The organism is Streptomyces sp. NBC_01381 (assembly GCF_026340305.1).
Lineage (GTDB): Bacteria > Actinomycetota > Actinomycetes > Streptomycetales > Streptomycetaceae > Streptomyces.
The window spans coordinates 4155479-4383369 of record NZ_JAPEPI010000001.1; the positions used below are offsets into that span (position 1 = coordinate 4155479).

Sequence of the window (227891 nt, forward strand, 5' to 3'; positions counted from 1 at the left end):
CTCCGCGGCAGAGCGCACGGAACCAGAGGGCTGAGGGCTTAAGGGCATGTGGTCAAGCCTAGGGGATAGCTACGACAATCGGAACTGTCCGCTACTGGGCAGATCCTCCAAGTGAGCGTCGAGGGGCTGGTGTTGGGTCTTGCGCGCGGGGAGGCTGTGACGGATCACTCAATGGATCACTGAACGGGGGAGCCGTCTGTGGTGAGCGGTTGGACGGCCGATCTCCTCCTCGGCGGCATCGTCCTCCTGGGCGCGTCGGTGCAGTGGCTCACCGGCATGGGGTTCGCGCTCGTCGCGGTGCCCGCCCTGATGCTGATACTCGGACCGGCCGAGGGCGTGGTCCTCGCGAACTGCGCCGGCTGTGCGATCAGCGTGGTCGGTCTTGCGGGCGCCTGGCGGCAGGTGCGCCCCTCCGCGATGGTCCCGCTGGTGGTGGCGGCGGTGTGCACCGTCCCCGCCGGCACATGGGCAGCCCGGCGGCTGCCCGAGCCCGTCCTGCTCGCCGGCATGGGCGCCCTGGTGAGCGTGGCGGTGCTGCTGGTGATGCGGGGCGTCCAGCTGCCCGCCCTGCGCGGCAGGAAGGGGGCCGTCGCCGCGGGTGCGGCGGGGGGGATTCATGAACGCGTCGGCGGGCGTGGGCGGCCCGCCGGTCTCGCTCTACGCGGTCAACGCCGGCTGGACGGTACGGGAGTTCGTGCCGAACGCGCAGTTCTACGGAGTCGTGGTCAACGCCTTCTCCGTCGCGGCCAACGGAGTGCCTCGCCTCGCCGCACCGGTGTGGGGCCTGGCCGTGGCCGCGATGGCGGCGGGCGCCGTGATCGGCAGGGCGATCGCCGCCCGTGTCCCGGAGCGCCAGGCCCGCAGGCTCGTGCTGCTGCTCGCACTCGGCGGCGGGATCACGACGCTCGCCAAGGGGCTCTGGGGGCTGTGACCTGCTGCCGCGCGGCATCGTCACGCGTAGGCGGTGCTGATGCCGGCGAGCACAACGAAGGCACCGCAAGGCCCTGCCTCACCCGGCCGATTCCCCCGCGTGCGGGCTGAGCGTGCCGGCGCCGACGAGGATGAACAGGAGGATGCCGAGCAGGATGCGGTAGTAGACGAACGGCATGAAGGACTTCGTCGTAATGAACTTCATGAACCAGTTCAAGTCGAGGTTCTGAGCGGCTCTGACCTGCTGTTTCCACCACTCACAAGATTGAATGGGAGAGCAGCGGGAGATGGCACTTTCCAGTGCTCTCCCTCGCCAGCCACGAAACCGCAGCCACCTAGTTTGCAGCGAATCGGCAATCTCCGGCTCCATGGTTAGGGGAACGTGCGAGACCTTCCACGCCGGCGACCTCGTGGCCCATGCGGGTCTCCACGGCTATGCGACTGTGTCGATCTTCGTCCAGCCACTCCTTGCCGCCGTGACGAAGCAGGTACGGGCGCTTCCCGGCGTACGCGGTCGCGGGGACCTCCGGAAGGGGACGGCGGGAGGTGACCAGCTGGGGCTGGTTCAGGCGGACCCTCGTGAACTCCTCGGAGGCCGGTCAACCGCACGAGACCAGCTGCCAGTAGTAGCTGACGCCGACGCCGCCCCGACCGTCCCTGACCTGCTGTGCGATGTCCTCGCCCTTGAGGTCGGACTGCAGAGCATGGGGGTGGCACGCGAAGTATCAGCATCCATTTGCGCTAGCCCCCTGGGTGTGCCCTTAAATGATTACGTGATGGTCCGATGTGCGTGGGCCGCATTTGGCCTGGTCAGCCAAGCGTTCCTGAGGTTCGTTCTAGAGCGCGAGCACCAACGACGACAGGTCGTCCGCTCGGCATGTGCCGGGTCTGGTCGGCCCCGCGGAGCGCTCCCGGAGAATGGAGCCATGGAACGACTGATCGACTTCTCGCGCGGCCGGCAGATGCTGGCGGCGGCTGCGGCCGTCGCCTCGTCGTCGACCTGGAATGGATCGACCGATGGGACCAGGGCGGAGAGAAGTGCCCCGGCTGCGGCCTGACGTGCGAGCACGACGACGCGCCCCGGGTGACGGTCGATCCCGACGACCCGGCGCTCGACAACGACCGGGTTGCGACCGTCTCCTGGTACCACACGAGCACGCAGCCGGACTGGCCGACTAGGGACTTCGATCCGGCCGCCGTCCTCACGCCCAAGACCCGCATGATGATGGGCGGCGACGAGCCTGTCGCCGCCTGGGCCGCACGCCAGCGGGCGAAGGCGCTCCACATCGGCACGTACGAGGCCGCGGTCCACAACATGCTCAGGCGGATCCGCGACCAAGCCAACTGGGGCAACCAATTCTATCTGTACCGAGTCCGTCTGAATCCGTCCGTCGTGGTTCGCGAGGGCTGGCTCATCGATCCCAGCGACTTCGTCGGCGACGTCGTCCTCGACGAGGTCTGCCCTCCGGGCGTCGACGTCGCCCGCTACCTCAACTACCACGAGGACCCCGGCGGGCTCTCCCTGGCGCTGGGGCGGGAAGCGATCGCCGGCGTTCAGCAGGTCCCAGTTCCGCTCCCGGATGCCTGGGACGCTGACTGGGTGAGAGAGGCAGTCGCGGCCCTTGAGACCGCTTCCGACGCCCCCGTCCCGGCAACCGGCAAGCTGGCCCGCTTCATGCGGCCGGCCTCGCCGCGAGCTGTCCTGGGCCGTGAGCTCGCGGCGGAGCTGGCTGGCCGTCTGCCGGTCAACCTCCGGGATCAGTTCAAGTCGACCGCAGCGTTCACCGAGGGCGACGATCCAGCTCGGTGGGCGCGTCGGACCAGCGCCCTGCTCGACCTGATCGGGAATCCAACGCGCGTGCTGTCGGCGCTGCAAGGCTGAGCATCGACAGGTCTGAGTGGGTGTTAAGTCCGATCTTCCTCGGTTCGTGATCGCTCGATCGTGGTACTGATCGCGGTCCGGACCGCCTCGTGGGCATGTCCATGTTGAGATGTGGGGCGTGAAGAGAGAGCCGTACCTCAGCGACTTATCCGACGAGCAGTGGGCGTTGATCGAGCCGATGATCACGGCCTGGAAGCAGGACCGGGTGGCGCGGTCGGCGACCGAGATCCTGGGTCCTGCGACCAGAGGGAAGTCGTGAACGCGATCTTCTACCAGAACCGGACAGGCCTCCAGTGGCGCTTGCTGTCGCACGATCTACCGGCCTGGTCGGCGGTGTTCTACTACATCCGCCTGTGGCGCGAGGACAAGCTTGACCAGCGGATCCAGGACTCCTGCGCTGCCAGGTCCGCGAGAAGGCCCGCCGGTTAGAGGACCCGTCCCTCGTGATCATCGGCACCCAGTCCGTCCGCGTGGCCGACGGTGTCCCGAAGACCACGACGGGGCTGGACGCGAACAAGAAGGTGTCGGGGCGCAAGTGGGGACTGGCCCTGGACGTCCTGGGGCTGGTCATCGGTGTTGTCGTGCTGGCCGTCACCGCCCACAACAACACCGCCGGCACCGCTCTGCTCGACCAGGCTGCCGAGCGGTGCGGCAACCGCCTGGAGAAGGCCCCTGGTGGACCAGGACTTCAAGGACGAGGTCATCATCCACGGTGCCCTGCTGGACATCGACGTCGAGGTCGCCCGCCGCAACCCCGCTGGCCAGGGCAAAGGGTTCGTCCCGCAGCCCAAGCGGTGGGTGGTTGAGCAGGCGAACGGCACGCTGATGCTGCACCGGTGTCTGACCCGTGAGTATGACCACCGGCCCGACACCTCCGCCTCACGCGTCTACTGGGCCTCCACCGCGAACATGACCCGCCGTCTCACGACACCGGCGAATTTGACCGCCGGGGTCCTCAGGGTTCGTTTCAGGTCAGCCGTGAGAGTTGTGATCGGGGTGCCGTCAACGAACTGCGAGCCAGCTGGCCAGCCGCCGTACCGACCGCGCTCACGGGCGGACACATTGGCCCTCGATGGGCTTCTCCCGGAGGCACTCGCGCTCGGACTCGGGCATGTCGACGAAGTTCGGGAACAGGGCGGGGCTACGCCTGGAAGGGGCGTAGACACCCATGAGTGGGTCGGTGAGTAGTTCGAACTCGATGTCGTGGTGCAGTTCCTCGGCGATAGTGAGGAGTTCGGAGGCTCTGCGCCCGAGGCGCTTCATGCGGATGCGCAGCCGTCTTGCTCAAGGGCAGGGGTGAGGGCGAGACCATTCGCTGTCGGTGAGGGTCGCGCCCTTAAAGATGGACGGTCCCAGTGGCCCGGTGGAGTCAGGCCCGTCGCCAACTTCACCCCAGGCGCCACCGTAGCCGAACCATCCTTGGGTGCGGGCGTTCTTCAAATGATGATAGGTCGCCCAACCATGGCCGCGGCCAGCGATGTCAGAGACCAAACCTTGGGCTTCGGGGATAGGGTAGGAGCCTGCTCGCGGGTAGGTTGCGTGACTTCCCAGCGCACTGTAGGCCAGGGGATGTCCATGGTGTTTGCCAGCCCGCTTCCAAGGCACGGTGCAGTATGTGTTGTGCCGGTAGTACGCCACGATGACAGCACGGTTGTGTCGGTCGAGTTTGACACTGATCCGCTCCCAGTCGCCTTCGTGGTCGAAGATATTCGTTGGACCGGGCGCCTCATTGAACGGATAGAAGAACCAGTAGGTGAGGTAGTTCCGCGGAGAGTACTCGTAGTAGACGGGGGAACTGGTGCCCTGGCCAGCACGGAGCCGGTTCGGGAAGTTCAGGAAGAACCCCTCACGCAGAGGCACTCCTCCTTTTCCGCCGTCTCGGGGACGGGTCAGGTCATTGCTGCGGTGCTGAGCGCCATGGCGGATGCAGAGGCGGTTGGAGATCTGATGCCGGTAGCCACCACTACCGAGCCGACTGGCGTTGACCTCCGTGCGGGCAGCCACGGTGTCGTCGGGGCACCCCTGGTCCCGGGCCCATGACAGGGAAGACTGGGCGACAAAGGAACCAGCGCTCATAGGCGTGTGCCTCTCGCCGGGAGCGAGATAAATGAATGGTGCATACCGTTCCACCGGAGAGAGGTGGCTTGCTGCGGTCGCTAGGGGCGTGGCCGATGAGGTCGCCAGTGATGCTGTGGCCTCAGCGCTTACTGGAGGACTAGACGCAGCTGAGGTCGGCGCTGGTGCATTCTCTGGGCAGAACCATCCGTTCTGGACGTAGCCGTCCTGGTTGACGTCGCCCCAAGCGTGGCCGCGGACCCACTCGCCATTGTGGGCGCTGGTGTCCTGGATCGTGAACGTCTGTGCCGGTCCTCCCGTCTGAGGGCCGTAGAGGGTACCGATCACTCGCCCGCCCGGAGCGTCGCGGACGGTCAGGTCAGCGGCGCACACCGTCCAGCGCATACCGATGTCCGCAGCGGTGGCCGACAGCCGTGGTCCGCTCGCGGAGGCGGTCGGGCCGGTCAGCCCAACCACCGTGCAAACGAAGGCAATTGCGGCACCAATGCGGGCCCCCGAACGGGGATGCCATCCCGACGCCCACTCGCGGCGTGCAAACCATGCGGTGTTACTGATGCGTTCGCCAAGCACTACGAGCCTCTTTCTGAATGAATCGCACGTGGCAGCGTCCTGCGATCAGGAAGGGTTCCGAACCCTCAGCTTCGGGAAACACCCCCCATGCCCTGGCAGGACTTCAGCATCAGCAGCAGAGCCAGCAGATGCTCGTCGCAGTCCGTGGCACTGGCCGCCCACTCGCTCTCGTTCACGGGGCGAAGGGAATAGCAGATACAGCTCATGCGGTGATCAGTCGCTTGAACCGCGGACACGCGGTCCGCTCGATCGACGTCACAACCCACCCCGGCCCAGACGAAACTCTGGCATCACCACTAACGACACTCGGTCGAACGGGTTACGGGCGGAGTACTGAGGGATTCAAGATCATTCCATGACCCCCTCTTGGGGCTCACCTCGGTCAACACCCGCACCACGGGCAGGAGCGGGCAATCCCAGGTCGGTAACGATCGGCCCGTGCTGAAAGGACCCCCAGTGCCTTCATCCGCTACGTCACCGACAACCACCACGAAACAAACTCACAGGTCAACAGCCTGTCGAGCCAGAGGACTCAAGATAATCCAGCAGCAGGTTGGCCATGAGTGCGACAGCTCCCTGGCCATCTACACGCACGTCAGCGACGACTTCATGAGCACTTCCCTGCACAAGGCACTGGCCCCGGCGTTCGCCGGGGCCTGACGAGGAGGGATCCGGCGATGGCCGCCAAGCTCGACTACCACTGGCACCTGCGCAAAGTCATGGCCGACCGCGGGATGTTCTCCACCACCGACCTCCTTCCGCCGCTGAAGGAACGCGGCATCACGCTGTCCACGAGCCAGGTCTACCGCTCGTCGTCGAGCGACCGGAGCGACTGAGCCTGAAGATCCTCATGGCCCTGCTCGACATCCTCGACTGCACCATGGACGACCTCATCGAGCCCATCGCAGCGGCCGGGACCGTGAAGAAGCCGAAGAAGGCCGCCGTCGGCGGCGCGGCGCCCGATGCGGAGGGACTCGGCGGACTGCGGCCAAAGCGAGCACGGATCAGGGGTGTTGACCGCTCATGACCATGGCCGACCAGCTCGACCGAGCCGTAACAGACCCAGTCGGTTTGATCACGGACCTCGTCGCCGGCGTTGAGAAGGAACTCGGCGTCAAGACGATCCAGGCTGTGGTCACCGCGGTCGCGGGTGGCCGCGCGAAGTCACGGAGCCTGGCCAAGGCCCTGGCGATACGGCCCGCGGTCCTGACCGACGGCCGGTCCCCGGCGCCCCGGGCCATCGGCGATCTGCTCATCGCGCTCCGTAAAGCCGGCGCCTCGGCGGTCGCGCCCCCGGTCTGCGCCGAGTGCGGCAAGAAGTTGCGAACTCTCCAACGCAAGGGCCAGGACTGGTACTGCGGAGTCTGCGGGCAGGAGACCGCCGAGTGCACTGCCTGCGGAAACGTCCGACGCATCGGCTTCCGGGACCGCAAGGGCCTGCCGCGTTGTTCGATGTGTCCTGACACCGACGACCGTGATCCCGTCACGGTCGTTCATGAGCTGATCGCCGCGATCGCTCCGGGCGCCGACCGTGACGTGGTCGCCGAGGCCCTGCGGCGGACGGCACCGCACCGTCCCCACTATCGGCAGCGAGTGGTCTGGGCCCTGGAGGAGAACCCTCGTCTGCTGACCGGGGAGGGCTATCTGGCGCCGCACCGCGCCATCCTGAGGTTCATTGACCTGCTGCACGAGGCCGGTGTCGCCGGGATCGCCCGGCCCGCCTGCCCTCGCTGCCACCGGGTGGTCCGCATCGACAAGCCGCTGGACGGGCAGCGGGTCTGCCGCAACTGCATCGCCAAGTCCCGCTTCGAGGAATGCGTACGCTGTGGTGCCCGGCGCGAGCCGGCCACCCGCGACGCCGAGGGGCGACCGCTGTGTCCGAGCTGCCTGGTCAGGGACCCGGCGAACCTGGAGACCTGCATCGTCTGCGGCAAGTCACGCATGGTCAACTCCCGCACCGCCGACGGTCCCATCTGCCCGAACTGCCGTCCCCTGCCCATAGTGCTCTGCTCGATCTGCGGCCACACCGCACCCTGCACACTCTCGAAGCTCACCGGCCTGCCCCGCTGCGGCGGCTGCCGACAACGCCAGGTCCACTGCACCGTCTGCGGACGGCTCCGCGGCATCCACTCCGGCACCGCCGACCCCCCCCGTCTGCGGCCCCTGCACCACACCCGACGCCGAGCTCTGGCGCCCCTGTCCCACCTGCGGACAAGCCGAACGGCTACACGCGCCAGGACCGTGCCCTCGCTGCACACTCAAGCAACGGCTCCACGAGATCCTCGGCGACGGCACCGGCTCCATACCCCCGAAGCTGCAGCCCCTCCACGACGCCCTGGCTAGCTCCGAACGCGCGGCCACCGCTATGAGCTGGCTCTCCAAGGGCATCGTCTCCACCGTCCTTTCCGATCTCGGCTCCGGCCGCCGCCCCCTCACCCACGAGGCCCTGGACGAACTCCCCGAAGGCAAGGTCATCGAGCACATCCGCAGTGTTCTCGTCGCCACCGAAGCCCTGCCCAAGCGGGACGAGCAGATGGTCCGGCTCGAACGGCACGTGAAAGACCTCGTCACCTCCCACGCGACGGCCGAGGGACGGAAAGTCCTGCACCGGTACGCGACTTGGCACCTCTTGCGGCGGCTCCGCCGACGCAGCCGTGGCAAGGAAATCACGCACTCCCAACTCGCGGTCGCGCGGCAACATCTGCGGGCAGCCGTCTATCTCATGGACTGGCTCGAGGAACAGAGCCTGACCCTTGCCACCTGCCGACAAGCCGACCTCGAGCACTGGATGACCAGCGACGATGTCCGCCTCCGTCGAGAGGCAGGCCACTTCGCGCGCTGGGCCCGCTCCCAGAAGATCACCCGCGATCTCAGCTTCCCGGCCGAGCGATGGAACGGCCCCTCCCAGCCGATGGACGACGAGGCCCGCTGGGCCACCGCCCGACGCCTGCTGCACGACGAGACCCTCAAGCCCGAAGACCGTCTCGCCGGCCTGTTGTTGCTTCTCTATGCCCAGTGGCCCGCAGCGATCTCCCGGCTCACCGTCGACCACATCGAGGAGACGGAGGGAGCCGTCCGCATCTGCTTCGGCGCCGTCCCCGTCGAGCTACCCGCACCCGTCGCGGAACTGGCCCTCCGACAAGCCGAGAGTCGCCGCAGCCATGCTGTCCTCGGCCGCACGGCCTCACCCTGGCTCTTCCCTGGAGGCCAGCCCGGCCGCCCGATCAGTGCCTGGGCCATGGGCGAACGGCTCCGCAACCTCGGCATCCGGCTCGCGGAGGCCCGCTCGACCGTGCTGTTCCAGCTCGCCACCGAACTGCCCGCCGCGGTCCTTGCTCGCACCCTCGGCATCGACATCACCGTCGCGGTCAAATGGCAGCGAGCCGCCGCCGGAAACTGGGGTGCCTACGCCGCCGAGATCAGCCGCCGGAACTCGACAACCTGACCCATGCACCGATGTCAGTCCCCGCTGACATGCTCTTTCTCATGACGCACGAAAGCATGCCTGACCTCGCCCAGGTCACCGACGCCCACGAGGTCACCCCCGAACTCCGACGCCAGCTGATCGACTGCTGGATCGCGGTCACCAACTCGGGCGGTGCTGCGGGGTTCCCGTTCCCGCCGGTCTGGGACGACGAGGTCGCGCCGGTCACGGACAAGATCCTCGGCCGCCTCCACCCACAGCACAGCCGTCTCATCACCGCCAGATTCGACGGCGTTCTTGCTGGATGGGTCGTCCTCAACCGCGATCCCTACCGGCTCGTCGGACACTGGGGCACGGTCAACCACCTTCAAACCCACCCCGACTTTCGCGGTCGCGGAGTCGGCTCCGCCCTCATGCGTGAGCTGCGAAAGATCGCCCGCGACGAGCTGGGTCTCGAACAGATGCATCTCGCGGCCCGCGGAAGCGAGGGACTGGAGGCCTTCTACAGCCGACTCGGATGGCGCGAGGTTGGTCGCTGGCCCGGGGCACTCCACTTCACGCCCGACGACACCCGGGACGAGGTCCTGATGCTCCTCGATCCCCTCTGATTGCGGGGGCATTCCGAGAGTTCCAATACCCGACTCCGCCATTACACCTCCAGCCGGACGCCCACAAGGCCGTCCTTGGAGCCTGGGAACGTATGGAAACCCCGCTCACCATCGGCGCATGAACGTTCCTTCGCCCTGTCCTCCACGGACAGGGCGAAGTCGTCTCCCGGTTGGACAGGGCCGGGTCACGTTCGCGGGTCGGTCGGGCAGGTGCGATGACTGGTCTCATCGCACCGACCAGCCCTGGAGCACGAAGGCTGCCCAGTGCGCACTCGCGACAGTGTCCATCATCTGAGTCTGGGCGCGCCGCAGAGAGGCAATGGGGCCAGCCGTCGCGAGGTTCTCGTAGAACTTACGAGCAGTGAACGCGGCTATGGAATCGGGCACTTGCCACGACGCGCCGATGACGACCCGTGCGCCGGCCTGGAGGAAGACCGTCGACAGGTTCAGGGCGTCTTCAAGAACTGTGTCCTCTGCCGCAGACTCGCAGGAGGAGAGGAACACCATGCTGGGCGCGCGCTCGGCGCAGGCCACCTCCAGTTCAGGGACGGACAGCAAGCCGTCGGAGAACAGTAGCCCGGACTGGTCGGGGCGGTCAGTGATCATCGTGCTGTGGCCAGCGAAATGGAAAAGATCTGTCTCCTTAAGGATGCTCAGGGCCGCACCTTTACTGAGGGGCCGCGAGATGTCGGTCAGCACGATCTTGTCCGGTACCGACAACGTCGAGAAGGCATGTCGACACTCCTGGATGTGCCGTTTGAGCGTGCCGCTGGGATCGCAGGCGACGAAGGCCGCCTTACGCACGGGCGGATCTGGGGTGCCGAGAACCCGGGCGAGGAAGGCGGCGCTGGGAACTCGAATCACCTCGAATGTTCTGCCCAGCCGCTCACCCGTCGGGGTCGGCATACTGTGCCAAGGCAGATGCCGGAGGTCTCGTGAGGCGATCACAATTCCCTTTATTCCTGCCAGGTCGATGTCGTTCAGAAGCGGGCCGAGGAAATGCGAACTGATCCAGGACATCTGGTAATGGAACTGTTCCGCGTGCTCGGGGGTGGGTAGTGGGATGCGGATGTGGCGATCATCGGCTGCATCGCCTGTACGGACCGCGAGGGAGGACAGTGGCAGTCTGCGTCCACCGTCTCGGACGTTGAGGCGACCGTTCCGGTGCTGGAGAACAAAGCAGGCTAGTTCATTTGTCTTGGTGACGTAAATCTGCAGCAGGATGGTGTCTGCCGGAAGTGCGTTCCTCAGAGCGTGGAAAACATCGTCACGGGCAGGCGCCTCACCCCGGCCTTCGGCCAGCGTTCTGCCGGTACCGCGTTCCACCACCCACCATTTGTCCTCGTCGGGCGCCCCCAGCCGCTCCAGTGCGGAACCCAGCAGCCGGTAGGTTGAACCAAAGCTCCGTGTCAATTCTGCCCGGTATCGAGAGGACTTACCGAGCGGGCGGAATTCATCGATCACGGAAACCGCCTCTTCGAGCAACTCCCGGGCCGCAGCTGCGTCGCCTAACTCAAGATGGGTCTGGCCGGCATTGGTGAGGATCTGGATGAGGTACCGGGACGGTCCCATGCCCCTGAGGCCACGGACTGATTCGAGCTGTGCCTCCTTGGCTGCATCGGGGTCAGTGGTCTTGAGCGCAATCGCCGCGTTGCTCAAGCTGGTTGCACGTAGAACCGGATCGACAGCCCGCGGTGCGAGCCGTTGGATCCGCTGGGCGAGTCGGACCGCTTCCGGATTGCTTGTCGCGCCGCGTTCCTTCGTCATCAGGAAGAGACACCCCAGGAAGGTCATCAGGGTCGTGAGCTCGCGGTCAGGATCGCCTAGACGCTCCCGGAGTGCGAGGGCCTTGCGGTAGTAGCCGGCTGCGGCAAGCCGATTGTCCCGCGGGTTCTCCAGCTCTCCTATTTTCTGGAAGACCAAACCCAGAGAGTTGAGCAGAGTAGCTTCCATGAACTCGGCGTCGGCGGGCGGCTCCGCACGCAAGGCCGTCAGTCCCTTCTCAAGGACGGTTCTCGCCTCCAGCAACCGGGGCAGCCTGGCATCCGCGTAGTCGGAGAGGGCATTTCCGAGGGTGCCCGCTGCGAGAGGCAGTACAGTCCGGAATCCGTGCCGTTCTGCAAGGTCCATGGCACGGCGGCCCTCCTCGATCGCGGCTTCGATACGGGCCGCTTCATCGCCACCGTGGCTCTCCTTGAGGATGGTGGCCGTCGTGATGCTCACCCTCACCTCCTCTCGCGGCAGCCCGTCGGCGACGGTCCGCGCTTCACGGAGGATTTCCAGAGACTCCAGCAGGCGGTCAGTCGTTGAACCCTGCGGCGCAGGTCCAGCAATACTGCTGGCGAGACTGACCCTGCTGGTGACCATGAGCTCCGGGTGTCCAAGCAGGTCTGCCGCGCGAACCGCCGCCCGCAGCGGCGCCTCGCTATGGGCCAGAGGCTGTCCGTGGGGTGTGAGGCTGGGGTAGTAGCACTGCGAGAACTCGCGCTTAAGTTCATCCTGTGAAGGACACGCCCGGCGCAGGCGGGCATAGCGCTCGCGCGCTTCGGGCGGTGCGGGGCCGAGCCAGGTCGGAGGTTCCTCCGGAGCCGACCCGATTCCTTGTTTCACGGGCGGGCCGAATATCTCCCGCAGCGTTCTTTCATCCGAAAGCGGTCCCTCGACTGGCTGTTGAGCCTGCGAGAAGAGCCAGGCGGTCGCTAGTTCCTGGACATAGCGGGTCTTGAGTGAGACCCGTTGTGCGTTGTCCAGGACATCGGCCGACCAAGGGTAGGACCACAGCATGCCGTGGCAGTCGTATTCCATGGCCAACGCGGCTATCAAGGGTGTCTGTTTCCACCACAGGTCGCATTCGGGGAGGGACCGAAGACGCGGGTCGCGTGACCGAGCTATCGCTCCGGTCGCATCGCCCAGTCGTACGCGGATCACGATCTGCGTAGAGAGAAGCAGCGCTTCGCCCGCGGCGGTGAGGGCCTCCGGGGCGGTCGCCAGTATTTGCTCGAAGAGCGTGAGCCACGCGGGCAGTTCGGATTCGGGAATCGAGAGGCAGTGGCCCTCTTGTAGTAGCCGGAGAAACCCCTCCGAGTGCCGACCGATGCGGTTGAGTCCGTCCTTCAGTAGCCTGAGCGCTGCTCCGTGTTCTCCAGCGGAGAGCCGTGCGCAGATGAGGTGGAAGTATCGGTCGTCGGCAAAACTGCCTTCATCCGCGGCTTCGAACAGTGCCACTGCCTTGGCATAGTGATCGGCAGCCTCCTGGTGCAGGGCGAGATCATCCGTGAGTACGTTGCCCAGATTCCCGTGGAGCCGAGCCAGGATGCGTGCGGTGTCGGGATCGCGCGGTTCGAGCTCGCCGAGATCGTGGATCGCCTTCTCATATGTTCGTCGCGCCGTCTCCCACTGCTTGCGGTCGCGCTGCAGACTACCCAGTGTGATGGACGCGTTCGCGGCGCGGATGAGATGCCCCTGCTGTAGCGCCGTGCTCACTGCCGTGCCGAGCATTTCGTAGGCACGCTCGTGGTCCCTAGCAGAGATGAGTGAGGCGTAATGAATCAGGGCTTGGTCGCGCTCGTCGTAGCTCTCAGGATCCTCCGGGCGTCGTAGGATCTCACCGAAGTGCAGGAGCGCTTCGTCCTCGTCGCCGAGGTTCAAGGCGGTGGCCCCGAGGATTAGCGCCAGGACGGCTCGGAGCCGAGTCTCACTGTGGCCTTGGCTATCCAGCAGATGCAGCGCAGCGACGGCGACGCGATGCCCGCTCATCGGATCGGATCGCTGACGTGGCTCGACCCAGCGGACGGCTGCCCAGATCTCCGCGAGTTGGGCTTCGGGAGAGAGCGCCGCGAACGCAGCGTTGTCAGGCCACCCTCCCCGTCCGATCGCTTCCCAGTCCATGGCGGCTCCTGGCGTCGTCGTTCAACAGGGTCCGACTTCGAGGGACCCGGGGCCGCTGAGAGTGACTGGTCGGCCCTTAGCGAGGGGAACGGTGAGTGACACAGTGTCGTCAGCCGTGACAACACTGACGCACTGTTTCTCGTCCTTCTTGGCTTCCTCCGGCCCGAACAGGGCGAGACTGGTGGCCAGAGCCATTGCCGTGATCCCGGCGATCATCAGTACGCTGGCAATCTTGATCCGACGTATCGCCTCGCGGGCCCGCAGCCGGTCGTCGCGGAGTAACCGCTCGTGTAGCCCGTTGGATGTACCCACCGGCATCGGCTGGGAGGTCCAACCGAACGCCGCGATCATCGCGTGGAAGGCCGAGACGATCACCGCAACTAGGGCTGCGAGCAGTGCCCCTGCGGCGCTCCATTCAACCCACGGCGCCAAGCCGTCAAGGGAGTCGCGCCCCTTGAACACGACCACAGTCCCGAAGAGCGCAGCCAAGCCCAGCAGCCCGTCGCGCCACTTGCTGGCCTGTTCACGGACACGTTCGAGTTCCGTCGTCTGTAGCGCCCGGACTCGATCCGCAGCCTCAAGATCCTGCGGTGACGGCGCTGGCCCACCCGAGATCTGGGTCATGGTCCGAGTTCCACCGTCCAGGAGCGGCCGCATCCGAACCTGTTCTCGCCGTGCGACCCAGGGTCGGCACATCGGCACCGCACAGCAATCACGGTCGCCTCGGCATCCGGCTCCAGCCGTGTGACATCCGTGCCGCGGACCACATCGTCGAGCCAGGTCTCATGGACAGTGTGGCTGCATGAAGGACAGGGGCCTTCCAGGTACCAGCCGGGGGGGGTCCTCAATTCGTCTGGCAGACCATCCGGTCAGGTCGGGACGGTCAAGTCTCACGTCATTCCATGGCACGGACATCGCGAACCCCCGTGAAAAGACTGCTGCATCAGAGTTGCCGACTCGTCTGGATCGGGCAAGTCATCCAGCAAAGTGAGGGGACGGATATGCCAATTGCGTGGCTTCCCGGGACGCTGAGGGATACCCTGCGGCTCTCGGCGATGGTCGCGTCGGCAAGCCGAACCGGTCCCTACAGTGGCCACAGGTAACTGCCAGGTGACCTGAGTTGGGCAACACAGGGCAATCCACTCCTGCGGCCTCGCGCTGGGGGAGGGCTCCAGCGCCCGTACCTTCCAGCCGCGGGCTTCCAGGCCGGCGCGGAGTGTGGCCGCGATGTCGGTCATCGGCGCTGGGTTCTTGGTGGCGACATCGAGGTCTTGCCTCGGCTGGTTGATTAAATGATGCGCCCGTACGGCATAGCCGCTGGTGAGGTCCAGCGGGTACGGGGAACCGAGCGCGATCACATCTGCCAGGAGCCGTGTGTGCTGCTCTGGCATGTCCGTCATGCGGCTGCCTGGGTGCGGGAGGCGAGCTGGGGGAAGGCGTCTTCCCATACGGTGCGCACGGTACGGCCGACGAGGGTGCGCAGTACCGGCCACAGCTGGAGAAGCAGATCCTGGTTGAGGTAGCGGCGTAGGTCGTCGCGCAGACCCTCATGCAGGACGGTGCGGTACAGGCCCATTCGCTGGCGGGGCTTGCCCAGGTCGTATGAGGTCATCCCGGACCAGGCCAAGTGCAATGGTAGGTTCACGACCCCTTGAGCTGGTCCGTGCAGATCGTCCAGCGATTCCGGCAGACGCCGCCGGAACTTCTCCCGGTACAGCGCGAGGTCGTCGGCGACCTCGCCCGACAGTTCGCTCTGCGTGGCGGTGAGGTGTTGTGGGCCGGCTGGCATGACCACATTGTGGCCATCGGAGCCGTGGCATGGGGAGTGGATGCTGCGCCCGGAGTGAGCGGCGGAGAGCTCGTGCAGACGAGCTGGTCGTGGCAGCCGCATCTGCCGAGGGGCAGGGATGGATTGTCGGTCGTGACGCTCGTTTGACGCTCTGGGCGCCCGCACGCGGGACAGAGAGCCGTTAAACCGGCTCTGACCTGGGCTTTTTCGGGACTCGCTCAGGCCGATATCTTTCCGATGACACATCACGTGGAGTGGTGGCGATCTTGGAGCCGGTCGCAAAGGGTTCCTGGCCTGCGATTTTGCGTCTGCGTATTATATGCGGTATGGGCGTTACAGGCGATATCTTAACGCTGAAATGACGCTCGTGACGCTCGTTCTGATGGCATGTCGGGTGCGCCGGCGGGCTGGCTGGTCAGGCCACTGGAAGAGCAGTGTGGGCGAGCGAGGAGCTCTTCTTTTCGCCACCTCAGTGGCGGTCGTCCGTGCTGATGGAACGTCGTCAGACTGCGGGCGCGAGGGAAGTCAGTTCCCAGAGCGTGGACGCCCGAAGTGCTTGCCGTGCTCTACCTTCGAGGTGTGGCCTGGCTGCCCGGAGGAGTCGGACGTTGGTCGTATCGCCCGTGAGAGGCCAGTTTGCCCAGTGCCGTGGGGATATTTCCACGGCACTGTACTTGCCCCTCGCTCGGCTTCCCCGGGCTCCCGTTTCCGGTGGTCGGCCTGATGTGATCAGTCGATGTCCGGATCATCCGACTCTTCGAGGAGTCGGGCCGCGAGGTCGTCGGCCCACTCCACGGCCCAGGCACGAAGAGCGGTGATCGTGGCCTGGTCCAGGCCGTAGGCGGCGAAGGCTTCGTCGTCGGTCCACTCGGATCCGGCGAGGTTTGCCTGCAGGTCTTCGCGCTCGAAGCGGCCGCGGGCGTGGCGGCGGCCGAATTCCTCGAGATCGGCGGTGTTCCAACGGCGGGAGGCTGCGAACACGTCGATCAGGTCACGGGGCGCTCCGCGGTCGGCGAGGGCGCGGACCTTGGTCCCGATGACGTCCTCCTCCGCGAGGACGGGCCCGTACGGGCTCTGGGCGACCGGCCGCCAGAAGATCTCCTTGAGGATGTCGACCTCGCAGTCCTGCCCGGTGGCCGGGTCGGTCACGGTGAAGCGGGCGGACAGCGGGGCGGTCTCCAGCGCGTGCACCTTCCAGCCGCGGGCTTCCAGGCCGGCGCGGAGCGTGGCCGCGATGTCGGCCATGGGCGCCGGGTTCTCGGTGGCGACATCGAGGTCCTGGCTGGGGCGGTTCACGAGGCGGTGCGCCCGCACGGCATACCCGCCGGTGAGGACCAGGGGATACGGCGAGCCGAGGGCAATCACATCCGCCAGAAGCCGCGCGTGCAGCTCCGGCATGTCCGTCACGCGGCTGCCTGGGTGCGGGAGGCGAGCTGAGCGAAGGCGTCCTCCCACACGGTGCGCACGGTGCGGCCGACGAGAGTGCGCAGCACCGGCCACAGCTGGAGGAGCAGGTCCTGGTTGAGGTACCGGGGCAGGTCGTCGTGCAGGCCCTCATGCAAGACAGTGCGGTACAGGCCCATACGCTGGCGCGGCTTGCCCAGGTCGTACGAGGTCATCCCGGACCAGGCCATGTGCAGCGGCAGCTCGACGACCCCCTGGGTCGGGCCGTGCAACTCGTCCAGCGACTCCGGCAGACGGCACCGGAACTTCTCCCGGTACAGCGCGAGGTCCTCGGCGTCCGTGCCCGAGAGGTTCTTCGACGCGGGTGCGGGGTGGTGCGGGCTGGAGGGCATGCCTCCCATTATGGCGGCAGCTTCCCGCTCGCCGAGCAGCTGGACGCGACCGATCACCGGGCGACATCCACCGGCAGGAAAGTCGGAACGGTCCGCCGCCGCGGCAAACTCGTTGGCGCGGGCGTCTCTGGACATGCGGACGAGGGCAATGCGGTAGAGGGCTGAGTTGGCTCCGTGATTACCGCTGCGCGGGACGGCAACCAAGGCCCAGATCCGCGCCTTGGTTGCCGGGAAGGAGGCCGGCTGCACCGACGTACTCACCATGGCCGGGCTCCCTGTCCCGGCCACGGCATGGGACTCGCCGAGGTGATGGATGCGCTCGGCATCGCCTCCCAGACCAGCGGTGTGTGGTCCATGCCCGTCACGCTCCCGACCCCCGAAGACGAACTGCCACTTGCTCGCACGCGGATCTCCGGTCTGGCCCGCCTGCGGGCAGCACAGGGCCGCCCGCTCGAAGGCTGACGAGCGACCCAGTCGCTGGGTTGTATGCAGCAGGCGTTCAGGCGCATGTGCGCCCTCGTGCATCGCGGGCCTCCGCTTCTGCAGTGGAGAACTCAGGCCTTGAGGAGGCTGCTGTGGCAAGGATCGTGGAGGGGAAACACCGGTCGCCGATCGGGGACGACGGGCACCAGCCGAATCGGCCCGTACCGCCGCCCCCTCCTCCCCCTTTGCTTCCACCCCTCCGCCTGCCTGGTCATCGACGGGAAGGTGGTCGCCTTCGCCGAGGAGGAGCGCTTCTCCCGCCGCAAGCACCACAAGGACTCCCGCTCCTGCGCGGTGGCCGCGGCTTACTGCCTGTCCGAGGCCGGCATCACCCTGGCCGACGTTGACGAGATCGCCATCGCCTTCAACCCGGCCTGGCCTACGCCGAGCGACATCTGCACGGACGCCGAGCTGATCACCGAACTCCTCGCCCCCGCTCTGTTCGGCCACCACCGGCCCCGGCAGGTCACCGTGGTCGAGCGCCACCTCGCGCACGCCGCCTCCGCCTTCCACCCCAGCGGCTTCGACGAGGCCGCCGTCCTGGTGGTCGACGGCTCTGGCGACGGCGTCTCCGCCACCATTGCCCACGGCACCGCCGACGGACTGAAGGTCCTGCGCCAGTTCCCGTTCAGCCAGTCGCTGGGCTGGTTCTACGAGACCGTCGCCGAACACCTCGGACTCGGCAACTGGACCAGCTCCGGCAGGCTCATGGGCCTGGCCGGCTACGGCAACCCCGACCGCTACACCCTCGACTTCCTCACCGCCCGCGCTGGCGGCTCGTCGAGAAGGAGCTGAGCGACGTCATCGTGACGGCCGCAGTGGCACTTGCCACCATCAGCCCGGACCCGGAGAAGGCGCTCGCCGGCTGTGTCCAGGGCCTGCTGGCGCGCCTCAGCCTCGACTGACCCGGGCCGGTCGCCACGCAGAAGGGCCCGCACGGACGTGCGGGCCCTTCCGCGTCATCCCCTACTTTGCCGACGCACACGTCCTAGTGGGGTGTATCCCGCTTCCCCGGTGGGAGATGAGTGGGAGACAAGTGGGAGATGATCATGGCGTGGTGCTGCAATCAGGCGCTAGGAAATGCTCGACAGCGCTACCTGTGGGCCCGGTTTCAGCCGCCGGATTCGCCCGCGTGCGGGCTCAGCACACCGGCTCCCACCAGCACGAACAGCAGGATGCCGAGCAGGATCCGGTAGATCACGAAGGGCATGAAGGACTTCGTCGTAATGAACTTCATGAACCACGCGATCACCGCGTAGCCCACCACGAAGGCGATGATCGTCGCGAAGATCGTCGGGCCCCACGACACGTGACCGCCCTCGCCCGCGTCCTTCAGCTCGAAGGCGCCGGAGGCCAGGACGGCCGGGATGGCGAGCAGGAACGAGTAGCGGGCCGCGGCCTCGCGGGTGTAGCCCATCAGGAGGCCGCCGCTGATCGTGGCGCCGGAGCGGGAGACGCCGGGGATGAGGGCCATGGCCTGGCAGACGCCGAAGATCAGGCCGTCGCGTACGCCCAGTTCCTTCAGGCTCTTGCGTTCCTTCACGGCACGGTGCTTGCCGCCGGTCTCGTCGCGGGCCGCGAGGCGGTCGGCGATGCCGAGGACGATGCCCATGACGATGAGGGTCGTGGCGATCAGGCGCAGATCACGGAAGGGGCCCTCGATCTGGTCCTTGAACGTGACGCCGAGCACCCCGATCGGGATCGAGCCGACGATGACGAGCCAGCCCATCTGCGCGTCGTGGTCGGAGCGCGGCACCTTGCCGAAGAGGGAGCCGAACCACGCCGTGATGATCCGGCCGATGTCCTTGCGGAAGTAGATCAGCACGGCGGCCTCGGTGCCGATCTGGGTGATCGCGGTGAACGCGGCCCCCGGATCGTGCCAGCCCGCGAACGCCGCGGTCAGCCGCAGATGCGCGCTGGACGAGATCGGGAGGAACTCGGTCAGTCCCTGGACGAGCCCGAGGATGAAGGATTCAAGCCAAGACATGGAAACTGCGCCGTCCAAGTACTGATCATGGGCTGCGGGTGCGGTCAGGTGCGTGCGTCGGATGAAGGGGGATGCGGGCGGTGCGTGAGCGAGGGGTGATCACGCCCTTGCCGTGGGGCAGCGTAGCGTCACTTGGTTAAGCGGCTTCCGTCGGACCCTTCGTCGTCCAGCCCGGTGCCTGCGGGTGCGCGGTGAGGTCGTCGTGGCGGACCCGGTCGCCGCAGGCGTGGCAGGTCACGACCGGGAGCATCTCGTGGCCGCAGACGTGCTCGATGACCATCGGGCGGTCGTCGTCCTTGCGCAGGTGGCGGTCGCCCCAGGCCATCAGGGTCATCAGGACCGGTTCGAGTTCGAGGCCGGCCTGCGTGGGGCGGTAGTGGAAGCGCTGTGGGCGCTCGCTGTAGGGGATCTTCTCCAGGACGCCCGCGTCCACCAGGCGGCGCAGGCGGGTGGCGAGGACGTCGCGCGGGGCGCCGATGTTGCGCACCAGCTGGTCGAAGCGTCCATTGCCGAGGCAGACCTCGCGCAGGACGAGCAGGGAGTACTTCTCGCCGACGAGGGCGAGGGCGTCGGCGATCGAGCAGGGGCGCGCATCCTTCATGCCGGGCAGTCTAGGGGGATCGAAGGAGAGGGTTTGAATTTCCAACTCACAAGGCTATGGTGAGTTCAGATTTCCTACTCACTGGTAATCGCCCTGGGGGAGTGCCGTTCCGTGCCCCTCCACGGCGCCCTAGGAGGACCGCACCATGCGTGACGCCGTCATCGTCGAAGCCGTACGCACCCCGGTCGGCAAGGGCAAGCCCAACGGCTCCCTCGCCCACATCCACCCGGTCGAGCTCCTCGCCCACACCCTGCGCAGCCTCGTGGAGCGCAGCGGTGTAGACCCGGCCCGCATCGACGACGTGATCGGCGGCTGCGTCGACCAGGTCGCCGAGCAGGCCATGAACACCACCCGGTACGCCGTCCTGTCCGCCGGCTTCCCGGAGTCGGTGCCCGCCACCACCGTGGACCGCCAGTGCGGTTCCTCCCAGCAGGCCGTGCACTTCGCCGCTCAGGGCGTCATCTCAGGTGCGTACGACATGGCCGTCGCCTGTGGTGTGGAGTCGATGAGCCGCGTACCGATGTGGTCGAACGTCCCTGCGGGCGCCGACCCCTTCGGACCTGGTGTCGCCGAGCGCTTCCCCGAAGGGCTCGTCCCGCAGGGCATCAGCGCCGAACTCATCGCCGCCAAGTGGTCGATCGGGCGTGAGCGGATGGACGCCTTCGCGACGACGTCGCACCAGCGTGCCGCGCGGGCCTGGGACGACGGCCTCTTCGACGCGGAGGTCGCCCCGATCGAGGGCGTCACCCGCGACGAGTCCGTACGTCCGGCCACCACTCCGGAGATCCTCGCCGGCCTGAAGCTGGCTTACGAAGACGCGGTTTTTGGTGAGCGCTTCCCGCAGATCGACTGGTCCGTCACTGCGGGCAACACCAGTCCGATCAATGACGGGGCGTCCGCCGTTCTCATCACCACCAGCGAGAACGCGGCGCGGCTCGGGCTGCGCCCGCTGGCCCGGCTGCACAGCTTCGCCGTCACCGGGTCCGATCCGCTCCTCATGCTCACCGGGGTCCTGCCCGCCACCGAGAAGGTGCTGCGCAACGCCTCGTTGAGCCTCGACGACATCGACCTCTTCGAGGTCAACGAGGCCTTTGCGAGCGTCGTCCTGGCTTGGTTGCAGGAGACTGGTGTCGACCCGGAGAAGGTGAATGTGCACGGGGGCGCGATTTCGTTGGGGCATCCCTTGGGCGCGAGTGGTACGCGGTTGATGACCACGCTCGTACACGCGATGCGGGTGCGCGGCGCGCGCTTTGGGCTGCAGACCATGTGTGAGGCCGGGGGCCTCGCCAACGCCACCATTCTTGAAGCGCTGTAGCTCCGCTGGGGGCCGGTACTCCGTCTGAAGGTGCGTGGGGGCTGGTCGCGCCCACGCGGCGGAGCCGCACAATGTCACAGCCCCGCGCCCCTTACGGGCGCAGGTGGTGGCGCTTGCGCCAGGCGATCAGTGCCCCCGCCAGCCCCGTCACCGCGATGAAGCCCATCGCGATCAGGAAAGCGGGGGACGTGGGGGTCGAGGCGCGGGCGCCTGCGACGACGTACGCGGCGGTGTTCGGGATCGAGCCCAGGGCCGTGGCGAGCAGGAACGGCAGCCAGCCCATGCGGGACACCGCCGCGCAGTAGTTGGCGGCCGCGAACGGCACCCCGGGGAACAGCCGCACCGCCAGCATCGAGCGGAACCCGTGTCTGCTCAGCTGCCCGTCCGCCGCGTTCAGCCAGCGCCCGCGGAGCAGCGGGCGCAGCGCGTCCTGCCCCAGCATGCGCCCGAGGCCGAAGGCGATCCCGGCGCCGATGACCGTCCCCGCGATCGCCGCCCCGAGCCCCGCCTGCGAGCCGAACAGCGCGCCGGCCGCCAGATTGAGCAGGGGGCGCGGCACGAACGCCGCGGTGCACAGGCCGTACGCGGCAGCGAACACAAGCACCGCTGCGGCGCCGCCCAGCTGCCGGGGCCACCCGTCGGAGAGCAGCCTCTGCGGCTCGAAGACCAGCACGCACGCCCCGGCCGCCGCGAGCAGCACCACCAGCAACGACAGCCGCGACCACGGCGAGAGCACGGCCCTCGCGCAGCGCACGGCGAGGCCCTGCGGGCGGGCGGCAGCGGCGGTGTCGAGCATCCGGGGAGACTAACCGACATATGTGTGTGATCGCCGTAGGGTGCGTCTCATGAGCGTCACAGTCCCCGGTGTCACCGTCCCGCGCAGCGGCGTGGCCGACACCGTCATGGAGCGGCTCACCGCGACCTATCCGGAGGCGGCCGATCCGCAGCGGGCCGCGCAGGCACAGGCGTACATGAAGGACGTCGCTCCCTTCCTGGGCCTGCCCACGCCGCTGCGCCGCGAGCTGTCCCGCACCGTGCTCGCCGGGACCCCGCGCCCCGACGAGGCGGACTGCACGGCGATCGCGCTGCGCTGCTGGGAGCTGCCGGAGCGCGAGTACGCCTACTTCGCCGTCGACTATCTGCGCCGCCACGTGCAGCGCCTCTACTCCGGCTTCCTGCCCGTCGCCCGCCATCTGGTGACCACCGTCTCCTGGTGGGACACGGTCGACCTGCTCGCTGCGCACGTCGTCGGCGGCCTTGTCGCGGCCGACCCGAAGCTCAGGTCCGAGATGGACGCCTGGATCGAGGACGACGACCTGTGGGTGGCCCGCACCGCCCTCCTCCATCAGCTCCGCCACAAGGACGCCACCGACACCGAGCGCCTCTTCGCGTACTGCCTGCGCCAGTCCGGGCACCCCGACTTCTTCATCCGCAAGGCCATCGGCTGGTGTCTGCGCGAGTACGCCAAGACCGACCCGGACGCCGTGCGCGACTTCGTCGAGCGGGAACGCGGCCGTCTTGCGCCGCTCTCGGTGCGCGAGGCGCTGAAGAACCTCTGACCGGCGGGCGCGCCAACTGCCGCGCGGCGAAAACCATTCGACGTGCCCCCGCCCGTCGGCGATGATCTGCGACATGTTCCGGCACGCCTTTCCCGCAGCTTCGACCGCAGTCGCGGTCGCTGCGAAGGCTGCCGTCTTCCTCTGCGCCGCACTTCCTGTCGACGGCGCCCGACGCTGACCCTCCCCGGACACTCCGGCGGACCCCCTAGGGGGAGGGTCGGTTCGGCCCCGGGGTCCCCGTCCCGAGTGCGTACGCGATGACGTGCGCCCAGGACTTCTGCTTCGAGTTCCGGAGAAGGAACCGCCATGTCCAAGACGGCTTACGTCCGCACGAAACCGCACCTCAACATCGGCACGATGGGCCATGTCGACCACGGCAAGACGACCCTGACCGCCGCCATCACCAAGGTCCTCAGCGAGCGCGGCACCGGCACGTTCGTGCCCTTCGACCGCATCGACCGCGCCCCCGAGGAGGCGCAGCGCGGCATCACCATCAACATCGCGCACGTCGAGTACGAGACCGACACCCGGCACTACGCGCACGTGGACATGCCGGGCCACGCCGACTACGTAAAGAACATGGTCACCGGCGCCGCCCAGCTGGACGGGGCGATCCTCGTCGTCTCCGCGCTCGACGGGATCATGCCGCAGACCGCCGAGCACGTCCTGCTGGCCCGGCAGGTCGGCGTCGACCACATCGTCGTCGCCCTCAACAAGGCCGACGCCGGTGACGAGGAGCTCACAGACCTCGTCGAGCTGGAGGTGCGCGAGCTGCTGAACGCGCACGGGTACGGGGGCGACTCCGTCCCCGTCGTACGGGTCTCGGGACTGAAGGCGCTGGAGGGCGACCCGCGGTGGGCCGCCGCCATCGAGGCGCTGCTCGACGCGGTGGACACCTATGTGCCCATGCCCGAGCGGTATGTCGACGCGCCCTTTCTGCTGCCGGTGGAGAACGTGCTCACCATCACCGGGCGCGGCACCGTCGTCACCGGGGCCGTCGAGCGCGGCACGGTGCGGATCGGTGACCGGGTGGAGGTGCTCGGCGCGGAGACGGAGACCGTCGTCACCGGTCTGGAGACCTTCGGCAAGCCCATGGAGTCCGCGCAGGCGGGCGACAACGTGGCGCTGCTCCTTCGCGGCGTGCCACGCGACGCCGTACGACGCGGCCATGTCGTCGCGGCGCCGGGCAGCGTCAGTCCGAGCCGGCGCTTCACCGCCCAGGTGTACGTCCTGTCGACCAAGGAGGGTGGCCGGTCGACGCCGATCGCGACCGGCTACCGGCCGCAGTTCTACCTCCGCACCGCGGACGTCGTCGGGGACGTCGACCTCGGCGATGCCGCCGTCGCCCGGCCCGGCGACACGGTCACCATGACCGTCGAGCTCGGCCGCGACATGCCCCTGGAGACGGGCCTCGGCTTCGCGATCCGCGAGGGCGGCCGCACCGTCGGCGCGGGCACGGTGACCGAGGTCGGCTGATGGCAGCTGCCCGCCTCCCGCAGGGGATCCACCGCTGCGGGAGGCGGGCACAATGGAGCGGTGACTGAGGACGAACGCGCGGACGAGGCCATACCCGTCTTCAAGGACGTGGATCACGGCACCGCCAAGCTGATGCCGGACGTGGACCGGCCGCGCGCCTGGCTGCTCACGGTCGACGGGGCGCCGCAGTCGTACGTCGACCTGGACGCGCCCACGCATCTGGAGTTCGAGTACGCGCAGCGCCTCGCCCATGTCCTGGACACCGCGGCGGAGCCGGAGCTCCCGCTCGACGTGCTCCACCTCGGGGGCGGCGCGCTCACCCTGCCCCGCTATGTCGCGGCCACCCGGCCCGGTTCACGCCAGGACGTCGTGGAGGCGGACCGCGGTCTTCTCGACCTGGTGGGCGAGCATCTGCCGGTGCCGGACGGCTGCGGGATCGCCGTGCACGGAGACGACGCCCGCCGGTGGCTGGAAGCGGCGGCGCCCGACAGCGCCGACGTATTGGTCGCCGATGTGTTCGGCGGCTCGCGGGTGCCGGCCCATCTGACCTCCGTGGCCTACGCGCGGGCCGCGGAGCGGGTGCTGCGCACGGGCGGGATCTACGCGGCGAACCTCGCCGACGGAGCGCCGTTCACGTTTCTGCGCTCCCAACTGGCGGGCTTCGCCGAGGTGTTCGCGGACCTTGCGCTGATCGCCGAACCGGCCGTGCTGCGCGGCCGCCGCTTCGGCAACGCGGTGCTCGTCGCCTCCCACGACGCCATCGACGTCCAGGCGCTCGCCCGGCGGGCGGCGGCCGACGTCTTCCCGGCACGCGTCGAGCACGGGGCCGCGCTGCGGCGGTTCATCGGCGACGCGCGGCCGGTGCGGGACGAGGACGCGGTGGCCTCACCCGAGCCGCCCGACGGTGCCTTCAGCATCGGCTGACTCCTGAGCTTGCGGGGCGCCCTTCGCGACCTCCTTCGAGGGCGTGCGCCGCGTCAGGTTCCGCACGTCAGGGACGAGCAGGACAAGCGCTGTCACCACGACCACAAGGGCCGCACAGCCCCACAGCGACGCCGAACGCCCGAAGGCCAGCTCGGCGGGGCCCGCGAGAGCCGTGGCGAGCGGGACCATCGCGATCGAGCCGAACCAGTCGTAGGCGGCCACGCGGGACAGCTTCTCCTCGGGGATCTCCTGATGCATCGTCGTCATCCAGGAGACGCCGAACACCTCGATCGCGACACCGCTGACGAACATCACCGCCGCAAGACCCCACACCGGCAGCGGCACGGCGAGCGCCGCCGAAGGCGCGGCGAGCGGAAAGACGCAGAGGGTTCCGGCGAGCAGCATCCTGCGCGGCTTCCACCGCATCATCAGGAGCGCGCCGCCGACCGTGCCCGCGCCGAACGCGCCGAGCGCCAGGCCCCAGGGCCCGGCGCCGCCCAGCTCGTCGCGGGCCACCAGCGGTCCGAACACCGCCTCGGCCGCGCCGACCACAGCCACCACGACGGAGAACTGCGCGACGATCGCCCAGAGCCACGGCCGGCCGATGAACTCGCGCCAGCCATCGCGCAGATCCGAGAGCAGCCCGCCGCCCGGCTCGCGCGCCGGTATGTGACTCACGTCGAGGAACGACCGCATGGCTCCCGCGATCGCGAAGGCGACCGCGTCCACCGCGAGCACCCAGCCGGGCCCGAGCGCGGCCACCATCAGACCGCCGAGCGCGGCGCCGCCGAGCCCCGCGCCCTGCATCGCCATCCGGTACAGCGCGAAGGCGCGGCTCGCCTGCTCGCCGGTGACCGTCGACATCAGCATGCCCTCGGCGGCCGGGCCGAAGAACGCCTGGCCGACGCCGCCGAGCCCGGTGAGCAGCATCATCGACCACAGCGGGGGCGTGCCGGAGATGACAAGGACCGCGAAGACGGCCTGGGAGAGGCAGTTGAGGGCGTTGGCCGCGACCATCACATGGTGACGCGGCAGCCGGTCGGCGACGGCACCGCCGATGAGCAGGAACAGCACGAGCGGCAGCGTGCGCGCCGCCGCCACCAGACCCACGTCCCCGCCGTCCCCGCCCGCGTCGAGGACGGCGAACGCCGCCGCGATCAGGGCGCCGTGGCTGCCCAGGTTGGTCACGATCGCGGCGGCGGTCAGCAGGGTGTAGTTGCGGCCTGCCCAGGTGGGGCGGCGCGCGGCGGCGGGAGTGGTCACCCGGGGACTATCGCCGCCCGGACGCCGACTTGCCAAACGGATTCAGCGAGCCACCAGGTGGTTCAGGACTCCTCGGGGTCGCCGTGCAGACGTACCGTCTTGAGGATCTTCTGCACCGTCGCGTCCGGGACCTCGTCCTTGACGCCCTTGGCGCCGTACAGGGTCCACGCCACGTACTCGCCCTCGGAGTTCTTGAAGGCGAACGTGGTGGCCTTGCCGTCCGAGTCGCACTTGTCGTTCTTGGCGACTCCGGCGGTCGTGGAGGTCGCGACGCTGCCCTTGATGCCGGAGGTGGTGGTGAACGACTCGATCTTGCCGATCTTGATCTTCTTCTTGTCGGCCTTCTTCTGGTTCGTGTAACCGCCGAAGACCCACCACGCGGAGTCGTTGCGCGCAACGTCCTCGGTGTTCTTGGCGCCATTCTGGCCCTTTGTGCCGACCGCGGCGAGGGACGTGTCGTCCGACTTGCCGTCCTTGTCGTCGTCGGACGTGCACCACTTCTCTTTGTAGATCGCAGGCGCCGACATGCTGATGAGGGGCTTCATGCCGTCGCCCGCGCTGTCCTCGAATCCGATCATGGTGTCAGGCGTCTGGACGGCCCAGTCGGCGGGGACGTCGAAGGCGGTGCCCCACTTGGGGTTCACCACGACCTGCCAGCCCTCGATCGTCGGCTTCGGGTCATTGCCCGTGCCACGCTCGGTGCCGCCGTCATCGGTCGGGCTCGGCTTCTTGGACGTGGACTTGGAAGGAGACTTCTTCGGCTTCTTGTCCGCGACGTCGTCCTTGTCACCGCCGAGGACCAGGAAGCCCGTGACACCGGCGGCCACCACGACGGCGAGCGCCGCGACGATCGCGGTGATCTTCGTCTTGTTTCCGTCCCCGCCCTGGCCGCCACCCTGCTGGGGCGGCATCGGCGGCGGGGTGGGCGCGGCCCACTGCTGCGGCTGCTCGGGCTGCGAGTAGGCACCCGGTTGCGGCGGCTGCTGCTGATACCCGGGCTGCTGATACGGGTTCGGCTGTTGGTACCCCGGCTGCTGGTACGGATTGGGATTCTGGTCCTGCGGGTTCTGCTCGCCCCCGGGCGGCTGCTGTCCTGGCCACATGGGCAGTAACCATAGAGGGGCCTGTGGCCTGATGTCATCGCTGCCCTCACGGAGCGGCCGACACATCGGGTCACAAGCCCCGTTGGCGTACGAAACGGATCAGGACTCCGTGGGGTCGCCGGCCAGCCGCACCGTATTGAGGATCTTCATGATCGTCGCCTCCGGAATCTCCTCCTTGACGCCCTTGGCGCTGTAGAGGTTCCAGGCGACGTATTCGCCCGCGGAGTTCTTGAAGCCGAAGGTGATCGCCTTGCCGTCGGAGGCGCACTTGCCCTTCTGGGGCGTGTTCTCCGAATGGGCACGGGCGAGGCTGCCCTTGATGCCCGTCTTCGTGGTGAAGGGCTCCGCCTTCTCGTCGAACTTGAGGCTCTTCTTGTCGGGCTGGGTGTAGCCGCCGAAGACCCACCAGGGCACCTGGTTCACGGCGACCTCGTCGGTGTTCTTGGCGCCGTTCGCCCCCTTGGTGCCGACGGCGCCGAGCGCGGTGTCGTCGGAGTTGCCGTCCCTGTCCTCGTCGTCCGAGCACCACTTCGACTTGTAGTAGGCGGGCGCCGACATGGTGATGAGGGGCTTGCCCTTGTCGTCCTCGAAGGCGATCGCCGAGTCCGGCGACTGCACCTCCCAGTCGGCGGGGACGTCGAAGGCGGTGCCCCACTTGGGGTTCACCACGACCTGCCAGCCCTCGATCGTCGGCTTCGGGCCGTTGCCCGTGCCGCGCTCGGTGCCGCCGTCGTTCGCCGGGTCGCTGCTCGGCTTCGACGCGGACTTCGAGGGGGACTTGGACGGCTTCGAGTCGGCCTCGTCGTCCTTGTCGCCGCCGAGGACCAGGAAGCCGGTGACGCAGGCGGCCACCACGACCGCGACGGCGGCGACGATCGCCACGAGCTTGGTCTTGTTGCCGCCGTCACCGCCGCCGGGCGGCGGCTGCGTGACACCCATCGGCGCGGTCGGCGCGCTCCACTGGCCCTGCTGCTGGCCCTGCTGCTGATACCCGGGCTGCTGATACGGGTTCGGTGCCTGGTACCCCGGCTGCTGGTACGGATTCTGGTCCTGCGGGTTCTGCTCGCCCCCGGGCGGCTGCTGTCCTGGCCACATGGCGGGCAACGATACGGGTCTTGACGCGGGGTCAGCGAGGCAACCCCAGGTGGGAGGGGCTATGGCGGGGCGGTTGCTCAGGACTCGGGCCCATTGTCGTATTCGCGCACCGTGCTGAGCATCTTCTTGACCGTCGCCTCCGGCACTTCACCGCTCACGTCCCGGGCGCCGAAGAACGACCACGAGACCAACTTCCCCTGGGAGTCCTTGAATCCGAAGGTGGTCGCCTTGCCGTCCGTCCGGCACTTGTCGTTCTTGTCGTTCTTGACGCCCGAGACCGAGGACGAGGTCAGGCTGCCGGTGATGCCGGACTTGGTGGTGTACGGCTCCACCGAGCTGGTCCGGACATTCTTCTTGCCGGGCTGGGAGTACCGGCCGTGCACCCACATCGCCGAGTCCTTCTTGGCGATCTCTTCGGTGCTCTTGGCGCTGCGGTTGCCCCTGCTGCCGGCCTCCGCGAGCGGCGTGTAGTCCTTGACGCCGTCCCGGTCGGGATCGCTCGCACACCACTGCTGCTTGAGCGCGGCGGGTGCCATCATCGCGATCAGAATGCTGTCGGGATCGTCGATCTCACCGACGGCGTCGACCCGGTCCTGTGCCTTGAGCTCCCACTCCGGAGGTGCGTCGAAGGCGATGCCGCGCTCGGCGTTCGTGACCGTCTTCCAGCCCGCAATCGTCGGCTTCGGCCCCCCGCCGCCACCACGTGCGTCGGCGTCCTCGGACCTGGCCGGACTCGGGGACGTGGAGGCGGACCGCGTCGGGTCCGGCTTCGCCGTGTCGTCCTTGTCGCCGCCCAGGAGCAGGAAACCGGTGACGCCCGCGGCCACCACGACCGCGGCGGCCGCGACGATGGCGACGATCTTGGTCCTGTTGCCACCCCGGCCGCTGCCGCCGCCGTCGTCGTGCGGGGCCTGCGCCGGGCCGCCGGGGACGGTGGGCGCGTTCCAGGGGGCCGGCTGCTGGTACCCCTGCTGCTGCCCTTGCTGCTGATATCCCGGCTGGTGGTAGGGATTCGGCTGCTGATTCGGCCCGCCCCCGGGCTGCTGCTCTCCTGGCCACATGAGCAGCAACGATAGGGGACCGTGATCCACGTCGAGTCAGTTCCTGGCCAAAGAACGCTACTCGTGGGTAACATCGCCGCCATGAGCGCACCCCAGATGTCGATCGGCGAGATGCTCGCCGCCACCGTGCCGATGGCCCGGACCCTGAACCTCGAGTTCCGTGAGACCACGCCCGAGAAGGCCGTGGTCGCCCTTCCCGACCAGGACGACTACCACAACCACGTCGGCGGACCGCACGCCGGAGCCATGTTCACGCTGGGCGAGTCGGCGAGCGGCGCCATCGTGCTCGCCGCCTTCGGGGAGCAGCTCTCGCGGGCCGTGCCGCTCGCCGTGCGCGCCGACATCGCGTACAAGAAGCTCGCCATGGGTCCGGTGACCGCCACCGCGACCCTCGGCCGTCCGGCCGCCGATGTGATCGCCGAGCTGGACGCGGGGGAGCGGCCCGAGTTCCCGGTGGCGATCGAGATCCAGCGCGCGGACGGCGCCGTGACCGGCGAGATGACCGTCGTCTGGACGCTGCGTCCCAATAACTGAGTCGCATACCGGCGTTCGTTTACGTACGTTCGTCGGGCGAACGGCGTCTCGCCGGTCGGGCACGGGGGTGCCGGCCGGTGCGACGCCGTTTTCCGTTCAACTGATTGACACGAGTCAGTAGCGGTCATAGTTTCCTCGCCGCCAGTGGGTCGACATCTGCAGAGGAGTCGCCGCATGAGGAGCTTGAGGAGAACGAGGGCAGCGGGAAGAGGCAGCGGTAGAGGCGGAGGCGGAGACAGCGGCAGGTCGGGGCGGGTGCGGGCCGCCGTGTCCGGCTTCCTCGCCGTCGCCGCGACCGCCGCGGCCGTGCTCACCCCGCAGGCCGCGCAGGCCGGTCAGCCCGCGGGGAGTGACCCGCCGACGAAGGGCGCGACGCTCGTCCGTACGGACGCGGGCTGGTTACGCGGTGAATCCACCGCCGAGGGGCGCCAGTTCCTCGGGATCCCGTACGCGCGCCGGCCGGTCGGCGAGCTGCGGTGGAAGGAGCCACGGGCGGTCAAGCCCTGGCACGGCGTGCGCGGCGCCACCTCCTTCGGCAACCGGTGTGTGCAGAGCGCCAGTTGGGATCCCGGCTATGAGAATCCCAGCCACACCGAGGACTGCCTCGACCTGAACGTCTACGCCCCCGTTGGCGCCGACCGGCGCCAACGCCCCGTCATGGTCTGGCTGCACGGCGGCGGGCTGACCGCGGGAGCGGGCGAGGACATCGTCCCGGACGCCTTCGCCCGGCGCACCGGCACCGTGGTCGTGACCGTCAACTACCGCCTCGGAGCGATGGGTTTCCTCGCCGGAGAGGGCCTCGACGGTGAGGCGTCCGATCGCGTCTCGGGCAACTACGGCCTGCTCGACCAGCAGGCGGCCCTGCGCTGGGTGCGCGCCAACATCGGCTCGTTCGGCGGCGACCGGCACCGCGTCACCATCGCGGGCGAGTCCGCGGGCGGCCGCTCCGTCTGCACCCTGCTCGCCTCGCCCACCGCCGATGGCCTCTACCGCGCGGGCATCGTGGAGAGCGGCGCGTACGGCGACTGCGCGGCCCGTGAGCAGAAGGAAGCCGGTACGCAGGGCGCGGCGTTCGCGAAGAAGGCGGGCTGCCCCGACCCGGCGACCGCCCTCGCCTGTCTGCGGAAGAAGTCCTCCGCGGAGATCCTCGCGGCGCAGGGCGGGTTCGACTGGGGCCCGGTCGTGGGCGGCGACTTCCTGCCGGTGCAGCCGGAGGAGGCGTACGCGCGGGGGAGCGCGTCGGACGTGCCCGTGCTGAACGGGGCCAACAGCGACGAAGGGCGGCTCTTCGCCTACGCCCAGTTCGACGGGCAGGGCAGACCGCTCACCGCCGAGCAGTACCCGGGCGCGCTCACCCAGGCGTACGGCGAAGAGCTGGGAGCCAAGGTCCTCAAGCGCTATCCGGCCGCCGAGCATGCCTCGCCGACGCACGCCTACGCGGCTTCGCTCGGGGACCGGATGTTCGCCTGTACCGCGCTGCGCATGAACAAGGCGCTCGCGGACCGCGGGCCCGTCTACGCCTATGAGTTCGCCGACCGCACATCGCCGCCCTTCGCGTCGATCCGTGAAGCCGGCAAGACCTTCGATTTCGGGGCGACCCATGTGAATGAAGTGCAGTACCTCTTCAAGCACTTCGGGCTCGCGTCGCCGCTCAATGCCGAACAGCGTTCGCTGGCCGGGCAGATGGTCCAGTACTGGGGCTCCTTCATCCACGGCGGGGCGCCGAGCGCCGACGGCCAGCCCGCCGCGCCCGATCAGCGCACGCGGCCCGGCCAGGTGCTCTCGCTGCGCACCGCCTCCGCGGGCGGCACCACAGTGAGCACGACACTGGCCGACGATCACCGGTGTGACCTGTGGGACTCCGCTCCGGCCGACGCCGGGTGAGCGGGTAGGCTGCCCGGCGTGCGCGAGCCAGGGGGGACCGCGCACGCCGGGTACAGGCACACCAGCACAGGAGGAACCGGCGTTGCACGTCCAGGAATGGCTGGAGACCGTACCGGCCGTCAGTATCTACGCGCTGGTGGGCGTGATCATCGGTCTGGAGAGCCTGGGCATCCCGCTGCCGGGTGAGATCGTCCTCGTATCCGCCGCGCTGCTCTCCTCGCAGCACGGCGAGCTCAACCCGGTCGTCCTCGGGATCTGCGCCACCGCGGGCGCCATCATCGGCGACTCCATCGGATACGCGATCGGCCGCAAGGGCGGCCGGCCACTCCTCGCGTGGCTCGAAGGGAAATTCCCCAAGCACTTCGGCGCCGCGAACATCGCCACCGCCGAGCGGTCCTTCCAGAAGTGGGGCATGTGGGCGGTCTTCTTCGGCCGCTTCGTCGCCCTGCTGAGGATCTTCGCCGGGCCGCTCGCGGGCGTCCTGCGCATGCCGTACTGGAAGTTCCTCGTCGCCAACGTCCTGGGCGGCATCGTCTGGGCGGGCGGCACCACCGCCGTCATCTACTACATCGGCGTGGTCGCGGAGGACTGGCTCAAGCGGTTCTCGTACTTCGGCCTTGCCATCGCCGTCCTGATCGGCGTCGGCTCCATGCTGTTCGTCAAGCGCCGCGCCAAGAAGTCCGCGGAGCGCGCCGAGGCCGAGGCTGAGGCCGAGGCTGAGGGTGGCCTGCAGGCGGCCGAGCCGGTGCCCGTCCCGGCCGCCGACTGACGTCAGCCCGCGTGGGCGTCCTTGTGGGCCTTGGCCAGCTCGACGTACATCGTGCCGTTGAGGGTGATGCCCGCGCGCTCCTCGTCGGTGAGGGGCCTGCGCACCTTGGCCGGTACGCCCGCGACGAGTGATCCTGGCGGCACGACCATCCCCTGCGGGACGAGTGCCTGCGCCGCGACCAGTGAACCGGCGCCGATCACCGCGCCGTTGAGGACCGTGGCGCCCATCCCGATGAGGCAGTCGTCCTCGACGGTGCAGCCGTGCAGGACGGCGTTGTGGCCGACCGAGACCCGCTCGCCGATGGTCATCGGGAAGCCCAGGTCGACGTGGAGGCTGCAGTTGTCCTGGATGTTGCTGTCGGCGCCGACGACGATCGGCCCGCCGTCGGCGCGGAGTACCGCCCCGTACCAGGTGCTCGCACCGGCGTGCAGGGTCACCTCGCCGATGACGACGGAGGTGGGCGCGGTGAAGGCGTCCTGATCGATCTTCGGGTCCTTGCCGCCGATCCCGGTGATGAGTGCCTCGTGGCCCATCGGATGTCTCCATTCGTACGTGTCTCGCGCCTGGCGGAACCGTACGGGACGAGGGCGGGCGCGCCGCCGTGTGGGGTGAAGATCACAGGGGTCCGGGCTCACCGGTGGGCCCGTGGCTGAGTAACGTGAGCCCGTGCCGAAGAACAGGAACACGTTCTCATCCGCGGTCGCCGACTGGCGGCGCCGCGCGGCCCAGCGCGCCGTTCACGCGGGCTGGGCGTGGGTGCAGCGGACAGGCGCGGTCACCGCGCGGCGGCCGGGGCGGCTGCGGTTCGGCGCGCTCGGCGAGAACACGAAGCTGGCCTTTCCGCAGGGGACCGTCTTCGGTGAGCCGTGGATCCGCATCGGCGACCACTGCATCATCGGCGAGCAGGTCACGCTGACCGCCGGGATGATGCCCGATCTGGATCTCGGCCCTGATCCGATCCTGCGCATCGGCAACGGCGTCGTGCTCGGCCGCGGCAGTCATGTCATCGCCGACACGGCGGTGGCCATCGGCGACGACTGCTACTTCGGGCCCAGCGTGTACGTGACGTCGACGAACCACTCGTACGACGATCCGCACACGCCCATCGGGAAGCAGTGGCCCCGTATGGAGCCGGTCGAGATCGGGCCCGGCTGCTGGATCGGTACGAATGCCGTGATCCTGCCGGGGGCGCGGATCGGGCGGAATGTTGTGGTGGCTGCGGGGGCCGTTGTCCGGGGTGACGTTCCCGACCATGCGGTGGTTGCGGGTGCGCCGGCGCGGGTCGTGCGGACGTGGGACCCCGAAGCGGGGTGGCAGCCGCCCTTGCGTACGCCTGCGCCAGTGCCTATTCCTGACGGGGTCACGCCGGAACAGTTGCTTGCCCTGGGTGAGTTGGGGGAGGGGTAGTTCCGGCTTCCCTCGTCTGCGGGTGGGTGGGGGCTTGTCGCGCAGTTCCCCGCGCCCCTTCGGGGCGCTCCTGGCGAGGCGCGTCTTAGCTCGCCAGCAGTACCGTGCCCACCAAGGCCAAGCCCGCTCCCGCCGCCTGTACTCCGCGCAGGCGTTCCTTCAGGACCGCGCGTGCCGCCAGTGCTGTGACCACCGGGTAGATCGAGGAGAGCACCGCTGCCACCGTGATCGGGCCGTTCTGGGCGGCTATCGAGTACGTTCCGTTGGCCGCCACGTCCGCCAGGCCGACGAAGGCCAGTGCCGGGAGCGACGCCCAGATCACGCCCATCCCTGTGCCCTCGGGGAGTGCGACGCCGCCGCGCTTCACCGAGGCGAACAGGGCCGCGCCGCCCGCCGCCACGTTTGTCACGCGCTGCACGAACAGGGCGAGGAACAGGCCGGTCATGTTGCTCGACGCCTCGGAGATGAGGGCCATCACCGCGCCGAATCCGAAGGCCGCGAGCAGGGTCAGCAGAACCGCCTGCCGCTGTACGGGCGCGCCGCGCAGCTCTGGCCCGCCCGCGAGCAGGATGCCCACGACGGCGACGGCGATCCCGGCGAACTGTGGCACCCCGGGCCGCTCGCCCAGGAAGAGCCCGACGCCCACCGGTACCACGACGCCCAGGGAGCCGAGCGGCGAGACGACGCCCATCGGGCCGAGGGCGAGGGCCTTGTAGAAGGAGAGCATCGCGACCGGGCCGACGAGTCCCGCGCCGACCGCGAACCACAGTTGCGGGCCCCACTCCGTCCAACCGCCGGTCGCGACCACGATCGCGCCGAGGACGATCACGGCGATGGCCTGCGAGGCGACGACGACCGTGAGGGCGGGGATACGTCGGGTCAGCAGTCCGCCGCCGAAGTCGGCGAGGCCCCACAGGAGGCTCGTGGCCAGGGCGAACAGTGCTGTCATCGATGATCCTCGCAGTACAGTGTGGTGAACCCTTGGGTGCACCACACCGTAGTGCAGCATAGTGAACTCTGTCATCCAATATATTGGACGGAATGTGTCGGACCTCGACCAGCTCACCCAGTCGCTCGCCCGCAACCTCAAGCGCTGGCGCACCGAACGCGGCTTCACGCTCGACGCGCTCGCGGCCCGCGCGGGCGTCAGTCGCGGCATGATCATCCAGATCGAGCAGGCAAGGACCAACCCCAGCGTGGGCATCACGGTGAAGCTCGCCGACGCCCTGGGCGTCAGCATCACCACGCTCCTCGACTACGAACAGGGCTCGCACGTGCGGCTCGTGCCGCCGGAGCAGGCGGTGCGGATGTGGTCCACGGAGGCGGGCAGCAGCACGACACTGCTCGTCGGGACGGAGGCGCGCGGCCCCTTCGAACTGTGGGCCTGGAAGCTGATGCCCGGTGAGGGCAGCGACTCCGACGCGCATCCGCCGGGGACCATCGAGCTGCTTCATGTCTCGGCGGGCGAGCTGACGCTCGTCGTGGACGGGGTGGAGCATGCCGTCGCCGCCGGGTCGGCCGCGACGTTCGAGGCCAACGTCCCGCACGGCTACCACAACAAGGGCGCCGAGCCGGTCGAGATGACCATGTCGGTGTCCGTGCCGCCCGCGCACGCCGCCTCCTACTGAGTGCCGCGGCGGGACGGTGCCCGCACCCTGAGACGGCCGAGTCGCCGCGTACGCGGCGCTGTTAGCGTGCGGGCATGCGTGCACCCATGGGAGAGTTCGACGCCGTCCGCCCGGCCACCGAGGCCCTCGACCTCCTGGTGACCCCCGTCGCCGACGCCGTGCGCGGCTGGCACGGGGACGTCCCCGCCGAGCAGCTGATCCACGTCGACACCGACCCGCAGTGGGCCGACACCGCCACATTCGTGGAGCACTACGGCCAAGACATCCTGGAGCAGTCCGCGAACTGCGTGGTCGTCGCCGGCAAGCGCGGCGGCGAGTCCACGCTCGCCGCCTGTCTCGTCCTCTCCTCGACCCGAGTCGACGTGAACGGCGTCGTGCGCCGCCAACTCGGCGCCCGCAAGGCCTCGTTCGCGCCGATGGACACGGCGACCGGCGAGACCGGCATGGAGTACGGCGGAATCACCCCGATCGGCCTGCCCGCCCACTGGCAGCTCCTGGTGGACGCCGCCGTCGTCGACCTGCCGTACGTCCTGATCGGCAGCGGCAGCCGCCGGGGCAAGCTCATCGTGCCGGGCAAGGCGTTCGCCGGGCTGCCGAACGCGGTCGTCCTCGAAGGGCTCGGCGTCGCCTGACCCGGCTCAGGGGCAGACCCCCGCCGCGCGCAGCCGGGCGATGTCGTCCGGGCCGCGGCCCAGCTCGGCGAGGATCGAGTGGGTGTGCTCGCCGGCCGCCGGGACGGGATCCATGCGCGGGCTCACGCCGCTCAGATCCGCGGGCGGCAGCAGGGCCTGCACGGGCGACGACGTGCCGGGCACGGCGATCTCCCGCCAGCGGTCGCGCTCGGCAAGGGCGGGGTGGTCGAGGAACTCGGTCACTGAATTGACGCCCGCGTTCGCGATGTTGGCGTCGTCGAGCAGCTCCATCGCCTCCTCGCTGCCGAGTTCTGCGAAGCGTACGGAGATGATCGCGTCTAGCTCGTCGCGGTGCGCCACGCGGTCGGAGCCGGTGGCGAACCAGGGGTCGTCGGTCAGCTCGGGACGTCCGATGACCCGCTCGCACAGGGCGGCCCACTCGCGTTCGTTCTGCACGGAGAGCAGCACGTCCTTGCCGTCGGACGCGGTGAAGGGGCCGTACGGCGCGACCGTCGCGTGCCGGGCGCCGACCCGCGGCGGCTGCGTGCCGCCATAGCGTGTGTAGTACGCGGGCTGGCTCATCCACTCGGCCAGTGCGTCGAAGAGGGAGACCTCGACGGCCGGGGCTCGCCCCGTCGTCGCCCGGGTGAACAACGCGGACAGGACACCGCTGTAGGCGTACATGCCGCCCGCGATGTCGGCCACCGAGATGCCGGCCCGCACCGCCTCGTCGGGCGTGCCGGTCAGCGAGAGCAGACCCGTCTGGCACTGCACGAGCAGGTCGTACGCCTTGCGGTCCGCCCAGGAGCCGCTCGTGCCGTAACCGCTGACCGTGCAGGGGATCAACGACGGGTAGCGGGCCTGGAGCTCGCCGGCGCTCAGGCCCAGGCGGTCGGCCGCGCCGGGGGCGAGGTTCTGCACGAACACATCTGCGCCCGCGAGCAGCTCGTGCAGGATCTCCAGGCCCTCGTCGGACTTGAGATCCAGGGTGAGGGATTCCTTGGAGCGGTTGAGCCAGACGAAATAGCTGGCCTGGCCGTGCACCGTGGTGTCGTAGCGGCGCGCGAAGTCTCCGCCGCCGGGGCGCTCCACCTTGATGACGCGGGCGCCGAGATCGGCCAGCTGGCGGGTGGCGAAGGGCGCGGCCACGGCCTGCTCCAGGCTGACCACGGTGATGCCCGCCAGGGGGAGCGGGCCGGATGTCTGTCGTGCGGTCGCCATGACTGCCTCTCGTTCGACGCGTGCGGGGGCCTGCGTACGTGAGTCTGTACGGTCGTGGTCACGTTCCCGACACCGGCCGGTGGCCCGGCGGCCGATTCATTGAACGCGACGGTCGATTGTGTGAAAAGACCGGGTCAGGGGTTTGCGGTCGCCGTTCATCTGATGCTCATGAGGGTCCTGACCACCGGCCTCGCGGCCATCGTGCGCAGTTCAGCCGGCGCAAGGACCGTGCGGGCATGCCCTCGACACCGCTTGCTTCGGCCGCCGCCTCGACGCCCGCCGCCCCCGGCGCCGTCACCGGCTCGTACGTCACCTCCATCGCCGACTCCGAGAGCCAGATACGGGCCGCGCAGCGCCTGCGGTACCGCGTCTTCGGTGAGGAGATGGGCGCCACCCTCCACACGCCCCTGCCCGGTCACGACGTGGACGACTACGACGACCTCGTCGACCACCTGATCGTCACCGACACCACCACGGACGAGGTGGTCGGCACCTACCGCCTGCTGCCGCCCGGACGGTCCGAGCGGTCCTACTCCGACGGCGAGTTCGATCTGCGCGCGCTGGCAGAGCTGCGTTCGTCCACGATCGAGGCCGGGCGCTCCTGCGTGCACCCGGATCACCGCTCCGGCGCGGTGATCAACCTGATGTGGTCCGCGCTCGCCCGCTACGTCCTGCTCTCCGGCCACCGCTATCTGGCGGGCTGCGCGTCCGTGCCGCTGTCCGACGGCGGGAAGGCCGCCTCCAGCGCCTGGCTGCTCGGCACGTCCAAGCACGCGTCGCCGCCCGAGCTCCGGGTGCACCCCCGGCGCCCCTGGACGCCCGCCGAGCCGACCGTGGAGCATCCCACCTACGCCGACCTTCCCCCGCTGCTCCGGGGCTACCTCCGGCTCGGCGCCTGGATGTGCGGGGCGCCGACGCACGACCCCGAGTTCGATGTCGCCGACTTCTTCGTCCTGCTCGACATGGAACGGCTCAGTGACCGCCACCGCCGGTACTTCCTGGGAGAGACGCCATGAGTCCCTGGGCCCCGGCGAGTCTGTGCACCCCGGCCTGCGCCACCCGGTCGGCCCCGCCGGTGCCGCCGGTTCCGCCGGGCGAAGTGGCCCGCCGGTACGCCGCGTTGGCGTACGAGATCGGCAAGGGCGCGGCGCAGGGCGGCCGGCTCGCCGAGCCTCGCGCACTGCGGGCGCGGGCCAGGGGTGTGCTCGCCGCGCTCGGCGTACGGCCGGCGGCGGAGCTCGACCGGCTCACGGTCGGCGGCGGCACCACCGGCACCCTGATCGTCGCCAACCACATCTCCTGGCTCGATGTCGTCGCCCTGCTCGCCGTGGAGCCGGTGACGGTCCTCGCCAAGCGGGAGGTGGGCCGGTGGCCGGTCGTCGGCACGCTCGCCCGGCGCGCCGGTACGCAGTTCATCGACCGCGACGGACTGCGCCAACTGCCGGACGTTGTCGCCGAGTTGGCGGCGGCCCTGCGCTCGGGACGCTCGGTCGCCGTCTTTCCCCAGGCGACGACCTGGTGCTCCGTGTCCGGCGGCCGGTTCCGCCGGGCCACCTTCCAGGCGGCGGCCGACGCGGGCGCACCCGTACGCCCCGTGACCATCCGCTACGAACAGCACGGGACCCCCAGCACCGCCGCCGCCTTCCTCGGCGACGAGACCTTCGCGGCCTCGCTGCACCGGGTCGCCCGCGCGGGCGGCCTGACCGTGCGGATCACCGGGCACGCACCGCTGCACGGCACCGACCGGCGCGTGCTGGCCGCCGAGGCCCAAGCGGTCATCGGCGCACGGGAGTTGGCCGCACACGGGTGAGCCGTCACCACCCCGTATGCAGCAGGTGGTTGAGCAGCAGGGCCAGCAGGGCCTGCGCGGCCAGCCAGAAGCGCTGGGTGCGCGCGGGCAGGAACGCCGCCGCGGCGAGCAGCCACGCCGCGAACGGCAGCCAGATGCGTTCCGTCTCCGCCTTGCTCATCCCGGAGAGATCGGCGGCGGCAAGGGCGAGCAGCGCGGCGACGACGAGCAGGGCGAGCCGGTCGTCGGCGGTGTCCTCTCCCGTACGCAGCCGACGGCGGACGGCGCCCGACGCCCACGTCACGGTCCTGCCCAGACCCGCGACCGTGGCGAGGCCCACGACAAGGACCGTGCAGGCGAGGTTGGCCCAGACCCAGTAGCCGTACGGACGGATGCCGCCCGCTCCCTGGTAGTAGCGCTCCACCAACAGCCGGTACGCCTCCCACCAGTTGAAGCCCAGCAGGGTGAACACCAGCGGCACGACCGCCGCCCCGGCCAGGAACAGGGGCAGCGGGCGCGCGGTCCTGGCGAGCAGCAGCGCCGCGGCGCCGATCACCGCGAACAGCGTCAGGCCGTAGCTGAGGTAGCAGAGCAGCCCGAACAGCAGGCCAGAGCCGAGGGCCGCGGCCGCCGGGAAGCGGGCCGTGCGGGTCGCGGCGAGCGCGAGCAGGGCGATCGTCCACGCGGCGACGGCGGCGAAGTATCCGTCCGCCGATGTGCCCATCCACACCGCGGCCGGGGCAAGCACCAGGAAGGGCGCGGCCCGCCGCGCGCTCGCCTCGTCGGCCAGGGCGCGCACGCTGACCAGCACGGCCGCCGCGACACTCGCGCCGAGCGTGATGCACCAGACGCCTGCCCAGGCGCCGCCGCCGAGCCCGATGCGGTCGAGGACGACGAAGGTGAGCGTGGCGCCGGGCGGATGTCCTGCCGTGTGCGGGGGCCAGTGGTCCGGAGCGTCGATCAGGATGTGCCGGGTGAAGTCCCGCAGCGCGGCGGGGATGTCGTCGAAGCGGTCGATCACCTGGAGGTACTCGTACTTGGTGGTCAGCCGCCGGGCGACGCCCTGATGCCAGCCGTCGACGAGCGCGAGGGACCAGATCCAGGCAAGGGACGCGCCCCAGCTGCCGAAGACCAGCGCCCGCCACGGCAGGCGTGCGGCGAGCGCGGGGCCGTAGGCGATGGTCGCGGCGGCCACCGCGAGCGCGGCCGGGGTGCCCGGTCCGATGTGCGGGGACCATGTGGCGTACAGCGGGGGCCAGTTGACGTGGAGCGTGCCGTACTCGTCTTCCATGTACGTGCCGACGGCGACGGCCAGGGCGACGAGCAGTACGCCGCCCCCGGCGGTGAGCAGATCGCGGCGCGGCGGGGTGGCGCGTCTTTCTCGGGGGATCACCTCTGCACGCTAGGCCGGGACGCCCCGGTCAGGGGCGCTGGACGGGGCGGTGTCATCGATCTGTCAGATCTTGCGCCGCGGTACCGCAGGGCTGCGGCGCTTCCTTGCGCCGTCAGAGTTTCGTCATGAGTCGCGGGCCCGTCCGGGCAGGTCGCGCGGCTTACCGTCGGCTCAGAGCGGTGGATCCCGCCTCCGCTCATGACCGCCGAGGACGCATCATGGGCGACACGACACGGACCAAGGAACCCACCGGATCCCCGGGACCGCCGGGCTTCTGGCGCAGCCCGCTGCGGGGGACCTGGTTCACCTCCGTACTGGGCGCCGTCCTGCTCGTCGGGATCCCGCTGCTCTTCGTGACCGGCCTGCTCTCGTACGCCGCGTACAACCCGGACCTGTCGCCGGTCAACGACAAGACCCCGGACAAGGGCCTGCTCGGCTTCTATCTCTTCTCCTGGCCGACCGATCCGCACTGGCTCTACCGCCTCAACCAGGGTCTGCACGTCACCGTCGGCATCGCCCTGATCCCGGTGCTGCTCGCCAAGCTGTGGTCGGTGGTCCCGAAGCTTTTCGAGCTGCCGCCGGTGCGGTCGGTCGGGCACGCCCTTGAGCGGCTCTCGCTGCTGCTTCTGGTGGGCGGTGCGCTGTTCGAGTTCGCCACCGGGGTGCTCAACGTCCAGCTGGAGTACCTCTTCCCGGGCTCCTTCTATCCGCTGCACTTCTACGGCGCCTGGGTGTTCTTCGGCGCTTTCGTGGCGCACGCCGCGCTGAAGCTGCCGCGGGCGGTGCGCACGCTGCGGGAGCGCGGGGTGCGCGAGCAACTGCGTACGCACGACAAGCCGTCGGAGGGCTCGACGATGTCCCGGCGGGGTGCGCTCGGCCTGGTCGGCGGGGGGTCGCTGCTGCTGCTCGCGACGTCGGCGGGGCAGAACTTCGACGGCGTGGTGCGGCGCACGGCGCTCCTTGCGCCGCACGGGGGCGGTGAACCGGGGACGGGGCCGAACGGCTTCCAGATCAACAAGTCGGCCGCGGCTGTGGGGATCCGATCGGCCGACACGGGGCGGTCGTGGCGCCTGGTCGTCAGCGGCCGCGGACGCGAACTGAGCCTGAACCGGGACGACTTGCTGGCGATGGCCCAGCACAGCGCGGCGCTGCCCATCGCGTGCGTGGAGGGCTGGTCGACCTCCGACCAGTGGTGGCGCGGGGTCCGGCTGCGGGACCTGGCCGCGCTCGTCGGGTACGAGGACCGATCGAAGGCGCCCGGAGTGTTCGTCGAATCGCTCCAGCGGCGCGGCTCGTTCCGCCAGGCCGCCCTGCGCGACAACCAGGTCCGCGACCCGCGCTCGCTGCTCGCGCTCCGGGTGAACGGCGAGGACCTGTCGCCCGACCACGGCTATCCGGCACGGATCATCGTCCCGGCGGCGCCCGGTGTGCTGAACACCAAATGGGTGGCCCGGCTGACCTTCGGGGAGCTGTGATGACGGGTGCCACGCTCCAGGACCGCTTCCGCCGCGCGTACGGCGAGAGCCCGCTCCAACTGCTCCTGCTGCTCGCCTCGTTCGCCCTCGCCGGGTACGCCGGGGTGCGGCTCCTCGCGGACGACTGGCTCGCGGTCGCGGCCTGGTTCATCGGTGCGGCGCTCCTGCACGACCTGGTGCTGCTTCCGCTGTACGCGATCGCCGACCGGGCCGTGCAGCGGGCGCTCGGCGGGCGCCGCCGGGACCTGATCAACTTCATCCGGGTCCCCGCGGCGCTGTCCGGGCTGCTCCTGCTGGTGTGGTTCCCGCTGATCGCCCGGACGGTGCCGCGCTACGAGTCCGCCACGGGCCTGCCGGCCGGGGTGTTCCTGACCCGCTGGCTCCTGGTGACGGCAGCGCTCTTCGCGGGTTCCGCGCTCTGGCTGCTGCTGCGGGCGCTGCGTACGTCGCGTCGGCGGCGCAGTGCCACGAAGGAGCGGCCGCCGACGGTCCACTGATCTGCCGGGCGCAAGGCCGTCGGGCGGGCGTGGCGCAGCAGCGCCGGGGTGCCGAGGCGGGCCCAGGGAAAGGTCTCCCCGGCCGCGCCCCGGCCCCGGCCGTCGTCCACGCGGACCTGGACCCGCTCGTCGACGTCCACCGGCGCGGTCTCCGCGATGAGGAGCCCGCCGGGGGCAAGGAGCCCGGCGGTCCTCGCGAGCAGCGCGCCGGGGTCGCCGCCGATGCCGATGTTGCCGTCGATGAGCAGCGCCGTGCCCCAACTCCCCTCGTCCGGAAGGGAGTCGAAGACGGAGCGGCGCAGGGCCGTGCCGCCGAGCCGACGGGTGTGGGCGACGGCCGCCTCGCTGATGTCGATGCCGAGGGCGCGGTGGCCGAGGGCGGTCAGCGCGGCGACCAGACGGCCGGGCCCGCAGCCGATGTCGAGCACCGTGCCCGTGCAGCGGCGCAGCGCGGAGAGGTCCGCCGCGTCGGCGGCCGCGCACCAGCGTTCGACCTCAAGGGGCAGCAGCCAGCCGTCGGTGCGCCGCAGGAACAGCGGGCCGTGGCCGTTGCGCAGGGCGTCGGCGTACGGGTCGGCGCACCACGCCACCGCGGTGCTCATCGGCGGCCGGCCGGGGCGAGGCGGGCGAGGGCTTCCGCGAAACGACTCTCCGGCGCGTCGGCGGCGACCAGAGCGGCGTCATCGGCGGTGTCGACGTCACGCAGCACCGGCAGGTCGCGCACCCGCAGGCCGGCCGCGACGAGTCGGCTGCGCTGGGCCGCGCCCGTGGTGGGCGTCGACATGGGGACGCCGCGCAGCAGCTCCGGGTCGGGCTCGGCCAGGCCGAGCGCCCAGAAGCCGCCGTCCACGGCCGGGCCGAACCAGGCGTCGGCGTCCCGCCAGGCGGCCGGGCCCAGGGCGGGGGCGAGCAGCGCGGGGGTCACCTGCGGGGTGTCCATGCCGATCAGGAGCGCGGGCCCGTCACACCCCGCGAACGCAGCGGCGAGCCGCTCGTCAAGGCCGCCCACGCACTGCGGTACGACATCGAACCCGCCCGGCAGCCACGGCCCCGCGTCCCCGGCAAGCACCAGGACACGCCGCCGTGCGGGCGCCGCGAGCACGGCATCCAGGGTGTCGCACAGCGCGGCCTCGGCGAGGCGGGCGGCTTCCTGGGGGGTGTAGGGCGGCGTGAGGCGGGTCTTCACGCGGCCGGGGAGGGGTTGCTTGGCGATGACCAGGAGCGTTGTGGGGCCGGTGGGGGGCGTGGTGAGGGGGCGTGTGTGGGGGTGGCCGTCCCGTGATGTGCCGGGGGTCGTTCCAGGGGTGTCGCCGGGGGTGGGCCCGGATCCGTGGCCGGGTGCGGACCTGGATCCGTCGGTGGTGGCCGACGCGTCGTGGGGTGCGCAGGTGCCGATGCGACGGGTGGTGCCCGGCGCCGGACGGCCGGAGGTTCGGGGAGCCATGGGTGTGGGGGAGCGGCGGCCCGGTGACGTGTCGGCGGCTGTTCCGGGGGCGTCGCCGGTGCGGGGGGCGGTGCCCGGCGCAGGATGGCCGGCGGTGCGGGGAGCCGTGCCGGGTGTGGAGGTGCCTCGGGGCGTCTCATCGGCGCCGGGCTTCGGCTCGGCGGCGTAAGGGATTTGGGAGCCGCCGGGTCGCGGGTGCTGGTTCATCGGGTCACCCCGCTGCCCGGTGCGGCCGGGGCCCGCTCGGCGAGCACGCCCCGCATGTCGCGGACCGCGTGCCAGGTGCCGCGCCAGGTGCCGGTGACCTTGGACTTGCCGGTGCGTGGCAGATACGGCACGTCCCGCTCCTCGATCCGCCAGCCCGCGTCGGCGGCCCGTACGACCATCTGCAGCGGGTAGCCGCTGCGGCGGTCGGTGAGGGCGAGGCCCAGGAGGGCCTCGCGCCGGGCCGCCCGCATCGGGCCCAGGTCGTGCAGGCGGACTCCGGTGCGCCGGTGCAGCATCCGGGCCAGGACGGCGTTGCCGACACGGGCGTGCGGCGGCCATGCGCCCCGGCTCCGGGGGCGGCGCCTGCCAAGCACCAAGTCGGCGCGGCCCGCGTCGACTTGACGTACGAAAGGTTCGAGCAGGCCCGGATCGAGCGAGGCGTCGCAGTCGCAGAAGCAGACGATGTCCGCGGTGGCCGCTGTGAGACCGGCGTGGCAGGCGGCGCCGAAGCCGCGGCGCGGCTCGTGCACGACGGTCGCGCCGAGCGAGCGGGCGATCTCCGCCGAGCCGTCGGTGGAGCCGTTGTCCACGACGATCGCGCGCCAGCCCGCGGGGATCTGCCGCAGCACCCAGGGCAGGGCGGCGGCCTCGTCGAGACAGGGGAGCACGATGTCGGCCCGTGGGACCGGTGGGCCCGGCGGGTCTTCGGGGGAGTGGGAGGAGTGCGTCACGCCCTTCACCCTACGGAGATATATGGGGCATATCGGACTTCAGGTTCTTACGAAACGGGGACGTCGGCCAGTGCGGCGGGCCGGGATGCGGCACTCGCCCGAGCGCGGTGCGAGGCTTGCGGCATGGAGACACCACCGCAGGGCGGCGCGCCGCGCGTACTCGTCGTGGACGACGACGTCACCGTCGCCGAGGTCGTCACCGGCTACCTCGAACGTGCCGGGTACGCCGTCGACCGCGCCGAGGACGGCCACGCGGCGCTGGAGCGTGCTGCGGCCCGCCGCCCCGACCTGGTCGTCCTCGACCTGATGCTGCCCGGCATCGACGGCCTCGAGGTCTGCCGCAGGCTGCGGGCGCGCGGTCCCGTGCCGGTCATCATGCTCACGGCGCGGGGCGACGAGGACGACCGGATCCTGGGCCTGGAGATAGGCGCGGACGACTACGTCACCAAGCCGTTCAGCCCCCGCGAACTCGTCCTGCGCGTCGAGTCGGTGCTGCGCCGCACGGGCTCCGCGGCGGGCGGCCGCGCGGGGGCGGTGCTGAGCACCGCGGGGCTGACCGTCGACCCGCCGGCCCGCCGCGCGGCCAAGCATGGCGCCGAACTCGCCCTCACTGTCCGGGAGTTCGACCTGCTGGCCTTCTTCATGCGCCACCCGGGCCGCGCGTTCGGCCGCGAGGAGCTGATGCGGGAGGTCTGGGGCTGGGACTTCGGTGACCTGTCGACGGTCACGGTCCACGTGCGCCGCCTCCGCGGCAAGATCGAGGACGATCCGGCGCGGCCGCGGCTGATCCAGACGGTGTGGGGGGTGGGGTATCGCTTGGCTGTGTCGGACGGCGTGGCATCGGACGGCGTGGCATCGGACGCCACCGACCCGGAGGCCACCGCGTCGGCCGCCACCGCCTCGCACACCGCCGACTCGTACGCCACCGCCCTGGATGCGGTCGTCCCGGAGGCCGTTGCCCGAGAGGCGGCCGACGCGGAGACGCGAGCCCCGGAGCGGGGCGGCGCCCTAGAGACGGCCGCTCCAGAGAGGGGCGCTCCAGAGAGGGGCGCTCCAGAGAGGGGCGCTCCAGAGAGGGGCGCTCCAGAGTTGGCCGCCCCGGAGATGGCCGCCCCGGAGATGGCCGCTCCAGAGAGGGGCGCTCCAGAATTGGCCGCCACGGAGATGGCCGCTTCAGAGAGGGGCGCCCCAGAATTGGCCGCCGCGGAGATGGCCGCTCCCGAGGCGGCTGCCCCAGCGAGGTTCGCCCCGGAGGTCGCGGCAGCGGAAGGCGGTCCCGCACCTGCGGTCGCAGGGCCCGGGACGGCGGCGGTCCCGCATGCGTGACACCCTCCTCATCGCGCTCTACGCCTTCCTCGGCGCCGCCGCCGCTGGGCTGCTCGGGGCGGTGGTCCTGCGGGTGCTGCGGCGGCGGTCGCTCGTCGTATCGCTTGCCGTGGTCGCCTGTGTCGCGGTGACCGCGATGCTCGCCGGCACGCTGGTGGTCGCCTGGGCGATGTTCCTGTCCCCGCACGATCTGAGCGTCGTCACCACCGTCGTCGCCATGGCCGCGGTCGTCTCCCTGGTCACCGCGCTGCTGCTCGGGCGCTGGGTGGTGGCCCGCAGCAAGGCGCTCACCCTCGCTGCCCGTTCCTTCGGCGACGGCGGTGACTTCGCCGCGCCCGGCGTGCCCGCCACCGCGGAACTCGCCGCCCTCACCCGCGAGTTGGAGTCCACCAGCGCGAGGCTCGCGGAGTCGCGCGAGCGGGAACGCGCCCTGGAGACATCACGCCGCGAACTCGTCGCCTGGATCTCGCACGACCTGCGCACCCCGCTGGCCGGCCTGCGCGCGATGAGCGAGGCCCTGGAGGACGGGGTGGCCGCCGACCCGGACCGCTATCTGCGGCAGATCCGCACCGAGGTCGAGCGCCTCAACGGCATGGTCGGCGACCTCTTCGAACTGTCCCGCATCCACGCGGGCGCGCTCGCCCTCACGCCGTCGCGGATGTCCGCGTACGACCTGGTCGGCGACGCCATCGCGGGCGCGGACCCGCTCGCCCGCGAACACGGCGTACGCCTCGTGGGCGACCGGATCGACGCCGTGCCCGTCGAGGTCGACGGCAAGGAGATGAGCCGGGTGCTCGGCAATCTGCTGATCAACGCCATCCGCCGGACCCCCGCCGACGGCACGGTCGCCGTAGCCGCCCGGCGCTCGACCGACGGCGTGGTGCTGTCCGTGACGGACGGCTGCGGCGGCATCCCCGAAGAGGACCTGCCCCGCGTCTTCGACACGGGCTGGCGCGGCACCCACGCCCGCACACCCCCAGCGGGAGCGGGCCTGGGCCTGGCCATCGTGCGCGGCATCGTCGAGGCGCACCAGGGCCGAGCGGACGTACGCAACGTGACGGGCGGCTGCTGCTTCGAGGTGGTGCTTCCGGAGGCGGGAGCGTAACGGGGCGGGGGCGGGTGGTCTGTGGCGGCGCGGGGTGTGCCTGCGACGGGGTCCGCCCGTGGCGGGGCCCCGCCACGGGCCCGGCAGACGCCGAGTCTTTGCACGGGACGCCCTGCACGGGATGGGGGGCCTGCGGCGGGGTGCGCCCGAGATGGGCCCAGCACTGGACGTCCCCCGCCCCTCCTACCCCCGCATCCCCGCCCCCGCGAACTCCCGCATCCCCGACTGGAAGTCCACATCCGGCTTCCAGTCCAGGTCGGTTCGCAGGCGGGTGGAGTCCGCTGTCACGTGGCGGACGTCGCCCAGGCGGTACTCGCCGGTGACGACCGGTGCCGGGCCGCCGCACGCGTCGGCCAGGGTCCGGGCCATCTCGCCGACCGTGTGGGGGTCGCCGCTGCCCGTGTTGTAGGCCGTGAACTCCCCGTCGGCGCGGTCCCGCAGAGCCTCCAGCGTCACCGCGTTGGCCGTCGCCACATCGCGTACGTGGACGAAGTCCCGGCGCTGGCCGCCGTCCTCGAAGACGCGCGGGGCGCGGCCCGCGGCCAGGGACGAGCGGAAGAAGGACGCGACGCCCGCGTACGGGGTGTCGCGCGGCATCCCGGGGCCGTAGACGTTGTGGTAGCGCAGCGACACCGCGCGGCCGCCGGTGGACCGTGCCCATGCCGCCGCCAGATGTTCCTGGGCGAGCTTCGTCGTCGCGTACACATTGCGCGGATCGACCGGGGCGTCCTCCGTGACCAGGCCCGGCGTCAGCTCCGCGCCGCAGGAGGGGCAGCGGGGCTCGAAGCGGCCCGCCGCCAGATCGGCCGGCGCGCGCGGCCCCGGGCGCACCACGCCGTGCCGGTCCGCACAGGTGTAGCGGCCCTCCCCGTACACCACCATCGAGCCGGCGAGCACCAGATCCTGCACCCCCGCCCGGGCCATCGCGGCCAGCAGCACCGCCGTGCCCAGGTCGTTGCAGGCGACGTACTCGGGCGCGTCCGCGAAGTCCTTGCCGAGGCCCACCATCGCCGCCTGATGGCACACCGCGTCGACGCCGCGCAGCGCACCGTCCACCGCGTCCGGATCGCGTACGTCGCCGACGATCAGCTCCCCGGCGACGCGGGGCCGCTCCGTCCCGGAGTGCGCCGACGCGAGCAACGCGTCGAACACCACGGGTTCGTGCCCGCGCGCCGCGAGCGCGTCGACGATCTGTGACCCGATGAACCCGGCGCCGCCGGTGACCAGTACACGCATGCCGCCCACGCTAGGCCGCCGCCACCGCTTCATCGATGCGCCGGGGCCTCATGTCACCGGTCCGTAAGAACCTGACCTTTGTGAGGTAGTCGGGGCGATGCGCCGCCCAGTTCCCGCCAACTGGTGTGGTGTGGCTCACAGGAGGGGATGTGTGGGCGGGGTGAGTGGAAAGGGCGTACCCCTCCGTGAAGAGAGTGACGCGGATGTAAGGATGAGCCGCCATGAGTGCTGGATGGTGTTGTCGAGCGGGACGGGCCGCGGTGTTCGCCGCCGTCTGTGTACTGCTCGCTGCCCTGGGGCACGTCATGATGTCCGGAAGCCCGGTGTCCTGGTGGGCGCTGGGCGCCGGAACCGTCGGCGCCGGCGGTGCCGCGTGGGCGCTGGCCGGGCGTGAGCGAGGGCTGCCGGCCGTCGTCTCCCTCGCGGTGGCGGCGCAGGCCGCACTGCACTCGGGGTTCTCCCTGGCACAGACCCTCGCGACGCCACGGACCGGTGGCACGTCCCTCGTCCGGCAGTGGGTGCGCAATGTGCTGTGCCTGCCGTCGGCGGACATGGGGTCCATGGACATGGGCTCCATGGACTCCATGGGCGGGGGGACGGGTGACGGCTCGGCGATGTCGTCCGCGATGACCGGCATGCAGCACATGCAGCACATGCAACACGGCGAGCACATGCAGCACATGGGCGATGCGGGGCAAGCTGCCGCGCACATGCACCACATGGGCGGCATGTCGCCCACCGGGATGCTCGCCGCCCACCTCTTGGCCGCGCTCCTGTGCGGCCTCTGGCTCGCGCACGGCGAACGTGCCGTCTTCCGCATCGCACGCTCCTTCGCCGGCTGGCTCGTCGCCCCGCTGCGGCTGCCCGTCGCGGCTCTCGTGCCGGCCCCCCGGCCGCGTATCCGCCCGCGCCGCAGTCGTTCGGTGCGCACACCGCGGCAGTTCCTCCTCGTGCACGCCATCACTTCTCGGGGTCCGCCCGCGGGAACCGCTGTCGCCTGACAGCCGGTTCCCCGATGCCGCCCGCGCACCGCGCCTCGCGCCGCGCGCCCTGGTCGGCTCGGGCATCGGCCGTACGCATCCGTACGGCTGTACCCCCAACACCGGACCCGCACCGGACCCCACACCGTGCCCGCCGACGCGCGCACGGCCGGTCCGCATCACGGAATCCCGGATCTCCGGACTCCCGAGAAGGACACCAGGTGATCATTCCTGCCTTGCCCGGCTCACCCGACGAGTCGATAACGGCCTGGGCGCTCGCCGCCCGCGGCGGCGACCCGGACGCCATCGAGCACTTCGTGCGCGCCCTGCACCGCGACGTCCGCCGGTACGTGACGTACCTGGGCGGCGACCCGCAGGCCGCCGACGACCTGACCCAGGACACATTTCTGCGGGCACTCGGCAGCCTGCACCGTTTCGAGGGGCGCTCGTCCGCCCGTACGTGGCTGCTGTCCATCGCCCGCCGCGCGGTGATCGACAGCCTTCGGCACGCCGCCGCCCGGCCGCGTCTGTGCGACACGGACGACTGGCAGGCCGCTGCGGAGCGCGCCCAGCCCAGAGGTCTTCCGGGCTTCGACGACGGCGTCGTCCTCGCCGATCTGCTCGCGGAGCTGCCCGACGAGCGGCGTGAGGCCTTTGTCCTTACGCAGCTCCTGGGGCTGCCCTACGCGGAGGCCGCGCTGCTCACCGGCTGTCCGGTGGGCACGGTCCGTTCGCGGGTGGCGCGTGCCCGCCTCTCGCTGATGGAACGGCTGCGGGACGCCGAACGCCCCGCGCTCGCGGGTGCGGCGGCCTGACGGGTCGCGCGCGTTCGCGCCGCGGCCGCCCGGCAGTCACGCCGGGCGGCCGCGGCACCCACGACCAGCAACCGAAGCCGTCAGAGCCGCGTCAATGTCCTCGTGACAGGCGCCAGAGTCGCGTCAAGGGCCGCGTCCACGGCGTCGGGAGGGCGTTCGGTGGAGGAATCTCCCCGAGGGCACTTCCCCCGCTCCCGCGGAACGCGCCCCGAGCCATCACCCAGGGGAGATACAGGAGTTGAGCGCGAGCATATGAGCGGCGTACGGCCCGGACAGTTAAAGGTCTACCTCGGGGCGGCCCCCGGTGCCTCGCTCGCGGGCAGCATCGTCCGCGGCGACGAGGCGATTCCGGCACTCCTGGAACGTACGCGGGAGACCTTCGGCATGGTGTCCGCCGAGCTCGTCGAGGAACCGCCGGGATCCGAGCGCCGGGTGCTCGCCGTGGTCCTTGCCGCCGTCAGCTCGCTGCGCAGCCGTGATGTGGACTTCTCCGCCGAGGACCGCGACGAACTGCTCGCCTCCGCCGAGGAGTCCCTGGCCAAGCTGGACCGACTGGTGGAGAACCTCCTGGACCTGAGCCGTCTTCAGGCGGGCGCACTCATCCTCAAGACGCGCGCCACAGCCCTGGAGGAGATCCCGGCGGTGCTCGCCGACCGGGAGCAGGTCTTCGAGCCGTTCCAGCGGCTGGGCGACACGGACAACACCACGGGCCGCGGCCTCACGATGGTCCTCTCGCTGCCGTTCGCGGGGGCCAACAGGAACGGGGTACACCGATGACGCGGGTGCTTGTGGTGGAGGACGACGTCCAGCTGGTCAGGGCGCTCGTGATCAACCTGCGGGCCCGCGGGTACGGGGTCGAGACCGCCCCCGACGGTGCGACGGCCCTGCGGATCGCCGCGGAGCAGAGGCCCCACGTCATCCTCCTGGACCTGGGCCTTCCGGACATGGACGGCATCGACGTACTCACGGGTCTGCGAGCCTTGAGTCGGGCGCCGATCCTCGTGCTCACCGCGCGCCGTGCCGCGCCGCAGAAGGTCGCGGCGCTCGACGCGGGAGCCGATGACTACGTCACGAAGCCGTTCAGCATGGACGAACTCCTGGCCCGGCTGCGCGCCGCCGTCCGCCGCTCCCGGGCCGTGCCGGTCACCGGCGACGCGGTGGTCGTCACGACGGACGAGTTCACCGTCGACCTGGCCGCCAAGAAGGTGCGCAGGCACGGACACGACGTACGGCTGACGCCGACCGAATGGCAGCTCCTGGAAATACTGATCTCCCACCCCGGGCGGCTCATCACCCAGAGGCAGCTCCTCGAGGACGTATGGGGCTCGTCCCGCAGCGACAAGACCAACTATCTCCGCGTCTACATGGCCCAGTTGAGACGCAAACTCGAAGCGGACCCGTCCCGCCCGCGGCACCTCATCACTGAGCCGGGCATGGGCTATCGCTTCGAGAGCTGAGCGCCGCTCGCTGGGTCGGCGAGAGGCGGTCCGGTCCGGCTTGCCGCAATGCCTCGGCGACGCGTGACGGGGGCCAGCCGAGGGCCGCGGCCAAGTGGTCCGCGGTGGGCGGCGCGGTCGAGTGAAGGAGGGCGGCGAGCACGGTCAGGGCGTCGTCGACGGCCGTGGGGCCGCCGCTCATGTCGTCGCTGAGCGTCGCGAAGAATCCGCCCATCTGGGCCAGGCGCGCCCCCGCCGGTGTGGCCGCGTCGAGGAGATCGACGCCGCGCAGCGCGATGCCCGCCCACTGCGCGTGCGTCTGGGCACTGGTCGTCCAGGCCCGCAGCCACACGTCGTCGTCGACGACGTACCGCTCGCGCCGCCGTCCGGGCTCGCGCACCCGGCGGATCACTCCGAGGGACTCCAGATAGGCGACGGCCTTGGACACCGAGGCGGCGCTGACCCGCAGCCGCCGGACGAGTTCGGCGGCGGTGAGACTGCCGGAGTCGTCCGTGATCAGGCGGGCGAGCACCCGCGCCGGCATCCGCGGCAGCCCCGTGCCGGCCATCAGCGCGGCGAGCTGCTCGGCGAAGCCGGCGACGACGTCGGGGTCGCGGCCGTGGGCGTCGGGCGTCGCCGACGGGTCAAGGGGCGGGCGGGGCGTGCGCCGCCGGGCGCGCCGTTCGGTGGCCAGATGGGCGTGGTCAACCCGGTAGGCGGCGGGTCCGCCGTTGCGGGCCACCTCCCGGCTGACGGTGGACGTCGGTCTGCCGAGCCGCCGCGCGATCTCCGCGTAACCGAGCCCGTCGGCGAGGCCCGCGCCGATGTCCCCGCGGTCCTGGTGGGTGAGCCTGCCTCCGGGCACGCGCACCGCCTCCTTGCGTTTTGCGGCAATGCCATTGCAACGAATGCCGTGAAATCCCTTGTTGGAGCAGCATACTTGGCGGATTTATCTTTGATGCCCCACTGAACGCAACGTAGCTTCGCGGCTGTATCAAGCGATCCGGCGAGGACTTGAGGAGCTGACGTGACGACGACCGGCGAGGACGTCGTGCTCGATGTCGAAGGGCTGCGCATGAGGTACGGCGCGACCGACGTCCTGCACGATGTGACGTTCCAGGCACACCACGGCGAGGTGGTGGCCCTGCTCGGGCCGAACGGTGCGGGCAAGAGCACCACCATCGAGATCCTGGAAGGGTTCCGCCTCCGCTCGCGGGGGCGGGTCGCGGTGCTCGGCACGGACCCGGCGGACGCCTCTGAGGCCTGGCGTGCCCGGATCGGTGTCGTGCTGCAGTCCTGGCGCGACCACGGCAAGTGGCGGGTGCGGGAGCTGCTCGCGCATCTGGGCACGTACCACGCCCCGTACTCCACCGACACGCGCCGGCGCCCGTGGGACACCGACGAGCTCGTGGCCGCGGTCGGGCTCACCGCCCACGCGGGCAAGAAGATCAAGACGCTGTCCGGCGGGCAGCGGCGCAGGCTCGACGTGGCGATCGGCATCGTGGGCCGCCCCGAACTGCTCTTCCTCGACGAGCCCACCGCGGGCTTCGACCCGCAGGCACGCCAGGAGTTCCACGCCCTCGTGCACAAGCTCGCCGACGACCACGAGACGACGGTCCTGCTCACCACGCACGACCTCGACGAGGCGGGGAAGCTGGCCGACCGCATCATGATCCTTTCCGGCGGGCGCATCGTCGCGGACGGTACGGCGGACGATCTCGCCCGGCGGATCGCCGGCGAGGACGAGGTGCGCTGGACGCACGACGGGCAGCGGTGCGCCACGTCCACGGCCGACTCCACGGCCTTCGTCCGCGGCCTCTTCGGGCGGTACGGCGAGGCGATCGGTGAACTGGAGGTCCGCAGGGCCTCGTTGGAGGACACCTACCTGGCACTGGTGCGCGAGGGCGAGGTGGCGGCCCGATGAGCGGCACGCACGCGATGGCGACGAAGGGGGCGGGCGCGACGGGTCCGGCGGCCGTGGCGCTGCGCGCCGGCTGGACCCGCGGCTTGATCGAACTGCGGCAGTCGTTCACCAACGGCGCCGACCTGCTGTCGCATCTGCTCTGGCCTGCGCTGATGCTGATCGTGCTGTTCTTCCTGCGGGACACGACGTTCGGTACGAGCGGACTCCTGCTCGGCACCCTCGCGCTGCCCAGCATCCTGGGGATGAACGCCGCGATGGGCATGGTCACGATGAGCCAGGTGCTCACCGTCGAACGCGAGGACGGCACGCTGCTGCGGGCCAAGGCGACGCCGAACGGGATGCGGGGCCACCTCATCGGGAAGGTGATCTCGGTGGCGGGCGGACTCCTGGCCGATCTCGCGATCCTGCTGATCCCGGGCGTCCTTCTCATCGACGGCCTCGCGGTGGGCGGCGCGGGCGCCTGGCTGACGCTGGCCTGGGTGCTCGTCATCGGCATGGTGGCGACCCTGCCGATCGGCGCCGTCCTCGGCTCGGTCTTCACCAGCGCGCGCAGCCAGGGTCTTGTCCAACTACCGGTCCTGGGCCTGATCGCGGTTTCCGGCATCTTCTACCCGGTGACCGCGATGCCGCAGTGGGTGGAGTGGCTCGCCCAGGCGTTCCCCATCTACTGGCTCGGCCTCGGCATGCGCTCCGCCCTGCTTCCGGACGGCGCGGCCGCCGTGGAGATCGGGGAGTCCTGGCGCCACTGGGAGACCGCGGGGGTCCTTGGCGTCTGGGCCGTGGCGGGGCTGCTCGTGGCACCGATCGTGCTGCGCCGCATGGCCCGCAGGGAGTCGGGCTCGAGCGTGGCCGAGCGGCGGGAGCGGGCGTTGCGGAGGGTGGGGTAGGCGCGGTTCGGGTGCGCCCCGAAGGGGCGCGGGGCTGCGACATGTGCGGCTCCGCCGCGAAGGGGGTCCCCCCTGTTCGAGCGAAGCCGAGAACTTGGGGGAGCGACCAGCCACGACACAGCCGCAGACGACGGACGGCACCCTTGCGGCACTTCCCGCGGAGTGCTTGGCGCAGCAACGGCAGTTCCCAGGCGGTCCGTTCGCGGGTGACGCGCGCCAGGCCCTCGCTGATCGGGCGACTGCGGGGCCGAGCGCCCGGCGCTCGCGGGCACCGCGGCCCGAGAGGGCTCGACGGCCGTCGGCTCCGGTGCCCGACGGCCGTCAGTCCCGCCGCCGCTCCGCCAGCTCGGCGCAAGCCGCACGCACCTCGTCCACGGCCTGCCGGTGCCCGCCCTCGTGGGCACAGCGCTCGGCCCGGTCGAGAAGCGAGCGGGCCGAGTCCGGATCGGTTGCCGCGCGGACGCGGGCCAGCGCCGTGAGCGCGAAGGCGAGCACCGTCCCGCCGAACGGCTCGGCGAGGCCGACGGCCGCGCCCGCCAACTGCTCGGCCTCGTCCGCCTCGCCGAGCAGCAGATGAAGCTCGGCGAGGTTGGCGCGCTCGAAGGCGGTGGCGGTGGGCCGCCCTGCCTGCTCGGCGAGCGTGAGCGCGCGCCGCCCGTGCTCCAGCGCCTTGCGGTGCCGCCCCGAGCGGCGGGCGTTCTCGCGCAGCACGGAGAGGACCGTCGCGAGCAGCGCCGGGTCACCGGACTCCTCGGCCGGCGCGAGAGCCCGCTCGGCGGGTGCGATCGCTTCCACATTGCGCCCCAACAGGCCGTGACAGGCCGCCTGTTGGGCGAGGGACCTGGCGAGGAGGGCGGCGTGTTCGGCCTGCCGGTCCGGACGCCGCTGCCCGGCGGCCGGCTCAAGGCGTCCGGCGGTCGCGGCGGCGGCCCCGGAGGGTGGGCTCGCCCACGGCGGCCCGGGTCGGGCGGGCGGCGCGTCCCGGCCGTCCGCTGCCTGGCGGTCCGGATGCCGCTGCCCGGCGGCCGGCTCCAGGCGTCCGGCGGTCGCGGCGGCGGCCCCGGAGGGTGGGCTCGCCCACGGCGGCCCGGGTCGGGCGGGCGGCGCGTCCCGGCCGTCCGCTGCCTGGCGGTCCGGACGCCGCTGCCCGGCGGCCGGCTCCAGGCGTCCAGCGGAGGGTGCGGTCGCCCACTGCGGCCCCGGCCGGGCAGGCAGCGCCTCCCGGCCGTCCGCGCGCAGCAGCTCCTCCGCGCCCCGCGCCGCCGCGAGCCCGGCCTCGTACTCCCCGTCGTTGAACAGGATCACCGACTCCGCCATGCGGTGCGCGGCGTGCACGTCCGGGGCGGCGTCCGGCCGCGGTGGATGGCCCGCGAGGGTGGCGCGCGCCTCGTCCGGAGTGGTGGCGCGGGACAGCACTTCCGCGAGCCGCGCGGCCGTCAACGTGCAGGCGTCGGGGCTGTGCTGGAGTTCGTACGACGCCAGCGCCTCGCGCAGTACGTGCACCGCGTCGGCGTAGCGGCCCGAGCGCTCCAGGGTGCGGGCCAGGGCCACCCGGACCCGCGCCGCGTCCGCCTCCGGCTCCGGCTCCGGCGGGTGGTCGAGCGCCGCGCGGTACAGCCGGGTCGTCTCCGGGGCGGGGCGTGCGCCCAGGTCGGCGAAGTCCATGGCCGCCGCGCACCGCTCGTACTGGCGGGCCGCCGCGCCCCGCATCCCTTGCCGCAGATACGCCCCGATCAGCACGCGGTGGGCCCGCTCGTCGGCGGGCGCGGACTCCAGGACGAGGCGTGCGACGGCCGCCGCCCGCTCCGCGTCGCCCGCGTCGAGCCGGGCCCGCGCGAGGGCGAGCGCCACCCGGACCCGCAGCTCGGCCAGGCGGGTGCGGTGCGGCTCGGCCCAGGGCGCGTAGCGGTCCTCGGGGAGCAGGTCTCCGGTGAACGCGTCCAGGGCGGCGGCCAGTTGGGCGGTGTCGCCGCCCGCGAGCGCACGCTCCGCCAGGGACCCCGCCCGGTCCGCGTCGACCACGACCCTGCCGGGCGCCAGGCGCAGCAGCGACCCGTCGGCCACCACGTAGGACGATGCGGCCCGTGGTGTCAGTTCGGGCTCCAGGGCGTGGCGCGCGGCGTGCAGAGCCACCCGCAGGTTCCGCTGTGCGGCGGGCAGTTCGGCATGCGGCCAGCACTCCGCCATGAGGTGCTCGCGGTGCAACTGGTGCCCCGGGGCGAGGGCGAGGAGTTTGACCAGGGTGCGGGCGCCCGGCCGCGGCCACCGCTCGGCGGGCGGCACCCCGGCGGGCCGTTCTGTGCGGAATCCGCCGAGCAGCCTGATGCGGAGTGTTGGAGGAGCGCCCATGGGAGCAGCACTGTAACCGCTTGCCCCCACCGGCCTGTTACCGGTGAATTACTGGCCGGATCTCGCCCCTCGTAGCGGCACGTCAGACGAGTGCCGCGTGCCTGATCGCGTCGACTTCACACCGGCGGAAGAGAGCCCCCGAGAACGCGTTGACCTGCGCAAAGGGCCTCCCGAAGATAGGTGCCGAGCACCGCCGCCATCCCCGTGTCCCCCTCTGGAGGAAGCGTGAAGCGTTCCCAAGCCCTCGCCGTGGGCGTCGCGTTGCTGCTCTCGGGCAGTGTCGTGGCGGCCAACGCCGCCGACAACCCGGCCGCCCCCGCGGCCGGTCACTCCGCCAAGCGCCCGTCGGCCGACGCCACTTGGTGCACCGAGCAGGGCGGCTCCCCGCAGGAGCAGGTCCCGTACTACACCAAGACCGGAACCCAGATCGTCCAGCTCGGCGGCGAACGCGAGATGTGCGTCTTCACCGGGAAGGACGGTACGAAGATCACGATCGGCGCCGACAGCCTGGCCGCCGACAAGCCGACCCTGGCCGCACTCGCCTACGTCCACAAGCCGGCCGACCCGGGCGGCCACCCCGGCAACCCGTCCATCGGCTACTGCGAGTCCATCAACGGCACCGCCATGTACGGCCCGAAAGCGACGGACGGTGGCGGCTGGGCCAAGAAGGGCGAGACCGACGCGGCCAAGGTCGTCTCCGCCTGCATGTTCGGCGACGGCTCGGTGATCGACGCCTGGGGCCTCAAGTACCACACGGGCGGCGTGATCCGCGGCGCGGACCTGACGAAGAAGTTCCGTGCGGACATCCCGTAGGGGACAGGCGAGCCTCCCGGGCGCCACCCGAAGCGGGGGTGCGGCCGGGAGGCCCGTGGCCTAGCGCAGCATGGGCAGTTCGATCGCAGGGCAGCGGTCCATGACCATCTCAAGGCCCGCCGCCCGCGTCCGTTCGTACGCGGACTCGTCGATGACGCCCAGCTGGAACCAGACCGCCCGCGCGCCGATCTCGACGGCCTCGTCGGCGGCCTTGCCGGCCAGCCCGCTGTTGAGGAACACGTCGACGACGTCGATCTCGAAGGGCACGGCGGAGAGGGACGGGTAGCCCTTCTCGCCGTGCACCGTCTCGGCCTTCGGGTGGACGGGGACGATGCGCTTGCCGTGCCGCTGCAGCACGCTCGCGACTCCGTACGCCGCTCGTTCCTGGTTCGAGGACAGGCCCACGACCGCCCAGGTGTCTCCGAGCTCCGTCAGTATCTTGCGCACTGTTGCCGGATCGCCGTACACGTCCTGCTCCTTCACCGATGGCCGGGTGACTACGGGATGCGTACGTCAGACATTGACGCCGAAGTCCGACGCGATGCCGCGCAGCCCACTGGCATAACCCTGGCCGACCGCGCGGAATTTCCACTCCGGGCCGTGGCGGTAGAGCTCGCCGAAGACCATGGCGGTCTCCGTGGACGCGTCCTCGGAGAGGTCGTAGCGGGCTATCTCCACGTTGTCCGCCTGGTTGACCACGCGGATGAACGCGTTGCGGACCTGGCCGAAGCTCTGGCCGCGGTTCTCGGCGTCGTGGATGGACACCGGGAAGACGATCTTCGTGATCGTTGCGGGGACCTGCGCGAGGTTCACCTTCACGGTCTCGTCGTCGCCCTCGCCCTCACCGGTGAGGTTGTCGCCGGTGTGCTCGACGGAACCGTCGGGGCTCGTGAGGTTGTTGTAGAAGATGAAGTGCTGGTCCGAGACGACCTTGCCCGACTCGTCGCAGAGCAGGGCGCTGGCATCCAGGTCGTAGTCCGTGCCGGTGGTCGTGCGGACGTCCCAGCCGAGACCGACCAGGACGGCGGTGAGGCCCGGCGCCTCCTTGCTGAGCGAGACGTTGCCGCCCTTGGCCAGGGAAACTCCCACGATGTCCTCCTGAGTCCTGAGGTGTAGTGCCGACCGGCCGTGGTCAGGGCCGGAAGGGTAAAATCTACAGCACTGTAGAAGCTCGCGGGGTGCCGCGTCCCGATACCGCGTCCCGATTCCGTGCCCCGTTACGATGTGGCGCTCCGTGAGGAGCCGTCAAGAGAACCGTCGGCCGAGCCGTCGGGAACCGGCGTCGAGGAGGAGACGAGCATGGCGCAGCATGAGCGCGGGGAGCGGCGACCGCGTCTTCGGCGGCGCGCGCAGGGCGAGTTGGAGGCGCAGGTGCTTGCCGCGCTGCACGGTGCGCAGGGCCCCGTGAGCGCGGCCTGGGTCCAGGAGCGGATCGGCGGCGACCTCGCGTACACCACGGTGATGACGATCCTGACCCGCCTCCTCGCCAAGAACGCGGTGACCCGCGAACGTGCGGGCCGCCACTTCACATGGACCTCGGCGGCCGACGAGGCGGGCCTGGCGGCGCTGCGAATGCGCAAGGTCCTCGACGGCGAACCCGACCGCGAGGCGGTACTCGCCAGCTTCGTCACCACGCTGTCGGCTGATGATGAGCAGGTGTTGCGGGGGTTGCTGGGGGCGGCGGGGGTTGTGGGGGTTGCGGGGGTGGATGTGGCTCGTGGTGCGGGGGTGGATGTGGCGCGTGCCGCGGGTGCGGAAGCGGGTCATGTCGCGGGAGCGGATGTGGCCGATGGTGCAGGCTCGGACGTGGCTCGTGCTGCGGGTGCGGGTGTGGCCCGTGTCGCGGGTGCGGGTGCGGGTGCGGCTGATGGCGCGGGCCCGGGTGCAGTCCGTGCCGCAGGGGCGGATGCGGCCCGTGCTGCTGGGTCGGGTGCGGCCCATGGCGCGGGTGCGGATGTGGCTGATGCCGTGGGCCCGGGTGCAGTCCGTGCCGCAGGGTCGGATGCGGTTCATGCTGCGGGGGCGGATGGAGCCCGTGCCGCGGGTGCGGCAGCGGGCCATGCCGCGGGGGCGGATGCGGAACATGCCCCGGGTGCGGATGTGGCTGATGGTGCGGGCCCGAATGCAGTCCATGCCGTAGGGCGGGATGCGGCCCAGGCCGCGGGCCTGGATGCGGCCCACGCCGCAGAGCCGGATGCAGTCCACGCCGCAGGACCGGATGCGGCCCACGCTGCGGGCCCGGATGCAGCTCACGCCGCAGGACCGGATGCAGCCCACGCTGCGGGCCCGGATGCAGCCCGCGCCGCAGAGCCGGATGCAGCCCATGCCGCCCGGCCGGGCGGCCCCGACGCCGCCGGGGCGGGCTCGGGTGGAGTGGAGGGCTGACCGGCGATGGGCGTCTTTGTATTTCTGCCGTTGGTGTTGCCCTTGAGCGCGTGGCCGATAGCGCGGCTTGCCGAGCAGCATCTGCATCCGCGCACCGCGACCCGGCTGCTCGGCGCCGTCGCCGGGGTGATGGCCGTGTGCAGCACGCTGTGCCTGGCCCTTCTGATGGTCGTGGGAACCGCCCAACTGCCGGGCAACCCGCTGCCGGACGGCTGGTCGGACCCCGAGGTGCGGGCGGCCGTGCCCTACGACGGGTTCGCGGGCAGGGTGGCGATTCCCGCGCTGATCGTGGTGTGCGTGGCCTGCTCGCGGGCGCTCCTGAGTCACTTCCGGGTCCGGCGGCGGAGTCTGCGGGCGCTTGGCGGGCTGCCGGACTCGCCGGTGGCCGTACTGAACGACGATGTCCCGTACGCCTATGCCCTGCCCGGCGGACTCCGGGGCGGGCGGCGCGGCCGGATCGTGGTCAGCACGGGGCTTCTTGCCGGACTTCAACCGCCGGAGCGGCGTGCCCTGTTCGCCCATGAACGGGCCCACCTCGCCGCCCGGCACCATCGTTTCCTGCTGGCCGCCCAACTCGCCGCGCGCGCCAACCCGTTCCTGCGCCCGCTGCGCACCTCCCTGGCCTTCACGACGGAGCGGTGGGCCGACGAGGACGCGGCCCGCGCCGTGCGGGACCGCAGAGTTGTCGCGCGCGCCATCGGCAAGGCGGCGCTGGCGTCCGGGGCGGGATCCGGGGCGGGCGCGACTCCGGCGCCGACGCTCGCGGGGCTCGCCGCGCCGGGACCCGTGCCGCGCCGGGTCGCCGCACTCCTCGCGCCCGCGCCCACCGCGCGGATCCGGCCCGCGATGTTCACGGGGGTCACCGGGTTCACCGGCGTGGGGCTCGCGCTCTCGTGCGCCGCCGCGGGGACCGTCGTGTCCGCGATGTCATCGGCGAACTCCGCCGTCACGATGGTCCTGATCCTCCGGGCGGCCACGCCACTGTGACCGGCAGCCGGGCCCGCTAGAGGTCGAACTCGTGCGGCGGCAGGTCGAGCGCGAAGCACGCCTCCCGCACGATGGCCTGCTCGGTCTTGTCGAAGTCGCCGTCGGCGCCGCCGATGACGATGCCGATCTGGATCACGGCACGGGCCTCGGCGGGCTTCTTCTTCGCCTTGGCCACCTCCTGCAACACACTGACCTTGCCGAACGCGAAGTCGGCCGTCAGCTTGGCGATGTTCTCGTCGAAGCGGCGCCGCAGATCGTCCGCGGCGAAGTTCTGCAGTACCTCGTTGGTGGCGATGAGCTGGGCCACCCGCTGCCGCTCGGACGGATCGATGGAACCGTCGGCGGCCGCGACCAGGGCGCACATCGCCATGCTGGAGTCACGGAAGGCGCCGCTCTTCAGGTCGTTCTTCTTCGCCATGAGCTGGGTCTGCATCGTCGATGCGGATTCCTTGACGCGGTCCCACAGGGCCATGAGAACTCCATACGTTGTCTTACGTTGGCATACGTGCCGAGGTCCCGGCCCGTTGTGTTGCCGGGGCCGGCGCCTCGCTTACTTCTACAGCAATGTAGAAACTAACAGAGGTGCCGAGAAGTTCCGCCGAACCCCCCAGGAGGCCGGACCATGACGCGGACAGCACAGGAACTGCTCGATGACGTACGGGCGGAGCTCGCACCGGACCCGTCGGCCAACCCGCTCGTGCCGAGGCTCGCCGACGGCACCGCCGACCCCTCCGTGATCACCGCTCTCGCTCTGGAGCAGCGCTCCGTGATCCCCGCCGACCGCCGCTCCTTCGCGCATCTGGCCGCACGCTCGGCCGCCTCGGGCGCACCCGGGTGCGCGGACTTCTTCCGCGGTCTCACCGAAGGCGAGACGCTCGCCTTCGACCGGCTCGGCGCGCTCGTCACGGCCTGCGGCGTGGACAAGGCCGCAGCGGAGGCCTATGAGCCGCGGGCCGGCTGTCAGGCCTATCCGGCGTACGTCGCCTGGCTCGCCCTCAACGGCGAACCCGTCGACGTGGTCCTGGCCCTCACCGCCAACTTCGCCGCCTGGGGCGGCTATTGCGCCACCCTCGCCCAGGCGCTGCCGGCCCACTACGGCTTCAGCGACGAGGCGTGCGCGTTCTTCGCCTTCTTCGCCGAGCCCGCGCCCGACCTCGAACGGCAGGCCCTCGCGGCGGTACAGGAGGGCCTCGACCGCGGCCCGGGGGTGACGGGTCAGGCCCTGCGCCACGGGAAGCTGCTCCAGCGCTACGAGGCGATGTTCTGGGAGACCCTCGCCGCCCCGACAGACGGCGCCCGCTGACCCCTGCCCCCCCCCGCGAACCTCCCCTACTCCCCGCGAACCTCCGCGAGTTGGGCCACGAGCCCCCGGATCAGCGCGTCGAGCCCCGACGCGAACGCCTCGTCGGCCCGCCCGGCCTTGCTGCCGCCGACGGCGCTCTCCAGCGCGGCGGCGAGGACGGGGACCCGGGGCGCGTGCCCGGCCGGGTCGATCATCAGCGGGGGTGCGACCAGGTCCAGGGCCGAACCGAGCAGGAACGACTCGACGCTGGTCAGCGTCGCGACGAGGCGCTCCTGCGGCCAGCCGCCGCGGGCAAGCGCGGTGACCACCGCCTCGTACATCGTCAGAGTGGCCGGTGAGCTGATGGTCGTCGTGGCGAGCAGGTCGATCGAGTTCGGATGGCGCGCGAACGCGTCGCGGTAGGAACGCGCCCAGGCCGCAAGGGCGTCGGGCCAGGGCAGCGTGTCGAAGGCGGAGACGTCCATCTCCTCGACGACCAGGCGGCGTACGCCCTCGATGACCTCGGCGCGGCCGTCCAGATGGTTGTAGAGCGAGGCGGTCTTCACGCCGAGCCGCGCGGCGAGCCGGGGCAGGCTGAACGCGTCGGCGCCCTCCGCGTCGATCAGGGCAAGGGCCTCCCGCGCGATGAGTTCCGCGCTGAGCACCGGTATGCGAGGTCGCCCTCTGCTCATGGTCTGGTGACTCCCGTCTGCGGATGAGGTCTTCACAGTGGCTCGTGTGCAGAGTACGGTCCTGCCCAGCCCCAACTAAAGGCTTTAGTTTACGTCTCTCCGGAACCTGAACTCGGGAGTACGCGCGTGACCGCACCCACCCCCAAGTCCACGGCGCCACCGTCTCCCGACCCCACCCCCAAGGGACTGAGCGGCGGCGCCGTCGGCACCGGTGACCTGGTCTTCTTCGTCGTGGCCGCCGCCGCGCCGCTGACCGTGATGGCAGGCGTGGCCCCGCTGGCGATCGCCATGGCCGGCGAGGCGGCGCCGCTCGGCTATCTGACATCGGGGCTGCTGCTCATCGTCTTCGCGGCCGGCTTCACCGCGATGAGCCGTTTCGTGCGCAACGCCGGTGCCTTCTACGCCTATATCGGCCGGGGGCTCGGCCGGCCCACGGGAGCCGGTTCGGCGTACGTCGCGCTCTTCTCGTACAACGCGATCGAGGCCGGACTGCTCGTCGCCTTCGGCTGGTTCACCGAGTCGGGGTTCGAGGACCTGACGGGTGTTCATGTCGCCTGGTGGATATGGGCGTTGGGAGGGCTCGTCGCCATCGGCGTGCTCGGATATCTGAAGGTGACGCTGAGCGCCAAGGTCCTCGGCGTGGCCCTCGTGCTCGAAGTCCTCGTGCTGCTGGTCTTCGAGGCGGGGGTGCTCGCGCACGGCGGCGGTCCGCGAGGTCTCGACCCCGGCACGCTCTCGCCCGAACAGCTGGGCGCAGCGGGCGTGGGCGGCATGTTCGTGCTCGCCATCGGCGCCTTCGTCGGATTCGAGGCGACGGCGATCTACGCGGAGGAAGCGCGGGAGCCGGAACGCACGGTGCCGCGCGCCACCTACATCGCTGTCGCGTTCCTCGCGCTCTTCTACACCTTCACCGTCTGGATGATCATCAACGCGTACGGCTCCGACCGGGCCCAGGCGGTCGCCGACGGCGAGGGCGGCGCCGACATGGTCTTCACGGCCACCGAGCGGTTCGCGGGAGCCTGGGCCGCCGACTCCATGCACGTACTGATCATCACCAGCGCCTTCGCGGCAACCCTCGCCTTCCACAACGGCGCCGCCCGCTACTTCTACGCCCTGGGCCGCGAAGGCCTGCTGCCGCGCCGCCTGGGCACCGTGTCCACGAAGACGCGCGCACCCGCCGCCGCGGTCGTGGTCCAGTCGGCCCTCGCGCTCGCCGTGGTCGTCGTGACCATGGTCAGCGGCGCCGATCCGTACACGGTCACGTTTCTGTGGAGCAACGGCTCCGGCATCCTCGGCGTGATGCTGCTGCAGGCGCTCGCCGCGCTCGCCGTGTACGGCTTCTTCCGCCGCGACCGCAGGGGCATGCCCGCCTGGCGGGTGATCGCCGCACCGCTCGTCGCGTGCGCGGGACTTGCCGTACTGATCGTGCTCGTGTGTGCCAACCTCGATCTCCTCACGGGGGCTTCGGGCGGCGTCAACGTGGCGCTGATCGCGCCGCTGCCCGCGCTGTTCGTGGCGGGCGCGGTGCTCGCGCTGCGCATCGGACGGCGCGATCCGCGGGCGTACGAACGCCTGACCACGGTGGACGCGGAGAACGTGTGACGGGGCAGGACAAGGACAAGCGTGTGATGGAGGAGAACAACCGCATGGTGAAGGCAGTGACGACGAGGGTCTTCCTCGGGGCGGTCCGCACGGGGAGCGAGACCTACGGGGACACCACGGCGCGCCGTGCGCGACGGCCGTGTCGTCGCGCTCGGGGGCGAGGCCCGCGCGCTGGCCGAAGTGGCCGACGAGGTCGTCGAGTTGGGGGACGGGCTGCTGCTTCCCGCCTTCGGGGACGGCCACGCGCACCCGCTCTTCGGCGGCCTGGAGAGCTTCGGGCCGCAGATCAAGGGCCTGACGTCGGTTGACGCGATCGTCGCGGAGGTCGGCCGGTGGGCCGCCGAACACCCGGATGCGGAGTGGATCGTCGGCGCGTCCTACGATCCGGCGCTCGCCCCCGACGGGGAGTTCGACGCCCGCTGGCTGGACGCCGCCGTGTCCGAACGGCCCGTCGTGCTGCGCGCCGACGACTACCACACGGTGTGGTGCAACACGGAGGCGCTGCGCAGGGCCGGGGTGCGCGACACGACCCCGGACCCCCGCCTGGGCTGGATCGTCCGGCGGCCCGACGGCTCCCCGCTGGGCACCCTGCGCGAGTGGCACGCCTGCGACCTGGTGCTCGACCAGGTGCCGTCACGTCACGAGGACGAACTGGTCGAAGCACTGCGCCGGGCGGGCAGCGCGTACGCGAGCGCGGGCATCACCTGGGTCCAGGACGCCTGGGTCGAACCGGACATGGTGGACGCCTATCTCGCCGCGGCCCGTCGCGGTGCGCTCGGCTTCCGCGCCGACCTGGCCCAGCGCGCGGACCCCGACCGGTGGCGGGAGCAGCGCAAGCCGTTCGACGCGGCACGCGCGCGGGTCGCGGCCGAAGGCGGCCCGCTGCTGTCCGCGCGGACGGTCAAGTTCTTCAGCGACGGGGTCGTCGAGGGCGGTACGGCCGCCATGCTCACCCCGTACCTGGACGCGCCGCACAGCTGCGGCATGCCCGTCTGGGAGCCGAAGCAACTCGCCGAAGCGGTACGGGAGTTCGACGCCGACGGCTTCCAGACGCACATCCACGCCATCGGGGACGCGGGTGTACGGGCCGCGCTCGACGCGGTGGAATCCGCGATCCGGGCCAACCCCGCCTGGGACCGCAGGCCCGTGATCACCCACGTCCAGGTCGTCGACCCGGCCGATCTGCCGCGGTTCGCCGCGCTCGGCGTGATCGCCAACTTCGAACCCCTGTGGGCGCAGCCCGACCCGCTGCAGACCGAGCTCTCGCTGCCCCGGATCGGCGTCGAGCGCTCCGATCTGCAGTACCCGATGGGGCAGTTGGCGCGCGACGGCGTGCGGCTGTCCTTCGGCAGCGACTGGCCCGTGAGTTCGCACGAGCCCCTGGAGGGCATCCAAGTCGCGGTCACCAGGCGGACGTTCGAGGGGGAGCCGCGGGAAGGCTGGACCCCGCACCAGCGGCTGACCGTCGAGCAGGCGCTCGCGGCGGCCACCAGCGGCGTCGCCCACCAGGCGGGCGCCGACGACCGGCTCGCCCTGGAGCCCGGCGCGCCCGCGGACCTGGTCCTGCTCTCCGCGGACCCGCGCACCGTCGACCCGATGGCGATCCGGCAGGTGCGGGTGCTCGGCACCTGGCTGGCGGGGACGGCCACCTACCGGGCGGGGGCCGGGGCGGCGACCCATCGGGCGCGGGCCTGAGTGGCTACGTACCGGGCGGGGGAGGAGTGACCGGCAGGACGATGGCGGTGACGGCGATCCCGTCGCGTATCAGCCAGCGCCCGGAGAAGCCGGTGACCTCCTCGCCCGCGACCGTCGGCCCCGGCACGAGGAGCGCCGCGGTGAACGTGCCGTCCGGTGCGAGCTCCACCCGGGCGTCCTCGAAGCCGAGCCAGCGCCCGGTGAGCGGGAACCACGTCTTGTAGACGGACTCCTTGGCGCTGAACACGAGCCGGTCCCAGGGCACGTCCGGATGCCGCGCGCCGAGACCCGCAAGGACCGCGCGCTCCGTCTCGTCGGTGACCAGCCCCAGCACATCGGGGTCGGGGAGCGGGGCGGCGGGCTCCGCGTCGATGCCGACCGATGTGACCTGCGCGGCGCGGGCCACCACGGCGGCGCGGTAGCCCGCGCAGTGCGTCATGCTGCCGACGATGCCGTCGGGCCAGCCGGGCGCACCCTTGGGTCCCGGCAGGATCGGCACGGGCGGCACCCCGAGGCCGGCGAGCGCCGTGCGGGCGCACTGCCGGACCGTGGCGAACTCGCGGCGCCGCTTCTCCACGGCCTTCGCCACGGCGTCCGCCTCCTCGGGGAAGAGGAACGGATCCGCGGGGTCTTCGCGGGTCTCCACGACGGTGACCGGCGCCGCCGCGAGCAGCGACTCCAACACGTCGATATCGCCCGGGACTTGGGGCACGCTCTGGGTAGATGACGTCACAACGGATCACCGTACCGGGGTCGCGGCCCGAACGGGGGGCGCGGGTCCCGGGGCGGACGGCCACGGCATCCGCGGTCGGCCCGTCCGGGGTGAGCGCCTACCCTGGCACGATGCAGGACGAGTACCGCACAGTGGCCCGCGAGGCCGTGCACGAGACCGAGATCAACCACTCGCGCTTCCTGTGCGCGCTCGCGCCGGCGGCCACCGAGGCCCAGGCGCAGGCCTTCGTCGCGCGGATCCGCAAGGAGCACCCGTCGGCGTCCCACAACTGCTTCGCGTACGTCATCGGGGCCGACGCCGGGGTGCAGAAGGCCAGCGACGACGGGGAGCCCGGCGGCACGGCGGGTGTGCCGATGCTGCAGATGCTGCTGCGCCGTGACATGCGCTACGTGGTCGCGGTCGTGACCCGCTACTACGGCGGGGTCAAGCTCGGCGCCGGCGGTCTGATCAGGGCCTACGGCGGAGCGGTGGGCGAGGCCTTGGACGCGGTCGGCACGCTGACCCGCAGACGCTTCCGGCTCGCCACCGTCACCGTCGACCACCAGCGCGCGGGCAAGATCCAGAACGATCTGCGGTCGGCGGGACGCGACGTGCGCGATGTGCGCTACGGCGACGCGGTGGCCATCGAGATCGGGCTCCCCGAATCCGACGTCGAGACCTTCCGGGCCTGGCTCGCGGACGCGACCGCGGGCAGCGCTTCGTTCGAGCTCGGGGGCGAGGCGTACGGCGACGCCTGAGGGTCGCGGACGGCCGCAGCTGGCCCGGTTTCCAGGTCGCGCACAGGCGTGAACATGCCCGAATAGGTAGAATTCGGGGCATGGGAGAGCGGTCCGTCACCCCGACTGCGCCCGAACTCGTCCTAGAGACCGACACCGGCTCCACGGTGATGAGTCCGAGCCGGGACTATCACGTGGGCCGCGACCCGCTGAGCGACATCTTCATCGACGACGCCCGCGTCTCGTGGCACCACGCGGTCCTGCACGCCGAGCGCGACCACTGGACGATCGAGGACGAGCACAGCACGAACGGCACGTACGCCGACGGGCATCGCATCCACGAGTGGGGCGTCGGCCCCGGCAGCGTCATCCGCTTCGGCAATCTCGCCGACGGGCCGCGCGCGGTCCTCGTCGGCCGCGAGCCGCCCGCCCCCGCCGCTCCCGCGGCCCCCGAGCGTCCCTCCGCCGTCCGTACGCCGTCGGCCACCGGCACCTTCCGGCAGCCGACCACCGTGCGCCCGCTGCCCGCCCGCACCGTCCGCATCGGCCGCGCCCACGACAACGACCTGGTCATCGACGACCTGATCGTCTCGCGCCGGCACGCGGAACTGCGGGTCCTGCCGGACGGCACGTACGAGATCGTCGACCTCGGCAGCCACAACGGCACCTACCTCAACGGCCAGCCGGTCGCCCGCGCTTCGGTTGTCCAGGGCGACATCATCGGCGTGGGCCACAGCGCGTACTGCCTCATGGGCGACGAACTGCAGGAGTTCGTCGACACCGGTGAGGTCTCGCTCGACGTGCAGGAGCTGACGGTCGTCGTCGACAAGGGCCGCAAGCGGCTGCTCGACAAGATCTCGTTCCCCGTCGGCGAGAAGTGCCTGCTCGGCGTCGTCGGCCCGAGCGGCGCGGGCAAGTCCACCCTGCTCAACGCCCTCACCGGCCTGCGCCCCGCCGACGAGGGCACCGTCCTCTACGACGGCCGTGACCTCTACCGCGACTTCGCCGAGCTGCGCAGGCGCATCGGTCTCGTGCCGCAGGACGACATCCTGCACTCTCAGCTCACCGTGCGCCGTGCCCTCGGCTACGCGGCCGAACTGCGCTTCCCGCAGGACACCGAGAAGGCGGAACGCCGGGCCAGGGTCGACGAGGTCATCGGTGAACTGGGCCTTGAGGAGCGCGTCGACCAGCCCATCCACAGCCTCTCCGGCGGACAGCGCAAGCGGGTGAGCGTCGCGCTCGAACTCCTCACCAAACCGTCGCTGCTCTTCCTCGACGAGCCGACGTCGGGACTCGACCCCGGCATGGACCGCTCGGTCATGCACATGCTGCGCGGCCTCGCCGACGACGGCCGTACCGTCATCGTCGTCACGCACAGCGTGCTCAGCCTCGACGTGTGCGACCGGCTCCTCGTGCTCGCCGCGGGCGGCCGTATCGCCTACTACGGGCCGCCCCGCGACTCGCTGCCGTTCTTCGGCTACGAGGAGTGGCCCGAGGCCTTCGAGGCCTTCGAGGGGGATCACGAACGGGACTGGGCCGGGGACTACCGCAGTTCGCCGTTCCATCAGCAGTACATCGTCAACTCCTCCGCGCAGCCGTATCAGGAGCAGGCACGGGGCGGCGAGGCCCCGGGTGTCTCCTTCGCGGCGCCGCCGAAGGCGCAGAGCTGGGGTTCTCAACTGCGTACGCTGGTGCGGCGCTACGCGGCCGCGCTGGGCGCCGACCGCACGTTCCTCGCGATCATGATCGCGCTGCCGTTCGTGATGGGTGCGATGGCCCGCGCGCTCGCCGGCGGCAAGCTGACCCAGGAAACGGCGATGAACGCGCTGCTCATCCTCTGCGTCGGCGGAGTCCTGACCGGCGCGGCCAACGCCGTACGGGAACTGGTCAAGGAGCGCGTCATCTACCGGCGCGAACGGGCCGTCGGGCTCTCCAGATCGGCGTACCTGATGTCGAAGGTCGTCGTGCTCGGCACGATCACCGTGCTGCAGGCCGTCGTGCTGACCCTGGTCGCCCTGCTCGGCGTCGACCTCAACGCACCCGGCGGCGAAGGCGTGTTGATGCCACCCCTTGTCGAGATCACCCTGGCCGTCGCCCTGTTGTCGTTCACGGCCATGATGCTCGGACTCCTCGTCTCGGCGCTGGTGCGCAAGGAGGAGGTGACGATGCCGCTGCTCGTGCTCCTCGCCATCGTCCAAGTCGTGTTCTGCGGGGCCCTCCTGAAGCTGCACGGCGTGCCCGGGGTCGAGCAGCTCGCGTGGCTCGTGCCGTCGCGCTGGGCGCTCGGCGCGATGGCGGGCACGATCGGCCTCGGCAGGATCGTGCCGGGTGACCTGACGACCGATCCGCTGTTCCGGCACTCCACGAGCATGTGGCTGATCAACATGGGGATGCTGGTGGTCCTCTCCGTCGTCTTCGGCTTCGTGGTCGCCAGGCTGCTGCGCCGGCACGAACCCGCCGTCATGCGGAAGTAGGAGGAGTACATCCGATGACCACCCCCGTGGACTTCCGCCCCACCCACGTCGTCCCCCAGGACGGTCTTCCCGCCTGGGAGACACCGGACGTGAACCGGCCCACGACCCCGCTGGACGCGCTGCTGCCCGTCCAACTGGTCGACCGGCTCGGCGACTGGGGGCAGATCGTCTGCGCCAACGGCTGGTCGGCCTGGGTCGACGGCAGGCTCCTCGTCTCCGTCCCCAGCTCCCCGCCCGCCGCGGGCCACGCCCTGACCCGCACGGCGGACCCGCGCCCGCTCCTTGCACGGGCGGAGGACGCGCTGGGCCGCTACCGACGCGCGGCGGAGGAGCTCGCGAGCGGCGCCGGCGACGGCGAGACCTTCCGGGCCAGGACCCACGGCTTGCGCGTGGGCATGGTCGTGGACGGCGAATCGGTCTGGCTGTACGACGCCGAGCACGAGCGGTGGGTGTACTGCGACGGCACCCGCCTGAGCACGTTCGCCGCGGAGGGCGGGCCGAGTGTCCATGGTGGCGGGGAGGGTGGGCCGCGTGTCGGTGGTGGTGGGGAGGGCGGAGCGAATGTCCGCGGTGGTGGGGCGGCTGGGCCGGGCGTCCGGGGCGGCGCGGAGGGCGGACCGAGCGCCAGGGGCGGTGCGCCGGCTGGGCCGAGTGCCCGCGGTGGCGCGGTCGGCAGCCCGCCCGCGAACGGTGCCGTGGTGGACGGGCGGCCCGGGAACGGCGCCGTGGTGGAAGGGCGGCCCGCGAACGGTGCCGCGGTGGGTCCGGAGCCGACCCAGGTGGTCGAGGCCGTCCCGGAAGCCGGTCCGGCGCACGCCCCGCAGGGGGAAGCTCCGTACGGCGATGCCCCGCACGATCACGCTCCGTACGGCGAAGAACCCACCCGCATGGCTTCGCCGGTGACCGGCGATTCCGCGCCGCCGTCCGGGCCGAGTGCTCATCGCGGCGCGGCGGACGCCCCGGAGCCGACGCGGGTCGTCGAAGCCGTTCCGGACGGCGAAGAACCCACTCTTTTGGTCCCGCCCGTGACCGTCGATCCCGCGCCGCCGTCCCGGCCCGGTGACGCCTGATGGGAGCCGCACCGCGTGAGACGAGCCGGAGCGTGCACTCCGGGCGGCCGTCGGAGCTGATCGGCAAGCAGATCGCCGGCTACCGCATCGAGGGCGAGGTCGGCCGCGGTGGCATGGCCGTCGTCTACCGGGCCAAGGACCTGCGCCTCGACCGCATCGTCGCCCTCAAGCTGCTCGCGCCCGAACTCGCCCGCAACGACACCTTCCGGAAGCGCTTCACCCACGAGTCACGCGTGGCCGCGTCCATCGAGCACCCGCACATCGTGCCGGTCTTCGAGGCGGGCGAGACCGACGGGGTGCTCTACATCGCCATGCGGTACGTTCCCGGGCTCGACCTGCGTCACCTGCTCGACAAATCGGGGCCGCTCCCCGTCGGGGCCGCGCTGCGCATCGCCGTGCAGGTCGCCTCCGCGCTCGACGCGGCCCACGACCACGGCCTGGTCCACCGCGACGTCAAACCCGGCAACATCCTCGTCGCCAAGGGGACGGACAGCGACCATCCGGAGCATGTCTATCTGACGGACTTCGGGCTGACGAAGAAGTCGCTCTCGCTGACCGGGTTCACCACTGTGGGCCAGTTCGTCGGGACCCTCGACTATGTCGCCCCGGAGCAGATCTCGGGGCGTCCGGTGGACGGCCGGTGCGATGTCTACAGCCTCGCCTGCGTCGTGCACGAGACCATGGCCGGCGGCCCGCCGTTCCAGCGCGACGACGACATGGCCCTGCTGTGGGCGCATCAGTACGACCAGCCGCCCCGTCTGAGCGAGCTTCGGCCGGATCTGGCCGGGGGCCTTGACGAGGTCTTGGCGAAGGCGCTGGCGAAGAGTCCCGAGGATCGGTACGGGTCCTGTCTGGAGTTTGTTGCCGCCTTGCGTGCGGCGGCCGGCGGGGGTGCCGGGCACCCGCCGACACGGGTTGACGTCCCGGTCGAGGGGGCCCCGGCGGACCCGGGAGCGCCGCCGGAGCCGCCCCGTTGGGCGCGGGCGGTGTTTCGGCGGCTTTCCGGCTGAAGGTTTCGTGGGGGTGCCCGTGTGTATCTGCAGGTGCGTCGTGGCTGGTCGCGCCCACGCGGCGGAGCCGCACATGTCACAGCCCCGCGCCCCTTCGGGGCGCCCCCGTCAGCCGTTCTCCGGATTCGTCTCCACCTCGCCATGCCTCTGCACCCGCCGTGCCAGCAAGCTCCCGATGAAGCCCGTGACCAGGCCCCACGCCAGGGCCAGGCCCAGGGCGGTCCACAGCTTGGGGTTCAGCAGGACCACGCCCGAGAGGCCGCCGCCGAGATCTCCGATGCCCAGGAGCGAGAGGCCGTAGTGCGCCGAGACGCGGGCCAGCAGACAGACCGTGAGCACCGTCAGCATCAGTGCCACCGCCATGTGCACGGCGTGCTGCCAGGCCCGCATCCGCGCGGGCGAGCGCGCCGCCATCAGGAACGCGGCCGACAGCACCAGGACCGCGGCGACGGCCAGCAGCCACCACACCCGGCCGTCGTACTCGGCCAGCGTGCTCAGATTGAGCGTCGAGTTCTCCGGCGTACGCAGGACATCGTCGAGGACCTGCGGCATGGGCAGCCCGAACGGTCCCTCCACGCGGCCTTCCCAGGACGCGCCGAGCCCGAGCGTGAAGGCGAGCCAGACGAGATTGGGCAGGCCGAGCAGGAGCACCGCGAGCGTTTCGGCGGCATGCCCCTTTGTCGCCGCCACGACCAGGCCGATGACCAGCCCCAGGGCGACGTACGAGAGCAGCAGCACCACCATCGCGAAGGCCGCGGGCCGCACCGACTCCTGGAACCGCAACAGCCGGGCGGGGAGCGGCGCCCCGCGTGAGACAAGCAGGGCCACGGCGAGGACACCCGCCAGCCACAGAAGACCGAAGACGAGGGTGAGGGGCACTTCCGTCTCGAAGCCGACCTTGGGCGAGGCGTCGAGCAGCTCGCCGATGTCGGAGACCTGCCCTTCGGGGAGCGCGACGGCGAACTCGTGGCCGGCCGTGAGGCCGAGGCCGATCAGGAGCAGCACCCACAGCGCCGCGATCCGCCCGGCCCAGCCGGCCAGCTCGCTCGCACCCGCGACCGCCCGGTGCCGCAGCGGCCTGAGGAATCCGGCGGCGATCACCAGCGCCCCGGCGAGGCCGACCGAGAGGGGGAGCACGGAGAGGTCCGCGTTCGTCTCGGCGATCGCACCGGCGTCCCCGGACAGCTTGACCGAGCCGCCCACCGCCATCACGACCACGGCGGCGACGACGCTCGGGAACGCGCCACCCGGCAGATCGGCGGCGCCCGCGGCCCACAGGCCGAGCGCGGCGACGACGGCCATGACCAGCAGCGCGGCGAGCACGGCCACAAGAGCGTGCAGCCATCCGTGGGGGGCCCGCCTGGGCGGTTTCTGGTCGCTCACGTTGTCACGCTAAGCAGCGCTTCGTCGGCCCGCCCCTCGGGAGGGGCCGACCGCGTCAGCTTGCGGGCCGCCGTAAACCGGAGCACACAATGGGCGCGTAACGGTCAAATGGGTGTGAGTATCTGCGCACTCTCTGTAGGCCCCGCAGATCCCCTACGCAGGGAAGAAATCGTGAGCGTCGAACCGCCGTCGTCCGGCAGCCCCACCGGGCCCCCGTCCGGCCCGCTCTCGGGCCCCTCGCAGCCGGGCGCCACCCAGCCCGGAGCGACCACGCCGTCGGCCGACCGGCCGACGGGCCCTCCTGGTTCTCCGCCCGGCGGCGGGGGATCGGGCGGCGGATCGGGCGGTCCTTCCGGCCCCGGTGGGCCGGACGGGGGAGCCACCGGTCCGGGCGAGGGTCCCGGAGAGAAGCCCGAGCGCCCCTGGTGGAAGTCGGCGCCGCGCGTGGCGATCATCGCCGCCGCGATCGTGGCCGCGGTGGTCCTGACCGTCGTCCTCACGCGCCCCGACGGCACGTCGGACACCGCGGGCGAGGTGCTCCTCCAGCCCGCGTCCAAGTCGGGTCCTGATCCCTTCACCGAGTCGACGGCCCGTGACGACGACACGCCGCCGTCCCCGACCGCGCTGCCGAGCTCGTCGGCGTCCGCCAACGTGACGCGCGGCGTCGACGGATCGGCACCCGGTCTCTACGGAGGCACGCGCAAGGTCAGCAGCTGCGACGTGGAGAAGCAGGTCTCCGTACTCCAGAAGGACGCGGCGAAGAACAAGGCGTTCGCCTCGGTCCTCGACATCGAACCGTCCGCCGTGCCCGCCTACCTGCGCTCGCTCACCCCCGTACAGCTGCGCGTCGACACCCGCGTGACCAACCACGGCTACCGCGACGGCGCCCCGACCGCCTACCAGGCAGTCCTGCAGGCCGGCACCGCCGTGCTCGTCGACGACCGCGGCGTACCGCGGGTGCGCTGCGCCTGCGGCAATCCGCTGACGCCGCCGGTCGCCCAGAAGTCCCCGAAGCAGACGGGCGACACGTGGCCCGGCTACCGGTCCTCGAACGTCGTGGTCGTGGCGCCCGCCGTCCAGGTGGTGAACGTCTTCATCATCTTCGACCCGCACAGCGGCGAATGGTTCGAGCGTGACAAGGGCGACACGGGCGCAGGCGACGAGAAGACCACGCCGCCGACGACCAAGCCGACGCCGACCGCGTCCGTGTCGCTGTCGCCGTCCGAGTCCGGGAGCCCCAAGCCCTGCGTCTCGGCGCCCGCCGACGGCACCGGGGCTCCCTCGCCCGACGGCTCGGCCAGTCCGTGCCCGTCGACATCGGCCCCGTCGTCCCCGCCGGTCACCCCGCCCTCGTCCGATGTGTCGCCGCCCTCCTCGGAACCCGTGCAGCCGCCCGAGTCCGACGCCCCGCAACCGGAGTCGGCACAGTCGGCACCGGTGACGGATGGAGGTTCGTGATCGGAGGGGTGCGATCAGGCGCTAGCGTGGTGGGTGCTGTCGGCGAGGCCCGTCCTGTGCCGGTGCTGGCTCCGGCGGCGTAGGAGGGGAAAAGCATTGCGGGCCGGAGCGGCGTCTTGAGAGTTCTGCACACGTCCGACTGGCATCTGGGCCGGGCGTTCCACCGGGTGAACATGCTCGGGGCCCAGGCCGACTTCATCGGCCACCTCGTCGCCACGGTGCGTGAGCGCGACGTGGACGTCGTGGTCGTGTCCGGGGACGTGTACGACAGGGCGGTGCCGCCGCTCGCCGCCGTCGAGCTGTTCGACGATGCGCTGCACCGGCTCGCCGACCTGGGCGTGCCGACCGTGATGATCTCCGGGAACCACGACTCGGCGCGCCGCCTCGGTGTCGGCGCCGGTCTCATCGGCCGTGCCGGCATCCATCTGCGGACCGCGCCCGCCGCCTGCGGTGAACCGGTCGTCCTGGCCGACGCCCACGGGGACGTGGCGTTCTACGGCCTTCCCTACCTTGAACCGGCCCTGGTCAAGGACGAGTTCGGGGTGGTGCGCGCCGGGCACGAGGCGGTCATCGGCGCCGCCATGGACCGGGTGCGTGCCGACCTGGCCACCCGCGCGCCGGGCACCCGTTCCGTCGTCCTCGCCCATGCCTTCGTCACCGGCGGCGAGGCAAGCGACAGCGAGCGGGACATCACCGTCGGCGGGGTCGCCGCCGTGCCGTCGGGCGTCTTCGACGGCGTCGACTATGTGGCCCTCGGCCACCTGCACGGCAGCCAGGCGATCAGCGAGCGGGTGCGCTACTCGGGCTCCCCACTGCCGTACTCGTTCTCCGAGTCCGCCCACCGCAAGACCATGTGGCTCATCGACCTGGGGGCCGCGGGGGAGATCGACGCCGAGCGGATCGACTGCCCGGTGCCACGGCCGCTCGCCCGCGTCCGGGGACGGCTCGACGTGCTGCTCGCCGACCCGGACCTCGCCCGCCACGAGGAATCCTGGCTCGAGGCGACACTCACCGACCCGGTGCGGCCCGACGACCCCATGGCCCGCCTCTGCGAGCGCTTCCCGCACACGCTCAGTCTCGTCTTCGACCCGGAACGGTCCCCGGAGGACCCGGACATCTCGTACGCACAGCGCCTCAAGGGCCGCAGCGATCAGGAGATCGCGGAGGACTTCGTGACCCATGTGCGCGGCGCCGGGCCCGATGTGCGCGAACGGGCGGTCCTGGAGGCGGCGTTCGACACCGTCCGCACCGAGGACACCCTGCGGGAGGTCGCCCGATGAGGCTGCACCGGCTCCGGATCACCGCCTTCGGCCCCTTCGGCACCACCCAGGACATCGACTTCGACGAGCTCTCCGCCGCCGGGCTCTTCCTGCTGCACGGCCCGACCGGCGCCGGGAAGACCTCCGTCCTGGACGCCGTCTGCTACGGCCTGTACGGCTCGGTGCCGGGACCCCGGCAGGGCGGCGGCCAGGGCGTGACCCTGCGCAGCGACCACGCACAGGCCGGCGCGCGCACGGAGGTGTGCCTCGAACTCACTGTGGCAGGACGCCGGTTGGAGGTCACCCGGCAGCCGCCCTGGGAGCGCCCGAAGAAGCGCGGCACCGGTACGACCATGGAGAAGGCGCAGAGCCGGCTGCGCGAGTACGCGGCCGCGGACGCCGGGCACGAGGGCGGATGGAAGGACCTCAGCCGCTCCCACCAGGAGATCGGCGAGGAGATCAGCCAGCTCCTCGGCATGAGCAAGGAGCAGTTCTGCCAGGTCGTGCTGTTGCCCCAGGGCGACTTCGCGCGCTTCCTGCGGGCCGACGCCGAGGCCCGCGGCAGACTCCTGGGGCGGCTCTTCGACACCCGCAGGTTCGCCGCGGTCGAGCAGCGCCTGGCCGAGCAGCGGCGTGAGGCCGAGGGTGCGGTGCGCGAGGGCGACGCGGAGCTGCTCGCCGACGCGCACCGGATGCAGCAGGCGGCGGGCAGCGACGCCGCCGAGCTGCCGTTGCCCGACCTGTCGCCCGGCGACCCGGGGCTCGCCGATGCCGTGCTGACGTGGGCCGCCGTGGCCCGCACGAGCGCCCGTGAACGGTGCGCGATCGCACGGTGCGCGCTCACGGCCGCCGAGTCCGGGCAGGCCGCCGCGGCGCGCCGGTTCGACGACGTACGCGAACTCGACCGGCTGCAAGGGCGGTTCGCCCAGGCCCAGGAGCGAGCCGGGCGGCTTGCGGAACACGCGGACGATCATCGGCGGAACAAAGACCGCATGGAGCGGTCCCGCAAGGCCGAGACGGTCGCCCCGGCGCTCGGCCTGCGCCGGGCCACCGAGGAGGAACACCGGCGCGCCACCGCCGAGGAGGCCCGCGCGCGGGGCCAGCTGCCCGCCACGTTCGCGGACGCCGGGGCCGTGGGACTCGCCGGCGCCGCACGCAAGGCGGCCGAAGAGCTCGGCGGCCTCGAATCGGCCCGGCGCGCCGAACGCCGCCTCGCCGAACTCGGCACGGAGCGTGTCGCGTTGGAGCGCGAGGAGCGCGCCGACGACGAACTGCTGCGGGAGGCCGCGGGCTGGCTCGACGGCTGGGAGGCCAGTCGCGCCGGACTCCAGGGGCGCATCGAGTCCGCCCAGGAAGCGGCCACGCGCGCGGAACACCTCGCGGGCCAACTGGAGCCCGCCCAGGGCCGGTTGGAGGCGGCGCGCCGCCGCGACCGGCTCGCCGGGGAAGCGGCCCGCGCACACGAGAGCGCCCTCGCCGCACGGGAGCGCGCCACCGACGCACACGAACACTGGCTCACCCTCAAGGAGCAGCGCCTGGGCGGCATCGCCGCCGAGCTGGCCGCGGGGCTCACCGACGGCGCCCCGTGCGCGGTGTGCGGATCGGCCGAACACCCGGCGCCCGCACCCAAGTCCGCAGGGCACGTCGACCGCGCCACCGAGGAGGCCGCCCTCGCCGCCTACCGGCAGGCGGGCGAGCTGAGCACGAAGGCCGATGGGCGCCTCGGCGAGATCCGGGAGGCCCTTGCCGCCGAGGGCGCCGCGGCATCGGGTGCGGGGACCGCGCCGGACGGTTCGCGTGCCCTTCCCGAATCCCCGCAGGGCCCCTCCGTCGAGGAAATCGCCGCATTTGTCGAGAGGCTGCGAGCCGAACACGCCGAAGTACGCGACTGCGCCTCCGGTCTGCGCGCCGCCCGGGAAGCCCTCGACAAGGCCGAGCGCGAGCACGACCGCAGGGTCGCCGCGCGGCATGAGGCCGCACTCAGGGCCTCCTCCCGCGCCACGCGACGCGAGGCGCTCGACCGTGAACAGGAAGCCCTGGAGGCCGAGTTGACCCGGGCGCGGGGCGCCAGCGGCAGTGTCGCCGCCCGTGCCGCGCAGCTGGAGCGGCAGACGGCGCTCCTGACCGAGGCCTCGGAGGCGGCCCGCACCGCCGACGACACCGCCCAGCGGCTCAAGGACGCCGACGCGCGACTCGCCGACGCCGCCTTCCGCGCGGGGTTCGACACGCCGGGGGACGCCGCCGGCGCACTCCTGGACGACGAGCGGCACCGCGCGCTGCAGCACCGCATCGACGCGTGGCAGAACGAGGAGGCGGCGGTACGTTCCCTGCTCGCCGAACCGGACGCGGCCGCCGCCGCACAGCAGCCGCCAGCCAACCTGCCGGCCGCCCGTGACACGGCCGAACGGGCCGACGCGCGGGCCCGCGCCGCCGCGTCGGCGCTCGACGCGGCGGACCGGCGCCGCGCCGAACTCGACCGGCTCTCCGCCAGGTCGGCCGCGGGCGCCCGCGGGATCGCCCCGCTGCGTGCCGAGTACGACCGTGTGGCGCGGCTCGCCGGACTCGCCGCGGGCACCTCGGCGGACAACGAACGCAAGATGCGTCTGGAGTCGTACGTCCTCGCCGCCCGCCTCGAACAGGTCGCGGCCGCCGCGACCGCACGGCTGCAGCGCATGTCGTCGGGCCGCTACACCCTGGTCCACTCCGACGACCGCACCGGCCGCGGCCGATCCGGCCTCGGACTGCACGTGGTCGACGCGTGGACGGGCCGCGAGCGCGACACGTCGACGCTGTCGGGCGGCGAGACGTTCTTCGCCTCGCTCGCCCTCGCGCTCGGCCTCGCCGACGTCGTCACCGACGAGGCCGGCGGCGTACGCCTCGACACGCTCTTCATCGACGAGGGCTTCGGCAGCCTCGACGACCAGACCCTGGACGAGGTCCTCGACGTACTGGACTCGCTGCGCGAGCGGGACCGCAGCGTCGGCATCGTCAGCCACGTCGCGGACCTGCGGCGCCGGGTGCACGCGCAGCTGGAGGTCGAGAAGGGGCGTGCGGGGTCGGTCGTGCGCCAGCGGGGCGGGGTCTGAGGCGGGGGCCGTCTCAGCGGCCCAGCGGGCGCCTCGGCAGCGGCGACGAGTAGACGACGCTCGTGGTCACCGACCCCAGGGCGCCGATCCGCCCGGCGACCTCCTCCAGGTGGTTCATCGAGCGCGCCGCGACCTTGATCACGAAGCAGTCGTCGCCCGTGACGTGGTGCGCCTCCAGGATCTCCGGGGTCACCTCCACCAGATCGTGGAACGGCTTGTAATTGCCGTTGGGATAGCGCAGGCGGACGAACGCGAGGATCGGCAGGCCGAGCCGCTCCGGGTCCACCACGGCCGCGTACCCCTGGATCACGCCCGCCTCCTCGAGCCGGCGGACCCGTTCGGTGACGGCGCTCGGGGACATGGCGACGGCCCGGGCCAGCTCGGCATAGCTGGCGCGGCCCTCGCGCTGGAGGACGTCGAGGATGCGCCAGTCGGTGGCGTCCGTGGAATAACCGGTCATGGGGGAGAGGTAACAGGGGATTTCCCGGCCGATCAAGGGGTTGACCGGGGAACGGCTATCTGCTGTGCAATGAGCGGCGAAGTGCGGCAAGTGCCGGGGATTCCCCCGCTGATCATCCCCTACGCCGAGGATCGGCCCTTCAGGGGCGGCCGGCACGCCCGTAGATTTCTGGCCATGAGCACTACGACGCAGACCCCGAGCCCCGCCGCCACCGGCGCCCCCAACTCCGTACTCCGGGTGCCGCCCGCATCGCCGGCCGCGGCCGCCGCGTACTTCGGCGCGAGCCTCGCCTTCCACGCCGACGTGTCCGACGTCGCCTCGGCACTCGCCGCCGACGGCGACCCCGGCTTCGTCGTGATCGACTCCCGGTCGACCGCGAGCTGGGACCAGGGGCATGTCCCCGGCGCGATCCACCTGCCGACCGCGCTCATCCCGCAGCAGGCCGAGCAGCTCCTCGACAAGTCCGTCCCCGTGGTCACCTACTGCTGGGGCCCCGGCTGCAACGGCGCAACCCGCGCCGCCCTCGCCCTCGCCGAACTCGGCTTCCAGGTCAAGGAGATGCTGGGCGGCTTCGAGTACTGGGTGCGCGAGGGCTTCGAGTTCGAGACGTGGGAGGGCAGCGAGCGGCGCGCCCCGGACCCGCTCACCGCACCCGAGGACGCGGAGGACTGCGGCTGCTGAGGTGCGGTGGCCGGGCGCGGCGGCCGGGCGCGGCGCATCAACTCCCGTGCGCCCGGGCCCCGTACGGGACATGATGATCTGTCATGCCCCTTCTCCCGCACCCCACCCCTGAAGCCCTGCGGCGCGATCCGCTGCCCCTGCGCGGGCGCACCGCCCTGGTCACCGGAGCCAGCAGGCGCGGCGGCATCGGCTATGCCGTGGCCCGGCGCCTTGCCGCGTACGGCGCCGGCCTCTATCTGCATCACCACGTGCCGCACGACGCCGCGATGCCCTGGGGCGCCGACCGTCCGGCGGACGTCGTCGCCGGAGTGCGTGCCGCGCTCGGCGACCCGCGGGCCCGGGTCCACGACGGGCCCGGCGACCTCGCGGACCCCACCGCACCGGCAGAGCTGATCGCCACGGCCGCCGACGCGCTCGGCGGGCGGATCGACATCCTCGTCGCCAACCACGCCGCCAGCGGCGACGACGGCACCCTCGACGACATCGACGCCGCCATGCTCGACACCCACTGGGCGGTGGACACCCGCTCGGTGATCCTGCTGGTGCAGGCGTACGCGCGGCTGCGGGCCACACTGCCGCCCCGCACGTCCGGCGGCCGCGTCGTGATGATGACCTCCGGGCAGGACATCGCGGGCGGCATGCCCGACGAGATCGCGTACAGCCTCCAGAAGGGGGCGCTCGCATCGGCGACGCGTTCCCTGGCGACGACGCTCGCCGACCTCGCGGTCACGGTGAACACGGTCAACCCGGGCCCGGTGGACACGGATTACCTGACGGGGGACGACTACGCGGCGGTCGCCGCGCGGTTCCCCGCCGGGCGGTGGGGCATGCCCGATGATCCGGCCCGGCTCATTGCGTGGCTGGCCACCGATGAAGCCGAGTGGATCACCGGGCAGGTGATCGACTCCGAGGGCGGGTTCCGCCGCTGAGGCGGGCCCGCCACCCTCAGAGCGCCGACAACTCGTCCACCAGGTCATCCAACCCCAGCGACCCCTGCGACAGCGCCGCCATGTGCCACGCCTTCGCGTCGAACGCGTCGCCGAGCCGCCGCCGTGCGTTCTCCCGGCCGAGCAGCCAGGCGCGCTCGCCCAGCTTGTAGCCGATGGCCTGGCCGGGGATGGAGAGATAGCGGGTCATCTCGCTGGCCACGTAGTCCGTGGGGCGGCTGCAGTGTGCGTCGTAGAACTCCTGCGCGAGGTCGGGCGTCCAGCGCTCGCCGGGGCGGAAGGGCGAGTCCGCCGGGATCTCCAGCTCCAGGTGCATGCCGATGTCGACGATGACCCGCAGCGCGCGCATCATCTGCGCGTCCAGATAGCCGAGCCTGCGCTCCGGGTCGGTGAGGAACCCGAGCTCGTCCATGAGCCGCTCCGCGTACAGCGCCCAGCCCTCCGCGTTGGCGCTGACGATGCCGAGCGTGGCCTGGTAGCGGGAGAGGTTCTCGGCGACGTGCGCCCACTGGGCCAGCTGGAGGTGATGGCCGGGCACGCCCTCGTGGTACCAGGTGGAGACCAGGTCGTACACGGGGAAACGGGTCTCGCCCATCGTCGGCAGCCAGGTCCGCCCCGGCCGCGAGAAGTCCTCGGACGGGCCCGTGTAGTACGGGGCGGCGGCGCCGCCCGGCGGCGCGATGTGCGACTCCACCTTCCGTACCCGCTCGGCGAGTTCGAAGTGCGTGCCGTCAAGGGCCTCGATCGCCTCGTCCATCAGCTCCTGCAGCCAGACCCGGACCTCGTCCACGCCCTCGATGTGCGCGCCGTGCTCGTCGAGGTGGGCGAGCACCACCCACGGCGTGGCCGCGCCCGGGAGGATCTTCTCGCCCTCGGCCCGCATCTCGGCAAGCAGCCGGTGGAACTCGGACCAGCCGTACGCGTACGCCTCGTCGAGGTCCAGGTCGGCCCCGTTGAAGTGGCGCGACAAGCGGCCGTAGCGCTCTCGGCCCACCGTGTCGGAGGCACCCTCGATCGCGGGCGCGTAGACGTCCCGCATCCAGTCGCGCAGGGCGACGACGGCCTCGGTGGCGGTGTGCGCGGCGGCGTCGAGCTCGGCGCGCAACGCGGCCGGGCCGTCCGCGGCGAACTCCTCGAACCAGCCGCGGCCACCGGCACCGGACGTGGCCCATTCGCCGAGCTGCCCGATGAAGGTGTCGGTGGGGCGCGGAGCGGCGAACAGCTTGCGTTCCAGGCCGAGTTCGAGCGATGCGCGATATCCGGCGTACGCGGCGGGCACCGCCCGCAGCCGTTCGGCGATCGTCGCCCAGTCCTCTTCCGTCTCGGCCGGCGTCACGGCGAAGATCTCCCGCACCGCGTGCGGGAAGGTGTGCAGATTGCCGACCGCGCGCAGCCCCTCGTCGGCGTCGTGCATGGCGAGTTCGGCGGTCAGCCGCTCGCGCAGCAGCCGTGCGCAGCGCCGCTCGGCGTCAGTGTCGGCGCCGGGCGCGCGCTCGGCCTCGTCGAGCCGGGCGAGGGTCGTACGGGCCAGTTCGGCGAGGGCCTCCTGGCCGGCGGGCGAGGCGTCGGGGAGCCTGCTGTGGCTGGCTTTGACGCCGAGATAGGTGCCCTCGATCGGGTTGAGGGCGATGAGCTCGTCGACGTACGCGTCGGCGATCTGGCGCGGCAGCGGGTTCTGGGCCGGGAGCTTCGTGTCTGACATGCGGACATACTCGTACGCGGGACCGGCCCGCGTCATCAAGATTCGCCGCGGGCTTCCCCCGGCTCGGCGGCTTCGGACCGTGGCGGAAGGAGCGGCCCGCACTCCCACTGCTGGAAGATCAACCGCGTCTCCACGCGCGCCACTTCGCGCCGCGAGGTGAACTCGTCCAGGACGAGCCGCTGCAGATCGGCCGCGTCGGACACCGCCACGTGCACCAGATAGTCGTCAGGACCCGTGAGGTGGAAGACGGAGCGGGACTCCGGCAGCGCCCTGACCCGCTCCACGAACGGACCGACGAGTTCACGCCGGTGTGGCCGGACCTGCACGGAGAGCAACGCCTCCAGGCCGCGGCCGAGTTTCGCCGGATCGAGCCGCAGCTGATGCCCCAGGATCACGCCGGAGCGCCGCAGCCGGGAGACCCGGTCGAGGCAGGTCGACGGCGCGACGCCGACCTGCACCGCGAGATCGCGGTAGGTGGTCCGGGCATCGTTCTGCAGCAGCCGCAATATGCGGAGATCCACCGCGTCCAGTACGACATTTTCAGCCACTCGCCGAACGTAGCACGGGATTCAACGACCGGTCATCGGCCTTTGTTCAGCATCATCGGCATGGACACGAACACGGAACCCCGTACCGGATCCGGCCACCGCGCCCCGACCGCACCGCGCGCCCTGGCCACCGAGGCGGTGCACGCCGGACGCGACGACCTCGCGGGACTCGGCCTGCACGCCGCACCGATCGACCTGTCCACCACCTATCCCTCGTACGACACCCGGGGCGAGGCCGCGCGGATCGACGCGTTCGCCGCCGACGGCGCCCTGGACGACGGACCGCCCGTGTACGCCCGCCTGGCGAACCCGACCGTGGCCCGGTTCGAGACCGCGCTCGCCCGGCTGGAAGGCACCGAGAGCGCGGTCGCGTTCGCGAGCGGCATGGCGGCGCTGTCCGCGGTCCTGCTCGTGCGCGGCGCGGCCGGTCTGCGGCATGTCGTCGCGGTCCGTCCCTTGTACGGGTGCAGTGATCACCTCTTGACGGCGGGGCTGCTCGGCTCCGAGGTGACCTGGGTCGACCCGGCAGGGATCGCCGACGCCATCCGGCCGGACACGGGCCTGGTGATGGTCGAGTCGCCCGCGAACCCGACGCTCGCCGAACTCGACCTGGAGGCGGTGGCCCACGCCTGCGGGACCGTGCCGCTGCTCGCCGACAACACCTTCGCGACGCCCGTGCTGCAGCGTCCCGTCGAGAGCGGGGCGCGGCTCGTGCTGCACAGCGCCACCAAGTACCTGGGCGGTCACGGCGACGTCCTGGGCGGTGTGGTGGCCTGCGACGAGGAGTTCGCCCGGCAGCTGCGCCAGGTGCGGTTCGCCACCGGCGGGGTGCTCCATCCGCTCGCCGGCTATCTGCTCCTTCGGGGCCTTGCCACGCTGCCGGTCCGGGTGCGGGCCGCCTCCGCGAACGCGGCGGAGCTGGCGCGCAGGCTCGCCGCCGACCCGCGGGTGGAGCGCGTGCACTATCCGCGGATCGGCGGCGCCATGGTCGCCTTCGAGGTGCGCGGCGACCCGCACGCGGTGACCGCCGGGGTGCGTCTGATCACCCCGGCGGTCAGCCTCGGCAGCGTGGACACGCTCATCCAGCATCCGGCGTCCATCAGCCACCGCGTCGTGGACCCGGCGGACCGCCGCTCGTCCGGCGTCAGCGACAGCCTGCTGCGCCTGTCGGCCGGGCTCGAGGACGTCGAGGACCTGTGGCAGGACCTCGACCAGGCGCTCGGCCCGGTCGCCGCTACTCCGCCCGCTGGGGTTCGAAGCTCGCGTCGTACGGCGGCCGCGAGATGACCGGCGTCGCGTCGAGCCGGGCCGTGATGACCAGCGTGCCCTCCTCGATCTGGTAGTCGAGGGGCAGACCGAGGCCGCGCATCGCGGCGACCATGCCGGTGTTGGAGGCCTGCGTCACCGCGTACACGCTCTCGCAGCTCGCCTCGACCGCGAGGGCGACCAGACGGCCGAGGAGTTCGGTGCCGATGCCGCGGCGCTGCCACTCGTCCTCGACGAGCAGCGCGATCTCCGTCTCGTCACCGTCCCAGAGGAGATGGCCGATGCCCACGATGCGGCCGGACGCGGTCTGCACCGCGAGGGTGCGGCCGAAGCGCGGGCTGAGCAGGTGGTTGAGGTAGCGGTCGGCGTCGCGCACGGGGCCGTGGTAGCGCATGCTCAGGGTGCGCCGCGAGCAGCGGTCGTGCATGGCCTTGGCGGCCTCGACGTCGGTGGTGTCGGCGCGTCGTACGGTGATGGAGTTGCCCTCGGCGAGGGTCAGCACGTCCTGGCTGCGCGGGATGCGCGGGCCGAGCCGGGTGTCCAGCTCCACCAGGGCACGGGCGCGGGCGAACTCGGTGGGTGTGAACGGCAGATAGGGCCGCTCGACCGTGATCACCTCGCCCTCCGGTGCCCGCAGCCGCAGCACGGTCCCTTCCAGGACGCCCTCGACGGGTGCGCCGTCGGCGGTCGCGTCCGCCGCCGGGGCGGCCGTGTCCCGCTCCCGCTCCCGCGACGTGGCGGGCAGCGAACGGATGGTGCAGCGGCCCAGCAACTGGCGCAGTGCGAGCGGCAGTTCGGCCGCGTCGAGGGCGGTGCGGGTTGCGAGGCCCAGGATGCGCGTCGGGGCGTCCACCAGGTCGTGGGCGTCCGCCCGCTCGATCCAGGTGCCCGAGCCGCCGGCGTGCGAGACGCCCCGGGTGATCTCGGCCGCGGAGAGCTCCTCAGGCGCGCGCAGCAGGAACTCGTCCACCGTGCCTTCGGCCAGCGGGTGCGCCTGCAGGCTGAGGATGTCGACCCGGCCGTGTGCCAGGGCCGTGCACAGGGCGGCAAGCGCGCCCGGCTCGTCGCGCACCGTGGTGCGCATCCGCCACAGGGTGGTCGCTCCGGCGGAGTGTTCCGTGGGGTGCCCGGCCGGCCGGGCGTCGGCATCGTCCGCCGTCGGAGGGGCGTGGTTGTGGCGCCGTGCCCACCATGTGTGGAACCCGGCCGTGGCGATCAGCACCACGGCCGAGATCACCAGCAGGGCGGTGCCGTCGGGGCCGTGCCCGATCAGGTTCGCCACCGCGTCGGCGACGGCCACGGCCGTGAAGAGGGCGGCAAGCTCGACCAGGTCCCGCCGCCAGTGGTGGACGGGGCGGCCATGCTTCGTTCGCGTCACATCAGACATGTCAGCACTCATACCGTCACTGTGAAGGAAGGGTGTTGCGTGATCACGAACGCTTTGTGACTGATGGGTTAAGAGGTCTTCTGTCCCTTTAATGCGCCTTTGCTCTCACTTTGTGTCCGGACCTGACCCCTCGCTGTACGTCTGCCGACCACTCCAGGGGGGAGTTCAGTCCTGCCCCACCCGGCCCGGCTGCAGCACCTTGCTGAAGAGCACCTCGCCGCCTTCCTGCCGCAGCCGCACCGTCAGTTCGCCGCTCCCGCCGTCGATGTCGACCTCGCCGAAGTACTGCGGCGTCTCGGCCGGCGAGGTGTTGGCGCGGTTCGGCGCCTTCACGAACCGCTGCTCGGGACCGAACGTCCCGTCCAGCTTCAGCGCCTGGAAACCGCCGGCGGCCAGCGGCCCCGACACGAACTCCCAGAACGGCGCGAAGTCCTTGAACGCCGCCCGCGCCGGGTCGTAGTGCTGCGCCGACGTGTAGTGCACATCGGCGGTCAGCCACAGCGTCCCCGTGATCCCGCGGTGCTTGATGTGCCGCAGCAGCTCGGCGATCTGCAGCTCCCGCCCGAGGGGCGCGCCGGGGTCGCCTTGGGCGACTGCCTCGAAGTTCACCTTGCCGTCGGGCACGACGAGACCGAGCGGCATGTCCGAGGCGATCACCTTCCACACGGCGCGCGAGCGCGACAGCTCCCGCTTGAGCCAGCTCAGCTGCTCGGCGCCGAGGATGCCGGTGGCCTCCTCGGGCTGCCTGCCGGGCGAGTTGGCGTTGCGGTAGGAGCGCATGTCGAGGACGAACACGTCGAGGAGCGGACCGTGCCGAAGGACCCGGTACACCCGCCCGTCCTTGTCGCCGGCCGGCAGCGTGGAGACGGGGAAGTACTCGCTGAACGCCCGCAGCGAGCGCCCCGCGAGCACGTCCACGTTCTTCTCCGTGTAGCGGGCGTCGTCCAGGATCTGCCCCGGATACCAGTTGTTGCGCACCTCGTGGTCGTCCCACTGCACGATGGAGGGCACCTGCGCGTTGAAGCGCCGTACGTTCTCGTCGAGCAGGTTGTAGCGGAAGGCGCCGCGGAACTCCTTGAGCGTCTCGGCGACCTTCGACTTCTCCTCCGTGGTCACGTTCCGCCACACGCGGCCGTCGGGCAGCGTGACGCTCGGCAGGATGGGCCCGTCGGCGTAGATGGTGTCGCCGCTGCACAGGAAGAAGTCCGGGTTCCTGCGGCGCATGTCCTCGAAGACGGTGAAGCCGCCGCGGTCCGGGTTGATGCCCCACCCCTGGCCCGCGATGTCGCCCGACCACAGGAAGCGCACGCCGTCCTTGCGCCCCTTCGGCGCCGTACGGAAGGTGCCGGTGACCGGTTCGCCGGTACGTCTCGGGTCGTCGGGGTCGGCGAGCACCACGCGGTAGTGGATCTGCTCGCCCGCGGGCAGCCCGCGCAGCCGCGTGGTTCCCGTGAAGTCCGTGTCCGGGCCGAGCACCGGGCCGTGCCAGCGGGTGGGGTTGCGGAACGACTCGGTGGCGGCCGTCTCGACGATCATGCGGGCCGGGCGGTCGGAGCGCACCCACACCAGGCCCGCGTGCGCGGTCACGTCACCGGCCTGCACGCCCCACTCGGCCCGCGGGCGTCCCGAGCGGGAGAGCGCGGGAGCGGCCCCGGCCAGGGCGGGCACCGCAAGCGCCGCGGGCAGGGCGAGCGAGCCGTGCAGCACGCTGCGGCGGCGGGGGGACGGGCTCGGCATCGGGTGTGACATGAATGCGCCTCCAGTGACAGGTCCGACCAGTGTGCAGGGCCACAACTAACGGTGCGCCGCGGCGCACACGCAAACCACAAGTGAACAACTGCCCATGGGGACAAGGGAACCGGCGTGCGAACACCACATGGCCTACGTCCCCCGCCCCATACCCCTGGGGCGACGGACCGAGACCGAACGGCCGATGGCCGCAAGATCACCCGCTGCCTACGCTCACACCAGCGGTGCGCGGCCAGAGCGCGCCGGCAGTGCGCGGCCGAGCGTGCCGCACCGAAGGGGGAGTCCCATGCCGTTCAACGGTCAGAGCCACATCCGCGTCGCCCGTCCGTCCCGCGACCTCGCGGCGGCGGAGCGCTTCTGGGCGGGCGGGCTCGGCCTCGACGTCGTCTACCGCGCGAACGGCGGTTCCGCTCCCGGCGAGCACGACCTGCTCATGCTCGGCCGCCCTGACGCCTCCTGGCACCTGGAACTCGTCCACGAGGCGGCGCGTCCCGTGCAGCCCCGGCCCACCGAGGAGGACCTGCTCGTGATCTACCTCGACGGGCCCGTGCCCGACGAAATGGTGGCGCGCCTGGAGGAGCACGGCGGCAAGCGCGTCCAGTCGCCCAATCCGTACTGGAACGAATGGGGCGTCACCGTCGAGGACCCCGACGGCTACCGCCTGGTGCTCTGCACGCGCGCGTGGTCCAACTCCTGAACTACATCGGCGTGGTCCAACTCCTGAACCGCGTCGGCCTGGTCCAACTCCTGAACCGCACCGGCAAGGAGACGCACCCCCTCGGCGATCCGCGCGGGGGAGAGATGGGCGTAGCCGAGGACGAGCGCGAGTCCCCGGCCCCGCGCCGCGTCGTCGTCGGCGTGCGTGTAGTCGCTCAGGGGCCGCACCGCGATCCCGGCCGCGGCGGCCCGCCGCAGAAAGGCCTCCTGCGGCCCCCAGCGGCCGGGCAGCCGGGCGATGACATGGAGCCCGGCGGCGATGCCGCTCACCTCGGATCCGGGGAAGTGCTCCGCGAGTGCCGCGACCAGTGCGTCGCGCCGCTCCCGGTAGGCGCGCTGGCAGCGGCGCAACTGCCGGTCGTAGTCCCCGCGTTCGACCAGGCGCGCGAACACCGCCTGGTCGAGGACGGGATTGCCGAGGTCCATCATGCGCTTGCGGGCGACGACCTCGTCGGTCATCGCGTCGGGCACGAGCAGCCAGCCAAGACGCAGCCCCGGAGCAAGTGACTTGCTGACCGATCCGGTGTACGCGACATGTCCGGGGTCGAGCCCCTGCAGCGCGCCCACCGGGGTGCGGTCGTAGCGGAAGTCACCGTCGTAGTCGTCCTCGACGACCAGGCCGTCCACGTCGCGGGCCCAGTCGAGGAGTTCGGCGCGCCGCCGGGCCGAGTACCCGATGCCCAGCGGGAACTGGTGGGCGGGCGTGGTGACGACCGCGCGCACACCACGCTGCCTCAGTACGCCGGTGAGGACGCCCTCGTCGTCGAGCGGCACCGGCACCGTGGAGACGCCCGCGGAGGCGAACAGCTCGTCGTGCTGCGGGCTTCCGGGGTCCTCGACACCGACGGTGCGCACCCCGCGCGCGTGCAGCACGAATCCGATGAGCGCCATCGCCTGCGCCACTCCGGAGCACACGACGACGCCCTCCGGGTCGGCGACCACGCCCCGGCGCCGCGTCAGGAGTTCAGCGAGCGCCGTGCGCAGCCGGGGCAGGCCGCGCGGGTCCGGGTAGCCGAGCTGGTCGTGCGGCAGATCGGCCAGGACGCCGCGGTGCGCCGCCGCCCATGCCGAGCGCGGGAACAGGGACAGGTCCGGTGTCCCCGCGATGAAGTCCACGCGCGCGTGGACCGGACGCGGAGCCAGATCACGCGCCCCGCGCTCGACCGCCCGTGCCGCGCCGCCCACCCACGTCCCCGCCCCGCGGTCGCTGCGCAGATAGCCCTCGGCCGTCAACTGCTCGTACGCCTCCGTGACAAGACCGCGCGAGACGCCCAGATCGGCGGCGAGCGCACGGCTCGACGGCAGCCGCGTCCCCGGAGCGAGCCGCCCGGACCTGACCGCGTCGCGCAGCGCCGACTGGAGGCTGCGGCCACGGCTGCGGGCGGGCGCGGCCGCGGCGGGGAGCAGCAGCTCCCATGCCGGGGTGCCCGGAGCCGTGCGCGCGCTCTCGGCGCCCTCGCCACCCTCTCCGCCCTCGTGGCCGGACCCCGATGCCACCGGTACACGCACCTCCTGAGCCGGAAAGTGGTCCCCCAACAGACCCCGGAAGTGGACCTTAAACCGGTCCGCGTCCGTTCCTAGCGTCAGGGGCATGAACGCGAACCTCACCCGCGGCTCCCTGCTCGCCGCACTCGCCTGCCTCCTCGTAGGCGGCTCCTTCACCGCCAACAGCCTCCTCGGCGACTATCCGTACGCCGGTGGCCAGTTCCTCCGCTACGCCCTGGCCTGCCTGCTGCTCCTGCCGCTGCTCGGACGCGGCGGCACCCGACCGCTGCGCCGTCTCGCACCCCGCCAGTGGGGGCGCCTCGCGCTCCTCGCCGCCGTCGGCATGGTCGGCTTCAACCTGGCGATCCTCGCCGCCGAGCGCACGGCGGAACCTGCCGTACCGGGTGTCTTCGTAGGGTGCGCGCCGGTCGTCGTGGCCGTCATCGTGCCGCTCCTGGAGGGCCGCCGACCACAACGGGCCGTCATGTACGGCGCGTTGATCGTCGCCGCCGGTGCCTTCGCCGTGCAGGGGTGGGGGCGCACCGACGCGGTGGGCATCGCCTTCTCGGTGGGCGCGCTCGCGGGCGAGGTCGGGTTCGCGGTGCTCGCCGTCCCCGTCCTGCGGCCGCTCGGCCCGAAGCTCCTGTCCGCCACGGTGTGCGGGATCGCCGCGGTGGAGTCCGCCGTCATCGGCGTCGTGGTCGACGGCGGCGGGTGGCTGCGGGTGCCCGACACCACCGAGGCGGCTGCCCTGCTGTGGCAGGCGGCGATCGTCACCGTCATCGGGTTCGTCTGCTGGTACTCCGGCATCCAGCGCATCGGCGCCGAGCGGGCCACCCTCTTCTCCGGACTCATTCCCGTGGCGGCGGCCTGCACGGCCCCGCTGGTCGGCACCGGCACCTATGGCGTCCCGCAGGCCGTCGGGAGCGCACTGGTCGGCGCCGGTGTCGCCCTGGGCTCGGGAGTCCTACGCGGCCGCGGCGCGCCGGCAGGTGTCGGTGATGACCCGCGTGACCAGGGCCGGGTCGTCGTTCATCGGGACGTGCCCGCAGCCGGGCAGCCGCACGAGCCGGGCGTCGGGGACGGCGTGCTTGGCCCGGATGCCCTGGCGGCGGAGCAGGATCCGGTCGCGGGTGCCCCACGCGACGGTGACCGGAAGCCCGGGCACGTCGCCGGCGAAGAGCACGTCGCGGCCTGCGGCCAGGGTCTTCTCGAACCCGGTGGCGCCGCGCAGCGCGAGCGTCTCGGCGACCACGGCCTCGGGTGAACGGCGCCCGGGGCGGGCGTAGATGGTGCTGGTCAGCGCCGCACGCCCGGCGGCCGTCGCCGCGAGCCGCTCGATCGCCGGCAGCGGAAGGAGCCGCGCTCCGTGCCGCATCGCGAGCAGCGTGGTGAACGCGTACCGCCGCTCGGCGGGGCTCCAGAACCCGGCAGGGGAGAGCGCGGTGACCGAGCGCACCAGCTTCTCCCGGCCCAGTTCCAGGGCGAGCAGACCGCCCAGCGAGTTGCCCGCCACGTGCGGGCGCTCGATCTCCAGGGTCTCGCACAGCGTGCCGAGCGCGGACACCACCGTCGAGGCGTTGTACGCGAGACCGTCGGGCAGCGCGGGGGACGCGCCGAAGCCCGGCAGGTCCACGGCGATGACGTCGTACTCCGTGGCGAGAAGCCCGAACACCGGGTCCCAGGCCTGGAGGTGGTGGCCGATGCCGTGCAGCAGGAGCAGCGGCTCGCCCTTGCCCGCTCGTTCGTGGGCGACGGTCACCGTCCGGGGGCCGTCGGGCGATTCGACGCTGAAGGACACCTCTGTGGCCATTGCTGCTCCTGTCCCCGCCGACGGGCGACGGTCCCCTAAACAAACCGGTCACCTTGTAGACACCGTGTCAGCAACAATTACCGCTCAGTAGCTCCGAGTTCAAGGGGTGTGTGCCGCGCCGCTCAACGGTGTGTGCCGCGCCGCACCCTTTTCGTCTGGACAGCGGGGGATCCGTCGGATGGGATGGAGGGGTGGCAACGGACACCGCGACCAGCGACTTCGAAGAACATCGGCCCGTCCTGATGGGCGTGGCCTACCGCATGCTCGGCCGGGTGGCCGACGCGGAGGATGTGGTGCAGGACGCGTGGCTGCGCTGGTCGACGGCCGACCATGCGCAAGTGCGCGAACCGCGCGCCTACTTGGTGCGCGTCACGACGCGCCTCGCCATCGACCGGCTGCGGCACGTGCAGTCCCGGCGCGAGTCGTACGTGGGGCCGTGGCTGCCCGAGCCGCTGGTCACGGACTTCGGGCCGACCGTCCCGGACACCGCCGAGCGGGCGGTGCTCGCCGACTCCGTGTCGCTCGCCGTCCTGGTCGTCCTGGAGTCCCTCTCGCCCCTGGAACGTGCGGTGTTCGTGCTGCGGGAGGCCTTCGGTTTCCCGTTCTCGGAGATCGCCGTCACGCTGGACCGCGGCGAGTCCGCGGTGCGGCAGCTCGCCGCGCGGGCCCGCAAGCATGTCGACGAGAAGCGGCCGCGCTACGAAGTCGACCCGGATGAGCGCAGAGACCTGACGGAGCGCTTCCTGGCGGCGGCGGCCGAGGGCGACCTGGACGGGCTGATGTCCCTGCTCGCCCCGGACGTCCGCCTGGTGGGCGACAGCGGCGGCAAGGCCAAGGCCCCGCTGCGCATCATCGAGACGGCCGACAAGGTGGGCCGCTTCCTCGTCGGCGCGACCCGCAAGGGCCTGGCTGCCGACGCGGAGGTCGAGTTCCGCTTCGTCGAGCTCAACGGCGCCGGTGCGGTGCTCGGCCTGGTCGACGGAAAGCCGGACGTCGTCTTCCAACTCGACGTCACCGAAGGCCAGATCAAGGACCTCTACATCATCCGCAACCCGGACAAACTCGCCGGTCTGGCCGCATAGCGGTCAATTGGCGTCCCCGTAGCGGCATTCGGCCAACCCCCGTCCACTCAGGGCGGGGGTTTTGTCTTGTTCGCTACAAGTGCGTGACGCGGTGCCAACATCGCGTGAATGCTCTGTGGCATCGGCCCTGTGCGCGCTGTAACGGATCGAGGATTGGTCTTGACCAAGGGTGGGTGCGGGCCTATCGTCGCCAGAGATAGTGCAGGAACCTTTAATAAACAAGGGCGCTTAAACGCCGCCGGTACACGGCGATTGCGGAGGACAGGGTGGGGACCACGCAGTTGGAAACGGCGCCGGAGCCGAAGTACTGGCACCTCAAGACAGTGCTCAGCGAGGCACTCGACTCCGAGTTCTCCGTCGGCGAGATCCTGCCCAACGAACGTGATCTCGCCGCCCGGTTCGGCGTCGCACGCGCCACGCTCCGTCAGGCGCTCGAGCAACTGGAGCTGGAAGGCAGGCTGCAGCGGCGCCGCGGTGTCGGCACGACCGTCGCCCCGCCGCGGATGGGTGTGGCCGTCGGCTCTGCGCAGGGCACATGGCCGGGCGCGGTCGGCGACGCCTGGCAGCCCGCGGACTGCGCGCCGGCGGTCCCGCCCGCGGAAGTGGCCCGGATGCTTGCGGCCCTCCCGGAGGAGGAGGTGCACGTGGTGCGCCGCACCCGTGTCTCGCACGGCCAGCCCGTCGCGGCCGAACTCCTCTACGTACCGATGTCATCGGTCCCCGAACTCTCCGCCATCGACGCCCCGTCGGGACCGGCACGCGCGCGTGCGGTGCTGCGCGAGCTGCAGCGGCTCGGCCTCGAAGGACAGGACCGGGCCGTCGAGCTCGGCTCGGCCCGCGCGGACGACGCCAAAGCACTCGACCGCCTGCCCGGAGCACCGGTCCTCGTCGTGACGACCCGCTTCTTCTCCGAGGGCCGCACGGCCGCGGTTTCGATGGCGACGTACCGCGCCGACACCTGCCGCCTCACCTTCGGCGACGCAGGCGGCGTAGAAATCCACCATGGCCCGGAGCGGCGCGCTTCTTGAATCCGGATTGCCCGGCCGGCGCGGCCTGACGCCGGGCTTCCTTCGCGGTCTCAAGGCCGCGCGTCGCCCTGCGGAACGCCTGCCCGCAACGCGGGCGGGGACGGGCCGGAGCGCAGCGCTTTCTGTATCTGACCGTCCGGCTTCAGCCGCGGTCTGATGCCGGGCCTCCCGCCCGGCCTCAACGCCGTGCGGTGACCGTTCCCTCCACTGCGAAGAGTTGTTCCTCGACGTGGTCGAGGGCCAGGCGCAGTGCGCCCGTCGCCACCGCGGCCTCGCCGAGCATCGACAAGGCCACCCGTGGCGGGCGCAGGCAGTAGCGGGCCAGCTCTCGGCGCAGTGGCTCCAGTACGCCGTCGAGGCCGGCCGCCCAGCCGCCCACCACGACCAGCTCGGGGTCCAGGGCGAGTACCAGGGCCGCCACGTCGTGCACCAGGCGCTGGATGAACCGCTCGACGGCCTGCCGTGCCCGTTCGTCGCCCTCACGCGCGTGCGCGAACACCTCCGCCACCGCCTGCTCGTCGAGCGGGTGCAGCGGCTCGTCCGTGGTCGAGAGGAGCGTCTCCGGGGTGACGTCACGGCCCAGCAGATGCAGGGCGCCGATCTCGCCGGCCGCGCCGCCGTAACCGCGGTGCAGACGTCCGCCGATCAGCGCACCGGCTCCCGGGCTGAGACCGGCGAGTACGAAGACGACGTCGTCGACCTCGGTCGCCGCGCCCTTCCAGTGTTCGGCGACGGCCGCCGTGTTCGCGTCGTTCTCCACCAGGACCGGGCACTTGAACGACCGGCGAAGGCGCTCGCCCAGGGGCAGTCCCGTCCACTCCGGGAGGGCCGTGCCCAGCCGCACCGTGCCGTCCGCCTCCACGATGCCGGGGCTGCCCACGCCGACCGCGCGCAGTGAGCTGCGGGCGATCCCCGCGCGGCGCAGAAGGTCCGCGACGGCCGTGCGCAGGCGCTCGATGCGTTCGTCCGCCGGGGCCGTCTCGTCGACGTCCTTGGCCGTCGTGCCGAGCACCCGGCCGTCGAGGTCCGACAACACCGCGGCCACCCGGTGCGGGCCGATCTCCAGGCCCAGCAGATGGCCTGCTTCGGCGCGGAAGCGGAACCTCCGAGCGGGCCGCCCCTGGCGTCGCGCCGCGCCTTCCTCGGCGGCGGTCTCCACCACGAGCCCGGCCTCGATGAGCCCTTCGACGACCCCCTCGACGGTGGGCCTGGACAAGCCGGTCACCCGCGTGACCTCGGTGAGTGTCGCGAAGTCCGCCGCACGCAGCGCGTGCAGCACCACCGCGGAGTTGATCCGCCGCAGCAGAGAGGGGTCCCCGCCGGTCAGCCGCCCCAACGTCCGTCCTCCCAGCTCGTGCGCATGATGGGCGGATCGTACTCGCCGGGGCGGACCCCTGCGAGTGCCGGGCCCGTCCGTTACGGAGAGTGCCGGTCGGCGCCCTTCATCCAAGTGCCCCTCATCCAGCCCCGCTGCATCAAGGCGCCCCTCATCCTGGCGCGACGAAACCGGATTCGTACGCGGCGATCACCGCCTGCGTCCGGTCGCGGGCCCCCAGCTTGCCGAGCACGGAACTGACATGGGACTTGACCGTCTCGGCGCCGACGATCAGCTCCGCGGCGATCTCCGCGTTCGACAGACCGCGCGCCATAAGGCGCAGCACGTCCGCCTCGCGTTCGGTCAGCGCCGCCCGGTCGAGCGTGTCCCGCGCCGCCGCATTGCCGGGGCGGCGCCCGTACTCGCCCGCGAGCTGCCGCACCGCCGCAGGGAACAGCAGGGACTCGCCCTCCGCGACCAGACGGACCGCGTTCACGATCTCGGCGGGCCTGGCCCGCTTGAGCAGGAAACCGTCGGCGCCCGCGCGCAGCGCCTCGTACACGTACTCGTCGTTCTCGAAGGTCGTCACCACGAGGATCTTCGGCGGGTCCTGCACCGTGCGAAGGACCGCGCGGGTGGCCTCGATGCCGTCGAGGAGCGGCATGCGCACGTCCATCGCGACCACGTCGGGCCGCAGCTGCCGCACCAGGGGGATCACCGCGGCGCCGTCGGCCGCCTCGCCGACCACCTCGATGTCGGGCTGCGCCTCCAGAACGGCGCGCAGGCCCGTGCGTACGAGGGGTTCGTCGTCGACCAGGAGCACTGTGACCGGCATCCGGTCAGCGTAGATCACCCCAGCGGCAGTTCGACGTGCACCTGCCATTCGCCGTCGTACGGACCCGTGGTGGCCCGGCCGCCGAGCAGCGTGGCGCGCTCGCGGATGCCGCGCAGACCGCTGCCGCCCCGCCCGGTCGCCGGTGTTCCGGCGGGCAGCGCGTTGCGCACGTCCATGTCCAGGACCCCGTCGTCGACCGCGATCCGCACCCGCACCGGGACCGGACCGGAGTGGCGCAGCACGTTGGTGAGGGACTCCTGGAGCATGCGATAGCCCTCGCGCGACACCGGTCCGGGGACGCTCTCCAGGGGGCCCGTCATCTCGGTGTCGACCTTCGCTCCCGAGGCGCGCGCGGACTCCAGGAGGCGTTCGGCGTCGGCGAGCGTGGGGCGACGGTTCGCGGGCCGCTCGTCCTCGCGCAGCACCCGCAGGACACGCTCCAGGTCTTCGAGGGCGGCCCTGCCGGTCTCCTCGATCGCGTCGAGGGCGCGGTCGGTGAACTCGGGGTCGGCGGCGGCCCGCGCGGCGCCCGCCTGGACGACCGCGACGGTCAGCGCGTGACCGATGGAGTCGTGCAGCTCCCGCGCGATCCGGGTGCGTTCGAGGAGCTGCTCCGTGCGCTCCTCCAGGGCGGCAAGCCGCTCGGAGGGCGAGGGGCCGAGGAGCCTGCGGGCGGCGGCGGTCATCAGCCGGCCCGCCACCACGACCACCGCCATGAGCACCAGGAGGGGGATCGGCACGAGCAGCGCGTTGGCCCAGCCCTGTCCGGGCAGCGGGACGAGCAGGCCCGAGGTCTGCGGAGGTTCCGTCGACGCTCCCAGCAGGGCCAGGGCGGACCCTAGACACTGGAGGGTGACGAACGAGGCCGCGCACCCCGCCTCCAGGCGCAGCACGAGCCACACCGCGGTCCTCCCACGGTCGCTCCATGAAGCAGAGGGCGTCACGGAGATGCCGGAGTCCTCACCACCGCCCTTCACGCGCGCGTGCTGCCCGGGAATGAGCATCAGGCGTGCCTGGAGCCCCTCCGCCCGGCGCATGGCGGGCACCAGGGCCGCCGAGGCGACCAGCGGAATGGGCAGCACCACGATCAGTATCCAGTCGCCGAACGAGGGCTTGACCACGCCGGGGAAGATGAACGCGCAGATCAGTGCCATGCCCGCGCCGATGAGCATGTGCAGCCACCGGGTGTAGGTGACGGCGCGCGTGAGAGGCCTGAAGAAGCGGGGCATCCCGTCATCGTGCCAGGCGGGAGGCGGCGCACGGCTCCCCCGTGAGGGGGAGAGGGAATCCCCGGGCGGGGGAAGCCCCGATGACTCCGCGGCCGCGAGGCTGGGCCCATGACCAGCATCGACGTCCAAGAGCTCACCAAGGAGTACGGCACCACCCGCGCGGTCGACGGACTGACGTTCACCGTCCGGCCCGGCCGGGTCACCGGATTCCTCGGCCCCAACGGCGCCGGCAAGTCCACCACCATGCGCCTCCTCCTCGGCCTCGACCGGCCCACCTCGGGGACCGCGACGGTCGGCGGCCGCTCCTACGCGTCCCTCGACGAACCCCTGCGCCACGTGGGAGCGCTGCTCGACGCCCAGGCCGCCCACGGCTCGCGCACCGCACGCAACCATCTGCTCGCCCTCGCCGTCAGCAACCGCATCGCCGTGCGCCGCGTGGACGAGGTCCTGGAGGAGACGGGGCTCACCAAGGTGGCCGGGCGCCGCATCAAGACGTACTCCCTGGGCATGCGCCAGCGCCTGGGCATCGCGGGCGCGCTGCTCGGCGACCCGCGCGTCGTGCTCCTGGACGAGCCGTCCAACGGCCTGGACCCCGAAGGCATCATCTGGATCCGCGAGTTGATGCGCAGGCTCGCCCGCGAGGGCCGCACGGTGCTTGTGTCCAGCCATCTCATGAACGAGACGGCCACGTTCGCCGACGACCTCGTCGTCCTCGGCAGGGGAAGGCTGCTCGCCGACTCCTCGATGCGGGATTTCATCGAGGCCCACAGCAGGCCCCGGGTCAGGCTGCGCACTCCGGAGCACGACCGCCTGCGCGATGTCCTGGCTGGAAAGGGGCACGCGTTGGTGGCGGGGGACGACGGCCGCTGGAGCGTCGACGGAGTGAAGGCCGAGGAGATCGGTTCGATCGCGGCCGGGCACGGCATCCCCATCCTTGAACTCTCCGACGAGCAGGCCTCCTTGGAGCAGGCGTATCTCTCCCTCACGGCCGGCGACACCGAGTTCGCGGCCGCCGCACCCAAGCCCCGCCAGGAGGCCTGACCATGTCGACGACCGCCGTGCTCCACTCGGAGTGGATCAAGATCAAGTCGGTGCGGGCCAGCCTCGGTTCGCTGATCTCCGTCTTCGTCGCCACCGCCGCCATCACGGTCCTCGCGTTCGCCGCGGTCGGCGAGGCGGAGTCGGACAACGCCGACTTCGAACCGCTCTTCGGCGCCTTCTACGCGCTCAACTTCGGCCAGATCGCGGCCATCAGCTTCGGTACGACGGCGATGTCGTCCGAGTACGTGAACGGCGCCCTGCGGATCTCGCTCTCCGCGGTGCCGAGGAGAGGGCTCTTCTACGGCGCCAAGGTCGCCGTGGTCGGCGCGCTCGCCCTGGCCACGGGGATCGTCACCAGCTTCGCGGCGTTCCTGTCCGGGCAGGCCTTCATGGGGGACGCGGCCATCGGCCTCGGCCATGACGGGGCGGTGCGCGCGTGCGTCGGCGGCGGGATCTACCTCGCCCTCATGGCGCTGCTCGCGGCGGGACTGACCATGGTGCTGCGCAGCGGAGTCGCGGTCCTGAGCATTCTCATCCCCTTCACGCTGATCGTGTCCTTCGTGGTCGGGGACGTGGCGAGCGGAGTCGCCGGCTACCTGCCCGACAAGGCGGGCCAGCAGGTGCTCCACGAGGACCCGACCGGAACGCTCGGCCCCTGGGCGGGACTTGCCGTCTCGGCGGCGTGGGCGGCGGCCGCGCTGCTCGCCGGGTGGTGGGCGGTGCGGCGGCGCGACGCGTGAGACGGAGGCGCGAGGCGTGAGACGGGCGGCCGGAATGTGACCTCCGGGGCCTGGCAGCGGGCCAGTTGTCAGTGGTGGCCGCTTTACTGGATGTCATGAGTACGGCACAGCATCTCGCCACGATCGACCTGCTGTGCTCCCGGGAGTTCCCCGCGGAGCACGGCAGGTCGGACGCGGGCGCCGGCGGTCCCGGCTATCACATCGCCGAGTTACTCACGAGCGAGGACTTCTGGGAGGACGACGGCACCGCGTGGGAGGCGGCCGAGGAGCAGTACGAGGCCGAGCGCGACGGCCTCTCGGTGCTCCTGACCGACCGCTGGGGAGCGCCGGACCTGTTCAGCCTCGCCGGCCTCTTCGAGCGGACGCTGAGCGGCGGCGAGGACGGCGCGGGCGAGGACATGCCGGAGCCGTGGGGCTCGCTGAGCTCCTCGGTGCCGGACCTGCACCTGTGGCGCGTCGACGGGCGGTGGGTGGCCCTCGGCGTCTCCCAGTGGGACAAGGAGCTGCCGTTCCAGCTCATAGCCGTCGTCACGGAGATCGATCCGCCGTAGCGGACGCGGTGACCGCGTGCACCCGGACGGGGCGCCCGCAGGCGGGATCCACGGTCCCCCGCTCCACGCGCATGCCGAGCTTGTTCATGACGCGCTCCGACGCGTCGTTGCCCACCTGGACGATGCTGACGATCCGCTCCAGGCCGCGGTCGCCCAGACCGAAGTCGAGCGCGGCGCGCGCCGCCTCGGTGGCCAGGCCCCGCCCCCAGAAAGGGCGGCCGAGACGCCAGCCGATCTCGACGGCAGGCAGCACCTCGGGCAGGTAGTGCGGCACGGACAGACCGGTGAACCCGGCGAGTTCACCGGTGGCACGGACCTCCACGGCGAAAAGGCCGAACCCCTCGGTCTCCCACCCGTGTTCCCACAGCGCCAGGCTGCTCCGCGTCTGCTCCTCCTGGTCGCGCACCGAACCGTCGCCGATCCAGCGCATCACCTCAGGGTCGGAGTTGATCGTGGTCATCGGGGCGATGTCGGCCTCGCGCCAGCGTCGGAGCAGGAGACGCGGCGTGAGCAGCACGGTCACCGGGTGCCGTCCGCGGGGGCAAGGCCAAGACCCTCGCCGTGCCGTTCGAAGTGGCGGACCACCTCGGCGTCGGTCACCTGGGCGAGTTCGGCGGGGGACCAGTGCGGGTCGCGATCCTTGTCCACGACCTGGGCGCGGATGCCCTCGACCATGTCCGGTGCGGTGATCGCGGTGCGGGAGACGCGGTACTCCTGCTCGAGCACGTGCTCAAGAGTGGCGAGCGCGCGGGCCCGGCGCAGCGAGGCGAGCGTGACCTTCAAGGACGTGGGGGACTTGGCGAGGACGGTCTCGGCCGCCTCCTTGGCCGCCGGGTCGCCGGAGTCGTACAGCCGGCCGACGATCTCCTCGACCGAGTCGGCGGCGTAACAGGCGTCGATCCACTCGCGGTGCGCGGCCAGTTCACCCTCGGGCGCGGTGGTCGCGTACGTGCCGAGCACATCGTCCACGTCCGAGTCGGCCAGCGCCCCGGTGAACTCCGCGACGCGCTCCGAAGGTACGTAGTGGTCGGCGAGGCCGCACAGCAGCGCGTCCGCCGCGCCCACCGCGGTGCCGGTCAGCGCGAGATGGGTGCCGAGCTCGCCGGGCGTCCGCGTCAGCAGATAGGTGCCGCCGACGTCCGGCACGAAGCCGATGCCGGTCTCCGGCATGGCGATCCGGGACCGCTCGGTGACGATCCGCACGCCGCCGTGCGCCGATACTCCGACACCGCCGCCCATCACGATGCCGTCCATCACGGCGACGTACGGCTTCGGGAAGCGGGCGATCCGTGCGTTGAGCCGGTACTCGTCGCGCCAGAAGGCCACCGAGGCGGCGCCGCCGCCCGCGCGGATGTCGTCGTGGATGGAGCGGATGTCACCCCCGGCGCACAGCCCCCGCTCACCGGCCCCGGTGAGCACCACGGTCCGAATCGCGTCGTCCCGCTCCCACGCGGCGAGGGCGTCGTCCATGAGACGCACCATGTCGTGGTTGAGGGCGTTGATGGCGCGCGGCCGGTTGAGGACGATGTGTCCTGCGCGGCCGTGGGTGTGGAACAGAACCGGGGCGGTGGCGTCGACGGAGTCGGGCGTCATGGGGTGAGCTAGCTCCTTCGCTGGGCGTTTGGGGGTGAAAGCACGCGTGCGGACGGCTGTCACATTGCCCGAGCCTAAGGCGTGAGCGCGAGGGAGGGCGGTCGGCCCCCGCAGGCCGCGGGCCGCGCCCGAAGGGGCGCGGGGCTGTGACATGTGCGGCTCCGCCGCGTGGGCGCGACCAGCCACGACGTACCCGCAGCGGGAAACCGGCTCACTGCCCCGCCCCTCCGATCCCCTGAAACGCCTCCAGGATCCGCTCCGCTGCCGACGTCGCCGTCAACGTCCCCTCCCGCACACCCTGTTCAAGGCCAGGGGCCAGCAGCCGTACCTCCGCATGGGCGCGGAGGCGGTCCAGGAGTTCGTCCTGGACCATGGTCCAGGTCCAGTCGACCTGCTGGTCGCGCCGCTTGGCGGACAGGCGGCCCGTGGAGTCCAGGAGCGTGCGGTGCTGTTCCAGGCGGTCCCAGACCTCGTCCAGGCCGCTGGACTCCCGCGCGCTGCAGCTGAGCACCGGGGGAGTCCATGCCGCGTCCGCCGGGTGCATCAGGCGTAGCGCGCCCGCCAGTTCACGGGCCGCCGAGCGGGCGTCCCGTTCGTGCGGGCCGTCCGCCTTGTTGATCGCGAGGACGTCCGCGAGTTCCAGGACGCCCTTCTTGATGCCCTGGAGCTGGTCGCCGGTGCGGGCCAGACTGAGCAGCAGGAAGGAGTCGACCATGTTCGCGACGGCCGTCTCCGACTGGCCCACGCCTACGGTCTCCACCAGGACCACGTCGTAGCCTGCCGCCTCCATCACCACGATCGACTCGCGCGTCGCCTTCGCGACACCGCCGAGCGTCCCGGCGGTCGGGGACGGGCGCACGAACGCGGACGGGTCCACCGCGAGGCGTTCCATCCTTGTCTTGTCGCCGAGGATGGAGCCGCCCGTACGGGTCGAAGACGGGTCGACGGCGAGCACCGCGACCCGGTGGCCGAGACCCGTCAGCATCGTGCCGAGCGCGTCGATGAACGTGGACTTGCCCACGCCCGGCACCCCGCTGATGCCGATCCGCCGCGCCCGCCCGCTGTGCGGGAGCAGTTGCGTCAGCAACTCCTGGGCGAGGGACCGGTGTTGGGGTCTGGTCGACTCGACGAGTGTGATCGCGCGGGCGATCTGTGCCCGCTTCCCGTCGAGTACGCCCTTGACGTACGTGTCGATGTCGATCGTCGGGGCCATCGGCTCACCGGCTCACAGCTCGTGGCCGAGATCGGCCGCAAGTCGTTTCACCAGGTCGTACGCCGCATCCGGGATCACCGTGCCGGGCGGGAAGACGGCCGCCGCGCCCATTTCGAGGAGCGTCGGCACATCTTGCGGCGGGATCACGCCGCCCACGACGATCATGATGTCCTCGCGGCCCTCGGCGGCGAGCTCGGTGCGCAGCGCCGGTACGAGGGTCAGGTGCCCCGCCGCCAGTGAGGAGACGCCGACGATGTGCACGTCCGCCTCCACGGCCTGGCGCGCGACCTCGGCCGGGGTCTGGAAGAGCGGGCCGACATCCACGTCGAAGCCGAGGTCGGCGAAGGCGGTGGCGATGACCTTCTGGCCGCGGTCATGGCCGTCCTGGCCCATCTTGGCGACCAGGATGCGCGGCCGGCGCCCCTCGGCCTCTTCGAAGGACTCGACGAGCGTACGGGTGCGCTCCACGGACGGGGACGAGCCTGCTTCGGTGCGGTACACACCGGAGATCGTACGGATCTGGCCCGCGTGGCGGCCATACGTGGCCTCCAGGGCGTCCGAGATCTCGCCGACGGTCGCCTTGGCGCGGGCCGCGTCGACCGCCAGTGCGAGGAGGTTGCCCTCCAGGCCCGGACCGGGGGCCCGCTCGGCCGCCGCCGTCAGTGCCCGCAGCGCGTCCTGGCAGGCCGCCTCGTCGCGCTCCTCGCGCAGCCGCTTCAACTTGGCGATCTGCTGGCTGCGTACGGACGAGTTGTCGACCTTCAGGACGTCGATCTGCTCGTCCGTCTCCACGCGGTACTTGTTGACGCCGATGACCGGCTGGCGTCCGGAGTCGATCCGCGCCTGGGTGCGGGCCGCGGCCTCCTCGACGCGCAGCTTCGGGATGCCCGCGTCGATGGCCTTGGCCATGCCGCCGGCCGCCTCGACCTCCTCGATGTGCTGCCAGGCGCGGCGCGCCAGGTCGTGCGTGAGCTTCTCGACGTAGGCGCTGCCGCCCCACGGGTCGATGGTCCGCGTCGTGCCCGACTCCTGCTGGATGAGCAGCTGGGTGTTGCGGGCGATGCGTGCGGAGAAGTCGGTCGGCAGGGCGAGCGCCTCGTCCAGGGCGTTCGTGTGCAGCGACTGGGTGTGGCCCTGGGTCGCCGCCATCGCCTCGACGCACGTACGCGTGACGTTGTTGAACACGTCCTGCGCGGTGAGCGACCAGCCGGAGGTCTGCGAATGGGTGCGCAGGGAGAGCGACTTGGCGTTCTTCGGGTCGAACTGCTTGACCAGCTTCGCCCACAGGAGGCGCGCCGCGCGGAGCTTGGCGACCTCCATGAAGAAGTTCATGCCGATCGCCCAGAAGAAGGAGAGCCGCGGCGCGAACGCGTCGACGTCCAGGCCCGCTTCCTGTCCCGCCCGCAGGTACTCCACGCCGTCGGCGAGGGTGTACGCAAGCTCCAAGTCGGCCGTCGCACCCGCCTCTTGGATGTGATAGCCGGAGATCGAGATGGAGTTGTAGCGCGGCATCTTCTGCGAGGTGTACGCGAAGATGTCGGAGATGATCCGCATCGAGGGCTTGGGCGGATAGATGTAGGTGTTGCGGACCATGAACTCTTTGAGAATGTCGTTCTGGATGGTCCCGGCCAGCTTCTCGGGCGGTACGCCCTGTTCCTCGGCGGCCACGATGTAGAGGGCGAGTACGGGAAGCACCGCGCCGTTCATCGTCATCGACACCGTCATCTTGTCCAGCGGGATGCCGTCGAAGAGCTGACGCATGTCGTAGATCGAGTCGATCGCGACGCCCGCCATGCCGACGTCGCCCGTCACGCGCGGGTGGTCGCTGTCATAGCCGCGGTGCGTCGGCAGGTCGAAGGCGACCGAAAGGCCCTTCTGCCCTGCCGCGAGGTTGCGGCGGTAGAAGGCGTTGGACTCCTCGGCCGTGGAGAAGCCCGCGTACTGCCGGATCGTCCAGGGCTGGTTGACGTACATCGTGGGGTAGGGGCCGCGCAGATACGGCGCCACACCCGGATACGTCTGAAGGAAGTCGAGGCCCTCCAGGTCGGCGCCCGTGTACAGCGGCTTGACCGCGATGCCTTCCGGGGTCTCCCACAGGAGGTCGTCGTCGGCCTTGCCCGAGGACTCCTTGACGGCGCTGCGCCACTGGTCCTTGGAGACCTCGGAGGGAGCCTCCGAGGTCAGGTCGACACCGGAGAAGTCGGGGATCCGCATTACGCCACTCCCATGTGGTCGAGGGTGGAGGAGAGCACGGACACGGCGTCACAGCCCGCGAAGACGTACGCGTCGACGGCTTTGTGCTCGGCGGGGCGTCCGGCAAGGAACACCCTTTGCGCGCCTGCCGACTTGAGCGCATCGGCGACCGCTTCGGCCTGCTCCTCGTAGAGCCCGTCGCTGGAACAGAGGCACGCCACCGTCGCGCCGCTGGCCTTGAACGCCTCGGCGGCCGACGTCGCATCCACCGACACCGGGTCGTGGACGGCTTCGATGCCGCCGGCCTGGAAGAGGTTGGAGGCGAACGAAGCCCGCGCGGTGTGCGCGGCGGCGGGGCCGAGCGCGGCGAGGAACACGCGGGGGCGGGCCCCGGTCGCCGCGAGGTGCGCGTCCGAACGGGCGCGCAGCGCTTCGTACGCCTCGTCGCGGCGCACGCGCGGCAGCCCGCCCGACGGCTCCGCGGGGGAGGCCTCGCGCTCGACCGGACGCTCCGTCAGATTCGGGAACTCGCTGACACCGGTGATCGGTTCACGCCGCGTGGCGAGCTTCTTGCTGCGCTTGGCCCAGGTCGCCGCGAGGCGCTCGCCGACCAGGCCGGAGCGCAGGGCCGCGGCCTGGCCGCCCGCGCCCTCGATCTCCTGGAAGAACTCCCAGGCTGCGTGGGCGAGTTCGTCCGTGAGCCGCTCCACGTACCAGGAGCCGCCCGCCGGGTCGATCACCCGGGCCAGATGCGACTCCTCCAGGAGGATCGTCGACGTGTTGCGGGCGATACGGCGCGCGAAGGCGTCCGGCAGGCCCAGCGAGTGGTCGAACGGCAGGACGGTCACGGCGTCGGCGCCACCGACACCCCCGCCGAGGCAGGCCACCGTCGTCCGCAGCATGTTCACCCACGGATCACGGCGCGACATCATCACCGGCGACGTCACGGCGTGCTGCCGCTGGGCACCGGCCTGCGGAGCACCGCAGACCTCGGCCACCCGCGCCCACAGGCGCCGCGCGGCACGCAGCTTGGCGATGGTCAGGAACTGGTCGGCGGTGGCCGCGTACCGGAACTCCAGCTGGGCGCAGGCCGCTTCGACCGAGAGCCCGGCGTCGGTCAGCTCGCGCAGGTAGGCCACGCCCGTGGCCAGGGAGGCGCCGAGCTCCTGCGCGGCCGAGCCGCCCGCCTCGTGGTACGGCAGGGCGTCCACGGCCAGCGCCCGCAGGTTCGGGTACCGCTGCCCGCAGACGCGGGCCAGTTCGACGGCGGCCGCGGCGTCGAGCCGCTCACCGGTGCGCGCCTCGTGCCCGAGCGGGTCCGCGCCCAGGGTGCCGTGCGCCGTGTCCTCGGCGATGCCGCGCTCCTCGTACAGACGGAACAACTCACGTGCGGCGGGCTCGAATTCGGCGCCCGCGTCCAGGGCGACGGGGGCCAGGTCGAGAAAGACGCCGTCGAGCGCCCGGGCGAGTCCGGACACCGCAAGCGCGCCTGCACCCACGCCGAGCCAGAGCGACGTGACGCCGTTCTCCAGGTCCGCGAGCACCGTCTCGTTGGAGCGCGCCGGGTCCGTGGTCGCGTGCCGCTGGCGTACGTCCCAGCCGGACGCGGCAGTGCCCGCGGCTCCACCGCCCCGGACAAAGGGGGCGAAACCCGGGTAGCCGGCGTCGGGCGCGGCTTCTCGGGCGGTGTACAAGGGGCGGGTGCTGAGCCCGTCCTCGAGCGCGGTGGACAGCGCTTCCTCGGCGGCCGATCCCGATACGTCCTTACCCGATTTGCGCAGTACGCCTTCCACCAGGCGCTGCCACTGCTCATGGGTCGCATCAGGGAACTCGGCGGCCAGCGAAAGCCCGTCGTCAGGCAGGACCGTCATGGGCATGATGCTAGGGCGGAATCCCTGGCACTCGGTGCCGGGTAGGGCTGTGACCTTGACCTCTTCCGAACTCTCTTGATCTCAAACGAGCGGACGGCTACGGCGGAGGGCGCCTCTGACCGGCGCATACGCGTCCCGCGGCGCCCCTCGCGCCCCTCGGCTAGTCGAGCCCGGACGCCCTGAAAACTGCTTCGGCTCTGTCATGTTCGACGCGCTCCGCGATCCGGCGCAGCGCCGTCGCCCCGCACAGCAGCGATCCACGCTCGGTGGACGTCCGGGCGCCGTCCTCCACGAGACGCCACAGCGGCGGATTGGCGATCAGTACGTCGGGGTCGAGCACGACCTGACCGCCGGAGGCGTCCCGCAGGACGAGGCGCGGCGCGATGCCGTCGTCGCGGCGCACGGCGACGAGGCCGTCGAGCCGGACGGACCGCCGCCGGAGCAGGCCGCGGGAGACCAGGACCTCCGGGCGGGCCCTGACGCGCGGCGGTGTCAGGACGGCGAAGAGCAGCGCGGCCAGGCCGAGCCACAGGAGCGCGCCCCGGACGTCGAGCCGGCCGGTCGCCGCGTCGAGCACCAGGAGCAGCCCGAAGAGCAGCGCGCCGCATCCCGCGGCGGAGCGGGCGTCACCGGCCCAGGTGCGGTCGTGCGTCCACGGGGTGTGCGTCCACGGGGCGTGCGTGCGCGGGTCGTGCTCCGTGAGGCGGGGAGCCGTGGGGCCACCGGGGGTGCGCCGTGCGGGGCGCGTCATGCGTCGGGCCATGAGGCGACGCTAGGGGCGTCACAGGACCAGGTGCTCCGCCGCGCCCGACCCTTGACGCGCCACTGACGGCGCACCCGGCCATGTTGACGACCGCCTGACGGCGGGGCTGCCGGTGACGTGGTGGACGTACTCGCGCTGGGGCCCTTCAGTCGGCGTCTTCAAGCGGTGGCGGTGTGGCCGACCAGCAGGTCCGCGAGTTTGCTGAGGCGCTTGACGGTGCGGTCCTCCGTGGCGGCCGCGGCCGGCTCGACCCGCTCTTCACGGTCGTAGTACGCGCCGTTGACGATCTCCGTCGCCGGGTCGCACAGCCGCACCACATGCGCCGCGCCCTGCGCCGGGGACACGCCCTCGTTGGCGTACAACGACATCAGCGCTGTCTCGCACACGCCGGGGTGCACCGAGACCGCCGTGACGCGCGGGTCCGAAGCGAAGACCGTGAGCGCAAGCTGCGACTGGGCGTACGCGGCGAGGCGCGAGTAACGGCGGGCGCGGTTCGGGTCGTTCCACTGGATGGACGCCGTGCGGTGCAGCGAGGACGATACGTTGACGATGCGGCCGATGCGGCCACCGGGGCCGGTCGTGAGCGCGGGCTCAAGGAGGCCGGTGAGCAGGTAGTGCGCGAGGAAGTTCACCTGGAAGGCGATCTCGTTGCCGTCCGGGGTGATGGTGTGCCGCTCCGGGGCTGCCATGCCCGCGTTGTTCACCAGCACGTCCAGCCGCGGGTGTTCGGCCACGACGCGGTGCGCCAGGCGCTCGACCTCGTCGAGGCGGGTGAAGTCGGCGGCGAACGCGCGGAGCCGGTCGGCGTCGATGCCGGCGGTGGCGACGAGGCGGTCGGCCGCCGCCTGCGCGTCATCGGCGGTGCGGCCGTGCACCAGCACGGTGGCGCCGCGTTCGGCGAGGAGCCGAGCGGTCTCGTGGCCGATCCCGGAGGTGGCTCCGGTGATCAGGACGGTCCGTCCGGACAGGGGTGCAGAAGGCATGGTCTTGTTCCTGGGGTTCGTGATGGTTCGTGAGGACTCGAGAGTGGGCGCGCACGCCAGGCGGCCCCCGGTGGGGGCTGTGCGTGTGCGGAGGCGCGGGCAACGCGCAGGCCGCGTATGGCCGTTGGGAGAGGTGCGGTGTCAGCGCACCGTCGGGTGAACAGCGCGCGGAACCGGCACCGCCGTATGAGGCGGCCGGTCGTCACGGCGCGAGAAGCTGTTCACGTCCCTCATCCAACCGGCGGGCCGCCCGCGCCTCAAGAGGACGGCGTGGTCCTTGATGAGGCTCTGACGGGCGCTCGCGTTCCTCTTCGCGGATGCTTGAGGGAAGCCTTGACGGGAAGCTCACCGCGACGGTGACGGAGGCTGCTCCGAGGAGGAGAGAGAGCGATGACCGAACGCAGGGGCAGGGTGATCTGCGACCTCACGATCTCCGCCGACGGGTACTCGGCCGGGCTCGACCAGACCGAGGAACGCCCGTTCGGCGCCGATGGCGGCGACGGCTGGGGCGACAAGCTGCACGCCTGGATGTTCGAGACGGCGGAGGAGAACCGGGCCGAGGTCGACCAGCTGGGCGCGGCCAAGGCGTTCATCATGGGCCGCAACATGTTCGGCCCCGTGCGCGGCGCGTGGGACCGGAAGTGGGACGGCTGGTGGGGCGACGATCCGCCGTTCCACGCCCCGGTCTTCGTCCTCACCCACCACGCGCGCGAGCCGCAGCCGATGGACGGCGGCACGACGTACCACTTCGTCATCGACGGAATCGAGTCGGCACTGGCCCAGGCGCGGGCGGTGGCCGGGGACGGCGAGATCACGGTCGCGGGCGGCGCGACCACCGTCAACCAGTACCTCGCCGCCGGCCTGATCGACGAGCTGCGGCTGCACATCGTGCCGCTCACGCTCGGCGCCGGTACGCGGCTGTTCGAGGGCGTCCCGCCGCTGAAACTCGAACAGGTGACGTCGCGGGCAGCGAGCCTGGTCACGCACGTGACCTACCGCGTGCTGTCCTGAGCCGGAAGGGCGTGCGGTCGGACGGGGTTGATCCGGCGGCGCAGGAGGCAGGATTCATTGCCTTCCGGATCGGCAAGGACGTGCCAGCTCTCGGTGCCGGTCTGGCCGACGTCTGCGGGCCTTGCGCCGAGCGCGAGCAGCCGCTCCAGCTCGGCGTCCTGATCGCGGTCGGTGGCGTTGACGTCGATGTGCAGGGGGAGCTTGCCGGCCCGCGGGTCGCTGCTGGGACTGAGGACGAGCGTGGGCTGCGGGCCGCCGAAGCCGACGTCGGGCGGCCCGATCTCGATGCTTCCGTCGCCCTCGCGGCCGAGTTCCACGTAGCCGAGCACCTCGCTCCAGAATGCGGCGAGGTGCTCGGGGTCGGCGCAGTCGAGGATCAGTTCACTGATGCGGCATGCCATGCCGGGAGTGTACGTATACGTCCCGTCGTGGCTAGGCGCCCCGGAACCGGTCCCGGAACACCGGGAGCCGCTGGAAACCGGCCGACTCATAGGTGGCGACGGCGCCGGAGTTGCGGCTCGGGGTGGCGACGAGCGCGCTCGACGAGCCCAGCTCCTGGAGTGCGGCCGCCGCGGCGACGGTGATCGCCTTGCCGTGACCGTGACCGCGATGTTCCGCGTGCACGCCCATCGGCTCCAGCACCCCGGGCCTGCCCGTACCGGCCGACCAGACCGTCACCGTCGCCACTGCGGCGCCCTGCTCGTCGTACGTGACCAGACACCGGGCGTCGGCGTACGGCAATCCGGCCGCCATCGCCCGCCAGCGCTCCTCGGTGAACGTAGACCCGCGGAACGCCGCCCGCTGCACGGCGGCCCTCACATGTGCCTGCTCCGGCCCGATCACCTCGATCCGCACGCCGGGGTCGCTCACCGGCTCCGTGAGGTCGCGGCGCAGCGGCGTCCACGGCTCGTCGGTGCCCCAGCCGTGGTCGGACAGCAGATCGTGGACCAGCGCGCCCGCCGGCGCGTCGACTGCCACCTTCCCCTCTCCCAGCACGCCGCGCTCCGGCCCGGTCACGTCCTCGACCAGCCGCCGCGCCAGCTCCTCGTCGCGCAGCGCGTCCGGCGCGATCGCCAGCCGCAGCAGCTCGGGCTCGTCGAGGAGACCGGCGGCGAGGATCCGTCCGCCCCGGCTCCATGTCCGGACCGCCGCGGCCGTAGCCTGCGCACCGAACCGCCAGAACCAGCCCAGGTCCCCCGGATGCAGCTGCATCGGCGCCCCGTCGCACTGCCACTCCCGCAGCACGCCCACCACCTCGCCAAGACCGTCAACGCCCGGCGTACCCAACATCATTGGCATGATTGGCATATCCCCGATCACCTGTCCGGGCGGGTGCCACGTGCGGCACCCGCCGATGCGGCCACCACGCACAGCACCGCGATCCACTGCGACCAGAGCAGCGACTCCTGGAGCACGACGAGGCCGATGAGGGCCGCCATCGCCGGTTCCAGGCTCATCAGGATGCCGAACACACGCGGTGGAATCTTGCGCAGCGCTTCCAGGTCCAGCGAGTACGGGATCACCGACGACAGCAGCGCCACGCCGAGCCCCGCGACCAGGACCCACGGCTGCATCAGCGCCGTTCCGCTCTCGGCCACGCCGAAGGGCACCGCCACCAGTGCCGCGACGGCCATGCCGAGCGCCAGACCGTTGCCTTCCGTGGTGTGGCGGCCCAGTGCCGCGCCGACCAGGATGTACAGGCCCCAGCACACTCCCGCGGCGAGGGCGAACAGCAGGCCCACGACGTCGAGTTCGCCGCCGCTGCCCTCCATCAGCAGGACCACACCGCCTGCCGCGAGCACCGCCCAGCACGCGTCGAGCCAGCGCCTCGACCCGGCAAGGGCCACCGCAAGCGGTCCGAGGAACTCGACGGTCACCGCGATCCCCAGCGGGATCCGGGCCAGCGCCAGGTAGAAGCACAGGTTCATCGCGCCGAGCGTCACGCCGTAGCCGAGCACGACGGTCCACGCGCGACGTGTCATGCGCAGCGAGGGCCGCCACAACAGCAGCAGTACCGCCGCCGCGAAGAGCAGCCGCAACGCGACCGTCCCGAAGCTGCCGACGGCGCTGAACAGATGCTTGGCCAACGCCGCGCCCACCTGAACGCTGACAATGCCGAGCAGCACCAGGGCAGTTGGCGGGATCGCGCCGAACGCACGGCCGGCAAGCGCGGTCGGGGAGGATCGGGGCGACGGGCCGCGTTCGGCCCCGTCGACGCTCATGGTGGCCACGCGTGGAGTCTCGACGATCGGGCGCCGCGCGTCACATGATTTTTGAGGTCGTCGTTGTGGTCAGCCGAGCCCCGGGACCGTGGAGATCACCAGGTCGATCAGCTTGATGCCGACGAAGGGCAGGACCAGACCTCCGAGGCCGTACAGGGCGAGGTTGCGGCGCAGCAGATCGTGCGCCGACGCGGGCCGGTAGCGCACGCCGCGCAGCGCCAGCGGGATCAGCGCCACGATGATCAGCGCGTTGAAGATGATCGCCGAGGTGATCGCCGACGTGGGGCTGTGCAGGCCCATGATGTTCAGCGCCTCCAGGCCGGGATACGCGCCGGTGAACATCGCCGGGATGATCGCGAAGTACTTCGCCACGTCGTTCGTGATCGAGAACGTCGTCAACGCACCCCGGGTGATGAGGAGTTGCTTGCCGATCTCGACGATCTCGATGAGCTTGGTGGGGTTGGAGTCCAGGTCCACCATGTTCCCGGCCTCCTTGGCGGCCGAGGTCCCGGTGTTCATCGCCACGCCCACATCGGCCTGCGCGAGCGCGGGCGCGTCGTTGGTGCCGTCGCCGGTCACCGCCACCAGCTTCCCGCCCTCCTGCTCCCGCCTGATCAGGCCGAGCTTCTCCTCGGGCGTGGCCTCCGCGAGATAGTCGTCGACGCCCGCTTCGGCGGCGATCGCCCGCGCGGTCAGCGGATTGTCACCGGTGATCATGATCGTGCGGATGCCCATCCGGCGCAGCTCGTCGAACCGCTCCCTGATCCCGTCCTTGACGACGTCCTTGAGATGGATCAGACCCAGGACGCGCGGACCGTCCCAGTCGTGCACCGCGACGAGCAGCGGAGTGCCGCCGGACGCCGCGACCGAATCGCTGAACAGCCGTGCCTCGGGCGGCACTTGGCCGCCGCGCAGCTCCACCCAGGTGATCACCTGCGCCGCGGCGCCCTTGCGGATGACGCAGGCCGCGCCGTTGTCCCAGCGCAGATCGACGCCGCTCATCCGGGTCTGTGCGCTGAACTGTGCGAACTTGGCGTTGGCCAGCTCTCCTTGGGCGGGCTCGCGCAGGCCGTACCTGTTCTTGGCGAGTACGACGACGGAGCGGCCCTCGGGTGTCTCGTCGGCGAGCGAGGAGAGCTGCGCCGCGTCCGCGAGCCGCAGTTCGTCGATGCCGGGCAGCGGCACGAAGGCTGCCGCCTCGCGGTTGCCGAGGGTGATGGTGCCGGTCTTGTCGAGGAGCAGTGTGTTCACGTCGCCCGCCGCCTCGACCGCGCGGCCGGACATCGCGAGGACGTTGCGCTGCACGAGCCGGTCCATGCCCGCGATGCCGATCGCCGAGAGCAGCGCCCCGATGGTCGTCGGGATGAGCGTGACGAGGAGGGCGACGAGCACGGTCGTGGACTGTGCCGCGTTCGCGTACGAGGCCATCGGCTGGAGGGCGACGACGACCAGGACGAAGACGATGGTGAGCGCGGAGAGCAGGATGTTCAGCGCTATCTCGTTCGGGGTCTTCTGCCGTGACGCGCCCTCGACGAGCGCGATCATCCTGTCGAGGAAGGAGTCGCCGGCGCGCGAGGTCACGCGCACCACCAGGCGGTCGGAGAGCACCGTCGTACCGCCCGTGACGCCGCTGCGGTCGCCGCCCGACTCGCGGATGACGGGCGCGGACTCGCCGGTGACGGCGGACTCGTCGACCGCCGCGACACCCTCGACGACATCGCCGTCGGCCGGGATCAGCTCACCGGCCCCGACCAGCACGAAGTCGAAGGGCTGCAGCTCGGTGGCGGCCACCGCCTCGGTCCGCGCGAGCTCAAGGTCCACGCCCACCCGCCAGTTGTCGCGAAGCCGCAGCGCCACCGTGTCCGTACGCGCCTTGCGCAGCGCGCGGGCCTGCGCCTTGCCGCGGCCCTCGGCGACCGCCTCCGCGAGGTTCGCGAAGATCACCGTCAGCCACAGCCAGGCGCTGATCACCCAGGCGAACACGGACGGATCGAGCAGCGCGGAGAGCGTGGTGAGCACCGAACCGCAGCCGACGACGAACAGCACCGGCTTCTTGGCCAGCGCCCGCGGGTGCAGCTTGTGCACCGCGTCGGGAAACGACTTCATCACCTGTACGGGATCGACGAGCGCCCCCGACCGGATGCGCCGCCCACCGTCCGTCCGCCGGTTCCTCGAACCACCCCCGGACGGCGGCTTCGTGGGCGGAGTCGGAGCCTGCTGCGGGGCGGTGTGAAGCATCGGGGGAGAGACCTTCTGGTGGGGGACAGGCCGCCGCGCGCGGCGGGGGACTGGGTGCGGACAGGAAACGTAGCCTCCGTGACGCCCCCGAACTGCCTGCGCAGGCGCGTATTTACGGGCCTCTGACAGGGCGCTCACGGTCCCCGTCAAGCCCGCGTCAAGAAGGCCGACGGGCGCGTCAGCGTCGTGTCAGCGCGGGCCCGGTCGCCGTCAACGTCGCGTCATGGAGGGGGAGATGGCACCCCGTGCCGGGCATAACGTCGGAGCGGGCCCGCGGGTTCACCGCCTGCGGGGCACCGTTCACCGAACGGGAACCCGAAGATCCTCAAGGAGGCACCCCCATGGCAGAGCTGCAGTGCGGCGAGGACCCCGAGCCTTGTGAACCGGGCCCGGCCGGACCGCTGTTCGTCCCCGTCCGGCCGGGACCCGCGGGCTGTGTGGCCCGCCTGTTCCGCACCCCCGTCGGCGGCCGCACCGCCGTCGCCTTCACCACCCGGCGGCGGCTGACCGCGGCCCTCGGCTCCCGGCAGGCCTGGATCAGGCTCTCCGAGCCTGCGCTGCGTGCGCTCACCGAGCCGCTCGGCGTCCCCCACGTCACCGTCGACCCGCGGCTCGCCGCGCACCCGGTCGCCCCGCCCCGGCGGCGCACGCCCGTCTGGCGCGACTGGGACCCGCAGGCCGTCGGCGCGCTGCGGGTCACCGGGGCCGCCGCCGTGGTCGGCGCCCTGACCCCCTGGATCGGCTGAGGACGAGGCGAGGAGAGAACCTGCCATGACCACGCTGCACGCTCCGCTCACCCCGGACGCCACCGCCGACGACGACCTGTCCGTCTGGCCCGCATCCACCGCGCGCCTCGCCCACGGCGACCTCGCCGTCGGCGGCGTACCCCTCACCGAGATCGCCGAACGCTTCGGCACCCCGGCGTACCTCCTCGACGAGGCCGACGTACGCACCCGCTGCCGCACCTATCTGCACGCCTTCCCCGAAGCCGAAGTGCACTACGCCGCCAAGGCGTTCCTGTGCCGCGCGATGGCGCACTGGGTGGCGGAGGAGGGGCTCGGCCTCGATGTCTGCTCGGCCGGTGAGCTGGAGCTGGCCGTCACCACGGGCTTCCCCGCCGAGCGGATCGTGCTGCACGGCAACGCCAAGAGCCCGCACGACCTGGCGGCGGCGCTGCGGCTCGGCGTAGGGCGCATCGTCATCGACAGCGCATCGGAGATCGCCCGCCTCGCGGCGGCGATCCCGCCGGGCAGCCGGCAGAAGGTGCTTGTCCGGGTGGTGCCGGGCATCGCGGCCGGCGGCCACGCCAAGATCCGCACCGGGACCGACGACCAGAAGTTCGGCCTGTCGATCACCGACGGCTCGGCGCAGCACGCCATCGCCCGCATCATCGGCCAACCAGGCCTCGAACTGACCGGCCTGCACTGCCACTTGGGCTCGCAGATCACCACCGAGAAGCCGTTCCTCGCGGCCGTACGCCGACTCGTCGGCCTGATGGCCCGCGTCAAGGACCAGCACGGCGTCACCCTCCCTGAACTGGACCTCGGCGGCGGCCACGGCATCGCCTACCGCCCCGGCGAACCGGCCCTCGACATCACCGCCCTCGCCCGCAAGGTGCGCGCCGAGCTGATCGAGAGCTGCGCGGCGGCCGGGCTCACGGTGCCCCGGCTGCTGATCGAACCGGGGCGCGCCATCGCGGGCCCCGCCGGGGTGGCCCTCTACCGCGTCCTCGCGGTCAAGCGCACCGGCGGCCGCACCTTCGTCGCGGTGGACGGCGGGATGAGCGACAACCCACGGCCCGCGCTGTACGGCGTGCGGTACGTGCCGCGGCTGATCGGCAGGCACTCCCTGGTCGCACCCGCGCCGGTGACCGTCGTGGGACGGCACTGCGAGGCCGGTGACGTGCTCGCGTCCGACGTCGAACTCCCCGGCGACATCAGGCCGGGCGACCTCCTCGGCGTGCCGGTGGCCGGCGCCTACCACCTCTCCATGGCCTCCGGCTACAACCTGGTCGGCCGCCCGCCCGTGGTGGCGGTGGCCGACGGGCGCGCGCGGCTCCTGGTGCGGCGCGAGTCCCTGGAGGACTTCCGCAGCAGGGACGTAGGTCTGTAGTGAGTACCCCCGGCTTCAGGAACCGAGGTAGCGCAGGACGGCGAGGACTCGGCGGCTGTAACCCGTCGTGCCCGTCAGCTCCAGCTTGTCGAAGATCGCGTTGATGTACTTCTCGACGGCACTCTGCGAGACGTACAACTGACCGGCGATCGCCGCGTTCGTGTGGCCCTGCGCCATCTTGCCGAGCACCTCGCGCTCGCGCGGGGTCAGCCGCTGCAGCGGGTCGGTGTGACTGCTGAGGGCCAGCAACTGCCGTACGACCTCAGGGTCGAAGGCGGTCTGGCCCGAGCCGACCCGCTCCAGGGCGTCCAGGAACTCGTCGACCTGGACGACCCGGTCCTTCAGCAGATAGCCGACGCCTTCGGTGGCGGTGGTCAACAGCTCGGTGGCGTAACGGCGTTCGACGTACTGGGACAGCACGAGCACACTCGTACCCGGCCAGCCGTTCCGGATCTCAAGGGCGGCACGCAGCCCCTCGTCGGTGTGCGTGGGCGGCATGCGTACGTCGATGACGGCGGCGTCCGGCGGATCCTCGGCCACCGCGGCGAGCAGCGCCCGCGCATCGCCGACCGAGGCCGTGACCGTATGGCCCTCGTCCGCGAGGAGCCGGGCCAGGCCCTCCCGCAGCAGGGTCGAGTCGTCGGCGAGCATTACGCGCATGGGAGCTCCGCGGTGATGAGCGTGGGACCCCCGGCGGGGCTCTCCACGGTGAGGGTGCCGTCGAGCGCGGCGACGCGCCGGGCCAGGCCGAGCAGCCCGCTGCCGGCCGGGTCGGCGCCGCCCCGGCCGTTGTCCTCGACGCGCAGGCACAGCACGTCACTTCGCTGCTCGGCGTGGACGGTGACGAGAGCGGCGCCGGAATGCTTGACCGCGTTGGTGACGGCCTCGGCGGCGACGAAGTACACCACGGCCTGCGCGGTCGGGGGAGGCGTCTGACGCAGGGCGCAGTCGAGCCGCACGGGAATCGCGGCGCGCTCGGCCACCGTCTCCAGGGCGGCGGCGAGTCCACCCTCGTCAAGGGCCGCCGGGTAGACCCGCCAGGCGACGTCACGCAGTTCGACCAGGGCCCGGCGGCTCTCCTCGTGCGCCTGGGCGAGCAGCCCGGCCGACTTGTCGGGGTCCTGGGTGCGGCGGGCCCGGCCGAGCAGCATGCCGAGCGCGACGATCCGCTGCTGGACGCCGTCGTGCAGATCGCGTTCGATGCGCCGCCGCTCGTCGTGCACCGCCTCGACCACACCGGCGCGGCTCGCCACCAGCTCGCCGATCCTGCGCTCCATCAACTGCCCGTCATTGGGGCCGAGGAAGCGCCGCGCGTGCCGCTCGTCCGCCAGCGCCACGCCGTACGTGCCCTGCACACAGAGGTACAGCAGGAAGAGGCCGCCGATGGAGGAGAGGAGCAGGGTGCCCGGAGCGCGGATGTCGGCGACGAACCAGCCCCACACCGCCAGTGAGCCGTACCCCGCGCCGAGCAGTGCGAACGCGAGCACGACACCGCCGAGCAGTCCGAGCGCCCACCGCGTCGCCACGTAGTTGACGGCCGGCAGACCGCTCGGCGGCGCGGCGAGTTCGGTGCCGAAGAAGGCGGCCATCCGGCGCCGCTCGAGCTCGGCGATGCGCCGCGCGAGGGCCACGACACGGGCTTCGGCGGCGCGCCCGGTGCGCCGCCCGAGCGTGCTGAGCAGCCACAGTCCTGCTACCAGGGCGAAGGCCAGCTCGACGACCCCGGTGACGGCCCCGGCCAGGACGCCGACCGTCACCCTGAGCCAGCGCTTTATGTGCGTACGCATGATCGGTCACGCTAGCCGAGCGGGGGCGCGGCGCGGACTGCGGAAAACCACACGGTTCGGCTGCGGTCCACCGCAGGGAGGATCTGCGGCCGCCCGCATACCGCCGCGCACCAGGGGTTTCGTAGCTTCAAGGGCATGATCCTCGATTCCGCGTACGAAGACTCCGTGTACGCAGCGACGTACCGAACGACCATTGCCGCGAACGAGGCGCCCACCGGCGGTGTCGCGGGCTGGGCCGCCGATCTCATGGACTCCATGGGCGCCGTCGGGGCGGGAGCGGCCATCGCCTTGGAGAACCTGTTCCCGCCGCTGCCGAGCGAGGTGATCCTGCCGCTCGCCGGATTCGCCGCGAGCCAGGGCAGGTTCAGCATCGTCGAGGTGTTGCTCTGGACGACGGCGGGCTCGGTGGTGGGCGCGCTGGCGCTCTACGCGATCGGCGCGCTGCTGGGCCGCGACCGCACGGTGGCGATTGCCGCCCGCCTGCCGCTGGTGAAGGCCTCCGACATCGACCGCACGGAGGCGTGGTTCACGCGACACGGCACCAAGGCGGTCTTCTTCGGCCGGATGATCCCGGTCTTCCGCAGCATGATCTCGGTGCCGGCGGGCGTGGAACGGATGCGGCTGCCCATATTCCTCGCCCTGACGACCGCGGGCAGCCTCATCTGGAACGCCGTCTTCATCCTCGTCGGCCACGCCCTCGGCACCCGCTGGCACCAGGTCACCGACCTGGTCGGCCTGTACTCCAAGGGCGTCCTGGCCGCGGCCGCACTGGCGGTGCTGGCCTTCGTCGTGCTGCGGATGCGCAGGTCGGGCAAGGGCGAGCACCGGTCGGTGCGGCAGCGGCCGTGACGTACTAGAGAATCGCCCCCGGCGTGTAACCGGCAGCCTCAGGACGCTCCTTGACCAGCGCCTCGATCTGCCCCACAACGACGGAGACCTGCTCGCTCGCCGCACCCGTGAAGGACAACTTGTCCGCCATCAGCTCGTCCAGCTGGGCACGGTCCAGCGGAATCCGCTCGTCCGCGGCGAGCTTGTCAAGCAGCTCATTGCGCTCGGCGCCCTGCTCGCGCATGGCGAGCGCGGAGGCGACCGCGTTCTCCTTGATGGCCTCGTGGGCCTCCTCGCGGCCGACGCCCGCGCGCACCGAGGCCATCAGGACCTTGGTGGTGGCGAGGAAGGGGAGGTAGCGGTCCAGCTCGCGCGCCACGACGGCCGGGAAGGCACCGAACTCGTCGAGGACCGTCAGGAAAGTCTCGAGCAGACCATCCAGGGCGAAGAACGCGTCGGGCAGCGCGACCCGGCGTACGACGGAGCAGGAGACGTCGCCCTCGTTCCACTGGTCGCCCGCCAGCTCGCCGGTCATCGACGCGTAGCCGCGCAGGATGACGGTGAGGCCGTTGACGCGCTCGCAGGAGCGGGTGTTCATCTTGTGCGGCATCGCGGACGAGCCGACCTGGCCCGGCTTGAAGCCCTCGGTGACCAGCTCGTGCCCGGCCATGAGCCGGATGGTCTTGGCCAGAGAGGAGGGCCCGGCGGCGAGCTGGACAAGCGCGGTGACGACCTCGTAGTCGAGCGAGCGCGGGTAGACCTGGCCGACCGAGGTGAACGCGCGGTCGAAGCCGAGGTGCCCGGCGATCCGCTGCTCAAGGTCGGTGAGCTTGTCGGCGTCGCCGCCGAGCAGGTCGAGCATGTCCTGGGCGGTGCCGACGGGGCCCTTGATGCCGCGCAGCGGGTAGCGGCGCAGCAGGTCGTCGACGCGGCGGTAGGCGACGAGCAGCTCGTCGGCGGCGGTCGCGAAGCGCTTGCCCAGGGTCGTCGCCTGCGCGGCGACGTTGTGCGAGCGACCGGCCATGACCAGCTCGGCGTACTCACCGGACAGCTTCCCGAGCCGCGCGAGGACGGCGACCGTGCGGTCGCGCACGAGCTCCAGGGAGAGCCGGATCTGCAGCTGCTCCACGTTCTCGGTGAGGTCGCGCGAGGTCATGCCCTTGTGGACCTGCTCGTGCCCGGCGAGCGCGTTGAACTCCTCGATGCGGGCCTTCACGTCATGGCGCGTGACCTTCTCGCGCTCGGCGATCGAGGCGAGGTCGACATCGTCGATGACACGCTCGTAGTCGGCGAGGGCGGCGTCCGGCACCTCGATCCCCAGATCCTGCTGGGCACGCAGCACGGCGAGCCAGAGCTGACGCTCCAGCTTCACCTTCTGCTCGGGCGACCAGAGGGTGGCGAGCTCGGCGGAGGCGTAACGCCCGGCGAGGACGTTCGGGATACGGGGCTTTGCAGGCGCAGTCACGTGTACGGATTCTACTGGCCGTTCGTGCAGGCCAGCGCCACGGCCTGGTTTGTCGGAAGCTACGAGAGCGGCCCGTCGTAGGGCAGCAGGTCGGGGCGCTTGGGTGGCATGCCGTCGCCGGAGGAGCGGCCCGTGAGGCGGCGGGCGATCCAGGGGGCGAGGTGCTGGCGCGCGAAGCGGGCGTCGGCCACGCGGCGGGCGGTCCAGTTCGGCGGTGCGGTGGCGGGCAGGGCCGACTGCCAGTCGTCCTCGGGGGTGTGGCCGAGCGTCTGCCAGACCGCCTCGGCGACCCGCCGGTGGCCCTCGGCCGTCAGGTGCAGCCGGTCCACGTCCCAGAGCCGCTGGTCGCCGAGCGCGGCCGCTCCGTACAGGTCCACGACCACCGCGCCGTGCTTGGCCGCAAGCTCGTCGACGTATGCGAAGAGCTCCTCCATGCGCGGGCGGAAGCGCTCCATCACGGGGCCGTTCCGGCCCGGGCTGCGCATCAGGACGAGCTGTTCGCACGCCGGGGCGAGGCGCTCGACGGCCTGTCCGAGGAGGTCGCGGACCCGGACCATGTCGCACTTGGGCCGCAGGGTGTCGTTGAGCCCGCCCACCAGGGTGATCACATCGGGGCGCATCGCGGCGGCGACGTCCACCTGCTCGTCCACGATCTGCCCGATGAGCTTCCCGCGCACGGCGAGGTTCGCGTAGCGGAAACCGGGTGACGCGGCGGCCATCCGCGCGGCGAGCAGATCCGCCCAGCCGCGGTAGCTGCCGTCGGGCAGCCGGTCCGACATGCCCTCGGTGAAGGAGTCGCCGACCGCGACGAGACTGGTGTATTTGGCATTCATCTGCATGGCAGAGAGATCGTATCCCGAGGCAAGTTTCGCGGGGCAGCTGCGGTCGCCGGTGACGTATCGGTGTGGAACGGTGGAAAGCGGTCACATGCCCTATCGGGCGCCCACCGAGTGAGGGGAACGTCATGTCCTCGAAGCGACGCCGCAAGAAGAAGTCACGCCGCAAGCACGCGGCCAACCACGGGAAGCGTCCCCAGTCCTGATCCGTGCAGTCCTGAGCAGTGCAGTCCTGAGCCGTGCGCGGCCGTCGGACGGGCGTCGAGTCATTCGCCCCCGTCCGGCCGCCCCGCCCCGCCGTCCAGCGCCGCGAGGATCCACCGCCGTGAGTCCGCCGGGTCGATGACCGCGTCGATCTCCAGGGCCGCCGCCGCGTTCACCGCCTTGCCGTGCTCGTACAGCTCGGCGACGTGCGCCTCGAACACTCGCTCCCGCTCGGCGGGATCGTCGATCGCCGCAAGCTCCTTGCGGTAGCCGAGCCGCACCGCGCCCTCCAGGCCCATCCCGCCGAACTCGCCGCTCGGCCAGGCGGCCGTCGCCACGGGTGCCCGCGTCGAGCCGCCCATCATGGCCATCGCGCCGAGCCCGTACGCCTTGCGCAGGACCAGGCTGACCAGGGGTACGCGGAGCTGGGCGCCCGTCACGAAGAGTCGGGAGAAGTGCCTTACGGTCGCGGTCCGTTCGGTGTCCGGGCCCACCATGAAACCCGGTGTGTCGCAGAGGGAGAGGAGAGGGAGGCCGAACGTGTCGCACAGGCGCAGGAAGCGCTCGGCCTTGTCCGCCGCGTCGCGGTCGATCGCGCCGCCCAGATGGCCGGGGTTGTTGGCGAGCAGGCCCATCGGGCGGCCCTCGACGCGGATCAGCGATGTGATGATGCCGACGCCGAAGGCGCGCCGCAGCTCCAGGACGGAGTCCGTGTCGGCGATGCCGTCGATCGCGGCCCGTACGTCGTAGGCGCGGCGCCGGTTCTCCGGGACCGTGTGCCGCAGCAGCCGCGGGTCAGGAGATTCCCAACTGCCGCCTGCCCCTTGGGTGTACGTGAAGTACGCGAGGTACTTGCGTGCCACCCGCACCGCCTCCGCCTCGTCGGCTACCGCGATGTCCACGACGCCGTTGGGCACCTGGACCGACAGCGGGCCGACCTCCTCGGGGCGGAACACACCCAGACCGCCGCCCTCGATCATCGCGGGGCCGCCCATGCCGATGCTCGCCTCCGGCGTCGCGATCACCACGTCGCAGCAGCCGAGCAGCGCCGCGTTGCCCGCGAAGCAGCGGCCCGACGCGACGCCCACCAGGGGGACTTGTCCGCTCAGCCGGCCCATCTGATGGAACGTCATCACGTCGAGCCCGGCGACGGACGTCGTGTCGGTGTCGCCGGGGCGGCCGCCGCCGCCCTCCGCGAACAGCACCACCGGAAGGCGCCGTTCCGCGGCCAGTTGCAGCATCCGGTCGGTCTTGCGGTGGTTCTGCAGGCCCTGCGTACCGGCGAGCACCGTGTAGTCGTACGACATCGCCACGCACCGCACGCCGTCGATCCGCCCCGTGCCGGTGATCATGCCGTCGGCGGGCGTCGAGGCGATCAGGTCGTCGAGGGAGCGGCGGCGGCGCTGGGCGGCGATCGCCAGCGCGCCGTACTCCGTGAAGGTGCCCGTGTCGCAGAGGTCCTCGATGTTCTCGCGGGCCGTGCGCCGACCGATGCGGTGGCGCTTGGCGACGGCTTCGGGGCGCTGGGCGTCGAGGCCGACCGCGTGCCGGGCCAGGGTCTCGGCGAGGTCGGGGCGGATGGCGTCGGGGTCGGCGGTCTCCTCGATGGCCAAGTCGCTCGCCTCGCCCGCTGCCGATGCGTCGACCGTCATCAGGGGGTGGCCCTCCGTCGTCGTGTCGCCCACGCGCGCGTGCACGGCGGTCACGGTGCCGGGGGCGCCCGCGCGGACGACATGCTCCATCTTCATCGCCTCGAGGACGAGCAACTGCTGGCCCGCAGCCACCTGTTCGCCCACGGCGACGTCGACGGTGACGACCGTGCCCGTCATGGGGGCGGCGACCGTCGCGCCGCCGCCGCCGGCTTCCGCGGGCGACTGCGGCAGGAGCTCCGCGATGTGTTCCTCCACGAAGGCCGTGTGGGTGGCGCCCGCCGTGAAGCCCGGATGGGTGAGCAGCGCCCGCAGCAGCGGGATTCCTGTGCGTACGCCCTCGACGGCGAAGGCGGCGAGCGCGCGCGACGTGCGCTCACAGGCCGCCGCGAAGTCGCCCTGCGGCACGTGGGCGATGACCTTCGCGATGAGCGAGTCGTAGCGCGCCCCGACCTCCGCCCCGGTGCGGGCCGCGGTGTCCACGCGGATGCCCGCGCCCGTCGGCACGTCGAAGCGGGTGAGGGTGCCGGTCGAGGGCAGCGCCGTGCCGTCGGCGGCCAGGGACTCGGCGTTGACGCGGGCCTGTAGGGCGAATCCGCGCGGCTCGGGCGGGGGTCCTGCCAGGCCCAGCGACGCGAGTGATGCGCCTGCCGCCAGGCGCAGTTGGGCCGTGACGAGGTCGACGCCCGTCACCTCCTCGGTGACCGTGTGCTCGACCTGGAGGCGCGGGTTGGCCTCGATGAAGTGGAACTCCTCGCCCTGGAGCAGGAATTCGAAGGTGCCGAGGCCCGTGTAGCCGCACGCGCGGGCCATCCGCAGGGCGGCGTCGATCAGCTTCTCGCGGACCGCGGGGGAGAGGCCGGGCGCGGGGGCGATCTCGATGAGCTTCTGGTGCCGGCGCTGGGCGCTGCAGTCGCGCTCCCAGAGGTGGCTGACCTCGCCGGTCGCGTCGCCGACGATCTGCACCTCGATGTGGCGGGCGCCGGTCAGGAGTTCCTCGACGTACAGCTCCTCGCGCCCGAAGCCCTGCAGTGCCTCCGAGCGGCAGCGCTCCCAGGCGTCCGCCAGGTCGGCCGGACGGTGCACGGCCCGCATGCCGCGGCCGCCGCCCCCGCCGAGTGCCTTCACCATCACGGCGCCCGAAGGGCCGAGCCCGGCGAGGAAGCCGGCGGCATCGGACAGCGTCGTGGGCCCCTGTGTGCCCGCGAGGACCGGCACCCCGAGGCTGACCGCGAGCGCACGCGCGCGTGCCTTGTCGCCGAACAGGCCGAGCACCTCGGGGGACGGCCCCACGAACCGCAGCCCGGCGTCCGCGCACCGCGCGGCGAACTCCGCGTCCTCGCTCAGGAAGCCGTAGCCGGGATGCACAAGGTCGCACCCGGAGCGCCGGGCCGCGGCGACCACGGCCTCCGCGTCCAGATAGGCGGCAGGTCCTGAACTGCCCAACGGCTGGGCTTCGTCGGCCAGTTGTACGTGGCGCGCCCCGGCCTCGTCCGCCGCGTACACCGCGACGGTGCGCAGCCCGGCCTCCGCCGCCGCTTGCAGGACGCGGACGGCGATCTCCCCGCGATTGGCGACGAGCACGGCGGCAGAACCCATGAAGCCCTCCTGAGATGTCCGGTCCCCCGAGGGGGCGCCGCCATGCTCATTGACATTGGCGTCAACGTCAATATGCTCGCCGCGTGGCACGCAATCAACAGCCCTGGGCGACCCGCACCGCACGCGACCGCAGCGAAGCCCCCGCCCGCGGGCGGCTCCTGGACGCCGCGGAGGCCGTCTTCGCGCGGCGCGGCTACGGCCCGACGACGATCGCCGACATCACGGCCGAGGCGGAGGTCTCGCGGGCTGGCTTCTACGTCTACTTCGCCTCCAAGGAGGAGATCTTCCGCGTCCTCGCGGTGCGGGTGCGCGACGCGTTCCTCGCCGCGCAGGACGTGCCGGGCGTCGACCGGGACGACGCCCGCGAGATCTGCCACGCCTCCACCGCCGCCTTCATCGCCGCGTACGCTGAACACCTGCCGCTGCTCCGGCTGTTGGAGCAGCAGGCGCAGCTCGACGACGACGTGCGCGCGCTGTGGGAGGAGACCCAGGAGCGGCCGGTCCACCGCTCGGCCCGCTACATCCGCCGCCTGGTGGCCGAGGGCAAGGCCGCCCCGGTCGCCGATCCGCTGGCCGTCGCCCGCGCGGTCGGCGGCATGAGCATCGAGTTCGCCCGGCTCGCCGCGGCCGATCCCAAGACGTACGACGCGGCCGTGCGCGACGTCACCGCCATGTTCCTGCACCTGCTCGGAGTCGATCCCCAACGTTGAGGAGCCGCCCCATGCCAAGCCCCACGCACGGCCCCTTGCACGGCCCCTTGTACGGTCCCTTGCACCGCGAAGACCAGGTGCGGGACCTGCGTGCTCGTCAGGCCAAGGCCAGGCGGGGCCGGCAGGCGGACACGGCGGAGCACCGCGCGGGGACGCGCACCGTGCCCGGATATGTGCGGCACTGGGCGCGGGCCGCGCCGGACAGGCCCGCGCTGGTCTTCGGGGACGAGACGTTCACGTACCGCCAACTCGACGACCTCACCGACCGGTTGGCGGGCTGGCTCGACGCGCGGGGCGTGCGGGCCGGTGACCGGGTGGGCGTACAGCTGCCCAACTGCCCGCAGTTCGTGATCGCGATGCTGGCCGTGCTGCGGGCCGGAGCCGTGCACGTACCGGTCAACCCGATGTTCCGCGCGGCGGAGCTGAGCCATGAACTGCGCGACGCGGGGCCGGAGATCGTCATCACGCACAGCTCGCTCGCAGGCCTGCTCGACCAGGTGCGCGCGGAGACGGCGGTGCGCGCGGAGACCGCGGTGCGCGACGTCCTGGTGGCCGACGACGCCGACGCCTGGGCCGCCGCCGTCGGGCATCCACCGCTCGGGCGCGTCGCCGACGATCTGGACGCCCTCGCCGCCCTCAACTACACCGGCGGCACCACCGGAATGCCCAAGGGCTGCGAGCACACCCAGCGCCACATGGTCTACACGGCCACCGCCATCGACAACAGCCGCGGCCCGCTGCCGTCCGACGACGGCATCGTCTCGCTCTGCTTCCTGCCGTTGTTCTGGATCGCGGGGGAGAACCTCGGCATCCTCGCCCCGCTCGTCTCCGGCGGCACGAGCGTGCTGCTGCCCCGCTGGGACCCGGCCGCCGTGCTCGCGTCGATCGAGCGGCACCGGGTCACCACCATGGCCGGAACGGTCGAGAACTACCTCGAACTCCTCTCCCACCCGGACTTCGCGCGCCACGACCTCAGCTCGCTGACCGCCCCGCTCACCGTGTCCTTCATCCGCAAGCTCAGCCCCGAGCTGCGGGCCCGCTGGCGCGCGGCCGTCGGCGACGAAAGCGTGCTGCGCGAGGCCTCGTACGGCATGACCGAGACCCACACCAGCGACACCAGCACGGTCGGCTTCCAGGAAGGCGACCACGACCTGGCGGGCGACGCGACCTTCTGCGGTCTTCCCGTCCCTGGCACCGACGTCCTGATCGTCGACTTCGAGACCGGCGAGCCGCTGCCGATCGGTGCCCCCGGCGAGATCATCGTCCGCGGCCCCTCGGTCCTGACCCGCTACTGGAGCGCCCCCGAGGCGACGGCTGCGGTGCTGCGCGACGGCTGGCTGCACACCGGCGACATCGGCCGCCTCGACGAGGACGGCTGTCTGCACTACCTGGGCCGCGACAAGGACATGATCAAGGTGAAGGGCATGAGCGTCTTCCCCGCCGAGGTCGAGACGCTGCTCGCCCGGCACCCGGACGTCCTGGCCGCGGCCGTCGTCGCCGTGCCGGACGCGGCGACGGGCCAGCGTCCCTACGCCTACGTGCGCACCGTCGAGGGCAGCGCCCTCACCGCTCAGGAGCTGCGCGACTGGGCGGCCGGTGCCATGGCGACGTACAAAGTGCCCGGCATAGAGCTCCTCGACGAACTGCCGCTGACCGCCACCGGCAAGATCAAGAAGACGGAGCTGGCGGAGCGGGCCGCGACGCATCGCTGAGCTCGCCGAGGCCGCTGAGGTAGTCGAGCGCGGCCTGCGCCGTGAACTCGCTCTGTCCGCCCCGCAGCAGCAGCCCCGCCGACGCGAAGGCCGGGGCGTCCGCATGGGCGGCGACGTAGGGGATCGCGATGCAGCGCATGCCGGCCGCGTGCGCCGCCGTCGCGCCCGGAGCGGCGTCCTCCAGGACCACGCAGTCGGCGGGGTCCGCGCCCAGGAGCGCGGCCGCGGCGAGGAAGACGTCGGGGGCGGGCTTGCCGTGCGCGACCTCGTCCGCGGAGATCACGGTGGTCAGCTGCGCGTCCAGGCCCGTACCGGAGAGGATCGCGTCGATCGCCGCCCGCGAGGAGCCGGACGCCACGGCCATCGGCACACCGGCGCCGTGCAGGTGCTCCACGAGCTTGCGCATCTCGGGGAAGACGTGGGTGTCCGCGCGGGCCAGGGCGAGATAGCGGCGGTCGAGTTCGGCGAGCAGTTCGGCGACCGGTACGTCGATGCCGTAGCGGTCCTTCCAGGTGGCGAGGGTCTCCTGGGTGCCGATGCCGACGTAGGCCTCGTTGTCCGCCCAGGTGTACTCGACGCCGTGCTCGGCGAGCAGCGCGCGCGACGCCTCGTAGTAATTGGGCTCGCTGTCCACGAGCGTGCCGTCGAGATCGAAGATGACCGGGGTGTCGCCGAGAGGGCTGTCGAAGGTGCTCATGCCGTCAAGGATGCCAAAGGCCCAGCTCACCGCTGCGCGGCCGCGGTCCGCCCGATCGACTCGACCAGCGGGAGCAGCCGGCTCGGCACACGCTCGCGCAGCGCCATCTCGGTACGGGTGCGCACCACGCCCGGCAGCTGGATCAGCTGCTGGATGACGTCCTCCAGGTGGCCGTTGTCCCGGGCGACCACGCGGGTCAGCAGATCGCCGCCGCCGGTGATCGAGAAGGCCTCGATGATCTCGGGCACGGCGGCCAGCGCGTCGCCCACCTCGTCCAGATGCCCCTGGGTGACCTCGATGTGCACGAAGGCGAGGACCGGGTGGCCGAGGGCGGCGGGGGAGAGCGAGGGACCGGTCCCGGTGATCACACCGTCCCGCTCCAGACGGTCGAGCCGGGCCTGCAGGGTGCCGCGGGCGACGCCGAGTACGCGCGCGTACTCACGGACACTGGTGCGCGGCTGCTCCAGGAGCAGCCGCAGGATGCGGGTGTCGAGTTCGTCGACGGCCATGGTGCGGGTCTTTCAGGTGTACGAATGCGGATGTACGTATGCGGATGTACGCATGCGGAGCTGATCGGTGGTGACTGTATACGCAGCCCGCGCCTCATACGCAGCCCGCGCCTCACGCGTCCCGTACCCGCAGCAGCACCCCGCCCGTGACCAGCGCCGCGACCGCGTAGCCCGCGAGGACCGCGATGCCCGCCCAGGGGCCGATCGGCAGCCGGTCCAGGTCGATCGTCGCCTGGATCGCGAGACCGGCCGTCGCGGGCGCCGCCCGCCGTGCGTTCTCCTGCCAGTCGGGGTCGGCAAGGAGACCCGCGAGCAGCGGGAAGGCGTAGAAGAGGGCAAGGACCGACGTGACGGCGGTCGCCGTGTCGCGCAGGGCCGTGGCCGCGCCCAGGCCGATCAGGGCCGTGAGCGTGAGGTAGAGGACCGTGCCCGCGGCCGCGCGCAAGGTCGGTCCTTCCGTCAGGGTGGGCGCGGCGAAGCCGTCGGCGGACAGCAGCAGCCGGCCCGCGAGCAGCGAGCCGAGCACACCGACGGTGCTCGCCGCGGCGGTCAGGGCGCAGAGCACCGCCGCCTTGGCCGCGAGGATCCGCAGCCGGACCGGTTCCGTCGTGAGGGTCGTACGGATGGTGCCGGTGCCGTACTCGCCGCTCATCGTGAGCACCGCGAGGACGACGACCGCGCCCTGGCCGAGCCACACCCCGGTCAGGCTGAGCTTCACCGTGTCCTCGTGGCAGTCGGCGGGGACCGGGCAGTCACCCGCGGTCAGCGACGCGGTGGAGGCGGCGCCCGCCAGGACCGTCAGCGTGATCAGGGCGAGCAGCAGCCACCAAGTGCTGTGCAGCGTACGGAGTTTGGTCCACTCGGCACGCACCGCGCCGAGCCCGCGCCCTTCGCCCATCATGCGTCCCTCCTCCGCACCCGCCACACCGCGAGACCGAGCACCACGACCGCGTACGCGGCGAGGGTGCCGAAGCCGGTCCACGCGCCCTGCGGATAGCAGCCGTCCTCCGGGAGGCAGAGGGCCGCCACCTGGTCGTAGCGCGGAGTCGTCTGCTGGATCGCGAACCCCGCGACGGGCGTGAGCCGTTGCAGCCACTGGGAGAGGCCGAGCGGCACCATGCTGACCAGGACCAGCGGCAGGACGATCACCACGACGACCGTGGTGATCGCGGCCGCCGTGTTGCGCAGCAGCGCGCCGAGACCCAGGGCCAGGACGGCGATCAGGGCGAGCAGGGCCGCGGTGCCGATGACGGCCCGCAGCACGGGACCGTCGGTGAGCGAGAACTCGGGGAAGAGCGGCGGCTTGTGGCCGCCGGCGCGCAGCGCGGGCATGCTCAGGAGGTAGGAGAGGAGGCACGCCACGAGCCCGGTCACGAAGGTGACCGCGCCGATCACCACCGCCTTGGCCAGCAGGACGCGGCCGCGGCGCGGACTGACCGCGAAGGTCGTGCGGATCATCCCGCGCCGGTACTCGGCGGTGATGAACAGGACGCCGAGCGCGGCGACCAGGACGAGGCTCAGCTGACTGCCGTTGAGGGACGCGGCGACGAGGTCCGGCTGCATCGGGGTGCCGGGGGCGATGTCGCCGGAGCCGGTGACGGTGAACTCGCCGCCCGCCCGCCGCAGTTCACCCTGCCCGCCGCCGGACGGCTGTCCAGGGCCGGTCGGCTGCTCGGCGTCGGATGGCTGCTCGTCTCCGGTCGGCTGTCCGGCGTCGGTCGGTTGTCCGTCGCGGGTCGGTTGCTCGGCGCGGGTCGGCTGTCCGGCTCCGGACGGTTGCGCGGCGCCGATCGGCTGGCCTGCGTCGGTCGGTTGTCCGCCGCCGGACGAATGTCCGTCTCCGGACGGCTGTCCGCCCCCCGTCGGCTGTCCGTCCCCGGAGGGCTGTCCGACGTCCGTCAGGCGCCAGTCGCCGCCCGTGGCCCCCTTCGCCGTCACCTCGTCGAAGCGGGCCGACGACCGTGACGGTTGGTCGCTTGCCGACACATTGCCGAACTTCCGCTCCATGGACTGCGCGTTGGGCGACGCCACGAAGAGACCGACCTGGACCGCTTCGGCCGACGTGCCGAGCCGCACCGTTCCCACCTCGTGCCAGGTGCGCCCGTCCGCGGACTCGTACGCCGTGACGGTCGCCCCCGAGCGGACCAGTCGAAGCCAGTGGGGCGTGGCGGCGGACGCGGCGCCGCCCGCCACGTCGCGGATGAACTCGCTCTGCAGGCGCACCCCGTGCCCCGCGGTGACCATGAGGGCCGCGTACTCCGACCCCGGATCGGTGCTCTCCTTGATGAGCACCCCGGCCTTGGCCCACTCGGGGGCGCGGCGCGGCTGCTCGCCGGTGGGTCCTGTCACCCGGGCGGTGACGCTGCCGTCGCCGGTGAGGGGGCGGTGTACGAACGTGAAGTCGTCGCGGATGGACACCCCGCCGGGCCCGGTGGGCGCGGGCGAACCGCCCCCGCCGCCCCCGCCCGTCGTCTCGATGCCCGAACTCGTCGCGGAGAACAGGGAGATGAGGACGGTCACCACGACCGCGGCGAGCAGCGTGAGCCCCCAGCGGCGCACCGTGCGCAGCTTGGTCCACTCGGCGCGCAGCAGCTGCGGGAAGCCGGCGCGGCCGACGAGCGCGGTGCCGGGGCGGCGGGGCGGGCTGGCGGTGGTCATCGCGTGTCCTCCCCGGCAGCAGCCCCGGTGCTCTCGCCGGACGCCTGCCCGCCCGCGAACTCCACCTCGTCCCTGGTGAGTTCCATGTACGCCTCCTCCAGCGTGGCCCGGTGCGCCGCGACTCCCGAGAAGCCGACCCCAGCCCCGCCGAGCAGCTCCACGACGCGGCCGGCGGCGAGGCGCGAGACGGTCAGCGTGTCGCGTCCGGTGGCCGCGACACTCGCCCCGGCGCCCGCAAGGACGGTCATCGCCGCCGTCCGTTCGTCCGTGCGGACCTCGACCCGGTCGCCGGACGCCGCGGCGAGCAGCTCCCGCACGCTCGTGTCGGCGATGACACGGCCCCGTCCGACCACCACCAAGTGGTCGGCGGTGTCCTCCAGTTCACTCATCAGATGGCTGGAGACGAGCACGGCACGGCCCTCGGCGGCCAGACTCTTGAGGAAGCCGCGGATCCACCGGATGCCCTCCGGGTCGAGTCCGTTGACCGGCTCGTCGAAGAGCAGGACGGGCGGGTCGCCGAGCAGCGCCGCCGCGATGCCGAGGCGCTGGCGCATGCCGAGCGAGTAGCCGCCGGCCCGGCGCCGCGCGGCCTGGCCGAGCCCGACGAGGTCGAGCACCTCGTCCACCCGGCGCACGGGAAGCCCGTGCGAGTGCGCCATCCACAGGAGATGGTCGCGCCCGCGCCTGCTGGGATGGACGGCCGCCGCGTCGAGCAGCGAGCCCACCTCGAGCAGCGGGGTGCGCAGCGCGTGGTAGGGGCGGCCGCCGATGAGCGCGGTGCCCTCGTCGGCGGAGTCCAGGCCCAGGACGATGCGCATGGTGGTGGACTTGCCTGCACCGTTGGGGCCGACGAATCCGGTGACCTGCCCGGGAGCCACGGTGAAGGAGAGACCGTCGACCGCGGTGACCGGCCCGTAACGCTTGCGCAGTCCGCGCACTTCGATCGTCGCCGCGTGGCCGACAGGCGCCGCGCCGCGGTCAGTTGTTGCCGTGATGCCATCCATGAGAAGCGAGGCTAGAGACGGCACGGCCGCAGGTCGTCACGCCCGGGAGCCGTCTTCGTATCCCTCACGTGAGGGACTCCGACCGGCCCCGTGCCAGTGACAATGAGACGCGTGAGGGTCACAACTCCCATCAGGGGCCGCGGATACAAGCGCATGCGCACCCGCATGCGCGGCGTGGCGCGCCACCCACGGACACCGGTCGCGGCCGCGGCACTCCTGTCGCTCGCCGCCACCGCGGAGCTGCTGCTCCGCGCAAACGCCGATGTCCCGCTGCCGTTCACCCTCTCCCTCGCCCTGGGGACGACCGTGCCGGTGGCGGCGCTCGCGGGCGGCGCGGCGCGGGGGAGGGGAGGGGGCAGGTTCGTACGCGGAGGGCGCATCGGCGGGGTCCGGGCCGGAGCGGCGAGCGAGGGGATCCGCCCCGCTCCGAGCGGCCCGGGCACACCGGCGTCCGCGGCGGGCGAGCGGCCCCGTCCCACTCCGAGCGGCCCGGCCGCGCCCCCGGCGCGGACGCCGGGCCCGCCGAGTGACGTGCACGCGGAGCGCGGTTCCCCAGCCGCGCTCCCGGGGGCGCCCGCCCCGCCGAGTGACGTGCACTCCGCCGCCATCGGCAGCCCGAGGAACACGTCCCTCGCCGCCCTCCCCGCCTCCGCAGCCGCGATGCTCGCCCTCGCGCCCTTTCACGTACTGACCATCGCCGGTCTCTGCGCCCTGCTCGTGGCCCTCCACCAGGCGGGGCGCCACGGCCCGCGGCTCCTGACGGTGCTCCTCGCGCTGCCCTTCGTCGCGTACGCGGTCACGGCAGCGGCGGCGGACGGTGCGGGGGAGCGGGTGATGACCGTGCTGGTCGCGGTGTGCGCCGGCGTCGCAGCCGGTACCGGGATCGCCCGCGGCGCCCGCGACACCGCGCTGGTGAACGGCGCGGCCGAGCGGGCCATCGCCGAGACCCTCCAGGAGCATGCCGCCCGGGGCGAACGGGCCAGGATCGCCCGGGAGTTGCACGACGTCGTCGCCCACCACATCTCCATGATCGCCGTGCAGGCGGAGACCGCCCGGCTGACCACCCCGGGGCTGCCCACCGCAGGCGCCGAACGGTTCCTGGCCATCGGCGACACCGCCCGCACCGCGCTCACCGAGATGCGCCGTCTGCTCGGCGTCCTGCGCGAGGACGCGGGGCCCGCCGTGCCGGACCGCCGCCCGCAGCCTGGCCTCGAACAGCTCGGCGAGCTCGTCGACGAGGCGCGGGACGCGTCGGCCGCCGCCGTACGGCTCATCGTCGAGGGGCCCGTGCGCACCCTCGACCCGGGCGTCGAACTCACCGCGTACCGCATCGTGCAGGAAGCCCTCACCAACGCGCGCCGCCACGCGCCTGGCGCAGCCGTGGACGTCGAACTCCACTACACCCAAGGCGCCTTGCGGCTGCGTGTGCGGGACAACGGGCCGAGCCCGGACGACTTGGACGGCCTCGACGACGGCCACGGTCTGCTCGGGATGCGGGAGCGCGCCGCGATGGTCGGCGGCGAGCTGCGCGCGGGCCCCGCGCGGCGCGGCGGTTTCCTCATCGAGGCGACGTTCCCCGCACCGGTGCGGGAGCATGCCGCATGAGTGAGATCCCGAGCAGCGGCCGCCAGGCGCCCCTGCGCATCTTCATCGCCGACGACCACGAAGTCGTCCGTGCCGGTTACGCCGGACTCCTCGCCACCCAGCCCGACTTCACCGTCGTCGGCACGGCCGCCGATGGCGCCCAGGCGGTCCGGCTCTGCCGCGAGCTGCTGCCCGACCTGGTCCTGATGGATGTCCGCATGCCGGTGATGGACGGCATCGAGGCGACCGGACGGCTCGCCGGCACCGGCACCCGCGTCCTCATCCTCACCACCTTCGACCTGGACGAGCACGTGTACGACGCGCTGAGCGCGGGCGCCGCCGGGTTCCTGCTCAAGGACGTCACCGCCGAGCACCTCTTCGACGCCGTACGCGTGGTGGCCGCGGGCGAGGGTCTGCTCGCGCCCACCGTGACCCGCCGCCTCATCGCCGAGTTCGCCCGCCTCAGGCCCGGACCGCCCAGCGGATCCGCCGCCCGACTCGACGCCCTGACCCCGCGCGAGACCGAGGTGCTGCGGCTGATCGCGGAAGGCCTGTCCAACCCGGAGATCGCGGGACGGCTGCACGTCAGCGAGGAGACCGTGAAGACCCATGTGAGCCGGGTGCTCGGCAAACTCGGCCTGCGGGACCGCACACAGGCGGTCGTGGCGGCGTACGAGACGGGGCTCGTGGTGCCAAGGGCGTAGGCCTGACACCTGGCCCATCGCGGAGGCGGGCCGCCCCGCACCACCGGGCCCGGCGAGGCCCGTCGCCGTACAATGGAAGGGCGGCAAGTGCACGACGGCGTAACTCGATCATGAATGCCCGTATCGAGGACTACGCCCTCATCAGTGACCTGGAGACCGCTGCCATGCTCGGCAGGGACGGGTCGATCGACTGGCTCTGCCTGCCCCGCTTCGACTCCCCGGCCTGTTTCGCCGCCCTGCTCGGCACGGGCGACAACGGCTTCTGGCGGATCTCCCCCATCGGCGCGGGAGCGTGCACACGGCGGGCCTACCGCCAGGACACCCTGGTCATGGACTCCTACTGGGAGCTCCCGACCGGTGCCGTACGCGTCACGGACTTCATGCCGCCGCGTGCCCAACTGCCGTGTGTCGTGCGCGTGGTCGAGGGTCTGTCGGGCGCCGTGGCGATGCGCAGCGAACTGCGGCCGCGGTTCAACCAGGGCCGGATCCTCCCCTGGGTGCGGGCCGAGGAGCACTGCACGGTCGCCGTCGCAGGGCCCGACTCGCTCTGGGTGAGCGCCGACGGCCCCGTGGCGACTCAGGGTGACGCCGACCCGACGATCATCGATTTCACCGTCACGGCGGGCCAGCGCCTCACCGTGCAGCTGGTGTGGGCGCCCTCGCATGTGCCGGAGCCGCCCGAACCGCTCCGTGTGCCCGCCGAGACCGCGCTGAAGGCGACCAGCGACTTCTGGCGGCGCTGGACGGCGCGCTGCCGCTACCAGGGCCCCTGGCGGGAGGCGGTCACCCGCTCGCTGATCACGCTCAAGGCGCTCACCTACGCGCCCACGGGCGGCGTCGTCGCCGCGCCGACCACCTCGCTGCCCGAGTGCGTCGGCGGCGAGCGCAACTGGGACTACCGGTTCTGCTGGCTGCGCGACTCCACGCTGACGCTGTCCTGTCTGCTGCGCAGCGGCTACCGGGACGAGGCGACGGCCTGGCTCGACTGGCTGGAGCGGGCGATCGCGGGCGACCCCGCGGATCTGCAGGCGGTGTACGGCCTCGGGGGACAGCGGCTGCTGCCGGAGGCCGAGGCGCCATGGCTGCCCGGCTACGAGGGTTCGCGGCCCGTCCGCTTCGGGAACGCCGCGGTGACCCAGCTCCAGCTGGACGTGTACGGCGAGGTCCTCGACACGCTCTGTCTGTCGCTGCGCGCCGGGATCCCGATGGAGCCCCACATGTGGAGCCTGGTGAAATCCCTGATGCGTTACCTGCGGGAGCACTGGCGCGAGCCGGACCAGGGTCTGTGGCAAGTGCGCGGCGCCAGGCGGCAGTTCGTGCACTCCAAGGTCATGTCGTGGGTCGCCGCCGACCGTGCCCTGCGCATGGGCGAGCTGCTCGGCAGGAACGAACGCGCGCCGGAGTGGACGGCCATGCGCGACGCCGTGCACCAGGAGGTGTGCCGCGAGGGATGGGACGCCGGGCTCCGGTCGTTCACCCAGTCCTACGGCTCGCCCGCCCTGGACGCATCGGCACTGCTGATCCCCAAGGTCGGCTTCCTGCCGGCCGACGACCCGCGGGTGCGCGACACCGTCCTCGCGATGCGGGCCCTCGACGACAACGGCTTCGTACGGCGGTACGCGCACAACGGCAGCGGCGTGCACGGCGTGGACGGCATGCGCGGATCCGAGGGCACGTTCGTGGCGTGTTCCCTCTGGTACGCCGACGCGCTGGCGGCGACCGGCCGGCTCGAAGAGGCCCGGGAGACCTTCGAGCGCGTCCTGGACGTCCGCAACGACGTGGGCCTGCTCGCCGAGCAGTGGGACCCCGGACGCCGGCGCCAACTGGGCAACGCGCCCCAGGCGTTCAGCCATATCGCTCTGGTGGAGACGGCCTTCGCCTTGCGTGACGCGGGCGCTCACGAGGGGCCGCGGACGGCCGTCAGGAGCACCATGCCGGAGTCGCCGTAGTCCGGCAGCGTCGGATCGGCGTCGATCCGGGTGACCACGAGCCGCCGCGTCAGCGGTGCGAACACCTCCTTGACGACGTCCGGGTCCACCGGGCAGCCGGGCCAGCGCGATGCGGGACCGATGCGGTAGGTGGGCATGTTCTCCATGAACGCGGCGACCAGGTGCCCGCCGGGGCCGACGGAGCGCACGAAGCGGTGGCAGAAGTCGGTGAACTCCGTGAAGTCCTCGGTGACACCCTCGGCGACGAAGTTCATCGAGGCGATGTCGTAACCGCCGGGCGTGAGCGCACGGATGTCGCCGTGCACCACGCGTACGCGCGTCAGTGCCTCCGGCAGGCTTGAGGGCAGGCCGGGGTTGAGGCTGCGGCACAGCTCGTAGAACGGCGACCAGCTGGCGTCCGGCGGCTCTTCGAGCTGCCGGGTCAGATAGGCGACGCCCGTCGCGCTCGCCTCCACGGCGTCGATCCGACGGCTCGCGGCGGCGGCGAGCATGAGCGGATAGAGATTGGGCCCGGCTCCGAACTCCAGGGAGCGGGCTGCGCTTGCCGGGGCCAACTGCCGGTAGAAGGCGGAGTGGTGGGCGATGACCGCGGCGTCGGAGGGATGCAGCTCGCGGTAGTTCTCGCCGAGATAGTCCTGGACGGGCCAGCTGTCCCAGTCCACGTCGTCGTTGCGGGTGGGCGCCATGCCGCCTCACCCCGCCGGACGGAGCGGAAACCGCTCGGAAAGAAGGGTCAGCGCCGTGCCCAGGCGGTCGATGTCCTCGTCGGAGTTGAGGGCCGTGAGCTGTACGCGGAAGCCGACCCGGTCGTGCGGCACGAGCGGATAGGCCGCCAGCGTCACATAGATGCCCTGCTCCCACAGGAAACGGCCGACCGCGTCCAGGTCGTCGGCGTTCTCCAGGGGGATCTCCACGATCGGCAGCTGATCGGAGTTGAGCGTCTCCACGCCGAGCGCCGCCACGTGATCGAGCACCCGGACGGTCTTGCGGTGCAGATCGGCGCGGATGGCGTCGCCGCGCCGGTCGTTGACCTCCAGGCCGGCGAGCGCGGTGGCCAGGGAGGCCGTCGGCGACGGCCCGGAGTACAGATACGGGGCCGCCGTGACCTTCAGATGGTCCTTGAGCCACGACGGCAGCGCGAGAAAGGCGAGCAGCGACGAGTACGCCTTGGAGAAACCGCCGACGAGCACGACACCGTCGTACGTCTCGCCCGTGTGCCGCACGACGCTGTTGCCGCGCAGTCCGTAGGGGCACGGCTCGTTCGCCCCGCGCTCCCCGATCACACCGAAGCCGTGCGTGTCGTCGATGTACAGCGTGGCGTCCAAGTCCCGGCAGATACCGGCCAGTTCGGGGATGTCGGCGATGTTACCGCTCATGCTGTTGACGCCGTCCAGGCAGACGAGGCGGGCCGTTCCCGCGGGCAGCGCCCGCAGCTCGGCGGCCAGTTCGTCCGGCCGCTGGGCGTGGAACCGGCGCAGCGTCGCGCCCTGGGCGCGGGCCGCCACACAGCCGTCGTACACCGTGCGGTGGGCCGCCGCCTCGACGAAGACATGGCCTCCGTCCGCGAGGACCGGGATCACCGAGGCGTGGATCAGGGTCGCCGTCGGCAGGAGCAGCGTGTCGGGCGCGCCGAGCAGCGCGGCGAGCCGTTCCTCGATCTCCGGGTAGAGCCGGGGGCTGCCGATGAGGCGGGACCAGCTGGGGTGCGTGCCCCAGCGGCGTACGGCGGGTTCGATGGCCCCGATGATCTCCGGGTCGCAGTCGAAGCCCAGATAGTTGCAGGACGCGAAGTCGATCAGCCAGTGGTCTCCGCTGCGGATGTGCCTGCCGCGCACCTCGTCCAGGACGGCGTCGCTCATCGGACTGGTCCGCCGCAGCTCGTCGAGATCGCCCCAGCGCGGGTCGTGCCGCATGTCCAGGGGCTCGGCATCCGCCCGGCTCGTGGCGGTCTCCCTCGCGGGGGCGAGCGGCTTGGACAGGACCGGTGTGGACGGTGCGGACAGTGCGGACTGGACGGGGGCGGCTGGGACGGCGGCCCGGGCGGTCGGCGCGGCGCGGGCGCCCCGGGTGCCCCGGCATCCGGCGCCACCCCGGAGCATGCGTTCGCCCTGCTCCGCCGTCAGCGGGCGCGCGAAGAGATACCCCTGCCCGAAGCGGCAGCCCATCCCGGCGAGCAGGTCGCGCTGCACGGGATCCTCGATGCCCTCGGCGATGACCTGAAGGCCCAGCGTGTCGGCGAGGTGGACGATGCCTTCGACGAGGGCGACCTGCCGGGTGTCGTCGCCGATGCCGTCGATGAAGGACTTGTCGATCTTCAGTACGTCGATGGGGAACTCCCGCAGATACCGCAGCGAGGAGAATCCCGTCCCGAAGTCGTCGACCGCGATGCGCACCCCGAGGTCCTTGAGCGCCTCCATGACCGCCTGGATCTGGCCGTCCCGCCGCATCAGCACCGACTCGGTGAGCTCCAACTGCAGTGACCCCGCGGCGAGTCCGGGCGTCCGCAGCGCCTTGCGCACGTCGTCGAGGAAGCCCGTGTCGCGGAACTGCCGCGCGGAGACGTTGACGCTGACGTACGGCGCGGCCGATGCGGCCGCCACCGTCCGCTGCAGTGCGACGATGTCGGCGGTGGCGTTGGCGAGCACCCAGGCGCCCAGCGGCGTGATGTGGCCGGTCTCCTCGGCGAGCGGGATGAACTGCTGCGGCGGCACCAGACCGCGCTGGGGATGCGGCCAGCGGGCGAGGGCCTCGAAGCCGACGATCTCGGCGGGCGGCCCGTCCGGTTCGCCGGTCCGATGGCCGTTGGCCGTGATGTCCACGACGGGCTGGTAGCGCAGCGCGAACTCCTCGTCGGCGATCGCCCGGTCCAGGCTCGCCTGCAGGTCGTGCCGCTCTCGCATCCGTACGTGCAGCCGTGGCCGGAAGCGGCGCCACTGGCGCTTCCCGGCGGCCTTGGCGGCGTACAGGGCCAGGTCGGCGTGGGCGAGCAGCTCCTCGGAGCCCGAGCTGTCCGCGGCCGTGGCCACGCCGACGCTCGCCGACGCGCTCACCGTGGCGTCGGGCAGATGGAAGGGCCGGCTGAGCGCCTGCACCACCTGGGCGGCCAGGATCTCGGCGTCGGCGGGCTTCTTCGCGTCCTCCATCAGCACCGCGAACTCGTCGCCGCCGAGCCGGGCCGCGGTGTCGCTGCGGCGCAGCGTCTGCGCGAGCCGGGAGCCGACGGCGGTGAGCAGCCGGTCGCCGACCGAGTGCCCCATCGTGTCGTTGACGACCTTGAAGTCGTCGAGGTCGATGAAGAGCACACAGGTGAGGGTCGACTCGCGGTCGCCACGCAGCAGCGCGCGCTCGATCCGCTCCAGGAGCAGCGTCCGGTTGGGCAGGCCGGTCAGCGCGTCGTGGAAGGCCCGCTGGGTGAGCTCGTGCTCCAGCTGACGCTGCTCGGTCACGTCCCGCAGGGTGACGACAAGGCCCCGGACCGTCGGGTCGTCGCGCAGATCGCTGCAGCGCACCTCCACCTCGACGCGCCCGGTGTCGCGCCGCATCCACCAGTAGTCGTGGGGTTCGCGCTGTCCGCCGTCGCGCAGGGCCCGCAGGACCCGCCCCGCGCGGCGCCGGTCGCGCGCGTCGACCAGCTCGGGCAGCGTCGTCCCGATCAGCCGGGCGGCCCCGAACACGACCGCAGCGGACGGACTCGCGTACCGCACGGTGTCGTCGTCGTCGACGATCAGGATGACGTCCGACGCGTTGCGCACCAGCGTGCGGAAGTACGCCTCGCTCTCCCGCCGGATGATCTCCTGGCGCAGCGCGATGCGCTCCATGGCGAGGCCCGCGTGCGAGGCGAGGATCTCCAAGGAGCCCCAGATCTCGGTGAGTTGGCGCTCGGGGCCCGCCGCGATCAGCACACCCGGCGGCGCGTCGCCGGCGGGGCGGTCGCGCTGGATCATGGGGCACACCAGGGCGCTCCCGGGCGCCCCGAAGCGGGGGGTGATGTCCGGGCCGAGCTCGGCGACGGGCACCAGATGGGTGCGGTCAAGGGCGAGTTCGGAGGGCAGGGCCGAGGGAGATCCGTCGGCGCCGGGCAGCAGGGTGGCCGTGCGGACATCGGGCGCGGACAGCTCGGTGACCGCCCCGTCGCAGGTCTCCGCGATCTCCTCGGGCCTGACCGCCGACACCAGGGAGGAGGCAGCGGTACGCAGCGCCAGCTCACGGTCCACGGCCTTGCGGTGTGCCACGACCATCCCGCCGAGCCGGAAGATCACCAGGAGGAACAGCGCACCGGAGAACGCGGCGATCACGGGCGCGTCATGGGCCCTGCCCGCGAGCCCCTCGGCGAGCAGGACGGCCGGGGCGATCAGGGTGGCGAGGGCGAGCAGCGCGAGCCGGTGCGTCGGCGGCAGCAGGGACTTGCGCTGATGCGCGTACGCGGTCAGTTCCACCATCGACGGATGCAGCGCCGCGAGCCCCCAGGCCGTGTAGAAGACGATCCAGCCCAGGTCGAGCGGGGTGCCGGTCTGCCACAACCCGTTGAGCTGCAGAATTCCGTACGCGATGTCGAAGCCGAGCAGCGTGACGGTGCCGACGGCGAGGAGCTGCACGCAGCGGTTGTGGCCGGACACGGAGCCGGGGGTGAGCATTCCGGCAAGGAGCGCGAGGACCAGCACGTCGCCCAGCGGGTAGGCGATGCTGATCGCGCGCTGCGCCCAGGTCAGGCCCTCGACCTCGGTGAGCGGCTGGACGAGATAGACCCAGACGGGCAGCGCGAGGCCGCCGGTGAAGATCAGCGCGTCGAGCAGGCTCGGCAGGTCGCGGCCCGCCCAGCGGTAGCGGACGAGCCCGAAGAGCCCGGCGGCGAACAGCGGATACGTCGCCAGGTACAGGGCGTCGGCGGGGGAGGGAAACGGGTTGGAGGCGTGCAGATACTCCTCGACCACGTTGTAGTACGTGTCACCGGCGGCGAAGGTGAGCAATCCGGCGGCGAGCACCCACCACGGCCAGCGGTGCGCGGGACGGTGCACGCGCACGCCCGTGAACACGGCGGCGACACCACCGAGACCGATGAGCGCCCAGAGCGGAGCACGCAGGTCCGGAAGGGTCAGATAGGCCGCGGTGAGGGCGGCGACCAGAAGCACATAACCGGCCATCAGCCGGTTTCGCGCCCGCAGCTCTCCCCGAGAACGTGCCCGAAGCAATGGAAAAGCGCCTCCCTGCGTGGCAGGGACACCGGGCCGAGGATCGCGTCAACCGGGTCTCGCTCCTTCGATCGTAGGCCCGGCGGGTGAGGGGCTGCATCTTCTCGGTCTTCTCGCCGGGAGGCTCAGTCATCCGCCGGGGGCAGGGCGGCGCCGACGGGCGGGGGATGGCCGACCGTCTGCCCGAAGTAGTCGACGGGGCCCGGGTCGATGCCGAACAGCGCCTGCAGGTCCAGGCCCTTGCCGGCGAGGGCCGCGCAGTCCGGGGCCAGCAGGTGCGCGTCACCGGCGGAGTTCACGTCGGGCAGCTCGCCGCCGGCGAGGCAGGGATCGACGGTCAGGCCGACGGGCTGTCCCTGGAGGCGTTCCTGTCCGGTCGCCGCGCTCCACGCCTTGAGGCCGGCGAAGGTGCGGTCGCCCCACTGCGCGGTCCACTGTCCTTGCGGGGCACGGTAGTTGTTGCCCTGCACGAGGACGTTGGCGGCGGTCAGGCCCTCGTCCGCGAGGACCAGCGGGGAGCCGTCGGTGATGAAGTTGTTGTTGCGGACGGTGACGCCGGTCTGCCCGTCCATCAGGCGCAGGGCGGGACCGCTCCTGCCGTCCTCCAGGACGGTCATGACCACGGTGTTCTGGTACATCCGCAGATTGCGCACGTCGTGGCCGTAGACCGCGAGCCCGCCGAATTGCGGCAGCCTGCGGCCGTTGTCGGAGGACAGGTTGTAGCGGATGGTGTTGTCGGTGTGCGCGCCGTTCACCACGCGGGTGTAGGCGTAGAAGCCGGAGCCGTCGTTGTGGAACGCCAGGTTGTACTGCATGGTCGAGCCCGAGACGTTCTCGTCGAACCCGAATCCGGCACCGTCGACCTCGGAGCGCGTGTGGTTGCGGTATGCGGTGTTGTGCTCCAGGAGTACGTCGGTGGCGTCGTAGGCCCAGATGCCGACCGGGCCCGACGGCGCCGTGATGGCCGATCGGGCGCCGTTGTCGTGGGCGGTGGAGTTCCGCACCGTCGCCTGGCGCACGGAGCCGAGGATGATGCCGTCGCCGGTGTGCCGGCCGTCCGCCTTCGGGTCTCCGGCGTTCCGGTAGGCGGTGACGTCCTCGACCTCGAAGTCCTCGTGCGCGTAGGCGGGTTGGCGGGGCTCGAACTTCGGGCCGTAGGTCAGCAGCCCGGCGTCCTTGTTGCCGTGCAACTTGGCCTGACGCACCGTCACATCCTTGAAGCCGGTGCGCTCCTCGTTGCTGCCGACCGCGATGCCCGCCCGGAATCCGGAGATCTCGACGTCGGAGACCAGGACATGGTCGATCGGTCCGCCGCCCGGACGGTCGGCGTAGAGGTTGATGCCCCCGTCGCCGGCGTAGGCGGCGCGGTCCCCGGTCACGTGAAGATCGCGGATCTCCACGCCCGCCGTGTTGTGCACGGAGATGCCGGGGGTGCCCTCGGCGTCGACGGTGGCCCGGCCCTCGCCGTACGACCCGATCACCACGGGCCGGTCCGCGTCGCCCGCCTCCGAGCCGTTCAGCGTGATGGTGCCGGTGAAGCGGCCGCCGCCTTCCAGGAGCAGCCGGTCGCCGGGCTCCAGCGCCACGCGTTCGGCACGGGCCAGCGTCCGCCAGGCCTTGTCGGGCGATGAGCCGTCGTTGTCGTCGTCGCCAGCGGCGCCGACGTAGTACGTGCTGGTCGGCGAGTAGTGCGGCGTGGCGGCGCAGCCGCCGGCCGCGATCAGCGCGATCGCGGCGACGAGCGCACCTGGGGCGGCACGGCGCCCCAGGGCGGACGCGGCGGCTGTCCTGCGCATCGGAATCAGGCCTCCACGGGCTGCGGCGGCGCCAGGGACGGCACCTTGGCGGGCGGCGGCCCGGAACGGGCGGTGAACCACGCCACCGTGTGCCGCAGCCCTTCCTCCAGGGTGACCCGAGGAACCCAGCCGAGCTCTTCGAGCGCCCGGTTGATCACGGGGCGGCGGCGGGTCGGATCGTCGACGGGCAGCGGGCGGTACTCGATGGGGGAGCGCGATCCGGTGATCTTGCGGACGAGTTCCGCGAGCTCACGGACGGTGCGCTCGCTGGGATTGCCGAGGTTCACCGGGCCGCTGTGGCCGCTGTCGAGCATCGCCACCAGGCCGCGTACGAGGTCGTCGACGTAGCAGAAGCTGCGGGTCTGGCCGCCGTCGCCGTAGATCGTCAGCGGTCTGCCCGCAAGCGCCTGGCGGACGAAGGTCGACACCACGCGCCCGTCGTGCGGCCGCATCCGCGGACCGTATGTGTTGAAGATCCGTACGATGCCCACGTCGACGCCCAGGCTGCGCCGGTAGGCCATGGAGAGCGCCTCCGCGTACCGCTTGGCCTCGTCATAGACACTGCGCGGGCCGACCGGGTTGACGTGGCCCCAGTAGTCCTCGGGCTGCGGGTGGATCTCCGGATCGCCGTAGACCTCGCTGGTCGAGGTCAGCAGGAAGCGGGCGTCGTGCCGCTGGGCCAGGCGCAGGGCGTTCTCGGTGCCCCTGCTGCCGACGGCCAGGGTCTCCAGGGGCAGCCGGTGGTAGTCGGGCGGTGACGCGGGGCTCGCGAGGTGGGCGACCGCGTCCACCGGGCCCGGCACGTCGAACGGCTCGGTCACGTCCGCGTGGCGCAGCCGGAAGCGGTGCGCGCCGCGCAGGTGGGCGACGTTCTCCGGTTCGCCGGTGCAGAAGTTGTCCAGGCACCAGACGGTGTCGCCCCTGGCGAGGAGCGCCTCGCACAGATGGGAGCCCATGAATCCGCCGCCGCCCGTCACCACGACTCTCATGACGCACCTCCGGTGAGTGCCGCCACGGGGGCGGTGGGTCGTGAGGGGGCGGCCGCCCGCGCCGAGAGTCGCGGGCGGCCCGGTGCGTGCACGGCCCAGCCGGCCGCCGACCAGGAGCGCGGGTCGAGGCTGTTGCGGGCGTCCACGAGGACGGGGGAGCGGACCACCGCGGCGAGCGCGGCGGGGTCGATGTCGCGGTACTCGGGCCAGTTCGTGAGATGCAGGACCAGGTCCGCGTCCTCGCAGGCCTTGTCGACGTCCAGGGTGTAGGTCAGCTCCGGGTGGACGGTGCGCGCGTTGTCGACGGCCTGGGGGTCGTGCACGCGGACCGTGGCGCCCTGTTCCTGCAGGGCGGCCGCCACGACGAGGGCCGGCGAGTCGCGCACGTCGTCGCTGCCGGGCTTGAACGCGGCGCCGAGGACGGCGATCCGGCGGCCGGTGAAGGAACCGCCGAGGAGTCCGCGTGCCTGGTCGACGGTGCGCCTGCGCTGCCGGGTGTTGATCCGGTCGACCTCGTGCAGGAACACCACGGCGTCGCCGGCGCCGAGCTCCTCGGCGCGGGCGGCGAAGGCCCGGATGTCCTTGGGGAAGCAGCTCCCGCCGAAGCCGAGCCCAGGCTCCAGGAAGCGCGGCCCGATCCGGGAGTCCGCGCCGATGGCCGCGGCGAGCACCGACGCGTCGGCGCCGGCGGCGTCGCACACCTCGGCCATCGCGTTGATGAAGGAGATCTTGGTGGCGAGGAAGGAGTTCGCCGCCACCTTGACCAGCTCCGCGGTGGCCGGATCGGTGCTGAAGAACGGCACCCCGGCCAGGATCATCGGCGTATAGATCGCCCGCAGCACCCCCTCGGCGTGCTTCGACGAGACGCCCACGACGAGCCGCTCGGGCCGCATCGTGTCCTGGACGGCGGAGCCCTCGCGCAGGAACTCGGGGTTCCAGGCGACCTCCGTGCCCGGGGTCATCTTGGCGAGCCGCTCGGAGAGCCGGGCCGCCGTGCCCACCGGCACCGTGGACTTGCCGACGATCAGGCTGCCGGGCCGCAGATGCGGGGCCAGGCTGTCCACGACGGCGTCGACGTACCGCAGGTCGGCGGCGTTGCTGTCGGACCGCTGCGGGGTGCCCACGCACACGAAGTGCGTCCGGGCGAACGCGGCGCCCTCGGCGAGCGACGTGGAGAAGCGCAGCCTGCCCGACGCGACGGTGCGGGCGAGCAGCTCGTTCAGGCCGCTCTCGTGGATGGGGGCCCGGCCCGCCGCGAGCGATGCGATCCGTTCGGCGTCGATGTCGATGCCGAGGACCTCATGGCCCAGGTCGGCCATGCACGCGGCGTGCACCGTCCCCACGTATCCGGTGCCTATCACTGTCATCCTCATGACGTCGCTCCTCAGGGGTCGTGCCGGGTGCCGTTCGGGTGCCGTCCGGAGCCGGCGTAGCCGTGCGGATTGAGCTGCTGGAACCGCCACGCGTCACGGCACATGTCGGCGAGGTCGCGGGTGGGGCGCCAGCCCCAGGCGCGCGCCACCGCGCCCGCGTCGGCGACGAGTTCGGTGACGTCGCCGGGCCGGCGCGGCAGGATCTGGTACGGGACGGCCCGGCCGCAGGCCGCGGCGAACGCGGAGATCACGTCGAGGACCGAACGGCCCGCGCCGACACCCAGGTTGAAGATCTGCATGCCGGGTCGGTCGGCGAGGTGGTCGAGGGCCACCCGGTGGGCCTCGGCGGTGTCCATGACGTGCAGATAGTCGCGGACAGCGGTGCCGTCGGGGGTGGCGTAGTCCTGGCCGAAGACGGGCAGCCGCTCCCGGCGGCCGACGGCGACCTGCGCGACGTACGGCATCAGATTGTCGGGCACGCCGCCGGGGTCCTCGCCGAGGAGCCCGCTGGGGTGGGCGCCCACCGGGTTGAAGTAGCGCAGGGCGAGCACGGTGAACTCGGGGCAGCGGGCGCACACATCGGCGAGCAGCAGCTCGCAGAGCCACTTGGAGGAGGCGTACGGATTGGTGGGCGCCGCGGGCGTCGACTCGTCGAGCGGGCCGCGTCCCGCGTCGCCGTAGATCGAGCAGGACGAGGAGAACACCAGCTGGTGCACGGCGTGTTCCTGCATGACCCGCAGCAGCGCGGTCGTGCCGCCGACGTTGTTGTCGTAGTACTTGATGGGCATCCGTGTCGACTCGCCCACGGCCTTGTGCGCGGCAAAGTGCACGACGGCGTCCACGGAGTGGCGGTCGAATACGGCCGACAGGGCGCGCCGATCACGGATGTCCAGCTCATAGACGGCACCGACGAAGCGGTCGGTGATCCGTTCCACGCGGGTGAAGACCTGCGGGGTGCTGTTGGAGTAGTCGTCGATCACGATCAACTCGTAGCCGTGGTCGAGGAGTTCGACGCAGGTGTGGCTTCCGATGAAGCCCGCTCCGCCGGTGACCAGGATCGTGGACGGTTTCCTCATGACCGTTCACCAGCCCAGGACGGCGACGGCGTACGCCGGGTAGAAGGTGATGGCGGTGGCGACCGGCAGTGCCGCCAGGAGGCCGAGGGTCAGCGGGAGGCCCGCCGCGGGCAGCGCGTGGGTGAAGCGGAGGCCGGCCGCCCGTGCCGCCTCGCGGACGTGCAGCAGGGGAACGGCGATGGCGACGACGGCGTACGTCGTGGCGGCGAGCAGGCAGAGGAAGACATAGCCGGCCGACGGGCTCGTCAACTCGCCGACCAGGGCGATCGTGGCGAGGCCCGCGGCGAGCACGGCGAAGGGCAGGGTCAGCCGGACGGGCAGCGGCCGCGGGCCGCCGGTGTCCTTGGGCGTGACCTTGAACGTGAGCGGCCGCGAGCGCAGCTTCTGGCCGACCGCGCCGAACAGACCGAGGATGACGAACGGCCAGCGGGCAAGGGCGAACAGCCAGGTCTCCCAGCTGACCAGGGGTGCGGCACGCGGTCGCAGCATCCCGCAGCGGCGCATCAGGAGCAGGGTCAGGAGCAGCCACACGGGCATGGTCCAGAAGTGGACCAGGAAGTCGAAGTAGTTGACGTTCATCCATGGAAGGCCGGTGATGATGGCGATCGGCGGGAGCGTGAGGCCCGCGGTGATCATCAGGCCGAGCAGCGGGTAGTACGCGAGGGCGTAGGCGAAGCGCAGGCGCAGCAGGAAGGGCAGCCGGCGCAGATGGTGCGGCAGCAGGCCCAGAAGCATCGTGGTGAGGCTCCGTGACCACTGGTACTCCTGCGTGATCATGTCGCCGAAGGTGAGCGGACCGTCCCCGTGCGCCTCGGCGTCGATGGCGAACGCCCCTTGCCAGCCCGCCGAGTTGAGCAGATACGTGGTGGAGAAGTCCTCGGCGAGTTCCGGACCGAGCCCTCCGATGTCCCGCAGCGCCCGGGTGCGTACGGCGTAGTGGGAGCCGATGCACATCGGTGCGAGGCCGTCGCTGTGGCCCAGCTGCACCGCGCCGTGCCAGACGGCCTCGCGGTGCACCCGGCCCCGGGCCGCCCAGGATTCCGGGCCATTGGCGTCGCACATGCTGGGCGCGGCGACATAGCCGATGGCAGGGTCGTCGAAGGGGCGGACCATTTCGGCGAGGTAGGTCGCGGCGGGCACATGGTCGCAGTCGAGCTGCGCGACCACGTCGTACCGCTGATAGCCCCAATGGTCGTAGAAGTAGGCGAGGTTGCCTTCCTTGCAGCGGGTGCGGCGCGGCCAGTCGGGCCGGTGGTAGGGGGTCACGCCGCGGCGGCAGGACATCCGCACCCGGTGCGTGCGGCACCACGCGGTGATCTCCTCGGTCGGGTCCTCGTCGCACAGCCATACGTCGTAGGGGTGCGGAAAGTCCTGGGCCAGCATCGCTTCGAGCGTCCGCCGGGCGGTGGGCCACGGCTCCGAGGGGGCGCGGGTGACGGCGAAGGCGACCCGTGCCGCGGGGACCGGCAGATCCGGGTTGACCCGGCGAATCCGGAGCGCGGTGACGAAGAAGTAGCAGGGCAGACCGGTGAGGTAGAGCAGCAGGACGCTGTTGACGATCAGTCCCGCCCAGCCGACGCGGTGCTCGGGGCGCAGCCACCAGATCCAGAAATAGAGGAAGCTCAGCGCCCAGCCCATGGCGATCGCCGTGAGGAGGGCCCGGTCGCGGCGGGGGAGCGCGGGCACGAAGGTCGTCGGCCGGACGGTGCGCACAGGGAACGGCAGTCCGAAGACGGGGCCGCCGGCACTGATCCGGACGACATTGCCGTCCGAGATCCGGGCGAGCTCACGCTCCAGCTCGGCCTTGTCTGCCGTGATCGGCTCGCTGTGCGTCATGGTGCGACGCTCCTGAGGGGCTACGACGCTGTACGCTGACTACGTACGTTTACGTCGTATATGTACGACTTTGCACCCGATGTTCCCTGGGGTCAAGGGGGCCGGAGCTACGGAGGCGGCGGTCATGCCGAAAGGGAGAGAAGCGGGGTCGGGGGCGCCCCAGGGGCGGCGCGCGAGCGACCGCGGACGATATGGGCGGCTGAGCCGCGAGCGGGTGCTCGCCACGGCCGTGGAGGTCGTCGACCGCGACGGACTCTCCGGCCTCAGCATGCGCAAGCTCGGCGCGGAACTGGGCGTGGAGGCGATGGCCCTCTACCGCTACGCACCCAGCAAGAGCGACCTTTTGGACGGCCTGGTCGAGGCGTTCTGCCTGGAACTGGAGGCGGACCTGGCGGACCAGGCGGGTCAGGCGGGTCAGGCGGACCAGGCCGAGCGGCCCCCGGGCCCGGGCTGGCAGCGGGAGCTGCACCGCATCGCGCTCGCCACCTACGGCGTGGCCCTGCGCCACCCGAACGTGGTCCCGCTCCTGGCCACCCGCCTGCTGTCCACCCCGCTGGCCCGGCGGCCCACGGCCGTGCTGCGCAGCGACGAGCGGGTCCTGGCCCTGCTGCGGGACGCGGGGCTCAGCGACCGCCGCACCGTCCAGCTGCACCGGGCGTTCACCGCGTGGCTGCTCGGCTATCTCCTCGTGGAGCTGCGGGCCATGGACGACGAGCCGGGCGAGCCGGACCCCGCCTTCCGCCTCGGTCTGCACCGCATGCCCGCGCAGGAGTTCCCGCAGCTGCGGGCCATCGCCCTGGCCCTGGACGACCGGGGCGGGCCCGGTCAACTGGCCGCGGGGCTCGACGTGTTGCTCGGATCATGAGGTGCCGTTGCGTACGGCGTCGAGGTACTCCGCGATGGCGTCCCTGTTGCGGCTCAGGCAGTTCACGCGCTCGGTCATGCGGTCCCGCTGGTGCTCCAGGGTGGCGATCATCTCCGGTGTCGCGTCCGGGAAGTAGATCGTGCGGGGCTTGTCCAGGCAGGGGAGGATCTGTTTGATGATGCGGGTGGGAAGGCCCGCGTCGAGCAGCCCGCGGATCTGCAGGATCCGGTCCACGAAGCGTTCGTCGTACTCGCGGTAGCCGTTCGCCGCGCGCTCGGCCATGATCAGGCCCTGCTCCTCGTAGTAGCGCAGCAGTCGCCGGGGTGTGCCGGTGCGCTCCGACAGCTCTCCGATCCGCATGTGCCGACCTCGCAGCCTCTCGCTTGACCTTCACATCAATGTGAGGGTTCGAGCATACGGGCATGAGCAACGACACCACACAACACGTGGGTTCCCGGGGCGGATCCGGGACCCAGAAGCTGCCCATCGCCGCCCTCCTCGCCCTCGCCACCGCCGTCTTCATCACCAGCCTCACCGAGACCCTGCCCGCGGGACTGCTGCCCGCGATGAGCGCCGACCTGGGCGTCGGCGAGTCCGCGATGGGCCAGACGGTCACCATCTACGCGATCGGCACCGCGCTCACCGCGATCCCGCTGACCGCGGCCACCGCGGGGTGGCGGCGCAAGCGGCTGCTGCTGACCGCGATGACCGGCTTCGCCCTCGCCAACACCGTCACGGCGGTCTCCGGCAACTACCCGTTGACCATGGTGGCCCGGTTCGTCGCCGGTGTGGCGGCCGGTCTCGCCTGGGCGCTGCTCGCCGGATACGCCCGCCGCCTGGCACCGGTCCAGCTGCAGGGCAAGGCGATCGCGATCGCCATGGCCGGCATCCCCGTCGCCCTCTCGCTCGGGGTGCCCGCAGGGACCTTCCTGGGCAAGGCGCTCGGCTGGCGCGTCGCGTTCCTGCTGATGACCGTGCTCACCGTCGTACTGCTCGCCTGGATCACCGTGTCCGTGCCCGACCACCCCGGACAGCGGCGCGACGGCCGCACCCCGGTCCTCTCGACCCTGCGCATCCCCGGCGTGACGCCGGTGCTGACCGTCACGCTGGTCTTCGTCCTGGCCCACACCATCCTCTACACCTACATCGCCACGTTCCTCGACCACCTCGGCATGGGCGGCTCCACCGACCTCGTCCTGCTCGTCTTCGGCGCCGCCTCCCTGCTGAGCATCTGGATCGTGGGCGCCCACATCCACCGCAGGCTCCGTACGCTCACCATCGCGAGCGCCCTGCTGGTCGCCGTGGCCGCCGGGCTCCTCGCGGTGCTCGCCGAAAGCCCCGCCCTCGTCTACGTGGCCGTGACGCTGTGGGGGCTCGGCTGGGGCGGCGCTCCCACGCTGCTTCAGACCGCCGTCGGCGACGCGGGCGGCGATGCGGCGGACGCCGCTCAGGCCATGCTCGTCACGCTCTGGAACGCGGCCATGGCGGGCGGCGGCGTCGTCGGCGGCATCCTCCTCGGTCAGTTCGGCTCGCAGTCCTTCCCCTGGAGCGTCCTGGCCCTGCTCGTACCGGTGCTCGTGGTGGTGGTCGCCGCCCGCAGGCACGGCTTCCCCGCCCGGCGCGCGGCGGCGCATTCCGGACCCGGGGCGGCGCCGGAACTCACCGAGTACGCAAAGGAGTTCACATCCGCTTCGCCCCGGCCTTGATGGCCTCCCGGATCCGGGTGTACGTGCCGCAGCGGCAGATGTTGCGGATCTCGTCCAGGTCGCCGTCGCTGATCTCACGACCGGCGTCGGCGGCCTGCCGCACCTTGGCGACCGCGGCCATGATCTGCCCCGGCTGGCAGTACCCGCACTGCGACACGTCGAGGTCGAGCCAGGCCTCCTGCATGGGGTGCAGTTCCTTGCCGACCGTGCCGGGCAGGCCCTCGATCGTGGTGATCTCGTCGTCGGAGCCGATCTTCGACACCGGCACCGAACAGGGGTTGAACGCCTTGCCGTTGATGTGCGACGTACAGGACTGGCAGACACCGAGACCGCAGCCGTACTTGGGTCCCGTGACGCCGAGCAGATCGCGCAGGACCCACAGGAGGCGTACGTCGTCCTCGGCCTCGACGGTGATCCGCTCGCCGTTGAGCTTGAAGGTGTGGCTTGGCACGGAGGGCTCCTCAGTAGGCGCGGTCGAGACCGTCGGTCGGGGACTGCGGGGTTGACGGCTCGAGCGGCAGCGGTTCGAAGCTGAGCGTGCCGTGGTTGATCGGGAAGCTGGTCGGCAGCGTCCCGGTGGCGCGTGCGTAGGCGCAGGCGATCGCGGCGAACGCGGGCGCGACGCCCAGCTCGCCCGCCCCGGCGGGCTTGTCACCGGTCCTTGCCATCACGACGACCCGCAGGTCGGGCGGGGTGTTCCACTGCCGGGTGTAGAAGTAGTTGTCCCAGCTGCCCTCCAGCGGGATGCCGTCCTTGATGTGCAGGCTTGAGGTGAGCGCCATGGCCAGGGCGTCGTTCATGCCGCCCATCAACTGGGCTTCCAGGCCACGGGGGTTGATGGCGAAGCCCGCGTCCACGACCATCAGCGCCTTGGTGACGCGCGGTCCGGTGACTCCGTCCTTCACCTTCCGGTTCACCGTTTCCGGCCGGCAGTCGATCTCGACGAGCGCGGCGACCGCTCCCCGGTACTCGGAGTGCAGCGCGATGCCCTGCGCGATCCCGGCGGGAAGGGACTTGCCCCACTCGCCTTCCTCAACCGCCTTGTCCAGTACGGCCCGCAGCCGCTTGTCCTTGAGGAACTCGCGGCGGAACTCCACGGGACCCTTGCCGAGCTTCGCCGCGAGCAGGTCGACGACCAGCTCCCTGGCACACGCCACGTTCGGCGAGTAGATGTTGCGCATGCTGCCCGTGTTGAACTTCAGCGGCACCTCATTGAGCAGCTGCGTGGTCACCCCGAAGTTGTACGGAGTGGACTGGGTCAGCTGGAAGATGGTCTCGGCGAACGTCAGATTGCCCGCCACCGGCAGCTTCGCCGCCGTCGACGTGATCATCTCGCCCAGGCCGTGCCCGAAGTCGGTCTGTGAACTGGTGTGCCGCTGCTCGTAGCTGAGCACATTGCCGAGCCCGTACGTCGCGCGGACCCGTGAGACACACATCGGATGCGTGCGCCCCTGCCGGAAGTTGTCCGTACGGGACCACGACAGCTTGACCGGCTTGCCCATCTTCTGCGAGATCTCGGCGGCTTCGGCGGCCACGTCGTGGAAGAGATGCCGCCCGAACGAGCCGCCGCCCTCGATCACATGCACGGTGACCGCCTTCTGGGGCAGCCCGAGCCGCGTGGCGATGTCCCGCTGGGCGACGATCGGCACCTTGAGGCTCGACCAGATCTCGGCCCGGTCGGCGCGCACGTCCGCGATCGCGTTGTCGGGCTCCAGCGGGCTGTTGCTGGCGAACGCGAAGGTGAACTCGGCGTCGACCTTCTTGGTGAGCAGCGGCGGCACGACCATCGGCAGCGCCGCCTTCTTGAGCTTGGCGAGGACGGTGTCGTCCGACTCCCCGTCGACGGTGCCACGGCCCCAGGTCACCTTCAGCGCCCGCAGCGCGTCGATGCACTGGCCGAACGTCTCGCCGCGCACCGCCACACCGTGCCGGACGGTCACGACATCGGTGATGCCCGGCATGTCCCGCACCGCGTCCGCGTTCTCCACGGACACGACCGTGCCGTTGATCGTCGGCGGCCTGCGCACCATCGTCGGCTTGGCGTCCGGGACGTGCAGGTCCATCCCGAACGTCTTCTTCCCGGTCACGGCGGCCAGCGCGTCGACGCGGTTCTGCGGGGTGCCGAGGACGGTGAACTCCGAGGGGTCCTTCAGCCGGGCCGAGGCCTGGACGACGTGGGTGCTTGCCGCCGCCTTCGCGAGCGATCCGTACGTGGCGCTCTTCTCGGAGCCGTACGCGATGACGCCGTCCTTGGTGGTGAGTTCGGACGCGTCGACGCCCCACTGCTCGGCGGCCGTCGCCACGAGCCGCTGCCGGGCCACGGCCGCCGCGACGCGCACCGGGCGGTACATGCTGCGCATCGAGTTCGAGCCGCCGGTCATCTGGTTCATCAGGAGTTCAGGGCGGGCGTCGGCCATCGTCACCTTGACCTTGCCGATGGGCAGGTCCATCTCCTCGGCGATCATCATCGCGACCGCCGTGGTCATGCCCTGGCCCACCTCAGCGCGCGGCACCGCGAAGGACGCGGTGCCGTCGGTGTGCACCTGGACGGCGATCAGGCCCGCGGTGGGCGCCGCCGCCAGGTTCTGCAGATCGCCGAGGTCGAGGAGGTTCTCGGGCTGCGGCGGCGACGGCACCACGGCCTCGGCGCTCTCGCCGGCCGAGTCGACGCCGAACCGTACGCCGACGGCCAGCGTGGGCGCCGCGAGCAGATAGGCGAGCACCCTGCGGCGGCCGGGCCCCTCGGACCCGTCGGGCCCATTCGGTTCAGCCTCCGCATCCTGTGCCGAACGGCGCTGTGCTGCCATGGGTGCTCCTCCCCGGAACGTGAACGATCAGCCGGGGGAGCCTATGGCGCGGCGGCGGGGGCCGCAGGCAGCGGGCGAAAAATCCACAGGGCCACCACAGGAATTGACCGGAAGTCAGCTCAGCGGCACGTTCAGCGGCGCGTCGAGAGGGGGCGTGACGAGGAGTCCGGTCAGGAGCGCGTCCGTCGCGGGCCCGAAGAGGTGTTCCCCTTCGGAGACGGACTCCAGGCCGATGACGAGGGCTATGCACATGTCGGCGGCCTCGGCCGGTTCCACCGTCGCGGGGGTCCCCGCCTCGCCGAACAGGCCGATGAGCAGGCGGCGCAGCGAGCCCGTGAAGTCGTGGCAGATGTCGCCGAACAGGCGGGCCTTGTGGTCGAGGAGTTCGGCGGAGTGCGGAGAGTCCCCGGCCAGGCGCAGGACCAGGTCGAGCTTGGCCGCGAGGACGCCCCGGATGCGTTCGGCCTGCGGGGCGTCCGGGGTGGCGGCCGCCCGCTCGGCCCGCTCCAGCGCCTGGGTGTGCAGGCGCCGGGCGAGCTTGCGGAAGGCGTCGTCCTTGTTGCGTACGTACTGGTAGACCGCTGACCGGGACACGCCCATGGTGGTGGCGATGTCGTCCATCGTGGTGCGCCGTACGCCGTACCTGGTGAGGCAGTCGTAGGCGGCATCGAGGACCTCGTCGAGCCGGTCGGTGCCCATCGGGCTCAGGCCAGCTTCTTCAGGAGTTCGGTGGCCAGCGGGGCGGCGGACGCCGGGTTCTGACCGGTGACCAGGTTGCGGTCGACGACGACCTTCGGGGCCCACGGCTCGCCCTCCTGGAAGTCGGCGCCCGCCACGACCAGGCGGTCCTGGAGCAGCCACTTGGCCTTGTCGGCGAACCCGGACTGGGTCTCCTCGACGTTGGTGAAGCCGGTCAGCTCATAGCCGGCGAAGGCGTTGGAGCCGTCGGCCTTCGTCGCGGCGAGCAGGGCGGCCGGGCCGTGGCAGACGACGCCGAGCGGCTTGCCCGACTCCAGGGCGAGGGTGAGCAGCCTGCCGGAGTCCGCGTTGACGGCGAGGTCCTCCATGGGGCCGTGGCCGCCGGGGTAGAAGACCGCGGCATAGTCGGCCAGGTCGACCTCGTCGATCTTGATGGGGTGGTTCAGCTCGTCGATCGATTCGAGGGTGGCGGCGACCTTGTCGGCGCCTTCCTGGCCGCCGTTGAACTCGGGCGCCAGGCTCGCCCGGTCCACGGGCGGGACGACACCGCCCGGCGTCGCGACGACGATCTCGTGGCCCGCGGCCTTGAACGCCTCGTACGGGGCGACGGCCTCCTCGGCCCAGAAGCCGGTCGGGTGCTGGGTGCCGTCGGCCAGGGTCCAGTGGTGGGCGCCGGTCAGGACGAAAAGGATCTTGGACATGTGTCTCTCCGAGGCTTCCGAGGCTGGAGTACCTGACGTTCCGTGCTCAGAACGTCAGTGCGTTGATGCCTCGAAGGTAGGGCCGCCGCCCCAAGGAAATCCAATAGGCTGAGCCATATGGGAGATAAGGATTCCGATGGATCGCCGGGAGCGGCGCAGACGACGAGTGCCGCCGGCGGTCCGCTGGACCTGAACCTGCTGCGTACGTTCCTGGCGGTGTACCGGTCGGGCTCCTTCACGTCTGCCGCGCGCCTGCTCGGCCTCTCGCAGCCCACCGTCACCACCCAGATCCGCGCCCTGGAGCGGCAGCTCGACCGGGAGCTGTTCGAGCGGCTGCCGCGCGGCGTCGCCCCCGCGCCGTTCGCGGACGCGCTCGCTGCCCGCATCGTCGATCCCCTCGACGCCCTCGCGGCGGTCACCGGTCACGGCGGCCCCCTCGACGGCGCCCCTGCCGGGCCCGTCCATCTGGCGGGCCCGGCCGAGATGCTCTGCCACTGCGCGCTGCCCGCCCTCGCGCCGCTGGTCGAGAAGGGCGTCCGGCTGCGGGTCAGCACCGGCCTGACCGATCCGCTCCTGGACGAGCTGCGCGCCGGACGCCACGACCTGGTGATCGCCACGGCCCGGCCCCGCGGGCGTTCCCTGCACGCCGTGCCGCTGGCCGACGAGGAGTTCGTCCTGGTCGCAGCGGAGTCGTGGGCCGAGCGGATCGGCGGCCCCGACCGGATCGCCGCCGAAGGGCCCGCGGTGCTGCACGGCGTCCCGCTCGTCACCTACGCCGAGGATCTGCCGATCGCCCGCCGCTACTGGCGGCACGTGTTCGGCAAGCGCCTGACCCGCGAGGCCTCCGTCACCGTGCCCGACCTGCGCGGCGTGCTCTCCGCCGTGATCGCGGGCGCGGGCTTCTCCGTGCTGCCCCGCTATCTCTGCCGCGACGCGCTGGCCGCGGGCAGCCTCGTCCTGCTGCACGATCCGCAGGACGCGCCGATCAACACCGGCTACCTGGTCCAGCGCCCAGGCTCCGCGGACAACCCGCACGTCGCGCTGGTCCGCGACCGGCTGATCCAGTCGGCCCGCGCCTGGTAGCCGCGGGCCGGCTCACCCGGCGGCCGCCTCCTCGGTGATCCGCTCCCACTGGGCGCCCATCGCTGCGGCGAGCGCCTGCGCGGCCGACAGCGGACGCACCATCACCGTGAACTCGTCGATCAGGCCGTTCTCGTCGAGGTGGAGGAAGTCGCAGCCAGTGATCTCGCGGTCGCCGACGCGGGCTTCGAAGACGAGCGCGGAATCGCGGCCCCCGGCGTCATTGATCTCGCGTACGTAGCGGAAGTCCTCGAAGACGCGCGTGACGCCGCGCAGGATCGCGGCCGTGGTCGCCTTGCCGGGGTAAGGGCGGAACACGACCGGGCTGCTGAAGACGACGTCATCGGCCAGGAGCGCCTCGATGGCCGCGTGATCGCCCGCCTCGACGGCCTTGCGGAATGCCTGCATGCCCACACCTCATAGTCAATTTGTTGAGTACGTGCGTGGGAGACTAATCACATCGGTGTACGGTGTCCAGATGTCTCTGAAGTACGCGGTCCTGGCGGCGCTCCTGGAAGGCGAGTCGTCCGGCTACGACCTGGCCAAGGTCTTCGACGTGTCCGTGGGGAACTTCTGGTCGGCCACGCCCCAGCAGCTCTACCGCGAGCTGGAGCGCCTGGACGGCGAGGGCCTGATCGAGGCGCGCGTGGTGCAGCAGGAACGCAGGCCGAACAAGCGGATGTACACGCTCACCGACACGGGCCGCCGCGCACTGCACGCCTTCGCGGCCGAGCCGCCGCGCCCGACCGCCATCCGCGACGAACTCCTGGTCAAGATCCAGGCCATGGACGCGGGAGACCCGGAGGCCACCCGGGCGCTCCTGGAGGAGCGCGCGACGTGGTCGCGGGGCAAGCTCGCCGGCTATGAACGGCAGCGCGAACGCCTCCTCGCCGGACGTGACGAGGAGGCGTTTCTGCGCGACGCCGAACGCGTCGGCCCCTACCTCACGCTGATGCGCGGCCGCGCCTTCGAGGAGGAGAACCTGCGCTGGTGCGAGCGGGCCCTTGAGATCCTGGCCCGCCGCGAGACTTCGCCCTCCCCGGCTCCCTACCCGGCGGCGTACACGTCCTCGACGTAACGCCCCGCCCCGATCAGCTCGTCGAGCCACTTCTCCGAGTCCTCGGCCGTGGCCCCCGGTGTGCGGTCCCGGTGGAGGGTGCGGAAGGCGTCGCGTACGCCGGGCGCCATGCGGGAGCCGTCGCCGCAGACGTAGACGCGAGCGTCGGCGGTCAGCAGCCCCCACACCTCGTCGCCCTCGGCGGCGATGCGGTGCTGGACGAAGGTGACCCCGTCGACCGGCGCCTCGCTGAACGCGGGCCGCAGCGAGACCGCCCCCGCTGCCTCTGCGGCGCGCAGCTCATCGGCGTGCAGGAAGTCGGCGTCCGGCCGGTCGCAGCCGAAGTAGCAGAGCGCGGGCGGGAGTTGGGAGCCCGAGGCCAGCAGCGCGGCACGGTCCTCGACCGTACCCCGGAAGGGCGCGAGACCGGTGCCGGCGGCGACCATGATGACCGGCGCTGTGTCTGCTGTGTCCCCGTGATCGATACGGAACGCCTCGCGGCACGGCTGGACACGGGCGAGGACCGTGTCGCCAGGACGCAGGCCGACCAGATGGCCGGAGCCCGTCCCCCGGTAGAGGCGGCCGCTCCCGGAGCGGGCGGGCGCCTGCAGCAGGGAGACCATCAGGTCCACCTGGCCCGGCCGGACCGCGGGCGACGAGGACACCGAATAGTGGCGCGGACGCAGCGGCGTGAGCACCTCCAGAAGCGTCGGCCAGTCCAGGGCGCCGCGCAACGCCGGGTGCGCCTCGACCACTTCGAGCAGCGTGCGCCCGTCGGCGGCCCGAGCCTCGGCATCGTCGGCCAGGGCGGCGAGGGCCACACGCTCCGGCGGGCACGGATTGGCAGCGGCGAGCGCGGCCAGCTGCCCGGCGGTCGGGCGCTCCTGCAACTCGACGTGGCGGGACAGGAGTTGGCGGACCGTCAGCGGACGGTCCACGGCGAGACCGTCACGGCGCGGGCGGCCCGCGCGGATGTCAAGGGCGGCGTCCAGGTCCAACCCGAGTGCCCCGGCGGCCCGTTCGACCGATGCCGGGTCCTGGACGGGCAGTACGGTGAGGTGGTCGCCGGTGCGGTAGGTCACGCCGTCGGGCAGCGCGAGCCGCAGGAACCGCTTGACGCGGGGGTGGCCGGGCGCGGTGAGGTCGTACGCCTCCGTCACGGTCATCGGGGCGAGCCCGTGGCGCGCGGCAAGGGCGTCCAGCGGGCCGCCGGTCAGCTCACGGACCTCGTACGCGTCCGAGAGGTGATCCGCTTCCGCTTCCGCCGCGTCGGGGTCGCCGTACCGCTCGAGCAGCGCGGTGCGCAGCCGGGCCGTGAAGTCCCGTACCGCGCCGCCGAGATCGCCCGACGCGTCGGCCGCCGTACGGTCGAGCAGCCGGGTGCCGCCAAGCTCCGTGAGCCGCTCGTCGAAGCGGGTCGGGACGTGCTGATAGGTGGCGGCCCAGTTGCGGTCGCCCACGCCGAGCACCGCGTACGTGACGTTCTCGGCGGTGGCCGCGGGCGCGCCGTCCAGCCAGGAGGTGAACGCCGCCGCGTCGTCGGTGGGGCGGCCGTTGTAGGAGGCCGCGGTGATGACGACCGGGCGGTCGACGGGCAGTGCCCCGGCGTAGGCGTCCAGCGGCGCGACCTCCGTCTCGCAGCCCACCGAGGCCGCCTCGTCGGCGAGTTGGGCCGCGAAGTCCCGGCAGGTGCCGTAGTTGCTGCCGTGCAGGAACAGCGCGCGGGTGCCGGCGCGAACCCGGGCGGGCAGCGCCACCGCATCGGTCTCGGCGGCAGCCGCGGGGCGGGCGGCGGTGCCCGGCAGCTCACCGTGCAGGCGGTCGGCCGCGGTGCGGGGTGTGAGGGTGAGCGTGAAGCCATCGGGCTTGAGGGTGAGCGTCTCCTTGACGGTCAGCCGGTAGTCGGCGTGGTCGTGCAGCCGGTAGCGGTGGACCAGCATGGCGAGCAGCATCGTCGCCTCGTGCAGCGCGAACTGCCGCCCGATGCAAGCCCGTTCACCGGTGCCGAACGGCTTGAACGCGTGCGGGGAGCGGGCCGCCTCCGCCTCCGGGGTGAAGCGCGAGGGGTCGAAGAGCTCCGGGTTGTCGCCCCACACCGGCTGCCGGTGCAGCATCGGGGTCAGGACCGTGACGCCCTGCCCGGCGCGCAGCGGGATGCGGCCGCCGAGGAGCGTGTCCTCGCGGGCGTGGCGGCCGAACGCGGCGGCCGTCGGCCACAGCCGCAGCGCTTCGTTGAGCACCTGATGGGTGTACGTGAGCCGCCCCACCTCGTCGAACGTCGGCTCGGGGTCGGCGGTGTCCCCCCAGAGCGCGTCGACCTCGCGGCGCACGAGCCGCAGCACGGCGGGGTGCTTGGAGAGGTAATACAGGGCGAAGGACATCGCGCCCGACGTCGTCTCGTGCCCCGCGATCAGGAACGTGATCACCTGGTTGCGGATGTTGGCGGTGCTCAGCTTCCCGCCGTCGCCGGGATGCCGCGCGGTGAGCATCAGGCCGAGCAGATCCTCGGCGGACTCCGCCGTACCGGGAGCGTCGGCGCGCGCGGAGACGACCTCGTCGACCACCTGTGCCAGATAACGGGCGTCGGCCCGGAACGCCGCGTCGGCCGCCGAGTGGTCACTGCCCGGCGTACGGCTCAGACGCGTCATGCTCCACTCCAGGCAGCGCACCATGGAGTCGACGAACGGATGCGGCTCGGCCCGCTCGAAGGACCCGAAGTCATAGCCGAACCCGGCGAGTCCGATGGTGTCCAGGGTCATCCGGGTCATGTCGCCGGGCACGTCCACGGGGCGCCCGTCGCAGGCGCCGCGGTCCCACGACTCGATGAGCCGGTGGGCGACGCGCAGCATGACCGGGTGGTAGGTCCGCATCGAGCCCAGTGCGAACGCGGGCATCAGGATGTCGTGCGCGCGGGCCCAGTCGGGCTCGTCGTTGTACGCGGTGAACAGGCCGTCCGCGGTGAACTCGCGCACGTTCTCCAGGGCGGGCCCGACATGCTTGGCGAACCGCTGCTCGTCGGCGAGTTCGGTGACGAGGTCGAGATCGCTGACGAACAGGGCGTCCCTGCCGTGCAGCCGTCGCCGCACCACCGGGCCGTGCCGCCGGGTCAGCTCCATGGCCTGCTGCAGCGGGGCGGCCCCAGGACCGGTCGCGGAGATGTCGATCAGCGGGATGCCGTCGACGTCGATCGTCTGTCCGGTCGCGGACAGGTCCGGGAGCGCTGCGGTGGGGGCGGGTGTGGGGGGCATGGCGCGACAACTGCCTTTCGCCGTACGGAATTCACTGCTCCCCAGCTTGATCTTTCTTACCCCCGGGTCAGTACCGCGCCACTACATGATTGTGTAGTGCATTGAGCCGCCACGTACTTGACGGCTCCCGCCCTGATCGGCCTCGCACGGAAGGAGCCGCCGCACATGGACACGGCGCCGTCGACGGACTCCGTGCTGTGGCGCAACCGCGCCATGAGGCTGTTCGACCGCATCCCGACGCCGGTCGCGGTGTGCGCCGCCGACGGGGCGATCATCCTGGCCAACCCGGCGATGGCGGCGGAGTGGGGCAGCGCGCCCGGCGCCCTGCGCGACCGCAACGTCCTGGAACTGTTCCGCCCCGAGGAGAAGACCCAGGTCGTGCGGATCGTCGAGGCGCTGCGCCTGGGCCGCCGCTCCCGCTACCCCGTCGCCGTGCGCTGGGAGGCCGCCGACGGCGTGCGCCGCCACGGCGAGCTGACGGCGGAGCCGGTGAGCGACACCGCCGACGAGGTCCCCGGGCTGCTCGTACTGCTCCGCGTCCTGGGCGAGGACACCGCCCCCGCCGCGCCGGAGACGACGGCTGTGGCCACCCCGTCCGAGGCCCGCATCCTGGCCCTGCTCGCCACGGGCGCCACCACGGAAAGGGCGGCCCGCGAAACGGGCCTCACCCGCGACGGCGTCACCTACCACCTGCGCCGCCTGACCGAGCGCTGGGGCGCGTCGAACCGGACGGAGCTGGTCGCGCGGGCGTACGCGCTGGGGGTGCTGGTTCCGGGGGAGTGGCCGCCGAAGGTGGCGGCAGCGGCGACCGGGGGTCAACCGATCGGTTGACCCGGCCGTCCCCCGTCGGGGCGGGCGAAGGCGGCTCCTAGGTCGACGGGGTCGGGCCGGATCCGGACCCAGGATGGATGGCAGAGCGGGAACGCAGAGCTTCCCGAGCTTCCCCGGTCCATCGGGCCGCTCAACCGGTCCATCGGGCCGCTCAACCGGTCCATCCGGCCGGTCCCCCGGTCCATCCGGCCGGTCCCCCGGTCCATCAGGCCGGCCCATTCGAAGGAGCCCACCATGAAGAAGATTTCGCTGCGTACCCGCGTCCTCACCGGCACCGTTGCCGCCGCCGCCCTCTCCGCCGGCACGTTCGGAGCCGTCTCCGCCAACGCCGCCACGCCGGCCGCCCCCGCCGCGGCCAAGGCCGACACCGCCGGCAAGAACGTCACGCAGACCTCCCACCTGACGATCGACGCCGCCACCGAGGCCGCGCAGGCCACCCTGGACGCCGCCGAGAAGGAGAACCAGCGCGTCTCCGTCGCCGTCGTGGACCGCAACGGCAACACCATCCTGACGCTGCGCGGCGACGGCGCGGGCCCGCAGTCCTACGAGGCGGCCGAGAAGAAGGCGTTCACCGCCGTCTCCTGGAACGCCCCGACCTCCGAGCTGGCCAAGCGCCTCGACAAGGCCCCCACGCTGAAGGACATCCCCGGCACCCTCTTCCTCGCGGGCGGCGCCCCCGTCGCCGACAAGGGCGCCCCGATCGCGGGCATCGGCGTCGCGGGCGCGCCCTCCGGCGACCTGGACGAGAAGTTCGCCCAGGCCGGCGTCGCCGCCCTCGCCAAGTAGCCGCGGCCCTGTACCCCGGCGGCACCCGCCCCCCGTACGGGTGCCGCCGGCCTTCTCGTACGTACGCCCATACGCCCATACGTCTCTGGAGGACCGAGATGCACGACCGCGACCGCCGGCTCCTGGAGGCCGCCCGCCGGGGTGACGCCGCCGAGGTGCGCGCCGCCCGGGACGCGGGAGCGTCCGTGGAGGCCCGCGACGAGGAGCTGCGCTCCCCGCTGCTGCTCGCCTCGCTGGGCAGCCATGTAGAGGCCGCCCGCGTCCTGGTCGAAGCCGGGGCGGACCCGAACGCGCAGGACCGCCGCAGCGACAGCGCGTGGCTGGTCACCGGGGTCACCGGCAGCGTCCCGATGATGCGCGTGCTGCTGCCCGCGGGGCCGGACCTGACCCTGCGCAACCGGTTCGGCGGCGTCTCGCTGATCCCGGCGAGCGAGCGCGGCCACGTCGCCTACGTACGCGCGGTGCTGCGCGAGACGGACATCGACGTGAACCACGTCAACGACCTCGGCTGGACGGCCCTCTTGGAGGCCGTGATCCTCGGCGACGGGGACCTGCCGCACCAGGAGATCGTGGAACTGCTCATCAGGGCGGGCGCCCGCCCCGACCTCGCCGACGCGGACGGCGTCACACCGCTGCGGCACGCCGAGCGGCGCGGCTTCGACACCATCGCGGCGCTCCTGCGGGCCGTGTCGTGAGGGCGGGCCTGCTCGGCGCGGTGGCCGTGGTCCTCCTGGTCACCGGCTGCTCGGCGGCCGGGGCGGCCGGGTCCGAGGCCCCCGCACCCCGGACGGCGAGCGTCACCCCCTCCGCCCCCGCCCCGGAGCGCACCCCGGACGGCACCCTCCTCGTCGCCGACTTCGACAGTGACACCGTCACGTTCGTCGACCCCGAACGCGGGCCCATCGACTCGGTGAAGGTGGGGACCGCGCCGTACGGCCTGGTCGTCGGGGACGACGGCAGGGCATGGGTCGCGACCGCGGAGGGCGTGGCCGTCGTCGACACCGCGTCGCGCGAACGGCTCGACCGGATCCCGTACGACACCGACACCGGCCCCGTCACGACGGGCGAATACCGGGGCGGCGGCATGGGCATCGCGCTCGCGCCGGACGGCGAACGGGTCTACGTCGGCGTCAACGTCCCCGACGCGAAGGGCGTCCTGGAGGTCATCGACACCAAGGAGCGCGAGGTCACGGACACGGTTCCGGTCGGCCGCCGCCCCTTCGACGTCGACGTGGCCCGGGACGGCGACGAGGTGTACGCCACCGGCCACGACTCCTACGACGTGACCGCCGTACGCGCCGACACCCTCACCCCGCGCCTCCTCGAAGTCGCCCCCTACGGCACCGAGGGCGACCTCGGCTCCTGGCTGAAGCCGCACTACGCCGTCGTACGCGAGGACGGAAAGCTCGCCCTGCCCTTCGAGGGCGAACGCCTCGCCGTACTCGATCCGCGTACTGGCGACGTCGACATCGAACGCATGACGGCCAACACCCACCAGCACGGCGCCGCACTCGCCCCGGACGGCACCCTCCTCGTGGTCGGCACGGGCCCGATCGACGGCTCCGACAAGGGCCCGTCCCTGACGATCCGCGAGCCCGGCGGCGCAGAACGGGTGATCCCCCTCGACGGCTCGCACGAGGACGTCACCGTCACCGAGGACGGCCGGACGGCCTACGTCACCGGCGGCTTCACCCGCGACGGCTCCTGGGACGGCATCACCGTCGTCGACCTGGACAGCGGCGACACGCGTCGACTGCCCGCGGGGGTGCGGCCGTTGGGGATCGCGGTGCTCTGAGGCGGGCACGCTGCTCGTCCCCTACGGCCTCCTGACCGCTGTGCTCGCCCTCACCCGGAGCGGCGGCCACACCGCGTCCTCGATGACGGAGTGGGTGGTGTCTGGTCCGATGGCCTGCTCGCGGTCCGGCATCAGGCGAGTGAGGTGTGCCAATGGCTCAGTCAAATCAGCGTCGGTTGAGCCAGGGTGCTGATGGATGGTGTGATGGTCCAGTCGATGGCGCTGCGGATTCCGCGGCGCCTTTTTCATGCGGACAGTCGGGCAGGATGCAGAAGGGGCGGGAAGCAGTGCTGAAGAGGGTGTTCGTGGCGCCGGATCCGGGGCGGGCGCGGTTGCGCTTCGCGTCTCGGGCCGTCCTCGGGGTCGGCCTCGCCGTGGCCCTCTGCGGTGTGGCCGGACACTCGCTCGTCGCGGCGATCACGGGCGGCCTCGCCGCGCTGCTCGCCCTCTTCACGGTGACCGACGCGACCGTGCGCGGACAGGCCGTCACCACCGCCCTGCTGCCGGTCGTCGGGTTTCCCGTGCTGGCTCTCGCGGCGGGACTGCATGACGTTCCGGTGGCGCGGGACGTCGCCTTCCTCGCGGTCATGGGCGCCGGGGTGTACGCGCGGCGGTGGGGGCCGCGCGGGCACTCGCTCGGGGTTTTCGCGTTCATGATGTTCTTCGCGACGCAGTTCCTGCACACGCGTCCGGGGCAGCTGCCCGAGCTGTTCGCCGCCGTCCTGCTCTCGCTGTGCGCCTCCTCGGCCGTGCGGTTCGGGGTGTGGTGCTACGAGCGGCGGCAGCCGCCCGCGGCCGTGTCGGCCCCGCCCGGCGGCGAGGGTCTTGCGCGTACGACGACCCGGCAGGCCGTCCAGGCGACGCTCGGCGGGGCCTTCGCCCTTGGTCTGGGGCAGGTGCTTTCCGACCAGCGCTGGTACTGGGCGGTGGGCGCCACCTGGTGGGTCTTCGTCAACACCGCGTCGAGCGGCGAGACGCTGGTGCGCAGCTTCCGGCGGGTCCTCGGCACCGTCATCGGCATCGGCGTCGGCTTCGTCCTCGCGGTGCCGCTGCACGGCGCTCCCGTGCCCTCGGCGGTCATCGTCGCCGTCAGCGTCTTCGGGATTTTCTACACCGCAGCCGTGTCGTACACGTGGATGATGCTCGCCGTCACCGTGATGGCCGGGGTGCTGTACGGCCTGCTCGGGGTCCTGAACCCGGGGCTGCTCGCCCTGCGCGTCGCCGAGACCGGCGTCGGGGCGCTCGGTGCCGTCATCGCCGTGCTCCTCGTCCTGCCCGTGACCACGCACGCCACCACCAACGCCTGGATCCAGCGCGCCCTGCGCTGTGTGCACGCCTGCACCGCCGAGGCCGCCGCCCGGCTCGCCGGATCCGAGTCGGCGGACCCCGCCCCGCACGTCGCCGAGCTTGAGCAGCTCCTGGGCAAGGTGCGGTTCTCGCTCGCCCCGCTGGTGCATCCGCTCAGCCCGCTGCGGGCCCGCAAGGAGCGCGCCCGTCAGGTGCTCGCGCTGCTCGACGACTGTGCCCGCGAGGTGCGCGGCCTCGCCTCGATCGCCGCCGACCCCGAGGCCTCGCACGACGCGCGCCTCGCTGCCGCGTGCTGGCGTGTGGAGGCTGCGGTGGAGGCGCTGACCGCCCCGGAGCGGATGCTCGGCGGCCACGCTGCTCACCCGGTGGCCGTGCCGCAGGGCGCCGCCGTCGAGCCGGTGCTCGCCCATCTCCATGGCCTGGAGAAGGCTCTTGCCGAGCTGTCGGGGCCGCTGCACAGCCCGACGCGTACGCCGCTGATCGGGGCGTGAGGGCTCCGCTGGTTGGGCGGTGACGAAGCTGGGGCTTTCCGTGGCTCGTGGCGGCCGCGGGACGAAGGGGGCTTTCGGCGGCTCGGCGTCCGCCGGCCGTCTGTGGCTGGTCGCGCAGTTCCCCGCGCCCCTGCGGGGCGCTCAGCCGCGAGCTCTTCGTGCGCCCCCACGCGCCTGTACTGACCTGCTGCTTCGACCCGCGGCGTGGACAATTCGCCCGGAACTGAGGCACGTTCACCAGGCACATACAGGGTGGATCAGCCCGCCCGAGGGGTAACTCCGCGGCTAACAGACGCGCGGGCCGTGCGGGAGCGGTCCGTGCCCCGGAGCCGCCTGGGGGTGCCATGCGGAATTTCCTGCGCAGGACCGGACACGGGAAGCCCGTCGACGCCGTGGACCACCCGCACCAGCGCGCCGCCGACACGCGGTGTCCCGACGGCGCGGCGGGCCACGAGGAAGGAGCCCCGGGAGCCCCGCCCGCACCCGGCATCCTGCCGGAACCCGCCCTCCGCCGAGCCGCCGCCGAGTTCATCCGGCTGCACCACGCCGAGGCCGGGCTCGGCGACCCCGCCCCCCGCATGGCCCGGGTGTTCGCCGAGATCGCGGACACCGGCACCTACCGCCACACCCCGGACGAACTCGTCTTCGGCGCCCGGCTCGCCTGGCGCAACGCCGCCCGGTGCATCGGGCGCCTCTACTGGCGATCCCTGCGTGTCATCGACCGCAGGGAGCTGACCGGCGCCGATGACGTCGCCGCCGGCGCGGCGGAGCATCTGCGGGAGGCCGTGCGCGACGGGCGGCGGATCAGGCCCCTCATCACCGTCTTCGCGCCCGACGCTCCGGGGCGTCCGGGGCCGCGCATCTGGAACGAGCAGCTCATCCGGTACGCGGGGTACGAACGCCCCGGCGGCGGTGTCACCGGCGACCCCCGCAACGTCGGCATCACCGCGCTCGCGCGCCGCCTCGGCTGGCCCGGCGGCCCCGGCAGCCCCTTCGACGTACTGCCCCTGGTGATCCAGGGAGGCAACGACAAGCCCCGCTGGTTCGTACTGCCGCCCGACGCCGTTCTGGAAGTCCCGATCGAGCATCCTGAGGACGCGCGGTGGGCGGCGCTCGGACTGCGCTGGCACGCCGTGCCCGCGATCGCCTGCATGTGCCTGGAGATCGGCGGTGTCTGCTATCCGGCGGCGCCCTTCAACGGCTGGTACATGGGCACCGAGATCGGCGCCCGCAACCTCGCCGACAGCGACCGCTACGACCTCCTGCCGCGCGTCGCCGAACTGCTCGGCCTCGACACCGGCAGCGACCGCTCGCTCTGGAAGGACCGCGCCCTCGTCGAGCTCAACCGCGCCGTGCTGCACTCCTTCGACCGGGCGGGCGTCACCATGACCGACCACCACACCGAGTCCCGCCGCTTCCTGACCCACCTGGGCCGCGAGGAGCGCAAGGGCAGGACCGTGGGCGCCGACTGGTCGTGGATCGTGCCGCCGCTGTCCGGCAGCGCGACGCCCGTGTTCCACCGCACGTACGACACCGTGGAACGGCACCCCGCCTACGTCCACCACCCGGAGGCACTCGCCCGGACGCGCGGCGAATCAGGCGACGTCTTGGTCTAGACCGACTGCTAGCGTCGGCCGCAGCAGCGCCGCCCACGTGGCCGCGGCGCTCTCCGGTCGAGAGGGGAACGCAGTGGTGGGCAGGCACGGCGACAGTCAGCGGGCGTACATCGGCTCCTTCACGGCGGCGGGCGGGCCCGGCATCCTCACGGCCGCCGTGGACGCGGACAGCGGCGCGCTGACCGTCCTCAGCGCCACGGACTCCCTCCCCGATCCCTCCTACCTCGCGCTGTCGCCCGCCGGCGACACCCTGTACGCCGTCAGCGAGACCTCCGACGGCGCCGTCGCCGCCTTCCGCGTGGACGGCGACAAGCCCGAGCGGACCGGACCCCAGGTCCTCGTCGACGCCGCGGCGCCCACCCATCTCGCCCTGGTCAGGGACCACGTCCTCACCGCGAACTACGGCTCCGGCAGTGTCACCGTCGTGCCCGTGCGCCCTGACGGAACGCTCGCTCCCGCCCTCTCCGACGTCTTGCGGCATGCCGGCTCCGGGCCCCACCCGCAGCGCCAGCAGGGCCCGCACGCCCACGAGGTGCTGCCCGATCCGAGCGGCCGCTGGGTGGTGAGCGTGGACCTCGGCACCGACTCGGTACGCGTCTGCGCGCTCACCGGCGAAGGCGGCCTCACCCTCCACCGCGAGTTCGCGCTGCGGCCCGGCTCCGGCCCCCGCCATCTCGCCTTCCACCCGCGCGGCGACCGTGCGTACGTCCTCAACGAACTCGCTCCCACCGTCACCATCTGCGCCTGGGACGCCGCCGACGGCGCGCTCAAGCCGCTCGGCGAGGCGGCCGTGCTGCCGGGACCCGCGGACGGCGACGGCGAGGCCCACCCCTCCGAGGTCGTCGTCGCGCCCGACGGCCGGTTCCTGTGGACCGCGACCCGCGGCCAGGACGTCATCTCGGTGCTCGCGCTCGACGAGGCGGGCGAGCGGCCGCGGCTCACGGCCACCGTGCCGTGCGGCGGCCACTGGCCGCGTGACCTGGCCATCGACCCGTCGGGGAGGTTCCTGTACGTGGCCAACGAGCGGTCCGGCGACGTGACCTGGTTCGCGATCGACCGGGAGACGGGCATCCCGCGGCGCGCGGGGTCGATCGAGGCTCCTGCCGCGTCCTGCGTGATCTTCGGCTGAGCCACCGCTCCTGCGGTACGCCGATGGGCCCGCCCCCAGGTCAGGGGGCGGGCCCATCGGCGTAACGGCATCAGACCCGTATGCGCGGCGCGGTCAGTGGACCGGCGCGCCCGACGGCTGCTGCGGGGCGATGCCCAGCGCCGTCGCGTACTTGGAGAGCGCCAGCTTGCCGATCGCCGGGTAGGCGCCGAGCGACTCGGCGACGGAGCAGCCCGCCTCCTTGGCGGCGTCATCGAGGAGGCTCGCGTCGATCTCCGGGCCGATCAGGTACGGGGCGAGCGCCAGCTGGGTGGAGCCGGAGCCGCGCAGCTGCTCGGCGGTCGCCGCGATGGCGCCCTCCTGGTCGAGCGCGGCGGCCATCACCGGCACCGCGAGACGGGCCGCGAGCAACATGCCGGTGATCCCGGCGGCCTGCACGGCCTCCTCGCCGCCGACCGTGGCGAGGACGATGCCGTCCGCCGCGGTCGCCACCGTGAACAGCCGGGCGCGGTCGGCGCGGGCCAGACCGGCCTCCGAGAGGCGCACGTGCAGCGCCTCGGCGAGCAGCGGGTGCGGGCCGAGCACGTCGGTCAGCTCGGCGGGCGCGCGGCTGTCCATCACGGCCTGCCGCACGCGCCGCATCAGCGCGTTGTCGGGGCCCGCGAGGAGCGGCACCACGACGGCGACGGGGCCGTCGGGCTCGGCGACCTCCGCACCAGCGGCGCGCGCCTGCTCATGGCGGGCGGTGCGCTCGGTGGAGGCGTGCGCGAGCACGGACTGCAGCGAGGGGAACTCCGGGAACGAGGTGGTCGTCGCGTCCTCGGTGCCGTCGAGATACCCGATGCGGGCGTCGAGACCGGGCAGCTCGGAGCGGGCGATGCTCACGACCTCCTCGGCGAGGCTGCGCGTGGCGGTGCTGGGTACGCCCGGTACGGCGAGGACGAGCGCGGGCGCGTTCTCGGGAGCCGCCACGGGCTCCGGGCGGCGGTGCCGACCGGGCTGGCGGGGTCGCGGCATTCGTACGGGCAGGCCTGATGCGGGCCCGGTGGGGGAGCTCATGGCCCCGCATGCTACTGGTCTCCGGGCCTGCACTGTTCGGGGAGGGTGCAGGTGGGCGGTATACGTCCACTTTTGTCTGATGAGTTACGTAGAGGTCAACTGTCGCCCTCTGTGTGCACGGTGAGCATGCGCGGATCGAGCGGCAGCCGGAGCTTGTCCGCGGCGAGGTCGGCGGCGATGCGCACCGCGCCGTCCAGCGGGTCACCGGCGGCCGTGACCAGGCGTGCGGAGGGCAGTTGCTCCGCGAGCTCGGCGCGCAGCGGCGTCAGGAGCGGCTCGCCCATCTTGAACAGGCCGCCGGTCAGGGCGACTTCGCGGACCGTGCCCGCAGCGGGCGGCGGGCAGGCGGCCGCCGCTGTCTCTGCGATGTGCGCGGCCGCCGCGCGCAGGATGCCCGCCGCGACGGGGTCGTCCGGTGCGCAGCGCGCCACTTCGGGCGCGAAGGAGGCGAGCACGGCGGGCCGGTCCGTACGCGGGTAGAGCTGTCCCGGCAGTCCGGACAGCGGGCCGAACAGTTCCTCGGCGCGGGCCCGCAGCGCGGCCGAGCCGCCGCGCCGCCCGTCGAACGCCCGCATCGCCGCTTCGAGCCCCGCCCGGCCGATCCACGCGCCGCCGCCGCAGTCCCCGAGCAGATGCCCCCAGCCGTCGGCCCGCCGCCAGGACGCCAGGTCCGTGCCGATCGCGATCATGCCGGTGCCCGCGGCGACGACCGCGCCGGGCCGGTCGCCGAGCGCTCCGGCGTACGCGGTGACGGCGTCCGCGGCCAGCGCCACGCGGCGTACGCCGAGGGACTGGCGCAGGGCGGACGGCAGTTCGGCGCGAAGGTCCTCGCCGAGGGTCGCCATGCCCGTGGCGCCGACCGCGACGGCGCAGAGGCTGCCGCCGCCGGCCTGTTCCAGCAACTCCTTTGCCATGGGCAGCAGTTGCTCAAGCAGGTGCGAGGCCTCGATGCCACGGGGTCCGGTCCGCACCGGCTCCTTGGAGCTCAGCGTGACGGGCGGCACCGCGCCGTCCGGCACGGCGATGCCCGCCCGCAGTCCCGAACCCCCGGAGTCCACACCGAGGACGTAGGACCCCGCACCGGGATCCGTCACGGCAGCCGCCAGTCCACCGGCTGTGCGCCCTGCTGGACCAGCAGGTCATTGGCCCTGCTGAAGGGGCGCGAGCCGAAGAAGCCGCGGTCCGCCGACATGGGTGAGGGGTGCGAGGACTCCACGGAGGGCAGCGGGCCGAGCAGCGGCCGCAGATTGCGGGCGTCACGTCCCCACAGGATGGAGACGAGGGGCCGCCCGCGCGCGGCGAGCGCCTTGATGGCCTGCTCGGTGACCTCCTCCCAGCCCTTGCCCCGGTGTGCAGCCGGGCGTCCGGGTGCCGTGGTGAGCGCCTTGTTGAGCAGCAGGACGCCCTGCCGCGTCCACGGCGTGAGGTCGCCGTTCGACGGCGGCGGGAGTCCCAGGTCGCTGCCCATCTCGCGGTAGATGTTGATGAGGCTGCCGGGCAGCGGACGCACCTCGGGCGCGACGGAGAACGAAAGGCCCACCGCGTGCCCCGGTGTCGGGTAGGGGTCCTGGCCGACGATCAGCACCCGCACCTCGTCGAAGGGCTGTTGGAACGCGCGGAGCACGTTCGGCCCTGACGGGAGGTAGGTGCGTCCCGCGGCGATCTCAGCGCGCAGGAAGCCGCCCATCTCGGTGATCTTTCCGGCGACGGGTTCGAGGGCCTTCGCCCAGCCCGCCTCGACGATTTCATGCAAGGGTCGTGGTGCCACGGCGTCACCCTACTGCCGTAACGGGGGCGTCGATCAACCGATGGCCGCAGCCCTGACGCACAGTACGTCGGGCAGATGGGACGCCAACTCCTGCCAGCTGTCGCCGTCGTCCGCCGAGGCATACACCTCGCCGTTGCGATTGCCGAAGTAGATGCCCGCCGGATCCTGGCCGTCGCTCCACATCGCGTCCCGCAGCACCGTGCCGTAGTGGTCGCCCGAAGGGAGGCCCGCGCTGAGCGGCTCCCAGCTCTTGCCCGCGTCGCTCGTGCGGTAGACACGACATCGGTGGTCGGCGGGGACGCGGTCGATGTCCGCGTTGATCGGGAAGACGTAGGCCGTGTTCGCGCGGTGCGGGTGGGCGACGACGGCGAAGCCGAAGTCGGAGGGGAGGCCCTCGCCGATGTCCGTCCAGTTCCCGCCCGCGTCGTCGCTGCGGAACACGCCCCAGTGGTTCTGCAGATACAGGCGGTCCGGGTCGACCGCGTCCCGGGCGACCTTGTGCACGCACTGGCCGAACTCGGGGTCGGGGTCGGGCAGGAAGACCGCGGAGACGCCGTGGTTCGACGGGGCCCAGCTCTCGCCGCCGTCCAGCGTGCGGAACACTCCGGCGGTGGAGACGGCGACCGTCACCGCGTTCGGATCACGGGGATCGGTCAGGACCGTGTGCAGGCCTTCTCCGCCGCCGCCCGGCACCCACTCGCCGCGCGTGGGGTGCTCCCAGAGCGGGCGTACGAGCTCGAAGGTCACGCCCCTGTCCTGCGACTTGTAGAGCGCCGCCGGTTCCGTGCCCGCGTACACGACGTCCGGTTCGGCGGTCGCGGGGTGCAGTTGCCAGACGCGCTCCAGGGAGGCGCCGGTGTCCTTGGGGAACTTGACGGCCGCCTTGGCCGGTTCCGTCCAGGTCCTGCCGAGGTCGTCGGAGTGGAAGACCGAGGGGCCGAAGTGGGAGCTGTCGCCGCCCACCAGGATCCGGGGGGTGCTGCCGCGGGTGTCGATGGCCGTCGAGTAGATGGCCTGGGCGTTGAAGTACGGGCTCTCGTCGAACTGCCAGGTTCCGGTGGAGCCGCGTTTGCGGCCGATGAACAGGCCCTTGCGGGTGCCTACGGTCAGGATGAGATCGGCCATGGTGGCCACCTCCGACGTCGTTGTCTCAGGTATCAGCCAGTCTGCACCCCGGCACTGACAGTCACCCCCGCACGGGACGTCATCGCAGGTCGGGCGGGGTGTCCAGCTCGCCGGCCACCTCCGCGATCGTCTCAGGGCCGACCCGGCAGCACCCGCCGATCAGCCGCGCCCCCGCGTCCCGCCAGCCGGTGACCCGGCCCGCGCTGAAGCGCTGGGGCCCCTGCCACGTCTTGGTGGCCGCGTCCCATGTCTCGCCGCTGTTGGGGTAGACCACCACCGGCTTCCCGGTGATCCTCGCGGCAAGGCGCACCGCCGCGTCCGCGTCGCGCGGGTCGCAGCAGTTGACGCCCACCGCGACGATCTCGTCGGCTTCGGCCGCGAGCGCGAAGGCCTCGGTCAGGGGCTGGCCCGCGCGGGTGAAGCCGCCGGAGACCGTGTACGAGAGCCATGCGGGGATGCCGAGGCCGCGGACCGCGCGCAGCAGCGCCCGCGCCTCGTCCGTGTCCGGCACCGTCTCCAGGGCGAGCACGTCGGGCGCCGCGTCCGCGAGAACCTCCAGGCGAGGGCGGTGGAAACGCTCGAGCTCGGCCACGGTCAGGCCGTAGCGGCCGCGGTACTCGGAGCCGTCGGCGAGCATCGCCCCGTAGGGACCCGCGGAGGCCGCCACCCACACCTCCCGGCCGACGCCCGCCCCCGCGTCCCGCGCCAACTCCACGCTCAGGCGCAGCAGTTCGGCCGCGTCCGCCCGGTCGACGCCCTGCTCGGCGAAGCCCTCGAACGTCGCCTGATAGCTCGCCGTGGTGGCGATGTCCGCGCCCGCCTCGTAGTACGCGCGGTGCGCTGCCGCGATCGCCTCCGGCTCGTCGGCCAGGAGCCGCGCCGACCACAGGGCGTCGCCCAGGTCGTGCCCGGCGGCCTCCAGCTGGTTGGAGAGGCCGCCGTCAAGCACGAGCGGGCGGCGGGTCAGGGCTTGTGCGAGTCTCACGCCGTCGACGCTAGCCGAGGCGCGGGCAGCGGGAAGTGGCACACGACCTGGTGTCCCGCACTGTTCGGGGTGCTCACCGGCGGTTCCGTGGTCGAGCACACCTCCTGGGCCGCCGGGCACCGGGTGCGGAAACGGCAGCCCGAAGGAGGCTTCGCGGCCGATGGTGTCTCGCCGTCCAGGGGCGAGCGGTCAAGCCCTGTCGCCGCCTCAGGGTCGGGCAGGTTGACCGTGTCGAGGAGCCCGCGCGTGTAGGGGTGCAGCGGATGCGCGTACACCTGCTCGGCGGGGCCCGACTCCACCAGCTTGCCGAGGTACATCACGCCGACCGTGTCCGCCAGGTGGCGCACGACGGCCAGGTCGTGCGAGATGAACAGATACGTCAGACCGCGTTCCCGCTGCAGCTCCCGCATCAGGTTCAGGATCTGCGCCTGGACGGACACGTCGAGCGCGGAGACCGGCTCGTCGGCGACCACCAGATCGGGGGAGAGCGTCAACGCCCGTGCCAGGCCGAGGCGTTGACGCTGACCTCCGGAGAACTCGTGCGGATAGCGGTGCACGGCGCCGCGCGGCAGGCCCACCGCGTCGAGGAGTTCGGCGACCAGCTTCTCCTGGTCGGCCCGGCTGCCGACGCCCTGGATGACCAGCGGCTCCCGCAGGATCTCGCCGACCCGCATCCGCGGGTCCATGGCGGCCGTGGAGTCCTGGAACATCAGCTGGACGCGCCGCCGGTGCGCACGCCGCTCGGCCCGAGACATGTCCGCCGGGTCACTGCCCCCGAAGCGGACGCGCCCCGCCGTCGGCTCCTCCAGGCCCGCGACGATCCGCCCGAGCGTCGTCTTGCCGCAGCCGGACTCGCCGACCATGCCGAACGTCTCGCCCTTGCGGATCTCCAGGGACACCCCGCCGACAGCGCTGACCGTGCCTCTGCGGCGCGAGAACGCGCCGCCCTTGAGAGGGAACTCCTTGACCAACGCGTCGAGTTCGAGGAGTACGTCACCGGGGGCGCCGGGCGCGGGAACGGCCGCCGACAGCACGATCTCCTCATCCGACGCCTCGTCCGGCACCGGGTGGAAGCATGCGAACCGGTGCTCTGTGCCTGCCACTTCGTCGTCCGCGAGCGGCGGTTCCTGAGTGCGGCACTCGTCCGTGGCGAAGGCGCAGCGAGGCGCGAACCGGCAACCCGCGGGCCGCACCGCCAAGTTCGGCGGCAGACCGGGGATGGTGTGGAGCTCGGTGCCGTTGTCCGCGGCACGCTCGGGGAGCGAGGCGAACAGGGCCTCTGTGTAGCGGTGCCGTGGCCGCGCGAACAGGCCGCGTACATCGGACTGTTCGGCGATCTTCCCCGCGTACATCACCGCGACGCGGTCGACCCGGTTGGCGATCACGCCCAGATCGTGGGTGACCAGGATCATCGCCATGCCGAGCCGCTCGCGCAGACCGTCGATCAGCTCCAGGATCTGGTGCTGCGTCGTCACGTCGAGGGCGGTCGTCGGCTCGTCCGCGATCAGCAGCTTCGGCTCGCAGACCAGGGCCATGGCGATCGCCACGCGCTGGCGCATACCGCCCGACAGCTGATGCGGATACGCCTTCATGCGCTCGGCCGGCTGCGGCATGCCGACCAGGCGCAGCATTTCCTCGGCGCGTGCCCAGGCTTCCTTCCTGCCCAGGTCGGTGCGGTGCAGCAGCAGCGGCTCGGCCACCTGCGCGCCGATCGTCATCGTCGGGTTGAGGGAGGTCAGCGGGTCCTGGAAGACCATGCCGATGGTGTTGCCGCGTACGTCCTGAAGGACGGGCGCGGAAGCGGCGGCCAGGTCCGTGCCGTCGAACAGGACGCGCCCGCCGGTGACTTGGCCGCGGGGCGGAAGCAGCCCGAGGATGCTGAGCGCGGTCATCGTCTTGCCGCAGCCCGACTCGCCCACGATCCCCAGGGCCTCGCCCGCCGCGAGTTCCAGCGAAATGCCGTCGAGGGCGTGGACGGTGCGGTCACGCGATGCGATGTCGACGCGCAGGTCTTCTATCGTGAGCAGAGGCTCGGTCATCTCTTCGGTTCTCCCTTTACTTCCGCAGCCGCACTTCGAACGCGTCCCGCAGCCCGTCACCGATGAAGTTGAACGCGGCGACGACCAGGACGATCGCGATGCCCGGCGGGAAGATCAGCCACCAATAGCCGTTCTGGGTGTAGGTGATGCCGGCCGACAGCATCGAGCCCCAGTCCGCCGACGGCGGCGGGATGCTCAGCCCCAGGAAGGCGAGATAGCTGACGTAGAGGATGGCGTCGGCGATCTGGAAGGTGCAGTTGACGATGACCGTGCCGATGGCGTTCGGCACGATGTGCTTGAACACGGCCCGCGCCCCGCCGCCGCCCATCATCCGCATCGCCTGGACGTACTCGCGGTCGCGCAGCGAAAGCGCCTCGCCGCGCACAAGGCGGGCCGGGGAGAGCCAGGCCACCGAGGCGATGATGACGATGAGGACGCCCTTGCTGGGTGTGATGATCGCGGCGACCACGACGAGCAGGAACATCGCGGGGATCGCGAGCGCGGCGTCGGTGATCCGCATCATCGCGGCGTCCACCCAGCCGCCGAAGTACCCGGCGACCGCCCCGTACACGGTCCCGAAGAGCGTCGCCAACAGGCCAGCCGCCAGGCCGATTTCGAGCGAGGTCTGCCCGGCGACCATCAGCCGTCCGACCATGTCGTAGCCGAGGTCGGTGGTGCCGAGGAGGTGGCCGGAGCTGCCAGGGGCGAGGTTGGCCTGGGAGAGGTCGGTGTGCACCTGCTCGGTGGAGTGGAGCAGCGGCCCCAGGTAGCTGAAGGCCAGGAGCAGGACCAGGACCACCACGCCGGTCAGGGCGAGCTTGTTGCCGGTGAAGACCTGGAGGGTGCGGCGGGCCAGCGAGGGTGTGGCCTGCGCGGCTTCCTCGTGCCCTGGTGTGACAGCGGCGGTCGCGGTGCTCATGCCACGCTCCGTATCCGGGGGTCGAGGACGGCGTACAGGATGTCGGTGAGCAGCGAGCCGACGACGGTGGCGATGCCGACGACGAGCGTCACGCCGAGCAGCACCGGGAAGTCGGAGCCCTGCGCCGCGTTCCAGAACAGCAGCCCCATGCCGGGGTAGTTGAACATCGACTCGACGACGAGCGCGCCGCTGAAGAGGGTGGGCAGATAGAGGCCGAGCAGCGTCGCGAGGGGGATCAGCGCGTTGCGCAGCACATGCCGGACCATGATCCGGCGGCTCGACTGCCCCTTGGCCATCGCCGTACGGACGTATTCCTCGGTGAGGTTGTCGAGGACCGCCGAGCGCATATAGCGGCTGAACATCGCCACGATGCCGAACGCCATGGTGACGACGGGAAGGATCAACCCCGTGAAGTCGCCGAGGAGTTCACCGATCGACTCGCCCTGCGGCGCCTCCGCCGGGAGGATCGGCATCACTTGCGCGAACAGGATGATCATGATGAGGCCGAGGAAGAACACCGGCGTCGCGTACAGCAGGAAGGCGAGCCCCGTCAGCGCGTAGTCCGACGCCTTGCCGCGCCGCACGGCCTGCAGCAGACCGAGCGGGACGGCGATGATCACCGCGAGCGCGGTGGAGAGGACCGTCAGGAGCAGCGTCTTCGGCAGCCGCTGCTTGAGCAGCTCGAACACCGGCGAGTTGAGCTTGAAGGACTCGCCGAGGTCCCCGGTGAAGAGCCGCTTCAGATACATCACGTACTGCTGGGGCAGCGAACGGTCGTACCCCTGCTGGTGGTTGAAGTGCTCGATCTGTTGCGGGGTGCCCTTCGGGCCGAGGATGGCGCGGGCCGGGCCGCCGGGCAGCATGTGCAGGAGCGTGAAGACGATGATCGAGACCAGGAAGAGCACGACGAGCGCCTGAAGGAAGCGCTTGACCAGGAAGCCGGTCACTTCTCGGCTCCCTTCTTCTTGACGTAGTACCAGTCCTGCGGCGCGAAGGTGACCGTCGGGTTCTGCCCTACGCCCCGCAAGTCGTTGCGGATCACCGAGACTTGGTACGCCGGATTGGGCATCCACATCACGGGCAGCTGCTCGGCCAGATACTCGCCGTACTCGTGCACGGCCTTCATGTCGGGGGAGTACTGCACGCCCCGGATGATCCGGTCGGCCTTCTTGTCGCTGTAGTTGCCGAAGTTGGCCGACGCGCCGGTCGAGAAGAGCTGCTCGCCGCTGGGGTTGAGGGGGTAGTACCAGCTGCCTGCCGTCCCGAAGAAGGACATGTCCCAGTCGCAGCCGGGGTCCTTCGCCTTGCAGGGCACGGAGTTGCCGAGCACGGAGTTGAGCGGCTGCTGGCGGACGGTGAGGTCGATGCCGGCCTTGGAGAGCGAGGACTTCAGCTCCTGCATCATGTTCGTCGTCTCGGTGGAGCCGGACTGGGAGAGCAGGGTGAGTTCGAGCGGGGCGTCCTTCGCGATGCCCTTGCCGCACTCGTCGGCGCCCGTTCCGGGGCGTACGCAGCGTGCGGTGCCGTCCTGGGTCCGCCAGCCGTGCGCCGTGAGCAACTGCCGTGCCTTGTCGACGGAGAAGGGGTACTGGTTCTTCTCCATCGCCCTGGACAGGTACTGGCTCTTGGGCGTCACCGGCACCGGTCCCAGGGTCGGTGTCGCGCTGCCCTGCCAGACGACGTCGCTCATCGCCTTCTGATCGACGAGGTGCTGCATCGCCTGGCGGATGTAGAGCTGGTCCATCATCGGGCCCGCGTGCGTGGAGTTGAAGTTGTAGACGATGTACGTCGCCGCCCAGCCCTCCCACGGATCGACGCGGTAGCCCTTCTCCTCGAACTTCCCCTTCTGCGCCATCACCGACGGCGGGATGTAGCCGTAGTCCACGCCGCCCGACCGCAGCACGTTGTACTCGGAGTCGGCAGTGGTGAAGGGTTTGAAGACGACCTTGTCGAGGTGCGGGCGCTGGGACTTCGGGCCGGTGTACTTCTCGTTCGGGACGATGGTGACCTGGCCGTTGTCGCGCCACCCGGCCAGTTTCCAGGGGCCGTTGACCGTCCTCCAGAGCGGATCGGTGCCGTACGAGCCGAGGCTCTTGGCGTGCCGGGTGAGCCGGGCGAAGACCGCCTTGGCGCCCGCCTTTGTGCGGTCCCAGTCGGCGATCTTCCCGCCCTCGGTCTTCGCGTCCCAGGCGTGCCGGGGCAGCGCGCGCATCAGCGTGAGCTGGTTGGCGGCGAACCAGTCGGGGTTGTACGCGCGGCTCAGGTGCAGCCGGACGGTGTGGTCGTCGACGGTCTCGAAGCGCTTGACGTTGTCGGGCATGGTGCCGACCGAGTAGTTGGCCCAGTCCGCCTTGTTGGCTTTGAGGAGGTTGAACCAGAACTCGAGGTCGCGGGAGGTCACCGGCTCTCCGTCGGACCACTTCACGCCCTCGCGCAGCGGCACGGTCACGGTCCTGTTGCCGTCGCTGAACTTCGGTTCGAGGCCGAGGGTGCTCGGGCCGTGCGTGGTCAGCTCGGCCTTGCCCTTCTCCTGCACGGCGTCGTACACGGGCGAGAACAGCAGCGACTGGATGCCGTAGTTGTACGAGCCGCCGTAGCCGGGCGGGCCGATCGGGAAGATCCAGTTCGGTGTCGCGGCGGGCGGCAGCGCCATCGTCGCCGTGCCGCCCTCGACCGGAGTGCCGCCGGTGGGGCCCATGTCGACGCGGCCGCCCTCCTGGGTGCATCCCGTGAGCGCCGCCGCGAGGACGAGCAGCGCCGCGGCCGCGGACCTGAGTGAGCGCATGGCGATGGGCCTCCAAGGGGTACGGGACCTGCCCCGTGCCGGAGAACGACGAGGCGGCGCCCGAACGCTAGGACGCACGAGAAAACCAAGTCAATAGCTTCATTCGGCAAGAAGTTGAAAAGCCGGGGGCACTGGTCAACTTCCTTCGAATCGCCTTAGTGTTCGTCTCGTTGTCGAACGAACAGCTCGAAGCAACATCGAAGCAACTGGGGGCGGCATGGCCGGCACACCACTCGGCGAACCAGGATCGGCGCAGCACATCCTGCAGCTGGTCTCATCGGGCGCCGCGTCGTCCCGGGCCGATCTCGTACGGGAGTTGGGGCTCGCCGCGTCCACGGTCTCGCTGCGGGTCCAGGAACTGGTCGACGCGGGGCTCCTCACCGAATCCGGCGAGGGAGCATCGCGCGGCGGCCGCCGCCCCCGCCTCCTGCGCGTCCACGCACAGGGCGGCGTCGCCCTCGCCGCGGACCTGGGCAGCCACCACGCACGCCTCGGCGCCGTCGACCTCGGCGGCACCGTCCTGGACGCCGTCGACCTGCCGCACGACATCACCGCGGGACCCGAGTCCGCCGTGGACTGGCTCTGCGGGCAGGTCGCCGAACTCCGCGCCCGGCAGCGCGAAGCGGGCCGCACCGTCCGCGCGCTCGGCGTCGCCTTCCCCGGCCCCGTGCAGCCCGCCGAGGGCCGCGTCCTCAGCCCGTCCCGCATGCCCGGCTGGCACCGCTACCCGCTGCGCGACATACTCGCCGAACGCCTCGGCATCCCCGTCACCGTCGACAACGACGCCACGATGATGGCCGTCGGCGAACACCGCACCGCACGGCCCGAACTCGACCACATGGTCGTCGTCAAGGCGGGCCGCGGCATCGGCAGCGGTGTCATCGCGGCGGGCCGCCCGCACGACGGCGCCAACGGCTCCGCCGGCGACATCAGCCACGTACGCATCGAGGCGGCGGGCGACCGGCCGTGCAGCTGCGGCAACATCGGCTGCCTGGAGACCGTGGCCAGCGGCGCGGCGCTGATCCGCGAACTGGCCCTGCAGGGCGTCGAGGTGGCGGACACGAACGAACTCCTGCGTCTGGTCGCGGACGGCGACCCGCAGGCCACCACACTCGTCCGCACCGCCGGACGGCACATCGGCACGGTCCTGTCCGTCGTCGTCAACTTCTTCAACCCGCAGGCCGTCGCCATCGGCGGAGTGCTCGCCACTGCCGAGCCGCTGGTCGCCGCCGTACGCGGGGTCCTCTACGAGCGCTGCCTGCCGCTGGCCACCGCGGACCTGGAGATCACCACCACGGTGACCGGCCGCGACGCGGGCCTGCTCGGCGCCGGCCTCACCGCCCTGCGCCACCACCTCCCGACCGCCCCGGCCCCCGCATCCCAGGAAGAGAGCGTCCACGCATGACCACCCCCGCCACCCAGCAGCGTCGCCTCCGCATCGGCATCGGCGGCATCGGCATCGAGTCCTCCACCTTCTGCCCGCACCGCTCCACCACGGACGACTTCCGCCGGACCCGCGGCCAGGAACTCCTCGACCGCTACACCTGGACCCAGGCGGACTCGGACCTGGCGTACACGGTCGAATGGGTGCCGCTGCTGCACGCGACCTCGCTGCCCGGCGGTCCGGTGGAGGCGGCGTCGTATCTGACCCTCAAGGACGAACTCGTCACCCGCACAAGGGAAGCGGGCCCCCTGGACGGCCTCGTCTACGACATCCACGGCGCGATGAGCGTCATCGGTCTGACCGACGCCGAAGCCGACCTGACCGAGGCTGTCCGTGCCGCCCTCGACGCCGTCGGCACCCCCGACGGCGGCCGCCCGATGATCTCGGCCGCCATGGACCTGCACGGCAACGTCTCGCGCCGCTTCGCCGAGCCGGTCGACCTGCTCACCGCCCACCGCCTCGCCCCGCACGAGGACGCCTGGGAAACCCGCGAGCGCGCCGCCCGCAACCTCGTGCGCTGCCTGCGCGATCGCACCCGGCCGCACCGCGCCTGGGTGCAGATCCCCGTCCTGCTGCCCGGCGAGAAGACCAGCACCCGTCTGGAGCCCGCCAAGTCGCTGTACGCCTCGCTCGCCGAGATCGAGAAACTGCCCGGCATCCTCGACGCCGCGATGTGGGTCGGCTACGCGTGGGCGGACGAACCGCGCTGCCAGGCCGCGATCGTCGTCACCGGCGACGACGCCGAACTGGCCGCCGCCGAGGCCGAGAAGCTGGCCCGCCGCTACTGGGACACCCGCCGCGACTTCGTCTTCGTCGGCCCGACGGGCAGCGCCGAGGAGTGCATCGAGCAGGCGGTGGCCTCCACCGAGCGGCCCTTCCTGATCAGCGACTCCGGGGACAACCCGACCGCGGGCGGCGCCGGCGACCTGGCGTACATGCTGGGCAAGCTCCTGGAGAACGAGGCGATCCGCTGCGGAGCGGTCACCGCCGTCCACCCCGGCATCACCGACCCCGTCGCCGTCGCCCGCTGCTTCGAGGCCGGAGTGGGCGCCGATGTCACCCTGAGCGTCGGCGGAAAGGTCGACGCGAACCACGGCGGGCCCCACGAACTCACCGGCACCGTCGTGGCGTTGCAGCGCGCCGCCGAGCAGAAGGACCGGGCCGAGGGCGGCGCCTACGACCGGGGCGTCGACATGGCGGCGGTGCGCAGCGGCGGGGTGACCCTGATCCTGGTCGAGCGCCGCAAGCCGTTCCACACCCTCGCGGACTTCCTCGGCCCGGCCGACGGCGGTCTCGGCATCGACCCGCGCACCTTCGACCTGGTCGTCGTGAAGATCGGCTACCTGGAGCCGGAGCTGTACGACATGGCCGCCGACTGGCTCCTCGCCCTCACCCCGGGCGGCGTCGACCAGGATCTCCTGCGGCTCGGCCACCACCGTGTGGAGCGCCCGCTGTATCCCTTCGACGATGACGCGTACGACACGGGGGTCGGCCCGGACCTGACGGCGAATCAGCTGACGCCGCTCGCCTGACGAGAAGGGGCTTCACCGGCCGGAACGGGTCTGCGAAGGTGATCCCTTCGAGCCGCGAACCCGTCCGGAGGAGCCCCCGTGAAGCGTGCCGCCACCCTGTCCGCCCTGGTCTGTCTGCTCGCCGTGACGGCTGCCGCGCCCGCGTCGCCCGACGCAGGCCGCGGCAAGGACCGCCACCACGGCAGCCTCCTGGACTCCATCCCGAAGGCGGGCGTCCTGAAGGTGTGCACGACGGGCGACTACCGCCCGTTCACCCACCTCGACCCCGCCGACGGAACGTACAGCGGAGTGGACATCAAGATGGCCGAGGACCTCGCCAAGAGCCTCGACGCCAAGCCCTCATACGTGGCCACGACGTGGGCGAACCTCACCAAGGACGTCGCGGCGGGCCGCTGCGACATCGCCGTCGGCGGAGTCTCCATCACCCTGCCGCGCGCCCGCCAGGTCTACTTCAGCGAACCGACCCGCGAGGACGGCAAGACGCCGATCATCCGCTGCGCGGACAAGGACAAGTTCGGCGACGGCACCCTGAAGGACATCGACAGGCCCGGCACCACCGTGATCGTCAACCCCGGTGGCACGAACGAGCAGTTCGCGCGCGCCAACATCAAGCAGGCCACCATCAAGCTGCACCCGGAGAACACCACGATCTTCCAGGAGATCATCGAGGGCCGCGCGGACGTGATGATGACGGACGCGAGCGAGACCCGCTACCAGTCCAAGATCCACCCCGAGCTCTGCTCGCTCCACCCCGACAAGCCCTTCACCTTCTCCGAGAAGGCATACGCACTGCCGCGCGGTGACGAGGAATTCAAGGAGTACGTCGACCAGTTCACCCACCTCGCGACGCACGACGGGACATACGCGGCGTACGAAGCCGAGTGGATGGGCGGCGCCTGAGGGCCCCTAGGGCCTGTTTGACGGCACCCCCTGGCGCCCGGCCCCCAGGGGGTATCCCTGGGACGGTCCCCGAGGCCAGGGGGTGTGCCGCGGTCCTAACGTCCTTGGCATGTCTTCCTCCCGTGAACGGTGCATCCACAGCAGGCAGAGCGGCCGGCTCGCCTCGACCACCACCGCCGACATCGACGAGCTCGTGGCCGGGCTCAAGGACCGGCCGCGGGTCGTGCTGCACTTCCACGGCGGGCTCATCGACGACACGCTGGGGTTCGCGACCGCCGAACGCCTGGCGCCCGTCTACGAAGCGGCCGGGGCCGACCCCGTCTTCTTCGTGTGGAGCAGCGGGCTCCTGGAGACGCTGCGGGGCAACCTGCCGCAGATCCTGAACGAGAGCGTCTTCCGTACGCTGCTCAACAGGGTCACGCGGTACGCGACAGGCATCGTCTTCCAGGAGCCGGGACAGCGGGCCCTCGGGGTGGTGGCCACCCCTACCCCGAGGGCCGTCGCGGCGGAACTCGCCCAGGTGCGGGCCGGGCTGGAGCCGTACGCACGGCTGACCGCACCGGCCGACGTACCGGAACTGACCGACGAGGAACAGCGGCAGCTGGCCGCCGAGCTCTCGACGGACGCCGAACTCGCCGAGCGCACCCGGGAGATCGTCAACTCGGTCGCACCGGCGCCCGCAGAGCAGGCCGCCGCGGCGCGAGACGCCATCGGGGGGCGTGCCGCGGCGGCCACACTGATGTCCCCGGACATCGTCGCCGAACTCGTGGACCGGGCGGGGACGGGGGAACGCGCCCTGGTCAGCACGGCGTTGCTGGTCCGCAAGACCGTGCGCGTGGTGGCCGCCGTCGTCGGGCGGTTCCGGCGGCGCACCGACCACGGGCTCTACCCGACGGTCGTCGAGGAGATCCTCCGCGAGTTCTACCTGGCCGGCGTGGGCGCGGCGATCTGGGACGCGATGAAGCGGCAGACCGCCGACACCTTCGCCGCCAGTGACGAGGCCCGTGCCGGACGGTACTTCCTCGACCGGTTCGCCGAACTGCTCGCCACCGGCACCCGGCCCCAGGTGACCGTCGTCGGCCACAGCGCGGGCGCCGTGTTCATCGGCAACCTCCTCGACGACATCGCCCGCAGGCGCGCCGCGGCCGACGACCCCATGCCGCCCGACTTCCGCTTCCGCGACGTGGTGCTCCTCGCGCCCGCCTGCACGGTGTCGCAGCTCGCACCCGTCGTACGCCGCCAGGCCGAACTCTTCGACCGGTTCCGGATGTTCACCATGAACGACCCGGCGGAGCGGGCCGACCACCTGGTGCCGTTCCTGTACCCGAGGTCGCTGCTCTACTTCATCTCCGGCGTCCTGGAACGCGGGCAGGACAAGAAGTCCGCCGTCGTTCCGGTCGCCGGCATGCAGCACTGGTACCTCGACGCGGCGGCCGTGGACCGCGACTCGGCCGACCTGCGCGGCTTCCTGAGCGCCAACCCCGCGCGGACCGTGTGGTCACCGGGCGACGGCGGCCGCGGACGGCGGTCGGGCGCCATCAGCCACATCGCGTTCGACGACGACCCAGACGTGCTCGCGAGCATGGCCGACATGCTCGCCGACTGACGCCACCGACGGGGGAGATAACGAATGAACGACCTGCACTACGCAGTGGTCGTCGGCATCAACCGATACCCGGCCATCGGCGACCTACAGGGGGCACGGGGCGACGCCTGCCGGTTCCACGACTGGCTCGTCGACCCCGGGGGAGGCGCCGTGCCCGCGGCCAATGTCCATCTGGTCACCGCGAGCGAGGAGGACGAGCGCACCGACGACTTCCTGAGCGCCGTGCCGACCCGGGACTACGTCGACCGGGCGCTCTACCGTTCGCACACGGCCGTGGGGAAGGCCGTCAGGGCCAGGCCTGAGGAGGAGCAGTCCGACGCATGGCGGGCGACCAGGCTCTACGTCTTCCTGGCGGGGCACGGGTTCTCACCGTCCAACAACAGCGACGCGGCGCTGCTCATGGCCAACGCCGCGCGGGACTACATGGGCAGCCACATCGCCGTACGCCAGTATCTGAACTGGTACGAGTCGGCGTCGCCGTTCCACGAGGTGGTCTTCCTCGCCGACTGCTGCCGCACCCGCTTCGGCGGCGTGGAAGCCTTCGCCCCGCCCTTCACCGGAAGCACCGAGGCACCCGAGGACGTCGACTACTTCGTCGGCTTCGCGACATCGCTCGGCGACCCCGCCTACGAGGAGCAGATCGCCGACCGCGACGGGGCAAGGGGGCACTTCACGACCGCGGTCCTGGAAGGGCTGCGCGGCGCGAGCGCCACCCCGGCGGGCACGGTCACCTCCGACGGCCTCGCCAACTACGTCACGACATCGGTGCGGGCCAGGACCGGGGGCGCGCTGGTGCCGCAGCAGGCCAGGTTCATCACGGGCGCAAGCGCCCCGATGGTCTTCACGCGGGGTGTGGAGGATCCGTCGGCCCCGGTGACGCTGCGCTTCCCCGAAGGCTTCCGCGGCTGGGTGCAGCTGCGGGGCGGCGCCCCCGGCGAACCACCGATCAGGCTGCACGTCGACGCGGCGGAAAGCGTCGAGAAGCTCAAGCCCGGGATGTACCGCGCCATGCCGGAGAGCGTGAACGCGGTGGACTTCCGGGACGGCGGATTCTTCGAGGTAATGACAGGCGGTGGCAATGGTGTCCAGCTCTGAGGACCGGCGGCACGCACGAGAAGAGGCCGCGGCCGGGGTGCCGTTCGTCGTCATCCCGGACACCCCGTCGGTCCTTGTGACCGTCACGGACTCGGCGTTCCGGGAGGTGGCCCACGCGATGGGCACCATCGACACCACCCTTCCGCCCGGCATCTACCGCATCGAGCAGCGGTTCGGCGGGGAGGTGGACAGCCGGTTCGTCGAGGTCGGCACCGAGCCGTTCACCGAACGCCTCGCGCTGCCCCGCATGCCCACGCCCACTCCGGTCGAGGGCACCCCGACGACCCGCGAGGACCATCGCGCGGCGGCGCAGCGCTGGAGCACGCACGTGACCCACGGCGCGGGCACGCCCACCCTCATGGTGCTGATCCGCAATCTGCGCCGGGGCTGGCAGCTCGACCCGTACGCCCTGGAGGTGGCCGGCGAGGACGGCACACCCGTGGACGGCGGAGCCGGCGGCTGGGAGCCGTCAGGAGGCGAGGAATGGTCGGCCTGGAGCGGTGAACTGCCGCCGGGCGGCTACCGGTTGCGGCTGCGCAGGGAACCCGCCGACGGGCTGCCGCTCGCCCAGGCGCTGCACGTGCTCGAAGGGTGGACCACCCTGGTGTTCGTGAGCAACGGGCCGCAGGGCCCGCAGCCGCAGTTCGCCTCGATCCAGATGGTGCGCCAGGGCGCGGGATGGGAGTCCAAGGACCGCACGCTCGGCCTCGCCCTGGAAGCCGCGCTCTCCGGACTGCGGCAGGGCATCGACCTGGTGTCGACCCGGCAGCTCGTCGAGCTGCTCGACGCCAAGACCCTCAACCCGTTCATGGGGATCATCGGCGCGCACGCCCTGCTGCTGCACCCGGTGCCCGATCTGGAGCGGATCGGCACCCTGGTGGGCAATCTCGTGCACGAGGCCCCGCACCATCCGGACATCGCCGCGCTCTCCACGAGGATCGGCGAACCGGTGGCGCCCGTCGTGTCGCCGCCCATGCTCGCCGCGTCCTGCCGCCTCCTGGTCAAGGCGGACTCGGTCGACCCGGGGGTCCTCCAGGACGGTTCGGTGGCGGAGAACGTGGCGGAACACCTCGTCGGGCGCGGCGTGTGGACGACCTGGGTGGAGCAGGAGCGGGTGCCGATCGGCGCGGGGGCTCGGGATGCCTTCCACATCCCCGCGCAGCGGTCCAGGGAGACCGATCCGGTCGACCGGGTCCAGCGCTACGTCATGGACATCGCGAGCGTGGAGGACAAGACCGTCGACGACGTGCTGAGCAGCCTGGAGCCGAAGGACCTCTGCCGCCGGACCGGGCTGCCCCACAAGGCGGTCGACAAGGCGATCGAGCAACTCAGGCACCCGGAGGGGGAGTGAGGCGCTTGAGGCGGGAGAACGGCGACGGCCGGGACATTCGCGTCCCGGCCGTCGCCGTTCCCCGGTCCCCGTCACCGCGCACGGCACCCCCGTGTCCGTGCGTGGCCGGGTGGTTCCAGGGTCCGGGAGCGCCCATCACGCCGCCGTCACCGCGGTGTCACGGCCGGCCCGCCCGTGTACCCCCGAGCGCACACGGGCGGGCCGGCCGAGGCCGGGCGCGGGCGCCCGTCACATCAGCACATGGCGCACCATCGTGAAGAACTGCGCCGACGGCTCGATGCCGAGTTCCGTACGGAGCAGCCCGCGGAAGGCCTTGAAGTGCCGTACCGCCTCCGCGAGGTTGTTCTCGGCGAGGTGCACCGAGACGACCGCGCGGTGCGCGCTCTCGCGCAGCGGGTCGATCCGGGTGCTCTCCAGAGCGGCCTCCAGGGCGGGCGCGTACTGCTCCTGGGCGACGAGCCGCGCCGACAGCGCCTCCAGGGCGTGCAGCCGCAGCTGGTGCAGCCGCTCCCGCTCGAACACCACCCACTCCTGGTACCAGCCGGGCAGCAGCTCGCCCATGCCGAGCAGCGAGGCGCACGCGGCCCCGGTTCCCTCCGCCGGGGCCGCGAGAATGTGGTGTGCCGTGGTGGTGAAGTCCTGGATGTCCATCCGGACGCGCCGGTCCAGCGAGAGCACCCCGGACCCTGCGTCCGCGACCACCGAACTCGCGCCGTTGAGGCGCCAGATGGCGGTCCGCAGACAGGCCCGCGCGCGTTCCTCGGTGACATCGGGCCACAGCGTCCCCGCGAGGGCCGACCGCGTCGCCGAGCCGCGCAGCGCGAGCAGGGCGATCAGCTGCTGCCCGCTGGCGGGGACGCCGACCGGCACGGCGCCCCCGCCCTCGTCGCGGCTGAGCTGGAATCCCCCGAGCAGCCGCAGCCGCAGAGCGGGTGGTGCGTCGTCGCACACCGCCGGACATTCCGTGACGGTCATCTGTACCCCCAGTTGAGCAACCCGCCCCTGACCTGGCACGAACCTACGCCGGGGGTCACCTGGGGTGCCTCAGGGAACCGCCCAGGGATATCCCCGGTCTGCCGGGCCCGAGGCCGCGACGGCTACGACGACGCGCGGTGTTCCTGCGGCGAGAAGTGGCTCACGAGCCCGATACGGGAGGTGATGCCGAGCTTCGTGTACGTGTGGCCCAGGTGGTACTCGATGGTCTTGACGCTCAGCGCGAGCGCGGTGGCGATCTGCCGGTTGGTCAGGCCCTGCGACGCCAGGCGCGCGACGGCGAGCTCCTGCGGGGTGAGTCCGTCGGCGGCGGGTCCGGCATCCGCCGGCTCCTGGGCGGGCCGCGGCGGTGCGGCCCGGCCGCAGGCGTCCAACTCCCGTTCGCAGCGCGCCAAGTAGGGGGCGGCACCCAGGGCGCGCATCGTGGTGTACGCGGCGTGCAGCTGCTCCACGGCGACCGAGCGGCGGCCGATCCGGCGCAGGAACGCCCCGTGGTCGAGTTCAACGCGGGCCCGGCCGAAGGGCGATGGCACTTGCGCGGCCTGGTCGTGGGCGCGCAGGAAGGACGCCTGGGCGCGGTCGGTCTCGCGGCGCGCCGCGTGCAGGTTTCCGCGCACCCGCGCCGCCGCGGCGAGCGCCGAGTGCCGCCCCCGGGCCGCCGCCCGCTCCTCGTACGGCAGGAGCACGGCCTCGGCCTCGTCGAACTCGCCCAGGTGGATCAGCGCGTCGACGATCAGCTCACGCCAGGCCACCACGCCCGGCTCGTTCACCCCGTCGTGCGAGGCGAACCCGAGGAGCGGCCGCAGCGCCTCGACGACCCGCTCCGGTTCCGCGCGTGCCTCGGCGAAGAGGCCGTGCGCCGACGCCGCGTACGCGAACGCCAGCGCGCTCTCGTCGCAGCCGGGCGCGTCAAGGGCGAGCCGCAGATGCACCGAAGCCCGCTCCCACTCGCCGCGCGCCGACAGGATCCAGCAGGCGATGGCGTGCGTGACGGGCTTGAGCCACGACTGCTCGGTGTCGTCGGCGATCGACGCGGACGCCTCCGCGTGGATCAGTGCCTCGTCCCAGTCGCCGAGCCGATGCAGGGTGTGGGCGAGCGCCGACGCCGAGAGCAGCCGCAGCGGCACGGTCCCCCTGCGGCAGCTCGCCACCGCCCCGAGCAGGTCGCAGCGGGCACCCTGCAGATCGTCCGACCACAGCCTCAACTGCCCCCGTGCCAACAGGAGATCGATGCTCGACGGGGGCACGAGCAGCGGATCGGGCAGCTCGCCTGCGAGCTCGATGCCCTTCTGGGCGAATCCGCTCAGGCCAAGGGCGAGCAGGTGGTTGAAGCGCAGCATCCGGCTCGGCCCCTGCAGGGTGGACAGGCGCTGCGCGCGTTCCGCCCACCGGGCGGCGTCGGCGGCCCGCCCCCGCATCACGGCGGCGTAGCTCAACTGCTCGGCGGCCCGCGCGGCCAGCGAGGGGTCGTTCTCGCGGTCGCACTGGTCCCAGGCGTCGACCAGCAGCGTCTGCGCCTGCTCCATACGTCCCTGGACGCGCGCCACATAGCCGCGGACATAGCCCCGCAGCGCGGGATCCGCGGTCTCCGGCAGTCCCGCGGCGAGTTCGGCCGACTCGTGCACCCTGCCGTCGAGCAGCAGCGCCTCGACGGCTTCGACGGCGAGCCGGTCGCGCTCCTGGTCGGTCGTCGCGACGCGCGACGCGTGCCGCAGATGCGTTCCCGCGACCGCCCACTGCCCGGTGGCGGCCTCCCGCCTCGCGCATGCGGCGAGCGCGGCGGCGAGGTGTTCGTCGGGGCCCGTGGCGGCGAGCACCCGGTGGCGCAGGCTCGAGTACTCGTCGCCGACCAGCGCCGCGGCACGGGTGTGCAGGGCGGCCCGGTGGGCGGGGCCGATGTCCTGGTAGACGGCGGCGTGCACCAGGGGGTGCGGGAAGGCGATCTCGGGGGCGGTCCCGGCGGGCAGTTCCCGCAACAGCCCTGCCTTGACGGCCCGTTCGAGCGCGGGCAGCGGAGCGGGCACCCGCGCGAGCGATGCGGCCACGACCAGCGGGCTGGAGAGCCCGAGAATGCTGACCGCCTGCACGAGCCGCAGCGCCTGGGGTCCGCACTCCGCGAGATTGGCGAGCACCAGCATGGCGTACGAACGTGGGGCGGGCAGCGGCGTCGCCACGTCCCGCAGGACACGGTCCGGCACCTGGTCGAGCAGGGCGCGGGCGTGCAGCGGGTTGCCGTGCGTGTGGTCGTGGAGCCGTACGGAGGCGGAGTGCGGGAGCCGGTCGGTGCCCAACTGGACACTGAGCGAGCCGAGTTCGTCGGGGCTGAGCCCTTCGAGAGGGATCCGGCGGGTGCGCACGTCACCGAGCAGACGGCGGATGCCGTCCGGCAGTTGGGGCGCGGCCGGGTCCCGTGCCGTCACGATGGCAAGGACCTTGTCGACGCGGAGCCGCCGCAGTGCGAACGTCAGCGCGTTCAGGGACGCGGAGTCCGCCCAGTGCGCGTCGTCGAGGACGAGGATGACCGGCCCCTTGTCCTGGAGCTCGCTCAGCAGGTCGAGCAGCCCGAAGCCGGCCGCGAGCGGCGGCAGCGTGCCGGGGGCCGAGCGGGGCACGCGGACCAGCGATCCGAGGCAGTCCGGCAGCGGGATGGGGCTCTGCCCGACGAACTGGGCGAGCACCCCGCACGGCAGCCCGCTCTCGTTCTCCTCACCGCTGGCCTGCAGCACACAGGCGTCGCCCGCCGTGTCCAGGAACCTGCGGATCAGCGCGGTCTTGCCGATCCCGCCGGGCCCGTCGATCAGCACGAGGCGCGGCACACCGTCGCACGCCTGCCGGAACTCCTCCTGGAGCACGGCGAGTTCGTGTGTGCGACCGGCGAACGCCGGATTGTGGACATGGCCGTTCAGCGTGTTCCCGGACGTCATCACCGCCCCCACCTGTCGACACCCGGTAAGGCCGCCCGGACCGTGACGGCGAGTCGTGCCGGGCGTATGACCCTGAACGTCCACGATGATGCCGAAACCGCTCTCGGTACAAGCTGATTCCCCACTCCCGAACAGCGGTTTCCCGCCGGGCGGGATCAGATGTCACAGGAGTCGTCACCCGTCGCGGACGAGGGCGCCGATTCGGGCGGAGGTTCGAGGAGCGACAGGAGCTCGAGCCAGCCGTGAAACGGCGTGCCCCTCCCCGTGTCCTCCTCGCCGTCTTCTTCGTCCACGACGTTCCCGTGCACGCCCCCGTGGGAGCGGAACACCTCGATGACGTAGCGCACAACGCCCTCCTGGGGGGCCGGCACAGCCCCGAACGTGACACATCGCGACAGTGCGAGCCTAGGAACCCCGTTTCGCCCGGCGCTTCGGGGAGTCACCTGGGGATGACCCCAGTCCTAGGACCAGGGGGTGTGCCCAACCGCCCCGCGTGCCCCGTCAGTCCCAGGGCTCGCGCAGCGGCCTGCGCCTCCACCACACCCCGAGGCCGGACGCGGGACGTCCGTGCGGCAGCGGGACCCAGGGGCGCAGTGCTCCCCGCGGGTCCGGGGCGGTCGCGGCGACGAAGCGGGCGTCGAGCTCCGCGAGCAGCCGCCCCGGCGGACCGCCGCGCGCCGCATCGGGCAGCGCGGCCATGACCTCATCCAGGACATCCCGGGATTCGAGATCATTCCCGTACTCGACGATGAAGTACGGCCGCCCGCCCGCCTCGAGGAGCCCCACAAGCCGCTCCCAGGACGCGAACCGGTACGCCACCGAGTACACCGGCGTCGTGACCGCGCCCCGCAGCCGGGGCGCGAGCCGCGACCGCTCAAGCTCCAGGCGCCGGGCGTCGCACCGCGCGAAGGCGGCAAGGACGATGCCCGGCAGCTCGTCCCACACAGCCCGGCTCCGCGGCGCGTCCCAGAAGACGTCCACTCGCCCCCCCTCAGCTGTCACAGAACATGATGCGCCAGCGTCGCATGCGGGTCGGGCGCGCCCGGAACCGGCGCCGGGTCCGCGTGCACCAGCGCGGCCGTCAGCTTCGGTACGGCTTGCAGCGGGGCGTGCTCGGCGGCGACCGCCACCTCGTGGGCGTAGCGCACGCTGAGGTCACCGTCGACGACGATGGCGACCTCGGCGCGCAGCCGGTGGCCGATCCAGCGCATCCGCAGCTCCCCGACCGCGCGGACGCCGGGCACATGCTCCAGGGCGTGCTGCGCGGTGTCGACCACGGCCAGGTCGACGGCGTCCATGATGCGCCGGAACACCTCGCGGCAGGCGTCGCGCAGGACGAGCAGGATCGCGGCGGTGATGGCCAACCCCACGATGGGGTCGGCCAGTTGCCACCCGATGGCGGCGCCGCCCGCGCCGAGCAGGACGGCGAGCGAGGTGAATCCGTCGGTACGCGCGTGCAGCCCGTCGGCGACGAGGGCCGCGGAGCGAGGTGTCTCCGTCCGGCGACGGGCTGCACATCTGGGGTCGCGCGAACGTCCGTCACGGGCGCCGCATCCGACGCCCCGACGGCACGGCCGTGGAGATCTACGGCACCGGTCGCCACATCGCAATGACGGGGCGCCGACATGGCAACGCCCCGTCCGTCCTGGCAGATTTAGCGCGCGTCATTTCCGCCCTGACCGGACCTCGTCGCGTACCTCACGTACGGACCTGATTGCGCTCACCAGCCTGCGACTTAGGGCGGGTACTTGATCCAGGGTGTATGCCGCGATCGCGACGACGCCAGAGATTCCGCCTAGGGCCATGGCGACCCATCCAACCGTTTCCATCTGTCATCCCAGAGGGCTTACGCAGGCCTTAATGTCCCCACGGCAGGGGTGCAAGCTCGCGAGGGATGGCCGCTATTTCAACGGAACCTGACGCCTGACATCGCACTATCCCCTGCGGGGGCGGTCGGCGTTCGCGATGCTCCTCTCTGTCAGTGGCGGGGAGGAGCATCTCTCCACCATGACCCCAACTACCCATATTCTATGGGTAGTTGTGACTAGCATAATATAGCCCGAACTGACTATGTCCACGAGATCTCGTGACGCTTGCGCTCGTCGGGGAGCACTTGACTCAACAGGAGGAGCGCCGATGGCCGGACGAGGTCCCGCCCCGAAGGACCCATCCAAGCGCCGCCGGCGCAACGTAGGTGAGCCTGAGACCGTGATCACCCCTGACGAGGAACTCCGCGGCCCCGAACTTCCCGCCGGCGTACTGGGCGAGGAAGACGGCATGGTCGTCGAGTGGCACCCCATGACGCAGTTGTGGTGAGGAGCCATGAAAGCCCGACTGCGCCGCGTCGACCCGATCCTGATTCAGGCCGTCATTGCTGCCGCCCTCTCCTTCGCTCATATCCACGACATCGCGGAGGCTGCAGGGCAGACGGGATGGAAGGCGTGGGCATACCCGGTATCCGTCGACTTCCTGATGGTGATGGTGATGGCGTGGAAGCGGATCCGGACCCCCGACGTTCCGAAGCGCGCGGCGTGGTTCTGGCTCCTGACGTTCCTCGCTGCCTCGCTCGGCGCCAACATCGCGACGGCCGGAGTCCTGGACATAGAGAACCTGCCCGTGGAGCTCCGCGTCCTCGTCGCTGGCTGGCCGGCGGTGGCGTTCCTTGGGGGCTCGCTCCTCGTCCACACGCGGATGGCTCCGGCGGGCGCGGGTGACGTCCAGGCCGTCGATGAGGAGCCGAAGATGCCCGCTGGCGAGCCCTGCACGGAGCCCGTGGAGATGCCGATCCTCGTCTCACACCGAGAGGCTGCTGAAGCTCTAGGCGTGGCTGAGGAGACGGTCCCCGGCCTGCGTCGGGCCGGGCTGCCGGACGCGGAGGAGCTGCTCGATGATCCGGCTTGGGTGAAGTGGCGGGGTGGGCGCGCGCACCACTACGAGGCGGGGTGACGGTTCTCTCAAACGTCAACTTCACTCCGCTGTCCTAGACTTGCTACGTGGTAGAGACGTCTAACTCCGTGGCGGGTGGGTCCGCTGAGAGCGTGGTCCAGGCTGGGCAGGTCGGCAGCGTGCACGTTGGCGTCGGAGGCAGCGCACGCGACCGGTTGTGGGAGCAGAGGCGGACGACCTACCAAGAGCTTTCCTCAACATGTAGAGGGGTGTTGATGCAGGGGCACCTTGCGCTGGTCACACCGAGCTACATTGACCGATCAGAGGAGATCTTGAGCCTGACGGAAAAGCTCGCAGAGATCGCTGACCGCGCCGGGTACTTTGACCATCCTTTCGAGGAAGGCCGGAGCGTGTGCCGACTTGCTGACGTCGTCTATAGCGCGGCGTACAAGTTCCTCGGAGCGTGGCGCAACTGCTGTAGCACCTCTGAGTTTGAGGCTGAGCGGGACGCCTTGAAGCGAAGCCTCGAACGTCTTGAACTTGGTCGAGATAGCTTCCATGCGTGGTCGACGGCGCGTTTGGAGAGGGTGTAGCTGCTGGGGTTATCCACAGGCGCATTCGTTCCCCGCTCTTCCACCGTACGGTCCTGCTCCGTCGACCATGGAGGAGCAGCAATGCGCACCGAAGACCGCCTACCGATCCTGACCCTTCACGAGGCGCACGACCTCCTGGACGTCCTCGCGCACTTCGGCTCTGGCGACGACGAGGAGGCGGAGGACGTGGGGCCGGCTCACGAGTGAGATCGCGGCGCGGGTGCCGTCGCGGGAGTAGTCCATGCTAAGTAGGCGGACTACGTTTCTGTTTGACCTCGCGTTGAGCCGCTCAAAACATCTCCCACTTGGGACGCCCGGGGGCAGGGCAGGGCTTACGAGGCATGGGGATTGCTTCCAGGCGGGGCTATCGGATGAGGGGGCTTGGAATGGTCCTCGGCGGCATCATGGCTGTATGAGTTGGGAATGGTTAGTACCTCTCATAAGTGGCGTATCAGGAATCACAGGGGTGGTCTTCACGTGGCTGGCTGGTGCGCAAGGTAGATCACACGCGGAGCGCATGGTCGCGCTATCGCAGCAAGCAGACCAGCGTGCGCACCTCCTCAAGGAACGGCGAGATGCCTACTTCGTGGTCATGCGAGCAGCCCATCTAGAGCTGCAACGCTTGAAGTACAAGCGCTCGTCTCAGACTTCCAAGCTTCATGAGTTGGAGCGGTACTGGACCGCAGAAAGACGTATCGAGATGAGCGCCGATGCGCTGATTGGCCTCTTTACGTTTGGTAGCGACGAGGCGCGAGAGTTCATCTATGAGTGGCGAGAAGCTGCCGATGACGGCGATCTAGCCACGATGAACGATCTCGCCGACAGGTTCCGAGCTCTTGTGAAGTCTGAGCTGAAGATCGAGTGAAGCCCGATGATGGGGGTTTGTTTCTCGGTGAATCCTTGAGATGCGACAGTGGGCGGACTCGAACCGTCACTGCCGCCCATCTCGGCCCCTACCGACGAGGCGCTCCCTGCCTGTAGTCGACCCACGCTTGAGCGGTCGTCTCCATGGCGCCAAGCCATGTCTGGTCAGGGAATCGCTTGGCCCTCTTGCGGTACATCCGCACGTTGGCCACGGCGAAGGCATCGATCGTCGCAGGATCGGACTTCGACCACGCAGCGCATTGCGACACCCACGATTCCGCACCCTCCGGGCTGTGGCCCGCCGCGATGAGCTGCAGGACGAGTAGCGCGGGGTCGATCAACGCGCTTCCCTTCGTGGGCCATGCCCAGTCGACGACCCATGAGCCGGCATCCCCGACGAGAAGGTTGCTCGGGTTGATGTCCCCGTGGACGAGGCTGTCACCCTTGAACAGTGCGGCGTCATCTTGGTCCGCCGCGAAGCGGTCCCATCGGGTCTCTGGCCAGTCTCTGGCCACGGTCGGCAGTGCGACTTCCTCGATCTTGTTCATGAGCTGAACGACGGCGGGAAGATCGGCGGAGCCTGGCGCGAAGTTGCTCGGTCGGCCGTTCACCAGCTCGAAGCCAAGTGCGATCCACGGATCATTCTCCGCGTGCCAGAGGAGGCGGGGGGAGAGCGGCTGCACGGCTTCGTTGATCAGCCGCTCTCTGACGATGGAGTCCCGCCGCCCCCCAGCCCGGTTCTTGATCCCCTTGACGAAGAAGCGCCCTAGGTCGCCATCGATCAACGTGAGGACGTCAGAGCTGAATCCCCGCGCCGTGGGCTGCGCGTCGGAGACGTCTCCCGTGTAGGGATGGATGAGATCCAAGAACTCGGCACTGGGGAGGCGACGGCTCATTCCGGCTTCCTTCTAGTTCCGGGGAGTGCACTCACTTCCCGGGAATCCGGGCGAGCACTCATCGTCGTTGTCGTCATCGTCGTCGTCATCCCCGCCGTTGCCGCCCATGCGGATGACGGACGAGCTGATGAGGACTCCTGCTGCGGCCATGTCGTCGCCGTTGAGGATGTCTGCCAACGAGCCGTTGAGGACGTTGCCGACACTCAACCACGTCGAGAAGACGCACGGTGACACCTTGCCGTCAGGGCCGATGGACGCACGACCGTCACCGCACCGACCGCACAGCCCGGACGTGCTCGGCTCCTGCCCGCACGCTGCCCGCCCAAAGGGACGAACTGCGTCCGTCTTGATCCTCTCCACTCCCATGGCGGTCAGTTCGCGGCGCGCTGCTTCGACGCGCTGGCCTCCGCCACAGTCGATGATCCCGACACGGATCGGGATGCCGAGGGTGACGGCCTGGCTGATGTTGGCTCGTGTCCGGGCGTGGCTCTGCCGGCCCGTGATCGTGTTGTGTTCCTCGGGGTTGTCCGAGTAGTACGACGTGGCGAGAGAGGCGCCCTCGCGTTGGAGGACGTCCCACCAGGTATCCGGGACGTGGACGAGGTTGCTGTACACCTCAACCGCGAGTCCGCAGCTCAGGGCATGGTCTGCGAGTTCGAGTGAGTTGGGGTGGAGAAGGGGCTCGCCACCGAACAGTTGCACCGCCCGAACACCACTCGCGGCGCCCTCGTCGATGACCCTGATCCAGTCCTCGCGGGCCATCTCCCCGTGGTGACCGTCGGGCCCTGACCCATTGAGGCAGTGAAGGCACTTCAGCTGGCACTTCCGGGTCAAGTCCAACCACAGGAAGCCCGCTCCTTTCCGCTGCGCGGGTAAGGACGACTTCTCAACTACTGGTGCTGTCACGACTCCTCCTTGATGTGGAGCCTCTCCCCGACCGCCGACAGCCGGGGGAGACAGTTCCCTTGCCCGGACTCGAACCGGGGTCTCTGGGCGTAGTGGAACAAGGTGCAAAAACACCACGCAGGATTCAGCGCTCTTCCTGACTGAGCTACAAGGGGACGTTCCAGGGGGCCCGCTCCGGCCGTTGTCCCCGCGTCACTGAAGGGCGACCGGAGCGGGTCATCATCCGCCCCGACTGGGTCTCACCCGCGGACAGAGGGGGCGGAGTTTTCTCGTCGGCCGGCTCCACGCCGCGGGGTCTGGGCGACGTGGAGGGCCGACGGCTTGGCGGTCCACTCGATGCCTCCGCCTTCAGGGCGCACGAAGGCAAGACGAATGGGGACGCGACGAGGGTCGTCGTACGGAAGCTTGGGGTCGACGAAGTCCTCTATCGACTGAAGGGAGCCCTTGCGCCCCGATGGGTCCTGGACCGTCTTCCCGACATGCCTGGCGGTGATCACGTCAACCGCCTCGCGCTCCTGGCGTTGGCAGCGGACACCTGTGCGCTCAGCAACCGCTGTGGGTCTAGGTATCGGATGTCCCTAGGCTTCACATCCCACTCGCGGCCGCCCTGCGGGGGACGTAGCTGATAGAGCCCGCCTTCGTTGCCCATCACGACGCCCACGCGGTCCATGTGGGCGTCTAAGACGGTTTCTTCAACCTTGGGCGTGTATGGCTCATCGCTGTTTGCGTCTGCTCGTCTTCGCCCTGCCGTCACCATGCGGACGACGCTATTCGGAGCCGTCGGGCGACCCCAGACACGGAGCGTTGTAGTTCCTTGACAGAGCGCGAGGAACTACTACGCAGGATGGTACTTAGCCCGTCACGCCCAGGTGGGCAGCCATGCGGCGCATGTCCTGAGTCAGTGTCCGCTTGCGGTGGGCGAGGATGTCCAGCATGACGTAGCGAGCCATTGACTGGTGCTTAAGCCACTCAGGGGAAGTGCGGAGGATGGTGTTCAGCTCCTCCATTGAGTCCTGATGTGACCCGAGTCGCGCGTGAGCGTAGGCGACGTCCAGACGATGCCTATCCCAGTTGTTCGCGCTTGGCCGGCCGAACCTCTTGACTGCCTTCCGTCCAACTGGTCCTTCGTCAGCCCTGCGTAGCACGCCGCGCGCATCCCCGATGAGGGCGAGATCCTCAATAGCCTTTGCCTCAGCCGTCACTGGCCCGAAGGTGGTCCAGTGCTCGTGGAAGTTGACGTGCTCCTCGTTCAACGCGCTTGCGGCCGTGGCCGTCATTCGACGAGCCTCCCTGGCCACGTCCGGGCGGTTGTTGCGCATGGCGGCTGAAGCGACGCGCTGGAGGAGTTCTCCCCATACCGCCAATTCCCCGGGGGAGGCGCTGGAGATCCGCGGTTCGACCTCCGCGGCCGTGACGGTGGCCAAGCGCTCAGCCTCGTCGAAGCGATCCTGCCGCAGAAGCAGCCAGCCCATTCCTACAACGCCAGTTGCGGCAATTTGGACCTGACCCGTCTCGCGGGCGTCCCGAATTCCCTGAGAGAGTGCGTGATAAGCCATGTCATAGCGCCGGACCTGAGTCAGGTACTTCCCGGCGAGGAGGAAGGCGCTGGCCCGAGTAATGATGGCTCGCTGGTGCGCTTCGCCTTCCTCGCTGAGGATGACGGCAGCCTCGGCAGCGCGCAGGATGCCGGGCAGCTTCTTGGCCACTGAGTCGTAACGGTCGGCGTGGTACAGGCTGTGAGAATCGTCGATGTCGCGCTGAATCGACGGAAGGCCAGCCGCCTGTTCTGGCTCGGTAAGCACCTCAGCCAGCCCGATAGGCGGCATAAGTGCCCGCCTGAGTTCCGTCAGCTTCGGTCCGTCCCCTGCGCTCGCGTGCACGGGGTCGGGGGATTCCGTCGCGAAGAGGCTGGAGGTAGTCGTACCGAGCGCCCGCGCGATCATGTGGAGGGTCTCGACCCTGGCGTCCCCGCCTTGCTCGATCTTGCGGATCGTACCCACGGAGAGGTTCGCCTCGTTGGCTAGCTCCTCTTGGCTCCAACCCGCGCGGCGGCGAAGATCCCGGACGTTCTCACGCAGCGACGACATCGAATCACCTCCCGTCCAGCGTACGCCGGTTGGGTAAACGGGAAGGTCCCTCTGGGGAGGGGGAGATCGTCAATGGCCAGGGGGTCTCGTCGTCCTGCGGACCCTGCCTGCTTCGACAATGAGAGCCCGTCCGCCTCCTCCGGATCCCGGAAGCGGCGGGCCGCTCATTGGCGAAGAGAGACGGAATCAGGCGCGGCCGTACTGATCCGGCGTCTGTACCGTGCCGCCGAGTTCCCGGGCCGTGCGCCGTGCCCAGTACGGATCACGGAGGAGTTCGCGGCCCAGGAGGACCGCGTCCGCCTCGCCGTTCGCGAGGATCTTCTCGGCCTGTGCCGGTTCCGTGATCAGGCCGACGGCGGCGACCGGGAGGTCGGTCTCGGCCTTGACGCGGGCGGCGAAGGGGACCTGGTAGCCGGGGCCTATCGGCATGCGGACGCCTGTCGCGTTGCCGCCGGTGGAGACGTCCAGGAGGTCGACGCCGTGGTCCTTGAGGAGCCGGGCGAAGCGGACGGTGTCGTCCGGGGTCCAGCCGTTCTGCTCCAGCCAGTCGGTGGCCGAGATGCGGAAGAAGAGGGGCTTGTCCTCGGGCCACACCTTGCGTACGGCGTCGACGACTTCGAGGGCGAATCGGGTACGGCCCTCGAAGGAGCCGCCGTACTCGTCGGTGCGCTGATTGCTGTGCGGGGAGAGGAACTCGCCGATCAAGTAGCCGTGCGCGCCGTGCACTTCGACGACGTCGAAGCCCGCGTCCAGGGCGCGCTGGGCGGCTGCCGCGAACTGGTCCACCACCTCCTGGATCTGATTGGTGGTCAGCTCCGTCGGTACCGTGTGGCGCTCGTCGAACGGCAGCGGGCTCGGGGCAAGCGGCTGCCAGCCCTCCTCCGCGTCCGGGGCGATCGGTGCGCCGCCCTTCCAGGGGCGGTCGGTGCTTGCCTTGCGTCCTGCGTGGGCGATCTGGATACCGACACGGCTGCCCTGGCTCTTCACGAAGTCCGTGATCCGGCGCAGCGCGGTGACCTGCGTGTCGTTCCAGATGCCGAGGTCGGCGGGGGAGATGCGGCCCTCGGGGGAGACCGCGGACGCCTCCAGGATGATGAGGCCGGTGCCGCCCGTGGCGCGCGCCGCGTAGTGGGCGAAGTGCCAGTCGTTGGCGACGCCGGCGTTCGGCCCGAACACCTCTGCCGAGTACTGGCACATCGGCGCCATCCACACGCGGTTGGGAATGGTCAGCGATCGCAGGGTGTAGGGCTCGAACAGTGTGCTCACGGCGGACTCCATGTCTCGGGCGGTCTCGGATGCCGCTAGTACGATAACCCTCGTAGTACGGTGGATGTCAAACTACGAAGACCCTCGTACAATGAAGTGCGTCGATGATGTTGAAGACGGACGCCTGGACGAAGTGGAGCCGCCATGACTACCGACGCAGCGAGCAGTCGACCGCTCGCTCACCCCGAGCGGGCGGAGATCCGGCTCGAAGGCGTGCTGCACGCGCTGTCGGACCCCATCCGGCTGCTGATCGTCCGGCAGTTGGCCGGCGACGGTGCGGGCGCGGGCCCCGGGCTCTCCTGTTCGCAGATCGAGCTGCCCGTCACGAAGTCCACGAGCACGCATCACTACCGGGTGCTCCGCGAGAGCGGCGTGATCCAGCAGATCTACCGCGGGACGGCCAAGCTGAACGAGCTGCGCCGCGACGACCTGGACGCCCTCTTCCCGGGGCTGCTCGGCAGCATCCTCGGCGCGGCCACCGCCCAGGCCGAGCGGCCCGTCGTGCTGAGCTGACCGCTGAGCCGACTTCCGGGCGCGCCCGCCGGTCAGGCGGCGCCGCGCGACGCCGCCGTGAGGAGCCCGGGCCAGTCCGGGATCTTCACCGGGCCGCGGCCGAGCGACGTGCCCAGTTCCGCCTCGGCCCGCTCGATCGCCTGCCAGCCCGACCACTCGACGGGCCGGAACCCCGCGTCACGGAGCGCGGTCAGCGGGTCGTCCGCCACGTCCTTGCGTACGAGGTCGGGGGCGTCGTCGAGCAGGGAGAGCGCCGTCTCCTTGGCGCAGGGGCGGTTGGTCCCGATGACGCCGGTCGGGCCGCGCTTGATCCAGCCCGCCACGTACTCACCCGGTGACGCCGCGCCCTCGCGCAGCACTCGCCCCGCCGCGTGCGGCACCGTGCCCCGCTGCGGGTCGAAAGGAAGCCCGTCGATGGGCACCCCGCGATAGCCGACCGAGCGCAGCACCAGCTGCCCCGCGATGTCCTCGTACCGCCCCGAACCCGTCACGCCGCCCTGCCCGTCCGGCAGCGTCCGCTCGAAGCGCACCCCGCCGACGCGCCCCGCCGCCTCCGTCACGGCCACGGGGCGCAGGAAGAAGCGGAGCCGGATGCGCCGGGGCAGGCCGAGGAGTGGACGCTCCGCCCAGCCGCGCATCACCTCGATGTTGCGGCGGACCGCGGCGGGCAGCCCCGCCGTGTCGGCGTACGCCGGATCGAGCGCCAACTCCGCGGGATCCACGACGACTTCGGTGTCCGGCAGCGAGCCGAGCTCACGCAGCTCCTTGGTGGTGAAGCGGGCCTGCGAAGGGCCGCGCCGCCCCACCATGTGCACCTCGCGGACCTGGCTCTCGGCCAGCATGCCGAGCGCCGCCTGCGGCATGTCGGTGGGCCGCAGCTCGGCCACGCCGCGCGCCAGCATCCGGGCGACGTCCACCGCCACGTTCCCGACGCCGATGACGACCGCCGACTCCACGCCCCGTACGAAACCGTCGGCCTGTGCGTCCGGATGGGCGCTGTACCAGGACACGAACTCGGTCGCCGAGTAACTCCCGGGCAGGTCCTCGCCCGGCACTCCGAGGTGGCGGTCGGCCGCCGCGCCCACGCAGTACACGACCGCGTGGTAGAGGTCGAGCAGCCGGGCGGGAGGCAGGCCGTCGGGGCCGATCTCGATGCCGCCGATGAAGCGGACGCGGTCGTGCTCAAGGACCGTACGCAGGTTGTTCTGAAGGGACTTGATCTTCTCGTGGTCGGGAGCCACGCCGTAGCGGACGAGGCCGTAGGGGCAGGGCAGCCGGTCGAGGACGTCCACGTGCACCCCGGGCAGCCGGTCCTGCTGGACGAGGGTCTGCGCGGTGTAGACCCCGCTCGGGCCCGATCCGACGACGGCGACACGCAGCACGGCGGTGCTCCTTCCGCGAGGCGACCTCGGGGGATGACTTCAGCATCGCACTCCGTAGCGGGAAGGGGGAGGGGGCGTGGGCCGCCAGGGCGCCCAGTGAGCGTGCCGTTCGTGACCTAATGAGATCGCACGGCTACCTTACGTATGTGTCGGAGAGTTCCTTTCTTGACGTATCTGATCACTGTCGACCGAATGAGGCGGGCGGCGCCGCCGGCGGCCCGCTGCCTCCCTGGTTCCATGTGCGGCTGACCTTCGGAGACGGCGCCGTCGTGGACGCGCGAGCCGTGGTGTCGGAGGGGCGGATCACCCTTGGCGACCTGAGCGCCGGGCCGCCGGCTCCACCGGGACCGGCAGAGGACCGCACCGACCCCGCCCCGTCCGCCGACCCCGCCTGCACGGGCGCGCCCGCCCGGCATCGCGCCCGCCCGTCGTGGCCGCGCGGACGCGAAGGCCGCAGGCTGGTGGCCGAGGCCTACCGGGCGGCGCAGGGCGAGGGGCGGGATCCGGTGCTCGCCGTGATGAGCGAGACCGGGCGCAGCCGCCGCAGATCGCTCAAGCTCGTCGCGGCCGCTCGCGACGCGGGCTTCCTGCCGCCGCGCCACAACCGCCACTAGGGACGTCCGCAACGAACAAGGAACGCTCCGGACGCGCGCGGCGGCCGGGCGTGGCACTGCTGCCTCGACCGCCGCGCGAAGGCACCGCTCAGCCGCGCACGAAGTGGAAGATGCCCCACGTCAGGTGCCCCTGTCGGCCCCCGTCGATCCAGTGGCCGAGGCCCTTCTTCATCTGGGTCAGATAGTCGTGGCTGATCTGCCGGGCCAGACCGTCCGCCTCCTGCCGTGCCGTCTCCTCAAGCACGCGTGCGTAGTGGGTGGTCAGCTGTTCGCGGTGCTCCTCGAAGCCTCCGTCCGTGCCGTCGGCAGGGGTGAAGCCGAGCCTGGACAGCTCCCGCCGGTAGAAACCGGGGGAGCCCATGTCGTCCAGGTGGATACGGTCGAGGATCGGCTGGAGCACACCCGCCGGACAGTCGTCCGCGGCCATCGGGTCGGTGAAGATCAGGTGGCCGCCGGGCCGGAGTACCCGGGTGATCTCCTCCAGGACTTTGACGCGGTTTCCGCTGTGCAGGAAGGCGTCTTGGGACCAGACGACATCGACCTGCCCGTCGCCGTACGGGATGTCCTCGAAGGAGCCGTCCACGACGTCGATGCGGTCGGTCAGGCCGCGGCCCGCGTTCAGCTCCTTATGGCGCTGGTTCTCGACCTCGCTCAGGTTGAGCGCAATCACCCGGCAGCCGTGCCCTCCGGCCAGCTGACGGGCCGAGCCGCCGAAGCCCGAGCCGAGGTCGAGGACCACCGACTCCCCGGTCAGAGGCAGTTTGCCCGCCATCCGCTGGACCGTGCGGCGGCTGGCGTCCGCGATCGGTTCGCCCGGATTTTCGTAGAGGCCGATGTGGATGTCCTCGCCGCCCCACACCCTGGCGTAGAAGGTGTCCGCGTCGTGTGAGTTGTAGTAGCTGCGGGCGGTGCCGACCGCGCCGGTGTAGCGGCTGTCCTGATCGTCCTCCGTCCGGTACTCCTTCTCCGCCACATGCACGAAGAAGTCCGGCTGCTCGCCGCGGTACGTGTGCTGGAAGTCTCCGTACGTCTCCACCCTCTGGAAACCCACGTCCGTCATGAGCTTCCTGGTGTAATCCTTGCGCAGCGGGAACATGTTGAGGTGGTACACGGAGTCGTCCGGGAACTGGTACCGCATGCGGCACAGCCCCTCGTCGACGTATTCCGGCTCCACGGCGACGTCTTCGCCGCAGTAGTAGTACCTGTGCTTGCTGGTGTAGCCGTCGTCCAGGATCGCGTCGTAGTTGCGCTGGTCGAGGACCAGAATGCCGTCGTGCTTGAGCATCGCGTAGAACTCGGCGAGCGCCTTGCGGCGGTCGCGCTCCGAGAACAGATGCGTGAAGGAGTTTCCGAGGCAGACGATGGCGTCGTATTCGCCGTGCACATCGCGGTTGAGCCAGCGCCAGTCGGCCTGGACGACCCGCATGATGTGGCCGCCCTTCTGCATACCGTTCGCGAAGGCCATGGACAGCATGTCGGCGCTTCCGTCGGCGCTGACGGTCTCGAATCCGGTGGCGAGCAGGCGGACCGAGTGGAATCCGGTGCCTGTGGCGACGTCGAGGACGCTTCGCACGCCCCGCTTGCGCAGCAGATCGATGAAGAACGTCCCCTCGCTCTCCGCCCGCTTCTCCCAATCTATGAGTGAGTCCCACTTCTCGACGAAGCTGGGTACGTATTCCTCCGTGTAGTGCCCGGTTTCTCGTACTTCGACAGGGTTGTCGCCGAACTCTTGGGCCGGTTGCACGATGATGGAGAACCCTTCAATTGTCGGGATTCCGCTCTTATGTGCCTCGTGTTCGGGCAGTGACCGGTCCACCCGGGTATATCCGGGGTGACTCAGGCCGAGGTGTTGAGGGCATCGCTATCCACCATCGAAGGCTTCATTCCTCCAACTGCCGTATACATGGCGCACGTTGCGGAGCCCTCACATCTCCCGCATCCGCCCGATCTCCGCGGTCTGCTGCGCGATGACATCGTTCGCCATCTCCTCGACCAGGATGTTGTTGCCGTCGGACAGCACATCCGTCGCCATGGTGACCGCACCGCTGTGGTGAGTGATCATCAGCTTCAGGAAGAGTTCGTCGAACGCCTTGCCCTTCGCGGCGCGCAACTGCTTCAGCTGCGCCTCCGTCGCCATCCCCGGCATCGTTCCGTGGTCGCCGTGCCCGTGCTGCTTCTGCTTCTTCTTCGCGCCGCCGTGGTTCTTCAGCCAGCCCTTCATCGCGCCGATCTCCGGGCGCTGCGCGGCCGTGATGCGGTCCGCGAGACGCTCAACCTTCGCGGACTTGGCCCGGTCCGGGGCGAGTTCGGTCATCTCGAGGGCCTGCGCGTGGTGCGTGATCATCATCTGGGTGTAGCTGAAATCCGCCGAGTTGGGGGTGTCGTCGTCGGATCTCTGCTTGGCGGCGTCCTCGGCGGACATGGTCGCGGCCTTCTCGCCCGGTTTGCCCGGAGCGATCACCGAAGGGCCTGGAGCCGCTTTCTTGCCGGAAGTTGATCCGTCGGCGGAGTCGGAGTCGGAGGTGCAGGCGCCGAGTGCGAGGGCGGCTGCCGTGACGGCGGCCGTGAGGAACATGGCTGTGGCGGGCGTACGACGGGTGAGCACGGCTGCCTCCTGTGGCGCGCGGGGGAGTTGGGGACCGTCCTAGCACGCTTACGCGCGTGAGTGATCAAAAACTTTCATTACGGGTACGTTGCCATCTGTTGATCTGTGCATGATGAGCACGATACTGCGTGGTGTCCGTGAACCGTTCAACTCTGAACGGCGACTAGGGAGGACGCAGTGACCCTGTTGAACAACCCCCGAACACGGCGCAGACGCTTCGGCGTTGGCGCGGCCGCGGTAGGCCTGCTGGCCACGCTGTTCACAGCGGCGCCGGCCGGCGCGACCCCCGATCCGGGAGACTCGCCCGCCGCCCCCAAGAGCGTGTCGAAGAGCGATCGCGCCGAAGCGAAGGAAGCGATCAAGAGCGGCGAGATACCGGCGCCCGACGAGATCGTGCACTCCGACAACATCAAACATCTGGCCAACATCCCCAAGGACGTGCTGCCGGGCACCAACTCGGACCTCGCCTTCCAGGGGAAGTACGCCTTCGCAGGCAACTACGACGGCTTCCGCATCTTCGACATCAGCAACCCGAAGAAGCCGCGGACCGTGTCCCAGGTCCTGTGCCCCGGATCGCAGAACGACGTCTCGGTCTCCGGCAACCTGCTCTTCCTCTCCACCGACTCCTCGCGCAGCGACAACTCCTGCAACAGCACCACGCAGCCCGCGACCGAGAAGTCCTCGTGGGAGGGCATGAAGGTCTTCGACATCAGCGACAAGGCGAACCCGAAGTACGTCTCGGCCGTCGAGACCGCCTGCGGCTCGCACACGCACACCCTGGTGCCGGAGAAGAAGAACGTCTACGTGTACGTCTCCTCGTACTCCCCGAGCGCGACGTTCCCCGACTGCCAGCCGCCGCACGACGGCATCTCCATCATCAAGGTGCCGCGCGCTGCCCCGCAGAAGGCGGCGGTCGTCGACTTCCCGGTGCTCTTCCCGGGTGAAGGCCCCGACGGCGGCGGCAACCCCGGCGGACCCACCAACCCGGGTGTCTCCAAGACCACCGGCTGCCACGACATCACCGTGCTGCCCTCCAAGGACCTCGCGGCGGGCGCCTGCATGGGCGACGGGATCCTGTTCTCCATCAAGGACCCGGAGCACCCGAAGGTCATCGACCAGGTGCAGGACAACGTGAACTTCGCGTTCTGGCACTCGGCGACCTTCAACCAGAAGGCGAACAAGGTCGTCTTCACCGACGAGTTGGGCGGCGGCGGTGCCGCCACCTGTGACGAGGCCACCGGTCCGAACCGCGGCGCCGACGGCATCTACGACATCACCGGCAAGGGCGACAAGCGCAAGCTGGTCTTCAAGAGCTACTTCAAGATCCCGCGCCACCAGGCCGCCACGGAGAACTGCGTGGCGCACAACGGCTCGGTGATCCCGGTCAAGGGCAAGGACCTGATGGTCCAGGCCTGGTACCAGGGCGGCGTCTCCGTCTGGGACTTCACCGACTCCTCGAAGCCGAAGGAGATCGGCTACTTCGAGCGCGGTCCGCTCAGCGCCGACACGCTCGTCACCGGCGGCTCCTGGTCGGCGTACTACTACAACGGCTATGTCTACTCCAACGACATGGCCAAGGGCTTCGACGTCCTGAAGATCGACGACAAGCGGACCGACCCGGCTGAGCGGGTCCGGCTCCGTGAGCTCAACGTCCAGACCCAGCCGGACTACTTCGACTGAGTGGACCGCTGAGTGGACCGCGTCGCCTGCGCGGTCTGATCCTCGATTCGCGCATGTGTCCCGCCGGGCGGCTCATCGCCCGGCGGGACCCCCAGCTCCCAGGCAAGGCCGTACCGCTGGAACAGCTCGGCCCGCAGCGCGGACGCCGGCATCGGCGCCCCGGGAAGCAGCACCGCGAAGACCGCGCCCATCAGCAGCGCGCGCAGCAGCGGATAGTCGGTGTCCACGTCGGGCGAGCCATGCCGTACGACGGTGTCGCGGAGCAGCTCGGCGAGGCGCTGCTGCTCCGGGCAGCGCACGAAACCCTCCGCCTGCAGGATGCCTGCCATGTGTGTGCGCATCAGGACGGGCTGGTCCCGGGCCAGGCCCAGGATCGCGTCGATGGCGCGGGCGAGCAGTTCGTCCCCGTCCGTGGTGCGCGGCTCGCGTTCGAGCGCGGCCTCCAGGGTTCGGTGCATCAGGCGGTGCACCGCCGACTGCAGCAGCTGCCGCTTTCCGGGGAAGTAGTACGACACCAGACCGCGCGCCGATCCGGCGTGGTCCGCGATGTCGGCGAGGGTCGTCGCCTCGTAGCCGCGCTCGCCCACCAGCTCGACCGTCGCCTGCAGGAGCCGCTCGCGAGAACGCCTTCGCAACTCTTCATTGACCGATGGGCTACGCGGGGACATCCTGTAACTCCTGCGTTGACTGGCTCCGAGCCAATATACTCAGTGCGTCCCGGGCCAGGACCCCCAGTGGGCCTGTCATGGTCCGGTGCGACCTGGGGCAGGCAACACCGCGGGGGAGTGTTGCCTGCTCACAGGTGCCGATCGGCCGAACCCTCCTTACAGTGGGCCGGGGGGCCGAGGAGGCGTACTGAGATGGATCAAGAGCAGATTCTGTCCCGGATCTCGTCGATGGTCGACGACGAGCGGACGCTGCGGGACTCCCTGGCGTCCGGAGCGATCGACGAGGCGACGGAACGCGCGCGGCTCGCGGTGCTCGAGCGGGAGCTCGACCAGTGCTGGGACCTGCTGCGGCAGCGGCGCGCGAAGGCCGAGTTCGGCGAGAACCCGAACGCGGCGCGGGTCCGGCCGACCGCCGAGGTCGAGGGCTATCAGTCCTAGCGGTCGTGTACGTGGTCATCCACGCGGCCATACAGACGGTCATCCACACGGTCATCCACCGGACGCACGCCGAGGAGCCGGCATGGGCGCCGAACGAGGAAAGCCGTACCGCGGCGATCTGATCACCGTCACCTTCGACGCGCGGCGGTGTCTGCACGCCGCGGAGTGCGTACGCGGGCTTCCGCAGGTCTTCGACACCGGGCGCCGCCCCTGGATCTCCCCCGACGCGGCCCCCGCGGACGAGGTCGCCGAGGTGGTGCGCCGCTGTCCCTCCGGGGCACTCCAGTATCGACTTGTCGACGGTGCGACGGAGCGGCCGGACGTCCCCACGACCGTGGAGCGGACCGACGACGGCAGGCTGGTGCTCCGCGGCGATCTGCGGATCACGGCGGCGGACGGCGAGAGCGTGCCCGAGACGCGCGTGATGCTGTGCGGCTGCGGCGCGAGCGGGAACCAGCCGTACTGCGACCTCTCCGGGTCCTGCAAGGCGTAATGGGCGAGCAAGGCGTAAGGGGCGAGCCGACACCCCGGCTGCCTCAGGCCTGGTCGACGAGGTCGAGAACCGGGCGCAGTCCGTCCGGGCGCCGGTCCACCGGTAGATGGTCCACGAAGTGCACCGCGCAGCCGAGCGCCGCCGCGCCGCCGTCCGCGTGCCGGTCGTCGCCGACCATCAGGGCGTCCGACGGATCGACGCCGAGTGTCTCCAGGGCATGGGTGAACAGGCGCGGGTCGGGTTTCTGGACCTCGTGTTCGTACGACAGGGCGTACGCGTCGACGTAGCGGCCGAGGCCGTGGGCGCGGACGACGGGCCGCAGATCCCAGCCGATGTTGCTGACCACCGCGACGCGGACGCCCCGCGAGCGCAGCCTGGCGAGCACCTCCACCGCGTCGGTGTAGGGGCGCCAGGCCTCCGGTGTCATGTGGCGGTCGTAGAGGGCGTCGTGCAGCCGCGGATCGGGGAGCGTGACCTCACGGGACAGGCCCGTGTACGCGGCGCGGTGCCGGTCGGCGCTGCGGTCGCGCGAGGCCCACAGCTCGGTCAGGTGCGCGGGCACAGCGGCGGGACCTGCCCCGCCCGCCAGCGCTCCCGCTCGCTCCAGCTCGGCCGCACAGCGCTCGACCTCGGCCTCGGGAAGGGCCATCCGGGCCTCCCGCAGCACGGCGCGCAGCCAGGCCCCGGTGGACTCGACGCGGAACAGCGTCCCGGAGAAGTCGAAGAGTGCGCCCTTGATCGTCATGGGAAGGATCCTCCGGGAGCGGCCGACGGGTGGTCAAGTTCCGTTGTCCGGAGGGCAATTCGCCGGGGTGCCGGGCTGCCGCTGGGCTGATTCGGTGGGGGAGCGGGCTGGGAGGGTGGGTGCAAGTGGCGTCGCGGAGGCGGGGGCCGGTGGGGCTCGAGTGGCGTCGCCTGTGCGGGTGTCGCGTCTGGTTGTCGGTCCGTGTGCTCCTCCGGTGCGTGTGCGTCGAGGCGGCCAGGGGTGTGGCGCGGGTGCTGCGTTGCGGGGGTCGCGAAGGCGGGGGCCGGTGGGGCTCGAGTGGCGTCGCCTGTGCGGGTGTCACGTCTGGTTGTCGGACTGTGTGCTCCTCCGGTGCGTGTGCGTCGAGGCGGCCAGGGGTGTGGCGCGGGTGCCGCGTTGCGGGGGCGCGGAGGCGGGGGCCGGTGGGGCTCAAGTGGCGTCGCCCGTGCCGGTGTCACGTCTCGCCGTCGGCTCGTGAACCCTGCCAGTACGTGTACGTCGCCACCGCCACGGCCACCATCAGCGCGCCGAGCAGCCAGCCGCCGACGACGTCCGACGGCCAGTGCACGCCGTTCCAGATCCGGGTCAGGCCGACCCCGACGACGGAGACCACGGCCAGCGCAAGACCCGTGCGCCAGGCGGCGGGGCCCACGCCGTACACGCGAAGGAGCCACAGGAGCAGTCCGCAGACCACCGTCGCCGTCATGGCGTGCCCCGAGGGGAAGGCCGCGTACTGGGCCGAGTCCACCGGGTCCGGCCAGGACGGGCGCGGCCGGTCGAGCGCCGCCTTCAGCCCCTGCTGCACCACCGTGCCCACCGCGCAGGTGACCGCGATCCACAGCGCGAGCCACCACGCGCCGCGGAACGCGAGCCACACCACCGTCACGGTGCACAGCGCGCGCATCGTCCACGGGTCCCACACCCAGTCGGTCAGGATGCGGCTGGCGTGCGTGAGGTCGTCGTGCGCGACGGCCCAGCGGTGCGTGGTGCGCGCGATGTCGCCGTCGAGCTCCATCAGCGGACGCCACTCCAGCTCGACCAGGAGCAGCAGCAGGACCGAGGGGACGCACAGCAGCGCGGCCACGAGTGCGGCGCGGGCACCGGGGGGACGGGGCGGGCGGGGCGGCGGGGCGAGGGGTGCGGCGGGGTGCATGGGGTGATCCTCGCCGACGGCCCGCGCCCTGGGCCATCCCGGGGTGCGGCGCGCCACGCGATCCGGTCAGCGCAGTGCCCCGCGATCCCGGTCAGTGAAACGCCACGCGATCCGGTCAGCCCAGCGCGCGCAGCCCCGGCACGAACGTCACCAGGAGGGGAACCACCGGCACCAGCGCCGCCGCCGCCGTGAGGCGGAGCCTGCGGGCCGGGGTGAGGCGCGGGCGGGCGGAGAGCAGGCGGTGCACGCGCTGCGGCACATGTGCCTGCGGGGTCGGGCAGGGGCCGAACACGCCCCGGTCCTCGTTGAGTTCGACCAGGGCGAGCGCGATCGTCAGGCGGCCGAAGCGGCGTGATGCCACGTCGTCGGCGGCCAGCTCCACCAGGCGGTGCATCTGGTCCCGGAACGCGGCGAAGACCGGCACCTGCGGGAAGCCGGTGGCCAGCGCGCCCGAGCAGTGCAGAAGCCAGTCGTGCCTGGCCTGCGCGTGGCCCTGCTCATGGGCGAGCACGGCATCGAGCTGACGCCCCTTCAAACGGCGCAACGCCGCTGTGGTGATGACCAGTTGGGGAGCGGTGTCCGGTAGCCACCAGGCGTCGGGGCGCTCGCCCTCCAGGACCACGAGACGGTCCGCGCCGGGCTCCTCGCCGGGCAGCAGCGGGGCGCGCAGCAGCAGTTCCGTACGCCGCTTGCGGCGCCGGGCGCGGGCCCGCGCGATCTCCCGGGTCAGCATCGCCGCGGTCCATACGCCGCCGAGGGCCAGCGTCACGGCCGTCGCCGGCGCCCAGGAACCGCCCGCCCCCAGCGCGTAGGCCTCCACCACGTCGTTCGGGGCGGGGGCGAAGACATGGCCCCGCACGGCCTGCCACGCGGCGGCGGCGCTCAGGACCATCGACAGGCCGCAGCAGAGCAGGACACCCGCAACGACGCACTGCCACGCCCACAGCGCGACGATCGGCTCGCGCTCCGGCCAGTCGGCCCGTGCAAGGAGGCGCGGGGCGACGACGGCGGTGAGGGCGCCCAGCAGCAACAGCGCAACGGGGAGCAACATGTGTCAACCCTATGAGGGCGGTGCTAGCGGACGGTATGGCCAGCCGCCTCAAGTGACGCACGCCACGTCCCGCCGGGGATTGGCCGCAAGGGGATTGGCTACAGGGTGAGCAGCATCGCGAGCATGGCGATGCCCATGGACAAGCGGCACACCATCGCCAGCTCAGGGCGGTCGGCCCACCCGATGACGGTGCCGCCCCCCTCCGTCGCGAGCGTCCGCACGGGCAGCAGGCGCACCCCCGACCAGAGGACGAACCCCGCGAAGTAGAACAGCAGCGTGCCGGTGAGGACGGGGGTGCCACCACCGCCGTGCCCCGCGTGTGCCGCGGGCGTCGCGGTCATGGCCAACGCCATGTAGACCATGGCGCCCGCGCCGACCAGGTGGTGCAGGTGATGCGGATCGCGCCGGGCCGCCCACAGCGCGCGCAGCGCCGCGGCGCCGAACACCGCCGCGTAGACCGGCCAGGTCCAGCGCGGCGGGGTCAGTACGGCGGCGGGCACGGCCATCGCCGCCATCCCGAACCCCATGAGCGCCTCGCCGCCCGCGGTGCGGCGCTGTTCCTCGAACCTGCTGCGCAGGCGCAGCAGACAGTAGGACCCCGTCGCCGCGCACAGCGCGACGAGCAGCCAGCCGGCCTGCGCCGGTCCGTGCACCGCACACCTCCCCGATCGACCGATCGAAGCCGTCGTCGGGTCGATGCCCGGGCGGGGGGAGTCGTATGCGAGCGCACGGGGGTACGCCGGGAGCGCGGCGGGGGCGGAGTGCGAGATGTTTTCCAGGTAAAACACTTGCTAATGTTCTCGGTATGAGCAGCACACCACCCCCCGAGGCCCGCCCTTCCCGACCCCCGCTCCTGTCCACCGCCCGCCGGCTCCCGCTGGCAGGTGTGCTGCGCCTGGCCAAGCCCTCCGACATCTGGTTCAAGCCCGCGTCGAGCGTGGTCGTCGCCACCGCGATACCGAATCTGACGCTCCTCGCGCTCGGCCGCCTCGACCTCGTGATGTACACGATGGCCGGATCGTTCTGCGCCCTCTACGCGCACAACCTTCCGTACGCCGCCCGCGCCCGAGCCCTCGCCGGGGTCGTCGCCGGCATGCTCGCGAGCGTCGGCATCGCCATGATCACCGCCTCGCTCACCTCGTCGGCGGCCGTTCTGGTGGCGGTCGGTGCGCTGCTCGCCGCCGCCCAGAAGACGCTCTGCGACGCGACCCGCATCGGCCCGCCCGGCCACCTCATCTTCACCTTCATCAGCTCGGCCACCCTCTTCGCGCCGCAGCACCTGGCGCAGGTCCCCGGCCACCTCGCGCTGACCCTCGCGGCGGGCGCCGTGGCCTGGCTGGTCGGCATGGCTCCCGCCCTGCTGCGCCCGCACGGCCCCGAGCGCCGGGCCACCGCCCGCGCCCTGCACGCCGCCGCCGCGTACGCCGAAGCCGCGGGCCCCGGCCGGGTGCGCGCCCGTGCGGGTGCGGCCGCCGCGATCCACGCCGCCTGGCAGTCGCTGCTCGCCACCGGCGCCCGTACGCGGCCGCGCCGCGCCCTCGAACTCCTGGTGATCCAGGCCGAGGAGGCCCTTGCGGCGCCCTCGGCGGCGGACCCCGCACGGCTGCGCTCCTGGGCGGCAGGACTGCGCGGCACCGGAGCCGTCCCGCTCCCCGATCACGTACGACCGGAGGCGGACGCCGAACTGCAGGGCCTGGAGGCCGAGTTGGCGGCGGAGTCCGCGAAGAGCCCGCTGTGGCGCCGCCTCGCGCCCGGATCGCCGCTGCTGCCCATCGCGCTGCGCACCGCCGTCGGCTGCGCACTCGCGGGGTACGGGTCCCTGGCCCTCGGCATCGGCCGCCCGTACTGGGCGCTGGTCACCGCCGCCTCGCTCTACCAGGCCAACGTCACACTCACCTGGAGCAGGGGAGTGCAGCGGGTGGTCGGCAACCTCGTCGGCGTGCTCGCCTTCGCCGCGATCGTGCCGGTGGCCCACCTCGGGCACGCCGCGCTCATCGTCTGCTGTCTCGCGCTCGCCTTCGGCGCGGAGGCGCTGATCACCCGCAACTACTGGCTCGGCAGCGTGTGCGTGACGCCGATGGCGCTCCTGGTGACGGAGTTCGCACGCTTCCAGGAGCCCGGCGGTCTGATCCTCGACCGGATCGTCGACACGCTGGTCGGCGCGCTCCTCGGCATCGTCGCGGCGATCCTGGTCACCAACCGCCGCGCCGCCGACCACATCGAGCTGGCCATCGACGCCACGGACCGCGCCCGCGCCCACGCCGAGCGGACCCTCGCCACCCCGTCGCCCACGCCCGGTGCCCTGCGGCAGGACCGCCGCCGCCTCACCGCAGCCCTGGTCGAGCTCCGCACGGCCGACGACGCGGCCGCGGGCGAATGGTGGCAGCGCGCCCTGCCGCAGCAGCGGGTGCTCGTCGCCGAGCAGGCCGGACACCGTACGCTCGCGGCAGCGTCGTCGGCCGTGCGCGGCACGGGAAGCGGCGCCGAGAGCGTAGGAAGCGCAGGAGCGGGCCGGTCGTGACGGCCGGGGCGAGAAGGAACGGCGAGGGCACGGGAGCATGACGAACGGGAGCGGTCCTGGCGCGGCGGGCGACACCGTCGCCGCAGTGGTGCGGCAGTGGCAGGCGGTGCGGCCGGACATCGACACGGCACCGATGGAGGTCATCGGCCGCATCAACCGCTGCGCGGCCCTCCTCCAGCAGGCCGAGGACGCCCCGCTGCGCCGGGTGGGCCTGACCCGCCCCGAGTTCGACCTCCTGGGCGCCCTGCGCCGCACCGGCCACGAACTGACCCCCGGCGAACTCGCCCGCGAGACCTTCTCCTCGGGGGCCGCCGTCACCAAGCGCCTCAAGCAGCTCCAGGAGCGCGGCCTGGTCGACCGGCGCGTCGACGGCCGGGACCGCAGGGTCTCCCACGTACGCCTGACCGACGAAGGAAGGGACCTGGTCGACGCGATCCTGCCCGATCAGCTCGCGTACGAGACGGTGGTCCTGGCCGGGCTCGACGCGGACGGGCAGGGGCAACTGAGCGGGCTCCTGGGCGAGTTGCTCGCCCAGTTGGAAGGGCGTCTCGGCCTGTCGCCGGGGCCGCGGGGGTAGCGGGGCGCCCTGTGCCAAGCGCCCGCTGGTTGTTGCCGCGAGGTGCGGTCGATCACCTGCGGCATCGTCGTGGCTGGTCGCGCCCAGGCGGCGGAGCCGCATATGTCACAGCCCCGCGCCCTTCAGGGCGCGCTCCCGAACGGCAGCGGACTTCGCCCGACCTGCTCAGTCGATGTCCTGGGCCGACGCCGCGAGCAACTCCCGCGTCTCCGGCTCCACATGCTCGGCGTAGTACTCGTGCAGCGCCGTCCGGCCCAGGCGCGCGGCGAGGGGGCCGTCGCCCGCCGCGATGGCCGCGAGGACCTCGCGGTGATGGGCGATGGAGCGTTCCATCCAGGCCGCCGTGTCCGATACACCCGCGATCTTCTTCTCGATGACCTCGACGACCGCCTCGTGCACGGCACGCGCGCAGAGACCGAGCAGCGAGTTGCCGCTCGCCTCGGCGATCGCCCGGTGGAAGAGCGCGTCGGCCTCGCTGAACGCGTGCAGGGACGCCGCGCCGCCGCTGAGTGACTCCATACGGGCGATCTGCTCGCGCATCCGCTCCAGGTCCGCCTCGCCGTGCAGCCGCGCCGCGAGACGGTTGCTCTCGGCGTCTAGCACCATGCGGAACTGCACCAGCTCGCCGAGGGTCGACACGCTGGAACGGGTGAGCCGGCCGAGGGCCTGGCTGAGATTGTCGGGGGAGACGCCGAGCACCTCGGCGCCGAGCGGATCGCCGGGGCGCGAGCGGATCAGGCCCGCCGACTGCAGCACGCGCAGCGCCTCACGGACCGTCGATCGGCCGACGCCGAACCGGTTGACCAGTTCGCGCTCGGCCGGAAGCCGGGAGCCGGGCGGCAGATCGCCGGCGAGAATCCGCTCCTCTATCTGCTCGGCCACCCGCTGGTAGGCGCGGACCGGTGTGACCGTCTTGAACAGGTCGGTGTCGTCGGCGGCCATCGGCCCGCCCCCTCCGCGATACGTGATGTAGGCGCGGAAAACCAAGATCTGATGGTTGACCCGGCCCTGAACGTGGAGGCAGAGTACGGGAACTCAACTGGTCTGACCAGTCGACTGGCCTTGTGGTCGGCCGACTTGGAGGTTCCATGCATGCCAGCTCAAGCACGCCGCTCGCGACGCCCGCCGTCGATGCCGATGCCGCCGTCGCCTTCACCCAGGACCTGGTCCGGCTGCGCACCGTCAACGCGACCGGAGCCACCGAGGTCGAGCGGCCCGCCGCCGAACTCGTCGCCCGGCTCTTCGACACGTTCGGCTGGACGTACGACGTGGTGGAGATCGCGCCGGGGCGGCCCAACACCGTCGCCGTCATCGAGGGCGGGGGCGGCGCAGGGCCGACCCTGATGTTCGAGGGGCACATCGATGTCGTCACGGAGGGGGATCCCGCGGACTGGAGCGTCGATCCCTACGGTGCGGAGATCCGCGACGGCAAGCTCTGGGGGCGCGGCTCGGCGGACATGAAGTCCGGTGTTGCCGCGATGATCTACGGCGTACGCGCCCTGCAGCTCGCCGGGCCCTTCCCCGGCCGGATCGTCATCGGCGTGCTGTGCGACGAGGAAGGTCTGATGCTCGGCGCGAAGGCATTCGCCGCCACGCCCCTGGCGCGCGAGGTGGACGGTGTCATCGTCTGCGAGCCGGAGGGGTACGAGGTGTGCACGTCGGCCCGCGGCGGCATCCGGCTCCGCCTCGACCTGGACGGCGTGATGGCACACGGCTGTATGCCGCAGGAGGCGAAGAGCCCGATCGTCGCCGGGGCGCGGATCGTCGAGGCGCTCGCCCGCGTGCAGACCTGGGCCGAGGAGCGCTACGGCACCCACCCGCACGCGGGCCGTGTCACGGTCACGCCGACCGTCCTGCACGGCGGCGACCCGGATCAGCTCAACGTGATCCCCGCGCACGGCATCGTCGGCATCGACGTGCGCACCATCCCAGGCACCGACCACACCGAACTCATCGAGCGGGTAAGGAAGTTCGCCGCCGAGGCGGCCGCGGACGTCGGGGTGGGCGTCGCGCTGACCGTCGTCGACGACCGGCCCGCGATCGAGCTCCCCGAGGACCACCCGGTGGTCACCGCCCTGGTCGCAGGGCACCGCCAGGTGCACGGCGCCGCGCCGCCCTTCGGGGCCGTGCCCGGCACCACGGACGGCACCATCCTCACCCGCGACGCGGGTCTGCCGACGGTCGTCTACGGACCGGGCGGCAAGTGGATCGCGCACCAGAAGGACGAGTTCGTGGAGGTGCGGGAGATCGCCGAGTACACCCGGGTGTACGCCGCCGCTGCCCACGCCTTCCTCACCGGAGGCGCACGATGACACACCCCGACGGACTGCCCGTCGGCGACGGCTCGGCGGCCGCGCCCGAACACCGGGCCGTGCGCTTCCCGTACGACGGCAGCGAGATCGGCACGGCTCCCGTCGGCGACGCGGAGCTCGCGGCGCGGGCGGTCGAGCACGCCGCCGCGATCCGCGGACAGGTCGGGAGACTGACGGCGGGCGTGCGGCGGCAGGTGCTTGCCGGGGTCGCCGACGCGCTGGCCGACGCGGCCACGGAACTGGTGGACCTGCTCGTCCTGGAGACCGGCAAACCGCTGATCGACTGCCGGGTCGAGATGGCGCGGACCGTGGCGACCTGGCAGTCCGCGGCGGACGAAGTGGCCCATCTGCACGGCGAGACCGTGCCGTTGGACCTCCAGGCGTCCGGGGAAGGCCTGTTCGGCTTCTGGACGCGGCGGCCCGTCGGCGTCGTCGTCGGCATCGCGGGCTTCAACTACCCGGTCCTGCTCGCCTCCCACAAGATCGCCCCGGCGCTCGCGGCGGGCTGTCCGGTGATCATCAAACCGGCGCCCGCGACACCGCTGGCCACCCTGCGGCTCGTCCATCTCGTACGCGAGCGGCTGATCGCTGCGGGTGCGCCCGCCGGGGCGGTGCAACTCGTCACCGGGGACGTGGAGGTCGGCCTCGCGCTCACCACGCACCCGGAGGTCGCCGCCGTCTCCTTCACCGGGTCGGCGGCCGTCGGCCACCGCATCGCGCGCGACGCCGCGCCCCGCAAGACGGTCCTCGAACTCGGCTCCAACGCCGCGCTCGTCGTGGCCGCCGACGCCGATCTCGACGCCGCGGCCGACGCGGTGGTGCGGGGCGGCTTCTACGCATCGGGGCAGGCCTGCATCTCCGTACAGCGAGTGATCGTCGTCGACGCGGTCGCCGGGGAGTTCGAGAAGAAGCTGGCGCTGCGGCTCCCGGAGGTGACCGTCGGCGACCCGCGCGAACCGGGCACCCGCGTCTCCGCGCTCATCGACGAGGCGGCGACGGAGCGGGTGCTCGACTGGGTCGGGCGGGCGCGTGCGGCCGGGGCCCGGCTGCTGGCGGGCGGGGAGCGCACGCCGGACGGCCGGTGCGTCGCCCCGACCCTGCTCGCCGACGTCCCCGACGGCGAACCCGCCTGGGACGAGGAGATCTTCGGCCCCGTCGTCTGTCTGCGCACGGTGCCGGATCTGGACACCGCGTACGACGTGGTCAACGCCAGCCGCTACGGCCTGCACGCCGCCGTCTACACCCGCGATCTGCGGGCCGCGCTGCGCGCGGTGGAGTCCCTGGAGGTCGGTGGCGTCGTGGTGAACGAAGTACCCGGCTACCGCAGCGACATCGCCCCCTACGGCGGAGTCAAGGACTCGGGGATCGGCCGTGAGGGCCCCCGGTTCGCGATCGAGGAACTGACGGTGACACGGATGACGGTCATCCGGGCCCCGTAAGGGGCGCGGGGAACTGCGCGACCAGCCACAGACGTCCCGCGGAATCGTCATCGGCCTTCCAACGGATCCAAGAGAGGCAGCACCACCATGGATTACGGCAACCTCTTCCGGCTCGACGCACGTCGCATGGCGGTGATCGGCGGCGCAAGCGGCATCGGCCGCGAGGCAGCCCGCGCGCTTGTCGCGCAGGGCGCGCACATCGTCGTCGCCGACCGGGACGCGGAGGGCGCCGGGCGGACGGCGGCGCTCGCGGTGGACGGCGCCGCGGCGGGTGAGCGTCCCGGCACGGCCGACCCGTACGCCCTCGACGTCCTCGACCCCGATGCCGTGCGCGCCGCCGTCGCCGAGTGGGGGCCGCTCGACGGGCTGGTCGTCACCGTCGGGGCCAATGTCCGCAAGCGCATCGCCGATTACACCCTGGAGGAGTTCGACCGGGTCGTCGCGCTGAACCTGCGGTCCTACCTCACGCTCATCCAGGCCGTGGCTCCCGGCATGGCCGAGCGCGGGCGGGGGAGCGTCGTGGGGTTCGCCTCGATGCGGGCCTTCCAGGTGGAGCCGGGGCAGGGGGCGTACGCCGCGTCGAAGGCGGGGCTGATTCAGCTGCTGCGGACAGCCGCAGCAGAATGGGGGCCGCAGGGCGTGCGGTTCAACGCTGTCGCGCCCGGCGTGGTCCGTACCCCGCTCACCGATCAGATCGCCGCCGACCCCGCATGGTTCGATGCCTACACCCAGGCCTCCGCGCTCAAGCGCTGGGCCCGCGCCGACGAGCTCGCCGGCGCCGTCGCCTATCTCGTGTCGGACGCGGCCACGTTCGTCACCGGCAGTGTGCTGACCGTGGACGGTGGCTGGACTGCGGTCGACGGGCGTTACGACCCCTCGGTGTGACCGTCCCCGCCGCGTGATTTCCCCAGCCCTTAGGAGTTCCCTCATGCCCCCCACAGCCGAAGACAGCGGCGAGCAGGGGTCACCGGCCCTTGCGGCCTCGCCCCTCGACGGCCTTCCCAGTCTGCGTGGCGTCGCCCGCCCCTCCCTGTGGCTGCTGCTCGTCCCCGTCCTGCTGTACGGGTCCGCCCCGTTCGTCGCCAACCGCATCGAGCCCCGGATCCTCGGCGTCCCCTTCCTCCTCGCCTGGGTCATCGCCGCCACGGTGATCAGCCCGCTCGTCATCTGGCTCGCCGCGCGCCTCGACCCCGCCTACCGCACGGGCGCCGTGGAACCCATCCCTGCCGACGATCTCGCCGCAGGCTCCGAAGGAGGCCGCCGATGAACGGGTCCGCAGCCGTCGCGACGACCGTGTTCGGGATCGCCATGGTCGCGACCATCCTGATCGGGGTGTGGAGCGCCCGGGGCCGGTCGAAGGGGCTCGCCGAGTGGTCGGTCTCCAGCCGTGGACTCGGGGTGCTCTTCATTTGGCTGCTGATGGCCGGCGAGACGTACACCAGCTTCTCGTTCCTGGGGACGGCCGGCTGGTCGTATTCGTTTGGCGCGCCGATCCTCTATCTTGTCGCGTATCTGACGGTGGGCTTCGCCGTCGCGTACGTCGTGGGGCCCGCGCTGTGGACGTACGCGAGCCGGCACGGGCTCATCTCGATCGCGGATATCGCCGAATTCCGGTTCCGCTCGCGGCCGGTGGGGATTCTCGTTGCTGTTGTCGCGACTGTTTTCATCGTCCCCTATATCCAAGTGCAGATTCAGGGCATGGGCGTCGTGGTGAACGCGATGACGTACGGCCATGTCGATCTGAAGGTCGCGGCCGTCATCTCTTTCGTGGTGGCCGAGGTCTTCATCCTTGTTTCTGGGCTGCGCGGGTCGGCGTGGGTGAGCGTGCTCAAGGACATGCTGGTGATCGTCGCCGTCGTGTTCCTCGCCGTGTACATCCCGATGCACTACCTGGGTGGCTTCAGCGACTTCATGCAGCGCATGGTGAGCGAGAAGCGTGAGTGGCTGACCTTTCCGGGTCATGAGTCCGGCGGGCGTGACGGTGTGTGGTTCCTGAGCACTGTGGTGCTCAACGCCGTGACGATCACCATCTTCCCGACCACGGTTGCCGGTTACCTCAGTGCGAAGAGTCCCAACGCGCTGCGGCGCAACGCGCTGCTGCTGCCTTGGTACCAGCTGCTGTTGTTCGTGCCGATGGTGGTCGGTGCCACGGCGTTGTTCGTGATGCCGACCCTCGGCAATCCCGACTTGGCCCTTTTCAGCCTTGTGACTGACTCGTTGCCCTCGCCCGTCGTCGCGCTCATCGGTGTTGCGGGGGCTCTGTCGGCGATTGTGCCGATGAGTGTTTTCATGCTTTCCATCGGTACGTTGTGGGGTCGTACTGTTTTGGGTGGCGGTAACGGTGCTGATCCGCGAGCCCGGCGTCGTGTTCTCGGGAAGGCTGGAGATGCCAGTGATATGCGGACCAAGCGGTTGTCTCAACTGGTCTGTGTCGTCGCTGGGTTGATCGCCCTTGCGGGCAGTCTGTTTTATCCGAACACGCTTGTTGAGTTGTCGGTGCTGTCTTATGAAGGGCTTGCGCAGCTCGTTCCTGTTGTGCTGCTTTCCTTGTACTGGCGGCGGTTGACTGCGCGGGCCGCTGTTGCGGGGATGGTGGCTGGGCTTGCGGTGATGACGGGGTTGTGGGCGACCGAGAATGACCCCTTCCTGGGGGTGAACGGCGGCATTATCGCGCTTGCGGTCAATTTGGTTGTGGTGGTTGTTGTCGTCTGGGTGGCGCCGGGGCCGGGGACAGGGGCGGGGCCGGGGTCGGGCGCCGGGGTTGCTGGGCCTGCGTCTGGGTTGGTGCCGGGGCCGCCCGGTTGTCCGGAGGGTGGCGGTTCCGGGCCGGGTGTAAAGGGCGCTCCTTCGTCGCGTCGGCTGCGCCGATTCCGCTTCGCTTCACCCTTGACACCCAACCCTCCACCGCGAGAAGCGAGATGACCGGGCGGCCACGAAGCGGGGCTCTCGGGACTGCGGGGTTGGGTCATCCGGCTTGAGCGCCGGGTGCGGACCAGTTCGTCGCAGCGCGCCGCAGGGCTGTCATGAGAGGGGGGTGGGGGACCTACTTTGGGAAAGTTGTGTTCTGGCACGAGGGGGGCGCACACGATGCGTAACGCGCGCTCTCGCCGAGGCCGAGCGAGTGCACGCGGCGCAGGGGAGTGAGTGGCGGATGACGGAGTATGAGGTCCCAGGGCTTGTTGAGCCTGTGGAGATCGTGATTGATCAGTGGGGCGTGCCTCACCTGTATGCCGCCTCGCAGGGCGACCTCTTCCTCGCCCAAGGGTTCAACGCCGCGCGTGATCGGCTCTTCCAGCTCGATCTGTGGCGGCGTCGTGGACTCGGGCTGCTTGCCGAGGTGTTGGGGCAGCAGTACGTCGAACATGACCGTGCGGCACGGCTGTTCCTCTACCGGGGTGACATGGCTGAGGAGTGGCGTGCCTACGGTGATGACACGGAGCGGGTGACGGCGGCGTTCGTGTGCGGCATCAACGCCTATGTGGCGCTGTGCCGCGCGGATTCGGGCCATCTACCGCCGGAATTTGTGGAGTTGGGGTACCTACCGGCGTTCTGGGAGCCGTCGGATGTGGCTCGTATTCGCAGCCACGGGCTCCAGTACAACCTCCGCGACGAGGTCGCCCGAGCTCTCACCCTGCGCGACCACGGTCCCGGCGCGGAGGAGCTTCGGCGGCGACGTGAGCCTGCGCCGCACCAACTGCGCGTCCCCGACGGGCTGGACCTGTCCGTCATCCCGGACGACGTTCTGCGTGTGTACGAGATGGCCACCACGCCCCCGTGGGCGGCGGACGCAGCTCCCCGCCAGGGCCTGGACGGGTCCAACAACTGGGTCATCGCTCCGTCCCGCACCGCCACCGGCCGCCCGCTGCTCGCGAACGACCCCCACCGCGCCGTAACCCTGCCCGCCCTGCGCTATCTGGCCCACCTCTCGGCGCCCGGCATCGACGTCATCGGTGCGGGCGAACCGGCCCTGCCCGGCATCTCCATCGGCCACAACGGGCACATCGCGTTCGGTCTGACGATCTTTCCGATCGATCAGGAGGATCTGTACGTCTACCGAACCAACCCCGCCGACCCGCACGCGTACTGGTATCAGGGGCGGTGGGAAGCGATGACTCGGGTCACGGAGGAGATTCCGGTGCGGGGTGGGGACCCCGTCGCCGCCGATCTGTGGTTCACGCGGCACGGTCCGGTCATTCGCGAACTCCCGGACAAGAACGCCGCGTTCGCGGTCCGTGCCGCCTGGCTTGGGCCCGGTATGGCCCCCTATCTGGGCAGCATCGACTACATGCGGGCGGAGAGCCCGGATGCGTTCGTTGCGGCCATGCGCCGCTGGGGTGCTCCCGGCGAGAATCAGGTCTATGCGGCCCCCGACGGCACCATCGGCTGGCGTCCCGCCGGTCGCGTTCCCGTCAGGCGGGGCTGGGACGGCACCCTGCCGGTCCCGGGTGACGGGCGTTACGAGTGGGACGGGTTCCTGGACGTCGAGGAGCTGCCGTCGGAGCGTGACCCGGAGCAGGGTTGGTTCGCCACCGCCAACCAGCTGAACCTGCCGCCCGATTACCCGAACGACGAGAAGACGGTGACGTACGACTGGTACGCCGCCACCCGCCACGACCGCATCAGTGAGGAGCTCGGTGCGCGCACCGGGTGGACCGTTGAAGAGTGCGTCCGGTTGCAGACCGACTATGTGAGTCTGCCCGCCCGGCGCGTTCAGCGGCTGCTCGGGGGATTGGAGGGCGGCGATCCCGTGGTGGCCGGCGCCGTCGGACTGCTGCGTGACTGGGACGCTCGGCTCACCGTCGAGTCCCCGGCCGGCGCCCTCTTCGAGGTCTGGTACCGGCGTCATCTGCGGCCCGCCCTCCTGGAGCGGGCGCTCGACGGGATTGTGGGGGAGAAGGAGCGGCGGCAGCGGGCTCTTGCGCGGGTGCTGCCCGTGGAGGATGCCGCCGCCGACCCCCGCGTCGATCTTGAGCTGCTTGAGGGTGATCCGGATCCCGTGCTGTTGCTCCGCACGCTTGCCGACGCCGTCGGTGAGTTGGGGCGGCTGCTCGGGCCCGACCCCGGCGGATGGGCCTGGGGTGCGCTGCACCAGGCTCAGTTGCGGCATCCCATCGCCGGCCTGATCGACGGGCCCGCCCCGGAGTGGGCCTCTCTGGGGCCCGTCCCGCGCGGCGGCAGTGGGGACACCGTGGGGGCCGCCGCCTATGGGCCCGGCTTTCGGCAGACCGCCGGGGCCACCTTCCGGATCGTCGTCGACGTCGGCTCCTGGGACGACTCCGTGGCCATGAACTCGCCGGGGCAGTCCGGTGTTCCGGGCAGTGAGCACTATGAGGATCTGTTCGGGGCCTGGGCCGCCGATGGTTCCTTTCCGCTGCTGTACTCCCGTGCCGCCGTGGAGAAGGGGGCGCGGCGGACGATCACCCTGCTGCCGTCCGTCGCGCCCCTGGGTGTGGAGGAGACTCAGCCCGCCGAACCGAACGGCACATAGTCCACCTCGTACCCGAAATAGCGCGGGCCGGTCAGTGCCAGGCCGTCCGGAGTGGTCCAGCGTGGGTCGCACGGGGCGGCCACGACGCTGACGCGCAGGCCGTAGCGCAGGCCCTCCGTGGTGATCGGGTCGCCTGTTCCGCTGTCCAGGACGCAGATCAGGTCTGGCGTCGTCGTCACGGTCACGTCGTCCCGGACCGCCATCAAGTGTTCGTTCTGGAAGGCGAGTTCGAGCATCTTGTCGGTGTCGGGGCCGGTGCCCTCTATGCGGGCCCGGCCCCGTGCGAAGCCCCGTTCCGTGCGCCGGCCGACATCGACCACCTTGCCCGTCAGGAGCGCTCTGCCGCCCAGCACTCTCCGCGCCGCCGCCACCGGGCCGGTGTGCGCGGCCCGCGCCGTGCGCACCGCCGCGCCCAGTCGCTCGGCGAGCGTGAGCGTCGCCGGGACCAGGCCGGCGGCGAGCTGGTTGCCGCGCAGCACGGTGTCCGCGCAGGCGATCTGGCAGCCGAGTTCCACGCACACCGCTCGCCCGATCCGCTCGGCCGTGTGGTTGTCGACCGCCTCGATGATGATCGTGTTGCCCTTGTCGTCGGCCAGCGCCATCGGGGAGTTGGTGACCCCGATCAGGCCCGGCAGCACCATCTGTGCCTCGGGGAACGCCCGACCCATCGCGTCCCCGTCCACGATCGGCAGACCCGACCGCGCGGCGCAGGCGATCGGCAGCATGGAGTTGACCCCGCCGATCTCGATCGGCGCGATGTGCGTCGCGGGGCGGCCGATGTGTCTTTCCAGGGCGCGTAACGCGGCCAGTTCCTCCAGGCCGTTCGGTACGCGCTCGAGGAGGACGGTCGGGGCGCCCATCCCCGAGATCGGGACGACGGTCGCGTCGGCCGGCACCTCGTCGATGGCGACGACCCGCACCGGGCCGTGCGCCCGGATCGCCTCGTGGGCCAGCAGCTTGCCGATGTACGGGTCGCCGCCTCCGCCCGTGCCGAGGATGCCCGCGCCGCGCGCGATGTCGTCGAGGTTGTCGAGGGTGATTTCACGCATGCGCGGTCGCCCGGTCGGAGCGACGTACCGACGCCCCGGTGATCCGCGCCGGATCGAGGTCGCCGACCGCCTTGACCCGGATGCGTGTCGCGCCGCCGGGCAGATAGGCGAGCGGCACCTCCTCGATGTCGACGACGCGTACGCTGCCGGGGCGCGCCCCGGCGTCCCGCGCCCGCTCCACCGCCTCGTCGCGGGCCCCGGCGAGCACCGAATCCCGCCGCCCTTCCGGGACTTGGTAGACCCGGTCGACCTCGCCGCCGACCTGGGTGATCGCCGCACCGACCGCATTGGCCACGTCGAAGTGGCGTGGCCGGCGCACATCGGCGAAGCCGGGCAGCGCGTCCGGGACCAGGACGGAGCCGCCCCCGACCGCCACTACCGGCAGCGCGGCGGCCGAGGTCCGCATCCGGTCGACGCTCTCGGCGAGCCGCCCGGCGATCCTGTCGAGGGCCTGGTCGGTGAACTCCCGTTGTAGATGCGCTACTTGGGTGCGGTCCCCGACCTCGGCCAGGCCCGCCGCGACCGCGAGGTCCGTCGCCGTCAGTGTCGTGCCGCCGAAGACCAGGGCCTCCTCGGTGAGCCGGTGGCCGACCGACCGTGGGCCTGTCTCCCCGTCCGGTGAGACGAGCGAGCCGCCGCCGATGCCGAGCGAGAGGACGTCGGGGGCGCGGAAGTTGGTGCGGATCCCCGCGGCCCTGCTCTCGCCCGCCGTCTCGCGCGGAAAGCCCCCGCTGAGGATGCCGACGTCGGCCGTGGTGCCGCCCACGTCGACGACCGCGCAGTCTCCCAGCCCGGAGAGGAAGGCCGCGCCCCGCATCGAGTTGGTCGGCCCTGACGCGAACGTCGCCACCGGGTAGGCGCGCGCGAAGTCGACGTCCATCAGCGTCCCGTCGTTCTGCGAGAGGAAGAACGGCGCGGTGACCTCCACCTCCACGAGCGCCTTGCCGAGCGACTCGACGATGACGACCGCCAGATCCCGCAGCGCCGCGTTGATGATCGTGGCGTTCTCGCGGGCGAGGAGTCCGACCCGGCCCAGCTCGTGGGAGAGCGAGAAGTGCGTGCCCACGGCCAGCTCGGCCCGCAGGATCTCGGCCGCGCGCCGCTCGTCCTCCTCGGCGGCCGGCGAGAACACCGATGAGACGGCAACGGAGGTGAGCCCGCGCGCCGCGATGTCCGCCGCGGCCCGTTTCAGTTCCTCCGGGTCGAGCGGCGAAAGCGGCCGCCCGTCGAACTCCCTTCCGCCGTGGCAGAGATAGCCGTGCCCGCCGACGGCGGCCCGCTGCCGTTCGGGCCAGTCCGTCATGGGCGGAAGGGCGGCCGTCGCGGGCAGACCCAGACGTACGGCGGCGACGGGGGCGAGGCGGGCGCCCTCGATGAGCGCGTTGAGGAAGTGCGTGGTGCCGATCATCACCGCCGTGACGGACTCGACGGGTGGATCCAGGGCCCGGACGGCGGCGGTGACCCCGGAGGTGATGTCGGACGTGGTGGGCGACTTGGCGGTGGCGAGCACACGGTCGTCGCCCCCGAGGAGTGCGGCGTCGGTGTTGGTCCCCCCGACGTCGATGCCGATACGCATGGTGGTGGAGTCCTTAGTGTGAGGGCAGTTGACGCGTAGTACGGACGTGACGCTCGCCGCGATCAACCAGCCGGCGCGACGCGCCTTCCGGAAGGGCGGCATCTACCCTCGGACGTCGACCGCCGCCATCTGGAGCCCCGTACGTCCCCCTCGTACGGTCAGCGTGAAGCCGGAAGCGGCGCTACCCCACCACTGGTAGTCGCCGCCCACTCATCCGGCCAGAGCGGAGCCGGTCGTCTACGGGAAGCGTGGCTTCTCCGGGGCCATCGACCGCCTGGTGCCCTCCGTCGCGATCCGCGCGTCGATCTCGTCCTTCGAGAGATAGACGTCGGTGCGCTCGAAGTCCTTGAGCGTGGCGGGGCGTTGGGCCTGGAAGCCGGTGCGTACGTAATC

At 71.5% G+C, this 227891-nt stretch carries 193 protein-coding genes, 1 tRNA gene and 10 pseudogenes (2 of these 204 running past the window's edge); 96 read left to right on the plus strand and 108 right to left on the minus strand.

All coding sequences use genetic code 11. The features are described 5' to 3' along the window. A protein-coding gene (locus OG453_RS19395; protein WP_266869203.1) for a hypothetical protein crosses the window boundary here: on the minus strand, nucleotides 1-48 show its start. 132 nt of this gene lie to the left of the window's left edge; only the first 48 of its 180 coding nucleotides appear in the window; its start codon is at nucleotides 46-48; its stop codon lies beyond the left edge, outside the window. 228 nt (nucleotides 49-276) lie between these two features. Between OG453_RS19395 and OG453_RS19400 the strand changes: the two are divergent. Beyond that, nucleotides 277-931: pseudogene (locus tag OG453_RS19400) on the plus strand (TSUP family transporter). Between the two features lie 78 nt (nucleotides 932-1009). Here OG453_RS19400 and OG453_RS19405 read toward each other — a convergent pair. Next, nucleotides 1010-1147 (minus strand): annotated as a pseudogene (locus OG453_RS19405) (undecaprenyl-diphosphatase); the annotation flags it as partial. An 867-nt stretch (nucleotides 1148-2014) separates the two neighbouring features. On the opposite strand from OG453_RS19405, the gene OG453_RS19410 reads away from it, so the two are divergent. Both OG453_RS19410 and OG453_RS19415 read left to right on the plus strand, forming a co-directional pair. Then, on the plus strand, nucleotides 2015-2812 hold the full coding sequence (locus OG453_RS19410; protein WP_266869204.1) for a hypothetical protein: 798 nt from the start codon (nucleotides 2015-2017) through the stop codon (nucleotides 2810-2812). Nucleotides 2813-2930: 118 nt separating this feature from the next. Then, nucleotides 2931-3748: pseudogene (locus OG453_RS19415) on the plus strand (IS5 family transposase); the annotation flags it as partial. Nucleotides 3749-4096: 348 nt separating this feature from the next. On the opposite strand, the gene OG453_RS19420 reads toward OG453_RS19415, so the two are convergent. Continuing rightward, complete coding sequence (locus OG453_RS19420) at nucleotides 4097-4816, minus strand: hypothetical protein (protein WP_266869205.1); 720 nt, start codon at nucleotides 4814-4816, stop codon at nucleotides 4097-4099. A 1319-nt stretch (nucleotides 4817-6135) separates the two neighbouring features. On the opposite strand from OG453_RS19420, the gene OG453_RS19425 reads away from it, so the two are divergent. The 5 genes from OG453_RS19425 to OG453_RS19445 are packed head-to-tail and all read left to right on the plus strand — an operon-like array spanning nucleotide 6136 to nucleotide 9490. Beyond that, nucleotides 6136-6294 (plus strand): helix-turn-helix domain-containing protein, encoded by a 159-nt coding sequence (locus OG453_RS19425; RefSeq protein WP_266869207.1) that lies wholly within the window; start codon nucleotides 6136-6138, stop codon nucleotides 6292-6294. 14 nt (nucleotides 6295-6308) lie between these two features. Beyond that, nucleotides 6309-6485 (plus strand): hypothetical protein, encoded by a 177-nt coding sequence (locus OG453_RS19430; RefSeq protein ID WP_266869208.1) that lies wholly within the window; start codon nucleotides 6309-6311, stop codon nucleotides 6483-6485. After that, nucleotides 6482-7801, plus strand: a complete 1320-nt coding sequence (locus OG453_RS19435) for a hypothetical protein (RefSeq protein ID WP_266869209.1) — start codon at nucleotides 6482-6484, stop codon at nucleotides 7799-7801. The genes OG453_RS19430 and OG453_RS19435 overlap by 4 nt, the downstream gene beginning before the upstream one ends. A gap of 22 nt (nucleotides 7802-7823) precedes the next feature. Next, entirely contained in the window at nucleotides 7824-8903 is a 1080-nt protein-coding gene (locus tag OG453_RS19440; protein WP_266869210.1) for a hypothetical protein, read from the plus strand. Nucleotides 8904-8944: 41 nt separating this feature from the next. Beyond that, nucleotides 8945-9490, plus strand: a complete 546-nt coding sequence (locus OG453_RS19445) for a GNAT family N-acetyltransferase (protein ID WP_266869211.1) — start codon at nucleotides 8945-8947, stop codon at nucleotides 9488-9490. Nucleotides 9491-9715: 225 nt separating this feature from the next. Here OG453_RS19445 and OG453_RS19450 read toward each other — a convergent pair whose 3' ends face one another. The 6 genes and pseudogenes from OG453_RS19450 to OG453_RS19475 form a co-directional block, all read right to left on the minus strand. Then, a complete protein-coding gene (locus tag OG453_RS19450) occupies nucleotides 9716-13378 on the minus strand; it encodes a CHAT domain-containing tetratricopeptide repeat protein (RefSeq protein WP_266869212.1) in 3663 nt (1220 codons plus the stop codon). A gap of 21 nt (nucleotides 13379-13399) precedes the next feature. Continuing rightward, on the minus strand, nucleotides 13400-14002 hold the full coding sequence (locus OG453_RS19455; RefSeq protein ID WP_266869213.1) for a hypothetical protein: 603 nt from the start codon (nucleotides 14000-14002) through the stop codon (nucleotides 13400-13402). 527 nt (nucleotides 14003-14529) lie between these two features. Further along, nucleotides 14530-14778, minus strand: a pseudogene (locus OG453_RS19460) (hypothetical protein); the annotation flags it as partial. Beyond that, the gene (locus OG453_RS19465; RefSeq protein WP_266869215.1) at nucleotides 14775-15167 is read right to left on the minus strand and encodes a hypothetical protein; all 393 of its coding nucleotides are present in this window, start codon (nucleotides 15165-15167) and stop codon (nucleotides 14775-14777) included. The gene OG453_RS19465 and the pseudogene OG453_RS19460, both read right to left, overlap by 4 nt. A 729-nt stretch (nucleotides 15168-15896) precedes the next feature. Then, nucleotides 15897-16565, minus strand: coding sequence for a nucleotidyl transferase AbiEii/AbiGii toxin family protein (locus OG453_RS19470; protein ID WP_266869931.1), 669 nt, complete (start codon nucleotides 16563-16565; stop codon nucleotides 15897-15899). Between the two features lie 5 nt (nucleotides 16566-16570). Beyond that, nucleotides 16571-16963, minus strand: a complete 393-nt coding sequence (locus OG453_RS19475) for a hypothetical protein (protein WP_266869216.1) — start codon at nucleotides 16961-16963, stop codon at nucleotides 16571-16573. A gap of 291 nt (nucleotides 16964-17254) precedes the next feature. Between OG453_RS19475 and OG453_RS19480 the strand changes: the two genes are divergently transcribed. Continuing rightward, a complete protein-coding gene (locus tag OG453_RS19480; protein WP_266869217.1) occupies nucleotides 17255-17425 on the plus strand; it encodes a hypothetical protein in 171 nt (56 codons plus the stop codon). A 246-nt stretch (nucleotides 17426-17671) separates the two neighbouring features. Then, entirely contained in the window at nucleotides 17672-18241 is a 570-nt protein-coding gene (locus OG453_RS19485) for a carbamoyltransferase N-terminal domain-containing protein (RefSeq protein ID WP_266869218.1), read from the plus strand. Nucleotides 18242-18557: 316 nt separating this feature from the next. Here OG453_RS19485 and OG453_RS19490 read toward each other — a convergent pair whose 3' ends face one another. Together OG453_RS19490 and OG453_RS19495 are read right to left on the minus strand one after the other, a co-directional pair. After that, nucleotides 18558-19433, minus strand: a complete 876-nt coding sequence (locus tag OG453_RS19490) for an undecaprenyl-diphosphate phosphatase (protein ID WP_266869219.1) — start codon at nucleotides 19431-19433, stop codon at nucleotides 18558-18560. Nucleotides 19434-19569: 136 nt separating this feature from the next. After that, nucleotides 19570-20043, minus strand: coding sequence for a helix-turn-helix domain-containing protein (locus OG453_RS19495; RefSeq protein WP_266869932.1), 474 nt, complete (start codon nucleotides 20041-20043; stop codon nucleotides 19570-19572). A gap of 136 nt (nucleotides 20044-20179) precedes the next feature. On the opposite strand from OG453_RS19495, the gene OG453_RS19500 reads away from it, so the two are divergent. Beyond that, nucleotides 20180-21349, plus strand: coding sequence for a thiolase family protein (locus OG453_RS19500; protein ID WP_266869220.1), 1170 nt, complete (start codon nucleotides 20180-20182; stop codon nucleotides 21347-21349). Nucleotides 21350-21440: 91 nt separating this feature from the next. Here the strand turns inward: OG453_RS19500 and OG453_RS19505 are convergent, their stop codons facing one another. Further along, a complete protein-coding gene (locus OG453_RS19505) occupies nucleotides 21441-22145 on the minus strand; it encodes a TVP38/TMEM64 family protein (RefSeq protein WP_266869221.1) in 705 nt (234 codons plus the stop codon). Between the two features lie 49 nt (nucleotides 22146-22194). On the opposite strand from OG453_RS19505, the gene OG453_RS19510 reads away from it, so the two are divergent. The 3 genes from OG453_RS19510 to OG453_RS19520 all read left to right on the plus strand — a co-directional run bounded on the left by OG453_RS19510 (nucleotide 22195) and on the right by OG453_RS19520 (nucleotide 25308). After that, nucleotides 22195-22908 carry a DNA alkylation repair protein gene (locus OG453_RS19510; RefSeq protein WP_266869222.1) on the plus strand — a complete coding sequence of 238 codons (714 nt, stop codon included), beginning with the start codon at nucleotides 22195-22197 and terminating at the stop codon, nucleotides 22906-22908. A gap of 306 nt (nucleotides 22909-23214) precedes the next feature. After that, complete coding sequence (gene tuf, locus OG453_RS19515) at nucleotides 23215-24384, plus strand: elongation factor Tu (RefSeq protein ID WP_266869223.1); 1170 nt, start codon at nucleotides 23215-23217, stop codon at nucleotides 24382-24384. Nucleotides 24385-24516: 132 nt separating this feature from the next. Further along, nucleotides 24517-25308 carry a spermidine synthase gene (locus OG453_RS19520; protein ID WP_266869933.1) on the plus strand — a complete coding sequence of 264 codons (792 nt, stop codon included), beginning with the start codon at nucleotides 24517-24519 and terminating at the stop codon, nucleotides 25306-25308. Here OG453_RS19520 and OG453_RS19525 read toward each other — a convergent pair. The 4 genes from OG453_RS19525 to OG453_RS19540 form a co-directional block, all read right to left on the minus strand. After that, nucleotides 25270-26571, minus strand: a complete 1302-nt coding sequence (locus tag OG453_RS19525) for an MFS transporter (RefSeq protein ID WP_266869224.1) — start codon at nucleotides 26569-26571, stop codon at nucleotides 25270-25272. The genes OG453_RS19520 and OG453_RS19525 overlap by 39 nt on opposite strands. 62 nt (nucleotides 26572-26633) lie before the next feature. After that, nucleotides 26634-27674 (minus strand): hypothetical protein, encoded by a 1041-nt coding sequence (locus tag OG453_RS19530; protein WP_266869225.1) that lies wholly within the window; start codon nucleotides 27672-27674, stop codon nucleotides 26634-26636. Between the two features lie 99 nt (nucleotides 27675-27773). Continuing rightward, the gene (locus OG453_RS19535) at nucleotides 27774-28769 is read right to left on the minus strand and encodes a hypothetical protein (RefSeq protein ID WP_266869226.1); all 996 of its coding nucleotides are present in this window, start codon (nucleotides 28767-28769) and stop codon (nucleotides 27774-27776) included. Between the two features lie 77 nt (nucleotides 28770-28846). Continuing rightward, nucleotides 28847-29830: a hypothetical protein gene (locus tag OG453_RS19540; protein ID WP_266869227.1), complete on the minus strand. Its 984-nt coding sequence runs from the start codon at nucleotides 29828-29830 to the stop codon at nucleotides 28847-28849. Nucleotides 29831-29911: 81 nt separating this feature from the next. Here OG453_RS19540 and OG453_RS19545 point away from each other — a divergent pair, with 81 nt between their 5' ends. From OG453_RS19545 to OG453_RS19555, 3 genes are all read left to right on the plus strand, one after another. After that, on the plus strand, nucleotides 29912-30364 hold the full coding sequence (locus OG453_RS19545) for a DUF4442 domain-containing protein (protein WP_266869229.1): 453 nt from the start codon (nucleotides 29912-29914) through the stop codon (nucleotides 30362-30364). A gap of 255 nt (nucleotides 30365-30619) precedes the next feature. Further along, nucleotides 30620-32248, plus strand: a complete 1629-nt coding sequence (locus OG453_RS19550; RefSeq protein ID WP_266869230.1) for a carboxylesterase/lipase family protein — start codon at nucleotides 30620-30622, stop codon at nucleotides 32246-32248. Nucleotides 32249-32330: 82 nt separating this feature from the next. After that, complete coding sequence (locus OG453_RS19555) at nucleotides 32331-33017, plus strand: DedA family protein (protein ID WP_266869231.1); 687 nt, start codon at nucleotides 32331-32333, stop codon at nucleotides 33015-33017. A gap of 2 nt (nucleotides 33018-33019) precedes the next feature. Here OG453_RS19555 and OG453_RS19560 read toward each other — a convergent pair whose 3' ends face one another. Then, nucleotides 33020-33550 (minus strand): gamma carbonic anhydrase family protein, encoded by a 531-nt coding sequence (locus OG453_RS19560; RefSeq protein WP_266869232.1) that lies wholly within the window; start codon nucleotides 33548-33550, stop codon nucleotides 33020-33022. Between the two features lie 133 nt (nucleotides 33551-33683). Between OG453_RS19560 and OG453_RS19565 the strand changes: the two genes are divergently transcribed. Next, a complete protein-coding gene (locus OG453_RS19565; RefSeq protein ID WP_266869233.1) occupies nucleotides 33684-34424 on the plus strand; it encodes a DapH/DapD/GlmU-related protein in 741 nt (246 codons plus the stop codon). 85 nt (nucleotides 34425-34509) lie between these two features. Here the strand turns inward: OG453_RS19565 and OG453_RS19570 are convergent, their stop codons facing one another. Beyond that, nucleotides 34510-35373 carry a DMT family transporter gene (locus OG453_RS19570; protein WP_266869234.1) on the minus strand — a complete coding sequence of 288 codons (864 nt, stop codon included), beginning with the start codon at nucleotides 35371-35373 and terminating at the stop codon, nucleotides 34510-34512. A 94-nt stretch (nucleotides 35374-35467) separates the two neighbouring features. On the opposite strand from OG453_RS19570, the gene OG453_RS19575 reads away from it, so the two are divergent. Together OG453_RS19575 and OG453_RS19580 are read left to right on the plus strand one after the other, a co-directional pair. Next, a complete protein-coding gene (locus tag OG453_RS19575; protein WP_266869235.1) occupies nucleotides 35468-36052 on the plus strand; it encodes a helix-turn-helix domain-containing protein in 585 nt (194 codons plus the stop codon). 74 nt (nucleotides 36053-36126) lie between these two features. Beyond that, complete coding sequence (locus tag OG453_RS19580) at nucleotides 36127-36684, plus strand: YbaK/EbsC family protein (protein ID WP_266869237.1); 558 nt, start codon at nucleotides 36127-36129, stop codon at nucleotides 36682-36684. A 6-nt stretch (nucleotides 36685-36690) separates the two neighbouring features. Here the strand turns inward: OG453_RS19580 and OG453_RS19585 are convergent, their stop codons facing one another. Then, the gene (locus tag OG453_RS19585) at nucleotides 36691-37905 is read right to left on the minus strand and encodes a CaiB/BaiF CoA-transferase family protein (RefSeq protein WP_266869238.1); all 1215 of its coding nucleotides are present in this window, start codon (nucleotides 37903-37905) and stop codon (nucleotides 36691-36693) included. A gap of 236 nt (nucleotides 37906-38141) precedes the next feature. On the opposite strand from OG453_RS19585, the gene OG453_RS19590 reads away from it, so the two are divergent. Then, on the plus strand, nucleotides 38142-38921 hold the full coding sequence (locus OG453_RS19590; RefSeq protein WP_266869239.1) for a GNAT family N-acetyltransferase: 780 nt from the start codon (nucleotides 38142-38144) through the stop codon (nucleotides 38919-38921). Further along, entirely contained in the window at nucleotides 38918-39715 is a 798-nt protein-coding gene (locus tag OG453_RS19595) for a 1-acyl-sn-glycerol-3-phosphate acyltransferase (RefSeq protein WP_266869240.1), read from the plus strand. The genes OG453_RS19590 and OG453_RS19595 overlap by 4 nt, the downstream gene beginning before the upstream one ends. A 4-nt stretch (nucleotides 39716-39719) precedes the next feature. On the opposite strand, the gene OG453_RS19600 is transcribed toward OG453_RS19595, so the two are convergent. Beyond that, the gene (locus OG453_RS19600) at nucleotides 39720-41084 is read right to left on the minus strand and encodes a hypothetical protein (protein WP_266869934.1); all 1365 of its coding nucleotides are present in this window, start codon (nucleotides 41082-41084) and stop codon (nucleotides 39720-39722) included. Between the two features lie 221 nt (nucleotides 41085-41305). Here OG453_RS19600 and OG453_RS19605 point away from each other — a divergent pair, with 221 nt between their 5' ends. Then, the gene (locus OG453_RS19605) at nucleotides 41306-42562 is read left to right on the plus strand and encodes a molybdopterin-dependent oxidoreductase (protein ID WP_266869241.1); all 1257 of its coding nucleotides are present in this window, start codon (nucleotides 41306-41308) and stop codon (nucleotides 42560-42562) included. A gap of 331 nt (nucleotides 42563-42893) precedes the next feature. Here the strand turns inward: OG453_RS19605 and OG453_RS45150 are convergent, their stop codons facing one another. From OG453_RS45150 to OG453_RS19625, 3 genes are all read right to left on the minus strand, one after another. After that, nucleotides 42894-43661 carry a class I SAM-dependent methyltransferase gene (locus OG453_RS45150; RefSeq protein WP_323178641.1) on the minus strand — a complete coding sequence of 256 codons (768 nt, stop codon included), beginning with the start codon at nucleotides 43659-43661 and terminating at the stop codon, nucleotides 42894-42896. Beyond that, nucleotides 43658-44278, minus strand: a complete 621-nt coding sequence (locus OG453_RS19620) for a DUF2064 domain-containing protein (protein WP_266869935.1) — start codon at nucleotides 44276-44278, stop codon at nucleotides 43658-43660. The genes OG453_RS45150 and OG453_RS19620 overlap by 4 nt, the downstream gene beginning before the upstream one ends. Before the next feature lie 428 nt (nucleotides 44279-44706). Next, nucleotides 44707-45441: a glycosyltransferase family 2 protein gene (locus OG453_RS19625; RefSeq protein WP_266869244.1), complete on the minus strand. Its 735-nt coding sequence runs from the start codon at nucleotides 45439-45441 to the stop codon at nucleotides 44707-44709. 123 nt (nucleotides 45442-45564) lie between these two features. Here OG453_RS19625 and OG453_RS19630 point away from each other — a divergent pair. Next, nucleotides 45565-46257, plus strand: a pseudogene (locus OG453_RS19630) (response regulator transcription factor); the annotation flags it as partial. Nucleotides 46258-46759: 502 nt separating this feature from the next. Further along, on the plus strand, nucleotides 46760-47872 hold the full coding sequence (locus OG453_RS19635) for a sensor histidine kinase KdpD (RefSeq protein ID WP_266869245.1): 1113 nt from the start codon (nucleotides 46760-46762) through the stop codon (nucleotides 47870-47872). Between the two features lie 183 nt (nucleotides 47873-48055). On the opposite strand, the gene OG453_RS19640 is transcribed toward OG453_RS19635, so the two are convergent. Next, on the minus strand, nucleotides 48056-49108 hold the full coding sequence (locus tag OG453_RS19640; protein ID WP_266869246.1) for an NAD(P)-dependent oxidoreductase: 1053 nt from the start codon (nucleotides 49106-49108) through the stop codon (nucleotides 48056-48058). Nucleotides 49109-49329: 221 nt separating this feature from the next. On the opposite strand from OG453_RS19640, the gene OG453_RS19645 reads away from it, so the two are divergent. The 4 genes and pseudogenes from OG453_RS19645 (at nucleotide 49330) to OG453_RS19660 (ending at nucleotide 52360) form a co-directional block, all read left to right on the plus strand. After that, nucleotides 49330-50109: a hypothetical protein gene (locus tag OG453_RS19645; RefSeq protein WP_266869247.1), complete on the plus strand. Its 780-nt coding sequence runs from the start codon at nucleotides 49330-49332 to the stop codon at nucleotides 50107-50109. Nucleotides 50110-50309: 200 nt separating this feature from the next. Beyond that, nucleotides 50310-50903 carry a sigma-70 family RNA polymerase sigma factor gene (locus tag OG453_RS19650; RefSeq protein WP_266869248.1) on the plus strand — a complete coding sequence of 198 codons (594 nt, stop codon included), beginning with the start codon at nucleotides 50310-50312 and terminating at the stop codon, nucleotides 50901-50903. Between the two features lie 309 nt (nucleotides 50904-51212). Beyond that, a pseudogene (locus OG453_RS19655) lies at nucleotides 51213-51680 on the plus strand (histidine kinase dimerization/phospho-acceptor domain-containing protein); the annotation flags it as partial. Then, complete coding sequence (locus OG453_RS19660) at nucleotides 51677-52360, plus strand: response regulator (protein ID WP_266869249.1); 684 nt, start codon at nucleotides 51677-51679, stop codon at nucleotides 52358-52360. The pseudogene OG453_RS19655 and the gene OG453_RS19660, both read left to right, overlap by 4 nt. Here the strand turns inward: OG453_RS19660 and OG453_RS19665 are convergent. Further along, nucleotides 52323-53204, minus strand: a complete 882-nt coding sequence (locus OG453_RS19665) for a GbsR/MarR family transcriptional regulator (protein WP_266869250.1) — start codon at nucleotides 53202-53204, stop codon at nucleotides 52323-52325. The genes OG453_RS19660 and OG453_RS19665 overlap by 38 nt on opposite strands. A gap of 210 nt (nucleotides 53205-53414) precedes the next feature. Here OG453_RS19665 and OG453_RS19670 point away from each other — a divergent pair, with 210 nt between their 5' ends. Together OG453_RS19670 and OG453_RS19675 are read left to right on the plus strand one after the other, a co-directional pair. Beyond that, entirely contained in the window at nucleotides 53415-54263 is an 849-nt protein-coding gene (locus tag OG453_RS19670) for an ABC transporter ATP-binding protein (protein ID WP_266869936.1), read from the plus strand. A gap of 14 nt (nucleotides 54264-54277) precedes the next feature. Further along, on the plus strand, nucleotides 54278-55150 hold the full coding sequence (locus OG453_RS19675; RefSeq protein ID WP_266869937.1) for an ABC transporter permease: 873 nt from the start codon (nucleotides 54278-54280) through the stop codon (nucleotides 55148-55150). A 321-nt stretch (nucleotides 55151-55471) separates the two neighbouring features. On the opposite strand, the gene OG453_RS19680 is transcribed toward OG453_RS19675, so the two are convergent. Next, a complete protein-coding gene (locus OG453_RS19680; RefSeq protein WP_266869251.1) occupies nucleotides 55472-57499 on the minus strand; it encodes a BTAD domain-containing putative transcriptional regulator in 2028 nt (675 codons plus the stop codon). Nucleotides 57500-57724: 225 nt separating this feature from the next. Here OG453_RS19680 and OG453_RS19685 point away from each other — a divergent pair, with 225 nt between their 5' ends. Next, nucleotides 57725-58312 (plus strand): hypothetical protein, encoded by a 588-nt coding sequence (locus OG453_RS19685; RefSeq protein ID WP_266869252.1) that lies wholly within the window; start codon nucleotides 57725-57727, stop codon nucleotides 58310-58312. Between the two features lie 60 nt (nucleotides 58313-58372). Here the strand turns inward: OG453_RS19685 and OG453_RS19690 are convergent, their stop codons facing one another. Together OG453_RS19690 and OG453_RS19695 are read right to left on the minus strand one after the other, a co-directional pair. After that, the gene (locus OG453_RS19690; RefSeq protein ID WP_266869253.1) at nucleotides 58373-58780 is read right to left on the minus strand and encodes a CoA-binding protein; all 408 of its coding nucleotides are present in this window, start codon (nucleotides 58778-58780) and stop codon (nucleotides 58373-58375) included. Nucleotides 58781-58825: 45 nt separating this feature from the next. After that, nucleotides 58826-59401, minus strand: a complete 576-nt coding sequence (locus tag OG453_RS19695; protein ID WP_266869254.1) for a TerD family protein — start codon at nucleotides 59399-59401, stop codon at nucleotides 58826-58828. Between the two features lie 210 nt (nucleotides 59402-59611). Here OG453_RS19695 and OG453_RS19700 point away from each other — a divergent pair. After that, nucleotides 59612-59995: pseudogene (locus tag OG453_RS19700) on the plus strand (BlaI/MecI/CopY family transcriptional regulator); the annotation flags it as partial. A gap of 708 nt (nucleotides 59996-60703) precedes the next feature. Then, the gene (locus OG453_RS19705; RefSeq protein WP_266869255.1) at nucleotides 60704-61684 is read left to right on the plus strand and encodes a M56 family metallopeptidase; all 981 of its coding nucleotides are present in this window, start codon (nucleotides 60704-60706) and stop codon (nucleotides 61682-61684) included. A 16-nt stretch (nucleotides 61685-61700) separates the two neighbouring features. Here the strand turns inward: OG453_RS19705 and OG453_RS19710 are convergent, their stop codons facing one another. After that, complete coding sequence (locus OG453_RS19710; RefSeq protein ID WP_266869256.1) at nucleotides 61701-62156, minus strand: tellurite resistance TerB family protein; 456 nt, start codon at nucleotides 62154-62156, stop codon at nucleotides 61701-61703. A 150-nt stretch (nucleotides 62157-62306) separates the two neighbouring features. Here OG453_RS19710 and OG453_RS19715 point away from each other — a divergent pair, with 150 nt between their 5' ends. Beyond that, nucleotides 62307-62987 (plus strand): transcriptional regulator, encoded by a 681-nt coding sequence (locus OG453_RS19715; RefSeq protein WP_266869258.1) that lies wholly within the window; start codon nucleotides 62307-62309, stop codon nucleotides 62985-62987. 26 nt (nucleotides 62988-63013) lie between these two features. Here the strand turns inward: OG453_RS19715 and OG453_RS19720 are convergent, their stop codons facing one another. Continuing rightward, nucleotides 63014-63658 carry a TetR/AcrR family transcriptional regulator gene (locus OG453_RS19720; RefSeq protein ID WP_266869259.1) on the minus strand — a complete coding sequence of 215 codons (645 nt, stop codon included), beginning with the start codon at nucleotides 63656-63658 and terminating at the stop codon, nucleotides 63014-63016. A 126-nt stretch (nucleotides 63659-63784) separates the two neighbouring features. On the opposite strand from OG453_RS19720, the gene OG453_RS19725 reads away from it, so the two are divergent. Both OG453_RS19725 and OG453_RS19730 read left to right on the plus strand, forming a co-directional pair. Next, complete coding sequence (locus tag OG453_RS19725) at nucleotides 63785-65260, plus strand: APC family permease (protein ID WP_266869260.1); 1476 nt, start codon at nucleotides 63785-63787, stop codon at nucleotides 65258-65260. Nucleotides 65261-65386: 126 nt separating this feature from the next. Beyond that, nucleotides 65387-66955 (plus strand): amidohydrolase, encoded by a 1569-nt coding sequence (locus OG453_RS19730; RefSeq protein WP_266869261.1) that lies wholly within the window; start codon nucleotides 65387-65389, stop codon nucleotides 66953-66955. A 4-nt stretch (nucleotides 66956-66959) separates the two neighbouring features. Here OG453_RS19730 and OG453_RS19735 read toward each other — a convergent pair whose 3' ends face one another. Then, entirely contained in the window at nucleotides 66960-67601 is a 642-nt protein-coding gene (locus tag OG453_RS19735) for a 4'-phosphopantetheinyl transferase (RefSeq protein ID WP_266869938.1), read from the minus strand. Between the two features lie 197 nt (nucleotides 67602-67798). On the opposite strand from OG453_RS19735, the gene OG453_RS19740 reads away from it, so the two are divergent. The 4 genes and pseudogenes from OG453_RS19740 (at nucleotide 67799) to OG453_RS19755 (ending at nucleotide 72958) form a co-directional block, all read left to right on the plus strand. After that, nucleotides 67799-68425, plus strand: a complete 627-nt coding sequence (locus OG453_RS19740; RefSeq protein ID WP_266869262.1) for a YigZ family protein — start codon at nucleotides 67799-67801, stop codon at nucleotides 68423-68425. Nucleotides 68426-68505: 80 nt separating this feature from the next. Beyond that, on the plus strand, nucleotides 68506-70878 hold the full coding sequence (locus tag OG453_RS19745) for an FHA domain-containing protein (RefSeq protein WP_266869263.1): 2373 nt from the start codon (nucleotides 68506-68508) through the stop codon (nucleotides 70876-70878). Nucleotides 70879-70892: 14 nt separating this feature from the next. Continuing rightward, a pseudogene (locus OG453_RS19750) lies at nucleotides 70893-71378 on the plus strand (hypothetical protein); the annotation flags it as partial. A gap of 569 nt (nucleotides 71379-71947) precedes the next feature. Beyond that, complete coding sequence (locus tag OG453_RS19755) at nucleotides 71948-72958, plus strand: serine/threonine-protein kinase (protein WP_266869265.1); 1011 nt, start codon at nucleotides 71948-71950, stop codon at nucleotides 72956-72958. A 108-nt stretch (nucleotides 72959-73066) separates the two neighbouring features. Here OG453_RS19755 and OG453_RS19760 read toward each other — a convergent pair whose 3' ends face one another. Beyond that, the gene (locus tag OG453_RS19760) at nucleotides 73067-74341 is read right to left on the minus strand and encodes a streptophobe family protein (protein WP_323178642.1); all 1275 of its coding nucleotides are present in this window, start codon (nucleotides 74339-74341) and stop codon (nucleotides 73067-73069) included. Between the two features lie 171 nt (nucleotides 74342-74512). Here OG453_RS19760 and OG453_RS19765 point away from each other — a divergent pair, with 171 nt between their 5' ends. From OG453_RS19765 to OG453_RS19775, 3 genes are all read left to right on the plus strand, one after another. Then, complete coding sequence (locus OG453_RS19765; RefSeq protein ID WP_266869266.1) at nucleotides 74513-75799, plus strand: DUF6777 domain-containing protein; 1287 nt, start codon at nucleotides 74513-74515, stop codon at nucleotides 75797-75799. A 116-nt stretch (nucleotides 75800-75915) separates the two neighbouring features. Continuing rightward, a complete protein-coding gene (locus tag OG453_RS19770) occupies nucleotides 75916-77079 on the plus strand; it encodes an exonuclease SbcCD subunit D (RefSeq protein WP_266869267.1) in 1164 nt (387 codons plus the stop codon). After that, nucleotides 77076-80144: an SMC family ATPase gene (locus tag OG453_RS19775; protein ID WP_266869268.1), complete on the plus strand. Its 3069-nt coding sequence runs from the start codon at nucleotides 77076-77078 to the stop codon at nucleotides 80142-80144. Before OG453_RS19770 ends, OG453_RS19775 begins: the two co-directional genes overlap by 4 nt. 13 nt (nucleotides 80145-80157) lie before the next feature. Here the strand turns inward: OG453_RS19775 and OG453_RS19780 are convergent, their stop codons facing one another. Further along, on the minus strand, nucleotides 80158-80604 hold the full coding sequence (locus OG453_RS19780) for an Lrp/AsnC family transcriptional regulator (protein ID WP_135333921.1): 447 nt from the start codon (nucleotides 80602-80604) through the stop codon (nucleotides 80158-80160). A 174-nt stretch (nucleotides 80605-80778) separates the two neighbouring features. On the opposite strand from OG453_RS19780, the gene OG453_RS19785 reads away from it, so the two are divergent. Both OG453_RS19785 and OG453_RS19790 read left to right on the plus strand, forming a co-directional pair. Beyond that, on the plus strand, nucleotides 80779-81285 hold the full coding sequence (locus OG453_RS19785) for a rhodanese-like domain-containing protein (RefSeq protein ID WP_266869270.1): 507 nt from the start codon (nucleotides 80779-80781) through the stop codon (nucleotides 81283-81285). A gap of 83 nt (nucleotides 81286-81368) precedes the next feature. Beyond that, nucleotides 81369-82214, plus strand: a complete 846-nt coding sequence (locus OG453_RS19790) for an SDR family oxidoreductase (RefSeq protein WP_266869271.1) — start codon at nucleotides 81369-81371, stop codon at nucleotides 82212-82214. Nucleotides 82215-82230: 16 nt separating this feature from the next. Here the strand turns inward: OG453_RS19790 and OG453_RS19795 are convergent, their stop codons facing one another. Both OG453_RS19795 and OG453_RS19800 read right to left on the minus strand, forming a co-directional pair. Further along, nucleotides 82231-83934 (minus strand): DUF885 domain-containing protein, encoded by a 1704-nt coding sequence (locus OG453_RS19795; RefSeq protein WP_266869272.1) that lies wholly within the window; start codon nucleotides 83932-83934, stop codon nucleotides 82231-82233. Between the two features lie 35 nt (nucleotides 83935-83969). After that, entirely contained in the window at nucleotides 83970-84482 is a 513-nt protein-coding gene (locus tag OG453_RS19800; protein ID WP_266869273.1) for an Lrp/AsnC family transcriptional regulator, read from the minus strand. 60 nt (nucleotides 84483-84542) lie between these two features. Between OG453_RS19800 and OG453_RS19805 the strand changes: the two genes are divergently transcribed. Continuing rightward, nucleotides 84543-85769 (plus strand): PLP-dependent aspartate aminotransferase family protein, encoded by a 1227-nt coding sequence (locus OG453_RS19805; protein WP_266869274.1) that lies wholly within the window; start codon nucleotides 84543-84545, stop codon nucleotides 85767-85769. Here the strand turns inward: OG453_RS19805 and OG453_RS19810 are convergent. Further along, nucleotides 85717-87147, minus strand: a complete 1431-nt coding sequence (locus OG453_RS19810; protein WP_266869275.1) for a GNAT family N-acetyltransferase — start codon at nucleotides 87145-87147, stop codon at nucleotides 85717-85719. The genes OG453_RS19805 and OG453_RS19810 overlap by 53 nt on opposite strands. Before the next feature lie 153 nt (nucleotides 87148-87300). Further along, a complete protein-coding gene (locus OG453_RS19815) occupies nucleotides 87301-88884 on the minus strand; it encodes an alkaline phosphatase (RefSeq protein WP_266869276.1) in 1584 nt (527 codons plus the stop codon). A gap of 286 nt (nucleotides 88885-89170) precedes the next feature. On the opposite strand from OG453_RS19815, the gene OG453_RS19820 reads away from it, so the two are divergent. Then, nucleotides 89171-89581 carry a VOC family protein gene (locus OG453_RS19820; RefSeq protein WP_266869278.1) on the plus strand — a complete coding sequence of 137 codons (411 nt, stop codon included), beginning with the start codon at nucleotides 89171-89173 and terminating at the stop codon, nucleotides 89579-89581. Here the strand turns inward: OG453_RS19820 and OG453_RS19825 are convergent. Further along, a complete protein-coding gene (locus OG453_RS19825; protein WP_266869940.1) occupies nucleotides 89539-91011 on the minus strand; it encodes a PLP-dependent aminotransferase family protein in 1473 nt (490 codons plus the stop codon). The two genes, OG453_RS19820 and OG453_RS19825, sit on opposite strands and share 43 nt — an antisense overlap. 181 nt (nucleotides 91012-91192) lie before the next feature. Here OG453_RS19825 and OG453_RS19830 point away from each other — a divergent pair. Then, a pseudogene (locus tag OG453_RS19830) lies at nucleotides 91193-92029 on the plus strand (DMT family transporter); the annotation flags it as partial. A 24-nt stretch (nucleotides 92030-92053) separates the two neighbouring features. Here OG453_RS19830 and OG453_RS19835 read toward each other — a convergent pair. After that, a complete protein-coding gene (locus OG453_RS19835) occupies nucleotides 92054-92899 on the minus strand; it encodes an alpha/beta fold hydrolase (protein WP_266869279.1) in 846 nt (281 codons plus the stop codon). Between the two features lie 191 nt (nucleotides 92900-93090). Between OG453_RS19835 and sigJ the strand changes: the two genes are divergently transcribed. Continuing rightward, nucleotides 93091-93981: an RNA polymerase sigma factor SigJ gene (gene sigJ / locus OG453_RS19840; protein WP_266869280.1), complete on the plus strand. Its 891-nt coding sequence runs from the start codon at nucleotides 93091-93093 to the stop codon at nucleotides 93979-93981. A gap of 266 nt (nucleotides 93982-94247) precedes the next feature. Then, on the plus strand, nucleotides 94248-95009 hold the full coding sequence (locus tag OG453_RS19845) for a GntR family transcriptional regulator (RefSeq protein WP_266869281.1): 762 nt from the start codon (nucleotides 94248-94250) through the stop codon (nucleotides 95007-95009). A gap of 178 nt (nucleotides 95010-95187) precedes the next feature. Here the strand turns inward: OG453_RS19845 and OG453_RS19850 are convergent, their stop codons facing one another. The 3 genes from OG453_RS19850 to OG453_RS19860 form a co-directional block, all read right to left on the minus strand. Continuing rightward, nucleotides 95188-96345 carry an ROK family transcriptional regulator gene (locus tag OG453_RS19850; RefSeq protein WP_266869282.1) on the minus strand — a complete coding sequence of 386 codons (1158 nt, stop codon included), beginning with the start codon at nucleotides 96343-96345 and terminating at the stop codon, nucleotides 95188-95190. A gap of 151 nt (nucleotides 96346-96496) precedes the next feature. After that, a complete protein-coding gene (locus tag OG453_RS19855) occupies nucleotides 96497-97159 on the minus strand; it encodes a response regulator transcription factor (RefSeq protein ID WP_266869283.1) in 663 nt (220 codons plus the stop codon). Between the two features lie 14 nt (nucleotides 97160-97173). Further along, nucleotides 97174-98388 (minus strand): sensor histidine kinase, encoded by a 1215-nt coding sequence (locus OG453_RS19860; RefSeq protein ID WP_266869285.1) that lies wholly within the window; start codon nucleotides 98386-98388, stop codon nucleotides 97174-97176. A gap of 108 nt (nucleotides 98389-98496) precedes the next feature. Between OG453_RS19860 and OG453_RS19865 the strand changes: the two genes are divergently transcribed. The 3 genes from OG453_RS19865 (at nucleotide 98497) to OG453_RS19875 (ending at nucleotide 100720) form a co-directional block, all read left to right on the plus strand. After that, the gene (locus OG453_RS19865) at nucleotides 98497-99429 is read left to right on the plus strand and encodes an ABC transporter ATP-binding protein (RefSeq protein WP_266869286.1); all 933 of its coding nucleotides are present in this window, start codon (nucleotides 98497-98499) and stop codon (nucleotides 99427-99429) included. Nucleotides 99430-99431: 2 nt separating this feature from the next. After that, on the plus strand, nucleotides 99432-100169 hold the full coding sequence (locus tag OG453_RS19870; RefSeq protein WP_266869287.1) for an ABC transporter permease: 738 nt from the start codon (nucleotides 99432-99434) through the stop codon (nucleotides 100167-100169). Nucleotides 100170-100264: 95 nt separating this feature from the next. Beyond that, on the plus strand, nucleotides 100265-100720 hold the full coding sequence (locus OG453_RS19875; RefSeq protein WP_266869288.1) for a hypothetical protein: 456 nt from the start codon (nucleotides 100265-100267) through the stop codon (nucleotides 100718-100720). Here OG453_RS19875 and OG453_RS19880 read toward each other — a convergent pair. The 7 genes from OG453_RS19880 to OG453_RS19910 form a co-directional block, all read right to left on the minus strand. Further along, a complete protein-coding gene (locus OG453_RS19880) occupies nucleotides 100698-101243 on the minus strand; it encodes a GNAT family N-acetyltransferase (RefSeq protein WP_266869289.1) in 546 nt (181 codons plus the stop codon). The genes OG453_RS19875 and OG453_RS19880 overlap by 23 nt on opposite strands. Next, complete coding sequence (locus tag OG453_RS19885) at nucleotides 101240-102313, minus strand: enoyl-CoA hydratase/isomerase family protein (RefSeq protein WP_266869290.1); 1074 nt, start codon at nucleotides 102311-102313, stop codon at nucleotides 101240-101242. Before OG453_RS19885 ends, OG453_RS19880 begins: the two co-directional genes overlap by 4 nt. A gap of 211 nt (nucleotides 102314-102524) precedes the next feature. Then, complete coding sequence (meaB, locus tag OG453_RS19890) at nucleotides 102525-103526, minus strand: methylmalonyl Co-A mutase-associated GTPase MeaB (RefSeq protein WP_266869291.1); 1002 nt, start codon at nucleotides 103524-103526, stop codon at nucleotides 102525-102527. A 12-nt stretch (nucleotides 103527-103538) separates the two neighbouring features. Continuing rightward, on the minus strand, nucleotides 103539-105740 hold the full coding sequence (gene scpA / locus OG453_RS19895) for a methylmalonyl-CoA mutase (RefSeq protein ID WP_266869293.1): 2202 nt from the start codon (nucleotides 105738-105740) through the stop codon (nucleotides 103539-103541). Continuing rightward, entirely contained in the window at nucleotides 105740-107590 is a 1851-nt protein-coding gene (mutA, locus tag OG453_RS19900) for a methylmalonyl-CoA mutase small subunit (protein ID WP_266869294.1), read from the minus strand. The genes scpA and mutA overlap by 1 nt, the downstream gene beginning before the upstream one ends. A 160-nt stretch (nucleotides 107591-107750) precedes the next feature. Beyond that, nucleotides 107751-108353 carry a hypothetical protein gene (locus OG453_RS19905; RefSeq protein WP_266869295.1) on the minus strand — a complete coding sequence of 201 codons (603 nt, stop codon included), beginning with the start codon at nucleotides 108351-108353 and terminating at the stop codon, nucleotides 107751-107753. A gap of 158 nt (nucleotides 108354-108511) precedes the next feature. Beyond that, entirely contained in the window at nucleotides 108512-109336 is an 825-nt protein-coding gene (locus OG453_RS19910) for an SDR family NAD(P)-dependent oxidoreductase (RefSeq protein WP_266869296.1), read from the minus strand. Nucleotides 109337-109726: 390 nt separating this feature from the next. Between OG453_RS19910 and OG453_RS19915 the strand changes: the two genes are divergently transcribed. Further along, nucleotides 109727-110347, plus strand: coding sequence for a dihydrofolate reductase family protein (locus OG453_RS19915; protein ID WP_266869297.1), 621 nt, complete (start codon nucleotides 109727-109729; stop codon nucleotides 110345-110347). Here OG453_RS19915 and OG453_RS19920 read toward each other — a convergent pair. The 4 genes from OG453_RS19920 to kdpB form a co-directional block, all read right to left on the minus strand. Continuing rightward, nucleotides 110329-110748 carry a VOC family protein gene (locus tag OG453_RS19920; RefSeq protein WP_266869298.1) on the minus strand — a complete coding sequence of 140 codons (420 nt, stop codon included), beginning with the start codon at nucleotides 110746-110748 and terminating at the stop codon, nucleotides 110329-110331. The genes OG453_RS19915 and OG453_RS19920 overlap by 19 nt on opposite strands. 31 nt (nucleotides 110749-110779) lie before the next feature. After that, nucleotides 110780-111646, minus strand: coding sequence for an N-acetyltransferase (locus OG453_RS19925; protein ID WP_266869300.1), 867 nt, complete (start codon nucleotides 111644-111646; stop codon nucleotides 110780-110782). Nucleotides 111647-111663: 17 nt separating this feature from the next. Next, nucleotides 111664-112569 (minus strand): DMT family transporter, encoded by a 906-nt coding sequence (locus tag OG453_RS19930; RefSeq protein WP_266869941.1) that lies wholly within the window; start codon nucleotides 112567-112569, stop codon nucleotides 111664-111666. A 69-nt stretch (nucleotides 112570-112638) separates the two neighbouring features. After that, complete coding sequence (gene kdpB / locus OG453_RS19935) at nucleotides 112639-114807, minus strand: potassium-transporting ATPase subunit KdpB (protein ID WP_266869301.1); 2169 nt, start codon at nucleotides 114805-114807, stop codon at nucleotides 112639-112641. A 341-nt stretch (nucleotides 114808-115148) separates the two neighbouring features. On the opposite strand from kdpB, the gene OG453_RS19940 reads away from it, so the two are divergent. Together OG453_RS19940 and lysA are read left to right on the plus strand one after the other, a co-directional pair. Then, nucleotides 115149-115553 carry an SAV_915 family protein gene (locus OG453_RS19940; protein WP_266869302.1) on the plus strand — a complete coding sequence of 135 codons (405 nt, stop codon included), beginning with the start codon at nucleotides 115149-115151 and terminating at the stop codon, nucleotides 115551-115553. A gap of 25 nt (nucleotides 115554-115578) precedes the next feature. Continuing rightward, complete coding sequence (gene lysA, locus OG453_RS19945) at nucleotides 115579-116919, plus strand: diaminopimelate decarboxylase (protein ID WP_266869303.1); 1341 nt, start codon at nucleotides 115579-115581, stop codon at nucleotides 116917-116919. A gap of 15 nt (nucleotides 116920-116934) precedes the next feature. On the opposite strand, the gene OG453_RS19950 is transcribed toward lysA, so the two are convergent. Beyond that, the gene (locus OG453_RS19950) at nucleotides 116935-117570 is read right to left on the minus strand and encodes a response regulator transcription factor (RefSeq protein ID WP_266869942.1); all 636 of its coding nucleotides are present in this window, start codon (nucleotides 117568-117570) and stop codon (nucleotides 116935-116937) included. Beyond that, nucleotides 117570-118706 carry a sensor histidine kinase gene (locus OG453_RS19955; RefSeq protein WP_266869304.1) on the minus strand — a complete coding sequence of 379 codons (1137 nt, stop codon included), beginning with the start codon at nucleotides 118704-118706 and terminating at the stop codon, nucleotides 117570-117572. Before OG453_RS19955 ends, OG453_RS19950 begins: the two co-directional genes overlap by 1 nt. Before the next feature lie 246 nt (nucleotides 118707-118952). On the opposite strand from OG453_RS19955, the gene OG453_RS19960 reads away from it, so the two are divergent. After that, nucleotides 118953-119555: a DedA family protein gene (locus OG453_RS19960; RefSeq protein WP_266869943.1), complete on the plus strand. Its 603-nt coding sequence runs from the start codon at nucleotides 118953-118955 to the stop codon at nucleotides 119553-119555. 4 nt (nucleotides 119556-119559) lie between these two features. On the opposite strand, the gene purB is transcribed toward OG453_RS19960, so the two are convergent. The 3 genes from purB to OG453_RS19975 all read right to left on the minus strand — a co-directional run bounded on the left by purB (nucleotide 119560) and on the right by OG453_RS19975 (nucleotide 125287). Further along, a complete protein-coding gene (gene purB, locus OG453_RS19965; protein WP_266869305.1) occupies nucleotides 119560-120999 on the minus strand; it encodes an adenylosuccinate lyase in 1440 nt (479 codons plus the stop codon). A gap of 59 nt (nucleotides 121000-121058) precedes the next feature. Next, nucleotides 121059-121838, minus strand: coding sequence for an SGNH/GDSL hydrolase family protein (locus tag OG453_RS19970; protein ID WP_266869306.1), 780 nt, complete (start codon nucleotides 121836-121838; stop codon nucleotides 121059-121061). 263 nt (nucleotides 121839-122101) lie between these two features. Further along, nucleotides 122102-125287 (minus strand): carboxyl transferase domain-containing protein, encoded by a 3186-nt coding sequence (locus tag OG453_RS19975; protein ID WP_266869307.1) that lies wholly within the window; start codon nucleotides 125285-125287, stop codon nucleotides 122102-122104. 83 nt (nucleotides 125288-125370) lie between these two features. On the opposite strand from OG453_RS19975, the gene OG453_RS19980 reads away from it, so the two are divergent. Beyond that, nucleotides 125371-125997: a TetR/AcrR family transcriptional regulator gene (locus tag OG453_RS19980; RefSeq protein ID WP_266869308.1), complete on the plus strand. Its 627-nt coding sequence runs from the start codon at nucleotides 125371-125373 to the stop codon at nucleotides 125995-125997. 11 nt (nucleotides 125998-126008) lie between these two features. Beyond that, nucleotides 126009-127709, plus strand: a complete 1701-nt coding sequence (locus tag OG453_RS19985) for an AMP-binding protein (RefSeq protein ID WP_266869309.1) — start codon at nucleotides 126009-126011, stop codon at nucleotides 127707-127709. Here the strand turns inward: OG453_RS19985 and OG453_RS19990 are convergent. The 5 genes from OG453_RS19990 to OG453_RS20010 all read right to left on the minus strand — a co-directional run bounded on the left by OG453_RS19990 (nucleotide 127666) and on the right by OG453_RS20010 (nucleotide 132577). After that, on the minus strand, nucleotides 127666-128406 hold the full coding sequence (locus OG453_RS19990) for an HAD family phosphatase (RefSeq protein ID WP_266869310.1): 741 nt from the start codon (nucleotides 128404-128406) through the stop codon (nucleotides 127666-127668). The genes OG453_RS19985 and OG453_RS19990 overlap by 44 nt on opposite strands. A 26-nt stretch (nucleotides 128407-128432) precedes the next feature. Continuing rightward, nucleotides 128433-128915 (minus strand): Lrp/AsnC family transcriptional regulator, encoded by a 483-nt coding sequence (locus OG453_RS19995; RefSeq protein ID WP_266869311.1) that lies wholly within the window; start codon nucleotides 128913-128915, stop codon nucleotides 128433-128435. Nucleotides 128916-129027: 112 nt separating this feature from the next. Next, nucleotides 129028-129816 (minus strand): ABC transporter permease, encoded by a 789-nt coding sequence (locus tag OG453_RS20000; protein WP_266869312.1) that lies wholly within the window; start codon nucleotides 129814-129816, stop codon nucleotides 129028-129030. Continuing rightward, nucleotides 129813-131573, minus strand: coding sequence for an ABC transporter permease subunit (locus OG453_RS20005; protein WP_266869313.1), 1761 nt, complete (start codon nucleotides 131571-131573; stop codon nucleotides 129813-129815). The genes OG453_RS20000 and OG453_RS20005 overlap by 4 nt, the downstream gene beginning before the upstream one ends. Next, on the minus strand, nucleotides 131570-132577 hold the full coding sequence (locus OG453_RS20010) for an ABC transporter ATP-binding protein (protein ID WP_266869314.1): 1008 nt from the start codon (nucleotides 132575-132577) through the stop codon (nucleotides 131570-131572). The genes OG453_RS20005 and OG453_RS20010 overlap by 4 nt, the downstream gene beginning before the upstream one ends. Nucleotides 132578-132730: 153 nt before the next feature. Here OG453_RS20010 and OG453_RS20015 point away from each other — a divergent pair, with 153 nt between their 5' ends. The 3 genes from OG453_RS20015 (at nucleotide 132731) to OG453_RS20025 (ending at nucleotide 136814) form a co-directional block, all read left to right on the plus strand. Then, entirely contained in the window at nucleotides 132731-134182 is a 1452-nt protein-coding gene (locus OG453_RS20015) for a histidine kinase (RefSeq protein ID WP_323178643.1), read from the plus strand. Next, the gene (locus OG453_RS20020; protein WP_266869316.1) at nucleotides 134179-134865 is read left to right on the plus strand and encodes a response regulator transcription factor; all 687 of its coding nucleotides are present in this window, start codon (nucleotides 134179-134181) and stop codon (nucleotides 134863-134865) included. Before OG453_RS20015 ends, OG453_RS20020 begins: the two co-directional genes overlap by 4 nt. A gap of 110 nt (nucleotides 134866-134975) precedes the next feature. After that, entirely contained in the window at nucleotides 134976-136814 is a 1839-nt protein-coding gene (locus tag OG453_RS20025) for a glycoside hydrolase family 15 protein (RefSeq protein ID WP_266869317.1), read from the plus strand. Here the strand turns inward: OG453_RS20025 and OG453_RS20030 are convergent. From OG453_RS20030 to OG453_RS20060, 7 genes are all read right to left on the minus strand, one after another. Then, nucleotides 136763-137500 (minus strand): class I SAM-dependent methyltransferase, encoded by a 738-nt coding sequence (locus tag OG453_RS20030; RefSeq protein ID WP_266869318.1) that lies wholly within the window; start codon nucleotides 137498-137500, stop codon nucleotides 136763-136765. The two genes, OG453_RS20025 and OG453_RS20030, sit on opposite strands and share 52 nt — an antisense overlap. 6 nt (nucleotides 137501-137506) lie before the next feature. Continuing rightward, nucleotides 137507-141955 carry an aminotransferase class I/II-fold pyridoxal phosphate-dependent enzyme gene (locus OG453_RS20035; RefSeq protein WP_266869319.1) on the minus strand — a complete coding sequence of 1483 codons (4449 nt, stop codon included), beginning with the start codon at nucleotides 141953-141955 and terminating at the stop codon, nucleotides 137507-137509. Nucleotides 141956-142128: 173 nt separating this feature from the next. Next, nucleotides 142129-143799, minus strand: a complete 1671-nt coding sequence (locus tag OG453_RS20040) for a right-handed parallel beta-helix repeat-containing protein (protein ID WP_266869320.1) — start codon at nucleotides 143797-143799, stop codon at nucleotides 142129-142131. A 5-nt stretch (nucleotides 143800-143804) separates the two neighbouring features. After that, entirely contained in the window at nucleotides 143805-144788 is a 984-nt protein-coding gene (locus OG453_RS20045; protein ID WP_266869322.1) for a UDP-glucuronic acid decarboxylase family protein, read from the minus strand. Further along, nucleotides 144785-146161: a UDP-glucose/GDP-mannose dehydrogenase family protein gene (locus tag OG453_RS20050; RefSeq protein ID WP_266869323.1), complete on the minus strand. Its 1377-nt coding sequence runs from the start codon at nucleotides 146159-146161 to the stop codon at nucleotides 144785-144787. Before OG453_RS20050 ends, OG453_RS20045 begins: the two co-directional genes overlap by 4 nt. A gap of 11 nt (nucleotides 146162-146172) precedes the next feature. Beyond that, nucleotides 146173-147237, minus strand: a complete 1065-nt coding sequence (gene galE, locus OG453_RS20055) for a UDP-glucose 4-epimerase GalE (protein ID WP_266869324.1) — start codon at nucleotides 147235-147237, stop codon at nucleotides 146173-146175. A 6-nt stretch (nucleotides 147238-147243) separates the two neighbouring features. Further along, entirely contained in the window at nucleotides 147244-149073 is a 1830-nt protein-coding gene (locus OG453_RS20060; protein ID WP_266869325.1) for a glycosyltransferase family 2 protein, read from the minus strand. Between the two features lie 124 nt (nucleotides 149074-149197). On the opposite strand from OG453_RS20060, the gene OG453_RS20065 reads away from it, so the two are divergent. Beyond that, the gene (locus tag OG453_RS20065; RefSeq protein ID WP_266869326.1) at nucleotides 149198-149938 is read left to right on the plus strand and encodes a TetR/AcrR family transcriptional regulator; all 741 of its coding nucleotides are present in this window, start codon (nucleotides 149198-149200) and stop codon (nucleotides 149936-149938) included. Here the strand turns inward: OG453_RS20065 and OG453_RS20070 are convergent. Then, a complete protein-coding gene (locus tag OG453_RS20070) occupies nucleotides 149933-150298 on the minus strand; it encodes a MerR family transcriptional regulator (protein WP_266869327.1) in 366 nt (121 codons plus the stop codon). The genes OG453_RS20065 and OG453_RS20070 overlap by 6 nt on opposite strands. A gap of 62 nt (nucleotides 150299-150360) precedes the next feature. Here OG453_RS20070 and OG453_RS20075 point away from each other — a divergent pair, with 62 nt between their 5' ends. Continuing rightward, entirely contained in the window at nucleotides 150361-151644 is a 1284-nt protein-coding gene (locus tag OG453_RS20075; RefSeq protein WP_266869328.1) for an MFS transporter, read from the plus strand. On the opposite strand, the gene OG453_RS20080 is transcribed toward OG453_RS20075, so the two are convergent. The 4 genes from OG453_RS20080 to OG453_RS20095 form a co-directional block, all read right to left on the minus strand. Next, nucleotides 151619-152095 (minus strand): (2Fe-2S)-binding protein, encoded by a 477-nt coding sequence (locus tag OG453_RS20080; RefSeq protein ID WP_266869330.1) that lies wholly within the window; start codon nucleotides 152093-152095, stop codon nucleotides 151619-151621. The genes OG453_RS20075 and OG453_RS20080 overlap by 26 nt on opposite strands. Nucleotides 152096-152105: 10 nt before the next feature. Beyond that, nucleotides 152106-154451: a molybdopterin cofactor-binding domain-containing protein gene (locus OG453_RS20085; RefSeq protein WP_266869331.1), complete on the minus strand. Its 2346-nt coding sequence runs from the start codon at nucleotides 154449-154451 to the stop codon at nucleotides 152106-152108. A 114-nt stretch (nucleotides 154452-154565) separates the two neighbouring features. Continuing rightward, complete coding sequence (locus OG453_RS20090) at nucleotides 154566-155150, minus strand: TetR/AcrR family transcriptional regulator (protein WP_266869332.1); 585 nt, start codon at nucleotides 155148-155150, stop codon at nucleotides 154566-154568. 5 nt (nucleotides 155151-155155) lie between these two features. Beyond that, on the minus strand, nucleotides 155156-155851 hold the full coding sequence (locus OG453_RS20095) for a type 1 glutamine amidotransferase domain-containing protein (RefSeq protein WP_266869333.1): 696 nt from the start codon (nucleotides 155849-155851) through the stop codon (nucleotides 155156-155158). A 117-nt stretch (nucleotides 155852-155968) separates the two neighbouring features. On the opposite strand from OG453_RS20095, the gene OG453_RS20100 reads away from it, so the two are divergent. Continuing rightward, entirely contained in the window at nucleotides 155969-156934 is a 966-nt protein-coding gene (locus OG453_RS20100) for a LysR family transcriptional regulator (protein ID WP_266869334.1), read from the plus strand. Between the two features lie 12 nt (nucleotides 156935-156946). Here OG453_RS20100 and OG453_RS20105 read toward each other — a convergent pair whose 3' ends face one another. Beyond that, a complete protein-coding gene (locus tag OG453_RS20105; protein ID WP_266869335.1) occupies nucleotides 156947-157339 on the minus strand; it encodes a nuclear transport factor 2 family protein in 393 nt (130 codons plus the stop codon). A gap of 70 nt (nucleotides 157340-157409) precedes the next feature. Here OG453_RS20105 and OG453_RS20110 point away from each other — a divergent pair, with 70 nt between their 5' ends. Further along, a complete protein-coding gene (locus OG453_RS20110) occupies nucleotides 157410-158009 on the plus strand; it encodes a PadR family transcriptional regulator (RefSeq protein ID WP_266869337.1) in 600 nt (199 codons plus the stop codon). Here OG453_RS20110 and OG453_RS20115 read toward each other — a convergent pair. After that, a complete protein-coding gene (locus tag OG453_RS20115; RefSeq protein ID WP_266869338.1) occupies nucleotides 157979-161236 on the minus strand; it encodes a bifunctional cytochrome P450/NADPH--P450 reductase in 3258 nt (1085 codons plus the stop codon). The two genes, OG453_RS20110 and OG453_RS20115, sit on opposite strands and share 31 nt — an antisense overlap. A 165-nt stretch (nucleotides 161237-161401) precedes the next feature. On the opposite strand from OG453_RS20115, the gene OG453_RS20120 reads away from it, so the two are divergent. From OG453_RS20120 to OG453_RS20150, 7 genes are all read left to right on the plus strand, one after another. Then, complete coding sequence (locus OG453_RS20120; protein WP_266869339.1) at nucleotides 161402-162067, plus strand: PAS domain S-box protein; 666 nt, start codon at nucleotides 161402-161404, stop codon at nucleotides 162065-162067. Between the two features lie 234 nt (nucleotides 162068-162301). Then, nucleotides 162302-162853 carry a heme-binding protein gene (locus OG453_RS20125; protein WP_266869340.1) on the plus strand — a complete coding sequence of 184 codons (552 nt, stop codon included), beginning with the start codon at nucleotides 162302-162304 and terminating at the stop codon, nucleotides 162851-162853. 98 nt (nucleotides 162854-162951) lie between these two features. After that, nucleotides 162952-163548, plus strand: a complete 597-nt coding sequence (locus tag OG453_RS20130) for an ankyrin repeat domain-containing protein (protein ID WP_266869341.1) — start codon at nucleotides 162952-162954, stop codon at nucleotides 163546-163548. Beyond that, complete coding sequence (locus OG453_RS20135) at nucleotides 163545-164648, plus strand: YncE family protein (protein ID WP_266869342.1); 1104 nt, start codon at nucleotides 163545-163547, stop codon at nucleotides 164646-164648. The genes OG453_RS20130 and OG453_RS20135 overlap by 4 nt, the downstream gene beginning before the upstream one ends. 287 nt (nucleotides 164649-164935) lie before the next feature. Then, a complete protein-coding gene (locus OG453_RS20140) occupies nucleotides 164936-166447 on the plus strand; it encodes an FUSC family protein (protein ID WP_266869343.1) in 1512 nt (503 codons plus the stop codon). A gap of 344 nt (nucleotides 166448-166791) precedes the next feature. After that, complete coding sequence (locus tag OG453_RS20145) at nucleotides 166792-168063, plus strand: nitric oxide synthase oxygenase (protein WP_266869344.1); 1272 nt, start codon at nucleotides 166792-166794, stop codon at nucleotides 168061-168063. Nucleotides 168064-168139: 76 nt separating this feature from the next. Next, entirely contained in the window at nucleotides 168140-169192 is a 1053-nt protein-coding gene (locus OG453_RS20150; RefSeq protein ID WP_266869945.1) for a lactonase family protein, read from the plus strand. A gap of 93 nt (nucleotides 169193-169285) precedes the next feature. Here the strand turns inward: OG453_RS20150 and OG453_RS20155 are convergent, their stop codons facing one another. The 9 genes from OG453_RS20155 to OG453_RS20195 all read right to left on the minus strand — a co-directional run bounded on the left by OG453_RS20155 (nucleotide 169286) and on the right by OG453_RS20195 (nucleotide 179851). Further along, on the minus strand, nucleotides 169286-170230 hold the full coding sequence (locus OG453_RS20155; RefSeq protein WP_266869345.1) for a sirohydrochlorin chelatase: 945 nt from the start codon (nucleotides 170228-170230) through the stop codon (nucleotides 169286-169288). 95 nt (nucleotides 170231-170325) lie between these two features. Next, a complete protein-coding gene (locus OG453_RS20160) occupies nucleotides 170326-171324 on the minus strand; it encodes an N-acetylglucosamine kinase (RefSeq protein ID WP_266869346.1) in 999 nt (332 codons plus the stop codon). Continuing rightward, on the minus strand, nucleotides 171321-171998 hold the full coding sequence (locus OG453_RS20165) for a uracil-DNA glycosylase (protein ID WP_266869347.1): 678 nt from the start codon (nucleotides 171996-171998) through the stop codon (nucleotides 171321-171323). The genes OG453_RS20160 and OG453_RS20165 overlap by 4 nt, the downstream gene beginning before the upstream one ends. A gap of 33 nt (nucleotides 171999-172031) precedes the next feature. Continuing rightward, on the minus strand, nucleotides 172032-173123 hold the full coding sequence (locus OG453_RS20170; RefSeq protein ID WP_266869348.1) for an exo-alpha-sialidase: 1092 nt from the start codon (nucleotides 173121-173123) through the stop codon (nucleotides 172032-172034). A 79-nt stretch (nucleotides 173124-173202) separates the two neighbouring features. Beyond that, on the minus strand, nucleotides 173203-174108 hold the full coding sequence (gene mmuM / locus OG453_RS20175) for a homocysteine S-methyltransferase (RefSeq protein WP_266869349.1): 906 nt from the start codon (nucleotides 174106-174108) through the stop codon (nucleotides 173203-173205). Continuing rightward, nucleotides 174105-176147: an ABC transporter ATP-binding protein gene (locus OG453_RS20180; RefSeq protein ID WP_266869350.1), complete on the minus strand. Its 2043-nt coding sequence runs from the start codon at nucleotides 176145-176147 to the stop codon at nucleotides 174105-174107. Before OG453_RS20180 ends, mmuM begins: the two co-directional genes overlap by 4 nt. Before the next feature lie 16 nt (nucleotides 176148-176163). Continuing rightward, entirely contained in the window at nucleotides 176164-177066 is a 903-nt protein-coding gene (locus tag OG453_RS20185; protein ID WP_266869352.1) for an ABC transporter permease, read from the minus strand. Next, a complete protein-coding gene (locus OG453_RS20190; RefSeq protein WP_266869353.1) occupies nucleotides 177063-178013 on the minus strand; it encodes an ABC transporter permease in 951 nt (316 codons plus the stop codon). Before OG453_RS20190 ends, OG453_RS20185 begins: the two co-directional genes overlap by 4 nt. Then, nucleotides 178010-179851, minus strand: coding sequence for a peptide ABC transporter substrate-binding protein (locus tag OG453_RS20195; protein ID WP_266869354.1), 1842 nt, complete (start codon nucleotides 179849-179851; stop codon nucleotides 178010-178012). The genes OG453_RS20190 and OG453_RS20195 overlap by 4 nt, the downstream gene beginning before the upstream one ends. Before the next feature lie 217 nt (nucleotides 179852-180068). Between OG453_RS20195 and OG453_RS20200 the strand changes: the two genes are divergently transcribed. The 6 genes from OG453_RS20200 (at nucleotide 180069) to OG453_RS20225 (ending at nucleotide 187779) form a co-directional block, all read left to right on the plus strand. Further along, entirely contained in the window at nucleotides 180069-181256 is a 1188-nt protein-coding gene (locus OG453_RS20200) for an ROK family transcriptional regulator (RefSeq protein ID WP_266869355.1), read from the plus strand. Next, nucleotides 181253-182827, plus strand: a complete 1575-nt coding sequence (locus OG453_RS20205) for a M81 family metallopeptidase (RefSeq protein ID WP_266869356.1) — start codon at nucleotides 181253-181255, stop codon at nucleotides 182825-182827. Before OG453_RS20200 ends, OG453_RS20205 begins: the two co-directional genes overlap by 4 nt. A 78-nt stretch (nucleotides 182828-182905) precedes the next feature. Beyond that, nucleotides 182906-183727 carry a transporter substrate-binding domain-containing protein gene (locus OG453_RS20210; RefSeq protein WP_266869357.1) on the plus strand — a complete coding sequence of 274 codons (822 nt, stop codon included), beginning with the start codon at nucleotides 182906-182908 and terminating at the stop codon, nucleotides 183725-183727. Between the two features lie 109 nt (nucleotides 183728-183836). Beyond that, entirely contained in the window at nucleotides 183837-185333 is a 1497-nt protein-coding gene (locus OG453_RS20215) for a hypothetical protein (protein ID WP_266869359.1), read from the plus strand. Between the two features lie 24 nt (nucleotides 185334-185357). Next, nucleotides 185358-186428, plus strand: coding sequence for a caspase family protein (locus OG453_RS20220; RefSeq protein WP_266869360.1), 1071 nt, complete (start codon nucleotides 185358-185360; stop codon nucleotides 186426-186428). Beyond that, nucleotides 186412-187779: a hypothetical protein gene (locus OG453_RS20225; protein ID WP_266869361.1), complete on the plus strand. Its 1368-nt coding sequence runs from the start codon at nucleotides 186412-186414 to the stop codon at nucleotides 187777-187779. Before OG453_RS20220 ends, OG453_RS20225 begins: the two co-directional genes overlap by 17 nt. Nucleotides 187780-188007: 228 nt before the next feature. Here OG453_RS20225 and OG453_RS20230 read toward each other — a convergent pair whose 3' ends face one another. The 5 genes and pseudogenes from OG453_RS20230 to OG453_RS20250 all read right to left on the minus strand — a co-directional run. Beyond that, nucleotides 188008-188754: a BTAD domain-containing putative transcriptional regulator gene (locus OG453_RS20230; RefSeq protein ID WP_266869362.1), complete on the minus strand. Its 747-nt coding sequence runs from the start codon at nucleotides 188752-188754 to the stop codon at nucleotides 188008-188010. 122 nt (nucleotides 188755-188876) lie between these two features. Then, nucleotides 188877-191696 (minus strand): AAA family ATPase, encoded by a 2820-nt coding sequence (locus OG453_RS20235; RefSeq protein ID WP_266869363.1) that lies wholly within the window; start codon nucleotides 191694-191696, stop codon nucleotides 188877-188879. A 155-nt stretch (nucleotides 191697-191851) separates the two neighbouring features. Continuing rightward, complete coding sequence (locus tag OG453_RS20240) at nucleotides 191852-192067, minus strand: hypothetical protein (RefSeq protein WP_266869364.1); 216 nt, start codon at nucleotides 192065-192067, stop codon at nucleotides 191852-191854. 130 nt (nucleotides 192068-192197) lie between these two features. Next, nucleotides 192198-192677, minus strand: a complete 480-nt coding sequence (locus OG453_RS20245; RefSeq protein ID WP_266869366.1) for a hypothetical protein — start codon at nucleotides 192675-192677, stop codon at nucleotides 192198-192200. A 17-nt stretch (nucleotides 192678-192694) separates the two neighbouring features. Next, nucleotides 192695-193180 (minus strand): annotated as a pseudogene (locus tag OG453_RS20250) (cation diffusion facilitator family transporter); the annotation flags it as partial. Nucleotides 193181-194018: 838 nt separating this feature from the next. Between OG453_RS20250 and OG453_RS20255 the strand changes: the two are divergent. The 3 genes from OG453_RS20255 (at nucleotide 194019) to OG453_RS20265 (ending at nucleotide 196040) form a co-directional block, all read left to right on the plus strand. Beyond that, nucleotides 194019-194642: a DUF2637 domain-containing protein gene (locus OG453_RS20255; protein ID WP_266869367.1), complete on the plus strand. Its 624-nt coding sequence runs from the start codon at nucleotides 194019-194021 to the stop codon at nucleotides 194640-194642. 614 nt (nucleotides 194643-195256) lie between these two features. Continuing rightward, nucleotides 195257-195382, plus strand: a complete 126-nt coding sequence (locus OG453_RS20260; protein ID WP_266869368.1) for a hypothetical protein — start codon at nucleotides 195257-195259, stop codon at nucleotides 195380-195382. A gap of 259 nt (nucleotides 195383-195641) precedes the next feature. Further along, nucleotides 195642-196040 carry a hypothetical protein gene (locus tag OG453_RS20265; RefSeq protein WP_266869369.1) on the plus strand — a complete coding sequence of 133 codons (399 nt, stop codon included), beginning with the start codon at nucleotides 195642-195644 and terminating at the stop codon, nucleotides 196038-196040. An 88-nt stretch (nucleotides 196041-196128) separates the two neighbouring features. On the opposite strand, the gene OG453_RS20270 is transcribed toward OG453_RS20265, so the two are convergent. The 5 genes from OG453_RS20270 to OG453_RS20290 all read right to left on the minus strand — a co-directional run bounded on the left by OG453_RS20270 (nucleotide 196129) and on the right by OG453_RS20290 (nucleotide 201194). Further along, nucleotides 196129-196935, minus strand: a complete 807-nt coding sequence (locus tag OG453_RS20270) for a phosphotransferase (protein WP_266869370.1) — start codon at nucleotides 196933-196935, stop codon at nucleotides 196129-196131. A 12-nt stretch (nucleotides 196936-196947) separates the two neighbouring features. After that, a complete protein-coding gene (locus OG453_RS20275; protein WP_266869371.1) occupies nucleotides 196948-197841 on the minus strand; it encodes a radical SAM protein in 894 nt (297 codons plus the stop codon). Nucleotides 197842-197895: 54 nt separating this feature from the next. Next, nucleotides 197896-197996, minus strand: a tRNA-OTHER gene (locus tag OG453_RS20280). A 696-nt stretch (nucleotides 197997-198692) separates the two neighbouring features. Beyond that, a complete protein-coding gene (locus tag OG453_RS20285; RefSeq protein WP_266869372.1) occupies nucleotides 198693-199928 on the minus strand; it encodes a helix-turn-helix domain-containing protein in 1236 nt (411 codons plus the stop codon). A 186-nt stretch (nucleotides 199929-200114) separates the two neighbouring features. Beyond that, on the minus strand, nucleotides 200115-201194 hold the full coding sequence (locus tag OG453_RS20290) for an NADH:flavin oxidoreductase/NADH oxidase (protein WP_266869373.1): 1080 nt from the start codon (nucleotides 201192-201194) through the stop codon (nucleotides 200115-200117). A gap of 144 nt (nucleotides 201195-201338) precedes the next feature. Between OG453_RS20290 and OG453_RS20295 the strand changes: the two genes are divergently transcribed. Further along, on the plus strand, nucleotides 201339-201707 hold the full coding sequence (locus OG453_RS20295) for a helix-turn-helix transcriptional regulator (RefSeq protein ID WP_266869375.1): 369 nt from the start codon (nucleotides 201339-201341) through the stop codon (nucleotides 201705-201707). 32 nt (nucleotides 201708-201739) lie between these two features. Here OG453_RS20295 and OG453_RS20300 read toward each other — a convergent pair whose 3' ends face one another. Next, nucleotides 201740-203089 (minus strand): FAD-dependent oxidoreductase, encoded by a 1350-nt coding sequence (locus OG453_RS20300; protein WP_266869376.1) that lies wholly within the window; start codon nucleotides 203087-203089, stop codon nucleotides 201740-201742. 221 nt (nucleotides 203090-203310) lie between these two features. Here OG453_RS20300 and OG453_RS20305 point away from each other — a divergent pair, with 221 nt between their 5' ends. Next, complete coding sequence (locus tag OG453_RS20305; protein ID WP_266869946.1) at nucleotides 203311-203703, plus strand: DUF6214 family protein; 393 nt, start codon at nucleotides 203311-203313, stop codon at nucleotides 203701-203703. A gap of 88 nt (nucleotides 203704-203791) precedes the next feature. Here the strand turns inward: OG453_RS20305 and OG453_RS20310 are convergent, their stop codons facing one another. After that, the gene (locus tag OG453_RS20310) at nucleotides 203792-205447 is read right to left on the minus strand and encodes a class I SAM-dependent methyltransferase (protein ID WP_266869377.1); all 1656 of its coding nucleotides are present in this window, start codon (nucleotides 205445-205447) and stop codon (nucleotides 203792-203794) included. A gap of 180 nt (nucleotides 205448-205627) precedes the next feature. Continuing rightward, complete coding sequence (locus tag OG453_RS20315; protein ID WP_266869947.1) at nucleotides 205628-206278, minus strand: DUF305 domain-containing protein; 651 nt, start codon at nucleotides 206276-206278, stop codon at nucleotides 205628-205630. A 207-nt stretch (nucleotides 206279-206485) separates the two neighbouring features. On the opposite strand from OG453_RS20315, the gene OG453_RS20320 reads away from it, so the two are divergent. Further along, on the plus strand, nucleotides 206486-207988 hold the full coding sequence (locus OG453_RS20320) for an LVIVD repeat-containing protein (RefSeq protein ID WP_266869378.1): 1503 nt from the start codon (nucleotides 206486-206488) through the stop codon (nucleotides 207986-207988). Here the strand turns inward: OG453_RS20320 and OG453_RS20325 are convergent. Then, entirely contained in the window at nucleotides 207976-208656 is a 681-nt protein-coding gene (locus tag OG453_RS20325; protein WP_266869379.1) for a TetR/AcrR family transcriptional regulator, read from the minus strand. The two genes, OG453_RS20320 and OG453_RS20325, sit on opposite strands and share 13 nt — an antisense overlap. A 192-nt stretch (nucleotides 208657-208848) precedes the next feature. On the opposite strand from OG453_RS20325, the gene OG453_RS20330 reads away from it, so the two are divergent. Beyond that, the gene (locus tag OG453_RS20330; RefSeq protein WP_266869380.1) at nucleotides 208849-209094 is read left to right on the plus strand and encodes a DUF2630 family protein; all 246 of its coding nucleotides are present in this window, start codon (nucleotides 208849-208851) and stop codon (nucleotides 209092-209094) included. Between the two features lie 82 nt (nucleotides 209095-209176). After that, nucleotides 209177-209587, plus strand: coding sequence for a (4Fe-4S)-binding protein (locus OG453_RS20335; protein ID WP_266869381.1), 411 nt, complete (start codon nucleotides 209177-209179; stop codon nucleotides 209585-209587). 43 nt (nucleotides 209588-209630) lie between these two features. On the opposite strand, the gene OG453_RS20340 is transcribed toward OG453_RS20335, so the two are convergent. The 4 genes from OG453_RS20340 to OG453_RS20355 all read right to left on the minus strand — a co-directional run bounded on the left by OG453_RS20340 (nucleotide 209631) and on the right by OG453_RS20355 (nucleotide 213189). Then, entirely contained in the window at nucleotides 209631-210332 is a 702-nt protein-coding gene (locus tag OG453_RS20340) for an HAD family hydrolase (RefSeq protein ID WP_266869383.1), read from the minus strand. A 454-nt stretch (nucleotides 210333-210786) separates the two neighbouring features. Beyond that, entirely contained in the window at nucleotides 210787-211485 is a 699-nt protein-coding gene (locus OG453_RS20345) for a phosphatase PAP2 family protein (RefSeq protein ID WP_266869384.1), read from the minus strand. Nucleotides 211486-211600: 115 nt separating this feature from the next. Next, nucleotides 211601-212536 carry a M56 family metallopeptidase gene (locus tag OG453_RS20350; RefSeq protein WP_266869385.1) on the minus strand — a complete coding sequence of 312 codons (936 nt, stop codon included), beginning with the start codon at nucleotides 212534-212536 and terminating at the stop codon, nucleotides 211601-211603. 98 nt (nucleotides 212537-212634) lie between these two features. Beyond that, entirely contained in the window at nucleotides 212635-213189 is a 555-nt protein-coding gene (locus OG453_RS20355; RefSeq protein ID WP_266869948.1) for a DUF5134 domain-containing protein, read from the minus strand. 152 nt (nucleotides 213190-213341) lie between these two features. On the opposite strand from OG453_RS20355, the gene OG453_RS20360 reads away from it, so the two are divergent. Both OG453_RS20360 and OG453_RS20365 read left to right on the plus strand, forming a co-directional pair. Next, nucleotides 213342-215057: an FUSC family protein gene (locus OG453_RS20360; RefSeq protein WP_266869386.1), complete on the plus strand. Its 1716-nt coding sequence runs from the start codon at nucleotides 213342-213344 to the stop codon at nucleotides 215055-215057. Nucleotides 215058-215094: 37 nt separating this feature from the next. Further along, the gene (locus OG453_RS20365) at nucleotides 215095-215634 is read left to right on the plus strand and encodes a MarR family winged helix-turn-helix transcriptional regulator (protein WP_266869387.1); all 540 of its coding nucleotides are present in this window, start codon (nucleotides 215095-215097) and stop codon (nucleotides 215632-215634) included. Nucleotides 215635-215799: 165 nt separating this feature from the next. Here OG453_RS20365 and OG453_RS20370 read toward each other — a convergent pair whose 3' ends face one another. Beyond that, a complete protein-coding gene (locus tag OG453_RS20370) occupies nucleotides 215800-216576 on the minus strand; it encodes a FadR/GntR family transcriptional regulator (protein ID WP_266869388.1) in 777 nt (258 codons plus the stop codon). Between the two features lie 146 nt (nucleotides 216577-216722). On the opposite strand from OG453_RS20370, the gene OG453_RS20375 reads away from it, so the two are divergent. The 6 genes from OG453_RS20375 to OG453_RS20400 all read left to right on the plus strand — a co-directional run bounded on the left by OG453_RS20375 (nucleotide 216723) and on the right by OG453_RS20400 (nucleotide 224873). Then, nucleotides 216723-217946: a M20 family metallopeptidase gene (locus OG453_RS20375; RefSeq protein WP_266869389.1), complete on the plus strand. Its 1224-nt coding sequence runs from the start codon at nucleotides 216723-216725 to the stop codon at nucleotides 217944-217946. Next, entirely contained in the window at nucleotides 217943-219385 is a 1443-nt protein-coding gene (locus tag OG453_RS20380; protein WP_266869391.1) for an aldehyde dehydrogenase family protein, read from the plus strand. Before OG453_RS20375 ends, OG453_RS20380 begins: the two co-directional genes overlap by 4 nt. An 87-nt stretch (nucleotides 219386-219472) precedes the next feature. Continuing rightward, nucleotides 219473-220270, plus strand: a complete 798-nt coding sequence (locus OG453_RS20385) for an SDR family NAD(P)-dependent oxidoreductase (RefSeq protein ID WP_266869392.1) — start codon at nucleotides 219473-219475, stop codon at nucleotides 220268-220270. A gap of 43 nt (nucleotides 220271-220313) precedes the next feature. After that, nucleotides 220314-220652: a DUF3311 domain-containing protein gene (locus OG453_RS20390; protein ID WP_266869393.1), complete on the plus strand. Its 339-nt coding sequence runs from the start codon at nucleotides 220314-220316 to the stop codon at nucleotides 220650-220652. Then, nucleotides 220649-222307: a sodium:solute symporter gene (locus tag OG453_RS20395; protein WP_266869394.1), complete on the plus strand. Its 1659-nt coding sequence runs from the start codon at nucleotides 220649-220651 to the stop codon at nucleotides 222305-222307. The genes OG453_RS20390 and OG453_RS20395 overlap by 4 nt, the downstream gene beginning before the upstream one ends. Before the next feature lie 229 nt (nucleotides 222308-222536). Beyond that, nucleotides 222537-224873 carry a penicillin acylase family protein gene (locus OG453_RS20400; protein ID WP_266869395.1) on the plus strand — a complete coding sequence of 779 codons (2337 nt, stop codon included), beginning with the start codon at nucleotides 222537-222539 and terminating at the stop codon, nucleotides 224871-224873. On the opposite strand, the gene OG453_RS20405 is transcribed toward OG453_RS20400, so the two are convergent. From OG453_RS20405 to OG453_RS20415, 3 genes are all read right to left on the minus strand, one after another. Then, nucleotides 224846-225922: a DUF917 domain-containing protein gene (locus OG453_RS20405; protein WP_266869396.1), complete on the minus strand. Its 1077-nt coding sequence runs from the start codon at nucleotides 225920-225922 to the stop codon at nucleotides 224846-224848. The two genes, OG453_RS20400 and OG453_RS20405, sit on opposite strands and share 28 nt — an antisense overlap. Then, nucleotides 225915-227498 carry a hydantoinase/oxoprolinase family protein gene (locus OG453_RS20410; protein WP_266869397.1) on the minus strand — a complete coding sequence of 528 codons (1584 nt, stop codon included), beginning with the start codon at nucleotides 227496-227498 and terminating at the stop codon, nucleotides 225915-225917. Before OG453_RS20410 ends, OG453_RS20405 begins: the two co-directional genes overlap by 8 nt. A 237-nt stretch (nucleotides 227499-227735) precedes the next feature. Then, nucleotides 227736-227891: the 3' portion of an NAD(P)/FAD-dependent oxidoreductase gene (locus tag OG453_RS20415; protein ID WP_266869399.1), read on the minus strand. It continues 1233 nt past the right edge of the window; 156 of the gene's 1389 nt are visible here — the last part of the coding sequence; the start codon falls outside the window, past its right edge; its stop codon occupies nucleotides 227736-227738.

What these genes read in the sequence shown, in the direction of transcription:
- OG453_RS20340 (WP_266869383.1), bottom strand. Translation starts at nt 210,332, where the DNA reads ATGACGATCAAGGGCGCACTCTTCGACTTCTCCGGGACGCTGTTCCGC.
- OG453_RS19510 (WP_266869222.1), top strand. Translation starts at nt 22,195, where the DNA reads ATGAGCGTCACAGTCCCCGGTGTCACCGTCCCGCGCAGCGGCGTGGCC.
- OG453_RS19560 (WP_266869232.1), bottom strand. Translation starts at nt 33,550, where the DNA reads ATGGGCCACGAGGCACTCATCACCGGGATCGGCGGCAAGGACCCGAAG.
- OG453_RS20010 (WP_266869314.1), bottom strand. Translation starts at nt 132,577, where the DNA reads ATGGATGGCATCACGGCAACAACTGACCGCGGCGCGGCGCCTGTCGGC.
- OG453_RS19755 (WP_266869265.1), top strand. Translation starts at nt 71,948, where the DNA reads ATGGGAGCCGCACCGCGTGAGACGAGCCGGAGCGTGCACTCCGGGCGG.
- OG453_RS19860 (WP_266869285.1), bottom strand. Translation starts at nt 98,388, where the DNA reads ATGCCCCGCTTCTTCAGGCCTCTCACGCGCGCCGTCACCTACACCCGG.
- galE (WP_266869324.1), bottom strand. Translation starts at nt 147,237, where the DNA reads ATGAGGAAACCGTCCACGATCCTGGTCACCGGCGGAGCGGGCTTCATC.
- OG453_RS20295 (WP_266869375.1), top strand. Translation starts at nt 201,339, where the DNA reads ATGACTACCGACGCAGCGAGCAGTCGACCGCTCGCTCACCCCGAGCGG.
- tuf (WP_266869223.1), top strand. Translation starts at nt 23,215, where the DNA reads ATGTCCAAGACGGCTTACGTCCGCACGAAACCGCACCTCAACATCGGC.
- OG453_RS19580 (WP_266869237.1), top strand. Translation starts at nt 36,127, where the DNA reads ATGCGTGCACCCATGGGAGAGTTCGACGCCGTCCGCCCGGCCACCGAG.
- OG453_RS20000 (WP_266869312.1), bottom strand. Translation starts at nt 129,816, where the DNA reads ATGATGGGCGAAGGGCGCGGGCTCGGCGCGGTGCGTGCCGAGTGGACC.
- OG453_RS20380 (WP_266869391.1), top strand. Translation starts at nt 217,943, where the DNA reads ATGACACACCCCGACGGACTGCCCGTCGGCGACGGCTCGGCGGCCGCG.
- OG453_RS19990 (WP_266869310.1), bottom strand. Translation starts at nt 128,406, where the DNA reads ATGAGCACCTTCGACAGCCCTCTCGGCGACACCCCGGTCATCTTCGAT.
- OG453_RS20170 (WP_266869348.1), bottom strand. Translation starts at nt 173,123, where the DNA reads ATGGCCGATCTCATCCTGACCGTAGGCACCCGCAAGGGCCTGTTCATC.
- OG453_RS19480 (WP_266869217.1), top strand. Translation starts at nt 17,255, where the DNA reads ATGGGACTCGCCGAGGTGATGGATGCGCTCGGCATCGCCTCCCAGACC.
- OG453_RS20270 (WP_266869370.1), bottom strand. Translation starts at nt 196,935, where the DNA reads ATGAGCCGTCGCCTCCCCAGTGCCGAGTTCTTGGATCTCATCCATCCC.
- OG453_RS19490 (WP_266869219.1), bottom strand. Translation starts at nt 19,433, where the DNA reads ATGTCTTGGCTTGAATCCTTCATCCTCGGGCTCGTCCAGGGACTGACC.
- OG453_RS20030 (WP_266869318.1), bottom strand. Translation starts at nt 137,500, where the DNA reads ATGGCGCCCACCCGCAACGACGACGTGGACTGGGACAGCTGGCCCGTC.
- OG453_RS19720 (WP_266869259.1), bottom strand. Translation starts at nt 63,658, where the DNA reads ATGAGCAGAGGGCGACCTCGCATACCGGTGCTCAGCGCGGAACTCATC.
- OG453_RS20390 (WP_266869393.1), top strand. Translation starts at nt 220,314, where the DNA reads ATGCCCCCCACAGCCGAAGACAGCGGCGAGCAGGGGTCACCGGCCCTT.
- OG453_RS20400 (WP_266869395.1), top strand. Translation starts at nt 222,537, where the DNA reads ATGACGGAGTATGAGGTCCCAGGGCTTGTTGAGCCTGTGGAGATCGTG.
- OG453_RS19975 (WP_266869307.1), bottom strand. Translation starts at nt 125,287, where the DNA reads ATGGGTTCTGCCGCCGTGCTCGTCGCCAATCGCGGGGAGATCGCCGTC.
- OG453_RS20350 (WP_266869385.1), bottom strand. Translation starts at nt 212,536, where the DNA reads ATGTTGCTCCCCGTTGCGCTGTTGCTGCTGGGCGCCCTCACCGCCGTC.
- OG453_RS20345 (WP_266869384.1), bottom strand. Translation starts at nt 211,485, where the DNA reads ATGCACCCCGCCGCACCCCTCGCCCCGCCGCCCCGCCCGCCCCGTCCC.
- OG453_RS19545 (WP_266869229.1), top strand. Translation starts at nt 29,912, where the DNA reads ATGAGCGCACCCCAGATGTCGATCGGCGAGATGCTCGCCGCCACCGTG.
- scpA (WP_266869293.1), bottom strand. Translation starts at nt 105,740, where the DNA reads ATGCGGATCCCCGACTTCTCCGGTGTCGACCTGACCTCGGAGGCTCCC.
- OG453_RS20025 (WP_266869317.1), top strand. Translation starts at nt 134,976, where the DNA reads ATGAATGCCCGTATCGAGGACTACGCCCTCATCAGTGACCTGGAGACC.
- OG453_RS19940 (WP_266869302.1), top strand. Translation starts at nt 115,149, where the DNA reads ATGGCAGAGCTGCAGTGCGGCGAGGACCCCGAGCCTTGTGAACCGGGC.
- OG453_RS19920 (WP_266869298.1), bottom strand. Translation starts at nt 110,748, where the DNA reads ATGGCATGCCGCATCAGTGAACTGATCCTCGACTGCGCCGACCCCGAG.
- OG453_RS20070 (WP_266869327.1), bottom strand. Translation starts at nt 150,298, where the DNA reads ATGCGGATCGGAGAGCTGTCGGAGCGCACCGGCACACCCCGGCGACTG.
- OG453_RS19645 (WP_266869247.1), top strand. Translation starts at nt 49,330, where the DNA reads ATGAGTGCTGGATGGTGTTGTCGAGCGGGACGGGCCGCGGTGTTCGCC.
- OG453_RS19855 (WP_266869283.1), bottom strand. Translation starts at nt 97,159, where the DNA reads ATGCCGGTCACAGTGCTCCTGGTCGACGACGAACCCCTCGTACGCACG.
- OG453_RS20410 (WP_266869397.1), bottom strand. Translation starts at nt 227,498, where the DNA reads ATGCGTATCGGCATCGACGTCGGGGGGACCAACACCGACGCCGCACTC.
- OG453_RS20360 (WP_266869386.1), top strand. Translation starts at nt 213,342, where the DNA reads ATGAGCAGCACACCACCCCCCGAGGCCCGCCCTTCCCGACCCCCGCTC.
- OG453_RS20385 (WP_266869392.1), top strand. Translation starts at nt 219,473, where the DNA reads ATGGATTACGGCAACCTCTTCCGGCTCGACGCACGTCGCATGGCGGTG.
- OG453_RS20395 (WP_266869394.1), top strand. Translation starts at nt 220,649, where the DNA reads ATGAACGGGTCCGCAGCCGTCGCGACGACCGTGTTCGGGATCGCCATG.
- OG453_RS19570 (WP_266869234.1), bottom strand. Translation starts at nt 35,373, where the DNA reads ATGACAGCACTGTTCGCCCTGGCCACGAGCCTCCTGTGGGGCCTCGCC.
- OG453_RS19520 (WP_266869933.1), top strand. Translation starts at nt 24,517, where the DNA reads ATGCCGGACGTGGACCGGCCGCGCGCCTGGCTGCTCACGGTCGACGGG.
- lysA (WP_266869303.1), top strand. Translation starts at nt 115,579, where the DNA reads ATGACCACGCTGCACGCTCCGCTCACCCCGGACGCCACCGCCGACGAC.
- OG453_RS20060 (WP_266869325.1), bottom strand. Translation starts at nt 149,073, where the DNA reads ATGACGCACAGCGAGCCGATCACGGCAGACAAGGCCGAGCTGGAGCGT.
- OG453_RS19775 (WP_266869268.1), top strand. Translation starts at nt 77,076, where the DNA reads ATGAGGCTGCACCGGCTCCGGATCACCGCCTTCGGCCCCTTCGGCACC.
- OG453_RS20120 (WP_266869339.1), top strand. Translation starts at nt 161,402, where the DNA reads ATGGACACGGCGCCGTCGACGGACTCCGTGCTGTGGCGCAACCGCGCC.
- OG453_RS20365 (WP_266869387.1), top strand. Translation starts at nt 215,095, where the DNA reads ATGACGAACGGGAGCGGTCCTGGCGCGGCGGGCGACACCGTCGCCGCA.
- OG453_RS20220 (WP_266869360.1), top strand. Translation starts at nt 185,358, where the DNA reads ATGAACGACCTGCACTACGCAGTGGTCGTCGGCATCAACCGATACCCG.
- OG453_RS19955 (WP_266869304.1), bottom strand. Translation starts at nt 118,706, where the DNA reads ATGCGTACGCACATAAAGCGCTGGCTCAGGGTGACGGTCGGCGTCCTG.
- OG453_RS19910 (WP_266869296.1), bottom strand. Translation starts at nt 109,336, where the DNA reads ATGCCTTCTGCACCCCTGTCCGGACGGACCGTCCTGATCACCGGAGCC.
- OG453_RS19535 (WP_266869226.1), bottom strand. Translation starts at nt 28,769, where the DNA reads ATGTGGCCAGGACAGCAGCCGCCCGGGGGCGAGCAGAACCCGCAGGAC.
- OG453_RS19780 (WP_135333921.1), bottom strand. Translation starts at nt 80,604, where the DNA reads ATGACCGGTTATTCCACGGACGCCACCGACTGGCGCATCCTCGACGTC.
- OG453_RS19675 (WP_266869937.1), top strand. Translation starts at nt 54,278, where the DNA reads ATGGCGACGAAGGGGGCGGGCGCGACGGGTCCGGCGGCCGTGGCGCTG.
- OG453_RS19470 (WP_266869931.1), bottom strand. Translation starts at nt 16,565, where the DNA reads ATGCCGGAGCTGCACGCGCGGCTTCTGGCGGATGTGATTGCCCTCGGC.
- OG453_RS19670 (WP_266869936.1), top strand. Translation starts at nt 53,415, where the DNA reads ATGAGGTACGGCGCGACCGACGTCCTGCACGATGTGACGTTCCAGGCA.
- OG453_RS20035 (WP_266869319.1), bottom strand. Translation starts at nt 141,955, where the DNA reads ATGGCCGGTTATGTGCTTCTGGTCGCCGCCCTCACCGCGGCCTATCTG.
- OG453_RS19930 (WP_266869941.1), bottom strand. Translation starts at nt 112,569, where the DNA reads ATGAGCGTCGACGGGGCCGAACGCGGCCCGTCGCCCCGATCCTCCCCG.
- OG453_RS19435 (WP_266869209.1), top strand. Translation starts at nt 6,482, where the DNA reads ATGACCATGGCCGACCAGCTCGACCGAGCCGTAACAGACCCAGTCGGT.
- OG453_RS20255 (WP_266869367.1), top strand. Translation starts at nt 194,019, where the DNA reads ATGAAAGCCCGACTGCGCCGCGTCGACCCGATCCTGATTCAGGCCGTC.
- OG453_RS20405 (WP_266869396.1), bottom strand. Translation starts at nt 225,922, where the DNA reads ATGCGTGAAATCACCCTCGACAACCTCGACGACATCGCGCGCGGCGCG.
- OG453_RS19445 (WP_266869211.1), top strand. Translation starts at nt 8,945, where the DNA reads ATGACGCACGAAAGCATGCCTGACCTCGCCCAGGTCACCGACGCCCAC.
- OG453_RS20225 (WP_266869361.1), top strand. Translation starts at nt 186,412, where the DNA reads ATGGTGTCCAGCTCTGAGGACCGGCGGCACGCACGAGAAGAGGCCGCG.
- OG453_RS20230 (WP_266869362.1), bottom strand. Translation starts at nt 188,754, where the DNA reads ATGACCGTCACGGAATGTCCGGCGGTGTGCGACGACGCACCACCCGCT.
- OG453_RS20200 (WP_266869355.1), top strand. Translation starts at nt 180,069, where the DNA reads ATGGCCGGCACACCACTCGGCGAACCAGGATCGGCGCAGCACATCCTG.
- OG453_RS19740 (WP_266869262.1), top strand. Translation starts at nt 67,799, where the DNA reads ATGCAGGACGAGTACCGCACAGTGGCCCGCGAGGCCGTGCACGAGACC.
- OG453_RS19815 (WP_266869276.1), bottom strand. Translation starts at nt 88,884, where the DNA reads ATGTCACACCCGATGCCGAGCCCGTCCCCCCGCCGCCGCAGCGTGCTG.
- OG453_RS20195 (WP_266869354.1), bottom strand. Translation starts at nt 179,851, where the DNA reads ATGCGCTCACTCAGGTCCGCGGCCGCGGCGCTGCTCGTCCTCGCGGCG.
- OG453_RS20125 (WP_266869340.1), top strand. Translation starts at nt 162,302, where the DNA reads ATGAAGAAGATTTCGCTGCGTACCCGCGTCCTCACCGGCACCGTTGCC.
- OG453_RS19745 (WP_266869263.1), top strand. Translation starts at nt 68,506, where the DNA reads ATGGGAGAGCGGTCCGTCACCCCGACTGCGCCCGAACTCGTCCTAGAG.
- OG453_RS20285 (WP_266869372.1), bottom strand. Translation starts at nt 199,928, where the DNA reads ATGTCGTCGCTGCGTGAGAACGTCCGGGATCTTCGCCGCCGCGCGGGT.
- OG453_RS20130 (WP_266869341.1), top strand. Translation starts at nt 162,952, where the DNA reads ATGCACGACCGCGACCGCCGGCTCCTGGAGGCCGCCCGCCGGGGTGAC.
- OG453_RS20040 (WP_266869320.1), bottom strand. Translation starts at nt 143,799, where the DNA reads ATGCGCAGGACAGCCGCCGCGTCCGCCCTGGGGCGCCGTGCCGCCCCA.
- mutA (WP_266869294.1), bottom strand. Translation starts at nt 107,590, where the DNA reads ATGACGGTCCTGCCTGACGACGGGCTTTCGCTGGCCGCCGAGTTCCCT.
- OG453_RS20105 (WP_266869335.1), bottom strand. Translation starts at nt 157,339, where the DNA reads ATGCAGGCATTCCGCAAGGCCGTCGAGGCGGGCGATCACGCGGCCATC.
- meaB (WP_266869291.1), bottom strand. Translation starts at nt 103,526, where the DNA reads ATGGCCCCGACGATCGACATCGACACGTACGTCAAGGGCGTACTCGAC.
- OG453_RS20015 (WP_323178643.1), top strand. Translation starts at nt 132,731, where the DNA reads ATGCGCACCCGCATGCGCGGCGTGGCGCGCCACCCACGGACACCGGTC.
- OG453_RS19995 (WP_266869311.1), bottom strand. Translation starts at nt 128,915, where the DNA reads ATGGCCGTCGACGAACTCGACACCCGCATCCTGCGGCTGCTCCTGGAG.
- OG453_RS19790 (WP_266869271.1), top strand. Translation starts at nt 81,369, where the DNA reads ATGCCCCTTCTCCCGCACCCCACCCCTGAAGCCCTGCGGCGCGATCCG.
- OG453_RS20065 (WP_266869326.1), top strand. Translation starts at nt 149,198, where the DNA reads ATGCCGAAAGGGAGAGAAGCGGGGTCGGGGGCGCCCCAGGGGCGGCGC.
- OG453_RS19465 (WP_266869215.1), bottom strand. Translation starts at nt 15,167, where the DNA reads ATGCCAGCCGGCCCACAACACCTCACCGCCACGCAGAGCGAACTGTCG.
- OG453_RS19530 (WP_266869225.1), bottom strand. Translation starts at nt 27,674, where the DNA reads ATGTGGCCAGGACAGCAGCCGCCCGGGGGCGAGCAGAACCCGCAGGAC.
- OG453_RS20085 (WP_266869331.1), bottom strand. Translation starts at nt 154,451, where the DNA reads ATGGCAGCACAGCGCCGTTCGGCACAGGATGCGGAGGCTGAACCGAAT.
- OG453_RS20075 (WP_266869328.1), top strand. Translation starts at nt 150,361, where the DNA reads ATGAGCAACGACACCACACAACACGTGGGTTCCCGGGGCGGATCCGGG.
- OG453_RS19715 (WP_266869258.1), top strand. Translation starts at nt 62,307, where the DNA reads ATGACGCGGACAGCACAGGAACTGCTCGATGACGTACGGGCGGAGCTC.
- OG453_RS19635 (WP_266869245.1), top strand. Translation starts at nt 46,760, where the DNA reads ATGCGTGACACCCTCCTCATCGCGCTCTACGCCTTCCTCGGCGCCGCC.
- OG453_RS19985 (WP_266869309.1), top strand. Translation starts at nt 126,009, where the DNA reads ATGCCAAGCCCCACGCACGGCCCCTTGCACGGCCCCTTGTACGGTCCC.
- OG453_RS19915 (WP_266869297.1), top strand. Translation starts at nt 109,727, where the DNA reads ATGACCGAACGCAGGGGCAGGGTGATCTGCGACCTCACGATCTCCGCC.
- OG453_RS19595 (WP_266869240.1), top strand. Translation starts at nt 38,918, where the DNA reads ATGAGTCCCTGGGCCCCGGCGAGTCTGTGCACCCCGGCCTGCGCCACC.
- OG453_RS20155 (WP_266869345.1), bottom strand. Translation starts at nt 170,230, where the DNA reads ATGAGCTCCCCCACCGGGCCCGCATCAGGCCTGCCCGTACGAATGCCG.
- OG453_RS20235 (WP_266869363.1), bottom strand. Translation starts at nt 191,696, where the DNA reads ATGACGTCCGGGAACACGCTGAACGGCCATGTCCACAATCCGGCGTTC.
- OG453_RS19425 (WP_266869207.1), top strand. Translation starts at nt 6,136, where the DNA reads ATGGCCGCCAAGCTCGACTACCACTGGCACCTGCGCAAAGTCATGGCC.
- OG453_RS20095 (WP_266869333.1), bottom strand. Translation starts at nt 155,851, where the DNA reads ATGTCCAAGATCCTTTTCGTCCTGACCGGCGCCCACCACTGGACCCTG.
- OG453_RS20020 (WP_266869316.1), top strand. Translation starts at nt 134,179, where the DNA reads ATGAGTGAGATCCCGAGCAGCGGCCGCCAGGCGCCCCTGCGCATCTTC.
- OG453_RS19500 (WP_266869220.1), top strand. Translation starts at nt 20,180, where the DNA reads ATGCGTGACGCCGTCATCGTCGAAGCCGTACGCACCCCGGTCGGCAAG.
- OG453_RS20185 (WP_266869352.1), bottom strand. Translation starts at nt 177,066, where the DNA reads ATGAGCACCGCGACCGCCGCTGTCACACCAGGGCACGAGGAAGCCGCG.
- OG453_RS19950 (WP_266869942.1), bottom strand. Translation starts at nt 117,570, where the DNA reads ATGCTCGCCGACGACTCGACCCTGCTGCGGGAGGGCCTGGCCCGGCTC.
- OG453_RS19540 (WP_266869227.1), bottom strand. Translation starts at nt 29,830, where the DNA reads ATGTGGCCAGGAGAGCAGCAGCCCGGGGGCGGGCCGAATCAGCAGCCG.
- OG453_RS19795 (WP_266869272.1), bottom strand. Translation starts at nt 83,934, where the DNA reads ATGTCAGACACGAAGCTCCCGGCCCAGAACCCGCTGCCGCGCCAGATC.
- OG453_RS19605 (WP_266869241.1), top strand. Translation starts at nt 41,306, where the DNA reads ATGGGCGACACGACACGGACCAAGGAACCCACCGGATCCCCGGGACCG.
- OG453_RS19590 (WP_266869239.1), top strand. Translation starts at nt 38,142, where the DNA reads ATGCCCTCGACACCGCTTGCTTCGGCCGCCGCCTCGACGCCCGCCGCC.
- OG453_RS19440 (WP_266869210.1), top strand. Translation starts at nt 7,824, where the DNA reads ATGAGCTGGCTCTCCAAGGGCATCGTCTCCACCGTCCTTTCCGATCTC.
- OG453_RS19710 (WP_266869256.1), bottom strand. Translation starts at nt 62,156, where the DNA reads ATGGCCCTGTGGGACCGCGTCAAGGAATCCGCATCGACGATGCAGACC.
- OG453_RS19585 (WP_266869238.1), bottom strand. Translation starts at nt 37,905, where the DNA reads ATGGCGACCGCACGACAGACATCCGGCCCGCTCCCCCTGGCGGGCATC.
- OG453_RS20330 (WP_266869380.1), top strand. Translation starts at nt 208,849, where the DNA reads ATGGATCAAGAGCAGATTCTGTCCCGGATCTCGTCGATGGTCGACGAC.
- OG453_RS20215 (WP_266869359.1), top strand. Translation starts at nt 183,837, where the DNA reads ATGTCTTCCTCCCGTGAACGGTGCATCCACAGCAGGCAGAGCGGCCGG.
- OG453_RS19450 (WP_266869212.1), bottom strand. Translation starts at nt 13,378, where the DNA reads ATGGACTGGGAAGCGATCGGACGGGGAGGGTGGCCTGACAACGCTGCG.
- OG453_RS20325 (WP_266869379.1), bottom strand. Translation starts at nt 208,656, where the DNA reads ATGTCCCCGCGTAGCCCATCGGTCAATGAAGAGTTGCGAAGGCGTTCT.
- OG453_RS19905 (WP_266869295.1), bottom strand. Translation starts at nt 108,353, where the DNA reads ATGGCCCGACGCATGACGCGCCCCGCACGGCGCACCCCCGGTGGCCCC.
- OG453_RS19680 (WP_266869251.1), bottom strand. Translation starts at nt 57,499, where the DNA reads ATGGGCGCTCCTCCAACACTCCGCATCAGGCTGCTCGGCGGATTCCGC.
- OG453_RS20005 (WP_266869313.1), bottom strand. Translation starts at nt 131,573, where the DNA reads ATGACCACCGCCAGCCCGCCCCGCCGCCCCGGCACCGCGCTCGTCGGC.
- OG453_RS19430 (WP_266869208.1), top strand. Translation starts at nt 6,309, where the DNA reads ATGGCCCTGCTCGACATCCTCGACTGCACCATGGACGACCTCATCGAG.
- OG453_RS20205 (WP_266869356.1), top strand. Translation starts at nt 181,253, where the DNA reads ATGACCACCCCCGCCACCCAGCAGCGTCGCCTCCGCATCGGCATCGGC.
- OG453_RS20050 (WP_266869323.1), bottom strand. Translation starts at nt 146,161, where the DNA reads ATGAGGATGACAGTGATAGGCACCGGATACGTGGGGACGGTGCACGCC.
- OG453_RS19970 (WP_266869306.1), bottom strand. Translation starts at nt 121,838, where the DNA reads ATGCAGATGAATGCCAAATACACCAGTCTCGTCGCGGTCGGCGACTCC.
- OG453_RS20260 (WP_266869368.1), top strand. Translation starts at nt 195,257, where the DNA reads ATGCGCACCGAAGACCGCCTACCGATCCTGACCCTTCACGAGGCGCAC.
- OG453_RS20090 (WP_266869332.1), bottom strand. Translation starts at nt 155,150, where the DNA reads ATGGGCACCGACCGGCTCGACGAGGTCCTCGATGCCGCCTACGACTGC.
- OG453_RS20115 (WP_266869338.1), bottom strand. Translation starts at nt 161,236, where the DNA reads ATGCCCCCCACACCCGCCCCCACCGCAGCGCTCCCGGACCTGTCCGCG.
- OG453_RS19660 (WP_266869249.1), top strand. Translation starts at nt 51,677, where the DNA reads ATGACGCGGGTGCTTGTGGTGGAGGACGACGTCCAGCTGGTCAGGGCG.
- OG453_RS20335 (WP_266869381.1), top strand. Translation starts at nt 209,177, where the DNA reads ATGGGCGCCGAACGAGGAAAGCCGTACCGCGGCGATCTGATCACCGTC.
- OG453_RS20375 (WP_266869389.1), top strand. Translation starts at nt 216,723, where the DNA reads ATGCATGCCAGCTCAAGCACGCCGCTCGCGACGCCCGCCGTCGATGCC.
- OG453_RS19475 (WP_266869216.1), bottom strand. Translation starts at nt 16,963, where the DNA reads ATGCCCTCCAGCCCGCACCACCCCGCACCCGCGTCGAAGAACCTCTCG.
- OG453_RS19820 (WP_266869278.1), top strand. Translation starts at nt 89,171, where the DNA reads ATGCCGTTCAACGGTCAGAGCCACATCCGCGTCGCCCGTCCGTCCCGC.
- OG453_RS19865 (WP_266869286.1), top strand. Translation starts at nt 98,497, where the DNA reads ATGACCAGCATCGACGTCCAAGAGCTCACCAAGGAGTACGGCACCACC.
- OG453_RS20315 (WP_266869947.1), bottom strand. Translation starts at nt 206,278, where the DNA reads ATGTTCCTCACGGCCGCCGTCACGGCAGCCGCCCTCGCACTCGGCGCC.
- OG453_RS19885 (WP_266869290.1), bottom strand. Translation starts at nt 102,313, where the DNA reads ATGACGCCCGACTCCGTCGACGCCACCGCCCCGGTTCTGTTCCACACC.
- OG453_RS20100 (WP_266869334.1), top strand. Translation starts at nt 155,969, where the DNA reads ATGGGAGATAAGGATTCCGATGGATCGCCGGGAGCGGCGCAGACGACG.
- OG453_RS19785 (WP_266869270.1), top strand. Translation starts at nt 80,779, where the DNA reads ATGAGCACTACGACGCAGACCCCGAGCCCCGCCGCCACCGGCGCCCCC.
- OG453_RS19925 (WP_266869300.1), bottom strand. Translation starts at nt 111,646, where the DNA reads ATGCCAATGATGTTGGGTACGCCGGGCGTTGACGGTCTTGGCGAGGTG.
- OG453_RS19835 (WP_266869279.1), bottom strand. Translation starts at nt 92,899, where the DNA reads ATGGCCACAGAGGTGTCCTTCAGCGTCGAATCGCCCGACGGCCCCCGG.
- kdpB (WP_266869301.1), bottom strand. Translation starts at nt 114,807, where the DNA reads ATGCTTCACACCGCCCCGCAGCAGGCTCCGACTCCGCCCACGAAGCCG.
- OG453_RS45150 (WP_323178641.1), bottom strand. Translation starts at nt 43,661, where the DNA reads ATGAGCACCGCGGTGGCGTGGTGCGCCGACCCGTACGCCGACGCCCTG.
- OG453_RS19870 (WP_266869287.1), top strand. Translation starts at nt 99,432, where the DNA reads ATGTCGACGACCGCCGTGCTCCACTCGGAGTGGATCAAGATCAAGTCG.
- OG453_RS20180 (WP_266869350.1), bottom strand. Translation starts at nt 176,147, where the DNA reads ATGACCGAGCCTCTGCTCACGATAGAAGACCTGCGCGTCGACATCGCA.
- OG453_RS20045 (WP_266869322.1), bottom strand. Translation starts at nt 144,788, where the DNA reads ATGAGAGTCGTGGTGACGGGCGGCGGCGGATTCATGGGCTCCCATCTG.
- OG453_RS19805 (WP_266869274.1), top strand. Translation starts at nt 84,543, where the DNA reads ATGGACACGAACACGGAACCCCGTACCGGATCCGGCCACCGCGCCCCG.
- OG453_RS20370 (WP_266869388.1), bottom strand. Translation starts at nt 216,576, where the DNA reads ATGGCCGCCGACGACACCGACCTGTTCAAGACGGTCACACCGGTCCGC.
- OG453_RS19875 (WP_266869288.1), top strand. Translation starts at nt 100,265, where the DNA reads ATGAGTACGGCACAGCATCTCGCCACGATCGACCTGCTGTGCTCCCGG.
- OG453_RS19705 (WP_266869255.1), top strand. Translation starts at nt 60,704, where the DNA reads ATGGGCGTCTTTGTATTTCTGCCGTTGGTGTTGCCCTTGAGCGCGTGG.
- OG453_RS20110 (WP_266869337.1), top strand. Translation starts at nt 157,410, where the DNA reads ATGTCTCTGAAGTACGCGGTCCTGGCGGCGCTCCTGGAAGGCGAGTCG.
- OG453_RS19960 (WP_266869943.1), top strand. Translation starts at nt 118,953, where the DNA reads ATGGACTCCATGGGCGCCGTCGGGGCGGGAGCGGCCATCGCCTTGGAG.
- OG453_RS19810 (WP_266869275.1), bottom strand. Translation starts at nt 87,147, where the DNA reads ATGAGTGCTGACATGTCTGATGTGACGCGAACGAAGCATGGCCGCCCC.
- OG453_RS20145 (WP_266869344.1), top strand. Translation starts at nt 166,792, where the DNA reads ATGCGGAATTTCCTGCGCAGGACCGGACACGGGAAGCCCGTCGACGCC.
- OG453_RS19640 (WP_266869246.1), bottom strand. Translation starts at nt 49,108, where the DNA reads ATGCGTGTACTGGTCACCGGCGGCGCCGGGTTCATCGGGTCACAGATC.
- OG453_RS19455 (WP_266869213.1), bottom strand. Translation starts at nt 14,002, where the DNA reads ATGACCCAGATCTCGGGTGGGCCAGCGCCGTCACCGCAGGATCTTGAG.
- OG453_RS19505 (WP_266869221.1), bottom strand. Translation starts at nt 22,145, where the DNA reads ATGCTCGACACCGCCGCTGCCGCCCGCCCGCAGGGCCTCGCCGTGCGC.